Here is a 167,764-nt window from a genome sequence, read left to right as displayed (position 1 = left end):
CAGAACATAACCCACACCCACGCCGCCCGGCCCCGCGCCCTCGCCGCCCGGCCCCCAGTCGAACGACCAGCTCTCCATGTTCGCCCCGCCTGACAAACGAACAAGGCTCGACAATGAACCCACGCCGAAAACTCGGGTCATCACAGAAGAAAGCAGGGAGGATATGTCCGTCATGCGGCGATACTGCTTGCGGTTTACGTAAACGGCAAGCCACCAAACGCGTCAGGTGCTTCGGCTATCAAGAAAGCGAAAATCACGCCGCAATCTGCGGCAAGGATATCAGCGCCGCAGGCGCCTTATTCGCCCGTCATACCATTTGCCGGCAAAGTGCAGCGCCCAGACGAGCGGGATCGCGGCGAAGACCCAGCGCCAGTCGATCCGCGCGATCATCCCCTCGTCGAGGTGCGACGCATAGGCGACCAGCACCAGCGCGGCGATCAGCAGCCACGACGCCGACTGGAACCAATTATGCCCGCTGCCGATGCGCTGCGGGTCGACGGGAAGCGGCGCACGCGCCGCGACCGCCGCCTCGATCGCGTCGCGGCGATCGCGCCACCCGGCGACATAATCCCATATCTCGATCCCGATCAGCCCAACCTCGACGACAAAGACGCCGAGCCCGATCGCCGGCGCGTGAAAGCGTTGCGGGATCGTGAGCAGGTCGAGCAGCCAGCCGCCGCCGAACACCACGACGATCAGCGCGCCGATCGCCCACGCCGCCTGCAGCGGCGCCGATGCGATCATCGCATCGACATGCGCCTCGACGCCCGACCGCCACTGTACGACCTCGTCGGGCTTCACCCCGCGCACCCGCCCGTCGCGGCCCCGATAGGCGCGCCCCAATTCGGTATCGACGAACCAGCGGTCAAACCGGCGCAGCTCGGTGTCGCGGATCTGCCGCTTCTGGAAATCGCTCATCAGCATCGGCGCATCCTAAGCGATCGAGCTTACCATCGGGATAATAGGCGCCCCCCGCCTATAAGGCACCCCATGAGGCATAATCCTCGACATGCGCATTGGGTCGGCGAAAACTGGTGAAGCTCATGCTCGCCGAAAGGTCGAGCGCCTCGATCTGATGCCACCAGCCAACGGGCAGGAACACCGCCTCGCCCGGCCCGATGATCGTTTCGAGTATCGGCGGCGTGGCGCTATCGCCGTCACCGGCCGGCAACGCTTCATTGCCCCAGTCCGAGAAGCAATGGCGGCTGTTCTTCATCCGCGCGAAAGCCCAGGGCGGCGCCATGCGCACGCGCTTTCGTCCCATCACCTGCACCAGCAGGTTATTGGTAAGATCGTGGTGCCATGGCGTCAGCGTTCCCTTCGGCCCGAGCCAGAAGAAACCGTCGCGCGTCCGGCCGTTGTCGAGCAGCGCGATCGGCGCCATGTCATCCCACAGCGGAGCGAGCGCGGCGGCGTTGGTGCCGCTGTTATAGGCGGTGAGATAGATGTCGTTGCTGGCCTCGTCCTTGCGAAGCCAGTCGATCAGTTCGGCGAAGCGGACGAGGCGGCGGTGCTCGTCCTTGGCGATTTCATAATCGGGATCGCGCTCGCGCTCGACCTGTGCCTCGACGACGGCATCGCCCGCTGCGGCCGCGAAATGGTCGAGCGACCAGCGCGCGAGCGCGGGCCAGTGATCGATCAGCCCGGTGAGTTTCGCGGGCCGGTTCGCCTCATAATGATGGCGGTAAAAGGCATCGGGATCGGGCGTCGCAAGCGTGTCGAGCGCGAAGCCGCCGCCGGCCTCGCGCGCGAGCCGTTCGTGATTGGCGAGCAGCCAGCCCTGTTTTGCCATGCGCGCGGCCTGCCGCCGCAGCACCGCCGCCATCGGATCCTTGGCGAGCCGGTCGACCTCATATTTCGCCGCCGCCGCCGACACGCCGGCCGCGACGAGCCGCGCGTGGAGCGCCGCATCATCCTCGCCCGCGGCAAGGCCTTCGGCGAGCAGGCTGCGTTTATCGGTCTGCGACATCGAATACTCCTCATGCCCGCTCAAGGACATCGCAATGACAAAAGGATGACAGCCTAATCGCCCGCCGGGACTTTATAGTCCGGTCCATAGACCGCCGCACGGAAATCGCGATGCAGCGTGCCGTCATAAGGGATGGTCTGTACGAAGAAGACCGCGGCCAGCCTGTTCGCCGGATCGACCCAGAAGAGCGTCGAGGCCATGCCGTCCCAGAAAAATTCGCCCGTCGCGCCGCGATTCTCCTCACGCGTCAGCGGCGGCGATTTGCGCACCGCGAAATCGAAACCGAAGCCGACGGCGCCCTTTCCGGGGAGCCAGGCGCGCTCGGTTATCGCGGGATCGAGCTGGTCGGTCGCCATCAGTTTCACCGTCGACGGCTTGAGGATACGCGCGCCGTCGAGTTCGCCGCCATTGAGCAACATGCGCGCGAAACGCGAATAATCGTCGAGCGTCGACGCGAGACCGAATCCGCCGGGGGTCAGCGCATGATCCTCGAAATTGAGCTTGCGCGCGGCGGCGGGGTCCTGCTGGACCAACTTGCCGTCCGTTTTTACATTCATCGCAGCGAAGCGCGGTAGCCGCGCGTCGGGCTGGCGCCACGCGGTCTCGCTCATCTTCAGCGGCGCGAAGATATGCGCTTGCACATAGTCGGCGAAGCGCTCGCCCGACAGCTTCTCGACGAGCGCCGCCTGTATGTCGACCGCGATACTATATTCCCACTGCGCGCCCGGCTGGTAGAGCAACGGCACGCCGGCAAGACGTCTGCTCGCCTCGGCGAGCGGGATCGTCAGCGCGAGCGGGTCGGCGGCGACATAGGCGTCGTGCGCGGGAGTCGGTCCGGCGCCATAAGCGAAACCCGCCGTATGGCGCATTATGTCGCGCACGGTGATCTGCCGCTCGGCCGCCACATAGCGCGGCTGGCCTGCGGCATCCTTGCCCGCATAGACGCGCATATTCGCATATTCGGGCAGATATTTGGCGAGCGGATCGTCAAGGCGGACCCTGCCCGCCTCCCAGAGCTGCATCAGCGCGACGCCGGTGACCGGCTTGGTCATCGAATAGATTTGCGCGATCGTGTCTCGCTGCATCGGGCGCTTCGCTTCGCGATCGGCCATGCCCGCTGTGCCGAAATAGACCTCGCGCCCGTCCTGCCAGATCAGCGCCGAGGTGCCTGCGGCACGCCCGTCGGCGATCATCGCCTTGAGCGCTGCATCGATCCGCGCCTTGTCGATTTTCAGCGCCTCGGCAGGCGCAGTCTGCGCCAGCAGCGGCGGCGCAAACACCGCCGGACTCGCGCACGCCATCATCACCGCCCATGCCAGTCGCTTGCCGCGCATATCGTCTCTCCCCGTCCCGGCCGGTAGCCAAGGATCGGAGTGCATCCGACGGGATCGAATGCGGAAGGTCAACCCGAATAGGTCTGCGGCGCGGCTATTCGCCTGCAGCCGGTTCCTCCGCAGGCGCTTCGGCGGCGGTCAGGCTGCCATTCTGGATCAGCCATTGCGGATGGTTCGCCTGCACCGAGGCCATGATGCGGTCGACCGCGGCCGCGACCTGCTCGCCCTCGGCTTCACGGTCGCGCTCCACGATGACGCGGCGCGCCTGCGCGTCGACCAGCACCCGTTCGCGCGGCACGAGTTCGCCGACGGTAAGCCCGGCAATGATGTTGCCTGTGTCGCCCTCGCGTTGCTCGAGCGTGGTGACGCGACGGTTGAGCTGCTCCTCGACCTGCGCCGCAGCGTTGGTCTGTTGCCGGAGTTGCACGATGTTGACCCGCACCGACCGTTTCAGCTTGCGTTGCACTTGCCGCGCCAGGTCGGGATTGAGCTGCGCGGCATAGTGGTCGACCAGGACGACGCCGTCGACCGAGACGGCGTCGCCGTCCATGCGCACGTTGAGGCTGTCGACGCGGTCGCTGGAATCGAGCAGCCGGTCGAGTTCGGTTTGCACCGCGTTGCGCGCGCCGATCTCGCGGACGATGCCGTTGAGCGAAAGCGCAAGCGGGATCGACAATATCCCCAGCGTCACGACGATCCCGGTGACCTGCATGACCGTGTGCTGGGGCGTTAGCGACGGGCCGAATTTGTTGAGCCGGGCAACGAGCGTCGCGGCAAAGGCGATGGCGAGCGTATTGGTCAGGAAGAGCAGCGCCGAGCCGAGCGCGAAATCGAAACGCCCGGTCGCAAGGCCGAAGCCGATCGTCGAAAGCGGCGGGACCAGCGCGGTCGCGATCGCGACGCCGACCATCACCCCCGATAGCTTGCGCATGATCGCATAGACGCCGGCGATCCCGCCAACCACCGCGACACCCAGGTCGAGCAATGTCGGCTGCGTCCGCGCACGCAGTTCGGGAGTGACGTCGTTGATCGGCGACAGCCAGATGATCAGCATCGCGACGATCACCGCGACCGCCATGCCCGCCGCCATCGTGATGAGCGAGCGTTTGATCAAATTGCTTTCGAGCGTCGCGAGGCCGAAGCCCACGCCCATGATCGGACCGAGCAGCGGCGACACGAGCATCGCGCCGATCACCACCGCCGCCGATCCCTGAAGCAGGCCGAGCGTGGCGATCGCCGCCGACAGCGTGATCAGCAGCAGGAATTTCTGGTTGAGCCGCGCATCGCGCGCAACGCTAGCCAGGACGAGGGCGCGGCCGTGAACATCTTCATCGGCCGCGCCAATTTCGTCGTCGTCGCCAATTTCCCGGCCGGGTCCCGGGCGAGCCGACCGACGACCGCCGGCGTTGAACGGCGCGTCGCCCAGTCCGGGCACTCCGGGATGATTTCCGGCCATAGGGGGCAGGCGGCTAGATTTTGCCGGTCAGTTCAGGAACGGCATTGAACAGATCGGCGACGAGACCGAAGTCGGCGATCTGGAAGATCGGAGCGTCCTCGTCCTTGTTGATCGCGACGATCGTCTTCGAGTCCTTCATACCGGCGAGATGCTGGATCGCGCCCGAAATGCCGATCGCGAAGTAAACCTCCGGCGCGACGATCTTGCCGGTCTGGCCGACCTGATAGTCATTGGGGACATAACCGGCGTCGACCGCGGCGCGCGAAGCACCGAGCGCGGCGCCAAGCTTGTCGGCGAGCGGAACGATGACTTCCTGATATTTCTCGCTCGAACCCAGCGCGCGGCCGCCCGATACGATGATCTTCGCCGAGGTCAGTTCGGGGCGATCCTGCTTGGCGATCTCGGCGCCGACGAAGCTCGAGATGCCAGCGTCGCCGCCAGCGGAGACGGCTTCAACGGTGCCCGAACCGCCCGAAGTGGCAGCCTTTTCAAAGGCGGTGCCGCGGACGGTGAGGACCAGCTTCGCATCCGACGATTCGACGGTCGCGATCGCGTTGCCGGCATAGATCGGGCGGGTGAAGGTCTTCGGACCCTCGACCGACAGGATTTCCGAAATCTGCATCACGTCGAGCAAAGCGGCGACGCGCGGCGCGATATTCTTGCCGGTCGTCGTGGCGGGCGCGACGAACGCGTCGTGCGAAGCCATGAGGTCGGCGACGAGCGGCGCGATATTTTCGGGCAGGTTGTGACCGAAAGCGGCGTTGTCGGCGACATGCACCTTGCCAACGCCGGCAATCTGCGCAGCCGCCTTGGCGACGCCATCGACGCCGGCGCCGGCGACGAGCAGATGGACTTCGCCGAGCTTCGAGGCGGCGGTCACCGCGGCGAGCGTGGCATCCTTGACGGCGCTGCCGTCATGTTCGACCCAAACGAGCGTTTTCATGAATGCACTCCCATCGCCTTCAGCTTGGCAACCAGTTCATCGACATCGGCGACCTTGACCCCGGCCGAGCGGACAGGCGGCTCCGAAACCTTGACCGTCTTGACGCGCGGCGCCGTGTCGACGCCGTAGTCGGCGGGCGACTTGGTATCGAGCGGCTTCGACTTCGCCTTCATGATGTTCGGCAGCGACGCATAGCGCGGCTCGTTCAGGCGAAGGTCGGTGGTGACGATCGCGGGAAGCTTGAGCTTCACCGTTTCGAGACCGCCGTCGACTTCGCGGGTTACGCTGACGCTGTCGCCTTCGACGTTGACTGCGCTGGCGAAGGTGCCCTGCGCCCAGCCGGTAAGGGCTGCGAGCATCTGGCCGGTCTGGTTGTTGTCGCCGTCGATCGCCTGCTTGCCAAGGATCACGAGACCCGGCTGTTCGGCGTCGCCAATGGCTTTCAGTATCTTCGCGATCGCCAGCGGCTCGACTTCATCGTCGGTCTGGACGAGGATCGCGCGGTCGGCGCCCATCGCGAGCGCGGTGCGGAGCGTTTCCTGCGCCTTTGCCGGGCCGACGGAAACCGCGACGATCTCGGTCGCGACGCCCTTTTCCTTGAGGCGGATCGCTTCTTCGACCGCGATCTCGTCGAACGGGTTCATCGACATTTTCACGTTGGCGAGGTCAACGCCCGTGCCGTCGGCCTTCACCCGCGGCTTGACGTTGTAATCGAGTACCCGTTTCACGGGGACGAGGATTTTCATGGGCTAAAAGCTCCTCTCAGCAAATTGTGCACTGCGCCATAATTGGCGTTTACGTAAACGTCAACTAGCAGTCCCCAAACCCCTTCTCCCTTGAGGGGAGAAGGATAGGGAGCCTTATCGCCACCGGCGATTAGGCGAACTTGGATGAGGGTGGGCGGCGCCTTTCGCCGCGCGAGCCGGAGGCTCGCAACCCCTCACCCAGCTTCGACTAGGCGGTGAGCCGCCGAGTCTCCGCAGCCCCCTCCCGCATGGGGAGAGGGTTTAACCCGTTATCACGCGACCGCGCGAACTTCGGCGACGATCTTCTTTGCCGCGTCACCGAGATCATTTGCCGCAACGATCGGCAGGCCCGAATTGGCGAGGATGTCCTTGCCCTGCTGGACGTTCGTGCCTTCGAGGCGGACGACCAGCGGCACCGACAGATTCACTTCCTTCGCCGCCGCGACGATCCCGTCGGCGATGATGTCGCACTTCATGATGCCGCCGAAGATATTGACGAGGATGCCCTTCACGGCGGGATCCTTCAGAATGATCTTGAACGCCGCAGTGACCTTTTCCTTCGAAGCGCCGCCACCGACGTCGAGGAAGTTGGCGGGGAATTCACCGTTGAGCTTAATGATGTCCATCGTCGACATCGCGAGGCCCGCGCCATTGACCATGCAGCCGATGTTGCCGTCGAGCTTGATGTAGGCGAGGTCATATTCCGACGCTTCGACTTCGGCCGGATCTTCTTCGGTCAGGTCGCGCAATTCGGCGAGGTCCTTGTGACGGAACATCGCATTGCCGTCGAAGCCGACCTTCGCATCGAGCACGAGCAGCTCGTCGCCATCCTTGCCTTCGCAAACGGCGAGCGGGTTGATTTCGATCTGCTCGGCATCGGTGCCGAGGAATGCGGCGTAGAGCCCCGCGAGAACCTTGGCGGCCTGCTTGGCAAGATCGCCTTCCAGCCCGAGCGCCGCGGCGACGCTGCGGCCGTGGTGCGGCTGCAGGCCCGTGGCGGGATCGATGGTGATCGTGTGGATCTTTTCTGGCGTGTCGTGCGCGACGGTTTCAATGTCCATGCCGCCTTCGGTCGAGGCGACGACCGCGATGCGGCTGCTGGCGCGGTCGACGAGCAAGGCGAGGTAGAATTCCTGCTTAATGTCGGCGCCGTCGGTGATGTACAGGCGGTTGACCTGCTTGCCGGCTTCACCGGTCTGGATCGTCACCAGCGTGTTGCCGAGCATGTCCTTGGCATGCGCTTCGACCTCTTCGACGCTCTTGGCAAGGCGAACGCCGCCCTTCGCATCGGGGCCGAGCTCCTTGAACTTGCCCTTGCCGCGGCCGCCCGCATGGATCTGCGACTTCACGACATACAGCGGCCCGGGGAGCTGCTTTGCCGCGGCGACGGCGTCCTCCACACTCATCGCGGCAATGCCCTTGGGGACAGCGACGCCAAATTTCGCGAGCAGTTCTTTCGCCTGATATTCGTGGATGTTCATGAGGTCTGCCGGGCCTTTCGACTCTGGAGCGGGGAGAAGTTTGGCGCCGCATAAGCACAAGTTGCGCGGCAAGGCTACCCCTGCCGCGTCCAGAAAAACTTGGGCTGTCGAAACCGGGAGGCGGGTATCAGCGCAGCGCGCAGAGTGCCGCCGAGCTCGTCGACACGGTCAGGATTTCGGGATCCTTGAGCGCCCGGACCTTGTGCAGGAACTGCGCGAGCGACAAGTCGGTGATCTGTTTGTCCTTCAGGCTGCCGAGCGCCGACAGCCGGCGGAGTTGGAGCAGCGACAGCCGATCGACCATGCGTTCGGCCATGCACGCCGACATCGCTTTCGACAGGCCGGCGTTGTTTAGCCCCGTGCGCAGCCGCGTCTCGGGGGTCGCGCAGCCCGCGAGTGCGATCGACAGCAGCAGCAACAGCATGGTGATGCGCTTCATGCCATTATTTCCCATGAAATTCTGCAACGGCGCCCGATACCGCCTGCATCAGCGCCATGCGCGACGGAATGCTCGACGTCGTGCTGCCCAGCATCACGACGATCGCATAGCGGGTGCCGTCGGGCGCGGTCGCGATACCGATATCGTTATAGCCCGCGGTCATGCCGTTCAGATCCTGCCCGGTTCCGGTTTTGTGCAGGAACTGCCAGCCCGGCGGCAAACCCGCCTTCAGCCGCTTCGGCCCACTTTTCGTGCGGCTCATCACACCGAGCAGATAGTCTGTCGATTCGGGCGACAACAAAGTCCCGCGCGCGAGCCGCGTCAGCGCGCCCGCAATCGCCGACGGGCTCGCGCCATCGACGGGGTTCGCCAGATAATTGTCCATTGCCGTCCGGCGCGTCGCCGGCGACAGGGTTGCGCGCGCGGCCTGGAAATTGCGCCCGATCGAATAGCTTTGCTGCCAGGTCAGGCCCGCCGTCCCGCTCTGCAGCAAGCGCTCGCCGGGGCCGAAGCGGATCGATCCCAGGTCCTTTTTCGACACGAAGGCGCGCACGGCACCCGGGCCGCCGACGGTGCGGAGCAGGCTGTCGTTCGCCGTATTGTCGCTGTGTGTGATCGCGGTTTCGATCAGGTCGCGGATGCTCATCGTCACCGAACCTTCGGACCGGACACGCGCCGAGATCGGCTGGTGGAACAGCGTCAGATCCTCGGTCCCGATGCGGACGGGCTGGTCCATGCGGAGCCGTCCCTGATCGACCGCATCGAGCACCGCCAGCGTCACCCACAGCTTCGAGACGCTTTGCTGCGGGAATAGTTCGTCGCCGCGCTGCGACAGCGTCCATTCGCCGTCGATCCGCTGCACGGCGATGCCCGTCTTGCCGGGAAAGGCGCGCCAAAGCGCATAAAGGCGGTCGTTGAGGCCGGTGGGCGCGCGGCGGAAACCGGGGTCGATCGTGCCGCGCGGCGCGGGCTGGGCCGAGCGCACCGGCTGGCCGATCGGCACCGTGACCGAACCCGTCGGCCCGCGCACCGTCGCTGGTTGCTGCGCGCGCGGTTGCGGCACGATCGCGGCGCAGCTGACACAGCCCGCAAGCACCGCCGCGCTCATCGTCACGGCGAGGAGCGCCTTGCCCGAATATTCAAACTTCATTCAAACCCCGCACTCGCGACTTTTATCTTATCCCGCCGCCATGGTCTCGCAGGCGCAGCGGAGCGGCCAGCGATTTGCGACGAATGATTCCTCAGTCGCGACCAGTGGCGGAACCTCGGGTCAGGGGGCGGTTGTCGCGCGCACCATCGCCGGGAAAAGCCGCTTCAGCGCCGCAAGCTTCGGCGCGTCCCAGCGAAGGATATAACCGTTCGACGGATTGCGGCGCATGAAATCCTGATGGCTCGCCTCGGCGCGATAGAAGCGCTTGTAGCTTTCGACCGGAACGACGATCGGCTTCGCGAAATACCGACCCTTGCCGATCTGCGCGAGATAGGCGGTCGCGACCTGGCGCTGGGTCGCATCGAGCGGCACGATCGCGGCGCGATATTGGGTGCCGCTGTCGGGTCCCTGACGATTTTTCAGCGTCGGATCGGCGACGACCGAAAAAAGGATACGCAGAAGCGTACCATAGCTGACCTGCGTCGGGTCATAGACGATGCGGACCGCCTCGGCGTGCCCCGACTTGCCGTCGTGGGTCAGCTCGTATCGGGCGGTCGCGGCGCTGCCACCATGATAGCCCGACTCGACCGAGATCACGCCCTTCACATTGGAAAAGACGCCCTCGACACCCCAGAAGCAGCCGCCGGCGAGCACCGCGGTCGCACGCTTCGTTTTGACCGCAGGGTCGACGGCCGCGGCCGGCAGTTTGACGACGCTTTCGGCTTGCGCCGGCGTGCATTGCGCCACCACCGCGCCCGCAGCCAACGCCGCGAGAAGGCGGCTGGCGGCGGCGCGGCGGCGCGGGGTCACGCCGGGATCGGCAGTGCAGGCTGATTGAGAACGATCCAGGTCGCGCCGATCGCAAAGCCGGCGAGCATCGTCAGGAACCAGTCGGAGCGGAGAAGGGTGAGCATGGGGAGCCTCTTTTTTCATATTATCTGTTTCGCGGCCGAAACCGCCTTGGTTACACCGACGATATGGAGCGCCCCGACCAACCGTGCAGTGATGAGCATCACCCTAGACAGGATGGCTTACTATCCGGTGAACCGGGCGCTTAACCGCCGTTCAGCTTCAGATAGGATCGCCCGCCGGCATTACAAGACCGGTCGGTACAAAATTCCTGTGACGGGTAGCCCGAGGCTCAGACGAGCGCGGCGCACGCCTGCTGGATGCGCACGCACGCTTCCTTGAGTACCGCTTCCGACGTCGCATAGGACACGCGGAACGCCGGCGACAGGCCGAAGGCGCCGCCGTGCACCGCCGCGACCTTGGCCGCGTCGAGAAAATAGTCGATCAAGGCCTCGTCGCTGTCGATGAGCTTGCCGTCGGGGGTCTTCTTGCCGATGCAGCCGCTTGCGTCGGGATAGACGTAGAAGGCGCCGTCGGGAACGGGGCAGTTCAGCCCCGGCGCGTCGTTGAGCATCGCGACGACCATGTCGCGGCGCTTCCTGAACGCGGCGTTGCGGTCGTCGAGGAACTGCTGCGGACCGCCGAGTGCGGCCGCCGCGGCGGCCTGCGCGATCGAACAGGGGTTCGACGTCGACTGCGACTGCAGCTTGCCCATCGCCTTGATGATCCACGCCGGGCCGCCCGCATAACCGATGCGCCAGCCGGTCATTGCATAGGCTTTCGAACAGCCATTCACCGTCAGGATGCGGTCGATCAGGTCGGGGCAGCGCTGCGCAAAGGTGGTGAAAGCGAAATCGGCGTACCAGACATGCTCGTACATATCGTCGGTCATCACCATCACATGCGGGTGACGGCGGATCACTTCGCCGAGCGCGTCGAGTTCTTCGCCCGAATAGGCGGCGCCCGACGGATTCGACGGCGAGTTGAACATCACCCAGCGCGTTTTCCTGGTGATCGCCTTGTCGAGCTGTTCGGGGGTGATCTTGTAATTCTGTGCGGCGGTGCCCTCGATGATAACCGGCGTGCCGCCCGCAAAGGCGACGATGTCGGGATAGCTGACCCAATAGGGCGCGGGAATGATCACCTCGTCGCCCGGATCGACCGTCGCGACGAGCGCATTGAACAGCGTGTGCTTGCCGCCGACGTTGACCGAAATCTGGTCGAGCCCGAACTCGAGCCCGTTGTCGCGGCGGAACTTGCCGCGGATCGCGTCCTTCAGCGCGACCGTGCCGTCGACGAGCGTGTATTTGGTCTGGCCGTTCCGGATCGCCTCGATCGCGGCTTCCTTGACGAAATCGGGGGTATCGAAATCGGGTTCGCCGGCGCTGAGCCCGATGACATCGACACCGGCCGCTTTCAGCGCGGTCACCCGCGCGGTCATCGCAAGCGTAGCCGAGGGCTGGATGCGGTTCAGGGCGGCGGAGACATGGGGCTTCAGCGACATGACGATATCTTCCGTGGCTTGCGCGGGAGGGCTGCAAAATGACAGGAAATTGCGCGGGGCCGCGCCTAAAGCCTCCGCCCCCAATTCGCAAGCGCGCTGCTTGATAATTTACCTATGCGGGCGACAGATCAGCCTATCGACGCCGACGCGGCCTCCGCCAGCCGTGCCGGGATCAGTCCGCGCAGCGAATTGCCAATGAAGAAACCGCTCTCGAGGTCCGCGATCCGCAGATGCGATTCGACCGCCCGCCCCTTGTCGATCAGCTCGGCGCGCAGCACGCCGGGAAGCAGCCCCAGCGCGAGCGGCGGGGTCAGCAACTGCCCTTCGCGTTCGACGAAGATATTGCTCCAGCTCCCCTCGGTGACGAAGCCCGGCTCGTCGACGAACACGACCTCGGCCGTACCGCTGTCGCGCCGCGCCGCGTCATAGGCGTCGCGCAGGCTGGTCTTGTGCGTCAGGCGGAAATCGCCCGCCGCCATCGGCGCTGGACACACCGCGACGGGGACCGGCAGTTCGGCAAGCCGCGGCAACGGCGACACCTCGACCGCGAGCGCGCCCGATCGCGCCAGCCGCATCCGCACGCGCGCTGTGCTGCGCAGCCGGAAGGTCGCCGATTGGAGGTTGTTGCGCGCCCCATGGCGATCGAAGGTGAAGCCGAGCATCTGGGCGCTCGCCTTCATCCGCGCCAGATGCCCTTCCAGCCGCTGCACGCCCTCGACCGGATCGAAGAACATCGTTTCGATGAGGTCGAAGCTTTCCCCCGCTGCGCCCACAAATTCCCCCTTGGCCAGACATTCGCGCCATTCTTCAGCAGGTTCGCTGTCGGCGACAATTCCCGATCCCAATCCCAGCGTGGCGCAAGCCGGACCGTCCCGCAAGCCGCTTTGCGGTAACGCAGCGGGAAATACGAGCGTCCGGATCGCGACATTGAAGGCCGCATCGCCCCCCGCCTCGATGAAACCGATCGAACCGGTGTAGAGCCCGCGCGCATCCGCCTCCAGCTCGTCGATGACCTCCATCGCGCGCACCTTGGGGGCGCCGGTGATCGATCCGCACGGGAAAGCGGCGCGTAGCACGTCGATCGCACCCACCCCATGGGGCAGGCGAGCCGCGACGTCGGAGACGAGTTGGTGGATCGTCGGAAAGCTTTCGACGCGGAACAGGTCGGGCACCGCGACCGATCCCGGCGCGGCGACGCGCGACAGGTCGTTGCGGATCAGGTCGACAATCATCAGATTTTCGGCGCGCTGCTTCGGATCTTCGGCGAGGTCGCGCGCCGCGCGCCGGTCAGCCTCCGGGTCGGCGAGCCGCGCCGCGGTCCCCTTCATCGGCCGCGCCATCACCTCACCCCCGCGCAGCGCGAAGAAAAGTTCGGGCGACAGCGACGCGATCGCCCGCTCGCCGGTCCAGATAAAGCCGCCATAGCCCGCGCGCGCCGTCTGCCGCAGCCGCGCATAGACCGCGAGCGGATCGCCGAGCACGGGCACATCGGCGCGAAAGGTCAGGTTCGCCTGATAGATGTCGCCGGCGCGGATATAGGCGAGGACCCGCTCGACCGCCGCGACATAATCGCCGCGCGCGATCCGCGGCCGCACCCCGCCGACCCACGCCGACGCCGGGTCGGGAAGCCGCGCCGAAACCGCGTCGGCGTCGATCCGTTCGACACCGCGAAACAGTCCGAACCAGCCCAGCGGCGCATCGCCCGCGGCGCCGTCCACGGCGGCGCGCCAGGCGGGCGCCAGCCCCTTGCCGGCCTCATAGGCCAGATATCCCGCGGCGTGCAGCCCGCGCGCCTGCGCCGCTTCGAACGCCGAGAGCAAGGCGGGAACCTCGGCGGCTGTCGCGGCGGTAAGGATATCGACCGGCTCGACAAACAGCCGCGCCGCCGCGGCGCCATGGGCCCGTGCGTCGTCGAGCAGGACGAACGGCGGGCAGTCGGCCCCCGGACCCGGAATCGCGTCGCCGCCCGCCATCGCTAGCTCACATGGGGGCCGATCACGCGCCGGCCGCGTTCAGCGGTCGCGCTTCATGCGGATCGCGCGGCCGCCCTCGACCGTGGCGAAATAGCTGCCCATCGTCGCGACGCGGATCTTGACCTTCTGGCCGACCTTGGGCTGGCGCGGCAGGTGGGTGGTGTCGATCTGCATCCAGACCGATTCGTCCTCCATACCGAAGATATATTTGCCCGACCGGTCGGTGCTGACGGTGCGGATCGTCGTTTCGATTTCCTTGATCGCATCCTCGTCGCCGCCGAAAATGCCGCCGAGCTTGGGGAAGGAAAAGCCGAACAGTCCGCGTCGCGTCTCCTTCGCGGTTTCCTTGTCGGTAAAGACGATCTCGCGTGCCTGGTCGGCGGCCGACAATTCGCCGACCTCGCGGTCGAAGCAGGCAAGCCGTGCGGTCGGGTCGGCGATGTCGCGGCAGGCATAAAGCTCGCGAATCTGCGCCGGCGGCACGGCGGGCGCCTTGTCCTTCGCGGCGACCGGCACGGCGGCGCCGGCGAGAAGGACGAGCGCCACAGCGAAGCGCGATGACAGTTGCAACATGGCAGAACCCCCTGGGCGATGACGATGGCCCTGACTAGCGGGGGCGGCGACGCGCCGCAAGCGAGCCCGGTTGCAAATCGCCGCTTACTGACCCTAGTGTAAGGAACCCCCTCTGTTCAAAGGACATCCGCCCGCAATGGATAGCCGCTTTTCCTGGTCGACCGACTATCACCACCCTACCGCCTGGGATCAGCCCTTTCCTCCGCTCTCGCTTCCCGACATGCTCGCCGCCAGCGTCGCGCGGCGCGGCGATGCACCGATGCTCGATTTCATGGGCCGCCAGTTCGGCTATGCCGAGGTTGCGCGCGGCGCGGCGCGCGTCGCGCGCGGGCTCCAGCAACGCGGGATCGGCAAGGACAGTCGCGTCGGCCTCTTCCTGCCCAATGTGCCGCATTATGTCGCCGCTTATTATGGCGCGCTCGCCGCGGGCGCGACCGTAGTCAATTTCTCGCCGCTCTACACGGTCGCCGAACTCGAGGCGCAGGTCGAGGATTCGGGTACCGACATCCTGTTCACCGTCAGTGCGGCGGCGCTGCTGCCGACCGCGCTCAAGGTGCTCGACGGGTCGAGCCTGAAGCGGCTCGTCGTTGGCTCGGTCGCGGGCGGCCTGCCCGCCACGAAATCGGTCCTCTATCGCCTGTTCAAGCGCGGCGAAGTCGCGGCGCTGCCCGCCGACGATCGCGTCATCCGCTTCTCGGCGCTGGTCGATAACGACGGCCGGCCCGATCCGGTCGCGATCGATGCGGAAAAGGACATTGCGCTGATCCAATATACCGGCGGCACCACCGGGACGCCGAAGGGCGCGAAGCTGACGCACCAGAACCTCACCGCCAACGCGCGGCAGGTGAATGCGATCGACCCCGACCATGATGCCGAAGACCGCATCCTCGGCGTGCTGCCCTTCTTCCACGTCTTCGCGAACACCTGCGTCCTCAATCGTACCGTGCTCAACGGCGGCACGATCGCGATGCTGCCGCGCTTCGACGCGAAACAGGCGCTCGAGGCGATCACGCGGACAAAGACCACCGCGCTGCCCGGCGTGCCGACGATGTATCAGGCGCTGCTTGACCACCCCGACCTCGCGAAAACCGATTTCTCTTCGCTGCGCGTCTGCATCTCGGGCGGGGCACCGATGCCCGCCGAACTGCGCGAGAAATTCGTCGCCGCGACCGGCGCCTCGCTCGTCGAAGGCTATGGCCTCACCGAAAGCTCTGGCGTCGTCTCGACCAACCCCTACGAAGGGCCGGTGCGCCCCGGCACGATCGGCCAGCCGATCCCCGCGACGCATATCCGCCTGCTCGACAAGGAGGATCCGTCGAAGGACGCCCCCGGCGGCGAACCCGGCGAACTCGCGGTCAGGGGCCCGCAGATCATGCAGGGTTACTGGAACCGCCCCGACGCCGACAAGGACAGCTTCACCGACGACGGCTGGCTACGGACGGGCGACGTCGCGGTGGTCGAGGAGGGCGGCTATATCCGGATCGTCGACCGGCTGAAGGACATGATCGCGGTCGGCGGGTTCAAGGTCTACCCCAGCGTGATCGAAGCGCATCTCTACGAGCATCCGGCGGTCAAGGAAGCGATCGTGCTCGGCGTCCCCGACGCCTATCGCGGCGAGGCGCCCAAGGCGTTTGTCACGCTGGAAGACGGTCAGATCGTCAACGGCGAAGAACTCGCCGCCTGGCTCAACCCGCAACTCGGCAAGCATGAGCGCGTCGCGGCGGTCGAAGTACGGCTCAACCTGCCCAAGACGATGATCGGCAAGCTCGACCGCAAGGCGTTGCGGGCCGAGGAGGCCGAAGGAAGCTGACGGCAGGATCGCTCGTGGTCGCATTCAGACCGTAGCCGGATTCCGCGGAGCCGCCCCGGGCGATCAGTCACATGCCGGCATGCCGGCGGCGCCGCATGGCCGCGACCATTGCCGGTTGCCGACGACAACCGAAGATTGCCGATCTTCCCAGCCGTCATTGGACAACGCCCGATCGCCAGCCACGGGGGGCGCCACATCGCTCCGCGACGGGGGTTGTGGTCCGGCAGATGCGCGGTCTTGCAAACGCTCGGCGGGCGCGGCCGGCGCGGGCGTGGTTGACGTCGACGCGGGGGGTGCCGGTGCGGCTGGCGCCGGAACATTGACGACAACATTCTGGCTTGGCTGAACGATCACGGGATGGCTCGGCGTCTGGGCCGGATCGCGCTGCGGCAGGAATGCGCTCACCAACGCAGCAACGAGGCCGATTACCGCGGTAATCAACGTGATCCGCCCGATAGCAAATGAACGCTTTTCTTCGGCCTCCGGCATTGATCGTCCTTCGCTCTAACCTGCCGTCGAATTCAGTTTACAACAGAGCGCCGTCAATCCAAGTTTGTTTGGCATATCTTGTGGAATTTGGTGGGACATGAAATTTTATTTGATCTGCGTTACAATAGCGGCGGGGGCTTCGGCAACGATATCGCACGCCCAGCCGCCCCCACCCCGAGCGGTGGACATTACAAATCAGTCGCTTTCCTTTTCGGCAATGGTCGATGTCGGCGGGCGCGCCATTGATCAAAAATGGTTCGTATTGACCCAAACCTGCACGGTTCGTGTCGCCCCGGCAAAGGGCACCGGATTTACCGTTCGCTGGCGCATCAAAACGATCAACGGAACAGATCTGGCCGGATCGATAGTTGGAAACCAAGCCCCTCGCGAAGTTCAGCTTCCTCCGGGCCAGTATCAGTTCGTGATCGAAGCCCGGAAAAGAGCCGGCTATTATAGTTTTCCGGTTACGACCTACTGCAACTGAACCGGCACCGGGCGGGAGCGTCACCGCCGGGCGACACAGCGATATCCGTGGCTGCAATGTCGGCGAAACCGTCAATGTGATGTTGTAACCTTTGTCATGTTATGCCATATCAGCGGCCATCGTCGTTGAATGGAGAATCGGGTGACGCATGTCGCCAGCCATAGCCCTATCCTGAAGCGCCTCGGCGCGGTGGTTCGGGCTGCGCGCGATTCGCGGCCGCTGACCTCGCTTTCGGGCGACCAGCTGGCGATGGGCCTGTCGGGGCTCTGCCTCGTCCACTGCCTCGCGACGACGGTCTTTTTCGCCTCGATCGCTTCGGTCGGCGGCGTCTTCCTCGACAATCACCTGTTCCACGAGATCGGACTGATCATCGCGATCGGCTTTGCGCTCATCACCCTCGTTTCGGGCGTCCTCAGCCATGGCTATATGATGCCCTTCGCGGTGGGCAGCTTCGGTCTCGGCATGATGGCGGGCGCGCTGTCGCGGCCGCACGACGGCAGCGAAGTGCTCGCGACGATGATCGGCGTTGCGGTCGTTGCACTCGGCCACGACCTCAACCGCCGCGCGCGGCACTGACCGCGGCGCCGGAACGGACCGGTCCGCCGCTTGCGGGCACACGACAAACCGCCTACATTAGGGCGTAGCTAGCGCGGGATTATCCGCGCCCGAGGAAACGCCAATGGGCAAGCATGATCATCCGCACGTCGAGGCCAGCGGCGCCTCGCTCGCCAAGGCGGCGCAGGCCGCGCTCGAAAGCGCGGGCGAAGCCTGGACCGACATGCGCGCCGAGATTTTCGACGCGGTCGCCGAAATCGGCAAGCCCGCGAGCGCCTACGAGATCGCGGACATCGTCTCGCAGAAGCGCGGCAAGCGTGTCGCACCGAACAGCGTCTATCGCATCCTCGACCTGTTCGTCGCGAACAACCTCGTCCGCCGTGTCGAGAGCGCCAACGCCTTTGTCGCGAACAGCCATCCCGGCTGCCTCCACGACTGCATCTTCCTGATCTGCGACAGCTGCGGCACCGCGGTCCATGTCGATAACGACAAGATTTCGGGCGGCGTCCGCGCCGCCGCCGAGGCGACCGGTTTCGCCGCCGAGCGCCCGGTGATCGAGGTGCGCGGCAAATGCGCCGAGTGCCAATAAGGTGAGCCGCCGCGCTCCGCCGGACACGTAAGACGTGATCGGGGGGCTCCAGCATTGGATCGAGACGCAGCGCGATCGCCCCGCGGCGCCGACGCGCCTTTGGCACTGGACGCTGGCGTTCGGTATCGCGACCCTGCTTTTCGGCCTGCACCTCGGTCAGGTCTTCCCGCAAACCGGGCATGATATCGCGCCCGGCTATGGCGCGCCCGTCCTCGCCTTCGAATTTGCGGGCAACCAGTCCGACCTCGAGGCGATCTTCGGCTTCTTCACCGATCCCGAGCAGGTAAAGCGCCTCGCGGCGATGCGCGCGGGAAACGAACGCGATTATATCTATATGCTGCTCTACGCCGGGTTTCTCGGCTGCGGCTGCCTTGCGCTGTGGCGCGAGCTTCGCGCCCGCTGGCTGCTCGCCGCGGCGGCGATCCCCGTCGTTGCCGCGCTGTGCGACGCCTATGAAAACTGGCTGCTCTTCGACATCCAGGCGGCCTTTACGATCGGCGATTATTCGCCCGCAATGGCCAGCCTGTCCTATCCGGTTGCCGCGAAATTCCTGGCCCTGGCACTCACCAATGTCGCGATCGGCGCAGCAGCGACGCAGCTCGGGCGCTGGTGGGCGCTGTTCGGGACCGTCGCCATCCTCGCCGCGATCCCGACCGCGATGGCGATCGTGACCCCGGCCGCCTTTGCATGGGCGCTGATCCCGTCGGCGGCGGGCGGCTGGCTCCTCCTGCTCGCGCTAGCGGCCGCCGGCAGCTGGCAGGCGATGCGTCACAAACGGCCGCTGGTCGATTTCTGGGCCCCATATGCCGGCGCGTCCGAACCACGCCCCGCCGCGGCAACACGCCCGGTCTTCGGCCGCCGCCGTAGCTGACCCCCTTCCCACCCCGGCGATGCGGGTCTAGGGAAACCGCGAATCCCGAAAAAAGGGCGAAAGGCTGCACATGAACACCGTGATCATCCGCGAAGACGACCTCATCGAAACCATCGCCGACGCGCTCCAGTACATCAGCTATTTCCATCCGATGGACTATATCCGCGCCTTGGGCGCCGCGTACGAGCGCGAAGTGTCGCCCGCCGCGAAGGACGCGATGGCGCAGATCCTCTCGAACAGCCGCATGTGCGCCGAAGGGCACCGCCCGATCTGCCAGGACACCGGCATCGTCACCGTCTTCATCAAATGGGGCATGGACTGCCGCCTCGACAGCCCGCGCAGCCTGCAGCAGGTCGTCGACGAGGGCGTGCGCAAGGCCTATCTCCACCCCGAAAACAAGCTCCGCGCCTCGATCCTCGCCGATCCCGCGTTCAGCCGCGTGAACACGAAGGACAACACCCCCTCGGTCCTCAACGTCGAGATGGTGCCGGGCGCCAAGGTCGTGATCGACGTCGCGGCGAAGGGCGGCGGCAGCGAGAACAAGTCGAAGTTCAAGATGATGAATCCGTCGGATTCGATCGTCGACTGGGTGCTCGAAATGGTGCCGCAGATGGGCGCCGGCTGGTGCCCGCCGGGCATGCTCGGCATCGGCATCGGCGGCACCGCCGAAAAGGCGATGCTGCTCGCCAAACAGTCGCTGATGGACCCGATCGACATGACCGAACTGCTCACGCGCGGGCCGTCGAACCCGACCGAGGAACTGCGCATCGAGCTGTATGAAAAGGTCAATGCGCTCGGCATCGGCGCGCAGGGTCTGGGCGGCCTCGCCACCGTGCTCGATGTCAAGATCGCCGACTGGCCGACGCACGCCGCGTCGAAGCCCGTCGCGATGATCCCGAACTGCGCCGCAACGCGCCACGCGCATGTCGCGCTCGACGGCAGCGGTCCGGCCTATCTCGAAAAACCGGTGCTCGCCGACTATCCGCAGATCGACTGGGCGCCCGACAAGGCGGCGATCCGCGTCGACCTCGACAGCCTGACCCCCGAAGTCGTCGCGAGCTGGAAACAGGGCGACCGCCTGCTCCTCAACGGCAAGATGCTCACCGGCCGCGACGCGGCGCACAAGCGCATCGCCGACATGCTGGCGAAGGGCGAAGAACTGCCTGTCGAGTTCAAGGGCCGCGTCATCTATTATGTCGGTCCGGTCGATCCGGTCGGCGAGGAAATCGTCGGCCCCGCCGGCCCGACGACCGCGACGCGCATGGACAAGTTCATGGACATGATGCTCGACCAAGGCCTGCTCGCCTGCGTCGGCAAGGCCGAACGCGGCCCCGCCGCGACGCAGGCGATCGCCAAGCACAAGAGCGCCTATCTGATGGCGGTCGGCGGCGCGGCCTATCTCGTCGCGCGCGCGATCAAGGGCAGCAAGGTCGTCGGTTTCGCCGACCTCGGCATGGAAGCGATCTACGAGTTCGAGGTCAGCGATTTCCCCGTCACCGTCGCGGTCGACAGCGAAGGCCAGAATGTCCACGTCAACGCGCCGAAGCTGTGGCAAAAGCGGATCGCCGACGAGGGGTTGCTCGAGAAGGCGTAAAGCTGCCCTTGTAAGACGAGCCCTTACAAGGTGACGGCGGTAACAGCCGCTGAATCAGATCCTATGAGGTTGATCCCATTGAAAGGATCACCTTATGGACGAAGGTCATGAAGCAGTGCTGCTGAAAGCACGCTCACAACGAAATCGCGAACAACGCCTTAAACCAACCGTCACCCCGGCGAAGGCCGGGGTCTCGCCTTCTCGAACTGAAACCTCCGCAACGGAGAGATCCCGGCCTTCGCCGGGATGACGAACAGGGCTAGGATGAGCGCCATGCGCCAGCCTTGCGTTTACATTCTGACCAATCGCAGCAACCGGCTCTTCTACATCGGCGTTACAAGCAACATTGCCTCCCGCATGACGCAGCACCGCGCCGGCGATGGCTCAGCCCATTGCCGACGCTATAACATTCGCAAGTTAGTTTATGCGGAATTCCACGCCTCGATGTACGAAGCCATCACACGCGAAAAGGCGCTGAAGGAATGGCATCGCGACTGGAAGCGACGTTTGATCAACGAGAGCAATCCCGATTGGAATGATTTGTTCGACACAATTCTGGCTTGAGGCATAAGGGCCGTGATCCCGGCCTCCGCCGGGATGACCAGGCGGGGACTGCACGATGGCCGACCAGCAACCGATCGACCTCTACGCTCCCCATTCGCCCGAACAGATCGCGCGGACGCTCAAGAAGATCATGGACGATCCGATGCCGGGCGCGAAGGCGCGCGTATTCGGCAAGGGCAGCGAACGCGAGATGAAGTTGCTTTATCGCCAGCGCAATTCGCGCACCAATATGGAGCCCGTGCTCGACGCCGTCATGGAATCGTACCAGGGCGGCACGCGGATCACCGGCACCTTCGGCACGCCTCCCGAGGCGCGCTATTTCCCTTACATCTGGGTCGGCTTCCTTTCGCTGTTCGTGATCGGCGGCATCCTTGCCTTCATTTTCATTCCCGGCGCCGGACTGTTCGCGACCATCTTCAGCGGCATCCCGCTCCTGATGATCTTCGCCGGGCTCGCCGCCTTTCGTGCGCAGGCCGACCCGGCCGAGGACAAGGCGAGAATCCTGGCCTTCCTCGCCGAGAAAATCGACGCGCGTCCGATCGCGTAACGGCGGCGTAACAGGTAAGTCCCCGACACGCGCTTGCGTTTCCCGGCAGGATAGGCACACTGGTTCGTATACGAAGCAGGCAGGGGACGCAGCATGGATTTCCGCAATTTCGAACGACTGAATCGCCGCGATATGCTCCGCGGCACCGCGATGCTCGGCGCCGGCGCCGCTTTCATGCAGCCGCTCCCGCTCCTCGCCCAGTCGGGATCGATGGCGGATATCCGCAAGGCGGCCGAAGCCGGCAAGACCGCCTCGATCAAGCGCATCCGGGACTGGATCGCCCTCCCCTCGATCGCCGCCGAGAACCGCAACATGCCCGAGGGCGCAGCCTATATGGCCGAACTCGCCAAGGATGCGGGTTTCACCAACGTCGAGATCGTGCCGACCGACGGCCACCCCGGCGTGTTCGGGACGATCGACGTCGGCGCCAAGCGCACGCTCGGCATCTATTTCATGTACGACGTCAAACAGTTCGACCCCGCCGAATGGTCGTCGCCGCCGCTCGAGGGTAAGATGGTCGAGCGCCCCGGTTTCGGGCAGGCGATCATGGGCCGCGGCGCGGTGAACCAGAAGGGACCCGAGGCGACCTTCCTCGCCGCGCTCCACGCCATCCGCGCCGCCGGGCGCAAGCTGCCGGTCAATATCGTGCTTGTGTGCGAGGGCGAGGAGGAGATCGGCTCGCCGCACTTCCGCCAGATCGCGACCAAACCCAACATCCTCGCCGCACTCAAGAAATGCGACGGCATCTTCATCCCCTTCGCGTCGCAGGGCAAGACCGGCAACGTCACGGTCAATCTGGGATCGAAGGGGATCATCGAGCTCGAGCTCGTCGCCAGCGGCGAGAAATGGGGCCGCGGGCCGAAGGGCGACGTCCACTCCAGCCTGAAGGCGATGGTCGACTCGCCCGCCTGGCGGCTGGTGCAGGCGCTTCAGACGCTCGTCGCCGAGGGCGGCAACAAGCCCGCAATCGAGGGCTGGTTCGAAAACGTCCGCCCGCTCACCGAACGCGAAAAGACGCTGATCCGCGAAGCCGCCAAGGCCGGCGACGAGGCGCAGCAAAAGGCCGCGCTCGGGGTCACGCACTGGATCGACAACCTCGCCTATGACGATGCGCTGATCCGCCTCGCGCAGGAGCCGACGGTCAATATCGAAGGCCTTGTGGCAGGCTATACCGGCCCCGGCGGCAAGACGGTGCTGCCGGGAAGGGCGGTCGCCAAGCTCGACCTCCGCCTCGTCCCCAACCAGACGCGCGCCGAGGCCGAAAAGAAGCTGCGTGCGCATCTCGACAAGCATGGCTTCACCGATGTCGAGGTCAATGTCTCGGGCGGTTACGACCCGACCGAAGCCGCCGAGGACAGCCGCCTCATCCGGTCCGAACTCGCGACCTACAAGAAGCTGGGGATCGAAACGAGCCTCAACCCGCGGATGGCGGGAAGCTGGCCGGGTTCGACCTTCACCTCGCCGCCGGTCTCGATTCCGGCGGGCCATTTCGGCATCGGCCACGGGTCGGGCGCGCATGCCCCCGACGAATATTTCCTGATCGATTCGACCAATCCCAAGGTCGCAGGCCTCGTCGATGCAACGATGGGTTTCGCCGAATTCCTCTACGTGCTGGCAGCGATCAAATAGGGGGCAGCCGATGAGCGACCTCAACGGCGTCGCGCACGTCATCCTGACCGCCGGCGACTTCACGCGCTCGACCGCCTTCTGGCGCGCGATGATCGCCTATCTCGGGCTCAAGCTCGTGCTCGACAGCGAACATATGCTCTATGGCGTCGGCGGCCGCACCGCGATCGGCATCCGCACCGGCAGCCCGGAAAATGCCGGAAAGCGCTTTGACCAAGGCGCGCCCGGGCTGCATCACGCCTGTTTTCGCATGCGCGACCGCGCCGCGATCGACGCGGTGCACGCCTTCCTGGCCGGCCGCGACGATATCCATATCGTCCACGAGCCGCAGGTAGAGCCGTGGGCGCCCGGCTATTATTCGGTGCTGTTCGAGGATCCCGACGGCATCCGGATCGAGTTCAACCATGTCCCGGGCGTCGGCCTGCTCGCCGAGGGCGAGCAGATCGGCGGGGCGAACGCGTTCGACTAGAAACCGTACACGAGGGTGAAGCGCGTCTGGGTGTCGACGCTTTCGATGCCCGGCGGCGGGCTCGTGTCGATCTGCGCCGAATAGGCGATGCGCGCCGACAGCGCGCCGGTCAGCTTGGCGTTGAGCGCGGTCAGCGAACTGGTCGACCCATTCGCCTCGCCGATGATCGTCGAAGCGACCTGCGTCAGTCGCAGCGTCGGCGATATCTGCCAGCCGAAATCGAGCCCCGCGAGCGCGGTCAGTTCGGTCTCGGCGTCGCCGCTCACGAAATCGGTCTGGCGAAACGCCGGGCCGCCTTTCAGGCTCAGCGTCATCTTCTTGTTGTCGATCACCTTGTAACCGAGCCCGCCCGACAGGTTCCAGCGCGTGTCGTAGCCAAGGATGCGGTCATGTTCCCAGCGACCGAGGCCAAAGGCAAAGGTGCGGTCGTCAATCCGATATTGCGGCTCCACTTCGGCCAGATAGCGTTCAACCGACGTCTTGCCGTTGGTGCGCTGGTAATCGGCCTGCGCGCGCAGCTTGTGCGTCCAGTCGATCCCCTTTCGCGCGAGCGCGAGGCCGGCGCTCAGTCCCACCGATTCCGTATTGCCGCTGCTCTGCGATGCGCCGATCTGCCCCTCGCCCTTCCAGTTCTCCCAGAATTTCGACGCCGCCAGCCGCGCGCGCTCCGCCGCCGCCGCTTCGTCCTTCAGCCGCTTCCGCTCGGCGCGATACGCAACGACGCGTGCCTCGATCGCCTCCGCATTCTCCGGGTTGGCCTTTTTCGCGAGCTTGGCGACGGCTTCGACGTCGGCATCCTTGCCGCTCGCGATCGCCGCGACCAGCATATCGCGGACCGGGTCGGGCGGGACCACCGGGGCGTGCCGGTTGCGATAGTCGGCAAACAAGGCATCGATTTCGCGGGCGCTGTAGGGATTGGCCACTTTGGCGATCCTGATCACCGCTTCGACATCGGCGTCCTCGCCGCCAGCCATCGCCGCGTCGATCATCGCACGCACATCGTCGGGCAACATGGGATGGAGCGGCACGATCTCCATCGGGATGGGATTGGCCAGCACCGGATCGGCGAGCGCGGGATTGGGCTGCGGCAGGTTCACCGGTTCCTGCGCAGCATAGGCTGGCGAAACCGCCGCGCCGAAGGCGAGCGCCGCGAATGGCAGGCAAAGCGCGGCCAGGCGGGGGAGAGATGTCATCGAAGACGTCCTTCTCTGGGGAACAGGATGCGGGTTCGACCGTCGGGGCGAGCACAAAGCCGCCGCTTCGATTTCGCCTATAACCCGAAAGATGCTGGCATTTCCACCCCGGCTGTCCCATCTGCAAACCTATGTGGGTCGCGATCATCGCCATTTTCTGCGCCGGCGTCGGCAATTTCGCGATGCACCGCGCCTTCATGGAAAGCGACGATCCGCTGATCCAGCAGATGGTGAAGCCGCTCGCCGACAAGGTCGGGCCGAACATCACCTATGTTTTCGAGTTCCTGTTGCTTGTCGGCGCGATGGCGATCGCAACGCGCAACTGGTTCACCGCGCTGATGCTTTATGGCCTCTACACCATCTTCAACGCGATGGCGTTCAGCTGGATCATGCAGCGGCCGCGCTAGGCGGCACGGCGGCTAACGACCGATTGCGGACGTTTCTTTTATCGTCACCCCGGACTTGATCCGGGGTCCCGCTTGAGATCGAAGGCAATGGATGCGCCAAAAAAGCGGGATCCCGGATCAAGTCCGGGATGACGAAGAGGAAGGAGGCAACGTCAGCTTTCCACCCCAATTCGGCCTCCTACTGCATTGGGCGCCGGGGGGCGGCAGCTAACGACCGGTTGCGGACATTGGCCATCCGTTTATAGTCCCGCCAATGAGCGATGGCGCGGACTTCAGTTTTAACGGAATGGATGTGGGCTATTTCGAAGGTCCATCCCCGACACAGGGCGGACGTGCACGCTACATGCCCTTTCGCGGACCCGGACATTATGAGTTGCAGCAGGCACTAAAGGCCGACGCACGGCCGCGCTGCACCTACCTGACCAATGGGATCGAAATCACTTTTGAGGTGCTAAACTGCCCCGAATACGGTGTGCTCGATCTCGGTAATTTCTCAGGGGCGTAATTCACAGAATACAACGTCGGCTTCCCACCCCTAAGCCGATACGCCTACGCGACCCCGTGATACCACCACACGCCGTCGCGGTCCTCGCGCTTCACGCGCCCCTCGACCTCCAGCCGCTTCAGGTGCGCGAACGCCTCGCCGGTTGCCATGCCCAGCTGCTCCGCGCCGATCTGCCGGTTGAACAGCAGGGGAAAGCTGTCGACCGCACGCATCGGCGCCTTCGCCGCGGCTTCGGCCAGGTTATAGAGCCGCATCCGATGCTCGTCGCGCAGCGCCATCAGGCGAACGTGCAGCCCCCTGAACGGTTCGCCATGCGCGGGACAGGTCACGACGTCGGCGGGGATCGTCGCAAGCAGCTTGTCGATCGACGCCAGCCATTCGCCCAAAGGGTCGGCGTCGGGCTCGGTGATGTTGACCGAGACGTTCGAACTGATCCGCGGCAGCACCTGGTCGCCCGAGACGAGCACGCCCTCTTTCTCGTTCCACAGGCACGCGTGCTCGGGGCTGTGCCCCGACCCGGTGACGACGCGCCAGCGATGCGCGCCCATGTCGAGCGTCGCGCCATCCTCGATCCGCACATAGGAGCGCGGCAGCGCGAAGATCATGCGCTGGAACATGTTCCAGCCCCGCGCACGCTGCGCCTCGATCGCGTCCTCGTCCCAACCGGCGGCACGCGATTGCACGAGCACTTCGTCGGGCGCGGTATCGGACGAGTCCGCCACGATCGCGCGCGCGGTCAGCATCTCGCCGCGCGTCATCCACAGCTTCACCTGCTGCTTCTTCGCGATCCAGCCGGCAAGGCCGATATGGTCGGGGTGGAGGTGCGTGCCGATGACGCGCGTGATCGGCTTGTCCTTGAGCGCGCCGGCGTAGAGCGCCTTCCACGCGTCCGAACACATGGTCAGGCAAATGCCCGTGTCGACCACCGCGACGCCTTCGCCGCCATCGGCGGTCGCGTCGTCGAGCAGCCAGCTGTTGATATGACCGAGCGACCCCGGCATCGGGATGCGCGCCCAACTGATGCCGTTCGCGATCCGGATCGTCTCGCCCACGCCCGGCGCGGCATCGCCCCACGGATAGGTCAGGCCGGCACGGCTCGTCGCGGTAAAGCTGTCGTCCTGGGTCAGCGAGGCATCCGGCGAACCGCTGGTCGCCGGAATATTATCCTCGTCCACCCCCGCCATTCCTCAGGCTTCGCCGTCGGCCTGTGCCTCTTCGGCGGCGCGCGCTTCGGCGGCGGCGCTACGTTCGGCGCGCAGTTCCTCGAGCAGCGCTTCGCGGTCGCCCTCGAACCGGCTGTCCTCGGGCGCCTTGATGCCGGCCTTCTTCGCCGCCTTGGCGACGAGCGCGTCGAGTTCGCGCTGCGAGCAGAGGCCCAGCGTCACCGGATCCTTGGGCACGATATTCGCGCTGTTCCAGTGGCTGCGGTCGCGGATCGCGCCGATCGTGTTGCGCGTCGTGCCGATCAGCTTGCCGATGGCGCCATCCGAAACCTCGGGGTGGTTCTTCAGGATCCACGCGATGCCGTCGGGCTTGTCCTGCCGCTTGCTGACCGGGGTGTAGCGCGGGCCGCGGGTGCGGCGGATCGTATCCTGCGCCTGCTTGGTCATCTTGAGCTTGTAATTCGGGTCCTTCTGACCCTTTTCGATTTCTTCCATCGACAGTTCATGCGCGCGGACGGGGTCGCGGCCGGTATATTTGGTCGCGGCGGTCTCGTCGGCGATCGCCTGCACTTCGAGGATGTGAATGCCGCAATATTCGGCGATCTGGGCAAAGGTCAGGCCGGTGTTGTCGACCAGCCAGGCGGCGGTCGCGTGCGGCATCAGCGGGGTGGCGTCGGCAGTGGCCATGACGAAAAGTCTCCAAGCGGAAATAATAAGGGCCGCCCCTCGCGGGGCGGCCATTCGGCGGTCGATGTAGCCCTGTTTGCCACCTGGAGCAAGCACAAGGGTGAAAAAGCCGTGGTTCGCGAGCGCCGCGCCGGTACACGCAAATATTGTTGCCGCGCGATTTTGCTCAAGCTAATCAGTACGGCAGACATCCCGGCCTTGCGGGGGCGGCCGGAAACAGCAAGCCTTTTTGGGGGAAACATTGTCATGAAATATTTCGCAACCGCAGCCGTTCTGGCAGGCAGCCTCGCAATCGCCATCACGCCCGGCGCGACGGCGGCACCCGCCGCAGCGCCCGCAACGACAACGACGACAACGGCGGACGGGATTGCCCGCCCCGACGTCTCGGCGATGTCACGTTCGGAAATCCGCGCTTTCAACGCAAAGCTGACGCCGAACCACCGCTATTATATAACCTGCCGCCAGTCGTCGGTGACGGGATCGCTCGCCAAGGTCACGCGCGTCTGCCTGACGCGCGAGGATCGCGAGCGGATCGCCCGCGATGCGCAGGACGATACCAACACCACGATCGACCGCGCGCGCGCGTCGTCGGGTTGCGACCCCTACTGCCAGTAAGCCTGGGCGAATCGCTGCACGCCCCTGAGCCGGCTCAGGGGCCGCACTGCCAAAGTCCCGCGAAGACCCGCTGCGCACCATCGGCACGGTCGGCGGTCAGCGTCGCGGGGCGCGGTGGCGATTCGCCTCCGCCTTGAGCAGGGCCAGTCAGCGCGATGCGAAGCTGCAGGCCCTTGCCGAAGAATTGCGTCCCCTTCGCGATCGCGTCGAAGCCGCCATTGGCCGACACCGTCTCGATCGTACTGCCGACCTTGACGATCCCGCGCGCGGGATCGGTCGATGCGACGTTGCCCTTCGCGATCAGGATCGGCTGCACGGTCGCATCGGCGGCGAAACTGCATCCGAGCTCGCCGGCGAGCTTGGCGCCCGACAGGTCGGCTTCGGTCAGCGCCGCCAACTCGATCGGCGAGCCGTCGCCGCCGCGCGTCGGGATGTCGGCGGGCTTGATTACCGGCGGCGCTGCCTCGGCCGCTTTGCTTTCCGCCCCGACGCTTCCATCGTAGGACGCGGCGGGTGCCTTTTCATCCGAAGGCTGCGACGAACAAGCCGCGAGGGTCAGCGCGAGCGCGGTGGCGGGGAGGAAGAATGTCCGCAATTGCCGGCGGGGTGTCATCGTGGGAAGTCTCCTGAGCGTTGCCCTGTCCCCCGATTAACCTTTGAAAACGCGCAATGTTCCCGGATCACCGTCGCGCAGCTCCGACAAGCCGCAACCGGACAACTTGAAAACTGGGGCCGCGGCGGCCTCATCCGGTATCGATCGGCGCGACCCGCGCATCCGCCAACCTAGCCGATGTCGAGTATGATCTTCCCGACATGTTCGCCCGCCTGCATGCGCGCATGCGCCGCGCTCGCGTCGGCAAGCGCGAAGGCCTGATCCATCGCAGGCTTCCATCCGCCTTCGGACAGGCGCGGCCAGAGCGTGCGGTGGATTTCGTCGGCAAGCAGCGCCTTGAAATCGGCGCTCCGCGCGCGCAGCGTCGAACCGGTCAGCGTCAAGCGGCGGCGCATTACATCGGCGATGTCGAACTCGACCTTCGCGCCGCGCTGGAACGCGATGGTCACATGGCGCCCGTCCTCGGCAAGGCAGGCAAGATTGCGCGGCAGATAATCGCCGCCGACCATATCGAGCACGACGTCGACGCCCCTGCCGCCGGTAAACGCCTTCACCGCCTCGACATAATCCTCGCTCGAATAGTCGACGGCGAGGTCGGCGCCGAGCGTGGTCGCCGCGGCGCATTTTTCGGCGCTGCCGCAGGTGACGATGATCCTGATGTCGAACAGCTTGCACAGCCCGATCGCGGTGGTGCCGATGCCGCTGGTGCCGCCATGGACGAGCACCGTCTCGCCCTCGCGCACATAGCCGCGTTCGAAGAGGTTGTGCCACACGGTGAAGACGGTCTCGGGAAGCGCCGCCGCCTCTGCCATCGAAAAGCCCTTGGGCACCGGCAGGCAGCTGCCGACCGGCGCGACGCAATATTCGGCATAGCCTCCGCCCGCGACGAGCGCGCACACCGCCTGTCCCAGAAGTTCGGGGTCGCCGCCCGGGCCTACGGCAACGACGGTCCCGGCGATCTCGAGCCCGGGCAGGTCGGACGCGCCCGGCGGCGGCGGATAATAGCCCATGCGCTGCAGCACGTCGGGGCGGTTCACGCCCGCCGCGGCGACGCGGATCAGCACCTCGCCCGGCGCGGGCCGCGGCACCGGCCGCGTCGTCGGCTGCAATACTTCGGGTCCGCCCGGCGCGCTGATGGCGATGGCGGTCATGCTCTCTGGCAAGCTGGTCACTCTGGAAATTCCCCCACTGGTCCCTTCATTCCCCCGTCCCCTGCCCCGCCTTATTGACAGTGCGGCGACAGGGGTCAACAGTCGGACGCCCAAATACGCATCAGGGACCAGGAGGATACGCCATGGACGATGACGACCTTCCCCGCCGCCGCGACGATGTGCTCACGGCGCTGACCAGGCAGCCACTCGATCCGCTGTCGGTCGACGAACTCGACGATCGTATAGCTGCGCTCGAAGGCGAAATCGCACGGATCAAGGCGCATCGCACCGCTGCGACTGGCCAGAAAGCCGCAGCAGAGGCGCTGTTCCGCAAGAATTGAACGCGCGATCGCCGACGCTCCGCGGGCGGAGCGCCGGCGACGTCGCCCCAGGTCCTGACCCTAGGCGACTTCGGCGTAGCGAAGCAGGTCGATCATCCGGAAATCGTCGCCCTTTTTCGACGCATCGACCGTCGGCAGGAACGGCTGCCATTCGGGATCCTGCGCGAGGTACGATCCCTTGTCGCCCTGCAGCAGGCCGATGAACACCTCGGTCACGATGCGCGCACCGACCGGCCCCAGCCGCTCGCCATTTTGCGTCACCTGTGCCTCGCGCAGGATATAGAACCAGAGCGGCGTGCGGTCGTCGAAGCCGTGCGGCTTGAGGTCGGACAGGTCTCCCTTCGACAGTTCGGGCAGCTTCATCGCGCGCGCCACGCGCTGTCCCGACGGCAGCGAGAAGGTCAGGTGGCGGAGCAGGTTGCGCTGTGCGAGCGACGCCGGGTTCGATTTCGGATCGGGGTTGGGCACCACCGACCCCGGCAGGCGGAAGAGCGAGGTCGACAGCGTCGTGTCGATCTTCTTGTTCGGCTTCACATTGCCGTCGCTGAAATCGAAGAAGGTCGGCCAGTCGATGAAGCGCCGCGGCGCGCGGCAGCCGCCCGACAGGTCATCGGGATCGTTCGGGTCCGACGGCGTCGGGGTAAAGATCATCGCAAAGAAGGGATTGCCGCCGTTGCCGGTGAAATTGGCGCGGTACGACGGCCGCACCTGGCTGTGCCCGAACCGGTAAGCCGCGACCGAGAATTCGACCGGGATATAGGGTTCGTTGTGCCAGCTATAATATTTGCGTCCGTTCGTCAGCACATCGTCGACCACCGCGTCGCCGCACGTCTTGCGCAGGAATTCATGGACGATGATCCACTGATAGTGCCAGCGCACGATCCGCTGCGCCTCGGCGAAAATCTCGTCCGATCCGGTCAGCTTGATCTTGGTCTTCACATGATCGACGACCTCGTTGTGAAACTTCAGGAAGGCGACCTGAAGCTGGCCGATGATCAGATTCTCGTCGTCGCGCGGATCGCCGATCAGTGCGACCTTCTGGCTGTTGCGCGGCACGTCGAACTTGTTCGCGGTGCCGGTGGGTTCGAGCAGGAACTTGCCGCCCTTGCCGCCCTGCGTATCGTACAGATGCGGACTGCCACCCGGCCCCGCGCCATAGACATTGTCGAGGCCGAGGCTGGGGGTACGGAAATTGGCGATCTGTTCGGGATCGACCTGCCGCTCGAGGCTCGAGGTCGGGTCGAAGGTCATGTCATGGTCGAGGAACTGGCCGAGGAAGGTAAAACCCGCAGTCAGCGTCGGATTGTCGCTGTTCTTCGCCGACAGCGCCGGGTTGGTGATCAGTTCGGCGGGGGTCTTGGTCAGATTGTCCTTGGCATCCATGATGCCCCCGACCTTGCCGATCTCCATCAGCGCGGCGCGGACATCGGGGGTGTCGGCGGCAAAGGGCGGCAGTTCGCCGAACATGCGGCCGAAGCGGCCGGCGTCGGAATATTTGGAGCGCGGCGGAACGATGTCGCGCGGATATACGCCGTGACGAGGCATGGCAGTCTCTCCTCAAGGGTTATGGTTATGGAGTCGGGACGATCCACCCACGAGGAGGGCTGGCATCCGCTGTTATAGGGACGACACCTGCCGCCACCCTGCACCCGGTCGGTGCGTGCGCCCAAGATTTTAGGTGGCTAATTGGCCGTTAACATGACTGTGCGCCGCGAAAGCGCGACGGGGCGAGCCGCTATTCGGCTTCGGTGCTGAGCCCGAGTTCGGGAATGCCGATCGAGCGCCGCCCGCCGAAATCGGCGCGCACGACGATCACGCCCTGCTTTTCCATATATTCGACGAGCCGGCGGATGCGCCCCGGCGACCGGCTGCCATAGGCGCGGCCGAGGATCTCGTCGTCGGGACAGGGTTCGCCATCCATCGCGGCGCGCGCGATTTGCAGGAAGGGCGCGAACATGTCGTGCGGCAGCCGGTCGGCGACGGCGAGCATCTCGCGCCAGCGCGGCTCGGCGGGGTCGAACACCCCGCCCTTGGCAAGCGCGAAGCGGCGGCGAAAGGCGGCGAGGTCGAGCGGCACCTTCTTCAATTTCTGCATCCGGCAGCGCACCGAAAAATCCTGATAGAGGAAGGATTCGGGCTGGAAGGCGCAGTCGGGGTCGGACAGCATTTCCTGCAGCGTTTCGATCACCACCGCGTCGTTCTGTTCGGCTTCCTCGACCGCTTCGAGGATATCGAGCACAGGCGGCGCGTCCAGATCTTCATGGAGCCCCTCGCTCGCGGCGATCCGTTCCAGCACTTCGCTGGCCGCGACCGGTTCGGGTTCGGGCGCAAAGAAGCGGGGTTGGGCCGGCGCTTCCAATTCGGTGAAGAGCATCGAGCGCATATCCTCGCCGCCCGCCGACGGCAGCGGCATCAGCCGGTGCGTGCCCAGCCGCGTCGAGGTCTGCGTCGACCCGATGCGCACCGCGATCGGCCGCCGCGAAATCGCGGGACCAAGCCCGAGGAAATGCCCGCGTTCAAGGTCGCGGATCGTCTCGGCCTGCCGCCGCTCCATGCCGAGCAGGTCGGCGGCGCGCGCCATGTCGATGTCGAGGAAGGTGCGCCCCATCAGGAAATTGCTCGCCTCGGCGGCGACATTCTTCGCCAGCTTCGCCAGCCGCTGCGTCGCGATCGCGCCGGCGAGGCCGCGTTTGCGCCCGCGGCACATCAGGTTCGTCATCGCGCCCAGGCTCGCGCGGCGGACATTGTCGGCGACGTCGCCCGCGACGCTCGGCGCGAACATCTGCGCCTCGTCGACCACCACCAGCGCGGGAAACCAATGCTCGCGCGGCGCATCGAACAGCGCGTTGAGGAACGCCGCGGCGCAGGTCATCTGCGCCTCGATATCGAGCGATTCGAGGCTGAGGATGATCGACGCGCGATGCTCGCGGATGCGCGCACCCATCGCCGCAATCTCGCGCTCGTTATAGTCGCCGCCGTTGATCACGACATGGCTGTACGCATCGGCGAGCGTCACGAAATCGCCCTCGGGATCGATCACGATCTGCTGCACCAGCTCGGCGCTTTCCTCGAGGATGCGGCGGAGGAGGTGCGACTTGCCCGACCCCGAATTGCCCTGCACGAGCAGGCGCGTCGCGAGCAGTTCCTGCACGTCGATACGCACGCCCTGCCCCGTGCCGTCGGTCCCGATGTCGATGCTGGTCTTCACGATGGCCGCCCTATCGGGGCGCTTGGGCAAAGACAACCGGGCGGGTTTTCGGATCGCCCGATTTTACCGCACGATCTTGCCAAGACGCCCGGAAGAGCCAAAAGGGCGGCATGGATTTCGACGACCAGCTCCGCCGCTATTTCGGCACCGCAGACATCGCGGCGATCCACCCCGAAGCGCACGCCGCGGGCACCGAACGCATGCGCGTCGACTTCGGCCTCGAAACCAACCCCGGCCGCCGCTTCGCGCTGTGGGCGCTGATGTACATGCTCGGCGTCGCCCCCGACCTCGATGTCGCGTTCAAGGACGAGAGCGAGCGCGACACCGCGCGCGACTTCATGGATATGGTGGATCGGGCTGGCGAGGAGGACGGCAGGTAACGACGATAGCGGACATTTGGTATCGGAATTTGGATCTATGTCTCAGACGCCGAAGCTCTGCGGCGCTCAGACTTAGCGATCCGCATGCGCTGCTCAATCAAGCCTGCGAGTGTGAGGCGTTCGGACATTCCGTCTTCACGGGCTTTTAGCGGGAGGGTCAGGGTTTCCCCGCTAGTCAGGGTAAGGGGCAGTGACGTAGGGCCAACGCTTCCCGCCACTCTCTTCGTATCCTTCTCCGACAGGAGCAACTTGCCGTCATGCAAACTGGCACTCTCGATTTCATGAAACGAAATATACCGCGCGCTATCGTCAGGATCGATCAGCAGGCCGTCGCGGCAGATGGCAAATGGATGCCCATCTTCGTCGTGAAAATAGGTCGCCAGCACATCATGATGAGATGACTTCCCGCCGCCAGCCCGAAGGCCGGACGGTGTTCGAAGTAGGCGAGCGACAACTGGGTCTGCCTCTTGGGGCGATGAAATCTTCTCCACCCTACGAGAATATAACGCGGTTCGTCCGCTTTCCACCCCAAAACAGAGATTGGGCGAGCGACAAAAATCGCTGTCCTACTTTATTCCGCCGTGCCAGCCTCCGCCCCGCTCTTTGAAATGGTCGGCTTCAGCAACCTCTCTTAAAGCGACAAAGGAGACATTTTCGACGCGCACGTCCGTATCTTTTGTCGCCTTAAGGCCACAAAGGACACAAAATCGATGCGCCCATGCGGGGCTTTTGTGGCTTTAAGGCCCGACGGATCGCAAATATCGCATGCGCCCAAAGCCCAGGGCCGCGTTTTCCACCCTTGAATGGATCGTCGCGAAGCGGATTGCAGAACCTCGGCCCAATCCGAACATCCCGTTAACCACATTCCAACCCCGTCATCGTAATTTCACAAAGCCGACCGCTTTTCCCTTGCGGTGGGGCGGCGGCATCGCCACGTTACGTTCCTAAGGGGGCCGCCATCTCCCCGGCGTCGTCCCCGCAAGGAGATGAATGACCATGCCGTCTTTTTCGGAAAGCCTCGAAAAGACCCTCCACAACGCTTTGAAGGCCGCTTCGGAGCGCCACCACGAATATGCGACGCTCGAGCATCTGCTCTACGCGCTGATCGACGACGATCATGCCGCCGAAGTGATGCGCGCGTGCGGCGTCGCGCTCGACGACCTGCAATCGGCGGTCGTCCACTATCTCGACACCGAACTCGACAGCCTGAAGGTCGAAGGACACAGCGATCCGTCGCCGACGTCGGGCTTCCAGCGCGTCGTCCAGCGCGCGATCCTGCACGTCCAGTCGTCGGGCAAGGATGAGGTGACGGGCGCCAACGTCCTCGTCGCGCTCTTCTCCGAACGCGAGAGCTATGCCGTCTATTTCCTCCAGCAGCAGGACCTGACGCGCCTCGACGCGGTATCCTACCTCAGCCATGGCGTCGGCAAGGGCGGCAAGCCCTCGCCGCAGGCCGAGCCCGAGGAAAAGGAAGAGACGAAGGACAAGGGCGAAGGCAAGTCCAAGAAGGAAACCGCGCTCGACCAGTTCACCGTCAACCTCAACGAAAAGGCGAAGGGCGGCAAGGTCGACCCGCTGATCGGCCGCAGCGCCGAGGTCGACCGCACGATCCAGATCCTCTGCCGCCGCAGCAAGAACAACCCGCTCTATGTCGGCGATCCCGGCGTCGGCAAAACCGCGATCGCCGAGGGGCTCGCGCGCAAGATCATCGAGGGCGACGTGCCCGAGGTGCTGCTGCCCGCGGTCATCTATTCGCTCGACATGGGCGCGCTGCTCGCTGGCACGCGCTATCGCGGCGACTTCGAGGAGCGGCTGAAACAGGTCGTGACCGAGCTCGAAGGCCTGCCGCACGCGATCCTGTTCATCGACGAGATCCACACCGTGATCGGTGCGGGCGCGACGAGCGGCGGCGCGATGGACGCGTCGAACCTCTTGAAGCCCGCACTGTCGGGCGGCGTCATCCGCTGCATCGGCTCGACGACGTACAAGGAGTTCCGCAATCACTTCGAAAAGGACCGCGCGCTGCTTCGCCGCTTCCAGAAAATCGACGTGATCGAGCCGAGCCTCGAGGATACCAAGAAGATCCTCGCCGGCCTGCGCAGCGCGTTCGAGGCGCATCATCAGGTGCGCTATACCCCCGATGCGATCAACGCGGCGGTGGAACTCAGCGCACGATACATCAACGACCGCAAATTGCCCGACAAGGCGATCGACGTGATCGACGAGGTCGGCGCGATGCAGATGCTCGTCGCCCCGTCGAAGCGCAAGAAGACGATCACCGCCAAGGAGATCGAGGCTGTGATCGCGACGATGGCACGCATTCCCCCCAAGTCGGTGTCGACCGACGACAAGGCGACGCTTGCCAGCCTCGAAACCGATTTGAAGCGCGTTGTGTTCGGTCAGAACACCGCGATCGAGGTGCTGTCGTCGGCGATCAAGCTTAGCCGCGCGGGCCTCCGCGATCCCGAAAAGCCGATCGGCAACTATCTCTTCTCGGGCCCGACCGGCGTCGGCAAGACCGAGGTCGCGAAGCAGCTCGCGTCGATCATGGGCATCCCGCTCCAGCGGTTCGACATGTCCGAATATATGGAACGCCATTCGGTCAGCCGGCTGATCGGCGCGCCCCCGGGCTATGTCGGTTATGATCAGGGCGGGTTGCTCACCGATGCGATCGACCAGAACCCGCATTGCGTGCTGCTGCTCGACGAGATCGAAAAGGCGCATCCCGACCTGTTCAACATCTTGTTGCAGGTGATGGACCACGGCCGCCTGACCGATCATCATGGCAAGACGGTCGATTTCCGCAACGTCATCCTGATCATGACGACCAATGCGGGCGCCAGCGACATGGCGCGCGAGGGCATCGGCTTCGGTGCGTTCACGCGCGAGGATGTGCAGGAAGAAGCGGTGAAGAATCTCTTCACCCCCGAATTCCGCAACCGCCTCGATGCGATCGTGCCCTTCGGCTATCTGCCGCCCGAAGTCGTCGCACGCGTCGTCGACAAGTTCATCCTGCAGCTCGAAATGCAGCTCGCCGACCGCAACGTCCATATCCAGCTCGACGATGCGGCGCGCGAATGGCTGACCGGCAAGGGCTATGACAAGCTGTATGGCGCGCGTCCGATGAGCCGCTTGATCCAGGAAAAGATCAAGCAGCCGCTCGCCGAGGAACTGCTCTTCGGCAAGCTGGTCCATGGCGGCGAGGTCAAGGTGAAGATGAAAACGGGCGACGACGCCCATGTCGGCAATCCGCTCGCCTTCGAAATCACCCCCGCTGCGCCGAAGGCCGGCAAGGGCAAGGCGAAGGGCAAGGCCGAGAAGACGGCGGAGTAAGCCGGGTTGAAATTCTTGAGCGGCAGTGTTATAACAACCGTATGAACACGCCGCTCAAGATTACCAAAGTCGGCAACAGCGCCGCCGTCATCCTGCCCAAGGAGCTGCTGGCGCGGCTTCGCGTATCGCTGGGCGATACATTGTTCGCGACTGAATCGCCCGACGGCATCCGCCTGACCGCGTCCGATCCCGATTTCGCGACGAAAATGGCCGCAGCCGAAGATATCATGCGCGAAGATCGCGACATCCTGCGTGTGCTCGCAAAATGACGCAGCCGGATCGTATCGAGCCGGTGTGGCTCGATACGAAGGTCGCATTGGCCATCCATGATCGACAACTGGCCGAACATGGCGGCATTGCGGGCGTCCGCGATCCGGGCATGCTTGAATCGGCGCTCGCGCGGCCCGTCAATCAATGGGCATACGGCGAAGACGATCACGCTCGGCTGGCGGCGGCCTATGCGTTCGGCATCGCCCGCAATCATCCGTTCGGCGACGGCAACAAGCGGACCGCCTGGGTTGCCGCCCGTCTTTTTCTGCGCCTGAATGGACATGATCTCCGATTCGATCCGCAAGATGCCATTGCGATCGTCCTCGCGCTCGCCGCCGGCAAGCTTGCCGAAGAAGAACTCGCCAGCTGGTTTCACGACCATCTGTCCGCCGCCTGATCCGCGCCCCTCGCTTTTTGGCCCCCCATCGCTTATATCATCCGCATGTACGACTATGTCTCCGTAACCGCCGCCGACGCCGCGGCCCCCGCCCGCGTTCGCGACGGCACGATCAAGCTGCACGACGAGGCGGGCTTTGCCGGTATGCGCAAGGCGGGTCGGCTGTCGGCCGAAATCCTCGACGCGCTCGTTCCCTTTGTCCAGCCGGGCGTGACCACGGCGGAGATCGACAATCTCGTCCGCACTATGATGCTCGACGGCGGCGGCATCCCGGCGACCTTGGGCTATCGCGGCTTCACGCATAGCTGTTGCACCAGCATCAACCATGTCGTCTGCCACGGCATCCCCGACGACAAGCCGGTGCGCGAGGGCGACATCGTCAACATCGACGTGACCAGCATCGTCGACGGCTGGCACGGCGACACGAGCCGCATGTATCTGGTCGGCGACGTGCCGATCAAGGCGAAGCGCCTCGTCGAGGTGACCTATGAATGCCTGATGCTCGGCATCGAGCAGGCAAAGCCCGGCAACCGCATGGGCGACGTCGCGCATGCGATCCAGCAGCACGCCGAACGCCATCGCTATTCGGTCGTCCGCGACTTCTGCGGCCACGGCCTCGGCCAGATGTTCCACGACGCGCCCGAAGTGGTCCACGCCGGCCGCCCCGGCACCGGCCCCGAGCTTCGCCCCGGCATGTTCTTCACGATCGAGCCAATGATCAACACCGGCAAATATGCGGTGAAGATGCTCGCCGACGGCTGGACCGCGGTGACCCGCGACCGCTCGCTCTCGGCGCAGTTCGAACACAGCATCGGGATCACCGAAACCGGGTGCGAAATCTTCACCGCCAGCCCCAAGGGCCTGAACGCGCCGCCCTGGCAATAAGCGGCGCAACGATTCCAGTTTCGTCATCCCGGACTTGATCCGGGATCCATGACCTCAACGCAGCGCTCGCCTTCATGGACCCCGGATCAAGTCCGGAGCGACGACAGAGAACGCCCCCTCGCCTCACCCCCCATTTTCCCGCTTGCGCCCATGCGCCTTCGCGCGCAGACTTGACGTTAACGTCAAGATAGGCGTCGAACGGGAGAGCAAGTTATGGCGAAACGGGTCTTTACGGCCGCGCTGCTGGGCTGCGCGGCTTTGGCATTGGCGGCGTGCAATGCATCGAAGAACGACAGCATCTCGGGCGGCGGATCGCTCGACGACGCCGAAAAAGCCAGCGAGACCCTGCTCAAGACCGGCGGCAACGGCGACGACTGGGGCGGCATCGGCTACAGCTATGACGAACAGCGCTTCAGCCCGCTGACCGATATCAACGACAAGAATGTGGGCGAACTCGGCATCGCGTGGACCGCCGACCTCGACGACGCGCGCGGACAGGAAGCGACACCAGTGGTCGTCGACGGCGTCATGTATGTCACCCACGCTTGGTCGAAGGTCAGCGCATGGGACGCCGCGACCGGCAAGCCGTTGTGGAAATTCGATCCCAAGGTTCCTGGCGAACGTGCCGTCAGCGCCTGCTGCGACGTCGTCAACCGCGGCGTCGCCGTCTGGGGCGACAAGGTCTTCATCGGCGCGCTCGACGGCCGGCTCATCGCGCTCGACAAGAAGACAGGCAAGGAACTCTGGTCGACGCAGACCTTCGACACATCGAAACCCTATACGATCACCGGCGCGCCGCGCGTCGTGAAGGATATGGTGCTGATCGGCAACGGCGGCGCCGAATTCGGCGTGCGCGGTTATGTCACCGCCTATGACGCCGATACGGGCAAGGAGCGCTGGCGCTTCTACACCGCGCCGAACCCGACCAAGGCGAAGGACGGCGCAGCCTCCGACGATATCTTCGCAACTAAGGCCAACGCCACCTGGTCCGACAAGGGCGAGTGGCAGACTTCGGGCGGCGGCGGCACCGTGTGGGACGCGATCGTCTACGACAAGGATCTCGACCAGATCTATCTCGGCGTCGGCAACGGCAATCCGTGGAACCATGGCACGCGCTCGAATGGCGAGGGCGACAACTGGTTCCTCTCGTCAGTCGTCGCGCTCGACGCCACCACCGGCAAATATAAATGGCATTATCAGGAAACCCCGGCCGAGACGTGGGACTATACCGCGACCCAGCCGATCATCCTCGCCGAGCAGGCTGTGAACGGCAAACCCGTCAAGGTGCTGTACCATGCGCCGAAGAACGGCTTCTTCTTCACCCTCGACCGGACGAGCGGCAAGCTGATCGATGCCAAGCCCTTCGTCGACGGGATCAACTGGGCGACGGGTTACGACCTTTCCACCGGCCGCCCGATCGAAAATCCGGAGGCGCGCTTCTACAAGACGGGCAAGCCCTTCATCGCGGTGCCCGGCGCGCTCGGCGCGCATAACTGGCATCCGATGAGCTACAATCCCGCGACGGGCCTCGTCTATATTCCGGCGCAGCAGATCCCGCAGGGCTATCTTGCCGACATGGACGAGCTCGACAAGCGCAAGGTGCTGGGCTTCAACGTCGGCACTTCGCTCAACAAGACGATGCTGCCCGACGACAAGGCGGCGTTCCGCGCCGCCATCGCCGCGACGACGGGCCGCCTCGTCGCTTTCGACCCGCGCACCGGCAAGGTGGCGTGGAGCGTCGATCATCCGGCGGCATGGAATGGCGGCACGATGACGACCGCGGGCAATCTCGTCTTTCAGGGCACCAGCCTCGGCCGCTTCCGCGCCTATGCCGCCGACACCGGCAAGCAATTGCTCGACCTCGATATGCAGTCGGGGATCGTCAGCGCCCCCTCGACCTTCCGCGTCGGCGGCGTGCAATATATTGCCTTCCAGACGAGCAAGGGCGGCGCCTTCCCGCTCGTCGCCGGGGTTGCCGGCGGCGCGACGCGCAAGATCCCGAACATCCCGCGTCTTGTCGTCATGAAGATCGGCGGCACGGTCAAGCTCCCTGCCCCGCCCGCCGCCGCGCTCGCATGGAACCCGCCGCCGATGACCGCATCGCCTGCGCAGGTCGCGGCGGGCAAGGCGCATTTCGGACGCTATTGCATCGTCTGTCATGGCGACAGCGCGATCGGCAACGGCTTCACCCCCGATCTTCGCGTTTCGGGCACGCTCGCCAATGCTGACGCGTGGAAATCCGTGATCATCGACGGTGCGCTGAAGGACCGCGGCATGGTCAGCTTCGCCAAGGTGCTGACCCCCGCCGATGCCGAGGCGATTCGGGCCTATGTCATCGAACGGTCGAACTGGACCAAGGCCAATCTGCCCGACGCATCGGCCCCCATGGGACGCTGACTGCTCAAAATTTAGGCAGCCAAAGAACGTCGTTGCTCACCCCTTGGGCAGCGGCGTTCTTTCGTTTCAAAATTCTTACCAAATCCCCGCGATTCGCCAATTGGCACGGCTTTTGATTGGTGCAAGATGGCGGGACATCGCACCGACTCGACGGCAGACCGGACCAGGCACGCCTGATCCGGCTTGACGCGCAAGGAGCGGCGGCCAGCCCAAAGGGGGACGAAAAGCGTGAAGAAGATTGAGGCGATCATCAAGCCGTTCAAACTCGACGAAGTGAAGGAAGCGCTGCACGAAGTCGGTGTCAGCGGGATCACCGTCACCGAGGCAAAGGGTTTCGGACGGCAAAAGGGTCACACCGAACTTTATCGCGGTGCAGAATATGTCGTCGACTTTCTGCCCAAGGTGAAGCTCGAAGTCATCGTCGAGGATTCGATGGCCGAACGTGTGGTGGAGGCGATCGCCGCCGCTGCGCAGACCGGCCGGATCGGCGACGGCAAGATCTTCGTCATTCCGGTCGAAACGGCGCTTCGCATTCGCACCGGCGAACGCAACGAGGACGCACTTTAATCTTTCGCATTTTTCGAAAACCCGAAAACCCCCGGCACGCCGGATCATTTCGCAAGAAGGAAGCATAGACGATGGCTACGAAGCCCAAGGATATCATCGCGCGGATCAAGGAAAACGACATCGAGTGGGTCGACCTGCGCTTCACCGACCCCAAGGGCAAATGGCAGCACCTGACGATGGTCGCCTCGGTCCTTGGCGAGGACGAACTCGAAGACGGCCTGATGTTCGACGGTTCGTCGATCGAAGGCTGGAAGGCGATCAACGAGTCGGATATGATCCTGAAGCCCGACCTCGACGCCGTCTATGACGATCCCTTCTCGGCAACCCCGATGCTCGTCATCTTCTGCGACATCGTCGAGCCCGCCACCGGCGAAGGCTATGCCCGCGACCCGCGCACGACCGCGAAGCGCGCCGAGGCCTATGTCGCCTCGACCGGCATCGGCGACACCGTCTACGTCGGCCCCGAAGCCGAATTCTTCATGTTCGACGATGTGCGTTTCGAAACCGGATACAACAAGTCGGGCTTCGAGATCGACGATATCGAACTGCCGACGAACACCGGCCGCAGCTACGAGGGCGGCAACCTCGCGCACCGTCCGCGCGCCAAGGGCGGCTACTTCCCCGTCGCGCCGGTCGACAGCGCCGTCGACATCCGCGCCGAGATGGTCTCGACGATGCTCGAAATGGGCCTGCCCTGCGACAAGCATCACCATGAAGTCGCCGCCGCACAGCACGAGCTCGGCCTGACTTTCGGTACGCTCACCGAGACCGCGGACCGCATGCAAATCTACAAATATGTCGTGCACCAGGTCGCGCATGCCTATGGCAAGACCGCGACCTTCATGCCGAAGCCGATCAAGGACGATAACGGCAGCGGCATGCACACGCACATCTCGATCTGGGAAAAGGGCAAACCGCTCTTCGCCGGCAACGGCTATGCGGGCCTTTCGGACATGTGCCTCTATTTCATCGGCGGCGTCGTGAAGCATGCCAAGGCCTTGAACGCCTTCACCAACCCGACGACGAACAGCTACAAGCGCCTCGTCCCGGGCTTCGAAGCGCCGGTGCTGCTCGCTTACTCGTCGCGCAACCGTTCGGCCTCGTGCCGCATCCCCTATGGTGCGGGCGCCAAGTCGAAGCGCGTCGAGTTCCGTTTCCCCGACGCGATGGCGAACCCCTATCTCTGCTATTCGGCGCTGCTGATGGCGGGCCTCGACGGCATCCAGAACAAGATCCACCCCGGCGACGCGATGGACAAGAATCTGTACGACCTGCCGCCCGAGGAACTGAGCGAAGTCCCGACCGTCTGCGGATCCTTGCGCGAAGCGCTCGACAGCCTGATGGCCGACCACGACTTCCTGCTCAAGGGCGACGTCTTCTCGAAGGACCAGATCGAAGCCTATGTCGAACTGAAGTGGGACGAAGTCTATCGTTTCGAACAGACGCCGAGCCCGGTCGAGTTCGACATGTACTACAGCGCCTGACACTGGGGCATGTAGAAGGGGCGTCCGGTTCGGGGGAACCGGGCGCCCCTTTTCATTTCGCGCGCTCGGATCAGCGCGGCGCCATCATCCCGCGCCGGCCCACCGCGACGAAGCAGGCGAGCAACATCGTGCCGAACGCCAGCGAGACAAGGTCCAGCGGCTGCGGCCCGGCGGCCAGCCCCGCGGCCGCGGCGCCGCCCCAGACGATGCCGATCGTCATCAGGACGCTCCCCATGATCGCCGACACCTCGACCGTCAGTTGGCGCCAGAGCTCGTCGAAAGTCTTCCACATCCACAGCGATACCCCCGTAAAGCCCGCGAGCACGAACATCAGGATCCAGAAGGCGGTCGCCGGCGACACAAGGCCTGCACCACCCGACGCATCGGCCGCCGCGGCCTCGGCAAACAACATCAACGCCGCCCCGAGCGCGAGGCAGCTCAGCGCGCTGCCTCCCATATGCGATCGCTCCTCGACGATCTCGTCGGCGTCGGCGACGTTGAGCAGCCGTTGGCCGAACAAGCGCGGCGCGAGCGTCCCGAGCCCGACGAACAGGCCCATCAGCACATAGATCAGGCCGACTCCGACAAGGATGATCTGCGACGGCACCCAGTCGGGCCCGTCCCCGCCGACCATGAGCGCCATGACCGCGAACATCCCGCCCGCGCCCGCCACAGCGCCGAAGAGCGCCTGCGCGGCCATCTTGCGCCAACCGGCGGCGCTCACCTGCGTCGTCATAATCCTACTCCTCGGGTGCCCAGTGATCGATGAACAGTTCGCGCACCTCGAGACCGAACAGCGCGGCCATGCGAAGCGCGAGCGGCAGGCTGGGGTCATATTTGTCGGTTTCGACCGCGTTGATCGTCTGGCGCGAAACGCCGAGCCGGCGCGCCAGCTCACCCTGGCTCCACCCCGCCTGCTCCCGAAAATCGCGCACCCGGTTTTCCAACGCCCGTCCCCAAGCCTGTAAAGAACTCTTTACATACCATACGGGATACTGTCAAACATTCTTGACACCCTTCCTGACACCGAAGCGCACATACGCTTTGGTAAGCCCCGGGCGCTATAAAGGGCCGTTCGCAGGGGGGATTGATCCGATGTTGCGCATGATAGTTCCGATCGCCGCGATGCTGCTTGCGACCGGCTGCGGCAAGGCGGCCGAACTCGCAAGCCAGACCCGGACGGTCGCCGCGCCGCGCGAAGAGGTCTTCGCCAAGATGTTCGGCGACGACAGCGCCTTCACCGGCCTGCCGCTCGTCACCAACGGCGGCTCGACGCGATTGTACGAGATGGTGTCCGAAAAGGGCGACCCCGAATTTGCGAAGATCGCGCCAAAGGAACGCCCCGAGGCCTATAAGGTCAAGATCGCGGTCGCGATGGAAATCCCGCGCGAGGCGCACCTGATCTACAGCGTTGACGACGGGGCACTGACCACCGGGCTGAAATTCACTTTCGAGGAGCTCGCGCCCGACCGGACGCGCGTCGCCTTCACCGTCGACGAGCTTTCGGGCGAGGGCGCCAGGGGGCTCAGCCTCAACCGCTTCGTGCTGCACAAGATCGCACGCGACGCGCTCGACAAGCTCGACGACTTCGACGAGGCGAAAGAAGCCGCCTGACGTCCGGCATCCGCAGCATGGTTAAGCCGCCAGGGTTGCGGGCCCCGCGCGGCGATGGCAGGTTGCGCACGAGGGGCGGGCTCGATCGCGAAAGGCTGTCTGGCCATGTGGATACGCGCGTTCCTCGCCCTCACACCCCTGATCCTTATGTCGTGTGGCGGCAGCGGCGGAGGTGGGGGTGGCGGCGGCACGCCTCCCGCCGCCAATACGCCACCGACCTTCACCTCGCTCCAGACCGCCAGCATCGCCGAAAACACCGCCGCCGCCTATCAGGCGACGGCAAGCGATGCCAACGGCGACGCACTGACCTTCGCGATCGACGGCGGTGCCGATGCCGCGCGCTTCTCGATCACCGCCGCGGGCGCGCTGCGCTTCAACCAAGCGCCCGATTACGACCTGCCCGGCGACGCCGACGGCAACAATGTCTATGCCGTGCAACTGCGCGTCAGCGACGGCCAGGCCGGCGCGGCGCAGGCGGTCAACATCACCGTCACCAACAGCCGCGAAGGCATCGCGGTCGCGCGCGTCGGCACCGGCTTCAACCAGCCGCTCTACGTCGCGCCGATCCCCGGCAGCAGCAATGTCTATGTCGTCGAAAAGGGCGGCAATGTGTATCGCTTCGACCCCGCGAACGGCGACCGCACCCTCGTCCTCGACATCACCGATATTTCGACGAATGGTGAACGCGGCCTGCTCGGGCTCGCGGCATATCCCGACCATGCGTCGTCGCAGCGGCTCTTCGCCGTCGCGACCGCGACCGACGGCGCGGTGCAGGTCCGTCGCTACACGCTCGGCCTGCCCAATTCGTCGACGGCCTATGACACGGTCCTCAGCATCCCGCATTCGCAGAACAGCAACCATAATGGCGGCTGGATCGGCTACGGCCCCGATGGCCATGTCTATGTTGCAGTCGGGGACGGCGGCGGCGGCCTCGCGAACAATGCGCAGAACACGAACTCGCGGCTTGGCAAGATCCTGCGCTTCGCGGTCGGTCCCGGCGGCAACAGTTACAGCCCTGCGCCCGGCAACCCTTATCTCTCAGGCGGCGGCGATCCCTATGTCTTCGCGCTCGGGTTTCGCAATCCGTTCCGCGCCTCGTTCAGCGGGTCGACGCTCGCGATCGGCGACGTCGGCGAGGGCGCGGTCGAGGAGGTCGATGTGGTGACGACCAACCAGCCGGGGCGCAATTTCGGCTGGCCGTTCCGCGAAGGCACACGCACCAACGCCGGAACCCCGCCCGCCGGCCTCGTCAATCCGGTCGCCGAATATCTGCACGGCAGTGGCCCGCGCGAAGGGCGTACCGTCACCGGCGGCTATGTCTATCGCGGCCCGGTCGCCTCGCTCGCAGGGCAATATGTCTTCGCCGATTTCATCTCGGGCAACATCTGGACCGTTCCTTTCGCCAGCTTTGCCGCCGGCCAGACGTTGCCCTCCTCGCGCTTCACACGGCGGAACGAGGATTTCGCGCCCGACGCCGGCACGCTCGGCCAGATCGCCTCGTTCGGCGAGGACAGCGCCGGCAATTTGTTCCTCGTCAGCCTCGGCGGCGATATTTTCATGATACGCTCCGGCTAACCGCTTGCGGGGGCCGGGGCGGCACGGCACAAGAGCGCTCCAGAGGAGACCTCCCCCATGAAATCATTGCCGTTCGTCGCGCTCGTCGCCCTTCAGCTCGCGCTCGCGCCCGCCGCGCAGGCCAAGCTGTCAAAAACCGAAAGCACGATGGCGAAAACGGTCGCGAGCGAACAGGCGCGCAGCCTCGCGCTGCTCGAAAGGCTCGTCAACCAGAACAGCGGTTCGCAGAATCTCGAAGGCGTCGAAAAGGTCGGGGCGATGATGCGCGCCGAACTCGAACCCTTGGGCTTCAAGGTCGAGTGGAAGGACATGCGCGACACCGGCCGCGCCGGCCACCTGATCGCGACACATAAGGGCAAGGCCGACGGCAAGCGCCTGCTCCTCATCGCGCATCTCGACACGGTGTTCGAACCCGACTCGCCCTTCCAGAAGTTCGTCCGCAAGGGCGATAGGGGCGAAGGCCCCGGCGCGGGCGACGACAAGGGCGGCATGGTCGTCATCGTCGCGGCGCTCCGCGCGATGAAGGCGGCGGGAACGCTCAAGGACGCCAATATCGAAATCCACATGACCGGCGACGAGGAAGACGCCGGCACCCCGATCGAAAAGGCGCGCGCCGACCTGATCGATGCGGGCAAGCGCAGCGACGTCGCGCTCGATTTCGAGGGCCTCGTCCGCGACAACGGCGCCGACATGGGCTCGATCGCGCGCCGCTCGTCGGACAGCTGGACCGTCACCGCGACGGGCAAGAGCGCGCATAGCTCGGGCATTTTCAGCGCCGCGGCGGGCGACGGCGCCATCTATGAACTCACACGCATCATCCACCGCTTCCGCACCGAGCTGCCCGAACCGAACCTCACCTTCAACGTCGGGCTGATCGCGGGCGGGCAGCAGGCCGACCTCGACGCTGGCGGCATCCGCGCCACCGTGAATGGCAAGACCAACATCATCGCCCCCGTTGCGGTCGCGCGCGGCGACCTTCGCGCGCTGTCGCCCGAACAGATCGAACGGGTGAAGGCGAAGATGGCGGCGATCGTAGCCGAGCACGCCCCCGGCACCGACGCGAAGATCAGCTTCGATCCTGGCGGTTATCCGTCGATGGCGCCGACCGACGGCAACCGCGCGCTGCTCGCGAAGCTCAACGGCGTGAACCGCGACCTCGGCCTCGCCGAAATGGCGCCGCTCGATCCGCTGAAGCGCGGCGCGGGCGACATCAGCTTCGTCGCCGCCGACGTCGACGGACTCGCGGGACTCGGGCCCTACTCCACCGGCGACCATGCCCCCGGCGAAGCCGTCGACATCCCCAGTATCGACCGGCAGGCGACACGCGCTGCCATATTGATGTCACGCCTTTCCGCTGAAAAGCGCTGACCCGCCAGATTTGGCAGTTGGCTCAACTTGATTCATTCGCCACAGTGATTAGGTAGCAATCCGAGACGGAATTGACCGCCGATGGGAGACAGATGATGAGCACCGAAACGCACCTCAAACAGAATTACATCGGCGGCCGCTGGGTCGACAGCAAGGGCGGCAAGCTCCACGACGTGATCAACCCCGCGACCGAAGAAGCGGCATCGACCGTCGTGCTCGGCACCGCCGCCGACGTCGACGACGCCGTCGCCGCGGCGAAGGAGGCCTTCAAGAGCTTCTCGCAAACCACGCGCGAAGAACGCCTCGACCTCCTGGGCCGCATCGTCGAGGAATATAAGAAGCGCGCCCCCGACCTCGCCAAATCGATGGCCTCGGAAATGGGCGCCCCCGTCAGCTTCGCGGGCACCGCGCAGGTCGGCGCCGGCATCGGCGGCTTCCTCGGCACGATCGCCGCGCTGAAGGACTTCAGCTTCACTGAAAAATATGCCGCGGGCATGATCGCCTACGAACCGATCGGCGTCGTCGGCATGATCACGCCGTGGAACTGGCCGCTCAACCAGATCGCCCTCAAGGTCGCCCCGGCGCTCGCCGCCGGCAACACGATGGTGCTGAAGCCGTCGGAAGAATGCCCCGGCAACGCGGTGATCTTCGCCGAAATCCTCGAGGCCGCTGGCGTCCCCGCCGGCGTGTTCAACCTCGTGCAGGGTGACGGCCCGACCGTCGGCAACGCGATCAGCGCGCACCCCGGCATCGAAATGGTCAGCTTCACCGGCTCGACCCGCGCCGGCATCCTCGTCGCCAAGGCGGCGGCCGACACGGTCAAGCGCGTCCATCAGGAACTGGGCGGCAAGTCGCCGAACATCGTCCTGCCCGACGCCGATTTCGCGGCCGTGCTGCCCCCGACGGTGCAGGGCGTGCTCGTCAACACCGGCCAGAGCTGCATCGCCCCGACGCGCATCCTCGTCCAGAAGGACCGCGAGGCCGAAGCGGTCGGCGTCATCAAGGCGATGTTCGACGGCACGCAGGTCGGCGACCCGCAGGCCGAAGGCGGCCACATCGGCCCCGTCGTCAACAAGGCGCAGTTCGACAAGATCCAGGGCCTGATCCAGTCGGCGATCGACGAGGGCGCGACGCTCGAAACCGGCGGCACCGGCCTGCCCTCGAACGTCAACCGCGGCTATTATATCAAGCCGACGGTCTTCTCGGGCGTCACGCGCGACATGCGGATCGCGAACGAGGAAATCTTCGGCCCCGTCGCGACGATCATGGCCTATGGCGACCTCGACGAGGCCGTCGATATCGCCAACGACACCGAATATGGCCTCTCGGCCGTGATCTCGGGCGACCCGGCCAAGGCGGCCGATGTGGCGCCGAAGCTGCGCGCCGGCATGGTCGCGGTCAACGCATGGGGCCCCGGCCCGGGCGCGGCGTTCGGCGGTTACAAAGCATCGGGCAACGGCCGCGAAGGCGGCGTGTTCGGCCTCAAGGATTTCATGGAAGTGAAGTCGATCAGCGGCATTCCGGCCTGACAATCTCCCCTCCCGCTTGCGGGAGGGGTCGGGGGAGGGCCTGTTGCGTCGCAACCCCTCCCCGCTGCGACTAGCGAGCAAGCTCGCAAGTCTCACTACCCCTCCCGCAAGCGGGAGGGGTTTTGCTTTGGGCCGATAGCGATTATGCGCGCTCGCATGACCACCCGCTCACCGCTCGCCCCCGACTCCTTTCCGGCCCTCCCCGACATCGCCGGGGTCACGCGCCGCGTCGCACGCGCGCAGTACAAGACTTGGGACCGCTGCGACCTCACCTATGTCGAGCTGGCGCCCGGCACGACGGTCGCGGGCGTCTTCACGCGCAATGTCTGCTGCTCGTCCGAAGTCGAGCTCGGCCGCGAACAGGTCAAGGGCGGTATCGGCCGCGCGTTGATCGTCAATGCGGGCAACAGCAACGCCTTCACCGGCTATCGCGGCCGCGAGGCGGTCGAACAGATCATGGAACAGGTCGCGGACCACCTCGGCTGCGAACAAAGCGAAGTCTTCGTCAGCTCGACCGGCGTGATCGGCGTGCCGCTCCCCAAGGACAAGGCGCGCGCGGGCGTCGAAGCTGCGCTGACCGCCGAGCCCTGCTCATGGGAAGCCGTCGCCGAAACGATCGGCACGACCGACACCTTCGCCAAGGGATCGGCCGCCAGCGCGATCCTCGCCGGCACGACCGTCCGCGTCGCCGGCGTGGTCAAGGGATCGGGCATGATCGCCCCCGACATGGCGACGATGCTCGGCTATATCTTCACCGACGCCGCGGTCGCGCCCACGCTGCTGCAGGACATGCTGAGCGAGGCGACCGGCGGCAGCTTCAACAGCATCACCGTCGACAGCGACACCTCGACCAGCGACACGGTGCTGCTCTTCGCGACCGGACAGGCGGGCAACGCCACGCTCACCACCCGCGACGATCCGGGCGCCGACGCGCTGTACGCGGCGATCCGCGACGTCGCGCTCGATCTTGCGCATCAGGTGGTGCGCGACGGCGAAGGCGCATCGAAATTCATCGAGATCCAGGTGACCGGCGCGACCAGCGACGACAGCGCAAAGCGCGTCGCGCTCGCCATCGCCAACTCGCCGCTCGTGAAGACCGCGATCGCGGGCGAGGACGCCAATTGGGGCCGCGTCGTAATGGCGGTGGGCAAGGCGGGCGAACCCGCCGACCGCGACCGGCTCGCGATCCGCTTCGGCGACCATTGGGTGGCAAGGGACGGCCTGCCCGTCGACGGCTATGACGAGGCGCCTGTCGCGGCGCACCTCAAGGGACAGGACATCCGCGTCGGCGCCGACCTCGGCCTCGGCGACGGCCACGCGACGGTGTGGACCTGCGACCTCACGCACGGCTACATCAGCATCAACGCCGATTACCGGAGCTGAGTCGATGCTCACCATCTGGGGCCGCCTCAACTCGCACAATGTCAAAAAGGTCGCGTGGTTCGCGGTCGAACTCGCCCTGCCCTTCGAACGCCACGACGTCGGCGGGCAGTTCGGGATGGACGCCGCCTATCTGGCGAAGAACCCCAATGCGCTGATCCCGACGATCGAGGACGACGGCGTCATCCTGTGGGAATCGAACGCGATCCTCCGCTATCTTGCCGCGAAACATGGCGGCGCGCGATATTGGCCGGCCGATCCCGCAGTGCGCGCGATCGCCGACAAATGGATGGACTGGCAGATCGACTATGCCGAAGCGCAGCGCGACGCATTCGTGCATCTGGTTCGCAAGGCGGCAGATCAGCGCGATCCGGCGGCGATTGCCGCCTCGGCCGAACGCTGTGCGAAACGAATGTTGGTGCTCGACGCCGCGCTGGCGCAGTCGACCTGGCTGTCGGGGCCCGATTTCGGCATCGGCGATATCCCGATGGGCGTTTATGCCCACACCTATTTCTCGCTGGATATCGAGCGGCCGGCGCTCCCCTATGTCGAGGATTGGTACGCCCGGATCAGGACGCGGCCCGGCTATGCCGAACAGGTGATGATAGCGCTGACCTGATAACAAAGGCCCCGGTTTTCGCCGGGGCCCTTCATTCTTTTACAGCGCGCCTTCGAGCCAGCCCTTGAGCGCGCTCTTCGGCGCCGCGCCGACCTTGGTGTCGGCGATCTCGCCATTCTTGAACAGGATCATCGTCGGGATGCCGCGCACGCCATATTTGGCGGGGGCGTTCGGATGATCGTCGATGTTCAGCTTCGCGATCACGACCTTTTCGCCGAGTTCGTCGGCGATTTCCTCGAGCGACGGGCCGATCATCTTGCACGGGCCGCACCATTCGGCCCAGAAATCGACGAGCACGGGGGTGTCGCTGTCTAGGACGTCGGCCTGGAAGCTGTCGTCGCTGATTGCCTTGGTACCCATATCTTGGACTCCTGAAATATCGTTGCCCCCAAACTAGGGCGTCGGGGCGTCCGGCTCAAGGGTTGAACCCGGCAAATTCGCCTTGGTTGCGAGCAAGCCCGGCTTGTGCGCGTCAAGCAACGCGCCGTCGAGCGGGATCAGCCGCGCCGCCGCGGTATAGAGCAAGGCCGCCTCGACCCGCCGCCCCGGAAAGATCGCCGCGAGCGCGCCCCGATACGCCGCCATCTGGCGCAAATAGGCGGGTGCGACATCCGCGGCGCGCGCGGGCACATGCCGCCCGGTCTTGTAATCGACCACCGTCACCGCATCGTCCGTCACCAGCAGCCGGTCGACGATCCCGGCGACGACCGCGCCGTCGACCACCGCCGACAGCGGCACTTCGGCCAGCGACCCCGGCCCGAACAACGCCGCGTATGCGGGGTCTTCGATTATGCCCAGCACCTCGTCGACCATCGCCGCGCGCGCATCGGGGGCGAGCGGTGCCGCCTGCACCGCCAGCCAATGTTCGGCAGCGATACGCCGCCGTGCCGGCGCGACCGGCGGCAACCGTTCGAACAGCGCATGAAGCAACAGACCACGCTCGACCGCCGCCGGGCGCTCGCCCCCTTGCGGCGGCGATGCGACATCGTCCTCGCCCAGCGCCGACGGCGCGAGCGGGCGCGGCGGGCGCGCCTCATCCGGCGCGGGTTTCGCCGCCCAGGCGGGAAGCGCCAAGGCCGGCGCCGCGACCTTCGCCGCTTTTTCCTTGCGGGCCCATTTGCCCGCATTGGCGCGATGGACGCGCCGCTGGCCCCACATCGGCCCCGCCGCTTCCCAGTCGCGGCCCATCCCCGTCAGCGCGGTCTCGACGGCCGCGTGCCAGCTTTCCTCGGAGATGGAACGGTCGGCCTTCTTCGTCACCCCCGCGACGACAAGGATTTCCTCGGCGCGCGTCATCGCGACATAGAAGAGCCGCCAATGCTCCTCGGCCGCCGCCCGCGCCGCCGCCGCGTGCGCCTCGGCGAGTTTCCCGTGCCGTTCGTCGGCGGGGAGCGCAAAGACGGGCAGCTTCTCCCACGCCGCGACATCGACGCTGAACGGCCGGTGCCCGATCGCGGCGTCGTCGGTCGCGTCGGCGAGGATCACGATCGGCGCCTGCAGGCCCTTCGACCCGTGCACCGTCATCACGCGCACGACGTCGCTGCGCGCTTCGGTCTGGCGCTTGATATCGGCCGCGCTCGCCGACACCTGCGTCAGGAAGCCGAGCAGCGACACCGTCTCGCGGCTCTCGAACGCCAGCGCCTGGTTGAGAAGCTCGTCGATCGGGTCGCGCGCCTCGCGCCCCAACCGCGCATAAAGCTTGCGCCGCCCGTCTATCGGCCCCGACAGGATCGTCTCGAGAAAACGGAATGGCGTCGTGAAGTCGGCCATGCCAAGCAGGTGCCGCAGCGCCGCCATCGCCGCCGCCGTCGCATCGTCCTCACTCGCGCGCAAATGCTCCCACAGCGCCGCCCGCCCGCGCTTATGGGTGTGCGCGTAAAGCGCGTCTTGCGTCCAGCCGATCAGCGGCGACACGAGCAGCGACGCGAGGTTGAGATCGTCGAGCGGCTGCACCGCAAAGCGCATCGCCGCGATCAGGTCCTGCACCGCCAATGGCTGCGTCAGCGCGAAGCGATCGACGCCCGCGACCGGGACGTGCAGTGCCTGCAACCGCGCGACGATCCGCGCCGCGAGGTCGCGGCGCCGTCGCACGAGGATCATGACATCGCCCGGCGCGACGGGGCGCCCGTCCTTGCCGTTCGCGATCCAGTCCTGCACCTCGCCCGCGATCGCCTTCGCCAGCCGCATCGATGCGGGGTCGGACGCGGGCGCGCCCGTGTCGCTCTCGCCTTCGCCGCTATCCTCTTCGGCTGCCGCGTCGAGCGCCTTGCCGACCGGCAGCGGCTGCCACAGTTCGACCTGCCCGGCGTGCGCTTCACGGAAAGGCCGGTGCGGCGGCTCCTCGCCGTCGAGGCCCATCGCGGTGGCGCCGCCGGCCGCCAGCCAGGCATCGACCACCGACAGCACCGCCGGGGTCGAGCGATAGTTGGAAACGAGGTCGACCTGCCGGAACGGCTGCCCGCCGATCTCGCCCATCGCATGGAACATGTCGCGCGCGGTCGCAAAGGCCTTGGGCTCGGTCCCCTGAAAGCCGAAGATCGCCTGCTTGCGATCGCCGACGGTGAACAGCGTGCGAATCCGGTCTTCCTTCGCGCCAATCCCCGCAAAAAATTCCTGCGCCAGCGACAGGACGATGCCCCACTGGCGCATGTTGGTGTCCTGCGCCTCGTCGACGAGGATATGGTCGGTTCGCTGGTCTAGCTTGAAGCGCACCCATTCGCCGAAGCTGCCAACGCGCAGCAACGATCCGGCGAGCGTGATCAGGTCGTCGAAATCGGCGAGCCCCTGCTCGCGCTTGGCGAGCGCATATCCCTCGGCGAAGCGGCTCCCGAGCCTCCACGCCGCCGCCAAATCGTCGGCAACATGCATCGCGGTGGCCGTGCCGAGCAGGACCTGCACGGCCTCGACGATCCGCACCGCGCTGCCCAGGCAATCGGTCATCTTGCCCTTCTCGCCCGCGAAATCGGCGCGCATGTCGCCCTTGCCGGTCAGGAAGCAACCGAGCATTTCGCCGAGCATCGCGGCCCGCCCGGCCGGGTCGGCGATCAGCCAGCCGATCATCACATCGTTGCACGCGAGCCCGGTTTTGGTGCCCCAATTGGCCCCGCTGGTCGCGACCGCCCTGACATCCTCTTCGCCGACGGCCCCCGCCGCGAGTTCGCCGGCGATCCACGCATCGGGGTCGCCCCCCGGCAGGTCGAACGCCGCGCGCAGGTCGTGTGCCGACGGCGGCAGCGCCGCATGCGGCCCGCCGAATATGGCGGCGCAGCCGGACAGGAAGGACAGCGCCGCCTCCTGCCCCAGCCGCTGCGACAGCATCGCGGCGGCCTCGCGCAGCGCCCTGCGGTCTTCGCCCTCTTCGAGCAGATGGCCCAGCACTTGCCGCTGGAGCGCGGCCGCCTCATCTTCTTCGATCGCGCGAAAACCCGGCAGCAACTTCGCCTCGAGCGGGAAACTCGCGAGCAGCGTCTGGCAAAAGGCGTGGATCGTCTGCACGCGGATCGCCCCGCCGGGGCTGTCAATCACGGTCGCGAACAGCGATCGCGCGCGCGCCATCAAACCCGGCCGGTCCCACGCGAGCCCGAGCGCAAGGAGGTCGAGCCGCAGGTCGCCGTCGCTCATCCGGACCCATGCCGCGAGCCGCTCGTGGATGCGGTGCGCCATTTCCGCGGCGCCGGCCTTGGTAAAGGTGATGCACAGGATCGCCTCGGGCGAAACGCCGTCGAGCATCAGCCGCAGCACGCGCGCCGACAGTACCTGCGTCTTGCCCGTCCCCGCCGACGCGCCGAGCCAGACATGGCTTTCGGGATCGGCCGCGGCGCCCTGCCGCGGGTCGAGCGTCGCGAGGCCGGACGGCTTGCTCATGCCTCCTCCTCGCCGCGTCCGAACCATTCGTCGCGGCGCATCAACTGGTCATAATCGCCATGGCCGGCGCCGTCGCCGGGACCGAAGGGCGCGTCGCCGAACAGGTAAAGCGCCGCCAGCTCGGACAGCGCGTCGGCGGCATGATCGATCGCAATCTCGGCATTCTTCAAATCGCTGCGCGATCCATAGCTGTTCGATATTTTCCCCGCGCCGCCGGCGCGGCGATCGGGCCGCAGGCTCCAATATTCAAGCGCATCGACCGGCGCCGCGCCGATGTCCGTCATCCCGCCTTCGCGCGCGATCAGGCCGAGCAGGCCGAGCTGGTTGTCGAGCTTGTCGAACGCCGCCTTCGCGCTCGGCGCGCCGCCCGATTTGTAATCGACGATCGCCAGCCGCCCCTCGCCGTCGCGGTCGATCCGGTCGGCCTTGCCATGCAGCGTCAGCCCCCCGACGACATATTCGCCCCTGACCTCGACGCCCACCGGCCTCCGGTCATCACGATCCCAAATCTGTGCCGCCGCCCAGCGCAGCGCGGGCTCGATCCGCGGCAACCAGAAAGCGCGCGCGATCGGATCGAGCGCCGGGTCCGAATCGAGCGCCGCCAGCGCGGCCTCGAACCCCTCGCGCGTCGCGCCGTCCCGGACCCAATCTTCGAACAATCGATGCACGCGCGTCCCGCGCCAGCGCGGATCGGGCGCGGCGCTCAATGGATCGAGCGCCGACAGGCCGAGCATCTGGCCCGCATAATAGCCAAAGGGATCGCGCGCGAGCCGGTCGACCGCCGTGACGCTGATCTTGCGCGGCCGGTCCGCGGCCGGCGGGCGCGGCGCGGGGCGGCCCGCTGGCTGCGCGCCCCCCGGCGGCACGTCGAGTTCGGCGGCGAGCCGCGTCAGCGCCACGCCGCCCGGCGCCGGCTCGGGCATGTCGCCCGCGAGCGCCTCGAGCCGCAGCCAGAAGCGCGACGCGACGGCCGGATCGCCGCCGCTGCGCTGTGCGCGCGTGACGACGATCTCACGCGCGGCGAGCGCGCTCGCGAAATCATGCGCCGCCATCCCCTGCTGCCGCTCGGACGCGGGCAGGCGAAGCAGGCGGCGAATGCCGGGCGCGAGCCAGGGGTCGGGCTGGGCCGCCGCGGGCCAGCGTCCCTCGTCGAGCCCGCCGAGAATCATCAGGTCGGCGCGCTGCAGCCGCGCCTCGAGCAATCCCCAGATGAACAGGCGCGGATGGCCGCCATAGGGCGGCCGCACGCTCGCCTGCGCCAGCAATTGGCCGAGCATCTCGGGGAAATCGGCGGGATCGACGAGCGCCGGCCCATCGCTGCGCGCGAGCGCCCACTGGTCGAACAGGTCCGACAGCATCCGCCCCGCCGGTCCCGCCCAGACCGCATCGCCGGTCAGCCATTCGGCCGCCTGTTGCAGCGCCTCCAGCAGGATCGCGGGCGGCGCCGGTCCGGAGAACGGGGCAAGCGCCGCGGCCATCGCCCCCGAAACATCGTCCCACCAGGGCTGCAATTCGGCGGCGCGGCCATGCCCACGCGCCCTCTGGTCCGCGGCGCGCGCGGCGATGCGCGCGCTCACCCCGGCCCAGCCGGGCAGCAGGCCCGGCTCGCGGAGGGTCAGGTCGAGCCGCCGAAGCTGGTCGAGCCATGGAGTCCGCCCGTCGCCCTTGCGCACCAGCGGGTGCCCCAGCAACGCGACGAGCGCGACGGGATCGAACGACGCCGCCAGTTCGGCAAGCAGCAACAGCAGGGCCCCGGGAGGGGTTCGCGACAGGGGCTGCCCCGCGCTGTCGTCGACAGAAATTCCCCAGCGCGCGAGCGCCGCCGCGACGCGCTCGGCAAGCCCGCGGTCGGGCGTGACCAGCGCCGCGGTCTTGCCCGGCGTTTCGATCGCCTCGCGCATGAGCAGGGCGATCCCCTGTGCCTCCTGCCCGTCGTCGGCGAACACCGCGCCCGATATGCCGGCGGTCGCCGCCGACAGGTCGCCGGCGGCCTGCCACTGCGCGGTGTAGTCGGCGGGTGCGAAGAGCAGCGATACGAAAGCCATCCGTGCATCGGGCCCGTCGAACGCCGACGTGGCATCCCATGGCAGCACTTCGCCCCGCGATACGCCCATGCGGCCGAGCAGCAGCTTCAGATGATATTGCGGGTGCGTTTCCAGCGGGCGTTCGCCCGGCTGGTCGGGATCGGGCCTGGCCGGCCCCAGCGTGTCCCACTCCTCGTCCGCCATGCCGAGGTCGAGCCCCGGCAGCACGACGATGCCTTGCTCCATATCGGCGACGGTACGCAGCAGCCGCGCGATCGCGGGCGCGGCGGTCGTGACCCCCGCCGCGACGACGAAGCGCGCGGGGGGGGCAAGGCGCCAGCCTCGCGTCACCCGGTCCAGCAGGCGATTGCGGCGATCGGCGCGGTCGATATGCCCCGTCGCCGCGAGCATCCCGGGCCATTGGTCGACGAGCAACGACAGCCGCCGCCACGACGCCTGCCAATGCCCCGCAAGCTCGCCGAGCGCGCTTTCGATATCGGCGAGCCGCGCCGGCGAGACCTCCTCATAATGCAGCTGGTCGATCACGCGCCCCAGCCCGTCGGCAAGCTGGAACGCCGCGGCGCCGGCGATCGGCGGTTCGCCCGGAACATCCTGTTTCTCGATCAGCGCCGCCAGCATCAGTCGCCGCTTCAGCGGGTCGATCGCGGGCGGGATGGCCTCGCTTTCGTCGATCGGGTCGAGCGCAAGGGCAACCGATTCATCGAGGTCGGCGTCGCCGATCACGACCAGCCGCGGCATCAGCAGCCCCGCCCCGCCGGCTCGCACGAACGCCGCCTGCACCGCGCTGCGCGCCCGGTTGCTCGGCAGCAGGATCAGTCCCTGCGCCAGCCCCAGCGCGCCATCGGCATGACGATCGATCAACCCGGCGACGAGGGCGTCGGCGAAAGCCCGCTGGACGGGAATGGAAAAGACGGTGGGCTTTGCGTCAGCCATCCGTCAGCGCGGCTTCGGTCGGCGCGATGCTCGCCGGGGTGCCGACGTCGAACCATTGCCCCATGTGCGACAGGCCATAGAGCCGCCCCGCCGCGATCGCGCGGTCCCACAATATGTTGGTCGAAAACGCGCCCTCGGGCGCGCCGCCCAGCAGGCGCGGCGATATGAGCTGGATGCCCGTATAGACGAAAGGCGCGACGCGCCCCTGCTTGCGCCGCGTCAGCCGGCCCGCCGGGTCCATATGGAAATCGCCCTTGCCGCCATGCCCGCTCGCGCTGGCCTGCCGGATCAGCAGCAACAGCGCGTCCATCTTCCCGCCGTCCCAGTGGCGTGCAAGGTGGCGGATGCTGTCTTCGGGCCCGTCGGTCCAGATATTGTCGCTGTTGACGATCAGGATCGGGTCGCCGCGAAGCTGCGGCAGCGCCTTGACCATCCCGCCGCCGGTTTCGAGCAGCCGGTCGCGCTCGTCCGAAATCGCGATGCTGAAGCTGCGTTTCTGCGCCGCCAGATGCGCTTCGAGTGCATCGGCCAGATAATGGACGTTGACGACGACATGCCCGATGCCCGCCGCCTCGATCCGGTCGAGGCTGTGGTCGATCAGCGCCTTGCCCGCGACGCGCACCAGCGGTTTCGGCCGCGTCGCCGTAAGCGGACGCATCCGCTTGCCGATGCCCGCCGCCATCACCATGGCGCTCTCGATCTTCGCACTCACAGCCAAGCCTCTGCCCGTTTCTCGAGCGGGATATTGGCGTCGAACCATTGCCGGACGGGGACAAGCGCCGGATGCGCAAGGTCGCGTTCGAGCAGCCCCCACATGCGCGGCTGGAAACTCTTGTAATGCGGCTTGTTGTCGCGTTTCCACAGGCGGACGAACACGCCCAGGATGCGCGTGTTGCGCTGCGCCGCCAATGCCCAATAGGCGCGCTCGATATCCCGCCCGGTCGCCGCCTGGTACCGCGCGAGCATCGCCGCCTCGACCCCCGGGCTCACGTCGCGGCGCGCATCCTCGAGCACCGAGGCGAGGTCATAGGCCGGGTGCCCGACCAGCGCGTCCTGGAAATCGAGCAGGCCATAATGCGCGATGCCGCCCTGCCCCGCGACCAGCATGATATTCTCGGCGTGGAAATCGCGCAGCACGGTAACGCGCGGCAGGCCGTCCTTCTCGACGGGCATCAACGCCGCTTCCCACGCCGCGCGGAACGCATCGCGGTCGACCGCGATATCGAACGCCGGGCAATACCAGTCGGTGAACAGCATGACCTCGTCGAGCCATTGCTCGATCCCGTGGACCGGCAGCCCGTCCATCGGCGCGCGCGCATGGAGGTGGACGAGCAGGTCGGTCACGCCCGCATAATGGTCCGCCTCCTCGTGCAGCGCTTCGTCGACCGTTTCGCGCAGCCGCACGTCGCCGAAATCCTCGATCAGCAACAGCCCCTGCTCCAGATCGCGGGCAAGGATCGTCGGCGCATTGAGCCCCTGTTCGCACAGATATTCGGCGACCGCGATGAACGGGCGCGGGTCTTCGTGCGGCGGCGGCGCATCCATCAGCACCGCCTGCCGGGCGCCGTCGACGACACGGAAATAGCGGCGGAAGGACGCGTCCCCCGCCAGAGGCAAAATCCGGGCGTCGCCCCAGCCATGCGCGGCAAGGAAAGCGGGCGCGTGGGCGGGCGGAATCATCGAAGCGGCCATCGTGCTCCCCAAGCCGCCGGCACATCGGCTGTCAAGACGCGTGCGTCGCCCTCTCCCGAAATCCGGAGGTTCAGGGCGGCGGGCCAGCCGTCATCGCCCAGCCGTTCGGGCCATTCGATCAGCAACGCGCCGTCGTACAGATAATCGTCGAGCCCCAGTTCGATCAGCTCGTCGGGCGCCTCGATGCGATAGAGGTCGACATGCGCGATGGGCAGGTCGACCTCGGGCGGCGCATAGGGCTGGACGATCGCAAAGGTCGGGCTCGGCGCCTCGCCCGCCAGCCCGCGCGCCTTCAGCATCGCGCGCGCCAGCGTCGTCTTGCCCGCGCCGAGGTCGCCCGACAGCAGGACCACATCGCCGGGCGCCAGCGCCGCGCCGATCGCCGCGCCGATCCGCTCGGCCGCCGCCAGGTCGTAGCGCACCGAAAAACCGGTCATGCGCCGCGCGGCAGGCTGATCCGCACCAGCGTCCCCTGCCCCTGCTCGCTCACCACTTCCATCGTCCCGCCGTGCGCGGCAACAAGCTGGCGCGCCAGCGCGAGGCCGATGCCGCCGCTTTGCGTCCCCGCCTGCGTGCCGCGCGTCACCGCGACGACCGCGTCGGGCATGCCGGGGCCATTGTCGGACACGATGATATCGACCCCGCGCGCGTCGCCATCGGCGTGCAGCAGCACGCGCCCGCCCGATTTGCGCGACGGCGCGGTAAAACGCACCGCATTGTCGAGCAGCCCCGCGACCAGCCGCGACAACCGCGGCGCGTCGCCCTCGATGCGTCCCAGGTCGGCGGCGATATTGCCGACGAGTTCGACCTTCTCGCTCGTCGCGATCGGCTTCGCATCGGCGAGCGCGCTTTCGAGCAGCGCGCGGATATCGACCGGCGTGCGTTCGATCGCGAGCGTCCCCGCCTCGCCCTGCGCAAGGTCGAGCACATTGTCGATCTGGCGCGACAATACCGCGACCGAATCCATGATCGCATCGACATAGACGCGCTGCTGGTCTCCGAGCTTGCCGGCATAACCCGCCTGCAACATCTCGCCGAAGCCGCCGATCGACGTCAGCGGCGTGCGCAGTTCGTAACTCATCCGCGACAGGAAGGCGGTCTTGACCTTGTCCGCCGCCTCCAGCGCCTCGTTGCGTTCGCGCAGCGCACCTTCCATCTTCCGGCTCGGCGTGATGTCGAGCATGATCAGCAGCGCGTTGCCGTCGGGCAGCGGGATCGACGCGAAATCGAAATAGCGGCCGTCGGCGAAACCGATTTCGCCGCCGCGCTGCTGCCGTTCCAGCGTCGCGGCGCGGATGACTTCCTGCACGATGCTGATCTGGTTCGGCTTGACCAGCCGGTCGGCGAGCCCGCCCATCAGCGCATCGACGCGCGGATGCGCCGCCAGCGTCGGTTCGTCGATGCCCCACAGGCGGCGGAACCGCTGGTTCCACAGATGCAGCCGCCCGTCGGGCGCGAACACCGCGATCGCCTCGAACAGATTGTCGAAGGTGGCGGTGCGCACGCGCAGCAACGTGTCGCGCGCGCCCGCCAGCTGTACCTGCTCGGTCCGGTCCTCGGCGATCAGCAACAGCCCGCCGTCGGGGGTCGGCTGCGCGACGACATGCAGGTGCGTACCATCGCGCAGCAGCCAGTCCTCCTCGCTCGCGCCCGGCTGCGCGAACCAGTCGACATGCACCTGCCGCCATTCGGGATAGTTGCGCACTTCGGGGGTCCGCCCGCGCTCGCGCCAGGCGTCGAGCAGCCGCGCGAAAGGCCGCGCCTCCGACACATCTTCGGGCGACAGGTCGAACAACCGGCGGAACGGCTGGTTGGCAAAGACGAGGCTCTGGTCGGGGCCGAACTGCACGACCGCCGCCGACATACGGTCGAGCAATTCACGCTGCGTATCGACGAAACGGCGGTGCGCGCCGCGCTCGGTTTCGAGTTCCTGGATGTCGATCGCATAGCCGGCGATCCCGATCACGCGGCCGCCCTTGGGTGCCAGCGGGACGTCGACGACGCGCATGATCCGCCGCTCGCCCTCGATCGTTACCGGAATGGTGCGGACCTGCGCCGTGCCCGCCGCGCGCGCCGCCTCGGCGGCTTCGGCGGCGCTGACGCCCGCCACGGTTTCGCACAATTCGATCCCGCCATCGATCACCGCCGCGGGGCCCTTCGCCTCGACCGCGCGGACATAGGCGCCGTTGACCAGCGCAAGGTGCAGGTCGGTATCGCGGAACCACATCGGAAAGGGCGCCGCCTCGATCAGCCCCGACAGCGCTTCGAACGCCGCCATCGCCTCGTCGCGTTCCTGCCGCGCATGCGCCAACGCCTGCTGCCCCTCGGTCGCATCGCTCAGCCAGAGCAGCACGCTGCCCGGTCCGCCGACCGCCTGCGGTGCCGCGGCGCCATGGACGATGATCGTGCGCCGGCTCGCCTCGGGCTTCAGGCTCAACACAAAGGGCTTCGCGCCGCGCTGCGCGCCGAGGATCGCCTGCCGCAACGCATCATGCGCGTCGGCGTCGAGTCCGCTGCCGATCCCGCGCAGCTCGTCGAAATTCCGCGGTCCGCGCTCGAGCCCCAGCCAGCGGCCGAGCCGTTCGCTCGCCTCGATCCGCCAGTCGGCGCGCACGATCACCGGCAGCTGCGGCGAGGCCTCGACCAAGCTCGCGAGCCGCTCGGCCTGCCCCGCGACGAACGCCGAGCGCCGCTGCATCGCGATCCCGCGTCCGACCGCCCATAATCCGGCGAGCAGCCAGAGCGCCGCGAACAATCCGAGCGCGAACAATGCCCCCGACGATTGCATCAGGGCCATTCCGCCGGCGACGCTCGAAAACAGGGACCAAAACATGGGCGATTGCTGGACAGCATATCGCTGCCACTATCGACTGTCCCCAATTGTTTCAATCGTTCGACGTCGAGGGCAAGGGTATCGACCGTTCGGCGCGCGCGCCCTGTCGCAGTCGCGCGCCCAGGCGCCGCTCCGATAATCCTTTTGCAGCGGCCGCAGGGGTAGCGTAGGCGAGAAGGGCAGGACGCGCCCGCCGCCGCACAGGACCCGCGCGAACCAACCGAGGAGGATGAGTGCAGGACGAGAAGCTGTCGGCGCTGGCCGCCGCGATTGCCGACCCGCTTGCCCATGATCCGGGCGATGCCCCGATCTCGATCTCGGCCGGGCTGGCCGACTGGATGCTCGCCCAGCGCCTTTCGCTCGCCTTCACCTCCTATCAAACGGGCCAGTTGATCGTCGCCGGCGTGGGACCCGACATGCGCCTGTCCTTCGACCAGCAGAATTATGCGCGCGCGACGGGCCTCTGCTACGACCGCGGGCGGTTGCTGGTCGGGTCGATGTTCCAGATCTGGCGGCTCGAAAACATGCTCCGTCCCGGGCATTATGCCAATAATGCCTTCGACATGGCGCTCGTGCCGCGCACCGCGCACACCGTGGGCTATGTCGATACGCACGAGCTGGCTCTCGATGCCGACGACCGGATCATCTTCGTCAATTCGCGCTATTCCTGCCTCGCAACGATCGACCCGGTGCACAGTTTCCGGCCGGTCTGGCGTCCTCCGTTCATTTCCGCCCTCAAACCCGAGGACCGCTGCCACCTCAACGGCCTCGCCATGGACGGCGGGCGTGCGCGCTTTGTCACGATGGCGGGCATGTCCGACGAAAAGGACGGCTGGCGTGCCGAGCGCGCGGGCGGCGGTGTCGTCATGGACGTTGCGAGCGGCGAAACGGCGGTACGCGGGCTGACGATGCCCCACAGCCCGCGCGTGCACGACGGCGCGTTGTGGCTGCTCGATTCGGGACGCGGCCAGATCGTGCGGGCCGATATCGACAGCGGACGGTGCGAAGATATCGCCTTTTGCCCCGGCTTCCTGCGCGGCCTCGCTTTCTCCGGCAACTATGCCATCGTCACCGTCTCGCTGGCGCGCGAAGGCCGGTTCCGGGATCTGGCCATCCAGACCGGGCTCGAAGAACGCGAGGCAGAGGCGCGGTGCGGCATATTGGTCGTCGACACGCGCAGCGGCCGCATCGCCCATTCGATCCTGCTGGGCGGTCGCTTCACCGAGATGTTCGACGTCGCGGTTCTTCCCGGCGTCCGAAATCCCATGACGGTGGGTCCTGCGACGGTCGAAATGATCGGCGCCGTCAGCATCGGCGACGAAGCCTGACAGCAAAAAAGGCCGCGCCGTTTCCGGCGCGGCCCCCTTTGCCCGATGGCCCCCGATCAGAAGCCGACGCTGGCCCCGACGCGGAAATAGCGGCCCAGCACACCCGGGAAATAGGTGATCGTGCCGCCGCCGGTCGGCGACGGGAACGGCGGCTTCCGGTCGAACAGATTGTCGACCACGAAGCGGATGCTGAAGCTCTTGTCGATCCGGTAGGTCATGCCCGTATTGAAATAGATGAAGCTGCCGACCCCGTTCGGATTCTGGAAGGTCGGCGTGGCATCGGCATTGAACTTCGCCGGGCCCATGTAATTGGCCTGCAGGAAGGTGCTGAAGCCCTTGTTGTTATAGTCGATCGTCGCGACCGCCTGATGCCGCGAATATCCGATCTCGCCATCGTTGGTCGCCGGCGCCGAATTTGCGTCGGCACGCGAGGTCAGCGTGTCGAGATACTGGTAGCTCGCATTCACCCCGATATTCGAATCGGCGCCGAGGAACGGCGTGCTGGTGCGCCAGTCGAGCGCCGCCAGGATGCCCTTGTACCGCAGTTCGGCCGCGTTGAAATAACCGGTCGAAATGAAGTCGAGCTGGTTCGTGGCATCGCGCGTGAAGCGGTCGCAGAATTCCGAATTCGGGAAATCGTCCGAGTCATAGCAGTTCGCGACGATGTCGTTCGCGGCGAGCTGCGTAATGACGTCCTTCACCTTGATATCGACATAGTCGATCGACAGCGACAGGCGCGGGATGAAGCTCGGGCGCAACACGGCACCGACGGTCCATGCGCTCGATTTTTCGTTCTTCAGGTTGGGGTTGCCCACGACGGCCTGAAGGAAGCTTGCGTCGTCCGACGTTGCGCTGAAGTTCGCCGGGATGCCATCGGCCGCGCAGTTGGCGGCGCGGGTGGCCGGATTCGGACCTTCGTCCTGCAGCGGCGCGTCGCACGGATCGTCGGCAAAATCGAAGAAGCTGCTCGACGGGTTGAACGCTTCGGTGATGAAGGGTGCGCGGATCGCGCGAGTGTAGTTGCCGCGGATCGTGATGTCGCGGATCGGCTGCCAGCTGCCGCCGACCGTCCAGGTCAGGTCGCCGCCAGCCGTCGAATGGTCGACATAGCGCGCGGCGCCCTGCAATTCGAGCGAGTAGATCGCCGGCACATTGTTGGCCGGGCCGACGAGCGCGGCGCGAAGTTCGCCGAAGACTTCGTCGGTGTTATATTTGCCCTTCAGCGGCTGGATGATCACCGACTGGCCGAAAGGCACCCGGTCGTTGGTGGGATCGCCGTCGCCGTCGGCGTCGGTCAGCGGATCGGGATCGTCGCCGCCGCGGTTGAATGCGCCCGGATCGAAGTCCTGCGATTCCGCCCGGTGCTCGTAACCGAGCGCGAAGGAGAAATCGCCGCCGGGCAGCGCGAACAGCGGGCCGGACAGCGAAGCCGTGAATATCTTCTGCTTGTTGACCGACACGGGGCGGGTGATCGCGGTGACATAGTCGCGCGCCGCCTGCGACGTCTGCATGCCGAACAGGTTGAGCGGAGCGCAAGTCGAACTGATCGTCTCGGCCCCCGAATTCACCGCGCCCGGGCGGCAGATGATGTTGCCGTTCGCGGGACCGCCGTTGAACAGGCCTTCATCGACCGCGTCGACGGCGTTGAAGAAATTCTGGGTGGCGATCGCCGGAACCTTGCCGGTCGTCTTGGACCGACCGTAGTTTCCGACGATTTCAAAGGTCCAGTCGCGGCCGCCGAGGCCCTTGAAGCTGCCATCGATGCCGAGGACGTAACGCTGGATTTCGACGTTGCCGGTGGCGCGGCCCGAAATCACGTCGGTGTTGGCGCGCTGCAGCAGGAAGGTGTCGCCGTCGGCCTGCGCCTGAATGATCGCGCGCGCCTGCGGCGTCAGGAACGGGTTGTCGGTGCTCATGATGATCGCACCGGCCGGATCGCCCGCATAGCCGAACAAATAACTGTTATATTCGGGCTGGTCGCGCAGGTTGACCCCGCGGCTGCGGCTGTACCAGCCTTCACCGAACAGGCGGACATTGTCGGTGAGATTGAAGCTCAGCAGGATGTTGCCGCTGTAACGTTCGGTATCGGTCAGCAGGTTCGAAAGCGGGACGAGGCTGAAGCCGTTGCCGCCCGACGCGCTGGTATCGAACGAAAGCGGGTTGCCGTTTTCGTCGAGCGGACCGAACGAGGTACCGAAATCGATCGGGATCAGGTTACCCGTCGCATCGAAACGCAGCGCGCGGCCCTGCGCATCGACGAAGCCCCCCTGCGGGAAGCCGAGCCCGGCCTGCTGGCCCTGGCTGACCGGGATGAAGTCGAAGATCGTCGGGATGCCGAATTCGGAGATCGTCGGGATGCGGCGGTCGCGGAAGATCACATTGTCGTACGGCGAATCGGGATCGTTCGGCGCGCCGAAAAAGCCCCCGTCGTACAGGCGCGGGCGCGCCGTCTGCAGCAGGCCTTCGCCCTTGTTATATTCGCCCGCGATCGTGACGTTCGCGCGGCCGTCGAGGAAATTCTTGCCGGCGAGGGCGCGGAAGCGATAGTTGGTCGCGTCGCCGCGGCTCGAGACGCCATATTGGCCGTCGAGCTCGACGCCCTCATAATCACGCTTCAGGATCACGTTGACGGTGCCCGCGATGGCGTCCGACCCATAGATCGGCGCACCGCCGATGACGATGGTTTCGACGCGGTCGATCAGCTTGGTCGGGATGACGTTGAGGTCGACCTGGTTACCGCCCTGCCCGGTCGGGCCAAAGATCGATGCGGTGTTCGAACCGACGAAGCGGCGGCCGTTGACCAGCGTCAGCGTACGCTCCGAACCGAGCCCGAGGAAGTTGACGAAGCTTTGCCCGGGGCCGAAGCTCGACTGGGCACCCACGGGGCTGCTTCCCGGAACGCCGAAGGCCGGCAATTCGTTCAGCGCCTGGCCGAGGGTTTCGAAGCCGCGCGACTCGATCTGGTCGGAATTGATCACGACCGACGGCTCGACGGTGTCGAAATTGGGGCGCGAGATGCGCGAACCGGTCACGATGATCGCGCTTTCGCCGGTGGCTTCGGCGCCTTCCGACGATGCGATGCTTTCGGGCGGAGCGGCGGCTTCCTGCGCCAGCGCGGCACCCGAAACGCACAGGGCGATAGACGAAACGCAGCCGCCCAGCGCGGCTTTCGCAAAGAATTTCATGAACAACTCCCCGGTCTTGCGGGGAGTCGCCTCCCCATCAGGCACAAATCCTAAGGGGAGGCGGTAAGATTTCTATAACAATTCAGAATTTTCGATAATAATTTTCCAGCTGTTGCAACAAGGCAACGCCTTCCCGCCCGATCAATACCGGTAATGATCGGGCTTGAACGGGCCTTCGACGGGCACACCGATATAGTCGGCCTGCTTCTGGGTCAGCTGCGACAGGTGCACGCCCAGCTTTTCGAGGTGCAGCGCCGCGACCTTTTCGTCGAGGTGCTTAGGCAGGACATAGACGTCATTCTTGTACTGCTCGCTACGCGTCCACAGCTCGATCTGCGCCAGCGTCTGGTTGGTGAAGCTCGCCGACATCACGAACGACGGGTGGCCGGTCGCGTTGCCGAGGTTCACGAGGCGGCCCTTCGACAAGATGATGATCTGCTTGCCGTCGGGGAATTCTACCAAGTCGACCTGCGGCTTCACTTCGGTCCACTTGTAGTTCGCGAGCGCCGCGATCTGGATTTCGCTGTCGAAGTGGCCGATGTTGCAGACGATCGCCATATTCTTCATCGCCGCCATATGTTCGGCGGTGATCACGTCGGCATTGCCGGTCGCGGTGACGAAGATGTCCGAACGCTTCACCGCTTCGTCCATCGACACGACCTCGAACCCTTCCATCGCCGCCTGCAGCGCGCAGATCGGGTCGATTTCGGTGACGAGGACGCGCGCGCCGCCGTTGCGGAGGCTCTGGGCGCTGCCCTTGCCGACGTCGCCGAAGCCGGCGACGGTCGCGACCTTGCCCGCGAGCATCACGTCGGTGCCGCGGCGGATCGCGTCGACCAGCGACTCTTTACAGCCATAGAGGTTGTCGAACTTCGACTTGGTGACGCTGTCGTTGACGTTGATCGCGGGGAAGGGCAGCTCGCCCTTCTTCGCGATATGGTACAGGCGGTGGACGCCGGTCGTCGTTTCTTCCGACACGCCCTTGATCGCCTTCACCGTCTTGGTGAGGTAGCCGGGGTTGGCGGCAACGAACGCCTTCAGCGCGCGCTGCATTTCGATCTCTTCCTCATTCTCGGGCGCCGGCATCGTTTCGCCGGCCTCGAGCTTCGCGCCCCACAGCGCGAACATCGTGGCGTCGCCGCCGTCGTCGAGGATCAGGTTGCACGTCGTGCCGTCTTCCACGCCCCAGTCGAAGATGCGGCCGACATAGTCCCAATAATCGGCAAGGCTTTCGCCCTTCACCGCGAACACCGGCACGCCCGACGCGGCGATCGCGGCGGCGGCATGGTCCTGCGTCGAGAAGATGTTGCACGTCGCCCAGCGGACTTCGGCGCCGAGCGCGGTCAGCGTCTCGATCAGCACCGCGGTCTGGATCGTCATGTGCAGCGAACCGGTGATGCGCGCGCCCTTCAGCGGCTGCGCCGCGCCATATTCGGCACGCAGCGCCATCAGGCCCGGCATCTCGGTTTCGGCGATGTTGATTTCCTTGCGCCCGAAATCGGCGAGGCTGATGTCGGCAACGACATAATCGCGGGCGTCGGCGGCGAGAGTGGCCACGGGGGATTCTCCATTTTGGCAATACGACCGCAGGCGAGCGGCCACGAAATATCGTGCGCGCCCTAGCCGAAACGCCGCCGCCGATCAAATATAAACTTTTCTTTATATCGCGTGCCCGGCACCGTCCGGCGACCGATGGTGCGCACACGAATCGGCGCGCAAAAAAGCGCGCCGGTGCAAAATAATTTTCGCAGGCCGCAATTGTGACAATCCGCGCCGCCCAATTGTGACACGGAGTCGCAAAGTCCAAGATTCTGAAAATCCTGACTTATAATGCGCCTTGCGTGGAGCATAATCGCTATTTGTGACAGCAATGTTACAAACCCCCGAAAACATTGACTTTTTGTACGGCGCGCGAGAAAATCACCTCAAGTTTTCGGGGAGATACGCAAGATGAAAAAAATTCTGCTGCCGCTGATCGCTCTGGCCATTTCGAGCCCCGCCGCGGCGCAATCGATCGTGGTCGTGACGGCGCCGCAAGCCGATTCGGAGGTACTGCCGGTCGCTTATGCCGAGCTGAAGGCCGGCGAAAACCAGGTCGCGATCGAAAAGCTCACCGGCGACACCCGCCTCGACGCGCGCGACCCGTCGCGCCTGATCAATCTCGGCACCGCTTATGCTCGCCTGGGTCGCACCGCCGAGGCCGCCGCCGCCTATGACTCGGCGATCGGCAGCCCGATCCGCTACGACGTCGAACTGGCGAACGGCGACTATGTCGACTCGCGCTGGGCCGCCCGCACCGCGCTCGCCAACCTCAATCAGGGCAAGCCGCTGCTCGCGCTCGCGCGCTAAGCCTCGCCGCCTTCGGTTGTCAGCAAGCGGGCGTCCACTCCCGCTTCGGCAAACGCCGCCTGCCACCGTTCGGCAGGCGGCGTTTCGAACAACAGGGCATCGCTGCCCGGCGTCACATGCCAGCCATGGCGAACCAGTTCGCCCTCGAGCTGCCCCGACGACCATCCGGCATAGCCCAACGCAACCAGCCAGCGCGACGGACCGCGCCCTTCGCCGATCGCCCGCAATATGTCGTGCGAGCTCGACACCATCCAGCGATCGCTGACCTGCACCGCGGCCTCGCCGCCCCAGTCCTTGCTATGCAGCACAAAACCGCGCGACGGCTCGACCGGCCCGCCCAGAAACACGGGCTGTTCGAGCGGCTGGTCATGCTCGATCTCGAGTTGGTCGAGCACCGCACCGACGGTCATCCCGGCGATCGGATCGGCGATACCGATTCCCATCGCCCCCTCTTCGTCGTGGCTGATCATCGCGATCACCGAATGCTCGAAACGGGGATCGCCGATGCCGGGCAGCGCGAGCAGCAATTGGCCGGTGAACCAGGTGGGCACGGTCTCCATATCGCTACAATGCCGCGACACGCCGAATGGGTCCAGCGCCTTTGCCCAATACAAAGGGTCGAATGCCGTCGTCTGCGCGGAGAACGGACGCCACCGGAGGTTTCCGGCCCGCTCAGCCGGGCCGGCGCGTCATCGCCAGCCGCATGAATTCCGCCGGGTCGGGGCTTTCGGCGAAGTTCGGCACCGCCGGGTCGATCGCGATCCAGCCGCGTTTCCGGCGGGTCCATATATGCGCGAAGGGTTCGAGGCCCGACGGATCGTCGAGCGTCCCCGCGCGCACGATCGTCATTGCGGGATAGACGGTGTTCGCATTGCACACCCGGCTGAAACAGTCGGGGCAATGGCGGTTGTTCGTCGTCCCGCCCGACGGGCGCTCGGTCGAATAGAGCACGCTGCGCCCGGTCAGCGTCAACGCGTCGGTCGACACGATGAGCTGATCGGCGAACGCGCTCGCGGTCGATTTCTGGCAGTCGAGGCAGTGGCAGCAATAGTTGAGCAGTGGCCCGTCGTGCTCGAAGCGGTAACGCAATTGGCCGCAGCGGCAGCCGCCGGTGAACTCGGTCGCCATATCAACGGAAGAAGCAGTTGGTGCCGGCGAACAGCGCGTCGATCCTCGCCGCATCGCCGGGCGCCGCGAACATGCCGCCGATGACATTGTCGCCGGTGCCGATGCTGAATTCCTCGCCCAGCGTGCTGTCCTCGAGGTCGACGATCGACACCGATTCCTTGGCCTTGGCGCGGGTCGTGCCGATGGCGATACCGCTCATCGTCGAATAGGTCGCGGCGCCGGGTTCATTGCCGAGGAACCAGCCGACGAATTTGCCGTCCTGGAAGTTGAGCGTCATCGCGTCGTAGCGGGTGAACTCCATCGTCCCCGCGCCGCATTCCTCGTTCGTGCTGCGGTCGTCTTCCGCGCCCGCGACATTGGCGAGCGCGGTTTCGGCCTGCGCGCGCGGGACGCCGAAGGCGAGCAGACTGGCCTTGCCGCTGGCCTTGTCGATGAAGCGCAGCCCCTCACCGTCGAGGCTGACCGCGGTGGTCGCGGCGTTCGGGCCATCGGCCTTCGCCTCGGGGACCGGCGGCGCGACGGGGTCGGCGTCAGCGGGTGCCTTGTCGGCGGCGGGTTTGCACGCGGCGAGCAGCGCCAACATCGCGAAGGTTGTCCACTTACGCATCGCTCGATCTCCTGCCGCGAAATATCATGACCAGTATCGCACCGAGGGTCGCGAGCGCCATATCCTTTTGCGCGTCCCAGATGTCGCCCTGTTGCCCATTGTAGCGGTCGGCGGTTTCGCCCGCCGCGACGATGGTGAGCAGCCATTCGAAGATTTCGTAGAGGCAGGATATCGCCAAGACCCAGCCGAGCACGGTCAATGCCGCGCCGCGCGGGCCGAGCCCGCCCCAACGCCGTGCGATCTCGGTCACGGGGGTCACCGACAGCGCGCCGAACGCGAAATGGACGAGGCGGTCGTAATGGTTGCGCGTCCAGCCGAAAACATCAGCGAGGCTTGTGCCGGTCAGCGCGCGCGCCCAGTCGTCATAAGGAACATTGCTGTAGGCATAGCGCCCGCCGAGCGTGTGCAGCGCCATGAAGAGGACGATGCACGCGACCGACGCGGTCGAGAGCGGCCAGCGGCGGAGCAGCCATGGCGCGGCGACGATCAGCAGCATCGTCGGGATATGCTGGAGCAGCGCGACCTCGGGATAGGGCTGGTCGATCTGCGCGAGGAGAAGCAGGACGAGAAGCGCGCCGAGAAGACGTTTTTGCGACCTGAGCTGCGACGAGCCCCCCGTCATCGACCAAAATCCGTCGGGGCATAAATGGCGGAAAACCGCCTAACTTCACTCGCAAATGCATGTATCGGGCAGGAGGTCGGGACTGATATCATGCCGACGACCTAATCCACCAAGATATTGTAGGACAGCGATTTTCGATGCGTCACCAGCGGAGCGACATGCAGCTGAGCCCTGCATCGATATGCGCGATCTGGTCGGTGGGCAGCGGGCGGATCGCGATGCCACGCGCGCCAAGCAATGCGTGCGTCGCGGACCAGCGGTCGCCGACGAGCACGGTGCCCTGAATGCGCAGGATGTTGGCGGCGGGATCTTCGCCGGGCGGGGTCGTCACGACTTCCAGCCCCTCGAACTGCGGACAAGCGGCGAGCGCGGGGACGGCGAGGATCGTGCGCGCATCGATCAGCCCGCAGCCGGTCTTGAAATGGAGGACGCCCGGCGGGGTTTCGGCGATCTCGGCGCGGATACCGAGCTGGCCGAGCAGGCTCGCCAACTCTTCGGCGCCCGTACGGTCGGTGCGCGCCGAGAGACCGATGATCACGCGGTCGGCAAGGCGCAATATGTCGCCGCCGTCGGCGTAGCCGGGGCCAGTCATTTCGAGGAGGCGGCCGTGGTGCGCGGCGAGGGGCTCGCGGATATGGTCGACCTCGCCCGCGCGGCTCGGCGCGCCGGGACGGAGCAGGATCGCACCTTCGGGAAATGTCAGCGCGACATCTTCGGTGAACAGCGCGTCGGGGAAATCATCGAGCGGTTCGAGAACCTCGACCGCGAGGCCGAGGTCGCGCAGCGTCGCGACATAGGCTTCATGCTCGGCCAGAAGGCCGTAGAAGTCGGGATCGGGACCGCCGTCGGCGCGGATACCCTTGACCGCCGACCGCGCGGGGGCGCGGCAAAGGGCACGGGTGAAGGCATAGGGACTGGTCATGCGCCATCCCTACCCGTTCGCATCCCGAAGTCGAGATGCGAACGGAGAGAGGATCGGGCTCAGCCCTTCTTGAGGTGGCGACGGCCGAGAAGTTCGGCGATCTGCACCGCGTTCAGCGCCGCGCCCTTGCGCAGGTTATCGCTGACGCACCAGAGGTTGAGGCCGTTTTCGACCGTTGGGTCTTCGCGAACGCGCGACACGAAGGTTGCGAAATCGCCGACGCATTCGACGGGGGTGATGTAGCCGCCGTCCTCGCGCTTGTCGTGGAGCACGACGCCGGGGGCTTCGCGCAGGATGCGCTGTGCGTCCTCGGCCGACAGTTCATCCTCCATCTCGATGTTGATCGCTTCGCTATGGCCGACGAAGACCGGAACGCGGACGCAGGTCGCGGTGACCTTGATCTTCGGATCGAGGATCTTCTTGGTCTCGACGACCATCTTCCACTCCTCCTTGGTCGAGCCGTCGTCGAGGAATTTGTCGATGTGCGGGATGACGTTGAACGCGATCTGCTTGGTGAATTTCTGCACGTCCTTCTCGTCGCCGACAAAGATCTGGCGCGTCTGGTTCCACAGCTCGTCCATGCCCGCCTTGCCCGCGCCCGACACCGACTGATAGGTCGAGACGACGACGCGCTTGATCTTTGCCGCGTCGTGGAGCGGCTTCAGCGCGACGACCATCTGCGCGGTCGAGCAATTGGGGTTCGCGATGATATTCTTCTTCGTATAGCCGTCGATCGCGTCGGGGTTCACTTCGGGCACGATCAGCGGCACGTCGGGGTCCATGCGATAGAGCGACGAATTGTCGATCACGACGCAGCCCGCCGCGGCGGCCTTGGGCGCGTGGATCGCGGTCGCGTCGCTGCCGATAGCGAAAATCGCCATGTCCCAGCCCGACCAGTCGAAATTCTCGATATTCTGGCACTTCACGGTTTTACCGGTATCGCCGATTTCGATCTCGTCGCCCTGGCTGCGCGACGATGCGACCGCCGCCAGTTCGTCGTAGGGAAATTCGCGCTCGGCGAGAATGGCGAGCACTTCGCGCCCGACATTGCCCGTGGCTCCGGCGACTACGATACGATAACCCATTTACTCACTCCTCAGTGCAAATACTCGGTTGAAAACATTGCAATATTCAGACTTTCCAGCGGAAATGGCCGGTCAGCTTGTGCTTGAACAGCGCATCCTCCTCGCGCGTCCCGCCCCCGATATTGTGGAGCACGAGCGGCACGCCGGTCGTATCCTTGCGGTCCGACACGATGCCCGTGTGCGGCAGGCGGCCGCCGACCATCTGGGTGAAGATGTCGCCCGGACGCCAGTCGGCAGGATCGTCGGTGACAGGCAGCGAAGCGCGCTGTCGCCGCCAAAAGGTCGCGAGATTGGGCACGCGGCGGTGGTCGATGTTGCGGTCGGGGCGGCCGAGCCCCCAGTTTTTCGGATAGGCCCCGAAGTTGGCGCGCATGTCGGCATTTACAAGGGCCTGGAGATCGGCGCCAAGCGCATCGCGAAAGGCGCGGATCACGACATCGGTGCACACGCCCTTCGCGCGGTCGACATCGCCGTTCGGGAAACGCAGTACGGTATAGGCGGGGTCATAGGTCAGCGTGACGCCGACCTGACGCCGCGCCGCCGCCACGACGCGCTGCGCATTGGTGAGCGCCATCGCCTCGCCTGACACGCCAAAGGCAAGTACCGCGCCGAGGAAGGCGCGCCGTGTCGGCTGGAACGGGAGGACGGACGCTTGCATCAAATTCGCTTTGCCCAAAAGAAAACGACCGGCTCTGCCTGTTGGCGGAACCGGTCGTTTTTGAAAGCTGTTTCGGCTTTGGGTGAGAGAAGCTCTCCTTAGCCTTCGCCGGCTTCCGACCGGTATTCGCGGCGCTCCGCAATACGCGCCGATTTACCAGTGCGGCCACGAAGATAGTAAAGCTTCGCACGACGCACGGCACCCTTGCGGATGACGGTAATCGAGTCGATGTTGGGCGAATAGAGCGGGAACACGCGCTCGACACCTTCGCCGAACGACATTTTGCGCACGGTGAAGTTGGAGCCCATGCCCTTGTTCGAGCGTGCAATGCACACGCCTTCGAAATTCTGGACGCGGGTGCGTTCGCCTTCGACCACCTTCACGCCGACTTTCAGCGTGTCGCCGGGACGGAAGGTCGGAATGGTCTTGCCAGCCTTGGCAATTTCTTCGGCTTCGATCGTCTGGATGAGGTTCATGTCCTCTAGTCCTTTTCTTTTCGCCGCGCGCCAGAGGCAGGCCCAACCCGAGCGCCCTCATGGCGCTCCCAAAGGTCCGGCCTGCGTAACCGTGTATGATCTTCCGCCTGTCGTTTCCGCCAGGCCGCGATCTTCGCATGATCCCCCGATCGCAGCACTTCGGGGATCGTGCGCCCTTCCCAAGTAACGGGCCGGGTATAGTGCGGATATTCGAGCAAACCGTTTTCGAACGATTCGTCGTCCCCGCTTGAAGCCGCGCCCATTACGCCGGGAAGCAGCCGAATGCAAGCGTCGAGCAGCAGCAGCGCGCCCATCTCCCCGCCCGACAAGATGATGTCGCCCATCGACACTTGTTCGATCGGCCGCGCGTCGAAGATACGTTCGTCGAATCCCTCGAAGCGGCCGCAGAGGATGATCGCGCCGGGGCCCGACGCAAGCTGCCGCACGCGCGCCTGCGTGATCGGCGCGCCGCGCGGGGTCATCGCGAGGATCGGGAGGTCCGGGTGCGCGGCTGCCGCATGGTCGATCGCGGCGCCGAGCACATCGGCCTTGAGCACCATCCCCGCCCCGCCGCCGGCGGGCGTGTCATCGACGGTGCGATGCTTGTCGGTCGCGAAATCGCGAATCTGCACCGGAGCGCAATGCCAAGTCCCGCTTTCGAGCGCGCGCCCCGCCATGCTGTGCCCCAGCGGGCCGGGGAACATATCGGGGTAGAGGGTGAGCGGGACGGCGGTGAAGGTCATTGGGAGTTCTTCGGCTTGATCATGAACGTCGCAATGAATGCGCCAAAAAAGGCGAACGGAATCATTAACATCGCCATATATCCAACGAGCCACAGGAATTCCGTGGCGGTGGTTGTCTCGTCGCGCATGAATGACAGCCCGAATGCCAATAGGGCAAAAGAGAAGGCAACGCTTGGGACGAGCGAAGCCAGATATGCCATAAAGCGCCTTCGGACAATAAAGAGCCCGATGGCGCCAAACAGAATGCCAGCGACGATCATTATTGATCCCAAAATGGCGAATGCGGTGAGAGTAGCCATCACTGCTTGACCATATTCGGATTATCACCGCGCAAATCGACAACCAAACTCATAGCGGTGGCTCCCATAGCGCGTCGGGGAGCAGGTGGCGATCCTTGCCGATTTCGGCGTGAAGCCACTCGCGAAAGCGTTCGATCTTGCGCACCCCGACCCGATTCTCGCGGTGGACGAGCCACATGCCAGACGACGGCGAGACATAGAGCGTATCGAACGGCTGGACCATGCGGCCGCTCGCGAGGTCGGTCTGCCAATAGAGCGGCGTCATCATCGCGACGCCGAAGCCCGCCTGCACCGCGCTCGCTTCCTGCAACTGGCTGTCGAGTTCAATCCCCCGCCGCGACGGCACCGGCGGCGTTTTTACTCCCGCCAGCGCGAACCACTCGGCCCACCAGCTGTCGTTCGGCGCGAGCCGCTGCGCGCGCAGCAGGTCGGCGGGCTCGGTTATGCCATGTTCTTCGATAAAGGCGGGTGAGGCGATCGGCGCGAGATACTGACGCATCAGGAAATCGCTGCGCAGCCCCGGCCACACCCCCTTACCGATGCGGATGGCGACATCGACATTCGAAGCGTCGAAGTCGACGAGCTCGTTACTCATCGACATCCGCACCGCGAGTTCGGGATATAGGAGCTGGAAGCTACCGATGCGCGCGCTGAGCCAGGTGCCGCCGAAGCTGGTGGCAGCGTTGATCGTCAACACATCGGCCTCGTCGCTGCCGAGCGCAGCGAAGGCGTCACCCATCGTCGCAAAGGCGTTGCTGATCGCGGGGAGCAGCCGCTGCCCCGTTTCGGAGAGCCGCACGCGTCCCTTCTCGCGCACGAAGAGCGCGCGGCCGAGCCGGTCCTCCAATTGGCGGATTTGATAACTGACCGCCGCCTGCGTCAGCCCCAGCTCCTCGGCGGCGCGCGAGAAATTCTGCAAACGACCGGCGGCTTCGAAGGTGCGTATGGCAGCGAGGGGCGGCAGGCGGGACACGCCTTCTTATAAGCCTGACTTATACCATGGTCTACGCCTTTTGTTGGCGGCACGGCACGAAAAGGCGCATTCAGGCTGCACCAAGCGAAAGGAGATGAACGATGAAAGACGAGCAATTCATGCGCGTTTGGAATGACGGTCATGATCATTTCAGCGCCGATATCACCCGCGCCATCAAATGGCTGGCCGAACCCTTTCGCCGCATGGGCGAATATATGGGTCCGGCAAGCGCGCCGGGCGAAGACAGTTTCTTCACCCGCGCCGCCGCGCGTTGCGGCATCAGCCCGCGCCGCGCGCGATAATTCCCTGCCCCCTCTCAAAAGGTCCAGGGCGAAACGGGGTGGAGCCGCCCCCTTGCAAGCTCCACCCCGTTCATTTTTCGGGCGGAACGACGCGAAAGCGTAGCGCCTGGATCGTCGCCGGCACGGTCGGCGCGAGCAGCAGCATCCCGTCCAGCTTGCCCTTGTCGCAATTGAGCCGGAAGGCCGCCGACATCGCGCCCATGGGCGCGAGCGGTTCGTCGGACGGACAGGCACCGACCTCGGCCTTCAGCTTCGCCAGTTCGGCTTTCCAATTTTCGGCCGAGCGATCCAACAGGAAATTCATCGCGAGCCGCCCCTGCAACGGGCCAAGATCGCCCGCAGTATAGGCCGCCCTCGCTGCCGCATAGGCTTCGGCCACTTCGGGCGAAACCGGCTCGTCGCGCCGTGCGAGCAACCCCGCCTTGTCCATCACCACCGCCGTATCCCAGGCCGGTGCCGACGGCCCCGCATAGGTGCGGTTCGCGAGTGCGAAAACACCGACGCCGCGATCGGGCATCAGCATCACATGGCTGCCATAGCCCGGATAGCCGCCGCCGTGCGCCAGCGTGAGGCCGAGGTCGCAATCCTGTGCGACGCGCCAGCCCATGCCATAGGCGGCGGCCTGTTTGCACGCCGTGGCGCCGCTGGCGCCGATGCGGTTCGTCACCGATACGAAGTTCAGCCCCTGCGCGATCTCGCGCACCGTCGACCGTTTGACCGGGCCGGTGTCGGCATCGTCGCGCGGGGGCCAGGCGGAGAGCAGGAAGGCGACCCATTTGGCATAGTCGTTCGCGCTGACCTGCAAGCCCCCCATCGCGTTGAACGCGCCGTCGGCCATTTCGGGCTCGGCGGTCCATTTCTCATTTTCCCAGCGATAGCCGAGCGCGTAGCGCGCCTTGGGCGCTTTCGGCGCGTCGAAGCCGCTGCTCGTCATGCCGAGCGGGGTCAGGATCGTCTGCCGGACATAGTCGGTATAGGGCATGCCCGACGCGTTGGCGACGATGCGGCCGAGCAAGGCGTAGCCGAAGTTCGAATATTCATGTTGGCTCTGCGGCACGCGGCTGAATGGCACGCCCGCGGCGATCATCTTCGTAAAATCGGCCTGCGGCAGCACCTGCTGCCGGTCGCCCCACGGATCGTCGGTGACGAAGCCGCCGACATGCTGGAGCAGGTCGCGCACCCGGATGCGCGGGCTGTCCTTCGTCGGATAGGTCCAGCCCCTCATTTCGGGCACATATTGCTCGGCAAGGTCATCCAGGCGAAGCTTTCCATCGTCGCGCAGCTTCAGGATCGACAGCGCGGTGAAGGCCTTGGTCATCGACGCGATGCGGAACAGGCTGTCGGGGGTAACAGGACGCTTGTCATCGATATTCTGGACGCCGATGCCCTTCACATAGGCCAGCCTGCCATCCTTGACGACGCCATAGACGATGCCGGGGATATGCTGGTCGGCCTGATATTTCGCGAAGAGCGCGTCGATCTCGGGCGCGAGTTGGTCGAGGGTCTTGGGGGCGGGCTCTTGCGCCTGCGCAGAAAGTGGCGCCAAAAGCAGGGCGAGGAAAAGTCCGGTTTTCAAGCGCATGAAATCCCCCTTCAGGATGTCATGGGGCTATCATTTGCGCCCTATCGTCGCAACATCGCTATCGGGCGCGCCCGGTGCGCAGCGCGATCGCCCAATCGCTTCGCCCTTCGGCCTCCGCCTTGCGCGCGGCGGCCTCATGGTCATAAGCGACGGCGACCAGATCGACATGAAGCGTGTCGCCGTCGACCACGGCATAGCGCGCCGCGGGCGATCCGGTTTCCATCACATGATAGTGCGGCCGGTCCCAGTCATAGGCGGGGAGCCCGACGCTGCCCGGATTGGCGACCGTGCGGCCATCGGCCAGCTTCACCTGAAGCGGAACATGGGTATGTCCGCACAGGACAAGCCGTTCGTCGCGGCCGGCCACACGCGCGGCGACGGCATCGGCCGGCGTATCGCTCACTCCCGCTTCACCGACGTCGTGGAGCATATAGTCGAGATCGCTGTGAAGCGTCCCGTGGCACAGATAGATGTCGGGCCGCCACGCGAGCACCGGCGGCAGCGTCCGGAGCCACGCGCGTTCGCCCTCGCCGATCGCGGCGTCGGCAAAACGGTCCGAATCGCCCATTTGATCGCGCGTCTGCGTCAGTAACTGGCGCTCATGGTTGCCGGCGATCGTGGGCCATTCGAGCGGGCGCAGATAGGCGGCGGTTTCGACCGGCCATAACGGCCCCGACAGGATATCGCCCAGATTGATGAAGGTGGTGCACCCACGCCGCCTTGCACCGTCGACGCACGCCTCGAGCGCGGGGAGGTTGCCGTGGATATCCGAAAGAACGGCGATCCGCTTCATTCGATATAGTCGCGCGAAATCACAACCTGCTCGCCCCATTCGGGAACGGCCTTCTCGGTCATCGGGACCATGAAGCGCTTGCGGTCGGGCTTTTCGATTTCGAGGATGTCGCCCGCACCGAAATTCTCGACCGCGGCGACATGGCCGATCGCCGTGCCGTCGGTCGACACGCACGGCAGGCCGAGCAGGTCGTGGTGGTAATATTCGCCCTCGCCCAGCGCGGGCAGCGCCGAGCGCGGCACCGTGAGCACCGTTCCGCGCAAGGCCTCGGCGGCGCTGCGGTCGGTGATTTCGGCGAAGGTCGCGACCGCGCCCTGATTGGCGGGACGCACCGATTTGAGCGTCAGCTTGCTTGTCCCAGCGTCAAAAACGGAAAAGGCGCGGAGAGCCTCCGCGCCTTCGCCGAACAGTTTGAGACGCACCTCGCCCCGTACCCCGTGCGCGCCGGCGATGGCGGCGAGGGTGACGGGGCGTTGTGCGTCGGCCAAGGCTTAGCCTTCGGCCTTTTCTTCGCCAGCCTCAGCAGCCGGAGCTTCTTCGGCTTCGGCAGCGACCGGGCCGCCTTCGGCGACTTCTTCGGCGATCGCGGTCGCGTCGTCAGCAGTCGCGTCGGCCGGGGTTTCGTCGGCGACGGCTTCGGCGACGGCTTCGGCGGTTTCTTCGCTCTTCACCGAACCGGTTGCGTCCGATTCAGCGGCCTCGGGAGCGGCAGCTTCTTCAGCCGGAGCTTCGACTTCGGGTTCCGGCGCCGGAGCAGCGGCAGCGGCTGCTGCGGCTTCTTCGGCGTCAGCCAGCTTCTGCGCCTTTTCTTCGGCGCGTTCCTTGGCCTTTTCGCCGGGAACAGCCTTGTTCGGGTTGTTGCGCGCGGCGCGTTCGAGGACGCCCGCGGCGTCGAGGAAGCGGGCAACGCGGTCGGTCGGCTGCGCGCCAACCGAAACCCAGTGCTTCGCACGGTCGGCGTCGAGCTTCACGCGCTCCGGATTGTCCTTGGCGAGCAGCGGGTTGTAGCTGCCGATACGCTCGATGAAGCGGCCGTCGCGCGGGCTGCGCGAATCGGCGACGACGATCTTGTAATAAGGACGCTTTTTCGAACCGCCGCGTGCGAGGCGAATAGAGGTAGCCATGATATTTTCCTTCAGGGTTTAACGTTCAAATTCGGGTGTAATTACTTCTTTTTATTCATCAGATTGGCGAGTTCGGGCGGGATCGATCCGCCTCCACCGAGACCCGGGAGGCCTCCGCCGCCACCCATTCCGCCCATTCCGGGAATGCCGCCGCCCTTGCCGAACAGCGCGCCGAGGCCCTTGAGCCCGCCCATCTTGCGGATCTTCTTCATCGCGCTGGCCATTTCCTGATGCATCTTCAGCACCCGGTTGACCTGCTGCACCGTCGTGCCCGACCCGTTTGCGATACGGATCTTGCGCTTCGCGGTCAGGATTTCGGGCTTCGCGCGTTCCTTGGGGGTCATCGATCCCATGATCGCGTCGAAGTGGACGAGCATCTTGTCGTCGGCCCCGCCCGCAGCCATCTGCGCCTGCGCCTTCTTGATCCCGGGGATCATGCCGGCGAGCGCGCCGAGGCCGCCCATGCGGCGCATCTGGTTCAATTGCGTGCGAAGGTCGTTGAGGTCGAACTGGCCCTTGGCCATCTTCACCGCCATCGCCTCGGCCTCTTCGGCCTGGATCGTTTCGGCGGCGCGTTCGACGAGGCTGACGACGTCGCCCATGCCGAGGATGCGGCCCGCGATGCGCGAGGGCTGGAAGAGTTCGAGCCCGTCGAGCTTTTCGCCGGTGCCCGCGAATTTGATCGGCTTGCCGGTGACGGCGCGCATCGAGAGCGCGGCACCACCGCGCGCGTCGCCGTCCATACGCGTGAGCACGACGCCGGTGAGCGGCACCTGATCGGTAAAGCGCTGCGCGACCTGCACCGCGTCCTGCCCGGTCAGGCTGTCGACGACGAGCAGGGTTTCGGCGGGGTTCGCCGTGCGCGACACCGCCTGCATCTCGTCCATCAGCTGCTGGTCGACGTGGAGGCGGCCCGCGGTGTCGAGCATCAGGACGTCATAGCCCTGCAGCTTCGCCGCCTGCATGGCGCGCTGCGCGATCTCGACCGGCTGCTGCCCCGCAACGATCGGCAGCGTCGCGACGTCGATCTGCTGGCCGAGGACGGCGAGCTGTTCCTGCGCGGCGGGGCGATTGACGTCGAGCGACGCCATCAGCACCTTCTTGCGCTCTTTTTCCTTGAGCCGCTTCGCGATCTTCGCGGTCGTCGTCGTCTTGCCCGAGCCCTGAAGGCCGATCATCATGATCACGGCGGGCGGGGAGACGGCAAGGTCGAGCTCGGCGGTTTCGGAGCCGAGCATCTCGGTCAGCGCGTCGCTGACAATCTTGACCACCTGCTGGCCCGGGGTGACCGAGCGCAGGACATTCTGGCCGATCGCGAGTTCGGTGACCTGATCGACGAAGCTGCGCACGACGGGCAGGGCAACGTCGGCTTCGAGCAGGGCGATTCGCACTTCGCGCATCGCGGCGCGCACGTCGGCCTCGGTCAGCGCGCCGCGGCCGCGGAGCTTCCCGAAAACATCGCCAAGCCGATTGCTCAGACTGTCGAACATGCGCCTCAAATCCTTGTTTTCGAGGCCCGCAACGCAAAAGACGCCGGTGAGCGAAACCTCGCCAACCAGCGGCTATCCGTGGACAGACTTACCGTCGCGGACATCGATAATCCGTGCGCAAGATGCGCGCGAACGCGGCGGCCTCTACACAAATATCCATATATTGGCAAGCAAGCGCCGCGAAGCCCCATTTAACGCAAATTTCACCGCTCTGCGCGCATTATGGCGGCGATGGTGGGGAAATTCATATGAGCGCGACATCGAAGCAGTTGGACCGCAGCGAAGGTGCCCGACGCGAGATCGTCGCCGGCGGCGTCGTCGTCGCCGCAATCCTGCTGTTCGTCGGGACGGGCAGCAATGTGATGCAGGCGGTCGTCCAGACGCTGATCGGCCTCGGCGGCGGTCCCGACCGCGCGCTGGCCGCGGCGCTGGTGCTGAACGTCGCGCTGATCCTGTTCGGATGGCGCCGCTACAAGGACCTCAATCGCGAAATCCGCGAGCGCACCGAGGCCGAGCAGCGCGCCCGCTACCTTGCCGACACCGATCCGCTGACCGGCTTTCTCAACCGGCGCGCGCTGCTCGCAACGGGACAGCGCCAGATCGCGGAAGCGATCGCCGACAGGCGGCAGGTCGCGCTGTTCCTGCTCGACCTCGACCATTTCAAGACCGTCAACGATATCCATGGCCACGCCGCCGGCGACCGCGTGCTGCAGGTCGCGGCCGAGCGCATTTCGGCCATCCTGCCGCCAAACGCCACCAAGGCGCGGCTGGGCGGCGACGAATTCGTCGCGATGCTCGCCTTCGACCCCGCCGCGCGCGCCGACATCGACGCGCTGGCCGCCGAACTGGTGACGACGCTCGACAATTCGGTGAACCACGACGGCCAGCAGATTCGTATCGGCGCCTCGCTCGGCATATCGCTCGCAAGCGATACCAGCATCACGATGGAAACGATGGTCCGCCAGGCCGATATTGCGATGTATCATTGCAAGGATGAAGGCCGGAACCGCCATATCTGGTTCGAACCGGGCATGGAAATGGCGGTGCAGGTCCGCAACCAGATCGAGACCGGCATCCGCGAAGGCATGCCGCGCGGCGAGTTCGTCCCCCATTTCGAACCGCAAGTCGATATCGCCAGCGGGCGCCTGCTCGGCTTCGAGATGCTGATGCGCTGGGAATCGCCCGAATATGGCATGATCCCGCCCGAACGCTTCATCCCGGTTGCCGAGGAAAGCGGGATGATCGGCGAATTGTCGCTGCAGGTCATCCGCCACGCGATGGAAATTGCCAAGCGCTGGGACCCGTCGATCATGCTCGCGGTGAACATCTCGCCGCAGCAATTGAAGGATCCGTGGTTCAGCCAGAAGCTGACCAAACTGCTCGTCGAAACGGGCTTCCCCGCGAGCCAGCTCGAGGTGGAAATCACCGAAAGCTCGTTGTTCGAGAATCTGCCGCTCGTCCGCTCGATCGTCACCAGCCTCAAGAATCAGGGCGTGTCCTTGAGCCTCGACGATTTCGGCACCGGTTACAGCTCGCTGTCGCACTTGCGCGCACTCCCCTTCGACCGGATCAAGATCGACCGCAGCTTCATCGCCGCGATGCGCGGCAGCCCCGATGCGCAGGCGATCGTCGTCGCGATCGTACGACTGGGCGAAAGCCTGGCGATGCCGATCACCGCCGAGGGCGTCGAGGACGAGGCGACCGCGCTCGAACTGACGCGGCTCGGCTGCTCGAAGGGGCAGGGCTGGTATTTCGGCCGCGCCGCATCGGCCGCCGACACCGATCGCCTGCTTGCCGAACGCGGACTGCTGCGCGCGCCGATGGTGCCGCCCGCTCCGCCCGAGGCCGGCGAGGACGAACCGCTGCGCAAGACGGCGTGATGCCGCCGCATCGCTAGACTTCGCGCCCCCGCACCCTTACATGCGCGGACTATGGCAGACCGCTTCACCAAGATGCACGGCCTCGGCAACGACTTCGTCGTGATCGACGCGCGCGCGAATGCCGTCGAAATGACGCCGGCACGCGCGCATGCGATCGCCGACCGGCGCCACGGCATCGGGTGCGACCAGCTGATCTTGCTCGAACCGTCTAACAGCGCCGATGTGAAGATGCGCATCTTCAACGCCGACGGCGGCGAAGTCGAGGCGTGCGGCAATGCCACGCGCTGCGTCGCGACGCTGATCGGCAAGCCCGCGGTGATCGAGACGCTGGGCGGCATGCTGCGCGTCACGCCGGCCGACGGCGGCGCCGAAGTCGTGCTGGGCGAGCCGGTGTTCGACTGGGAGCATATCCCGCTCGCGATGCCGATGGACACGCGCGACATGCCCGTCGCGTGGGACGAGCTCGAACATGGCGCCGGGGTCAATGTCGGCAATCCGCATATCGTCTTTTTCGTGCCCGAGGCCGATGCCGTCGCGCTCGACGAACTCGGCCCGCGGATCGAGACCGACCCGCTGTTTCCCGAACGCGTCAACGTCAATGTCGCGAGCCTCGACGGCGAAAACCAGCTGCAGCTGCGCGTCTGGGAACGCGGCGTCGGCCTCACGCAGGCGTGCGGCACGGGCGCGTGCGCGACCGCGGTCGCTGCGATCCGTGCGGGGCTGGTCCAGTCGCCGGTGACGGTGTCGCTGCCCGGCGGCGACCTGGTCATCCGCTGGGCGCCCGGCGAGCCGATCGTGATGAGCGGTGCCGCAACGCGCGTGTACGAGGGCGAGACCGACTGGGCGCAGTTCGGATGAGCATCCCTCTCGTCGACCGGCAAGAGGTCGTCAATTTCGGCTGCCGGCTCAACATCGCCGAGGGTGAAGGGGTTCGTGCGGCCGTCAAGGCTGCGGGTGCTCGCGACACGATCGTTTTCAACAGCTGCGCGGTGACCGACGAAGCGGTGCGGCAGGCGCGACAGGCGGTGCGGCGCGCGCTGCGTGAGCGGCCGGACGCCGAGGTGGTTGTGACCGGGTGCGCGGCGGAACTGGAGCGCGATGCCTTTGCCGCGATGGGCGCGCGGGTGGTGAGCAACAACGCCAAGGGTTTGGCCGAGAGCTATCGCATCGAAGAACAGAACGGTGCTTCGACAAGCTCAGCACGAACGGGTTTAGCGGATGGATCAACCCATCAACCGTTTGCCCTGAGCTTGTCGAAGGGCCGCCCTTATTCTCCAGCCCTTTCGGGCGCAGACCACGCACGCGCCTTCCTCGGCGTGCAGACCGGTTGCTCGCATAGCTGTACCTTTTGCGCGACGGTGATGGCGCGCGGGACGGCGCGCTCGGCGAGCGTGGAAGATGTTCTCGCTTCCGCAAGCACCGCGCTCGACCGCGGGCAGCGCGAGATCATCCTGACCGGGGTCGATCTGGCCAGCTATGGCGATGACAGCGGCACGACATTGGCCGCGCTGGTCGAGGCAATGCTGGCGCTACCGGTCGAACGCCTCCGCCTTTCGTCGCTCGACCCGGACCGGATCGACGATGCGCTGTTCGCGCTGCTGACGCAGGAAGCGCGCGTGATGCCGCATGTCCATCTGTCGCTGCAGGCGGGCGACGATATGGTGTTGACGCGCATGAAACGCCGCCACCGCCGCGCCGACGCCGTGCGCCTGATCGAACGGCTGAAGGCCGCGCGCGCCGACATTGCGATCGGCGCCGACCTGATCGCGGGTTTCCCGACCGAAGATACGGCGATGTTCGCGAACTCGCTGGCGCTGATCGACGATTGCGACATCGTCTTCGGCCATATCTTTCCCTACAGCCCGCGCGCCGGCACACCCGCCGCGCTCATGCCGCAGGTCGGGCGCGCCATCGCGCGCGAACGCGCGGCGACGCTGCGCGAGGCCAACGCGCGGCGGCGGCAGGACTGGCTGGATGTGCAGACCGGCCGCACCGCATCGATGCTCGTCGAGCGCGACGGCAGGACGGGTCATGCCGAAAATTTCGCCGCCGTGAGGCTCACCGCACCCGCGGCGCCCGGCACCATCATTGACGTGCGCCTCGGGGTGCGCGACGGCGACCGCATGGTCGCCACTCCCCTGCAAGCAAAGGACATCGCCGCATGACCGGCAAAAGCTGGAGCGAAAGGCTGCTCGGCGGATTTCGCCGTACCTCCGAACGGCTCGGCGAGAATCTCGCCGGGCTGACCGGCAAGGCGCGGCTCGACGAGGATGATCTCGACCGGATCGAGGAAGCGCTGATCACCGCCGACCTCGGCCCTGCGATGGCCGACCGCATCCGCGACCGCCTTGCCGAACGGCGCGACATCGCCGCGAACGGCACCGAGGAACTGCGCAAAATCGTCGCCGAGGAAATCGCCGCAGTGCTGCGCCCGGTCGCCGAACCGCTCGACATCGACGCCTTTCCGCGCCCGCAGGTCATCCTCGTGATCGGGGTCAACGGGTCGGGCAAGACCACGACCATCGCCAAGCTCGCGCATCTGTTCCAGGAACAGGATTATGGCGTAATGCTCGTCGCGGGCGACACCTTCCGCGCTGCGGCGATCGGGCAACTCAAGGTCTGGGCCGAACGGCTCGGCGTACCGATCATGGCGGGTCCAGAAGGCGGCGACAGCGCGGGCATCGTGTTCGACGCGGTGAAGCAGGCGACCGCGACGGGCATCGACGTGCTGATCGTCGACACCGCCGGGCGGCTCCAGAACAAGCGCGAGCTGATGGACGAGCTTGCCAAGATCAAGCGCGTGCTCGGCCGGCTCAACCCGGCGGCGCCGCACGATGTCGTACTGGTGCTCGATGCGACGACGGGGCAGAATGCGCTGTCGCAGATCGACGTGTTCCGCGAGGTCGCGGGCGTCACCGGCCTCGTGATGACCAAGCTCGACGGCACCGCGCGCGGCGGTGTGCTCGTGTCCGCCGCCGAACGCCACGGGCTTCCCATTCATGCGATCGGCATCGGTGAAACCATCGACGACCTTCGCCCGTTCGATGCGGACGAGATCGCAGGCATCATTGCAGGAAATATCAGATGAGCGATCAGCTCCCGACCGGCCCCGAAGCCGTCCCCGCGCCACCGCCCGCCAAGCACGGCATGCTCAATTTCGTAATCGATTTCGGGCCTTTGCTTGTCTTCTTCCTTGCCTATAAATTCTCGTCGGGCGGCGAAGGCGCATTTGCGGCAACGACCGCAGCGATCAAGGGCACCGTCGCCTTCATGGTCGCGATCATCATCGCGATGCTCGTGTCGAAATGGAAACTCGGCAAGATTTCGCCGATGCTGTGGATGTCGAGCATCCTCGTGCTCGGTTTCGGCGCGCTGACGATCTGGTTCCACGACGAGCGTTTCATCGTGATGAAGCCGACGATCATCTATGCCGCGTTCGCGATGCTGTTGCTCGGCGGATACTGGTTCAAGAAGCCGATGCTCAAATATCTGCTGCAATCGGCGCTCGAGGGTTTGACCGACCGCGGCTGGCTGCTCCTGTCGCGCAACTGGGGACTCTTCTTTGCCGCGCTCGGCATCGCCAACCATGTGATGTACGAGATGATCCAGGCGAAGCAGATGAGCTTCGACCTGTGGCTGACGATCAAGGTGTGGGGCGTCACCGCGCTCTCCTTCCTCTTCACCTTCAGCCAGGTGCCCGTGATGCTCAAGAACGGGCTCGCGGTGCCCGAACAGGCTGCGACCGACAAAAATTGATGCATTTCCCTCGCGGGCTGGCATAGCTGCGTCACCGGCACCGGGTCGCACGCGGGCGCCGCGATAAACAGGGGGAACTGCCATGGACAAATTTTTCGGAAATCTGCACGCGGTACTCGGCACCGGGCTGGTGCTCGCGATCATCCTGATGCTGTGCCTCAACGGCCAGAATTTCGAGGATGGCATCGCCGCGGGCAATGCGATCATGCGCTGGCTGCACACCTTCTTCGGCGTGCTGTGGATCGGCCTGCTCTATTATTTCAACTTCGTCCAGATCCCGACGATGCCGAAAATTCCGGCCGAACTGAAACCCGCCGTCGGCAAGCATATCGCACCCGCCGCGCTGTTCTGGTTCCGCTGGGCGGCGCTGGCCACCGTGCTGCTGGGCCTCGCGATCGCGGGTCACGCCAAATATCTGGCGCCCGCGCTCGGCCTGCAGGACCCGTATAAGCTGATCGGCGTCGGCATGTGGCTGGGCCTGATCATGGCGTTCAACGTCTGGTTCGTGATCTGGCCGAACCAGAAGAAGGCGCTGGGCATCGTCGAAGCCGACGACGCGACCAAGGCCAAGGCCGCGAAGACCGCGATGATCTTTTCGCGGACCAACACCTTGCTGTCGATCCCGATGCTCTATGCGATGGTGAACGCCAACCTCGGCTGAATTCGGGTCAATCGAAGCAAAGGGGCGCTCCGGGAAACCGGGGCGCCCTTTTCGCTTCAGCTCTCGATCGCCGCCTTGTGCATGCGGCCGTTCATCACATAATGCGCGACGCCCAGTTGCATCCCGACGGCCTGCGCATCGTCGATTTCGCGCACACGCCGCGCGGGCGAACCCGCCCAGAGTTCGCGGTCCGGTATTTCCTTATTCTCGGTGAGCAGCGCCCCCGCGGCCAGCATCGCGTCGCTCCCGATGCGGCAGCCGTTCATCACCGTCGCCTTCAGCCCGACGAACGCCCTGTCCGCCAGCATGCAGCCATGCACCATCGCCATATGGCCGATCAGCACATCCTCGCCGATGATCGTCGGAAATCCCTCCGGCCGGTGCGGCATCGGGCCGTCGCAATGGACGACGCTGCCGTCCTGGATGTTCGACCGCGCGCCGACGACGATGCGGCTGACGTCGGCGCGCAGGACGCAATTATACCAGATGCTGACGTCGGGCCCGATCGTCACGTCGCCGATGATCCGGCATCCGGGCGCGATGAAGGCGCTCGGGTCGATCTGCGGCGTCTTGCCGTTTACGCTGATGATGCTGACGTCGTTAGAGCGTGATGACATGATATTGTTCCACCGTGATTGCCCCCGGAAGTTCGCCGGCAAGAAGCGTCTCGCAGGCTGGGCCGGTTGCCCAGACCAGAGACGCGCCGCCGTCCGGCGGGCTTCCGGGGGCAACCCCTACGGGGCGGGCCGATTTTGGCCGATTGCTGCGTTGCTCGTCGCGCACGATGAACCACATCGCACCTCTCCTCGCGCCTTGCACTCGGCCAAAATCGGCTCCGTCGCGGCGGATCAATATCATGTCATCACGCTCCAGTTCATTCGTCACGTTTCCCGATGATGTGATCCCAGAGCAGGACCGGCAACGTCGAGGCATAGTCGTCGGTCCAGCGTTCGAAATTCGGCCGCGATTCGAGCGCGACCCATGCGCCGTCCAGCGACGCTTCGGTGCGTGGGCGGATGCCGCCCGTCAATTGCTGCATCCGCTGCGGCGTCGCGGTCAGCGCGACCCAGTTCGACCCGGTCAGATCGCCATAATCGTCGCCGATCGGGCCGGGATCCATGCGGATCGCCGCCGACCAGCCGCGCGCCCGCGCTTCCTCGGCGAGCACGGGTTGCAGCCCGAAGAAGCGGTTCGAGATATGGATCAGCAGGATGCCGTCGGGTTTCATCGCGCGCTGATAGATGCCGATCGCTTCCTTGGTGAGCAGGTGGAGCGGGATCGCATCCGACGAAAAAGCGTCGATGACGATGATGTCGAAGCGCCCCGCCGGCTGTTTTGCGATCTGAAGCCGCGCATCGCCGATCACGATCGGGGTGTTGCCGGCACAGTCGGACAGGAAGGTGAATTTCGCCGGATCGCGCGCGATCTCGACCATCGCCGGATCGATTTCGAAAATCGTCCATTGCTGCCCTGGCTTGCGGTAACAGGCGAGCGTTCCCGCCCCCAGGCCGACGATCCCGATCGAAGCATGGGGTCCCGCGAGCGCTTCCGCCTTGTCGAGCGTCAGCCCGACGCCGGATTTGTGGCCATAATAGGTGGTCGGATCGCGCCGGTGCTCGGCGTCGGTGCGCTGCAGTCCGTGCAGCGTCGTACCGTGCGCGAGGCGGCGCTGGTTCGAGGCCGGATAGTCGGTGACTGTATAGACACCGAAATAACTGCGCACGCGCGCGCCGGTAAAGCTTTCCTGGATCGTGTCCCAGCCGCCGACGCCGATCATCAACAGCGCGAGCACCGACACAAAGGCCCAGCGCCAGCCGACAACGAGGATACCGATCGCGAAGATCGTCAGCCCCCATGCGGCGGTCGAACCGTCGAGCAGCCCGGTCCATTTGCCGACCATATGCTGCGCTGCGAACATCGCGACCGCGATCAGGAGCAGGAGGACGAGCCGTACAGTCCGCGGTTCGAGTTTCAGCCATTTGTCCCACGGGAACAGCGCGGGCAGCGGCAGCAGCGCCGCCGCCGCGAGGATCAGGATCGGATGCTCGTAAACCCAGTCGAACAGCAAAGGCGCGAACAGCGCAGCGAACAGTCCGCCGAGCACGCCGCCCGCCGACATGATGAGATAGAAGAGTGTCAGATGCTGCGTCGCGGGACGAAGATGATAGAGATAGCCGTGGAGCGCGGTCGCGACGACGAACAACATCGCAAGGCTGGCAAGCGCGATCGTCATCGACCCGCCGCCCGAGCTCAAAAGCCCCAGTCCGCCGACAGCGAGCAGGATCACCGGCGCGATCAGCGTGATGATCTGCGTGGGCCGCTCCATCGTCGAAAAGGCGATCACGAAGCTCAAGAGATAAAGACCGAGCGGAAGCACCCAGAGCAGCGGCATCGCTACGATGTCGGTGGTGAGGTGCGTCGTCGTCGACAGCATCAACCCCGACGGGACCGCGGCAATGAGCAACCAGTGGATCTGACGCCGCCAGCTCGGCCGGGGCTCGTCGCCAGCCCCTGCGCTATTATCGGCGATCTCGGCAGACCCGTGCCAGCGCGCCGCGGCGCTTGCCGCAACGAGCAGCACGAGCAGCGCATAGCCTGCGGTCCAGCCCCAGCTTTGCGCGGCGAGCGGCAAGGTCGGCTCGACGAAGGCCGGATAGCTGATGAGCCCTGCGAAGCTGCCGAGGTTCGAGGCGGCGTAAAGATAATAAGGATCGCCCGCACGGCTGTCGGCCGCGAACCAGCGCTGCATCAGCGGCGCCTGCGCCGAAACGACGAAGAAGACGGGGCCGATCGATGCGAGCAAGAGCAAGGGCACCCACAGCGCCTCCTGCCCCGCCGCCGGCGGGGCGATCTGTGCGATGCCGATCGGAAGCCACAGCGCGGCGACGAGGAACAGCGCCAGATGGATGATCGCCTGCTTCCGCACCGCGAAGCGGCCGAGCCAGTGCGCATAGGCATAGCCGCCGAGCAGCAACGCCTGATAGACGAGCATCGCGCTATTCCACACCGCCGGTGCGCCGCCAAGCCGCGGCAGCACCATCCGCGCCACCATCGGCTGGACCTGGAAGAGCAGGAAGCTGCCGACCAGGATGGTCAACACGAAAAGCCAGCGGCGCGGTGTGCCTGTCATCAAATCCCCACTTTTCCGGTTGCCGATTGTCCGGTCCCGGCGGTCCCCGTCATTGTCCAAGAAGTCGCGCCGCATGCAGCGCATGATAGCTGAGCACGCCCGACGCACCGGCGCGGCGGAAGGCGAGCAGGGTTTCGAGAACGAGCGCGTCGCGGTCGCCCGCGCCGGCCGCAGCCGCAGCCTCGATCATCGCATATTCGCCCGACACCTGATACGCATAGACCGGCACGGCGAAACTCGCTTTCACTGCCGCGACGATGTCGAGATAGGGCAGCCCCGGCTTGACCATGACGCTATCGGCGCCCTCGGCGAGGTCCTGTGCGACCTCGCGCAGCGCTTCCTCGCTGTTCGCCGGGTCCATCTGATAGGTCTTCTTGTCGCCCTTGAGCAGCCCGCGCGAGCCCACCGCGTCGCGGAACGGGCCGTAAAAGGCCGACGCATATTTGGCGGCATAGCTCATGATCTGGACATGGCCGAAGCCTTCGGCCTCCAGCGCCTGCCGGATCGCGCCGATCCGGCCGTCCATCATGTCGCTCGGCGCAATAATATCGGCGCCGGCGCGCGCCTGATTGAGCGCCTGCCCGACGAGCACCTCGACGGTCTGGTCGTTGAGGACATAGCCGGCCGCATCGATCAGCCCGTCCTGCCCGTGGCTGGTGTAGGGATCGAGCGCGACGTCGGTGAGCACGCCGATCTCGTCGCCGAGCGCATCCTTGATCGCCGCGACCGCGCGGCACATGAGGTTGTCAGGATTGAGCGCCTCTCCGCCGTCCTCGCTGCGCCGGTCGGGCTGCGTATAGGGAAAGAGCGCCAGGCACGGAATGCCAGCGGCGACGGCGTCCTTTGCGCGCTCGACGATCCGGTCGACCGACCAGCGCGACACGCCCGGCAGGCTCGCGACCGATTCTTCGGCGCCCGCACCGTCGCACACGAACAGCGGCCAGATCAGGTTCGCGGGGGAGAGATGCGTTTCGCGCACCATCGCGCGGCTCCAGCCGGTACGGCGGGTCCGGCGCAGGCGCAGATCGGGAAAGGCGGCGTGGGTCATGCGGCGTGCATAGCGGCGCTTCGCCGCCGGGCAAATGGATATTGCCGCATGTCAGGGGAGATCAGGTCCCGCCCTCGGCGCGCTTCGAGGCGACATCGGCAAGGCTGCCGAGCTTGGGCCCCTCGACCTGCTTCGGCGCAATCGGCGTCAGCGCCGCGCCGGGCGCGATCGCCGTCAGCGCGCGAATGCGGGCACGGAAATCGGCGAGCGCCTTGCCCTCGAGCAAAGCGCGCGTGACGAAGGTCACCGACGCCGGATTGACCGCTCGGCCGTTGCGATACAGTTCGTAATGGAGGTGCGGGCCGGTCGAGAGGCCGGTCGAACCGATGTAGCCGATCACCTGCCCGCGATTGACGCGCTGGCCGGGCCGCACCGCGATGCGGCTCATATGGCCATAGCCGGTGCCAAGCCCGCCGCCATGGTTGAGCTTCACATAATTGCCGAAGCCGCCGTGGCGGCCGGCGATCGTCACGATGCCGTCGGTGACCGCATAGATCGGCGCGCCATAGCCCCCACCGAAGTCCATCCCGCTGTGCATGCGCCGATAGCCGAGGATCGGATGGCGCCGCATCCCGAAGGTCGATGTCACGCGGCCGTTGGTCGGACGCGCCATGCCGCCGCGCTGCTCGCCGACGCCCGACGCTTCATACCATTGGGTCCGGCCGTCGACCGTCCATTCGAGCATCGAAAGCTTCGGTTTGCCACTGCGGATCAGGCCCGCATAAAGCAGCTTGCCCGTTTCGCTCTCGCCGGTTTCGGCGCGGCGATGATCGACGATGATATCAAACTCGTCGCCAGCGCGAATATCGCTGCCGACCGAAATCTGTTTGCCGACGACGCGGAGGTACGACTGGATCGCTTGCGGCGGCGCCCCGGCGGCGCGCGCCGAACGGTACAGGCTGTCGCCGACCCGGCCGCGAATGCGCAGCGGCGTCGTGTCGACAGCGATCGGGATGCGCCGCATCACCAATCGCCCGCCCTGCCGTTCCATCTCGATCCGAAGGTCGAAACGCGCCCGCATCGCCAGCGCCTCGACCGGGCGCGGCATGGTGCGGGTGGGACGGCGGCCGAGGATCAGGTCGATGCGCGTGCCCGGCGCGATATCGGCAAGCGGGACCGCGCCCGACACCTGATTGGCGAGTGCCTGCGCTTCGGTGCTGCCGACCCCCGACCGTTCGAGCAGGCGTGCGAAGCTGTCGCCGCTACCCAGCGTGGCGGTCAGTTCGATCTGCGGGCGTTCGGGGGTCTGCGTCAGCGGACGGACCGCGTCGGTCGCCGCCATATGGCGGCCGGTGTCGCCGCCGAACGCCAGCGGCACGATCATCTGCGCGCGCGCCTCGTTGAAATCGGCGGCGTCGAACGCCGGCGCCCCGCCGACTTCGAACGGCTTGATCCCCGGAAAGGTGGCAATCGCCGTCCCGCAGAGCAGGGTTAATGTGGCAAGGCCGCGCCACCATTCGCCCGAACCGATATTGTCGCCAAGATCGGGGACAAGGTCGAGCTGCGCTAGCCGGTCGCGCCAGCCTAGCCGCGGTTCGGCGTCCGAATCGGCGCGCCGCAGCGGTATCGCTTGTGACATCGTGAGGGCGGCCGCATTGCCGGACATCCCCGCGATGGGTTCATGGCGCTGGAACAAATTGCAACCCCCGCTCGGCAAGCCTCCCGTAAACCCGGCCGCCGAATGATGTTTTCGAGCCGTTGTCTGTAAAGAAAGGTCGTTAAAGTCAATTTAATGGCGGGCGCGCGGAAACGCGTTGCGGCGAATCGTGTCGGGGTTGGGATATTATGCAAGTACCAGCGAAAAATCGGCCCCGGCCCTCCCGTTCGACGATCGGCTGTTGCGCCGCGGCGGCGCTCATGCCAGCTTGGTGGACAAGATAATGACACCACCCTCTTCCCAGCCGGTCAAGGCTGTCCTTGGCCCCACCAACACCGGCAAAACCCATTTGGCGGTCGAGCGCCTGACCGCCCGGTCCAGCGGCATGATCGGCTTTCCGCTGCGCTTGCTCGCGCGCGAGGTCTATGACCGGGTCGTCGCGATCAAGGGTGCGGCGCAGGTTGCGCTGGTCACCGGCGAAGAACGCATCACCCCGCCCGACGCGCGCTACCTGCTCGGCACGATGGAAGCATTGCCCGTCGAGCGCGATGTCGCGTTCGTCGCGATCGACGAGGCACAGCTCGGCGCCGACCCCGAGCGTGGGCATGTCTTCACCGATCGCCTGCTCCGCGCGCGCGGGCGCGAAGAGACGATGATCCTCGGCTCGGCGAGCATCCGGGGGTTAGTGAAAGCGCTGGTTCCCGAGGCCGAAATCATCACCCGCCCGCGCTTTTCGACCTTGAGCTACGCCGGATCGTCGAAATTGTCGCGGCTGCCCAAAAGATCGGCGATCGTCGCCTTTTCCGCCGAGGAAGTCTATGCGATCGCCGAGATGCTGCGCCGCTTTTCGGGCGGTGCCGCGGTCGTGATGGGCGCGCTCAGCCCCAAGACGCGCAATGCGCAGGTCGCGATGTTCGAGGCGGGAGAGGTCGATTATCTCGTCGCCACCGACGCGATCGGCATGGGGCTCAATCTCGATGTCCAGCATGTCGCCTTCGCGAGCCTGCAGAAATTCGACGGACGCCGCCTCCGTCGCCTGACGATCTCCGAAATGGCGCAGATCGCGGGGCGCGCCGGGCGGCACCAGCAGGACGGGACCTTCGGCACCGTCGGCCTGCCACAGGGCGGCTTCACCCCGGAGGAAATCCACGCGATCGAGGGCCATCATTTCCCGCCGCTGCCCAGCCTGTTCTGGCGCAATCCGACCCCCGGCTTCGGCTCGCTCGACCAACTGCTCGCCGACCTTGCCCGGCCGCCGACGCAACCGATGCTGCGCCCCGCGCCCGAGGCGGTCGATATCGCGGTGCTCAAGCATCTGGCGGGCGATATGGAGGTACGCGCACGCGGCGGCGATTTCGACGCGGTGCAGCGCCTGTGGGACGTGTGCGGACTCCCCGATTTCGAACAATTGGGCGCCGAGCATCACAGTCGCACGGTGTTCAAGCTGTGGCAGTGGCGCACGAGCGGCGACGGGATGATCGACCCCGACTGGTTCGCGCGCCGGCTTGCGCGGCTGGATGACGTCGAGGGAGACATCGACCAGCTCGCGAGCCGCATAGCCGCGGTGCGGACGCTGTGCTTCATTGCGCAGCGCGGCGACTGGATCGCCGGCGCCGCCGGATGGACCGATCAGGCGCAACTACTCGAATCGCGATTGTCCGACGCGCTGCACGCGGCGCTGGCGCAGCGCTTCGTCGACCGCCGCCTTGCGCTGCTTCTACGCGATGCCGGACAGCGTCACGCCGCGCTGCCCGTTGCGGTCGGTGCCGACGGCACCGTTGCGGTCGACGGCGAGGCGATCGGCACGCTCAAGGGCTTTCAGTTCAAGGTCGATCCGGTCGCCAAGGCGAGCGACCACCGGTTGCTCCTCGCCGCCGCCGAAAAGCATCTCCGCGCCGAACTCGCCCGCCGCGCGACCGCGCTGGCCGAAGGCGACGACGGCGCGCTGGCACTTGTCGCCGAGCCGGGAACCGCGCCGCGGCTCGCCTGGCACGGCCATGCCGTCGCCACGCTGGCGCGCGGACCGACGCTGGTGCAGCCGGCGATCCAGATCGACCCCTCGCTCCGCCGCCTCGAACCCGGACAGGTGCAGGCGATTTCGGAGCGGCTGCAGCGCTTCGTCGCCGCGCAGCTCGCACGCCATGCGGGGCCGCTCGCCGCGATGGGCGAGGCGGCAGGCGATCTTTTCACCCCGCCGCGCGTGCGCGCGCTGCTCGCGGCGCTGACCGACACCAGCGGCACGATCCCGCGCGCGGTCGTAGAGGACCAGCTCAACGCATTGGCTCCAGAGGAACGGCCGCAGTTGCGCAAGCTTGGCTTCACCATCGGATCGCTCGACATATTCCACCCGCTGCTGCTGAAGCCTGAGGCGGTGCGCTGGCGCGCGGCGCTGACTGCGGCGCAGCAGGGCACGTCGGTACCCGCCCTGCCCCCGCATGGCGCGGTGCTGCAAAAAAACGGCAGCCAGGCGGGGCTTGCGATCGCGGGCTTTCGCCGTTGTGCCAACGGCTGGCTGCGCATCGACATGGCCGAAAAGCTGGCGCGGCAGGCGCATGCGGCGCGGATGCAGGCCGCCGCACCGCCAACATCGCCGGTGGCGGGCGGCGACGACCATCATCATGACGATCATGGCGAGGAAGCGCACGGCGCACCGCCCCCCGGTTTCGTGATCGACCCGGCCCTCGCGACCTCGCTCGGGCTCGACGAGGAAACGCGGCGCGGGCTGCTCGGCAGCTTCGGATTTCGCGCCGTCGGCGAGCCCGCGCTGCAACGCTGGCGCTGGTCGGGACTCCGCAAGGCTGCCGAAAAACGCGCACGCCGCAAGGGACCGCGGCGGCGCCCCGATACGCCGAAACAGACGCGACCGAGCGGCGAGGCAAAGCGCGTTCCCGCGCAGCACGCCAAAGGCGCGGCCCATGCCAAGCCCAAACGCGGAAAGCCGCCCCGCACCGACGCCCCGCGCCCGCCGCGGACCGATCGCCCCGAACGCCGCGGCCCGTCGCCGAACAGCCCCTTCGCCGGCCTCGCCGCCCTGCTCGCCGAAAGCCGCAAGGACTGATGGCGAGCCCCGGCGCCGCAGGGAGCATCCGGCTGGACAAGCTGCTGTGGTTTCTGCGCCTTGCACGCTCGCGCAGTATCGCCCAGGCAATGGTCGAGGCGGGGCATATCAGACTCGACGGGCGCCGCATTACGCGTTCCTCAGCTGCGGTGCATGTCGGGTCGACGCTCGTGCTGCCGGTGGGCGAGCGGATCGAGGTGATCCGCCTGCTTTCGCTGCCCCAGCGCCGCGGCCCCGCGCCCGAGGCACAGGCCTGTTACCTGCGCGTCGAGGAACAGGCGCCCGCCGCCTCCAGCTGAGCTATCGGGGCGACAGGAAAAGCTGTCGCCCGAAACCCGAAGCTTTTGCGTATCGAGTGAGAGTGATTCGCAACTGTCGCTTTGCGTTGACGTGCCGCGTCGACGCGGAATAGAGGCGGGTCCGATGGATGTCGGACGGCAAGGGTGCCGCCGACAAAGGGAGCTGAACCCATGACCTATGTCGTCACCGATGCCTGCGTCCGGTGCAAATATATGGACTGTGTCGAGGTGTGCCCCGTCGACTGTTTCTACGAGGGCGAGAATATGCTCGTCATCAACCCGAACGAGTGTATCGACTGCGGCGTCTGCGAGCCCGAATGCCCGGCCGAGGCGATCCTGCCCGACACCGAGAGCGGCCTCGAAAAATGGCTGGAAGTGAACGCCAAGTTCAGCGCCGAGTGGCCGAACATCACGGTCAAGAAGGACACGCCGCCCGACGCCGACGAGTTCAAGGGCGTCGAGAACAAGTTCGACACGCTCTTCTCGCCCGAACCGGGCGAAGGCGACTGATCGAATTGGGTTGCGCCGCTATTCGACCAGCGGGATAGGCGGCTCGGTCAACCAGTAGGTTGTGGTCGCGGCGTCGCACCAAAATCCTTCGAAGAGCTGGTTGAGCCGGATTCCGGCCAACCCTGCCTCGGTGCCCAATATCAGCGTGTAGAAGCTGTCCCAATGCACCCAGGCAAATAGCGACCGGTCGGACGAAAAAAGACGCCGCGCGCCATAGGCGGGCACATCCTCCACGCCGACCCACGGCTTTTCCCCGGCGAGCGCCGACAGGTCGACGAGCCGCTCTTCGTCTCCGAATTCGTCGCCCGCAATAATCTCGCGATGCCCGGCGCGCGCAAACATCCGGATTAGCGCGTTTTGCATTACGGGTTCGAACCGGCCTTCGGTCGGCAAGAACAGTGCCTCTCTATCGCAATAGCGCAGCAACCGCTCGGCTGACGCAGGATCGGCCAGATCGTCCCGGAGCCCGTGGATGTTCGTCCGAAGCGCGCGGTCGAGTTCGCAGTGATCGGAAAAACCGGCCGCCCGCGCAACCGCCTGCCATCCGACCGTGCGGGCGAAACGCTTGGCGATCGTGTCGACCGCGTCGGCTTCGATCTCCTTGCCGAGCTTTCGCGCAGCCTTCGCTTCATCGGCCCACTCGATCAATTCCGCCCCATCGGGCATCTCGGACCGCAGGAGGATGAGCGAACCGCTTTCGCACGCACGCGGGTGGAGACCTTCGACGGCAAAAAATGGGTGGAGCGCTATGAAGGCGTGCTGAAAAGCACCGCCATACCATGGTAAAATGGGCGTATCGTCGGGCGGCCCGAATTTCGTAAGCTCGTCCTGATCCATCGCCTGTTCCTACGCGCCCTCCGCGCCACTGTCTGCCACGCATTGTCCGAATTCAAACCGCAGGCGCGCGTGTTTCCCCCCTTGAATCCCTTTCGCCGCGCGACGATGTAGGTCGCGGAGGGGCAGCCCGCCGGATTCTCCGGTGCGGCATCCCGATAATGAAGGACGAAATTCCAATGATCGACCCGCTCGCAGCCCTTGTTCCCGTCGTCGTCGAACAGACGAGCCGCGGCGAACGCAGCTTCGACATCTTCTCCCGCCTGCTGCGCGAACGGATCGTCTTCGTCACCGGCGAGGTCGAGGATAATATGGCCTCGTTGATCGTCGCCCAGCTCCTGTTCCTCGAATCGGAAAATCCGAAGAAGGACATCTACATGTACATCAACTCGCCGGGCGGCGTCGTCACGGCGGGCATGGCGATCCACGACACGATGCAATATATCCGCCCGCGCGTGGGCACCGTCTGCATCGGCCAGGCCGCGTCGATGGGCAGCTTCCTGCTCGCCGCCGGCGAGCCTGGCATGCGCGTCGCGCTGACCAACGCGCGCGTCATGGTCCACCAGCCGTCTGGCGGCGCGCGCGGCATGGCGTCGGACATCGAAATCCAGGCCAAGGAAATCCTGCGCATCCGCAAGCGGATGAACGACCTTTATGTGAAATATACGGGCAAGTCGCTGAAAGACATCGAAAAGGCGATGGACCGCGACACCTTCCTCGAAGCCGATGAGGCCAAGGCCTTTGGCATCGTCGATCATGTGTACGACCGCCGCCCGGGCCTGCCCGGCGACGATGCTCCCAAGGATGTGAGCGAGGGTCCGACGCCCTGATCGGGCGCCTTGCCAGTTCCGGTAACTGCGTTTGTTGACATCCGCTTGGCGCCTTGGCGCTAAGCGGAACATTGAACCGATGTCACCCAATTGCCATATTGTAATTGGGTGACCGCGGACTAGGATAAAGACGGCGGCACCCTTTTTGCGCCGCCAGAGGACTATTTATGACGAAATTGAGCGGCTCGGACAGCAAGAGCACCCTTTATTGCTCCTTCTGCGGCAAGTCGCAGCACGAAGTCCGCAAGCTGATTGCCGGGCCGACGGTGTTTATCTGCGACGAATGCGTCGAGCTTTGTAACGACATCATCCGCGAAGAAATCAAGGGCGGGATCGCCGCGCGCAAGGATGGCGCGGTGCCGACGCCGCTCGAAATCTGCCAGCATCTCGATTCCTATGTGATCGGACAGAACAAGGCCAAGCGCGTCCTGTCGGTCGCGGTGCACAATCACTACAAGCGGCTTGCGAACAGCGGGCGCGGCGAAGATGTCGAGCTGGCGAAGTCGAACATCCTGCTCGTCGGCCCGACCGGCAGCGGCAAGACCTTGCTCGCGCAGACGCTCGCGCGCTTCCTCGACGTGCCCTTCACGATGGCCGACGCGACGACGCTCACCGAAGCGGGCTATGTCGGCGAAGATGTCGAGAACATCATCCTGAAGCTGCTGCAGGCCAGCGACTATAATGTCGAAAAGGCGCAGCGCGGTATCGTCTACATCGACGAGATCGACAAGATCAGCCGCAAGGCCGAAAATCCTTCGATCACCCGCGACGTGTCGGGCGAAGGCGTGCAGCAGGCGCTGCTGAAGCTGATGGAAGGCACGACCGCGAGCGTCCCGCCGCAGGGCGGCCGCAAACATCCGCAGCAGGAATTCCTGCAGGTCGACACGACGAACATCCTGTTCATCGCGGGCGGCGCGTTCAGCGGCCTCGAAAAGATCATCGGCGACCGCCTGCAGGGCAAGTCGATCGGTTTCGGCGCGCATGTCGCGGGCCCCGACGAGCGCCGCCAGGGCGAAGTGCTCAAGAATATCGAGCCCGAGGATCTGCTGAAATTCGGCCTGATCCCCGAATTCGTCGGCCGCCTGCCGGTGATCGCGACACTCGAGGATCTCGACATCGACGCGCTGGTCAAGATTCTGGGCGAACCCAAGAATGCGCTGGTCAAACAGTATAAGAAACTGTTCGACCTCGAGGAAGTGTCGCTGACCTTTACCGACGACGCGCTGATCGCGGTCGCCAAGAAGGCGATCGAACGCAAGACCGGCGCCCGCGGGCTCCGCTCGATCGTCGAGGCGATCCTGCTCGACACGATGTTCGACCTGCCCGACCTGACCGACGTGGTCGAGATCGTCGTCGACAAGGACGTCGTCGAGGGCCGCAAGGACCCCGTGCGCGTCTATGCCGACAAGGCGAAAGAGGCTGGCGACGCCGCTTGATGCGGCGCGCGCTGCGCCTCGTCCTTGCCGCGGCGGCGCTCACTGCCGCTCCTGCTCTGACGCCGGCGCACGCGCAGCCTGTATCGACGCCGATCGACGAGGTCGTCGATTCCGCCGAAGTGCGACGCGAGGGCGGCGCACTTCGGCATATTCCGTCCAACTATCTCTTTCCCGCCAGCCTCGGCGGCATGCCGGCGCGCAAGCTGATCGTCTATGAACCCGGCAATGTCTCGGTCCAATATACGCTGAACGGCGGCGCCAACGGCGATGGCTGGATCGACCTTTATGTCTATCCGAAGATGGTCGAGCTGGACGAAGAAGCGCGCGAACTCGAGAGCCTGCTGCTCGAACGCTATCGCGGCGAACGTATCGCGGTGCCTGCGGGCTTCGCCGATCCGGCCGTGGGTGTCGCGAACGGCTGGTTCACAGCCGAAATTGGCGGACAGCCCTATCTGACGCATTTTCAATTGTCGCAGCACGGCAACTGGTCGGTGAAAGCGCGCTTCAGCATGCCCGTCGGTGCCGCAGCCGATGTACAGGGCCGCGCGGCCGCCGCGCTGACCGACCCGCCGACGCGCTGGCGCTGAGTCGCGCGCCGCTCTTTTTTCGGCCAAGGCGGACGAGGAGGCGGCAGAATGGCATCACAAAATGTTGCATTGCAGCAACAGTTTCCCAAAAAAACGCGACCCCGCCTGTGGATAAATTGTCGACCGGCACGGAAATTCGCGATTTTTTGATCTCCGGCCGGCGGCGCGCGGGCGCGCGGGTTGCACTGTCACAATTGCTGTCACAATCGTGCCACATGCGGGCTTCAGGGGCGCTCGCAGGTCAGGCGCGCCCCATTGTCGCGCGCCAGCCGATTGCACCACCAAGGGGACATCCATGAAACTTCGTTATTCGATCGCGGCTAGCCTGATGGCTATCGGCGTCGCCACCGTCGTCGCCGCGCCGGCCCAGGCGCAGCAGATCACGACCGGCATCCAGGGCCAGGTCAGCGACGACAACGGCGCCGCGATCGGCGGCGCCACTGTCGTCATCACCGATACGCGCACGGGCGCCGCCCGCACGCTGACGACCGGCGCCGATGGCCGCTTCAGCACCTCCGGCCTGACGACGGGCGGTCCTTACACGGTTTCGGTCAACGCCGACGCGTTCGAAGGCCAGACGCTGCAGGACATCTATACGACGCTGCAGGGCAGCACGGATCTTTCCTTCTCGCTCACCTCGGGCGGCGGCGAAATCGTCGTTACCGGCAGCCGCGTCCGCGTGACGCAGCTTGAGGTCGGCCCCGGCACCAGCTTCTCGACCGAAGTCCTGGCAAGCGCGCCTTCGTTCAACCGCGACGTGCGCGACATCATCCGCCTCGATCCGCGCGTCAGCCTCGACCGCGACGACGGCGGCTCGGGCCAGGATCGCATCTCGTGCCTTGGCGGCAACGACCGCGGCAACGCTTTCACCGTCGACGGCATCAGCCAGGGCGATATTTACGGCCTCAACGACACGGGCTTCTCGTCGCGCAGCTCGACCCCGATTCCCTATGACGCGGTCCGCGAAACGCAGGTGCAGTTCGCGCCGTTCGACGTCGATTACGGCGCCTTCACCGGCTGCGCGATCAACGTCGTGACCAAGTCGGGTACCAATGACTATCATTTCGGCGGCTTCTTCGAATATTCGGACAACGGCATGCGCGGCGATTCGCTGCCCGGCATCGCCAAGCTCGCGCCGGTCGAGGCCGAAAAGCGCTGGGGCGCCTGGCTCAGCGGCCCGATCATCAAGGATCGCCTCTTCTTCTTCGGCGCCTATGAACATCATGAAGCCGGCCAGTCGCAGGACGACGGCCCGGCGGGCGCCGGCGGCTATGCGAACGAACTCGCCGGCGTGCCGGTCGAAGCGTTCAACGAAGTCTCCGATATCCTGAGCAGCGTCTACGGCATCGACACCGGTCCGCTGGTTCGCAGCCGTCCGTTCGAGAATGATCGCTATTTCGGTCGCCTCGACTGGCAGATCAATGACGATCATCGCCTCGAACTGACTTATCAGCGGCTCGAGGAAGCGACGACCCGTCCCGACGATTTCAGCACGACGTCGAGCAATCCGCGCGTCACGGGTCTCAACACCTTCTATCTGAGCGGCACCAAGTCGGACTATTATTCGGGCCGCCTCTATTCGCAGTGGAGCGATAATTTCTCGACCGAACTGCGCTATTCGCGTTCGAAGATCACCGACCGCCAGGATCCGATCGGCGGCGGCGAAGCACAGTCGGCCAATCCGATTCCGCGCATCATCGTCGGCGTCGACGATGGCAATGGCAACCTTGGCCAGATCCTTGCCGGCCCCGGCTTCTCGCGCGCGGCGAACGACCTGCGCACGACGGTCAACGCCTATCGCGCCGTCGCCAAGCTCGACGCCGGCGCGCATTCGCTGAAGGTCGGCTTCGAAATGAACCAGGCGGACCTGTTCAACCTGTTCGTCCAGAACGCCACCGGTACGCTCTATTTCCAGAACATCGACGATCTGCGCGCCGGCCTGCTGTCGCCCGGTTCGACCACCAACCCGACGGCAACGAACCTGTTCAATGGCGAGGCGGTCGGCGCCGAAGGCAATTTCTCGGCCACCGGCGACGTCCGCGATGCCGCGGCTGCGTTCAAGCGCACGACCTACTCGATCTTCGCGCAGGACGACTGGGAAATCACCGATCGCCTGAAGGCGGTCGCCGGTGTACGCGCCGACTGGTATTCGGGTGGCCAGCCCAACTACAACCCCGTATTCCAGCAGCGTTACGGCTTCTCGAACACGACCGGTTTCAGCAATCTGGACCCGATCATCATGCCGCGCCTCGCGCTGACCTATGACATGGACGATTTCGCCGTGTTCGGGCGGCCGAAGCTGACCGCCGGCGTCGGCATCTTCTCGGGCGGCGATCCGCTCGTCTGGTTCGGCAACGCCTTCCAGAACGACGGCCGCGGCTTTGCGACGGGGACGACCAATGACGCCCAGTGCACCCCGATCAAGGATGCCAACGGGCAGATCAGCGTCGTCAGCAACGGTCAGTTCACCGGCGTTCCGGGCTGTTTCCAGCAGTCGGCGTCGAACAACGCCGCACGCGGCCTCGGCGACACCCAGTCGATCAGCCCGAACATCAAGATGCCGTCGGTGCTGCGCGCCAATATCGGCTTCACGTCGGAGCTGAATTTCGCCCCTTCGGGCTTCTTCAGCGGCTGGAACCTCAACCTCGACTATATCTACAGCAAATATCGCAATCCGTTCACGATCGTCGACCTGTCGCAAACCCCCAACATCACCAAGGGAATCAACGGCTACACGATCGACGGGCGCCCGATCTACGCATCGATCGACCCGAATGCCGCGAACTGCCCGGCCGAACTGGTCGGTCTCAACCCCGGCCCCGTCTATTCGGGTGTGACCGCGGGCTGCTTCAGCCCGGCAACCAGCCGCGACGACGAATTGCAGCTGACCAACAGCGCCGGCTATCGTAGCCACAACGCGTCGATCATCCTGTCGAAGACCTTCGACGGGGGCCTGTTCACCGCAAATGGCAGCGTCGATTTCAACCTCGGCTATGCCTATACGGATTCGCAGGATCGCCGGAGCATGTACAACTCGACGGCGGGCTCGAACTACGACCTCGTCGCCGCGTTCGATCGCAACAACCCGGCCGCAGCGCGCGGTTTCTATGAAAGCCGTCACAATATCTCGACGCGCCTCGCCTTCCGCGAGGAATTCTTCGAAGATCTGTCGACGCGCTTCGCGATCAGCTTTATCGCCCGCTCGGGTCGTCCGTACAGCCTGACCTTCACCGGCGGCGGTATCTTCAACGACAGCGCATCGGGCTTTGAAAACGCCCTCGCCTATCTGCCGCGTGGTCTCAACGCGGTCGATCCGAACGTGTCGCCGAACTCGACGATCTCGGCGGCGCAGATGCAGTCGCTGGTCGACTACATCAACAGCAACGGCTGCGCGAAGAAGCATATCGGCACGACCGTTCCGCGGAATACCTGCACGAACAACTGGTATTTCGACATGGACCTGTCCTTCTCGCAGGAACTTCCGGGGCCGGGCCGCCTGTTCGGGCGCAACGACAAGATCAAGCTCTATGCGACGATGGACAATTTCCTGAACTTCCTCGACCAGGACTGGAACGTCCAGAAGCGCCGCAATTTCGCAGGGCTTCAGGACATCGCGCAGGTCAGCGGCGTCGATGCGCAGGGCCGTTACGTCTTCACCGGCTTCAACGGGCTCGACAACATCGCCGGCGACAACCAGATCAACGTGTCGTCGTCGGTCTGGCGCCTGAAGATCGGCGTGTCGTACGAATTCTGATCGCAGGACAAACGAACAAAAAGGGCGCGGGAGGCAACTCCCGCGCCCTTTTTCATGCGCGAACAATGGCGCGGACCGGCTCGCCGATAACGGGCGGACTCAGCCGGCGGCGATACGGCGCGCCGTATCCTGCACCAGCGCGATCATGTTGGGGACGCCCTGCGTGCGGTTCGACGAGAGCTGGCGCGTGAGGTCGAAGGGCGCGAGCGCGGCGGCAACGTCCATCGCTGCGACGTCGGCGGCCGATTTGTCCTGAACCGCGGCGAGCACCAGCGCAACGATCCCCTTGGTGATCGCGGCATTGCTGTCGGCGAGGAAATGGAGCTGCCCGTCTTCGCGCGGCACCGGATAGACCCAGACACTGGCCGAGCAGCCGCGCACCAGCGTTGCGTCGGTCTTGAGCGCGTCGGGCATCGGTTCCAGTTCGCGTCCGAGCTCGATCAGCAGGCGATACCGATCATCGCCATCGAGGAAGTCATATTCTTCGAAAATGTCGGTCAGGCTGCGCATGGCCGCGCCCCTTGCACAGATGCGGCCAAGTTGAAAGGGGCTGAAACGACACCGGCCCGCTCCCCTGTCAGCCGCCGGACGGATGGCGACTGACAGGGGAGCGGGCCGGTGCCGCGCGAAATCAGGGGCAGATTAGAGGTCGACTCCCGCCGCGATGGCTTCGAGCTTGCGTAGCCGTTCCTTGAGGTCGGCGATCTCGATCCGCGAACCCGCGTGCGGAACCGCGGGATCCTGCGCGAGCGGCGCGTGGCCTGCGGCCAGTTCCTCGCGCTTGAGCTGGATCCAGTCGCGCCAGCCGCGCAGCGCGACGAGGCTGACGATGCTCAATCCGGCGAGAGCAACCGCGGCGGTGGTGAAGTCAGGAGTGATGAAAGCCATGAGCGTTGCTCCTTTTCCGGCGTTCAGATTTTGCTGCTGTCGCGCAGCTTCTCGATTTCCTGATCGAGCGTGACGGCGCGATTATTGTCGGTGGCGATGCGTTCGAGTACCTGGATGCGGTCCTTGAGTGCCCGGATCTCGGCCTGCAGCGCCTTGGTTTCGGCATTGTCGGCGGCGTTGCCGACGAAATATTCATTGCCCCGATTGTCGCGGCGAATGCCGTGCTTGGCGCGAATGATGCTGCCGATCGTCACGATCAGGACGATGCCGATGACCATTTCGAAGGGGTTCATGGGGAAGGATCCTTTCGTTTATTTTTTCAGTTGAGCGGGGCGTCGCGCAGCTTTTCGATCTCGTCGGCAACATCAATTCCCTTGTCGGTAACGATGCGCTCGAGAACGCGGACGCGCGCTTCCAGCCGTTCGGTTTGTGCCGCATATTGCGCGGCCTTTTCGGCGGTCTCGTTGGTGATCGCCTTGAGCTGCTTTTCCTTGAACTTCAGGTGACGCTCATAAGCGGCGAAGCCGATGCCGAGCGTGACGGGCAGCCCGACGACGATGAAGAGGATGAAGATGGCTTCCATGTTCGTTCCTTCGGTTCGGGGCGTTAGTTCGAGGGGCGCCGCAGCGCCTCGATCTCGTGGCTCAGCCGGTGACCTTCATCGGTGACGATACGTTCGATCACCGCGAGACGATCCTTTACCGATCCGAGTTCGGCGCGCAGCTGGGCGTTTTCCTGGCTGACCAGCTTGACGCGTTCCATCGCCTCATCGCTGGTCTTGGGGTAGACCGCCTTTCCCCAGCTGTTTTCGAGCGGGTAGCCATGCTTGACGCGCAGCCAGGTGGTAAAGACCCAGCCGCCAACCCCGAACAGGCCAATGATGGCGGCCGCGGGAGCAAGGGCATTCACAAGGTCGGCGTTCATCGTCTCAATCCTCTCAGCGCAGGCGTTCGATCTGGTCGGCGAGCTGCGCCGCCTGCCCGTTGTTTTCGGTCGCGATGCGTTCGAGCACCGAAATCCGTTCCTCGAGCCGGCTGACCTGATCCGCGAGCTTGGCATTGTCATCGGTCAGCAGCGCGATTTTTCGATCAGCGTCGGGGTCGGATCGATGAACTGTGCCGCCCCATTCATTTTCAACCGGATAGCCATGCTTGGCACGGATCCAGGTGGTGAACATCCAGCCGCCGATCGACAATGCGATAATGGCGAGGACGAAACCGGTACCACCGAAGTTCATTTTCTATCTCCCTGTTGTGCCCCAAGGATCTTTGGGTGCCCGCCCGGCGCCCAAGATCAACGCAGCGCGTCGATCTCGTCGGCGAGCCGGCGGTTGTGGCTGGTATAATATTGTTCGATGTCGGCGAGCCGGCGGTCGATGTCGCGGAAGCGCGAGCGGATGTCGCGGGTCGAGGCGCTGGGGTTCGACCGCACCCCCTGCCAGAATTTCGCTTCCTCGTTCGAGCCGTAGAGCGCGAAGGGTTTCGGCGTGCCCATCCAGGCAACCATCCAGTAAGCGATCAGCGTCCAGGGGAAACCGCCCATCAACGTCAGCAGCACCGCGCCGACGCGAACCCAGAGAACGTCGATACCGCTATAGTCCGCGATCCCGGCGCACACGCCGCTCCATTTGGCGTTCTGTTTGTCGAGGTAGAATTTTGTGCGGCTGGCAGACATCTCAGTTCCTCCTGGTCATATTTTCGAGTTGCGCCAGGTCTTCATCGCTACGAACCGCGGGGCGGAAGTCGGGATGGTCGGCGCTGATGATCCGTTCGACAGTATGAAGACGATTCTCGAGCCTGCGAGCCGTATCATATAGTTCGTCGAGCAGTTGTTCATCCTCTCCGGTCAGCGTCTTGGCCTGTTTCCACTTGGTGATATAGTGGAGGATCAGCCAGGGCAGACCGAGGAAGAGCGTTCCGATGACGATCGGGACGATGATGATTTCTTCCATCGGTCCGGCTCCTTACTTCTTGCCCTGCGCGGCCTTCAGCGCGGCGAGTTCGTCGGCAACCTTGTCGGCGGCCTGCAACTCGGCGATCTCTTCGTCGAGCGACTTCTTGTAGCCGAGGTTCAGCGCATCGGCGCGGCCTTCGGCTTCGTCGACGCGGCGTTCGAGGATTTCGAAGCGCGAGAAGGCATCTTCGACGCGGTCGCCGCGGGTCATTTCGCGCAGCTTGTAGCGATTCTCGGCGCTTTCGAGGCGGTTGACCGCGCTCGACTGGCGCGCACGCGCTTCGCTGAGCTTCTTCTGCAGCTTGGCGATATCGTCCTCATAGCCCTTCAGCGCATCGTCGAGGACCGTGATCTCGCTCTTCAGCCGCTCGGCCATGTCGCCGGCTTTCTGCTTTTCGACGAGCGCGGCGGTGGCGAGGTCTTCGCGGTCCTTCGACAGCGCGAGTTCGGCCTTTTCCTTCCAGCTGTCCTGCAGGCTTTCGAGCTTGGCGACGTGGCGGCGCATTTCCTTTTGGTCCGCGATCGTGCGGGCGGCGGAAGCGCGGACTTCGACGAGCGTTTCGTTCATCTCGAAGATGATCTGGCGGATCATCTTTTCCGGATCTTCGGCCCGGTCGAGCAGGTCGGTGACATTGGCGGCGATGATGTCGCGGGTTCGTGAGAAAATACCCATTTTGAAACTCCTGTCGAAAATCTTGAGACTGTGTCTGTTTTGAAAAAAGGCTGGTGCCGGAGCGGGGCAAGGGGGGAGAGTGCCCCGGCACCAGTGCCGGTCAGACCAAAGGTCCGACCGCCGGGGACATGACAGCGGCGACCAGCGGGCCGGCGGGGGTGCCGGTGATGCTGGCGGCGGCTTGCGGCTGGTCGATCACGCCGACGAGGATGGCCAGCGCTCCTGCCGTGCTGAGCACGAAAGTGGCGGCCTGGGCAAACATCGACTTCATGGGACAACCTTCCTCTGCTTTTTCGCTGCACCGGCACATCTGCGCCGGTTCGATGATATCTTTGCAGGAGGCGTGCCAATTGCGGCGAGTGGCGGAAATTTGCCGATCTTCGCGCATATCGCGACGATGAAGGCCCTTTTCACTTGCCAATCAGCGGGAATTTTTGCCAATGATTGGGAATGGAGCGCGAAACGCAATTCATCGGCCAGTCGGCGACGTTTCAGGACGCGGTCGAACGCACGAGCCTTGCCGCCGCGCTCGACCGCCCGGTGCTGGTGATCGGCGAACGCGGCACGGGCAAGGAACTGATCGCCGAGCGCCTGCACCGCCTGTCGACGCGCTGGGACCGCCCCTATGTCATCATGAACTGCGCCGCGATGCCCGAGACGCTGATCGAAAGCGAATTGTTCGGGCACGAGGCGGGCGCCTTCACCGGCGCGACGCGCAGCCGCGCCGGGCGTTTCGAGGAAGCCGACGGCGGCACGCTCTTTCTCGACGAACTCGCGACCATGTCGATGGGCGCGCAGGAACGCCTGCTGCGCGCGGTCGAATATGGCGAGGTCACGCGCGTCGGCGCGTCGCGCCCGATCCGCGTCGACGTGCGCATCGTCGCGGCGACCAACGAGCATCTGCCCGCGCTGGTCGAGGACAACAGGTTCCGGGCCGACCTGCTCGACCGGCTGTCGTTCGAGGTCATTACCCTGCCCCCGCTGCGCGCGCGCGAAGGCGATATCGAAGTGCTCGCGACCTATTTCGGGCAGCGCATGGCGGCGGTGCTCGGCTGGGAAGAATGGCCGGGCTTCGGCCCGCGCGCGCTCGCCGCGATGGAAGGCCATGACTGGCCCGGCAATGTCCGCGAACTCAGGAACGTCATCGAGCGCGCCATCTATCGCTGGGCCGATCCCGAAAAGCCCGTCGACGCGCTGACCTTCGATCCCTTTGCGAGCCCCTGGCAGCCCGCGGCCCGCAAGGCGGCAACGAAGACGGAGACGCCCGCAATCGCGACGAGCGCGCCGCCCGCGACCGCCGCGGCCACGCCGCCCCCGGGCCCGGTGAGCGACCTGCGCGCGGCGGTCGACGCCTATGAACGGCAGATATTGTCGGACACGATGGCGCGGTGCCGCTTCAACCAGAAGGTCGCGGCCGAGGCGCTGGGCCTGAGCTATGACCAGATTCGCCACGCGCTGAAGAAGCATGGGCTGAATCAATGACCGTCGCCCCCGCGAAGGCGGGGGCCGCTGGCAACCTGGCGCTACGGCGATAGCGGCCCCCGCCTTCGCGGGGGCGACGATATTCTACTGCCCCGGCGCTTTTATTGCCCCGGCAGTTGCCGGCTCAGCGCCTCGATCACCGCGTCCTGCGTCGACACCGTATCGGCAAGCCGGTCGCGCAGCGCATAAATGTCGGGCAGGCCGTCGATCGCTTCGTCGACGCTGCGTTCCAGATAGAGCCGGTCGATATCGGCGAGCGCGCCGGTGAGCGGTGCGCGCGCGGCGATCAGGCGCGAGATCGCCTGCTGCGCGACGACCCAGCGTTCGCTGGCGACGGGCGCGCCGGCGGCGGCGGAGACGAGCGCCGCAGTCGAATCGCGTTCGGCGGCAAAGCCCTGCTGCCCCGCTGTGCCATCGGCTTCCCAGCGCGCGAGGCGCCCGGCGAGGTCGGCGGGCAGCGGCCCCGGCGGCGCAACGACCACCGCAGGCGGCGCGACGTCGAATCGCCCCTCGACCGGGCGCTTGGCCAGCGACGGCGCGGCGCTGTCCTGTGCGGTCGCGCAGGCGGCGAGCGAAAGCGATGCGGCAACCGACAAGGGCAGGAAAAGGAGGGCGCGCTTCATCATGGCCCCTGATATGGGCGGCAGGCCCGGGCAGCAAGCGCGAATCGGGAGACGGCGGCGCCCGATCGCACCGCGCACGGCAAAACCGCAAAAAGCGCGGAAATATGCGGTTGACAGCTTGCGGCAAGCTCGCTAGTGGCGCTGACTTTCCCGCATGCCGGAAAAATCGTCTGCTTTGGCGGGTGACTGGCAGCGCGGGTGTTTTAGTTTCTGATTGGATGGAAGACCATGTTCGCAATCGTGCGCACGGGCGGCAAGCAGTATCGCGTCGCCGCTGGAGACAAGATCGCCGTTGAGAAGATCGACGGGGAAGCTGGCGACACCGTGTCGCTGGGCGACATCCTGCTGGCCGGTGACGGCGGCGAAGTGAAAAGCGCCGAAGGCCTCGTCGTTTCGGCCGAGATCATCGCCCAGACGCGCGGCGAAAAGGTCATCGTCTTCAAGAAGCGCCGCCGGCACAATTATCGTCGCCGCAACGGCCATCGCCAGTCGCTGACGCTGCTGCGCATCCTTGCCGTCGGCGATGCCAAGAAGGCCGCGCCGAAGAAGGAAGCCGCTCCGAAGGCCGAAGCCGCTCCCGCCGCCGAAGCCAAGGCTGCTCCCGCGAAGGAAGCTGCGCCGAAGAAGGCCGCCGCTCCCAAGAAGGAAGCTGCACCCAAGGCCGAAGCCGCCGAAAAGAAGCCCGCTGCCAAGAAGGCAGCCCCCAAGAAGGAAGCCTGAGCGCGGCAACGCGGCTCGGCCCCTCGAACGAATTAAGGAGCATCAGTCATGGCACATAAGAAAGCAGGCGGTTCTTCGCGCAACGGTCGCGACTCAGCCGGCCGCCGCCTTGGCGTGAAGAAGTTCGGCGGTCAGGAAGTGATCGGCGGCAACATTATCGTGCGCCAGCGCGGCACCAAGGTTTACCCGGGTGTCAACGTTGGCATGGGCAAGGACCACACGCTGTTCGCGACCGCGGACGGCCGCGTCCGATTCCATGACGGCAAGCTCGGCCGCAAATATGTATCGGTCGACATGATGGCCGAAGCCGCCGAATAAGGACGATCGCTGACGGGTCGTCCTATCCAAGGGATGACCCGGAGCTGTCCTTTCCGCCCCAAGCGGAAACAAGGTTCGAAAAGAGGGAGACGGGTCACCCCGGACTCCCTTTTTTCTTGCCCGAAATCCGTCACTTGAGACGGCCGGGCGCGAAAACGGGGCCATCCATCTCCCTCCGTATCGATTGTCGTCAAAGCGTCACCATCTGGCGCCAAGGCGACAGGCATTGGGAGTTAGAAGACATGTTCGCGCGTACCGAAAGACTGTTGCTGCGGCCCGGCTGGCTGGAAGATGCCCCCGCGCTCGCCCGCGCCATCGGCGAAGAGGCGGTGGTCCGCAACCTGGCGACCGCCCCCTGGCCCTATGGCGAGGCGCAGGCGCAGGAATTCCTCAGCAAGCCACTCGACCCCGACCAGCCGCGTTTCCTGATTTTCGCCCGCACCGGCGGCGCACCGCGCCTTGTCGGCGGCTGCGGCATCTCGCCGAGCCCCGAAGGCGATCTCGAAATGGGTTACTGGATCGCGCGTCCCTATTGGGGCCTCGGTTTCGCGACCGAAGCCGGGCGCCAGCTCGTCCATATCGCGCGCGCGATGAACCTGCCGAAGCTGTCGGCGGGGCATTTCATCGACAATCCCGCATCGGGCGCGGTGCTGCGCAAGCTCGGCTTCCGTCCGACCGGCAAGGTCGCGCAGCGTTACAGCCTCGCCCGCGGCGGCGAAGCCGCGTGCGCGCTGTTCGAAGAGGGCGACGCCGATGCCGATGCTTGCGTCACCCCGATGCGAAGCCGCATCGGGGTGGACGAGGATTTCCGCGAGGAACTGCGCCTGATGGCGGCGTGAGGCCGATGGCGGCGTGAGCCGACGTAATGGCGGTTTCGGGGTGGGAAGCGGACATCCCCAATTTCTGTCATCCCGGCGGAGGCCGGGATCTCACCCTATCGAAATGACGCGCCGGCGAGATCCCGGCCTTCGCCGGGATGACGAGGACAGAGGCGGCAGCAACCGGTCGAGGGCAGACGATGCGCCCGCGGCCGCTACCCCCGCATCTTGTTCACCATGCCCATGATGTCGTCGAGCGGATTGCCGTCGCCGTCCATGTCGAGCATCTTGCCCAAGCCGCCAAGGCCGCCGAGGCCGCCCGCCGAGGGAGCCGCCCCGCCGCCCATCGCGCCGCCAAGCACATTGCCAAGGACGCCGCCCAAACCGCCGCTCTCGCCGGGCTGCCCGCCCTGCTTCGCCATATAGCCCGCGACCATCATCGCGAGGATCGGCAGCATCTGCTTGAGAATGCCCGAATCGATCCCCGTCTGCGTCGCAGCCTGTCCGGCAACGGTACGGCTGACGTCCTTCGATCCGAAAATCTGGCCAAGCACGTCATTGCCCTGCTGAACCGGCGTCGGCTGCGATCCGAGCACCGAATCGAGCAGGCCGCCGCCGCCGAGCTGGCCGATCAGACCGCCGAGTCCTTCAAGCCCGCCGCCCGATTGCGCCTGTTTCTTGAACCCGCCGAGGATTGCGGGAAGCAGCGCGTCAGCGCCCTGTTTCGCCATCGCGGGCGGAATGCCCAGCTCTTTCGCCATCGATTCGATGCCGCCGGCTTGCGCCAATATGTCGGTCAGGTTCATGCTATCATACTCCCACTTCGGGGCGGAGCGAACCGCGCCCGATGGGAATGAGTATAGCAGCGCGCAGGCGAAGGACGAGCCGTTCATTTGACTGTCATTTTCAAATGCATAGTCCTAGCCTGAGGTCATTCGACTCGCCCCTTACGGACGGGCCGCATTAGTGGGAGCTACACAATGAGCATTTTCGGCAAGATCAAGGACGCCATCTTCGGCAAGGCCGTCGCCGCGGAACCCGCCGCATCCGCCGCACCCAGCCCCGTCGGCAGCGCGCTGGACGCCGCGACGAGCGCGATGGCCGCAGCGACCACCGCCGCGGCAGCGGCCCCGGTCGACGTCGACGCGACGCTCGCGGCCGAGGCGGCGAAAGCCGGACAGGATCTCAACTGGCGCACGTCGATCGTCGACCTGATGAAGCTGCTCGGCATCGATTCGAGCCTCGCCAACCGCAAGGAACTGGCGCAGGAGCTCGGCTATACCGGCGAACTCGACGGCAGCGCCGAAATGAATATCTGGCTGCACAAGGCGGTGATGCGCGAGCTCGCCGCGAACGGCGGCAAGGTCCCCGCCGACCTTACCGACTGACAAACAGCCGATAGATTTCGACGAGGGGTCGGGAGGGCGCAGGCTTTCCCGGCCCCTTTTCGTTGACCGCGACGCGCGCGCGCCTAGACAGGTTTCAACAGAAACAAGTCGCAGGGAGCCGCCGCGTGTCCAATCCGCTTTTCACCCCCGTCAACCGCCGCCAGACGCTCGCTACGCTCGGCGCCGGCACCGCCGGCCTTGCCATCGCAGGGTCCGCGGCCGCGTTGCAATCGCCCGCCAAGACCGGCGCGCAGACGCTGCTCACATCGATCGCCGACAATCTCCTCGCCCTGTCGCCCGAAGGCGCCACCTCGCTCGGCATCGACACCGGCGCGCGCGCCGCCGAACGCGGCAAGCTCGGCGACCGCTCGGCGGCGGGGCAAAAGGCCGTCGCCGACACGCTGAAGGCCGACATCGCGCGCGTGCGCGCGTTCGACAAGGCGGGGCTCGACCACAGCACGCGCACCAGCCTCGCGGTCGTCGAAAGCGCCTATGGCGTTGCGCTCGACGGCTTTGCCCTGCCCTATGGCGACGTCGCGGTCGGCGGCTGGCGCAACACGCCCTATGTCGTGATCCAGAATGTCGGCGCCTATCTCGACGTACCCAAATTCCTCGACAGCGACCATCCGGTGAAGACCTCGGCCGACGCCGAAGCCTATCTCTCGCGCCTCAATGCCTTTCCCGGCGTGCTCGACGGCGAAACCGAACGGCTGAAGGCCGCGGGCGGACAGGGGCTGATCGCGCCCGCCTTCCTGATCGACAAGGCGGTCAAGCAGATGGAAGCGACGATCGCCGATGCCAAGGCCGGCGGGTCGATGGTCGAAAGCCTCGTCCGCCGCACCGGCGAGGGAAGAATCGCGGGCGACTGGAATGCACGCTCGGCGAAGATCGTGCAGGGGCCGGTCGCCGCCGCGCTCGAACGCCAGCTCGCCGAACTGAAGGCGCAGCGCCCCAGGGCGACGATGGACGCGGGCATGTGGGCGCGCCCCGGCGGCGACGAATGGTATGCGTGGGGGCTCCGCGCCTCGACGACGACGCGGATGACCCCCGACGAGGTTCACCAGATGGGCCGCGACGAGCTCGCCGAACTGCACGGGCGGATGGACCCGATCCTGAAGAAGCTCGGCTACACGCAGGGTTCGGTCGGCGACCGGATGAACGCGCTCGCCAAGGATCCGCGCTTCAAATTTCCCGACAATGACGCCGGCCGCGCCGAAATCCACGCCTATATCCAGACCTGGCTCGGCAAGATCCGCGCGCAGTTGCCACGCGCCTTCCGCACGCTCGTGAAGGGCAATGTCGAGGTGAAGCGGCTCCCGCTCGCCGAGGAACCCGGCGCGCCCGCCGCCTATGGCGGCGCGGGGTCGATCGACGGGACGGTGCCGGGCAAATTCTGGATCAACCTGCGTACGACCGAATTGCACAGCAAATATTCGCTGCCCGACCTGACGATGCACGAGGCGATCCCGGGGCATGTGTGGCAGGGCGAATATGCGAACCAGATGCCGCTCATTCGTACGATGCTGGCGTTCAACGCCTATAGCGAAGGGTGGGCGCTCTATGCCGAGCAGCTCGCCGACGAGCTCGGGCTCTACGACGATTTCGAAGTCGGGCGTCTGGGCTATCTCCAGTCGCTGGCGTTTCGTGCGTGCCGCCTCGTCGTCGACACCGGGCTCCATGCGAAGCGCTGGACGCGCGAGCAGGGGGTCGAGTTTTTCGTCAAGGAAAATGGCTCGAACCCGCTCGAGGTCGCGAGCGAGGTCGATCGTTATTGCAGCTGGGCCGGGCAGGCGTGCGGATACAAGGTCGGGCACAGCGAGATCGTGCGCCAGCGCGGGCTCGCGCAGAAGGCGCTGGGCGCGAAATATGATCTCCGCGATTTCGACGATGTCGTGGTCAAGGGCGGCAACGTCCCGCTCGACGTGCTGGCGCAGAATGTCGCCGAATATGTGAAGGGCGCGAAGGGGTGATGCGGCGGATCGCGGCCGCGCTGGCGGTACTGCTGCTCGGCGCGGCGAGCCACGCCGCCGAAACGCAGCCGCGCGAGACGATCGTCACGTCGGACGTCGACCGCTTCTTCACGCTCCATGACGATCCGGCGCTGGCGGCGGACCCCGACCAGCTTGCCGCGCGCTACCTCGCCGATGCCTCGCCGGGATTGCAGGAATTCATGGTCCTGCGCCGGATCACCCCCGAAAAGCTCGCGACGGCGCTACGTAGCAAGCCGCAGCTCTTTGTCGATGCGCGCGGCTGCGCGGCGAAGCTCGGCAATGTTCGCGCGCGGCTGGTCGAAGCAACCGATCGCCTCGCGGCGCTCTATCCGGCGGCGAAATTCCCGCCGATCACCATCGCGATCGGGCGCGGCACGACGGCGGGCACCGCGAACGCAAAGGGGCTCTACATCGGCCTTGAGGCACTGTGCGCGGCCAAATTCATCGAAGCCGACGACGAGGACCGGTTCGTCCATGTCATCGCGCATGAATATGTCCATGCGCAGCAGCCGCTCGCACAGGTCGAGGACCGCGAGGAATCCGTACTTCGCGCTGCGCTGGTCGAGGGCGCGGCCGAGTTCGTCGCCGAGAAGATGAGCGGCTCGGTCGGCTATCCGCTGCTCCACCTGTGGGCAAAAGGCCGGGAGAAGGAACTGGAAACCTCCTTCCTTGCGGAGAAGGATGGCAAGGCGATCGGGTCGCGCTGGCTCTACAACCAGCAGGGCCAGGACGGCTGGCCCGGCGACCTTGGCTATTGGGTCGGCTACCGCGTCGCCAAAAGCTATTATGACCGCGCGCCCGACAAGGCCGCGGCGATCAGGGCGATCATCGAGATGCGCGATCCCGCCACCTTTCTCGCGGAAAGCGGCTGGACGCCGGGGATGACGCTCTAGGCAGGCAGCGGCGCGAGGTCGGGCTCGACGAAGCCACGGCGCGCCGGGACCGAGAAGAGCAGATCACGGCTGTAGAAGCGCAAAGGCCAGTCGCGGCCGCCCATGTCGGAGCGCAGCAGCGCGTTGACGCGCGCCGCCAGCTCCGTCTCGGCGGTTTCCGACAGGAACAGCCGCACGCCCGCGACATAGGCGCGGGTGATGCTGTCGTGATAGCCTTGGCGGTCGTCGTTCACCCCGCCGACACTCTCGTTGAAGGTGCGGATGATGGTTGCAATGTCGGCATCGACATCGATGTCGGGCCGCTCGGTCAGCAGCCAGAGGCACGCGCCGAGGTGCGCCTCGTGCGTCCACGCCGCGCGCGGCAGCGCGCACGCAAGCAGCCCCTCGCCGAGTTTACGGATTTCGTCGTCGCGCTCGAACAGGCGCGGTTCATATTCGGTGGTCATTGGTCCGGTCCTTCCGGGTGAATGAGCACCCGGAAGATATCCGGGTCAATCAGGCTGCGACGGCCGCCTGCGGCGCGGCCTGGCGGACGCCTTCGTCGACATGTTCCGCAAATTGCGCGAAATTGTCGATGAACTGGCCGACCAGCGTTTGCGCGGTGCGGTCGTAGGCCGCCTTGTCGACCCAGGCTTCGCGCGGATCGAGAAGGCCGCTGTCGACGCCCGGAACCGCGACGGGAACCATGAAGCCGAAATTCGGATCCTTGCGGAATTCGGCGTCATTGAGGCTGCCGTCGAGCGCGGCGTTGAGCAGCGCACGGGTCGCCTTGATCGGCATGCGCTTGATGCCGTCCATCGTCGCCATGCCGCCGGTCCAGCCGGTGTTGACGAGCCAGCACTGGACGCCGCCCTTGGCGATACGTTCCTTGAGCAGATTGCCATAGACCGACGGGTGGCGCGGCATGAAGGGCGCGCCGAAACAGGTCGAGAAGGTCGCCTCGGGCTCGGTGACGCCGATCTCGGTGCCGGCGACGCGCGCGGTATAGCCCGAGAGGAAGTGATACATCGCCTGATCGGGGGTCAGCTTCGCGATCGGGGGCAAAACGCCGTACGCATCAGCGGTGAGCATGATGACGGTCGTCGGGACCGGACCCATATTTTTTTCCGACGTGTTCGGAATGAAATCGATCGGGTACGAGCCGCGGCTGTTCTCGGCGAGGCTTGCATCGTCGAAATCGAGTTCGCGCGTTTCGGGGTCCATCACGACATTTTCGAGCACCGTGCCGAAGCGCTTGGTGGTCGCGAAAATCTCGGGCTCGGCCTCGGGCGAGAGGCGGATCATCTTGGCGTAGCAGCCGCCCTCGAAATTAAAGACCGCGGTGTCCGACCAGCCATGCTCGTCGTCGCCGATCAGCGTGCGCGAGGCGTCGGCCGAGAGGGTCGTCTTGCCCGTGCCCGAAAGGCCGAAGAAGACCGCGGTGTCGCCGTTCGCACCGATGTTCGCCGAGCAGTGCATCGGCATCACGCCCTTTACGGGGAGCAGATAGTTGAGGATGCCGAACACCGACTTCTTCATCTCGCCGGCGTACTGCGTGCCGCCGATCAGGATCAGCTTTTCGGTGAAGTTCACCGCGATCACCGTTTCGGTGCGCGAGCCATGCTTCGCCGGGTCGGCACGGAAGCTCGGCAGATCGATGATCGTATATTCGGCCGCGAAAGCCGCGAGCTCCGCCGCGGTGGGGCGGCAGAGAAGCGTGCGGATGAACTGGCTGTGCCAGGCGAATTCGGTGACGACCTGTACGCCGACGCGATGCTCCGCCTGCGAACCGCCGAACAGCTGCTGGCGATAGAGGCGCGGGCGATCGGCGAGGTGCGCAAAGAAATCGGCCTTCAAGGCGGCGAAATGCTCTGGGGTCATCGGGACATTGGTCTTGCCCCACCAGATGGTGTCGCGCGTCTCGTCGTCCTGGACGATGAACTTGTCCTTGGCGCTGCGGCCGGTGTGCTTGCCGGTTGCGACGACGAGCGGGCCATCCTTGGCGAGCAGGCCTTCATTGTGGCGCACCGCATCCTCGATCAGCGCCGACGTGCCCAGATTTTCGGCCACATCCGCCTTGGTTTCGACGGTGTCCGCGCCGATCACAAGCTTCGTCATTGTCTTCGCCTTTCCTCTGTCCCGCGCGCACCTTTGCATAGGTATGCAACACATGCCATGCGAAAGCGATGGGCCCGCATGAACATGGGGTGCCGACGGGACGCCGATTCCGAAATTGCGGCCGCGTTAGCGAGGTTGGCGGGCGAGGTCAAAAGATTAAAGGGCGATCGCTCGCGCTGCGCGGCCGACGCCGTAGGGGAACCGGTAACAAGCGCGCGATGTTGTGGCGGGGACGCGGATCGGCTAGTTGCCGGGACGTCCGCCCCACTGGAAAGAGCATGACGGCAACCATCGCGCTGGTCGACGACGACCGCAATATCCTGCAATCCCTGTCGATCGCGCTGCAGGCCGAAGGCTTTGTCACGCGCGTCTATTCGGACGGCGAAGCGGCGCTGAAGCCGCTGATCGACAATCCGCCCGACCTTGCGGTGTTCGATATCAAGATGCCGCGCATGGACGGGCTCGAACTGCTGCGCCGCCTGCGCGAAAAGAGCCAGCTTCCCGTGATCTTCCTGACCAGCAAGGACGATGAGATCGACGAGGCGCTCGGCCTTGCGATGGGCGCCGACGATTATATCGCCAAACCCTTTTCGCAGCGACTGGTGATCGCGCGTATCCGGGCGATCCTGCGGCGCGTCGAGCTTAACCGGCAAGCGCCGGGCGGCGATAACGAGCCCGTCGCCGAACCGATCACGCGCGGTCGGCTGCAGATGGACCCCGCGCGCCACAAGGTGAGCTGGGACGGCAAGGACGTCACGCTGACGGTGACCGAATTCCTGATCCTCGAAACGCTGGCGGGGCGTCCCGGGATCGTGCGCAGCCGCAACCAGCTGATGGACGCCGCCTATCAGGAGGATGTCTATATCGACGACCGCACGATCGACAGCCACATCAAGCGTCTGCGCCGCAAGTTCCGCGAGGTCGACCCCGAATTCGACGCGATCGCCACCCTCTATGGCGCGGGATATCGCTTTGCCGACGAAGCCTGACATGTCCGGCCCCGCCGCCCTGAAACCCGACGCGAGCATCGCCGAGCAGGAGGAATCGCCGCTCGTCTGGTCGGCGCGCTGGTCGCTGACCACGCGCATCCTCGCGGTCAACATCCTCGCGGTCGCGCTGCTCGCCGGGGGTTTCTATTATCTCGACACCTATCGCAGCCGCCTCGTCGACACGCGCATCGAGGTGATGAAGGATCAGCTCGCGATGCTCGACAGCGCGCTCGAGGCGGCGCGCCCCGACCAGCGCGAGCGGCTGATCGACGAATTCGCCGCCGCGACCGAATCGCGGCTGCGCTTCTATGCCGCCGACGGGACGCGCATCTCCGACAGCTTCGAAAGCGGACCCGCGACCTACACGCTGCGCGACCCCGACCTCCAGCCGTGGAAACGCGATGCGGCGCGCGCGATGGACCGCGGCATCGACTGGATCGTGGGCGCGCCGAGCTACCCCGACTTTTTCGAACCCCGCACCGACAATGCGCGCGCCTGGCCCGAAGTCGTCGAAGCGCAGGCGAGCGACATCGCGACGAGCCGCTTTCGCTACGCGCCCGAGCGCACCCCGTTGCTGAGCGCGGCGCGCGTCGTCGACCTTGAAACGCCGCAGACGGTGCTGATGACATTGAACGCGCGCGACATCACGCGCACAGTGCGCGCCGAGCGTTTCCGGATCGCGGTCGTGCTCTTCGTCGTGCTGCTCGCATCGGTGCTGCTTTCGCTGTTCCTCGCGCGGACGATCGTGCGGCCGCTGCGCCGGCTGGCGCGCGCCGCGGTGCGCGTCCGTCTCGGCCGCGCCCGCGAAGTGGTCGTACCGCGCCTGCCGAGCCGCCGCGACGAGATCGGCACGCTCGCGCGTGCGCTCAGCGACATGACGCAGGCGCTGCGCGAGCGCATCGATGCGGGCGAACATTTCGCCGCCGACGTGACGCACGAACTCAAGAACCCGATCGCCTCGGTCCGCTCGGCGATCGAGGGGCTGGGCCGCGTCAAGAGCGACGAGCAGCGCGCGCAGCTGTTGGCGATCGCCGACGAGGACGTTCGCCGGCTCGACCGGCTGGTCAACGACATCAGCGAGGCGAGCCGCGTCGACGCGCAATTGTCGCGCACCTTGTTCGAACCGATCGACGTCGGCATCATGATCGAATCGATGCTCGCGTCGCGCGCGGCGCGCGTCGACGAGGCCGATGCATCGCAGCCGCGCATCGCCTTCGCCCGCCCGCGCAAGGGCACGACGACGGTGATGGGCGACGGCCACCGGCTCGAACGCGCGATCGACAATGTCATCGACAATGCGATCAGCTTTTCGCCGCCCTCGGGCCTCGTCTGCATTTCGGCTACCCGCCTCGGCGACGAGGTGCATGTGAAGGTCGACGACGACGGCCCGGGCATCGACCCGGCGCAGCGCGAAGCCATTTTCCGCCGTTTCCACAGCGAACGCCCCGCCGGCGAGGCCTTTGGCCGCCACAGCGGACTCGGGCTCGCGATCGCGCGGACGATCGTCGAGGGGCATAGCGGGACGATCAACGCGAAGGACCGCGACGACGGCAAGCGCGGCGGCTGCCTGCTGATCACCCTGCCGGCGCGCGAAGGTGGGACAGAATCGGCCTGAACGGCGCGTCCTATCGCCTTGCGGCACCGCTTCGTCGCCGGTAAGCCTGCGTCCATGCTTCCGAGCCGGACCAGACCCGACGTCACCAATATCCATGCAAGCTGCGTCGCGGCGGGCAGCCGCGGCATCCTGTTGCTCGGCCTGTCGGGGCAGGGAAAGTCGGACCTTGCGCTGCGGCTGATCGATCGCGGCGCGCGGCTGGTCGCCGACGATCGCTGCGACATCTGGTTCGAACGCGGCCGCCTGTGGTGCCGCCCACCCGCCGCACTCGCCGGCAAGATCGAGGTCCGCGGGCTCGGCATCGTCGAACAGCCGTGGACGGCGCCCGTGCCGCTGGCGCTCGCGGTGCGCCTTGCCGAACGCTATGAACGCCTGCCCTCCGCGCAGCAGGCCGAAAGCGTCGCGGGCCATGCCCTGCCCTCGCTGATGCTGTCGGCGTTCGAAGCCTCGGCGCCGATCAAGATCCTGCTCGCGCTCGACCGGCTGGGCGGCGGCGAATGAGGCAGATCCGATGACCGAGAAGACCGAACCGCGCCTGCTGCTGGTGACCGGCCTGTCGGGGGCGGGCAAATCGACCGTGCTCAAGGTGCTCGAGGATCTGGGCTGGGAGGTCGTCGACAATCTGCCGCTCTCGCTGCTCGAAGCGCTGATCGCCGCGCCGGCGAAAGGCAGCGAGGCGACGCGCCCGCTCGCGGTCGGGATCGACAGCCGCAGCCGCGGGTTCAAGCCCGCGGGCCTGGTCAAGCAGATCAAGGCGCTGCGCGAAGCGGGCGGCCGCGACGTCCAGACCTTGTTCATCGACTGCGCCGGCGCCGAACTCGAACGGCGCTTTTCGGAAACGCGGCGGCGCCACCCGCTCGCCGAGGACCGCCCCGCGGCCGACGGCATCGCGCGCGAACGCGAGATGATGGAATCGCTGCGCCGCTGGGCCGAGCATGTCATCGACACGACCAATTACAGCAGCAACGACCTGCAGCAGGAGGTACGCCAGCGCTTTGGCGACACCGATACCGACGAGCCGGTGCTGACGATATTGAGCTTCGGCTTTGCGCGCGGCCTGCCGCGCAACGCCGACCTCGTGTTCGACATGCGCTATCTGCGCAATCCGCATTGGGACCCGAAGCTGCGCCCCGGGACCGGCCTAGATCCCGAGGTCGCGGCCTATGTCATCGCCGATCCAGCCTATGAAGACAGCGTCGCGCAGATCGAGCAGCTGATCCTGACCCTGCTGCCGCGTTACCGCGCCGAGGGCAAAAGTTACGTCACCATTGCCTTTGGTTGCACCGGCGGCCGCCATCGTTCGGTGCATGTCGCCGATCGTGTTGCCCGAACGCTACGCACCGCGGGCCATGAGCCGACGGTGACCCACCGCAACCTTGACTCTGCCCCGCAAGATGGGCTTGAGGGCAAGCCCCCGCCCACGGCTTCCGCGTCCGGCGGCAACATATAAGGGTCGACGACTGCATGGCGAACGATAAGGCTCTGCCGCTTTTGGGAATGGTCCTCGTGACCCACGGCCGCCTTGCCGAGGAAATGGTGCGCGCGATGGAGCATGTCGTCGGGCCGCAACGTGCCGTCGCGACCGTGTGCATCGGGCCCAACGACAATATGGAAATGCGCCGCAAGGAAATTGCCGACGCGATCCGCAAGGTCGACGAAGGCCGCGGCGTCGTGATGCTGACCGACCTGTTCGGCGGCACCCCGTCGAACCTCGCGATCAGCCTGCTCGAATCGGGCCGCACCGAGGTGATCGCCGGGGTCAACCTGCCGATGCTGATCCGCCTCGAAAGCGCGCGCAAGACGATGGAGCTTCGCGCCGCGGTGATCGCCGCGAAGGAAGCCGGCCAGAAATATATTTCGGTCGCGTCGGAAATGCTGGGAGTGGGCCCTTGAACGAAAATAGCGAGACGGTCGAAATCACCAACCAGCGCGGACTGCACGCGCGCGCGAGCGCCAAGTTCGTGACCTTCGTCAGCCGCCTGCCCGACACCGTGTCGGTCGAGGTCGAAAAGGGCGGATCGCGCGTCAACGGAACCTCGATCATGGGTTTGATGATGCTCGGCGCGGCCAAGGGCGATTCGATCACGATCCACACCAAAGGCGATGGCGCCGACGAAGCGCTGCTGAAACTCGTCGGGCTGGTCAAGGACAGCTTCGGCGAGGATTGACGGCCATGACTGAGCGGGGCCGCCGTTCCACCATCGAAAGCCTGTCGAACCCGCTGGTCAAGCGGATGCGCCTGCTGCGCGAGAAACGCCACCGCCGCGCCGAGGGCCTGTTCCTCGCCGAAGGATTGCGCATCGCGACCGAGGCGCGCGAGGCGGGCGTGCTGCCGCTGTGGCTGTTCCTCGGCCCCGACGGCGACGCGCACCCGCTCGCGAAGGCGCTCGTCGCCGATACGATGAAGGCGGGCGGCGAGGTCGTCGATACGACCCCCGCGATCCTTTCGAAACTGTCGGGCAAGGACAATCCGCAGACCGTCGTCGGCATCTATGCCGAGCCCCGGGCGACGCTCGCCGATCTCGACCGCGATGCGGCGCCGATCTGGCTCGTCGCCGAGCGGCTGCGCGATCCCGGTAACCTCGGAACGATGCTGCGCACCGGCGACGCGGTGGGTGCGGGCGGGCTTATCCTGCTCGACGAATCGACCGATCCCTATGCGGTCGAGGCGGTGCGCGCGAGCATGGGCGCGATCTTCACGCAGCGGCTCGTGGTTGCACGCTGGGAGGATTTCCTGCTCTGGCTGCGGCAGGGGGCGGGGCAGCTCGTCGCGACCTGGCTCGGCGACGACACCGAGGATTATCAGGCGGTACGCTATGCGGCGCCGACCTTCATCCTGACCGGCAATGAATCGCAGGGCATGCCCGCCGACTATGCCGCCGCCGCCGACGTGCGGGTGAAAATGCCGATGATGGGCAAGGCCGACAGCCTCAACGCCGCGGTCGCGACCGCGGTGATGGCGTATGAAGTGCTGAACCAGCGGCGGAACCGATAGGCGCCGCGCGCCGTTCATCGGTCGATCAGCCCAATGCGTTCAGGAGATGCCGCATGATCAGGATCGCCCTACCCGCCGTTTCTCTTCTCGCCCTCGCCGCTTGCGCCCCCGCGACCGAGGCGCCGCCGCAAGGTCCCGGCGGGAAACCGGCCGCCTATATGGCGATCGGCACCGAGCCCGGCTGGACGCTCGAGATCACGCCGGCGCATCTCAACTATGACGGCGACTATGGCGCGACGAAGATCAGGGTTGCGAACCCCGGCGCCGAAGCGGGCACGACCGGCGAACGCTATGCCACCGACCGACTGACCGTCGATGTGATGCGCAAGGACTGCAGCGACGGGATGAGCGACCGGCGCTATCGCGACACGGTGACGGTGCGCGCCGACGGCAAGACGGTGACGGGGTGCGGCGGCGCGATCCTGCCGCCCACCGAGCTGGCGGGCACCAGCTGGACCTTCGTGTCGATCGGCGGCGCGGCGGTCGCGGCCGACCGGCCGACCGCGCTGACCTTCGATGGCAAGAGGCTGAGCGGCAGCGCGGGCTGCAACCGCTTTTCGGGTAACTATACGCATGCCGGCCGCGTGCTGACCGCGGGTCCGCTGATGGCCACCGAAATGGCGTGTCCGGGGATGGAGCTGGAAGCGGCCTTCTTCGCGCTGATGCGCGGCCCCGTCGGGCTGAGCTTTCCGACCGACGGGACGTTGGTCCTGACCGGCGCCGACGGTCGGACGGCGGTGTTGCGCCGCGCGATCTGACGCGTCAGTCGTTCGCGCCGCCCGCGCCCGAAAGCTTGGAAAGCGGGCGCGCCGCCTGTTCGGCGACGGGAAGCGCCGGGATGTCCTTGTCGCCCGTTTCGACATCGAGCGCCTCGAAACGCTTCGCCTGCGTCAATACTTGCGATTCGAAGCTGCCGACGAAGGCGTTGTACGCGCCAGTCGCCTGGTCGAGATTCTTGCCGACGCGCGCGATATGCGATCCCATCACCGACATGCGTGCATAAAGCTCCTTGCCGAGCGCCGCGATCTCGCGCGCCTGCCCCGCCAGCTTTTCCTGCCGCCACACCGCCGCGACGGTGCGCGCGATCGCGATCAGATTGGTCGGGGTCGCGAGCAGCACCTTGCGTTCGAACGCATAGTCCCAAAGCTCATGGTCCTGATCGAGCGCGGCTGCGAGGAAATGCTCGCCGGGCACGAACATCACAACAAAATCGGGCGTGTCGTCGAACTGGTTCCAATAGGATTTGGCGCCGAGCGTGTTCACATGCGCCTTCATCGCCGCGGCATGCGCGGCGAGGTGCGCGACCTTTTCGCGCTCGTCGACCGCGCCGAACGCGTCCTGATAGGCGTTGAGCGAAACCTTGGCGTCGATGACGAGGCTCTGCCCGCCCGGCACCTTGACCATGACGTCGGGGCGCAGCCGTCCGCCGTCGCCTTCGACGCTCACTTCGGTCTGGAAATCGGCATGTTCGGAAAGCCCACAGCTTTCGAGCACGTTGCGCAATTGCTGTTCGCCCCAGCGCCCGCGCGCCTTGGGCGCGTTGCGGAGCGCGTTGACGAGCTTCGCCGCTTCGCTCGACACACGCTCGGTCCCCTCGCGCATCGCCGCGATCTGGCCGTGGAGCAGGCCGAAGGCATTCTGGCGCTCGGCCTCGACCTTGCCGACCGCTTCCTCATATTTCTGCAGCCGGTCGTGGACGGGCGAGAGGAGCGCCTTCAGATTCTGCCCCGCCGTTTCCTCGCTCTGCCTGAAGCGCTGGTCGGCGCGTTCGAGAAAGGCCTTTTGTGCCTCGCCGAGCATCGCCTGCCCGACCTCGCGGAACTGCGCGGTCAGCGCCGTCTGCGCATCGCGGAGCTGCGCGATCTGCGCATCATGCGCCGCGTCGCGCGCCTTCTGCTCGCTGAGCAGCGCCGCAAGCCGGATATCGGCCGCCTTGCGCGCCTCGGCCTCTGCGGCAAGATCGGTCACCGCAGTTTTGAACCGCTCCGACAGCCCGTCGCGTTCGGCCTTGAGCGCGCCCGATTGCCGGCCGGCGAAAAGCCAGCCGATCAGGGCGCCGACAGCGAGCGCAAAAAGGGCGACGACGAGCGAGAGTCCATCCATGCCCGGAACATAGGACGAACAGCGGCCGCCTGGCTAGCGGCAAATTGGGGTCAGAGCAGATAGATGACGACGTAGCGCGCGATCAGCGCGGCAAGGATGGCGATGCTCCAGCGGCGATCCTTCACCGCCATCGCCGCGCCCATCAGCGCGACGAGCACGACGGTCATGATCCACGCGACCGGGCGCGCCAGAGCCGCCGCGAGTTCCGGTTGCGACGCATAATAGCCGAGCTGCGCGACGAGCAGCACGAGCAGCAGGCCGAGAACGATCCGCCGGACGCGGAAATAATGGACGTCGAGGTTCGCGAAGCCGCCGGGGCGCGAAGGGAAGACCAGCCGCGCGGCGAGGAAATAGACGCTGGCGAAGGCTGCGACGCCGAGCAGCGCTGTGCTCGAAACGGCGATGTCGTCGCGCGCCGTCCACGCCGCGCTCCAGAAGGAGAGCAGGTCGAGCATCACGAAGATCGCGAGCAGCGGGGTCAGCCAGCCGATCGCGAATGTCTCGTGGCTTTCCTCGGCCGCAAAACGCGCCTCGATCGCGCGCCCGAGCCCGCCGAGCAGTTCGACCATCGAGAGCCCGAGCAGCAGGCTGTACAGTGCGAAGACAAATTCGAAATCGTCCATGATCTTACGTTGCCGATCGAGGCGGAAAAATTAGCCTCATTTCTCAAGCTGCTTGTATATGTCAACGAGCTTACGCTTCGGCTTCGCGCGGCAAGCCGCGTAGACCGCCTGAAAATTGGGACCAGCCTCCAGTTTGGCACCGGAGCTATAACGCTGAGCAACGAAAATGCCCGTGAGCAAGAGCCAGCTTCGCAATTCATCTGGCTTCTTCTCCGGGAAGGTTTGTTGAAACCAGTCGGCGTCGATCAGGAAGTCGCCACAGCTTTTTGCAAACAGCGTTCCATCCATGGCGCTGTCTTTCCACAATTCCATGGGAAAATGCGCAATCACCGCGACGGGTCGCCCATCCTTGTCTTGGGCCGGCTGGAAGGTCATACGCCGAACAAGGCCCAGAGCAAAGGCATCGAGCTCCGGTGAGCGCGAAGAATCGGCGACCGACGCGTCTTGCAGCACACCGTCAGTCCCGATGGCCACGCGGACTCGCACCATGCCCTGAATGCCCCGAACGAAGAAATCTTCCTTGCCGTCGGACGGCGGTGCGTAGGTCATAACCGGCAAGCGACCGCCGGCGGATCGGAGTTGAGCTGCATCGAGCACGTGCTCATTCGCTGATGCTGTACCGCACAACAGTATTGCCGCGAAGACGAGGCATCCGATCCTCCCATGCATTTTACGTTCCATCAAAGGCCGTCCTTCCATTCTATCGGCAATATCGCGCGATAAGCCTCGGCCCCCGGCGCACCGCCCACGACCACGCCCTGCGTGAGCAGCCAGTAATGCCGCACGATCTCCGCCTGCTGTTCGAGCCCATAGCGTTCGAGCAGCCAGCCGGGCTTTAACGTATAGCTGTAGGTCGCGAAGGGGTGGCGCATGAGTACGAGATACCAGCGCCCGCGCGTCTGCGCTTGCCACACATGTGTCATCTCGTGGATGAACAGGCCTTGCAGCCGCTGCGACGCCGCGCTGAAATCCTCGCAATACAGATCGCCGTGCGGGTTGAAGTGCAGGCTGCCCATCGGCGCCATCACGATATGGCGCGGCTGGAAGAATATCCATTTATGATGGTTCACGCGCACGCGGTCATAGGCGATCGCGCCCCCGAACACCGTCCGGGCGAGCGCGATTTCGCCGGGCGTCAGGGGGCGCGACGGACGCGGCACCGATGCTTATTTCTTGGCTGCGTCCGGCGCCGCCTTTTCGGCGCCATGGTCCATCGCGCCATGATCCATCTGGATCGTCGCCGTGGCCTCGGGCTGCTTGATCACCATGTCGAAGAGGATGCGTTCGTTATTGTTGTTGGTGAAGACGAACGCCATCGGCAGCTTGCCCGCGCGCACCGCGGCGCCGTTGATGCCCCAGATCATCAGATGCTTGCCGCCCTGCTTGAACACCAGTTCGCCCTTGGCGGGCACCTCGGCGCGCAGCAGCGGCTTCATCGTCATCATGCCGTTTTCCTTGACGCTCTCGTGCATCTCGACGCGCTGCGCGAGATCGGCAGTCACCGCGACGAGCTCGACCGGCTGCGGCCCGCCCTGCACGCGGAAATAGCCCACCGCCGGACGGTCGGGGGTCGCGCCCATCACGATATGGCCGCTGACGACATTGAGCGGCTTTCCGGCGCCCAGATTTTCGCCGCAGCCGGTCAGGCTGAGCGTGGCGGCGGCAAAAGCGGCAAGGGCGAAGGGTTTCATTTTGGGAGGACTCCGTAAAAGCGCGATATTTTCGCTTCCCCGATAAGCCGTGAAAGCCCTTGTGCCAAGGCAAAGCGCACCTATATCGCCCCCATCAAACCCATGGACGGCGTGCCTTTTCAGGGCGCCAAGGAAGCAACAAGGACGTATTATCAATGGCCAAAGTGATCGGGATCGACCTCGGCACCACGAACAGCTGTGTCGCGGTGATGGAAGGCGGGAAACCCAAGGTTATCGAAAATGTCGAAGGCACGCGCACGACCCCGTCGATCGTCGCCTTTGCCAAGGACGGCGAGCGCCTGATCGGCCAGCCGGCGAAGCGCCAGGCCGTCACCAACCCCGAAAACACGATTTTTGCGGTGAAGCGCCTGATCGGCCGCCGCTTCGACGATCCCATGACCAAGAAGGACATGGAGCTCGTCCCCTATACCATCGCCAAGGGCTCGAACGGCGACGCGTGGGTCAAGGCGGGCGGCGAAGATTATTCGCCGTCGCAGATCAGCGCGTTCATCCTGCAGAAGATGAAGGAAACCGCCGAAGCCTATCTGGGCGAGAAGGTCGAGCAGGCGGTCATCACCGTTCCCGCTTACTTCAACGACGCGCAGCGCCAGGCGACCAAGGACGCCGGCAAGATCGCGGGCCTCGAAGTGCTGCGTATCATCAACGAGCCGACCGCGGCCGCGCTCGCCTATGGTCTCGACAAGACCGAGAACAAGACGATCGCCGTCTATGACCTTGGCGGCGGTACGTTCGACATCTCGATCCTCGAAGTCGGCGACGGCGTCTTCGAAGTGAAGTCGACCAACGGCGACACCTTCCTCGGCGGTGAGGATTTCGACAGCAAGATCGTCGAATATCTGGCCGACGGTTTCAAGAAGGACGAAGGCATCGACCTGCGCGGTGACAAGCTCGCGCTCCAGCGCCTGAAGGAAGCCGCCGAAAAGGCGAAGATCGAACTGTCGTCGGCCGCGACGACCGAGGTCAACCTGCCCTTCATCACCGCCGACGCCAACGGGCCGAAGCACCTTGTGAAGACGATCACGCGTTCGGACCTCGAAAAGCTGGTCGAAGATCTCGTCAAGCGCACGCTCGAACCGTGCAAGAAGGCGATCAAGGACGCCGGTATTTCGGCGAGCGAGATCGACGAAGTCGTGCTCGTCGGCGGCATGACGCGCATGCCGCGCGTCCGCGAAGTCGTGAAGGATTTCTTCGGCAAGGAACCGCACACCGGCGTGAACCCCGATGAAGTCGTCGCGATCGGCGCCGCGATCCAGGCGGGCGTGCTGCAGGGCGACGTCAAGGACGTGCTGCTGCTCGACGTGACTCCGCTGAGCCTCGGCATCGAGACGCTGGGCGGCATCATGACCAAGATGATCGACCGCAACACGACGATCCCGACCAAGAAGTCGCAGGTCTATTCGACCGCCGACGACAACCAGTCGGCGGTGACGATCCGCGTGTTCCAGGGCGAACGCGAAATGGCGCAGGACAACAAGATCCTCGGCCAGTTCGACCTCGTCGGCATCCCGCCGGCACCGCGCGGCGTGCCCCAGATCGAGGTGACCTTCGACATCGACGCCAACGGCATCGTGTCGGTCCACGCCAAGGACAAGGGCACCGGCAAGGAACAGCAGATCAAGATCCAGGCCTCGGGCGGGCTCAGCGACGCGGACATCGACCAGATGGTCAAGGACGCCGAGCAGTTCGCCGAAGAGGACAAGACGCGCCGCGAGGCGGCCGAGGCGAAGAACAACGCCGAAAGCCTGATCCACTCGACCGAAAGCCAGCTCCGCGAGCATGGCGACAAGGTCGACGCGGGGCTGAAGTCCGAAATCGAAGCCGCGGTCGCCGAAGCCAAGACCGCGGTCGAAGGCGGCGATCCCGCCGCGATGACCGAAAAAGCCCAAGCGCTCGCGCAGGTTGCGATGAAGCTGGGTCAGGCGATCTACGAGAAGGAGCAGCAGTCGGCCGCATCCCCCGGCGCCGACGACGATGCCGGTACGGCGAAGGCCGACGAAGATGTCGTCGACGCCGAATTCTCGGAAGTCGAAGACGACAAGAAGTAAGAATGAAACTCTCTCCGCCGGGTCCTTCGGGGCGCGGCGGAGTTGAGGGGGCCTTTGGATTATGTCGCTCGACATCGATTATTACGAACTGCTCGAAGTCGAGCGCAGCGCCGACGACGCCACGCTGAAGGCGAGCTACCGCAAGCTCGCGATGAAATATCACCCCGACAAGAATCCGGGGTGCGACGACAGCGAAGCGCGTTTCAAGGCGATCAGCGAAGCCTATGACTGCCTGAAGGACCCGCAGAAGCGGGCGGCCTATGACCGTTTCGGCAAGGCGGGGGTCAATGGCGGCGCGGGCGGTTTCGGCGGCGGCAATGGCGCCGATTTCGGCGACATCGGCGATATTTTCGAATCGATCTTCGGATCGGCGTTCGGCGGTGGCGGGCGCCAGCAGCGCGGCCCCGCGCGCGGGGCGGACCTGCGCTACGACATGGAAATCAGGCTCGAGGACGCCTTTGCCGGCGTGACGCGCGAAATCCAGGTCGACGTCGCGGCGCGCTGCGACACGTGCGACGGGTCGGGCGCGAAGCCGGGCACGCAGACCAACCGCTGCACCACCTGCGCCGGGCATGGCAAGGTGCGCGCGCAGCAGGGCTTCTTCATGGTCGAGCGCACCTGCCCGACCTGTCAGGGCGCGGGCGAGGTCATCGCCGACCCGTGCAACGCCTGCCACGGCGAAGGCCGCGTCGACCGGCGCAAGACGCTCACCGTCAACATCCCCGCGGGGGTCGACGAGGGCACGCGCATCCGCCTGTCGGGCGAGGGCGAGAGCGGCGCACGCGGCGCGGCGCCCGGCGACCTCTACATCTTCCTCCATATGGCGCGGCACAAGGTGTTCGAGCGCGAGGGCACGACGCTCTTCACACGCGCGCCGATCAGCTTCACCACCGCGGCCTTGGGCGGCGAGATCAGTATCCCGGGGCTCGACGGCAAGAAGCACGACATTTCGATCCCTGCGGGCATCCAGTCGGGCAAGCAGCTCCGCCAGCGCGGCGCGGGCATGCCGGTCCTGAACGGCCGCGGCCACGGCGACCTCGTCATCCAGATCGACGTCGAGACGCCGACGAAGCTCACCGCGCGCCAGAAGGAACTGCTCTGCGAGTTCCGCGAGACCGAGACCGGCGAGGAATGCCCGGCAAGCCAGGGCTTTTTCGGCCGTATCAAGGAAATGTGGGACGATCTGACGGATTGATCGGTCGGATCCACCCTATCTTCGTCATTCCTGCAAAAGCGGGGATGACAAATTTGGCTATCCGATCTCGCCGCGCAATTCGTCGATCAGCGCCTTCACCTTCGGCAGCCGATCCTCCTCCTCATCGAGGATCGCGTGGAAGGCGCGGCGCTTGATCGCCTTCAATTCGTCCGCGGGCACCGCGCCGTCGCCATTGACGCTGCTCGCGACGATGTCGATCAGCCGGTCGGCGCCGTGGAGGCGGCCCCAGAGATAGTCATTCTCGCGGTAGGCGCGGCTGAAAAAGGCGCCAAAGCTGTTGAATTCGACCCCCTTCAGCATCGCCGCCGCGCCGCCGGTGCGGATCGCGGTCGCGTCCGACGGCGAGATGCGGTCGATCTTGATCGGGTCGAATTCGTCGAACCCCTCGCCCTGCAGCAGCGGCAAGGTCGCGATGTCGTAAAAGGGATAGCCCAAATAGGCGAAGAGCATCGTCCGCCGATCGTCCTTCGGCAGCCTGGCGAGCGCCGCCGCGATCACCTCGTCGGTTTCGGCATCGAGCGCGACGAGGTCGCGCCGCGCCGCGATCGCATCGATCCACTGGCCGGGCTCGGTATCGGCGGGCACGTCGAGGTCGGCGAGCCAGGCATCACCCTCGCGCTCGAGATACTGGCCGAGCGCGGCGAAGATCGTCTCGCGCATCTCTTCGCACACCGGGTCGCGCTTCTCGCGCGTCGCCTCGACCGACGCGTCGAGTTCGCGCGCCAGAAAGCGCAGGCGGCGAATGCGAAAGCCGAGGTCGTGGGTGCGGAAAAATTCGATCGCCTCGCTGCTCGCGCCCGCGCCTTTCTTGCCCGAAATCCGGTCGAGCCCGCGCGCGCGCGCCTCGGTCCACATCGCGATGCGGCGGTTGATCACATGCACCGGCCCTTCGGGCGGGACGAGGCGGTCGACGATGTTCGCGAGCTCGTCGATCACCGCCGACAGCTTGAGATGGCCATAGGGCGCGAAGGCGAAACCCGCGCGCGCCGCCGCCTGATCCTGCGCCTTCGCACGCCATTTCGCGAGCCGCGCCGGGGTCGGCGTGTCGAGGAAGAAGGTCGTGCCGAACAGCGCCGCCACCTGCTCTTCGACCTCGACCTTCATCGCGTCGATGATGTGCTGCATGCGGCGGATGCGGCGCGACATACCCTCGATCATTTCGATATTCTCGCGGATCGGCTGTTCGCGCGGGATCGCCGACAGCGAGCCGAGGATCGTCGGCAGGAAGCCCGGAAGCTGGCCCTGTTCGGTCGCCTCGCCGGGCTTGCCGACGCTGATCGCCTTATAGTCGGGCTTCGGATCGATATAGATGAAGCGACGGTCGATCTCGCGCCGCGCCGGGCGCTGCTTGAGCGCGGCGATCGCCGGACGGAAGGGCGCATTCGCCAGAACCGCGCCGTCGATGAGCACGCGGTCGGCGGGATCGCTCTCGGGCACGCGCGGCAACTGCGCGCGGATGAAGGCGTCGCGCCCCGGCCATGCGACCCCGCGCTTTTCGAGCGCCCGGTCGAGCTCGCGGAGGGTAAAAGGCGGGAAAGCGCCCGGAAAGCTCGCGGTCGCGCGCGCCGCGGCGACCAGCCCCGGCATATCGTCGAGCCGTTTGCCGGCGCGGCCATTCTGCCGGAAATGCATCATCAGCCGATGTTCCTGCTCGGTCACGCGCGGCGGGCTGTTGAGCGTCAGCTGCTCCTTGTGCCCGGCGAAATCGGTGACCGAGACGATCAGGTCGACCGGCTGTTCGGCGGGCACCAGCGGCGGTCCCTGCGGCGCCGCGTCCATCGCGTCGAAGGCATCGAGCAACAGGTTCGAGAAGGTCTCGCCCCCGAAGGGCGGTTCGAACCAGCGCGCACGCACGAAGCGCGACAGCTTGGCGCGCACCTCGTCCTGCGCGCCCTCGCCGACGGTGCGGTCGATGGCGTTGCCGCGCCGCTTCATCGCCCAGCCGGCGATCGGGACCGCCCAGAATTTGGTCATCGCCGACAGCGGCCGCGCGTCGGGGTCGAGCAGGCTGTCGACGTCGGCGTCCTTCAGCCAGAGTTCGGTCAGCGGGTCGAGCGACTTGCCCGTCGCGAGCGCGCGCGCGAGGAAGATGCCGTTGATCCCGCCCGCGCTCGCGCCCGCGACGATGTCGGGCAGGACGCGGAGCTTGACGCCGCCATGGGTCGCGATCGCCGCGAGCAGGTCGCGATAGACGCCGCCCGACCCCGCGATCCCCGCGCCATCGTGAAAGGCGCGCGACGCCGCGGCGAGCCGCCAGATCTCCTTGGTGATGCCGTGCATATAGACGGCGAGGCTGATGCCGCCGTAGCAAATCAGGGCGAAGCGCAGTTCCTTTTCCCGCATGGCCAGCCTGATAGCGCGGATCGGGGGGCGGCGTCACCCTTTGCGCGGAGGTGTCGGCTTTGGGGTGGTGAGCTCCCACTCCCAATATTCGTCATCCCGGACTTGATCCGGGATCCATCGCGGCGCTGAAGTCGTGGCCCCCGGATCAAGTCCGGGGTGACGACGATGGATAGGGCAGATTCCAGTCCCAACCTACCGCGCACAGCCGAAACCCCTTGCTTTTGCGAATGGTTCGCACTAGCGGCCGCTTCCGAAAAGGGAGCTCTCCGAATGAATCGCAAATTTGTCCTCGCCGCGCTCGCGTGCACGGTGCTTTCCTCGCCCGCCTTTGCGCAAGACACCGCGCCCGTCGCCGATGACGCCGAAGGCGAAGGCGCGATCATCGTCACCGCCGCGCGCACGACGCTGCCGCCGAACGCACTGCCGCTGACGATCGACGTCATTTCGCAGGAGAGTCTGGATCAACAGGTCGCGGTCTCGGGCTCGGTCATCGATGCGGTCGCCAACCTGACGCCCAGCTTTTCGCCGACGCGCCAGAAACTCTCGGGCTCGGGCGAAACGCTGCGCGGGCGCTCGCCGCTCTACGCGATCAACGGCATTCCGCAGTCGACGCCGATCCGCGACGGATCGCGCGACGGTTATACGATCGATCCCTTTTTCCTCGATCGCGTCGAGCTGATCTATGGGTCGAACGCCTTGCAGGGGATCGGCGCGACCGGCGGCGTGGTCAATCAGGTGGTGATCAAGGCGCCGCGCGAAGACGGCCTCTCCGGCCGCGTGCTGCTACAGGGATCGACGGGCAATTTCGAAAGCAACAGCTTCGGCGGCAAGGTCGGCGGATTGCTCGCCTATCGCCAGGGCGCGTTCGATGTGACCGGCGGCGTCGCCTATGAAACGCGCGGCCTCTATTATGACGGCGCGGGCCGCCGCGTCGGCATCGACAACACGCAGGGCGATGTGCAGGACAGCAAGAGCCTGAGCTTCTTTGCGCGCCTCGGCTATGACCTGTCATCGACCGCCCGCATCGAACTGTTCGCCACGCGTTTCAACCTCGAGGGCAATGGCGACTGGATCCAGGTCGCGGGCAACCGGGCGACGGGTCTTCCCACCAGCTCGAAGCGCGGCGACATTGAGGGCGAAGCTGCCTCCAACCGCGTCGAAACGGTCAATCTGACGCTGACCGATACCGATCTTGGCGGCGGAAACCTGATCTTCCAGGCCTTTTTCAACCGGTCGCGCGATATCTTCGGCGGCGATGTGAGCGCGACCTTCCAGGACGCCAGCATCGCACCCGTCGGCACCCTGTTCGACCAGTCGGCGAACCGCTCGCGCAAGCTCGGCGCACGCGTCAGCTATGAACGGCAGTTTTTCGAAGCACTCAATGTCACGCTCGGGTTCGACTCGATGTGGGACAAGACCCAACAGGGTTTGCTCGCGACGGGACGTTATTGGGTCCCGCCCACGACCTTCCGCACGCTCGCCCCGTTCGGCCAGGCCAATCTCAAACTGTTCGACGGCGCGGTACGCGTAGCGGGCGGCGCGCGCTGGGAGAATGGCCAGCTCAAGGTCGACGATTATGTGACACTGGCCTCCTATAATTCGGCCCGCGTCAGCGGGGGCACGCGCAATTTCGACGATCTGCTGATCAACGGCGGCGTGATCGTCGAGCCTGTGCAGGGCATCCGGGCCTACGCCAGCTATGCCGAAGGCTATTCGATTGCCGACGTCGGCCGCATCTTGCGGGCGGTCAACGGCGCGACCCAGCCGAATTTCCGCATCGAGGATGTCAACGTCACCCCCGTCATTTCCAACAACCGCGAGATCGGCATCGAGATCAAGCGCGGACCGCTGGATGCCAGCGCGTCCTATTTCTGGTCGACGTCGAAAGACGGCGGCCTGTTGGTTCTGAACAGCGGGGGCGTCTACGACGTCCAGCGCCAGCGCATCGAAATCCAGGGTTTCGAAATCAATCTTGCGGTCGAGCTTCCAGTGGACGGGCTGAAGCTTGGCACCGGCTATGCCCATCTGTCCGGCCGCACCGACAGCAACAAGGACGACAAGGTCGATATCGACCTCGACGGCGCGAATATTTCGCCCGACCGCGTCAACCTCTGGGCCAGCTACAACAGCGGACCGGTATCCGCGCGCGTGCAGGCGGGCCTCTATCTCGACCGCCGATTCGACGGTGCGCCGGCCAATACCGCCTTTTCGGGCTACACACTGACCGATGCGGTTCTGCGCTATGAGCTGCCGCGCCTCGGCGGGATCACGCTGGCGGCTTCCAACCTGTTCGATGTCGACTATGTCACCTACAACAGCCAGACGATCCGCTCGACCGTGGCGGCGACCGACAATGCCCGCTTCTTTACCGGACGCGGACGGACGTTCACGCTTGGTTGGGACTATCGCTTCTAGGATCCGGTGCTTCCGACATGATGAAATTGCTCGACACCCTCCACCGCTGGACCGGCGGCCTCATCGGCCTCGTGCTCGCGCTGCTCGGGCTGTCGGGCACGATCCTGCTCTATGACTATCTGTGGATCGGATTTCCGGGGACCGGCGATCCGCTGCGCGGCGACCTTGCAACGGTCGCCGCGACCACCGAGCGGCTGATGGCAACGCCCGGCGCGCAAGGCATCATCTATGCCGACGAACGTTTCGGGCTACACCAGCTGCGCTTCGGCAAGGATGCCGGCGGCTATGCGAACCAGTCGGGCGAGATCGTCGCGCGCTGGGCGAGCCAGTGGGAGCGGCCCGAGCTCTGGATCTTCGATTTCCACCACCATCTGTTCACCGGCGACAGCGGCGAATGGGTGATCGGCATCGCGGGGCTGTGCGGTCTCTTCTTCGTGATCAGCGGCGCGATCCTGTGGTGGCGTACCCGCAAGACCTTCCAGCTCCGCCTGTGGCCGAAGCGGATGAGCCGCCCGTCGATCGTCATGCACCACCGCGACCTCGGCATCGTCGTCGCCCCCTTGCTGCTGATCTCGATCGTCACCGGCACGATGATGATCTTCCGCCCGTTCGCGCTGGGTGTCGTCGCTCCCTTCGGTCCGGTTGCCGAGACCGCAAAGGCGCTCGATCCGCCGAAATACAAGGGCGGCCTGCTGGCGGGCAAACCCGACTATACCGCGATGCTGACCGAGGCGCGCCGCCGTTTTCCCGACGCCGAATTCCGCATCCTCAGCCTGCCGCGCAAGCCCGGCGACCCGATCAGTCTGCGCATGAAACAGCCCGCCGAATGGCTGCCCAACGGCCGCTCGACGCTGGCGTTCGACGCCGCGACGGGCGAGTTGCTCGGCGCGCGCGACGCGCTGAAACTCGCCCCCGGTGCGCAGGCGTTCAACATGGCCTTCCCGATCCACGCGTCGAAGGTCGGCGGCTGGGCATGGCGCATCCTGCTGACGATCTCGGGCCTTGCGATGACGATGCTCGGCAGCCTCGCCGTGTGGACCTTCTGGTTCAAGCGGCCGAAGCCCGCAAAGCGTCCGGCCAAGAAGGCCGCGCTCGCTTCCACCTGACCACCTTCGTCACCCCGGACTTGATCCGGGGTCCATACCGCGGGCGCCGGAATGGATGCCGGATCAAGTCCGGCATGACGAAAGAATGGAGCGCGCTGCTCCCCCGCGCTTTCCTATTTTACCGGCAGCCCTATATCCTGCCCAGCCCATGACCCGCGCCCGCGTCCTTCTTTTGACCGCCGCCCTCGGCCCGCTCGACTATCGCGTGCCTTATGGCAGCGAAGCCCCGCTGGGCAGCGTCGTCGTCGTGCCGCTGGGGCCGCGGCGGATGGGCGGTGTGGTGTGGGAAGACGCGAGCTTCGGCGCGCCCGAGCCCGTCGGCGACAATCGGCTGCGCAACCTGTTCGAGGTCGTGCCGGTGCCGCCGGTGCCCGCCCCCTTGCGCAAACTCGTCGAATGGACGAGCGATTATTATCTGGCGCCGCCGGGTTCCGTCCTGCGCATGGTGCTCCCCGGCGTCGCTTTTGCCGACGCGCGGCGCCCGATCGTCGAATATCGCGCCACCGGCGCCCTGCCGGCGCGGATGACGCCGCAGCGCACCGTCGCGCTCGAAAAGATCGGCGAGCGACAAGGGATCGTGCGCGAACTCGCCGCTATGGCCGAAGTCAGCGAGGCGGTGATCCGCGGGCTCGTCCAGACCGGCGCGCTCGAAGCGGTGAGCGTATCGGCCGACCAGCCCTACCCCGAGCCCGACAGCGGTTTTGCCCCGCCCGACCTGTCGGACGAACAGACCGCCGCCGCCGGGCAGCTTCGCGGCGCGGTCGCAGCGGGCAAGTTCGAGACCTTGCTGCTCGACGGCGTCACCGGATCGGGCAAGACCGAAGTCTATATGGAGGCGATCGCCGCCGCGATCGACGCGGGCCGGCAGGCGCTCGTCCTGCTTCCCGAAATCGCGCTCACCGAACCGATGCTGACGCGCTTCGCCGCGCGCTTCGGCTGCGAGCCGGTCGCCTGGCACAGCGGGCTGCGCTCGACCGAACGCCGCCGCGCCTGGCACAGCATCGCCGCGGGCGAGGCGAAGATCGTCATCGGCGCGCGTTCGGCGCTGTTCCTGCCCTATGGCAATCTGGGCGTGATCGTCGTCGACGAGGCGCACGAGACGAGCTTCAAGCAGGAGGACGGCGTCCATTATCACGCGCGCGACGTCGCGGTGATGCGCGGGCATTTCGAGGGGCTGCCAGTGATCCTCGCGAGCGCGACCCCCGCGCTCGAAAGCCTCGCGATGGTCGAGGCCGGACGCTATCGCCACATCCGGCTCCCCGCGCGCTTCGGCGGCGCGACGCTACCCGATCTCACGGCGATCGACATGCGGCAGGATCCGCCCGACCGCGGCCGCTGGCTCGCGCCGCCGCTCGTCGACGCGCTCGCCGACCGGCTCCAAAAGGGCGAGCAGAGCCTGCTGTTCCTCAACCGCCGCGGTTTCGCACCGCTGACGCTCTGCCGCACCTGCGGGCACCGCATCCAGTGCCCGAACTGCACCGCATGGATGGTCGAGCACCGCCTCGTCCACCGCCTCGCCTGCCACCATTGCGGCCATGTCATGCCGCCGCCGCGCCTCTGCCCCGAATGCGAGGACGAGGACAGCCTCGTCGCCTGCGGCCCCGGGGTCGAGCGCGTCGCCGACGAGGTCGCGCTGCGTTTTCCCGAGGCGCGCGTCGCCATCGTCACATCGGATACCTTGTGGTCGCCCGCCAAGGCCGCCGAGTTCGTCGACAATGTCGAGGGCGGGCTGGTCGACATCATCATCGGCACGCAGCTCGTCACCAAGGGTTATCATTTCCCGAACCTCACCCTCGTCGGCGTGGTCGACGCCGACCTCGGGCTCGACGGCGGCGACCTGCGTGCATCCGAGCGCACCTTCCAGCAGATCGCGCAGGTCGCGGGGCGCGCGGGGCGCGGGGTCAAGCCCGGCGAAGTGCTCATCCAGACACGCGTGCCCGAGGCGCCGGTGATGGCCGCGCTCGTCGCCAACGACCGCGACGGCTTTTATTCCGCCGAGGCCGCGGCGCGGAAATTTGCCGGCGCGCCGCCCTATGGCCGCTTCGCCGCGCTCGTCATCTCGTCGGAGGATATCGAGGTCGCGCGCGGGCAGGCGCAGCGCTTGGGGGCGAAGGCCCCCGTCGCCGAAGGCCTCGCGGTCTATGGCCCTGCCCCTGCGCCGCTCGCGATGCTGCGCGGGCGTCACCGCTTTCGCCTCCTCCTTCATGCCCCGCGCAGCTTCGACCTGCAGGGGACGATCCGCGAATGGGTGAACAGCGTCGACTGGCCGTCGAAGGCGCGGCTGGCGATCGACATCGATCCCTACAGCTTTGTCTAGCCGATAGAGGGCTTTACAGACCGCGGGCACGCTGGCAGCATCGACGGATACAGCCGGGGGGAGGCCGTGAATGTCGAGAAACCAAGCGGGCATGCTGGCCGGGTTCGCCCTGTTGCTGTCGGCATCGCCGGCCGAGGCGAAATGGCTCCGCGCCGAAACCGACAGCTTCATCATTTACAGCGAAGGCGGCGAAAAGCCGCTGCGCGAATTCGCCGCCAATCTGCAGCGTTTCGATTCGACGCTGCGCTTCATTTTCAAGACCGCCTATCAGGGCGAGGATAATCGCCTGCCCATCTATCTGCTGCCGACGCCGGCGGATGTGGCCGAACTCGCGGCGGGTTCGCGTGGCGCGTCGATCGCGGGCTTCTACCGCCACGACCGCGACGGCAGTTTCGCACTGTCGCACCGCGAGCGGGGGGCGGTCGATCCGGCGCTCGGGACGCCGATGTCGCAGCAGGTCCTTTTCCACGAATATACGCACCACTTCATGAAGCGGCATCTGCGCGCCGCCTTTCCGGCCTGGTTCATCGAAGGGTTCGCCGAATATCATTCGACCGTCGATTTCAACAAGGAAGGGCGCGCCGAACTCGGCAAGCTCCTTTACAGCCGCGCTTACGGCCTGCTGCGCATGCCCAAGATCCCGGCCGAGAAGCTGCTGCTCGAACAGCCGCGCGAGATGCGCAACCGCGGACAGACCGACGTCTATTACGGGCGGGCGTGGATATTGACGCACATGCTGTACCAGAGCGAAGCGCGCAGCGGCCAGATCGGCGCCTATGTCGCGGCGATCAACGCGGGGACCGACCCGAAGCAGGCCGCGACGCAGGCGTTCGGCGATCTCGCACAGCTCGACAAGGACCTCGACCGCTATATCAGCGGCAAACTGTCCTACAGCCTGACGCGCGCACCGATTCCGGTTGCGACCAACATCGTGATCCAGCCGGTCGCCGCCGACGAGGATGCGGTGATCGAAGCGCGGCTGGAGCGGCTCAACGCGCGCGGCAGCGCCGAACGGACGACGAAGGCGCGCGACGCGCTGCAAAAGCTGGTCGCCGCCGACCCCGCGAACGCCGAAGCCCAATATGAATATGCCGCTGCCGAATGGGATATGGACGACGATGTCCGCAGCCTTGCCGCGGTACGGGCGGCACTCGACAAGACGCTCGCCGCGAAGCCCGACCATGTCCGCGCCAATGTCCTGCTCGGGCGCCTGCTGCTTCACGAACTCGATGCGAAGGGCGAGGATGATCCGCGAGTCTGGCAGGAGGCCCGCAAGCCGATCCAGCGCGCCAACCGGGTCGATCCGCTCGACCCGGTGCCGCTCTATGCCTATTTTCGCAGCTTCCTCGACGAAGGGAAGCGGCCGAGCGAACCGGCGCTGAAGGCACTCGAACGCGCATTCGAGATCGCACCCGAAAATATCGAAGTCCGGGTTGCCTATGCGTTCGCGCTCGCCAATCGCGGCGACTTCGATGCGGCGCTGGCGCTCGCAAAGTCCGTCGCCTTCGACCCGCACGACAATGGCCGCGGCGAAGCGATGCTCAAACAGCTGGAGTCGATGCGCGACGCGCGGGCGAAACGCGGCGCCAGCGAGACGGCGGACGAAGCCGATGCGGACGACACGGCCTGACGGCGCGCGATGATCGGAAACCTCCGATCATCGCACCTCCGGCCTTTTCAATAATCGGGTTCGGTGCCGCCCATCACCTGCGCCGCCTGCGCCGCGAGCCAGGCCATGGCGGCGGCCCAGGGCTGGTGCCCGTGGCTGATCCGCGCGACGCCGAGCCCCGCGAGTTCGCTGTGCGTCGGGCCGCCCTTGCCGCGCAGGATATTGACCGGCAGCGGCGAGCCTTCGCAGATCGCGCCGATGCATTTCGGATCGAGCAGGAAGGGCACGAAGAGCGATCCCGCCCCCGCATCGGCATAGGCGCGGGCGCGTTCGAGCGTCGCGGCGACGAGCGCATCGCCGTCCTTCGCCGCATCGGCGCCGCGAAAGGTGTCGCAGCGCGCATTGACGAAAATGCCGGTGTCGGCGGCGGCACGATAGCGCTGCACCGCCTCGGCGACGGCGAGCAGCTCGGTCGCGCCGGGCAAGCGGTCTTCCATATTGATGCCCGCCGCCCCGGCCGCTTTCGCCCGCGCGACCGACACGCCGACCGCCGCCGCATCGGCACCATAACCCGATTCCATGTCGATCGTGACCGGCAGGTCGGTGACCGACAGGATGCGATCGAGATTTTCGAACACATCCTCGAGCGGGAAGTCCTCGCCATCGGCGCGCCCCTGCGCGCCGGCGACGCCGAAGCTGCCCGTCGCGATCGCTTTCGCGCCCGCGCCCGCGACCGCCTTCGCGCTCCCCGCATCCCAGATATTGACGAGGATCAGCGGATCGCCGGGAACGTGCAACGCGCGGAAACGGTCAATCTGATCGGTCATGCAAAAACTCCTTCGGGATCAAGGTCGATGGATAGATGGTTCAGACGATCGCGGTCGCCGGTGCCCCGCCGAAAACCTGTTCATGGCCGCTTCGGGTGTCCATATATTCGCGAATACGCCGAACGCGCGAGCCCTGCATTTCAAAAATGAAGACATAGTCGAGCGCGTAGTTGCGCCCACCCACAAGCTTCGCGATCTGGCGCTGTTCGAATACGACGCGATTGTCCTCGGCGATCAACGAGATCGGTTCGATCCGCATCCCGTTGCAAAAAAGCCGCGGATAATCGTCGAGGATGAAGCGCACGATCGCATCGGCGCCGATCATATGGTGCGTCGCCCCCAGCGCAAGCGTGGTCGCATTGCCCGGCGGTGCGCGCCATTCGGCGTCGTCGGTCAGTACGGCGCGAATGCGGTCAGCGTCGCGCGTCGCGAAAGCCTGCCACACCCCGAGCGCGGCCTGTTTGCTATCCATGGGAGACTCGCTTCAAAATTCGTCGAGCGCGGCTTGCCCCGGCACGCCTTCGCGGCGGAGCAGCTCGTCCTTGATCGGCAAGCCATAGGCATAGCCGCCAAGCGAGCCGTCGCTGCGCACGACACGGTGGCACGGGATCAGCACCGCGACATTGTTCGCGCCGTTCGCGCTCCCCGCCGCGCGTACCGCCTTCGGCTTGCCCACCGCGGCGGCGATATCGGCATAGCTGCGCGTCTCGCCCGCAGGGATCTTGCGCAGCTCGCGCCACACGGCTTCCTGAAAGGCCGTCCCCTTCACGTCGATCGGGATATGGTCGAACCCGTTCACCGGCGCCTCGACCGCGTCGACGACCTGTTTGAGCAAGGCCGCGAATTCCTCGCCCCCCTCGACCAGCGTCGCCGCCGGAAAGCGCTCCTCCAATGCCTCGCGCCCTTCATCGAACGACAGGCGGCACACGCCCTTCCCGGTCGCCGCGACAAGCATGTCGCCGAGGCTGGTCGACACGACCGCCCAGTGGATCTCGGTGTCCTTGCCGCCGTTCACCCAGGCCGACGCCGTCATCCCCATGCGCCCTTCCATATTCTCATAAAAACGCGACGGTCCCGAAAAGCCCGCGTCGTAGATCGCATCGGTCACCCGGCCGCCCTCGCTCAGCGCCCGCCGCGCGCGTTCGTCGCGCAAGGCGCGGGCATAGGCGGCGGGCGACAGGCCGGTGTGGCGTGTGAAGACGCGCTGGAAATGCGTCGGCGAATAGCCGGCGTGCGCGGCAAGGTCGGCGAGCGCGAGCGGCTCCTCGCTTCGCTTGATCGCGGCGATTGCCTTGATCACCGCGCTGTCGTCGCGCGCGACATCGTCGGGCAGGCAGCGCTTGCAGGGGCGCAGCCCCGTCGCCCGCGCCGCAGCGCCGTCGGCGAAGAAGCGGACATTGTGGCGCAAGGGATGGCGCGCGGCGCAGCTCGGCCGGCAATAGATGCCGGTGGTCAGCACCCCGGTGACGAAACGGCCGTCCTGCGCCTTGTCACGCGCCTGCACCGCTTCCCAACGCTCGTCGTCGGTCATGGCCGTGAAGTCCATGGTCAATTCCTCTCGATCCGCGCGGCGAAGCAGCCGTACGCGGCGTTGTGGGCATCGATATAGGAAATGGTGTCGTCGGCGAACAGGTCGCGGATCGCGCCATCGGCCTCGCCCGGCCCCGCGAGCCGCGCGGTCCGCAGCATCCCGCCCGCATCGAAGGCGCGCAGCGCGAGCGGGCGTCCCTCGAACACCGGCGGCAATTCGTCGCGGTAGCTCGCCGCCTCGACCCTCGGTCGTACATAGATCGCATAGGCGCTGCGGTACGGCGTTTCGACGTCGTGGCTGGTGTGATGGAGCAGGATCAGTTCCTCGCCGGCTTTCGCATCCTCGAGGCTGATGCGGCACGGAAAGCCGCGGTCGGCGGTTGCAGTCACACGGCGCGCATTGTTCGCGGCGAGTTCGGCGTCGTCGAGCGCAAAGAGCGGCGCAAAGCGTTCGGGGCTCAGCCCCTGGATCGAATAGGTCATCGGAACATCCTTTCCCGGTTGTCGAACCTTCAATGCCACCGCGCGCTTCGTGCCGCGTCCCGATGCTTGCGTTCAAACATTCGGCCCCGATATTCTGGCTTAGTGTGTTACTGTATTATATCATTGACTCACCAAGGCAGAAGGCGCAGTCTCCCGGTACAAATCGGGGAACCCGCCATGGCCACCATCGACCGATCGACAGCACATGCACGGCCCGCGCGCCGTATCGACTGGCTCGGGCGCAGCGCGACCTTCTGCTATCTCGCCATCGCTGCTGGCCAATTGCTCTTCGTCGCCTTCATCCTGCTCTATTATTACCCCCCGACGCTGACCGGCGATTTTGCCGCGTGGAATGAAAAGCCGATCATCAAGGGCTTCGTTGCGGGCGACACCGCGGGCAATCTCTTCTTCGCCGTGCATGTCCTGCTCGCGGCGGTCATCACCTTCGGCGGGCTCGTCCAGCTCGTCCCCGCGATCCGGAACCGCAGGCCCTTGCTCCATCGCTGGAACGGGCGGCTGTATATGATATGCGCGGCGGCGCTCGCGCTCGGCGGACTATGGATGACGTGGGGCCGGGGAACCTGGCTCAACTATGTCGGCGCGATCGGTATCACGCTCGACGCGTTGCTGATCACCGGCTTCGCCGCGCTCGCCTGGCAAGCGGCGCGCCATGGACAGTTCGCCGACCATCGCCGCTGGGCGATCCGGCTGTTCGCGGTCGCCAGCGCAGTGTGGTTCATGCGCGTCGGCTATATGGCGTGGGGGCTCGCGACCGGCGGCGCGGGGATCGGCAAGGCGATGGACGGCCCGTTCGACCTCTTCCTCGCCTTCGCCAACTCGCTGCTGCCGCTCGCGATCGCCGAACTCTATCTCCGCGCCGGGGCGCGCGGGACCCCGCTGGCGCGGCGGGTGACCGCGGCGCTGCTCGGCGTGAGCGGGCTCGTCATCCTCGCCGGCAGCGCGGGCGCGTGGATGGTGATGTGGGGCCCCTACATCTAGCTGCGCTTGCCTTCGCTTCGCGGCTGGCTAGTGTGCGCGGCATGACCCGCCTCCTTGCGCTGCTGCTCGCCCTCCTCACCTTCGCCCTTGTCTCGACGGTCCCCGCCCGCGCCGCCGACGATATCAGCGCCGCGTCGCGCAGCGTCGTGCGCGTCGTCACCGTCGCGATGGTCGATGGCGAGGTCGTCGGCTTCGGCCATGGCAGCGGCATCGCCATTTCGCCGACGCGGATCGTCACCAACGCGCATGTCGTCGAATCGGCCGCCAAATATCCGGGCAATGTCGCGCTCGGCGTCGTCCCGTCCGAAGGGCAGAAGAGCTACGCCGGCAAGCTGATCGCGATCGATACCGCGCGCGACCTGGCGCTGGTCGAGATTACCGAGGGGCGCCTGCCCGCCGCCGCCGTCTATACCGGCCCGCTCGATTCGGGCGCCGATGTCGTCGCGCTCGGCTATCCGGGCAACGTCGACCTTGCGACCGCGCGCAGCGCCAATGACTATATCACCCCGCGCACGCCGACGCGCAGCGAAGGCAATATGTCGAACATGCAGGCGGTCGACGGGGTCGCGATGCTGATCCACACGGCGAAGATATCGCGCGGCAATTCGGGCGGCCCGCTGGTCGACCAGTGCGGGCGCATCGCCGGGATCAACACTGCGATCACGCGCGCCGACGACGGCGATTCGCCTTTTGCCTTCGCGATTGCCGGGCGCGAGTTGACGCGCTTCCTGACGGACGCGGGGCAGGAATATGCCAGCGTCGGCACCCCGTGCCTGTCGATGGCCGAAGCCGATGCGCGCGACCGCGCGGCGATGGACGCCGAAGCGCGCGCGAGCGAACAGGCGAATGCCGCGAAGGAAGCCGCTGCGCGGCTCGACCGCGAACTCAAGCAGGCACGCGCCGAGGAAGACGCGCTCGCCTCGCGCGAGAATCGCATAGCGCTCGCGGGCGTGCTGTTCGTGATCGGCGCGCTCGCCGCGGGCGCCGGCCTGATGTTCTACAACCAGAAGAATCTGCGCAACGCGAAGATCGCAGGCGGTGCCGGCGCGGTGCTGGTGATCGGCGCCGCGATCCTGTTCGCGACGCGCCCCGACGCGCACGCCGAAATCGCCGACGAAGCCGCCAAGGCGACGACCGCAGCGGCACCGACGCTCGCACAGGGAAGTTTCCTCTGCACGATCCGCCCCGACCGCAGCCGCATCACCGTGTCGGCGACGACCGACGTCCCGATCAGCATCGGCAAGGGCGGCTGCGTCAACGGCCGCACCCAATATACGAGGGGCGCCGACGACCGCTGGCAGCGCATTCTTGTCCCCAACGAAGAAGCGACCGTCACCGTCGCGTCGATCGATGCATCCGGACGCGATTATCGCGTCGACCGCTATCTGCTCGATGCCGAAACGATGACGAAGGCGCGCGAGACGCGCGCGGCGATCACGCTCAAGAGCTGCACCGCCAATCCCGACGAGCTTGCGGGGCTCGCGGCGCAGCAGGACGCGATCCGCAGCGCATTGCCCGCCAGCCCGAACGAACGGCTCGTCTATCGCTGCCAGCCCGCGTCGGGCGCGGCGATCAAACCTGCAGCCGCGCCTTGAGCCGGTATCCCGCGCCGGCGCCGATCCAGATATAATTGCTCATCATCTCGCCCGCGAACTGGCCGTCGACCGTTCCCACCTCGAGCTGCAGCGGATCGCCGGGCTTCGCATAGCCATAGGAACAGGTCTTGCGGTTCCACAATGCCGACACGAGCGCATCGCGATAGAGGATTGCATAACGCTTGTCGGTGATCGGTGCATAGGGCGCGCGGCTGCCAACGATGCGGAAGCCCGCCATATAGGCGTCATCCACCACCCCGCAGAGCCCGGCACCCTCGCGCGTTACGGCCATGCGAAGCTCGGCGGCGAGTGCGGGGCTGTCGCTGAGCGCGGTCAGCTGGCGCACCTGCACCTTGTCCCCCGCGCCTTCGCTGAACCAGGTCATGATGCGGCAGGTGTGCGCGGCGACGTCGGGGTCGTGGCACTGGATCCGGCCCGCGCGCGCCTCAGCCAGCGGATCGCCGACGGGCCTATACGCCGGGTCGATATCGAAATTCGGCCCCGAAAGCAGCAACAGCGCAGCAAGCATGGACATGGCGGCTCTCCTCGTCCGCCATGGTCGCCCCGAGAGGTTGACATCGCGTTAGCCGGTCAGGGCAGACCGTCGACCCACTGCGTCAATATCGCCTGCGCCGGCGCGGTATAGGCCAGCTCGTGCCCCGCGCCGGCGACGAGGCGTGCGGTCGCATCGGGCGCCGCGCGGCGCAACCGCTCGAGATTGTCGGGCCTGACCAGCGTGTCGCCCTCGCCGTGAAGCAGGAAGATCGGCGCCGCGACCCGCGCCAGCTTCACCGCATTGTCGAAGCGGTCGCGCACCAGCCAGCGCGGGACGAGAGGTACCTGGCCCTGCACCACCGACGGCAGGTCGGAGAAGCCCGATACGAGAATCAGCGCCGCGACGCGGTGCCGCACCGCGATTTCGGTCGCGGGTCCCGACCCGATCGAATTGCCGACGACGACGATATGGCGCGGATCGACCCCGGCGCCCGCAAGCCAGCGCATCGCCGCCTCGCCGTCGCGATAGAGCGCCGCTTCGCCCGGCGATCCTGGGTTGCCGCCATAGCCGCGATATTCGACGAGCATCAGCCCGTGCCCCGCCGCCGCAGGCCCGCGCGTCGCCTCGATCGCGCCAGCCATATTGTCGCCATTGCCGTGAAAGAAGAGAATCGTCTTCTTGCCCGCCGCCGCCGGCCGATAAAAGGCCGTGAGCCGCAGGCCGTCGTCGGTCTGCGTGTGGACGATCCGGAAACCCGCCGGCGCCGCGCGCGGATAATCGGAGGGCGCGGGAAACAGGATGCGCCGCTGCTGCGTGTAAAGCAGCGCCGCCGCGACGAGCAGTGGCACTAGCAGGAAGAGCAGCAGGTTGATCGCGACCTTCATCCCCGGCGCAGCTCCAGCGCGTCGCGGATATGGATCGCCGCTTCGGCGGGCTCGACCGCACCCGTATCGACCTCGACCGCCGCCGCGATCGGCGGATAGGCGAAAGCGCCCTTCGCTTCGAGTTCGCTCAGCAGCGCGAGCGACGACAATTTGCCGCTCGCCTGCCGCGATGCCGCCTCGACCCGCGCGGCGACCACTTCGGGCGCGCAGGTCAGCGCGACGAAATCGACGCGCCCGCCTGCCGCCTCGACTAGCGCGACGACGCGTTCGGGGAAGTCGGGCGCGACGCTCGCCTCAGGGTGGAATGTGAAGATCAGCGAACTCCCTTCCTCGGCCGCAGCGCGGAACACGTCGATCCACATCGCCTCGCGAAGCTCGACGAAGGCCGGACTGCCGAACGGAAACACCGCGAGCAGCGCGTCGACGACGAGGTGATTGTGGAACAGCGGCAAGCCCGTGAGCGCCGCCAGTTCGCGCGCGACGGTCAGCTTGCCCGACGCCGCGGGCCCGTGGATGAAGACGAGCCTCATCCCCCGCACGCCTTGAACAGCATCAGCGTCCGCTCGCGCGCCAGCTCGCTCGACGCCTCATGATAATCCTTGCGGCGGTCGCTGTTGAAGCCGTGGTTCGCGTCATAGACGAAGATCTGCGCGGTCGGATGATCCTTCGCGATCAGCGCCTCGACGCCCTCCATCGGGATGCCCGCGTCATAACGACCGAAATGCGCGATCGTGGCGCATCCCGGCGCCTGATCGGCGAATTGCGTCGGAACGAGGCCGCCGTAATAGGCCGACGCCGCGGCGAGGTCGGGGCTGATCTGCGCCATCCGCCAGGCAACCGATCCGCCATAGCAATAGCCGGTAATGAAAACCGGCCCCTTCGCTTTCAGGGCGTCGATGCACGTCTGTGCATCCTTCAGGCTCTGCTCGAACGGGTGCAGCTCGCGCGCCAGCTGTACCGCGCGTTCGAACTGCGGCCCCGAATAGTCGCTCTCGAACCCCGGATGCTCGCGATCGAACAGCGCGGGCGCCAGCACTTCATAGCCGTCGGCGGCATATTCGTCGCAAAGCTCGCGGATATGGTCGGTGACGCCGAAGATTTCCTGGATGAGCACGAGACCGCCGCGCCGTTCACTTGTCGGCTGCACATGATAGACGGCGACCTCGGCGCCATCGTCCATCGTCATCCGGATCATCTCGCCCATCGCTCGCCCTTCCTTGCGGTCATATTTTTCGCTTCCATCGTCCCTATCGCGCAAGGGGCCAAAAGCAATCGCGGCACAACCTTGCATTGCAGCAAAATCGTTGCTACGCGCGCCCCGACTTTGCAGCGGGGGGCATTTCCGGATGCCGGGAAAATCCGCGCAGCCATCCCCCTCGGGATCGTAGAAAAGGACTTTCGCGCGTGGAGAATTCCGGCGGCATTCAGGGCAACATCACGGCGGGCCTCGCGGGCCGCTATGCCAGCGCGCTGTTCGATCTGGCCCGCGAATCGAACGCGATCGACGCGGTGGCAAAGAGCCTCGCGACGCTGAAGACCGGTATCGCCGATTCGGCCGACCTCGCGAATCTGATCGCCAGCCCGGTCGTCAGCCGCGCCGACGCCGCGAACGCCATCGGCGCGGTCGCCAAGTCGCTCAAGCTCGATTCGCTGACCGCCAAGTTCCTCGGCGTGCTCGCCGAGAACCGCCGCCTCGCCGACCTGCCCGGCATGATCGACGCCTTTGCCGCGATCGTCGCCGACCACCGCGGCGAAGTGACCGCGAAGGTCACCAGCGCGCACCCGCTCACCACCGAACAGGTGAAGGCGCTGACCGCGAACCTCAAATCCCGTGTCGGCCGCGACGTCACCGTCGCGACGACCGTCGACCCCGCCATTCTCGGCGGCCTCGTCGTCCAGCTGGGCAGCCAGCTGATCGACGGCAGCATCCGTACCCGTCTTAACAGTTTCGCCCAGGCGATGAAGGGCTGAACGCCCGTACGCCAAACTGCCCGATGAAAGGCTGAATAATGGAAATCCGCGCCGCTGAAATCAGCAAGGTCATCAAGGACCAGATCGCCAATTTCGGGACCGAAGCCACGGTCAGCGAAATCGGTTCGGTGCTCTCGGTCGGCGACGGCATTGCCCGCGTCCACGGCCTCGACAATGTCCAGGCCGGTGAAATGGTCGAATTCGCCAATGGCGTGAAGGGCATGGCGCTCAACCTCGAAGCCGACAATGTCGGCATCGTGATCTTCGGCTCGGACAGCGAGATCAAGGAAGGCGACACCGTCAAGCGCACCGGCACGATCGTCGACGTTCCCGTCGGCAAGGGCCTGCTCGGCCGCGTCGTCGATGGCCTCGGCAATCCGATCGACGGCAAGGGCCCGATCAAGGCCGACAAGCGCATGCGCGTCGAAGTCAAGGCGCCGGGCATCATCCCGCGCACCTCGGTTCACGAACCCGTCCAGACCGGCCTCAAGGCGCTCGACGCCCTCGTCCCCGTCGGCCGCGGCCAGCGCGAACTGATCATCGGTGACCGCCAGACCGGCAAGACCGCCGTCGCGATCGACACCTTCATCAACCAGAAGCAGGCGAACGCCGGCGACGATGAATCGAAGAAGCTCTATTGCATCTACGTCGCCGTCGGCCAGAAGCGTTCGACCGTCGCGCAGATCGTCCGCCAGCTCGAAGAAAATGGCGCGATGGAATATTCGATCGTCGTCGCCGCGACCGCTTCGGAGCCAGCTCCGCTCCAGTATCTCGCGCCCTACACCGGCGTGACGATGGGCGAATTCTTCCGCGACAACGGCATGCACGCCGTCATCGTCTATGACGATTTGTCGAAGCAGGCTGTCGCCTATCGCCAGATGTCGCTGCTGCTCCGCCGCCCGCCGGGCCGCGAAGCCTATCCCGGCGACGTTTTCTATCTCCACAGCCGCCTGCTTGAGCGCGCTGCAAAGATGAACAGCGACAATGGTTCGGGTTCGCTCACCGCGCTGCCGATCATCGAAACGCAGGCGGGCGACGTTTCGGCGTACATCCCGACCAACGTGATTTCGATCACCGACGGCCAGATCTTCCTCGAAACCAACCTGTTCAACGCGGGTATCCGTCCGGCGATCAACGTCGGCCTGTCGGTGAGCCGCGTCGGCTCGGCCGCGCAGACCAAGGCGATGAAGAAGGTGTCGGGCTCGATCAAGCTCGAACTCGCCCAATATCGCGAAATGGAAGCCTTTGCGCAGTTCGGTTCGGACCTCGACGCCTCGACGCAAAAGCTGCTCAACCGCGGCGCGCGCCTGACGCAGCTCCTGAAGCAGCCGCAGTTCCAGCCGATGCCGTTCGAAGAGCAGACCGCGTCGATCTTCGCCGGCACCAACGGCTATCTCGACAATGTCGCGACCACCGACGTGTCGCGTTACGAACAGGCGATGCTCGCCTATCTGCGCAGCGATCATGCCGACGTGCTGAAGACGATCCGCGACACCAAGGACCTTGGCGACGACGCCAAGAAGGGCCTTGTCGCGGCGCTCGACGCCTTCGGCAAGATTTTCGCGTAAGCCAAGTTACCGTGAGCCCGGCCCAGCGCCGGGCTGACGAACCAGAGGGGCCGTAATGGCATCGCTTAAGGAACTCAAAGGGCGGATCGTCTCGGTCAAATCGACCCAGAAGATCACCAAGGCCAAGAAGATGGTCGCCGCCGCCAAGCTGCGCAAGGCGCAGGCTGCGGCCGAAGCCGCGCGCCCCTATGCCGAGCGGCTCGAAGGCGTCGTCGCCAGCCTCGCGTCGAAGGTCGGCGCGTCGGATTCGGCGCCGAAGCTGCTTTCGGGTACGGGCAAGAGCGACACGCACCTGCTCGTCGTGCTCAACAGCGACCGCGGCCTTGCGGGCGCGTTCAACTCGAACATCGTCAAGGCCGCGCGCGACAAGGCGCTCGAACTGCAGGCACAGGGCAAGAAGGTCGTCTTCTACCTCGTCGGCCGCAAGGGCCGCCCGGTGATCAGCCGCCTCTTCCCCGGCCAGATCATCGAGCAATATGAGACGACCGGCATCCGCGACATCGGCTTCGAGCAGGCGAGCGAAATCTCGGCGAAGGTGATGGAGCTTTACGAAGCCGGCGCCTTCGACGTCGCGCACCTCTTCTATTCGAAATTCCGTTCGGCGCTGCTCCAGATCGCGACCGGCCAGCAGATGATCCCGGTTCCGCCGCCGGCCGACGTCCCGGCGTCGAGTGGCGCCGCGGTCGAATATGAACCCGACGAGGAAGCGATCCTCGCCGACCTGCTCCCGCGCAACGTCACCATCCAGATCTTCAAGGGCCTCCTTGAAAACGCCGCGTCCGAACAGGGTGCGTCGATGACCGCGATGGACAATGCAACGCGCAACGCGGGCGACCTGATCAACAAGCTGACCATCGTTTACAACCGCACGCGTCAGGCGGCGATCACCACCGAACTTATCGAAATCATTGCCGGCGCCGAAGCGCTGTAAGCTATCCAAGCAAGGAAGAACGTAATGGCTACCGCTCCCGCTGAAAAGAAGGCTCCCGCCAAGAAGGCCGCCGCGCCCAAGGCTGCTGCGCCGAAGAAGGCTGCCGCTCCCAAGGCTGCCGCCACCGGCACCGCGACGGGCCGCGTCGCACAGGTCATCGGCGCCGTCGTCGACGTCCAGTTCACCGGCCCGCTGCCGGCGATTCTGAACGCGCTCGAAACCGACAACAACGGCAACCGCCTCGTCCTCGAAGTCGCGCAGCACCTCGGCGAGAACACCGTCCGCACGATCGCGATGGACGCGACCGACGGCCTGACCCGCGGCCAGCCCGTGACCGACACCGGCGCGCAGATCACCGTTCCCGTCGGCCCGCAGACGCTCGGCCGCATCCTCAACGTCATCGGCGACCCGATCGACGAGCGCGGCCCGGTCAACGCCGGCATGTCGGCGCCGATCCACGCAAAAGCTCCCGAATTCGTCGACCAGTCGACCGAAGCCGCGATCCTCGTCACCGGCATCAAGGTCATCGACCTGATCGCCCCTTATGCCAAGGGCGGCAAGATCGGCCTGTTCGGCGGCGCGGGCGTCGGCAAGACCGTGCTGATTCAGGAACTGATCAACAACATCGCCAAGGGCCACGGCGGCGTCTCGGTGTTCGCGGGCGTCGGTGAACGCACCCGCGAAGGCAACGACCTGTACCACGAATTCCTCGACGCCGGCGTTATCGCCAAGGACGCCGACGGCAACCCGACCCCCGACGGGTCGAAGGTGGCGCTGGTGTTCGGCCAGATGAACGAACCCCCGGGCGCCCGCGCCCGCGTCGCGCTCTCGGGTCTGACGATGGCCGAATATTTCCGCGACCAGGAAGGCCAGGACGTCCTGTTCTTCGTCGACAACATCTTCCGCTTCACGCAGGCGGGTTCGGAAGTGTCGGCGCTGCTCGGCCGTATTCCGTCGGCGGTGGGCTATCAGCCGACCCTGTCGACCGACATGGGCGCGCTGCAGGAACGCATCACCTCGACCAACAAGGGTTCGATCACCTCGGTGCAGGCCATTTACGTCCCCGCGGACGACTTGACCGACCCTGCTCCCGCAACCTCCTTCGCCCACTTGGACGCGACGACGACGCTCAACCGCGCGATTTCGGAGCTGGGCATCTACCCCGCGGTCGATCCGCTCGATTCGACCTCGCGCGTTCTGACCGCCGCGACCGTCGGCCAGGAGCATTATGAAACCGCCCGCCGCGTTCAGGAAACGCTGCAGAAGTACAAGTCGCTGCAGGACATCATCGCGATTCTCGGCATGGACGAGCTGTCGGAAGAAGATAAGCTGGTCGTTGCCCGCGCGCGCAAGATCCAGCGCTTCCTGTCGCAGCCGTTCCACGTCGCCGAAGTCTTCACCGGCATCCCCGGCAAGTTCGTCGCGATCGAAGACACGGTGAAGTCGTTCAAGGCCGTCGTCGACGGCGAGTACGACCACCTGCCCGAAGCGGCCTTCTATATGGTCGGCGGCATCGACGAAGCGATCGCCAAGGCCGCGAAGCTCGCCGAAGACGCGTAACAAGGTTGAGCCCCTCCCCAAGCGGGAGGGGTTTGAGGACATATCATGGCTCTGAAGTTCGAACTCGTCACCCCCGCCCGCCTCGAGCGGTCTACCGACGTCTATATGGTCACCGTACCGGGCAGCGAAGGCGATTTCTCGGTGCTCGAAGGCCATGCGCCGTTCATGGCGACGCTGCGCAACGGCCCGCTGACCATCTATGCGACCGCGGGCGCCGCGCCTGAGACGATCGAGGTCGAAGGCGGCTTTGCCGAGGTCAACGAAGCGGGGCTTACCGTGCTTGCCGAGCATATCGCCGGCTGATTTCCCACCGTCCACAGGTTGGGCCAAAAGCCCGCATCCACCCGGATGCGGGCTTTTTTCTTGTCCATCGTCCAATCGCGCGGCGCATTAGGACAATGTCAAAGTTTCCGATTTATTCACCGTGTCGGATGGGGGTTCGTCTGTCACGGCAGGCGGTGCTCCCGAAGATATGGAAGCAGGATAAACCGATGAGTGCATTCGGACGCCGCCCCGGAACCGCTGGCCGCCCCGCCTTTGGCGTGGCCAAGCCGATGCAGACCGGCCCCGGCATGGGCGGCGGCTCGCAATTCCCCGCCCTCGACACGCCCGCCGAGGCACCGCCGCCGATCCCGTCGAACCTGTCGCCCGAAGAAGAGGCGATGGAACGGCTGAACCAGCGGTCGACCGCCGAAATGGCGGAGCCGGAGAAGGCGCAAGGTTTCGAAGCCAGCGTCCACAAGATCAAGGAACAGGTGCTGCCGCGCCTGCTCGAACGCGTCGATCCCGAAGCCGCTGCGACATTGTCGAAGGACGAGCTGACCGAGGAATTCCGCCCGATCATCCTCGAGGTGCTCGCCGAGCTCCGCATCACCTTGAACCGCCGCGAACAGTTCGCGCTCGAAAAGGTGCTTGTCGACGAACTGCTCGGTTTCGGTCCGCTCGAGGAACTGCTGTCCGACCCCGACATCAGCGACATCATGGTCAACGGGCCGTACCAGACCTATATCGAACGCAAGGGCCAGCTCGTCATCGCGCCGATCCAGTTCCGCGACGAACAGCATCTGTTCCAGATCGCGCAGCGCATCTGCAACATGGTCGGCCGCCGCGTCGACCAGACCACACCGCTCGCCGACGCCCGTCTCAAGGACGGCAGCCGCGTCAACGTGATCGTGCCGCCGCTGTCGCTGCGCGGCACCGCGATCTCGATTCGTAAATTCTCGGCCAAGCCGATCACGCTCGACATGCTCTGCCAGTGGGGCGCGATGAGCCAGAAGATGTGCACCGCGCTGAAGATCGCGGGCGCCAGCCGTTTCAACATCGTCATCTCGGGCGGTACGGGCTCGGGCAAGACGACGATGCTCAACGCGCTGTCGAAGATGATCGACCCCGGCGAACGCGTGCTGACGATCGAGGACGCCGCCGAGCTTCGCCTGCAGCAGCCGCACTGGCTGCCGCTCGAAACGCGTCCGGCGAACCTCGAGGGCAATGGCGCGATCCATATGGGCGACCTCGTCAAGAACGCGCTGCGTATGCGCCCTGATCGCATCATCATGGGCGAAGTCCGCGGCGCGGAGTGTTTCGACCTTCTCGCCGCGATGAACACGGGTCACGACGGGTCGATGTGTACGCTGCACAGCAACAGCCCGCGCGAATGCCTCGGCCGTATGGAAAACATGGTGCTGATGGGCGATATCAAGATCCCGAAGGAAGCGATTTCGAAGCAGATCGCCGACTCGGTCGACCTGATCGTCCAGATCAAGCGCCTGCGCGACGGCTCGCGCCGCGTCACCAACGTCACCGAGGTGATCGGCATGGAAGGCGACGTCATCGTCACGCAGGAACTCTTCAAGTTCGAATATCTCGACGAGGACAAGGACGGCAAGATCGTCGGCGAATATCGCGCGATGGGCCTGCGCCCCTATACGCTGGAAAAGGCCCGCCAGTACGGCTTCGACCAGCCCTATCTCGAAGCCTGCCTCTAAGCGCCTAGAGCCGCATCCCGAGCCAGATCACCGCTTCGGTCGACGCCGACACGAGCGGGTCGACTAGACGCGGCCAGAAGCCCGCCGATGGCAGACGGGCCGCCGACAGATCATGATGTTCCTGTTCTTCGGCAACGATTATCGCCAGCGTCCGGACCGCGGGCTCATCGACGCCCCGCAACGCCGCAATCTGTTCGTGCATGTGGCGTAGCACGACGCGCTCGATCGCGACCGTCGTCGCGGCAATCGCGCCGCGGCCCGCGATCCCGGTGATCGTGCCAAGAATCAGGCCGCCGATGCCGCACCAGAAATAGCTGCGGCAGCGACCGCGCCCGCGGCGCTGCAATTCTGCGGCAAAGAGCGCGCGGTGGCCGCGTTCATGGGCGAGGAAGGAATCGAGTTCGTCGACCATGTCGGGGGCGCGCATGCGTGCGAACCAGCGTTGGGCCCGATAGATACAGACCGCACCATGCTCGCCCGCATGGTCGACCTTCATCACCCGGTCGCCGAGCGCTTCGCCCGGCTTCAACCTCGCGGTCAGCATGGTGCCGCGCGCGGTTCCCATATTATCTGCCGGCCAGCCAAAACGCCGTCGCGAAGAGGGCGACGGCGGCGGAGGCCAGCGCGATGCCGCGCCACGGCATGAACCCGACCTCTTCGACGTCGTGCCGGTTGTTGCGGCGCCAGTTCGCGACCTCGGCAACGCCGAACAGCGCCGCAGCCGTAATCGCAACCGACAGCATCGACACTTGCATTGCCGCGCATCCCTTCGCAGAACAGGGCCTTCCCCCGCTCTCCGCAAGGAGACGAAGTCCCCCAGGCAGAGAGGTGCCCCATATGCGTCCGCTATCGATTGTTGCAAGTGCCGCCATCGCAATCGCCGTCCCCGCCGCCGCGATGCAGCACGACGGCCATGCTGGCCACGCCGCCGCGCCGAAGTCGGGCGACGCGATCGCCGCCGCCGTCGCCGCGCCGACGCGTACCCCCGCCAATCTGGCGCGCGATCCCTATCGCCACCCGGCAGAAACGCTCGCCTTTTTCGGCGTAGAGCCGGGCGACACGGTGGTCGAGCTGTGGCCCGGTGGCGGCTGGTACACCGAAATCCTCGCGCCGCTGACCAAGGCCGGCGGCGGCACGCTCTATGTCGCGGCGCCGTGGGAGCGCGGCCTCAACCGCGTAAAGACCAAGCAGGCCGAAAATGCCGACGTCTATGGCGCGATGAAGCTCGCCGAATTCCCCAACGCCGGTACCAATCCCAAGGTGCCCGACGGCAGCGCCGACGTCGTGCTGACCTTCCGTAACGTCCATAACTGGCGTTTCGACGGCGCCGACAACACGGCGAACGCGTTCAAACAGATTTTCGCGATGCTGAAACCCGGCGGCACGCTCGGCGTGGTCGAGCATCGACTGAACGAGAGCGACGACAGCGCGAAGGAAGAAAAGTCGGGCTATATGAAGAAAAGCTCGATCGTCGCCTTTGCCGAGGCCGCGGGCTTCAAGCTCGTCGGCGAGAGCGAGATCAACGCGAACCCCAAGGACAGCAAGGATTATCCCAAGGGCGTCTGGACGCTGCCGCCGAACCTGACCGAGGGCGAAACCGACCGCGCCAAATATGTCGCGATCGGCGAATCGGATCGCATGACGCTGAAATTCGTGAAGCCCAAGTCCTGAAGCATTTCGAGTCCATCGACCCGGCGCTGCTGCTCAGCGCCTATGCGCAGGGCATTTTCCCGATGGCCGACGGGGCGGACGACCCGTCGGTCCATTGGGTCGAGCCGCGCCTGCGCGCGATCCTGCCGCTGGACGGCTTCCACCTGTCGCACAGCCTGAAAAAGGCGATCGTTTCCGACCGCTTCCGCGTCACCACCGACACCGCCTTCGCCGACATGGTCGCGCTCTGCGCCGCGCCCGCCGACGACCGGCCGACGACGTGGATCAACCCCGTGATCAAGGCGAGCTACGATCGCCTGTTCCAGATCGGCCACGCGCACAGCGTCGAATGCTGGCTGGACGGCGAACTCGCGGGTGGTCTCTACGGCGTCACGCTCGGGCGCGCCTTTTTCGGCGAATCGATGGTCAGCCGCGCGCGCGACGCGTCGAAGGTCGCGCTTGCGCACCTCGTCGCGCGGCTCGTCGCCGGCGGCTGGAAATTGCTCGACTGCCAGTTCATCACCCCGCACCTCGCCAGCCTCGGCGCGATCGAAATCCGCCAGGCCGACTATCTCGCGCGGCTCTATTCGGTGTTGGCGGGGGGCGACGGCGCAGCCTTGGGCGCCGGGGCCGGCACGACAGGCGGAGCGACCGGCGGCGTCGCCGTGCCTTCGCCGCCGTTCGTCGCGGGCGACTGGGGCGCGCTCGACGCCTTGGGCGCCGCACCCGATTTCGGCACCGACCGCGCCACGGGCTCGCCGCCCGGATATGTCATCGCGCAGCTTTTGACGAAGACGTCGTAGATCGGGTGCTGGATCACGTTGCGGTCGGGCCGCTCGCGGAAAATCCAGCCCGAAAAGACGCGGTACCATTTGTCGTCGCGCTGGTCCTGCACCGTCAGCTGGACGAACGCGCCGGTTTCGGGCGGATCTTCCCACGGCGCGGTTTGTTCGCACGCGCGCAGCCGGACGATTGCGCGACCGACGCGCGCCGAATCGCCGGGCTTCATCTCAAGCTCGCGGACAAGGCCGTTGCGCTTGTTGAGCAGGCCGACGACGGCGACGCGCTCGGGCATCGGGGTCGCGCCTTCGATGCCGCCGACTTCCTGCGGCACGCGTTCGGATTTGGCGATCTGCGGCGCCTTGTCGCTGCCGCCGCTTTTGGTCGGCGTCCGGTCGCAGCCGACCAGCGCGCTCGCCGCGACGAGCGTCAGGAACGCGATGCGGAGGGGGCGCGACCTCACGGAAGCTCAGTCGGCGCCGGGCCGCCAGGCCTCATAATCGCCGGTCGCGGCAGCCCGGTGGCCGCCGCGTTCGAGCGCGCCGGCGGGGCGATAAGCGCCCGTGCTGCCGGTCAGGTTCGCGCTCGGTTCCTTTTCCCACGCGCGCGGCGCGGGCAGCACGTCACCGGGCAGTTCGTCGAACGTGCCATGCAGCCAGCCGTGCCATTCGGGGGGCACGCGGCTCGCGTCGTTCGACCCGTTATAGATCACCCAGCGGCGCCCGCCCTTTTTCGCGCGGAAATAGCGGTTGCCGAGGCTGTCCTCGCCGACCTTCTCGCCCGTGCTCCAGCTGTTCAGCAGCGTGCCGACGGTCGCGCCGTCCCACCAGGTGAAAATCTTGCCCAAAATGCTCATGGCTGCGGCGTTTACAGGCAAGCCAAGGCGCTTCGCAAGCGGCAAACCGCGCCGGGCGGCTCTTTCTGCCGCTTTATCGGTCTTTCCACGTCACCTTCGCCGTCTCGTCGAGGCCGAGCCGGGCCGCGGTGCCGCCCGCGAGTTCGAGAACCGCGCTCACCTCGCCTCCGCTGACCACCGGTTCGAGCGATTCGGGGATGGTGTTTTCGGCGATCCGGTCGATGCTGCCGTCGGCGCGGATGAAGATCATATCGAGCGGAATCAGCGTGTTCTTCATCCAGAAGCTGCCGATCCGCGGCTTTGCGAAGGGAAAGATCATGCCGCCGTCGGCAGGCAGACCGGTCCGGAACATCAACCCGCGATCCTGTTCCGCATCGGTGCGCGCGACCTCGACGTTGAACCGGTGCGCCTTGCCTGCCATTTCGATCGTCAGCGGGATCGTCGCCGCCGTTTCGGCCTGCGCGGCAGGATCGCTGCTGCACGCCGCCATCGGCAGCGCCAGCGACAGGGCAAGAGCGGTCAACATGATGCGCATCGGCAGATCCTTATCCCGGCGGGCTTCGCCGTGCCCTAATCGAGCCCCGCCGCATCGTCCAGCGCCGCCAGCGCCGCGTCGTCCCCCGGCGGGACGGCAAGGATGCGGCGCGCGATCGCCATGCTGTGCCCGGCGCGCAAAAAGGCGGCGATTTGCCGCTCGCGCAATTTCGGATCCTCGATCGCGCCGGCGGCAAAGGGCCCGAACCGCCGCCGCCGCGCAAAATCGATCGCCGCCGATGTCGCGGCGCCTTCGGCCGCCTCGATCGCCTCGCTGCTGTCCGCCTCGGCGATCCCGTCGACATAAAGCTGTGCCTTGACCCGCCGCACGCCGAGCCCGCGCCGCGTCATCGCGCCCGCGCGCATCGCGGCATATTGGCGGTCGTCGAGATAACGGAGCCGCTCCATCCGGTCGGCGACCGCCTCGCACGCCGTCATGGCGTCGACATCGTCCATCCATTCGGATTCGCGCACTTTTCTGGCGAGATAGCGTGTCAGCTTGGCGCGGCTCGTCGCGAATCGCGCGACATAGGCGAGCGCGAGCTCGTCGAGCCGCGCTGCGCCGAGCGGCCTTTTGGAGCGGTCGGACGGAGCGGAACGGCGCGGCATGCCATGTTTGTGCCACAGTCGGGCCCGATTGAGAACGATCAACACCGCCATATCGGGGCATCAAAGCCCGGAAATGGGCGATTTGTTCAAACAACATAAGGTTCGCGCACGCTGACATGGCTCAAAAAGATGACATGCTTGTTGCCGCGCGGCCTCTATCGCGGGATGTCGCAGCCCCTATGACCGATATCGAACCTGTTTCGGCCGATGTGCTCGTGCCGACGTCGACAGAATGTGCCCAGCCGCGCCGCTTCTCGGACTTCGCCACCGTCGGCGAAGCGCTCGACTATGCCGCCAGCGGATCGCGCGGGCTCAATTTCCACGACCCGCGCGGCAAGCTCGTGCGGCCCTATCCCTATAGCGAACTCAAGGCCGACGCGCTCGCCGCCGCCTACCGCCTGATCGCCGCGGGCGTGCGGCCGAACGACCGCATCGCGCTGATCGCCGAAACGGGCCCCGAATTCGCCGCGCTCTTTTTCGGTACGATCTATGCCGGCGCCTGGCCGGTGCCGTTGCCGCTGCCCACCAGCTTCGGCGGGCGCGATAGCTATGTCGGCCAGCTTGTCGTCCAGCTCACCAGCTGCGACCCCAAGATGCTGTTTTTCCCGCCCGAAATCGCCGCGATGGCAGTCGAGGCGGCCGAACAGCGCGGCGTCGCACCGATCGACTGGGCCGAATTCGAAACGCGCGCGGCCCCCGTCGCGGCGCTCCCCGAACAGAAGACCGACGAGACCTGCTATCTTCAGTACAGCAGCGGTTCGACGCGTTTCCCGCACGGCGTCGCGGTGACGCATGGTGCGCTGCTCAACAATCTCTCGGCGCATTCGCACGGCATGGAATTGCAGGACAGCGACCGCTGCATCAGCTGGCTGCCCTGGTACCACGACATGGGCCTCGTCGGCTGCCTGCTCTCGCCGGTCGCGAACCAGGTATCGGTCGATTATCTCAAGACCGAGGATTTCGCGCGCCGCCCGCTCGCCTGGCTCGACCTGATCAGCCGCAACAAGGGCACGACGCTCAGCTATTCGCCGACCTTCGGCTACGATATTTGCGCGCGCCGCATTTCGAGCCAGAGCCATGTCGCCGACCGCTTCGACCTGTCGCGCTGGCGCGTCGCGGGCAATGGCGCCGACATGATCCGCCCCGACGTGATGCAGAGCTTCGTCGACGCCTTTGCCGACGCGGGTTTCAAGGCGAGCGCCTTCCTGCCGAGCTACGGCCTCGCCGAAGCGACGCTCGCGGTCAGCATCATGCCGCCGGGGGAAGGCATCGTCGTCGAACTGGTCGAGGAAACCGAATTGTCGGGCGCCGCGAACGACAGCGGCCGTCCGACGCGCTACCGCGCGATCGTCAATTGCGGCAAGGCGGTCAAGGACATGACCATCGAAGTCCGCGACGAAGCGGGCAATCCGCTGCCGGACCAGACCGTCGGCAAGGTGTGGTGCACCGGCCCGTCGCTGATGACCGGCTATTATCGCGACCCCGAATCGACCGCCGCCTGCATGGCGGACGGCTGGCTCGACACGGGCGATATGGGTTATATGTCAAACGGTTACATCTATATCGTCGGCCGTGCCAAGGACATGATCATCATCAACGGCAAGAATCACTGGCCGCAGGACATCGAATGGGCGGTCGAGCAGTTGCCCGGTTTCAAGTCGGGCGACATCGCGGCGTTCGCGATCACCACCCCGGGCGGCGAGGAAACTCCTGCGGTGCTCGTCCAGTGCCGCACCAGCGACGAAGCCGAACGCCTGATGCTGCGCGACACGATTCGCGACCGCGTCCGCGCGATCACCGGCATGAATTGCCTGATCGAACTGATCCCGCCGCGCACGCTGCCGCGCACCAGTTCGGGCAAATTGAGCCGGTCGAAGGCGCGCGCGCAATATCTGGCCGGCGAAATCCAGCCTTTCGCAATGGCGGCGTAAGGGCCGGGCGCGTCCGGTAACGACTGGAATCTGCCCCATCCATCATCGTCACCCCGGACTTGATCCGGGGGGTATAGTGGATCGCACGGCGTGTACACGACCGCCCGCATTTCGCGCGAGCGTCATTAATCCTAATGCTGCTTTTCGAGCTTCCGTTGTCGTTCGATAAGGTACGCCGCCGCTTTGCCGCTTTCGACGAAATCAAATGCGCTCATTTGGCATTCTAGCATTGTGGCGTGTTCGGTTTTGCCCTTTACGCGGTTCAAACAAATGCAGAATTTCCCGTCGTCTATCGGAACTAGCGCAATCTGAATTCCGGCGCGTTCGATGGACCAAACGCCAGCCGCATCCGTTTCCCAATTTGGCGAGCCAACAAATTTCTTCCGGCGTTTGATGTAGTTCAGATATTCGCGGTGACTTTCGCTGGCAATCGTACTCTCGGTCAATTTGTCGCAGCATTGCGCCCCAACGATCATAGTCCCCCATCGGGGGTGCGAAACCATATGAGCATAGCGAAGCGCCTTGCCGCAATACTCGCATTCACCGTCCAATCCGCCAAGGTCATCTTCGCCTATAAGCCACCAGTCCTTTGATGGCCTTATCGTCCCATGCTCTTGGGCATGGCACCCTTTGCATAGGACAATGCATTCATCGTGGGGGTATTGCCACGGCAATCGACCGTGGGTGTAGTCTGGATGATGGACTTGTAAGACGACTTCATCTTGCGAACGGAAGCAGTGCGCACATACGCCGCCGTGCAGCTCGATTTGCTCGGCGCGGTATTTTGCCCATTCCTTTTGCCGATACAGGTTTATTGCGTTCCTCCGAACCATTCGTCGCACCCGTCTTAGAAATTTTGACCGGGAGTTTCGAGGTCGAAGCTTCCGGCCATTCCCGATCATTCAAAATCTAAATACAAGCGGTCAGCTAGGCAGGAGGCGCAGGCGTACATGACGAAGCTTGATCCGTGGCAAAGGGAAATGATCCGAGGCCTTTTTCCCTATTCTGGCGGACGCTTGCGGATTGAGGAGGCTTTCGCAACGAAGTTTCCGCATATCCCGGCAAAATTGTACAAGTATCGCGATTTCTCGAACAGCTACCATAAACAGGCGCTCGAATGCGATCAGCAATGGTTTTCCAGCCCCGATAATTTTAACGACCCGTTTGATACCGTAGCGAACTTCAAATCGGACAAGCTTCCTCGACAACGGCAAACGCTGGAAGAGTGTTTGGCAGAAGTTGAACTCATCCGAGCCACTGAAGCAAAAGGTGGCAAGTGGATAGCGTCGCCGATCACTGACCCGATCAGCGTTGAACAATGGCGGAAGGAAGTTCTTGAGCCACTGACATTGCAGTTGCCTAAGGAACATCAGGATATTTTCCGGGCCATGCTACGATCGTCAAACGAAGACCTAAATGATGAACTCGTGAGCGGTACGTCGGCCTTCCTGCGAAACGGATTCAGCGCCCTGTCGCTGTCGGCGGACCCGACATCAAATCTGATGTGGTCCCACTACTCGGCTTCCCATAAGGGATTTTGCATCGAGTATGATTTCGGTTCCTTGCCATATAGCGACTTGCGCAAGCGCATGTGCTTTCCAGTTTTTTATCGCAAAAAGCGGACTGATAGCACCCGCTATTTCTCGCAGGCGCGAGCTGACTTCAACCCTGCGGTCGGCATATACCTGTGCCTGATGAAAGGGGCCGAATGGTCCTATGAGCAAGAATGGCGCATTGTACACGCAATTGGTCCTGCCGATGCCAATCGCCTCTATGCAATGCCTCCACCGAGCGCATTGATCGTGGGTGCTTGCGTAGGCACCGCCGATCTCGAATATGCTCAATCATTCTGTCACAGCCGAGCCATTCCGCTTCGGCAGGCAAGATTGAAATCGGATAGCCTAAGCGTAACGGTATCCGAACTCAGCTAAAGTCGCTTGCTTCGATCAAAGGCTTTCAAACCTCCAAAGAGGCCGGAAGAGCTTGTACTATCGTTTGCAGAAGAGCAGTTTCAGCCACTCCGATCGCCCGCGCAATGGCGATAAATTCCAGCACATCTAACCGTCGCTCAAGCTGCTCAATCTTGTTGACGAATGAAGGGTGCTTGCCGAGCCGTCTCGCCAGTTCACGCTGAGACAAACCTTGCTCGACGCGGGCGGCTTTGATCGCATCGATAGCAGTCCGATATTCGGGTGAAACCACCCATCCGCGCTGCATCGATACATCCCCGATTCTTAGGCCGGGGCTTTAGGTATATGTAAACCCGAACGTCCCCATAATGGGGACACTTGAGATGTTCGACGGGGAGTGCTGGCCGTGAAGAAAACATGGGCGACTGTAGTTGTGATTGCGGGATTGCTCGCGGCGTGTTCCAGCCAACCGGCAGGCGTAGGCAGCTATGTGATGTCGGATACCGATACCGCAATGATGGTTCAGATTGCGTCTATTGAAGAAGGGCGCGTGAATGGCACGGTGTCAGCAGTCGTGTCTGGCGAGGACGGAAAAACGAGCGCCGGAACGCGATCGTTTTCGGGAACGCTAGAAGGCAAGGCGCTCAATCTGTCTGTCGAGAATGGCAACGGTGTTTCACTCGTCACCGGCATATTGGAAGGTGACAAGTTGAAGCTGACATTCTTCGCCGATGGAAGTTCCAATCAAATCACATTCGCAAAGAGTGATGCGAGCGAGTTCGACAAGCTGGTTGGGTCAAAACGGGTTCGCGCCGCCGAGAAACAGCAGGAAATTGAAACTGCCGCCGCGCAGAAAGAGCGGATGGCACAACGGTCTAAAACTCAAAAATCGATCGACGATCTGGCCGACAAACTCTTTGCCAAGGCGCAGGAGCTACAGCAGAAAACGAAGAAGCTGGACACCGTGATTGCCGGTTATCAATCGGCCCGCAATCGGGTAGGAAAGATGCAGGTCACCAAGCGCGGCATCGATGCCTCGTCCTATGACGGCTCCTATCGCGTCGACGAAATCAATTATCAGATTGACGACCTGTCGAATGACATGGCTTCCGTCCACGGCGACGTGAAATCTTACGCGGAGACCTTGGACGGCTTTATGTCCGACACGGCCTCGCAATCGCCTTGGCTCATTTCGGAGTGTGAAGCTGACAATTTGTTGGATTGCTCCCGCCTTTCGGCAGCGGCGCAATTGCTGGGCACCCGCAATACGGAATTTCGCGCTGCTTATGCTCGGGAAAAGGCCGCTTTTGAAGGAAGGCGCGGGACCAAAAGCTGATTATCCCACAATCGTTGCTACTACACGCGCCAATTGCGGGGACAGTCGGCAAGCGCCATCTTTGCGCAAGATGAAATCAGCTCCGGTGAATGTGTTGGTCTGCACGAAATCCAAAATCTTCGCATCGACCTTGGGGCGCTCAGGTTCTGACGTGCTCCCCTGAAATGTGACCGATTTTGAGTAGAGTCCGACGCGAAGGAGTCGGACAGAATGAAACGAAGCAGGTTCAGCGAAGAGCAGATCATCGCGATATTGAAGGAGCATGAGGCGGGGATGCCGACGGCGGAT

At 65.6% G+C, this 167,764-nt stretch carries 168 protein-coding genes and 2 pseudogenes; 79 read left to right on the top strand and 91 right to left on the bottom strand.

Annotated features, from left to right (window positions below; translation table 11 throughout):
- Window positions 1-279 precede the first annotated feature (279 nt).
- The 13 genes from VGU00_RS10600 to VGU00_RS10540 all read right to left on the bottom strand — a co-directional run bounded on the left by VGU00_RS10600 (window position 280) and on the right by VGU00_RS10540 (window position 14,417).
- Window positions 280-918 (bottom strand): hypothetical protein, encoded by a 639-nt coding sequence (locus VGU00_RS10600; RefSeq protein WP_327468249.1) that lies wholly within the window; start codon window positions 916-918, stop codon window positions 280-282.
- A 58-nt stretch (window positions 919-976) separates the two neighbouring features.
- Window positions 977-1,969, bottom strand: coding sequence for a cupin-like domain-containing protein (locus tag VGU00_RS10595; RefSeq protein WP_327468247.1), 993 nt, complete (start codon window positions 1,967-1,969; stop codon window positions 977-979).
- A 53-nt stretch (window positions 1,970-2,022) separates the two neighbouring features.
- Window positions 2,023-3,303 carry a serine hydrolase domain-containing protein gene (locus tag VGU00_RS10590; RefSeq protein WP_327468245.1) on the bottom strand — a complete coding sequence of 427 codons (1,281 nt, stop codon included), beginning with the start codon at window positions 3,301-3,303 and terminating at the stop codon, window positions 2,023-2,025.
- A gap of 94 nt (window positions 3,304-3,397) precedes the next feature.
- On the bottom strand, window positions 3,398-4,759 hold the full coding sequence (locus tag VGU00_RS10585) for a DUF389 domain-containing protein (protein ID WP_327468243.1): 1,362 nt from the start codon (window positions 4,757-4,759) through the stop codon (window positions 3,398-3,400).
- A 13-nt stretch (window positions 4,760-4,772) separates the two neighbouring features.
- On the bottom strand, window positions 4,773-5,702 hold the full coding sequence (locus VGU00_RS10580) for an electron transfer flavoprotein subunit alpha/FixB family protein (RefSeq protein WP_327468241.1): 930 nt from the start codon (window positions 5,700-5,702) through the stop codon (window positions 4,773-4,775).
- Complete coding sequence (locus VGU00_RS10575) at window positions 5,699-6,448, bottom strand: electron transfer flavoprotein subunit beta/FixA family protein (RefSeq protein ID WP_327468239.1); 750 nt, start codon at window positions 6,446-6,448, stop codon at window positions 5,699-5,701. The genes VGU00_RS10580 and VGU00_RS10575 overlap by 4 nt, the downstream gene beginning before the upstream one ends.
- A 272-nt stretch (window positions 6,449-6,720) precedes the next feature.
- Complete coding sequence (gene sucC, locus VGU00_RS10570) at window positions 6,721-7,929, bottom strand: ADP-forming succinate--CoA ligase subunit beta (RefSeq protein ID WP_327468237.1); 1,209 nt, start codon at window positions 7,927-7,929, stop codon at window positions 6,721-6,723.
- Between the two features lie 127 nt (window positions 7,930-8,056).
- Window positions 8,057-8,368 carry a hypothetical protein gene (locus VGU00_RS10565; protein WP_327468235.1) on the bottom strand — a complete coding sequence of 104 codons (312 nt, stop codon included), beginning with the start codon at window positions 8,366-8,368 and terminating at the stop codon, window positions 8,057-8,059.
- A 4-nt stretch (window positions 8,369-8,372) separates the two neighbouring features.
- Window positions 8,373-9,518: a serine hydrolase gene (locus tag VGU00_RS10560; protein WP_327468233.1), complete on the bottom strand. Its 1,146-nt coding sequence runs from the start codon at window positions 9,516-9,518 to the stop codon at window positions 8,373-8,375.
- Between the two features lie 120 nt (window positions 9,519-9,638).
- Window positions 9,639-10,328: a peptide-methionine (S)-S-oxide reductase MsrA gene (msrA, locus tag VGU00_RS10555; RefSeq protein ID WP_327468231.1), complete on the bottom strand. Its 690-nt coding sequence runs from the start codon at window positions 10,326-10,328 to the stop codon at window positions 9,639-9,641.
- Window positions 10,329-10,659: 331 nt separating this feature from the next.
- Complete coding sequence (locus tag VGU00_RS10550; RefSeq protein WP_327468229.1) at window positions 10,660-11,871, bottom strand: pyridoxal phosphate-dependent aminotransferase; 1,212 nt, start codon at window positions 11,869-11,871, stop codon at window positions 10,660-10,662.
- Window positions 11,872-11,999: 128 nt separating this feature from the next.
- Entirely contained in the window at window positions 12,000-13,844 is a 1,845-nt protein-coding gene (gene pabB / locus VGU00_RS10545) for an aminodeoxychorismate synthase component I (RefSeq protein WP_327468227.1), read from the bottom strand.
- A gap of 39 nt (window positions 13,845-13,883) precedes the next feature.
- Complete coding sequence (locus VGU00_RS10540) at window positions 13,884-14,417, bottom strand: hypothetical protein (RefSeq protein WP_327468225.1); 534 nt, start codon at window positions 14,415-14,417, stop codon at window positions 13,884-13,886.
- A gap of 136 nt (window positions 14,418-14,553) precedes the next feature.
- On the opposite strand from VGU00_RS10540, the gene VGU00_RS10535 reads away from it, so the two are divergent.
- Window positions 14,554-16,227, top strand: coding sequence for an AMP-binding protein (locus VGU00_RS10535; RefSeq protein ID WP_327468224.1), 1,674 nt, complete (start codon window positions 14,554-14,556; stop codon window positions 16,225-16,227).
- A 63-nt stretch (window positions 16,228-16,290) separates the two neighbouring features.
- Here the strand turns inward: VGU00_RS10535 and VGU00_RS10530 are convergent, their stop codons facing one another.
- Window positions 16,291-16,716: a hypothetical protein gene (locus VGU00_RS10530; RefSeq protein WP_327468222.1), complete on the bottom strand. Its 426-nt coding sequence runs from the start codon at window positions 16,714-16,716 to the stop codon at window positions 16,291-16,293.
- 97 nt (window positions 16,717-16,813) lie between these two features.
- Between VGU00_RS10530 and VGU00_RS10525 the strand changes: the two genes are divergently transcribed.
- The 9 genes from VGU00_RS10525 to VGU00_RS10485 all read left to right on the top strand — a co-directional run bounded on the left by VGU00_RS10525 (window position 16,814) and on the right by VGU00_RS10485 (window position 24,015).
- Window positions 16,814-17,200 carry a hypothetical protein gene (locus VGU00_RS10525; RefSeq protein ID WP_327468220.1) on the top strand — a complete coding sequence of 129 codons (387 nt, stop codon included), beginning with the start codon at window positions 16,814-16,816 and terminating at the stop codon, window positions 17,198-17,200.
- Between the two features lie 141 nt (window positions 17,201-17,341).
- Window positions 17,342-17,776 (top strand): MerC domain-containing protein, encoded by a 435-nt coding sequence (locus VGU00_RS10520; RefSeq protein WP_414713524.1) that lies wholly within the window; start codon window positions 17,342-17,344, stop codon window positions 17,774-17,776.
- A gap of 103 nt (window positions 17,777-17,879) precedes the next feature.
- Window positions 17,880-18,344, top strand: a complete 465-nt coding sequence (locus VGU00_RS10515) for a Fur family transcriptional regulator (protein ID WP_327468216.1) — start codon at window positions 17,880-17,882, stop codon at window positions 18,342-18,344.
- 34 nt (window positions 18,345-18,378) lie between these two features.
- A complete protein-coding gene (locus VGU00_RS10510; RefSeq protein ID WP_327468215.1) occupies window positions 18,379-19,215 on the top strand; it encodes a hypothetical protein in 837 nt (278 codons plus the stop codon).
- Window positions 19,216-19,285: 70 nt separating this feature from the next.
- On the top strand, window positions 19,286-20,809 hold the full coding sequence (locus tag VGU00_RS10505) for a fumarate hydratase (RefSeq protein WP_327468214.1): 1,524 nt from the start codon (window positions 19,286-19,288) through the stop codon (window positions 20,807-20,809).
- A 264-nt stretch (window positions 20,810-21,073) separates the two neighbouring features.
- Window positions 21,074-21,373, top strand: coding sequence for a GIY-YIG nuclease family protein (locus VGU00_RS10500; RefSeq protein ID WP_327468213.1), 300 nt, complete (start codon window positions 21,074-21,076; stop codon window positions 21,371-21,373).
- A gap of 55 nt (window positions 21,374-21,428) precedes the next feature.
- Window positions 21,429-21,920 carry a hypothetical protein gene (locus tag VGU00_RS10495; protein ID WP_327468212.1) on the top strand — a complete coding sequence of 164 codons (492 nt, stop codon included), beginning with the start codon at window positions 21,429-21,431 and terminating at the stop codon, window positions 21,918-21,920.
- A 93-nt stretch (window positions 21,921-22,013) separates the two neighbouring features.
- A complete protein-coding gene (locus tag VGU00_RS10490) occupies window positions 22,014-23,549 on the top strand; it encodes a M20/M25/M40 family metallo-hydrolase (protein WP_327468210.1) in 1,536 nt (511 codons plus the stop codon).
- A gap of 10 nt (window positions 23,550-23,559) precedes the next feature.
- A complete protein-coding gene (locus VGU00_RS10485; RefSeq protein WP_327468208.1) occupies window positions 23,560-24,015 on the top strand; it encodes a VOC family protein in 456 nt (151 codons plus the stop codon).
- On the opposite strand, the gene VGU00_RS10480 is transcribed toward VGU00_RS10485, so the two are convergent.
- Entirely contained in the window at window positions 24,012-25,208 is a 1,197-nt protein-coding gene (locus VGU00_RS10480) for a DUF481 domain-containing protein (protein ID WP_327468206.1), read from the bottom strand. The genes VGU00_RS10485 and VGU00_RS10480 overlap by 4 nt on opposite strands.
- A 131-nt stretch (window positions 25,209-25,339) precedes the next feature.
- Between VGU00_RS10480 and VGU00_RS10475 the strand changes: the two genes are divergently transcribed.
- Both VGU00_RS10475 and VGU00_RS10470 read left to right on the top strand, forming a co-directional pair.
- Window positions 25,340-25,615 (top strand): hypothetical protein, encoded by a 276-nt coding sequence (locus VGU00_RS10475; RefSeq protein ID WP_327468204.1) that lies wholly within the window; start codon window positions 25,340-25,342, stop codon window positions 25,613-25,615.
- A 253-nt stretch (window positions 25,616-25,868) separates the two neighbouring features.
- A complete protein-coding gene (locus VGU00_RS10470) occupies window positions 25,869-26,120 on the top strand; it encodes a hypothetical protein (protein WP_327468202.1) in 252 nt (83 codons plus the stop codon).
- A 44-nt stretch (window positions 26,121-26,164) separates the two neighbouring features.
- Here VGU00_RS10470 and VGU00_RS10465 read toward each other — a convergent pair whose 3' ends face one another.
- Together VGU00_RS10465 and VGU00_RS10460 are read right to left on the bottom strand one after the other, a co-directional pair.
- Window positions 26,165-27,304, bottom strand: a complete 1,140-nt coding sequence (locus VGU00_RS10465; RefSeq protein WP_327468200.1) for an MBL fold metallo-hydrolase — start codon at window positions 27,302-27,304, stop codon at window positions 26,165-26,167.
- Between the two features lie 3 nt (window positions 27,305-27,307).
- Complete coding sequence (locus VGU00_RS10460; protein WP_327468262.1) at window positions 27,308-27,943, bottom strand: DUF1013 domain-containing protein; 636 nt, start codon at window positions 27,941-27,943, stop codon at window positions 27,308-27,310.
- 273 nt (window positions 27,944-28,216) lie between these two features.
- On the opposite strand from VGU00_RS10460, the gene VGU00_RS10455 reads away from it, so the two are divergent.
- Complete coding sequence (locus tag VGU00_RS10455) at window positions 28,217-28,585, top strand: hypothetical protein (RefSeq protein ID WP_327468199.1); 369 nt, start codon at window positions 28,217-28,219, stop codon at window positions 28,583-28,585.
- 34 nt (window positions 28,586-28,619) lie between these two features.
- On the opposite strand, the gene VGU00_RS10450 is transcribed toward VGU00_RS10455, so the two are convergent.
- Both VGU00_RS10450 and VGU00_RS10445 read right to left on the bottom strand, forming a co-directional pair.
- Window positions 28,620-29,198 carry a hypothetical protein gene (locus tag VGU00_RS10450; protein WP_327468198.1) on the bottom strand — a complete coding sequence of 193 codons (579 nt, stop codon included), beginning with the start codon at window positions 29,196-29,198 and terminating at the stop codon, window positions 28,620-28,622.
- 170 nt (window positions 29,199-29,368) lie between these two features.
- Window positions 29,369-30,349, bottom strand: a complete 981-nt coding sequence (locus VGU00_RS10445; RefSeq protein WP_327468196.1) for an NAD(P)H-quinone oxidoreductase — start codon at window positions 30,347-30,349, stop codon at window positions 29,369-29,371.
- A gap of 143 nt (window positions 30,350-30,492) precedes the next feature.
- Between VGU00_RS10445 and VGU00_RS10440 the strand changes: the two genes are divergently transcribed.
- Window positions 30,493-30,690: a DUF1192 domain-containing protein gene (locus VGU00_RS10440; RefSeq protein ID WP_327468194.1), complete on the top strand. Its 198-nt coding sequence runs from the start codon at window positions 30,493-30,495 to the stop codon at window positions 30,688-30,690.
- A gap of 60 nt (window positions 30,691-30,750) precedes the next feature.
- Here VGU00_RS10440 and VGU00_RS10435 read toward each other — a convergent pair whose 3' ends face one another.
- Window positions 30,751-32,235, bottom strand: coding sequence for a heme peroxidase family protein (locus VGU00_RS10435; RefSeq protein WP_327468192.1), 1,485 nt, complete (start codon window positions 32,233-32,235; stop codon window positions 30,751-30,753).
- Window positions 32,236-32,425: 190 nt separating this feature from the next.
- The gene (locus tag VGU00_RS10430; protein ID WP_327468190.1) at window positions 32,426-33,898 is read right to left on the bottom strand and encodes an ATP-binding protein; all 1,473 of its coding nucleotides are present in this window, start codon (window positions 33,896-33,898) and stop codon (window positions 32,426-32,428) included.
- 110 nt (window positions 33,899-34,008) lie between these two features.
- Between VGU00_RS10430 and VGU00_RS10425 the strand changes: the two genes are divergently transcribed.
- Entirely contained in the window at window positions 34,009-34,278 is a 270-nt protein-coding gene (locus VGU00_RS10425) for a hypothetical protein (RefSeq protein WP_192647159.1), read from the top strand.
- A gap of 35 nt (window positions 34,279-34,313) precedes the next feature.
- On the opposite strand, the gene VGU00_RS10420 is transcribed toward VGU00_RS10425, so the two are convergent.
- A complete protein-coding gene (locus VGU00_RS10420; protein WP_327468188.1) occupies window positions 34,314-34,664 on the bottom strand; it encodes a hypothetical protein in 351 nt (116 codons plus the stop codon).
- 610 nt (window positions 34,665-35,274) lie between these two features.
- Here VGU00_RS10420 and clpA point away from each other — a divergent pair.
- The 7 genes from clpA to glnA all read left to right on the top strand — a co-directional run bounded on the left by clpA (window position 35,275) and on the right by glnA (window position 43,611).
- Window positions 35,275-37,611: an ATP-dependent Clp protease ATP-binding subunit ClpA gene (gene clpA, locus VGU00_RS10415; protein ID WP_327468261.1), complete on the top strand. Its 2,337-nt coding sequence runs from the start codon at window positions 35,275-35,277 to the stop codon at window positions 37,609-37,611.
- A 41-nt stretch (window positions 37,612-37,652) separates the two neighbouring features.
- Entirely contained in the window at window positions 37,653-37,880 is a 228-nt protein-coding gene (locus VGU00_RS10410) for an AbrB/MazE/SpoVT family DNA-binding domain-containing protein (RefSeq protein WP_327468186.1), read from the top strand.
- Window positions 37,877-38,278, top strand: a complete 402-nt coding sequence (locus VGU00_RS10405) for a type II toxin-antitoxin system death-on-curing family toxin (protein ID WP_327468184.1) — start codon at window positions 37,877-37,879, stop codon at window positions 38,276-38,278. Before VGU00_RS10410 ends, VGU00_RS10405 begins: the two co-directional genes overlap by 4 nt.
- Before the next feature lie 45 nt (window positions 38,279-38,323).
- The gene (gene map / locus VGU00_RS10400; protein ID WP_327468182.1) at window positions 38,324-39,163 is read left to right on the top strand and encodes a type I methionyl aminopeptidase; all 840 of its coding nucleotides are present in this window, start codon (window positions 38,324-38,326) and stop codon (window positions 39,161-39,163) included.
- Between the two features lie 213 nt (window positions 39,164-39,376).
- Entirely contained in the window at window positions 39,377-41,560 is a 2,184-nt protein-coding gene (locus VGU00_RS10395) for a PQQ-dependent dehydrogenase, methanol/ethanol family (protein WP_327468180.1), read from the top strand.
- A 228-nt stretch (window positions 41,561-41,788) separates the two neighbouring features.
- Window positions 41,789-42,127 (top strand): P-II family nitrogen regulator, encoded by a 339-nt coding sequence (locus VGU00_RS10390; protein ID WP_037518110.1) that lies wholly within the window; start codon window positions 41,789-41,791, stop codon window positions 42,125-42,127.
- Window positions 42,128-42,198: 71 nt separating this feature from the next.
- Window positions 42,199-43,611, top strand: a complete 1,413-nt coding sequence (glnA, locus tag VGU00_RS10385) for a type I glutamate--ammonia ligase (protein WP_327468178.1) — start codon at window positions 42,199-42,201, stop codon at window positions 43,609-43,611.
- Between the two features lie 70 nt (window positions 43,612-43,681).
- Here the strand turns inward: glnA and VGU00_RS10380 are convergent, their stop codons facing one another.
- Complete coding sequence (locus tag VGU00_RS10380; protein ID WP_327468176.1) at window positions 43,682-44,347, bottom strand: hypothetical protein; 666 nt, start codon at window positions 44,345-44,347, stop codon at window positions 43,682-43,684.
- A gap of 4 nt (window positions 44,348-44,351) precedes the next feature.
- Complete coding sequence (locus VGU00_RS10375) at window positions 44,352-44,558, bottom strand: helix-turn-helix transcriptional regulator (protein WP_327468174.1); 207 nt, start codon at window positions 44,556-44,558, stop codon at window positions 44,352-44,354.
- A gap of 148 nt (window positions 44,559-44,706) precedes the next feature.
- On the opposite strand from VGU00_RS10375, the gene VGU00_RS10370 reads away from it, so the two are divergent.
- From VGU00_RS10370 to VGU00_RS10345, 6 genes are all read left to right on the top strand, one after another.
- Window positions 44,707-45,225, top strand: a complete 519-nt coding sequence (locus VGU00_RS10370) for a hypothetical protein (protein ID WP_327468173.1) — start codon at window positions 44,707-44,709, stop codon at window positions 45,223-45,225.
- 105 nt (window positions 45,226-45,330) lie between these two features.
- Window positions 45,331-46,800 carry a PQQ-dependent sugar dehydrogenase gene (locus tag VGU00_RS10365; protein ID WP_327468171.1) on the top strand — a complete coding sequence of 490 codons (1,470 nt, stop codon included), beginning with the start codon at window positions 45,331-45,333 and terminating at the stop codon, window positions 46,798-46,800.
- Between the two features lie 57 nt (window positions 46,801-46,857).
- Window positions 46,858-48,168, top strand: a complete 1,311-nt coding sequence (locus tag VGU00_RS10360; protein WP_327468169.1) for a M20/M25/M40 family metallo-hydrolase — start codon at window positions 46,858-46,860, stop codon at window positions 48,166-48,168.
- Between the two features lie 95 nt (window positions 48,169-48,263).
- On the top strand, window positions 48,264-49,697 hold the full coding sequence (locus VGU00_RS10355; protein WP_327468259.1) for an aldehyde dehydrogenase family protein: 1,434 nt from the start codon (window positions 48,264-48,266) through the stop codon (window positions 49,695-49,697).
- A gap of 156 nt (window positions 49,698-49,853) precedes the next feature.
- A complete protein-coding gene (argJ, locus tag VGU00_RS10350) occupies window positions 49,854-51,080 on the top strand; it encodes a bifunctional glutamate N-acetyltransferase/amino-acid acetyltransferase ArgJ (protein ID WP_327468167.1) in 1,227 nt (408 codons plus the stop codon).
- A 4-nt stretch (window positions 51,081-51,084) separates the two neighbouring features.
- On the top strand, window positions 51,085-51,696 hold the full coding sequence (locus VGU00_RS10345) for a glutathione S-transferase (protein WP_327468165.1): 612 nt from the start codon (window positions 51,085-51,087) through the stop codon (window positions 51,694-51,696).
- 39 nt (window positions 51,697-51,735) lie between these two features.
- Here VGU00_RS10345 and trxA read toward each other — a convergent pair whose 3' ends face one another.
- Genes trxA through VGU00_RS10310 form a run of 7 tightly spaced genes read right to left on the bottom strand, consistent with a single transcriptional unit; the run spans window position 51,736 to window position 63,027 of the window.
- Window positions 51,736-52,056, bottom strand: coding sequence for a thioredoxin TrxA (gene trxA, locus VGU00_RS10340; protein WP_062176521.1), 321 nt, complete (start codon window positions 52,054-52,056; stop codon window positions 51,736-51,738).
- A gap of 33 nt (window positions 52,057-52,089) precedes the next feature.
- On the bottom strand, window positions 52,090-55,560 hold the full coding sequence (gene addA, locus VGU00_RS10335) for a double-strand break repair helicase AddA (RefSeq protein ID WP_327468160.1): 3,471 nt from the start codon (window positions 55,558-55,560) through the stop codon (window positions 52,090-52,092).
- A complete protein-coding gene (gene addB / locus VGU00_RS10330; protein WP_327468158.1) occupies window positions 55,557-58,538 on the bottom strand; it encodes a double-strand break repair protein AddB in 2,982 nt (993 codons plus the stop codon). Before addB ends, addA begins: the two co-directional genes overlap by 4 nt.
- Window positions 58,531-59,250, bottom strand: a complete 720-nt coding sequence (locus VGU00_RS10325; RefSeq protein WP_327468156.1) for a nucleotidyltransferase family protein — start codon at window positions 59,248-59,250, stop codon at window positions 58,531-58,533. The genes addB and VGU00_RS10325 overlap by 8 nt, the downstream gene beginning before the upstream one ends.
- A complete protein-coding gene (locus VGU00_RS10320) occupies window positions 59,247-60,218 on the bottom strand; it encodes an aminoglycoside phosphotransferase family protein (RefSeq protein WP_327468257.1) in 972 nt (323 codons plus the stop codon). The genes VGU00_RS10325 and VGU00_RS10320 overlap by 4 nt, the downstream gene beginning before the upstream one ends.
- Entirely contained in the window at window positions 60,215-60,667 is a 453-nt protein-coding gene (gene tsaE / locus VGU00_RS10315; protein WP_327468154.1) for a tRNA (adenosine(37)-N6)-threonylcarbamoyltransferase complex ATPase subunit type 1 TsaE, read from the bottom strand. Before tsaE ends, VGU00_RS10320 begins: the two co-directional genes overlap by 4 nt.
- On the bottom strand, window positions 60,664-63,027 hold the full coding sequence (locus VGU00_RS10310) for a PAS domain-containing sensor histidine kinase (RefSeq protein ID WP_327468152.1): 2,364 nt from the start codon (window positions 63,025-63,027) through the stop codon (window positions 60,664-60,666). Before VGU00_RS10310 ends, tsaE begins: the two co-directional genes overlap by 4 nt.
- A 269-nt stretch (window positions 63,028-63,296) precedes the next feature.
- Here VGU00_RS10310 and VGU00_RS10305 point away from each other — a divergent pair, with 269 nt between their 5' ends.
- A complete protein-coding gene (locus VGU00_RS10305; protein WP_327468150.1) occupies window positions 63,297-64,391 on the top strand; it encodes a TIGR03032 family protein in 1,095 nt (364 codons plus the stop codon).
- Between the two features lie 56 nt (window positions 64,392-64,447).
- Here the strand turns inward: VGU00_RS10305 and VGU00_RS10300 are convergent, their stop codons facing one another.
- Window positions 64,448-67,576 (bottom strand): TonB-dependent receptor domain-containing protein, encoded by a 3,129-nt coding sequence (locus VGU00_RS10300; protein WP_327468148.1) that lies wholly within the window; start codon window positions 67,574-67,576, stop codon window positions 64,448-64,450.
- Window positions 67,577-67,717: 141 nt separating this feature from the next.
- Window positions 67,718-69,133: an adenosylhomocysteinase gene (gene ahcY / locus VGU00_RS10295; protein WP_327468147.1), complete on the bottom strand. Its 1,416-nt coding sequence runs from the start codon at window positions 69,131-69,133 to the stop codon at window positions 67,718-67,720.
- Window positions 69,134-69,526: 393 nt separating this feature from the next.
- On the opposite strand from ahcY, the gene VGU00_RS10290 reads away from it, so the two are divergent.
- Complete coding sequence (locus VGU00_RS10290; protein WP_327468146.1) at window positions 69,527-69,925, top strand: hypothetical protein; 399 nt, start codon at window positions 69,527-69,529, stop codon at window positions 69,923-69,925.
- Here VGU00_RS10290 and VGU00_RS10285 read toward each other — a convergent pair.
- The 11 genes from VGU00_RS10285 to VGU00_RS10235 all read right to left on the bottom strand — a co-directional run bounded on the left by VGU00_RS10285 (window position 69,922) and on the right by VGU00_RS10235 (window position 77,438).
- A complete protein-coding gene (locus tag VGU00_RS10285; protein WP_327468144.1) occupies window positions 69,922-70,485 on the bottom strand; it encodes a YqgE/AlgH family protein in 564 nt (187 codons plus the stop codon). The two genes, VGU00_RS10290 and VGU00_RS10285, sit on opposite strands and share 4 nt — an antisense overlap.
- Window positions 70,486-70,597: 112 nt before the next feature.
- Window positions 70,598-71,053, bottom strand: coding sequence for a GFA family protein (locus VGU00_RS10280; RefSeq protein ID WP_327468142.1), 456 nt, complete (start codon window positions 71,051-71,053; stop codon window positions 70,598-70,600).
- A gap of 1 nt (window position 71,054) precedes the next feature.
- Window positions 71,055-71,660, bottom strand: coding sequence for a hypothetical protein (locus VGU00_RS10275; protein ID WP_327468140.1), 606 nt, complete (start codon window positions 71,658-71,660; stop codon window positions 71,055-71,057).
- Complete coding sequence (locus VGU00_RS10270) at window positions 71,653-72,282, bottom strand: DUF2238 domain-containing protein (RefSeq protein WP_327468138.1); 630 nt, start codon at window positions 72,280-72,282, stop codon at window positions 71,653-71,655. The genes VGU00_RS10275 and VGU00_RS10270 overlap by 8 nt, the downstream gene beginning before the upstream one ends.
- Before the next feature lie 142 nt (window positions 72,283-72,424).
- The gene (locus tag VGU00_RS10265) at window positions 72,425-73,204 is read right to left on the bottom strand and encodes an arginine deiminase family protein (RefSeq protein WP_327468136.1); all 780 of its coding nucleotides are present in this window, start codon (window positions 73,202-73,204) and stop codon (window positions 72,425-72,427) included.
- 59 nt (window positions 73,205-73,263) lie between these two features.
- A complete protein-coding gene (locus VGU00_RS10260) occupies window positions 73,264-74,289 on the bottom strand; it encodes an aspartate-semialdehyde dehydrogenase (RefSeq protein WP_327468134.1) in 1,026 nt (341 codons plus the stop codon).
- A 46-nt stretch (window positions 74,290-74,335) separates the two neighbouring features.
- A complete protein-coding gene (locus tag VGU00_RS10255) occupies window positions 74,336-74,947 on the bottom strand; it encodes a DUF1287 domain-containing protein (RefSeq protein WP_327468133.1) in 612 nt (203 codons plus the stop codon).
- Between the two features lie 98 nt (window positions 74,948-75,045).
- Window positions 75,046-75,423, bottom strand: a complete 378-nt coding sequence (rplS, locus tag VGU00_RS10250; RefSeq protein ID WP_137891798.1) for a 50S ribosomal protein L19 — start codon at window positions 75,421-75,423, stop codon at window positions 75,046-75,048.
- A 5-nt stretch (window positions 75,424-75,428) separates the two neighbouring features.
- Window positions 75,429-76,166, bottom strand: a complete 738-nt coding sequence (trmD, locus tag VGU00_RS10245; RefSeq protein WP_327468129.1) for a tRNA (guanosine(37)-N1)-methyltransferase TrmD — start codon at window positions 76,164-76,166, stop codon at window positions 75,429-75,431.
- A complete protein-coding gene (locus VGU00_RS10240) occupies window positions 76,163-76,465 on the bottom strand; it encodes a hypothetical protein (RefSeq protein WP_327468127.1) in 303 nt (100 codons plus the stop codon). The genes trmD and VGU00_RS10240 overlap by 4 nt, the downstream gene beginning before the upstream one ends.
- Before the next feature lie 49 nt (window positions 76,466-76,514).
- A complete protein-coding gene (locus VGU00_RS10235; protein WP_327468125.1) occupies window positions 76,515-77,438 on the bottom strand; it encodes a LysR substrate-binding domain-containing protein in 924 nt (307 codons plus the stop codon).
- 101 nt (window positions 77,439-77,539) lie between these two features.
- On the opposite strand from VGU00_RS10235, the gene VGU00_RS10230 reads away from it, so the two are divergent.
- A complete protein-coding gene (locus VGU00_RS10230; RefSeq protein WP_294030529.1) occupies window positions 77,540-77,740 on the top strand; it encodes a hypothetical protein in 201 nt (66 codons plus the stop codon).
- Window positions 77,741-77,810: 70 nt separating this feature from the next.
- Here the strand turns inward: VGU00_RS10230 and VGU00_RS10225 are convergent, their stop codons facing one another.
- From VGU00_RS10225 to ffh, 5 genes and pseudogenes are all read right to left on the bottom strand, one after another.
- Window positions 77,811-79,286 (bottom strand): serine hydrolase domain-containing protein, encoded by a 1,476-nt coding sequence (locus tag VGU00_RS10225; protein ID WP_327468120.1) that lies wholly within the window; start codon window positions 79,284-79,286, stop codon window positions 77,811-77,813.
- 94 nt (window positions 79,287-79,380) lie between these two features.
- Window positions 79,381-80,115 (bottom strand): metallophosphoesterase family protein, encoded by a 735-nt coding sequence (locus VGU00_RS10220; RefSeq protein WP_327468119.1) that lies wholly within the window; start codon window positions 80,113-80,115, stop codon window positions 79,381-79,383.
- A complete protein-coding gene (gene rimM / locus VGU00_RS10215) occupies window positions 80,112-80,603 on the bottom strand; it encodes a ribosome maturation factor RimM (RefSeq protein ID WP_327468117.1) in 492 nt (163 codons plus the stop codon). The genes VGU00_RS10220 and rimM overlap by 4 nt, the downstream gene beginning before the upstream one ends.
- Window positions 80,604-80,801: 198 nt before the next feature.
- A pseudogene (gene rpsP / locus VGU00_RS10210) lies at window positions 80,802-81,239 on the bottom strand (30S ribosomal protein S16); the annotation flags it as partial.
- A gap of 41 nt (window positions 81,240-81,280) precedes the next feature.
- On the bottom strand, window positions 81,281-82,729 hold the full coding sequence (gene ffh / locus VGU00_RS10205) for a signal recognition particle protein (protein ID WP_327468115.1): 1,449 nt from the start codon (window positions 82,727-82,729) through the stop codon (window positions 81,281-81,283).
- Window positions 82,730-82,977: 248 nt separating this feature from the next.
- On the opposite strand from ffh, the gene VGU00_RS10200 reads away from it, so the two are divergent.
- The 6 genes from VGU00_RS10200 to VGU00_RS10175 all read left to right on the top strand — a co-directional run bounded on the left by VGU00_RS10200 (window position 82,978) and on the right by VGU00_RS10175 (window position 89,026).
- A complete protein-coding gene (locus VGU00_RS10200) occupies window positions 82,978-84,609 on the top strand; it encodes a putative bifunctional diguanylate cyclase/phosphodiesterase (RefSeq protein WP_327468113.1) in 1,632 nt (543 codons plus the stop codon).
- A gap of 51 nt (window positions 84,610-84,660) precedes the next feature.
- Window positions 84,661-85,467, top strand: coding sequence for a diaminopimelate epimerase (gene dapF / locus VGU00_RS10195; protein WP_327468111.1), 807 nt, complete (start codon window positions 84,661-84,663; stop codon window positions 85,465-85,467).
- Complete coding sequence (locus VGU00_RS10190; RefSeq protein ID WP_327468109.1) at window positions 85,464-86,774, top strand: MiaB/RimO family radical SAM methylthiotransferase; 1,311 nt, start codon at window positions 85,464-85,466, stop codon at window positions 86,772-86,774. Before dapF ends, VGU00_RS10190 begins: the two co-directional genes overlap by 4 nt.
- Window positions 86,771-87,697: a signal recognition particle-docking protein FtsY gene (gene ftsY, locus VGU00_RS10185; protein ID WP_327468107.1), complete on the top strand. Its 927-nt coding sequence runs from the start codon at window positions 86,771-86,773 to the stop codon at window positions 87,695-87,697. Before VGU00_RS10190 ends, ftsY begins: the two co-directional genes overlap by 4 nt.
- The gene (locus VGU00_RS10180; protein WP_327468105.1) at window positions 87,694-88,365 is read left to right on the top strand and encodes an inner membrane-spanning protein YciB; all 672 of its coding nucleotides are present in this window, start codon (window positions 87,694-87,696) and stop codon (window positions 88,363-88,365) included. The genes ftsY and VGU00_RS10180 overlap by 4 nt, the downstream gene beginning before the upstream one ends.
- Window positions 88,366-88,447: 82 nt before the next feature.
- Window positions 88,448-89,026, top strand: coding sequence for a urate hydroxylase PuuD (locus VGU00_RS10175; protein ID WP_327468103.1), 579 nt, complete (start codon window positions 88,448-88,450; stop codon window positions 89,024-89,026).
- A 56-nt stretch (window positions 89,027-89,082) separates the two neighbouring features.
- On the opposite strand, the gene VGU00_RS10170 is transcribed toward VGU00_RS10175, so the two are convergent.
- Window positions 89,083-89,643, bottom strand: a complete 561-nt coding sequence (locus VGU00_RS10170) for a gamma carbonic anhydrase family protein (protein WP_327468101.1) — start codon at window positions 89,641-89,643, stop codon at window positions 89,083-89,085.
- Here VGU00_RS10170 and VGU00_RS10165 point away from each other — a divergent pair.
- A complete protein-coding gene (locus VGU00_RS10165; RefSeq protein ID WP_327468255.1) occupies window positions 89,642-89,923 on the top strand; it encodes a hypothetical protein in 282 nt (93 codons plus the stop codon). The two genes, VGU00_RS10170 and VGU00_RS10165, sit on opposite strands and share 2 nt — an antisense overlap.
- On the opposite strand, the gene VGU00_RS10160 is transcribed toward VGU00_RS10165, so the two are convergent.
- From VGU00_RS10160 to VGU00_RS10150, 3 genes are all read right to left on the bottom strand, one after another.
- On the bottom strand, window positions 89,901-92,156 hold the full coding sequence (locus VGU00_RS10160) for a fused MFS/spermidine synthase (protein WP_327468099.1): 2,256 nt from the start codon (window positions 92,154-92,156) through the stop codon (window positions 89,901-89,903). The genes VGU00_RS10165 and VGU00_RS10160 overlap by 23 nt on opposite strands.
- A gap of 49 nt (window positions 92,157-92,205) precedes the next feature.
- Window positions 92,206-93,204 carry a porphobilinogen synthase gene (hemB, locus tag VGU00_RS10155; protein WP_327468097.1) on the bottom strand — a complete coding sequence of 333 codons (999 nt, stop codon included), beginning with the start codon at window positions 93,202-93,204 and terminating at the stop codon, window positions 92,206-92,208.
- Between the two features lie 61 nt (window positions 93,205-93,265).
- Window positions 93,266-94,783, bottom strand: coding sequence for a peptidoglycan DD-metalloendopeptidase family protein (locus VGU00_RS10150; RefSeq protein ID WP_327468095.1), 1,518 nt, complete (start codon window positions 94,781-94,783; stop codon window positions 93,266-93,268).
- Window positions 94,784-95,084: 301 nt separating this feature from the next.
- Between VGU00_RS10150 and VGU00_RS10145 the strand changes: the two genes are divergently transcribed.
- From VGU00_RS10145 to fdxA, 3 genes are all read left to right on the top strand, one after another.
- The gene (locus VGU00_RS10145) at window positions 95,085-97,859 is read left to right on the top strand and encodes a helicase-related protein (RefSeq protein WP_327468093.1); all 2,775 of its coding nucleotides are present in this window, start codon (window positions 95,085-95,087) and stop codon (window positions 97,857-97,859) included.
- Window positions 97,859-98,158 carry an RNA-binding S4 domain-containing protein gene (locus tag VGU00_RS10140; protein ID WP_327468091.1) on the top strand — a complete coding sequence of 100 codons (300 nt, stop codon included), beginning with the start codon at window positions 97,859-97,861 and terminating at the stop codon, window positions 98,156-98,158. Before VGU00_RS10145 ends, VGU00_RS10140 begins: the two co-directional genes overlap by 1 nt.
- 171 nt (window positions 98,159-98,329) lie before the next feature.
- Window positions 98,330-98,668 carry a ferredoxin FdxA gene (gene fdxA / locus VGU00_RS10135; RefSeq protein WP_327468089.1) on the top strand — a complete coding sequence of 113 codons (339 nt, stop codon included), beginning with the start codon at window positions 98,330-98,332 and terminating at the stop codon, window positions 98,666-98,668.
- Between the two features lie 18 nt (window positions 98,669-98,686).
- Here fdxA and VGU00_RS10130 read toward each other — a convergent pair whose 3' ends face one another.
- Window positions 98,687-99,505: a DUF2711 family protein gene (locus VGU00_RS10130; protein WP_327468087.1), complete on the bottom strand. Its 819-nt coding sequence runs from the start codon at window positions 99,503-99,505 to the stop codon at window positions 98,687-98,689.
- 176 nt (window positions 99,506-99,681) lie between these two features.
- On the opposite strand from VGU00_RS10130, the gene VGU00_RS10125 reads away from it, so the two are divergent.
- The 4 genes from VGU00_RS10125 to VGU00_RS10110 all read left to right on the top strand — a co-directional run bounded on the left by VGU00_RS10125 (window position 99,682) and on the right by VGU00_RS10110 (window position 106,109).
- Window positions 99,682-100,332, top strand: a complete 651-nt coding sequence (locus tag VGU00_RS10125; RefSeq protein ID WP_327468085.1) for an ATP-dependent Clp protease proteolytic subunit — start codon at window positions 99,682-99,684, stop codon at window positions 100,330-100,332.
- Window positions 100,333-100,499: 167 nt separating this feature from the next.
- On the top strand, window positions 100,500-101,768 hold the full coding sequence (gene clpX, locus VGU00_RS10120) for an ATP-dependent Clp protease ATP-binding subunit ClpX (protein WP_327468083.1): 1,269 nt from the start codon (window positions 100,500-100,502) through the stop codon (window positions 101,766-101,768).
- Window positions 101,768-102,355: a hypothetical protein gene (locus VGU00_RS10115; RefSeq protein WP_327468081.1), complete on the top strand. Its 588-nt coding sequence runs from the start codon at window positions 101,768-101,770 to the stop codon at window positions 102,353-102,355. Before clpX ends, VGU00_RS10115 begins: the two co-directional genes overlap by 1 nt.
- A gap of 295 nt (window positions 102,356-102,650) precedes the next feature.
- A complete protein-coding gene (locus VGU00_RS10110) occupies window positions 102,651-106,109 on the top strand; it encodes a TonB-dependent receptor (protein ID WP_327468079.1) in 3,459 nt (1,152 codons plus the stop codon).
- Between the two features lie 99 nt (window positions 106,110-106,208).
- Here the strand turns inward: VGU00_RS10110 and VGU00_RS10105 are convergent, their stop codons facing one another.
- The 10 genes from VGU00_RS10105 to VGU00_RS10060 all read right to left on the bottom strand — a co-directional run bounded on the left by VGU00_RS10105 (window position 106,209) and on the right by VGU00_RS10060 (window position 110,044).
- On the bottom strand, window positions 106,209-106,619 hold the full coding sequence (locus tag VGU00_RS10105; protein ID WP_327468077.1) for a SufE family protein: 411 nt from the start codon (window positions 106,617-106,619) through the stop codon (window positions 106,209-106,211).
- Between the two features lie 132 nt (window positions 106,620-106,751).
- Complete coding sequence (locus VGU00_RS10100; protein ID WP_327468076.1) at window positions 106,752-106,997, bottom strand: hypothetical protein; 246 nt, start codon at window positions 106,995-106,997, stop codon at window positions 106,752-106,754.
- A gap of 23 nt (window positions 106,998-107,020) precedes the next feature.
- Window positions 107,021-107,290, bottom strand: coding sequence for a hypothetical protein (locus tag VGU00_RS10095; protein WP_327468074.1), 270 nt, complete (start codon window positions 107,288-107,290; stop codon window positions 107,021-107,023).
- Between the two features lie 26 nt (window positions 107,291-107,316).
- Complete coding sequence (locus tag VGU00_RS10090) at window positions 107,317-107,580, bottom strand: hypothetical protein (RefSeq protein WP_327468072.1); 264 nt, start codon at window positions 107,578-107,580, stop codon at window positions 107,317-107,319.
- Window positions 107,581-107,603: 23 nt separating this feature from the next.
- Window positions 107,604-107,921, bottom strand: a complete 318-nt coding sequence (locus tag VGU00_RS10085; protein WP_327468070.1) for a hypothetical protein — start codon at window positions 107,919-107,921, stop codon at window positions 107,604-107,606.
- 13 nt (window positions 107,922-107,934) lie between these two features.
- Window positions 107,935-108,234: a hypothetical protein gene (locus VGU00_RS10080; RefSeq protein WP_327468068.1), complete on the bottom strand. Its 300-nt coding sequence runs from the start codon at window positions 108,232-108,234 to the stop codon at window positions 107,935-107,937.
- Window positions 108,235-108,290: 56 nt separating this feature from the next.
- A complete protein-coding gene (gene pspC / locus VGU00_RS10075) occupies window positions 108,291-108,671 on the bottom strand; it encodes an envelope stress response membrane protein PspC (protein ID WP_058804067.1) in 381 nt (126 codons plus the stop codon).
- A 1-nt stretch (window position 108,672) separates the two neighbouring features.
- A complete protein-coding gene (gene pspB / locus VGU00_RS10070; RefSeq protein WP_058804066.1) occupies window positions 108,673-108,948 on the bottom strand; it encodes an envelope stress response membrane protein PspB in 276 nt (91 codons plus the stop codon).
- A gap of 12 nt (window positions 108,949-108,960) precedes the next feature.
- The gene (gene pspA, locus VGU00_RS10065) at window positions 108,961-109,623 is read right to left on the bottom strand and encodes a phage shock protein PspA (RefSeq protein WP_327468065.1); all 663 of its coding nucleotides are present in this window, start codon (window positions 109,621-109,623) and stop codon (window positions 108,961-108,963) included.
- A 100-nt stretch (window positions 109,624-109,723) separates the two neighbouring features.
- Entirely contained in the window at window positions 109,724-110,044 is a 321-nt protein-coding gene (locus VGU00_RS10060; RefSeq protein ID WP_327468063.1) for a hypothetical protein, read from the bottom strand.
- 29 nt (window positions 110,045-110,073) lie between these two features.
- On the opposite strand from VGU00_RS10060, the gene pspF reads away from it, so the two are divergent.
- Window positions 110,074-111,105 (top strand): phage shock protein operon transcriptional activator, encoded by a 1,032-nt coding sequence (gene pspF / locus VGU00_RS10055; protein WP_327468061.1) that lies wholly within the window; start codon window positions 110,074-110,076, stop codon window positions 111,103-111,105.
- 101 nt (window positions 111,106-111,206) lie between these two features.
- On the opposite strand, the gene VGU00_RS10050 is transcribed toward pspF, so the two are convergent.
- Window positions 111,207-111,731, bottom strand: a complete 525-nt coding sequence (locus VGU00_RS10050) for a hypothetical protein (RefSeq protein WP_327468059.1) — start codon at window positions 111,729-111,731, stop codon at window positions 111,207-111,209.
- Window positions 111,732-111,956: 225 nt separating this feature from the next.
- Here VGU00_RS10050 and rplU point away from each other — a divergent pair, with 225 nt between their 5' ends.
- The 3 genes from rplU to VGU00_RS10035 all read left to right on the top strand — a co-directional run bounded on the left by rplU (window position 111,957) and on the right by VGU00_RS10035 (window position 113,605).
- Window positions 111,957-112,448, top strand: coding sequence for a 50S ribosomal protein L21 (rplU, locus tag VGU00_RS10045; RefSeq protein WP_327468057.1), 492 nt, complete (start codon window positions 111,957-111,959; stop codon window positions 112,446-112,448).
- Window positions 112,449-112,496: 48 nt separating this feature from the next.
- Window positions 112,497-112,766 carry a 50S ribosomal protein L27 gene (rpmA, locus tag VGU00_RS10040; RefSeq protein ID WP_058804062.1) on the top strand — a complete coding sequence of 90 codons (270 nt, stop codon included), beginning with the start codon at window positions 112,497-112,499 and terminating at the stop codon, window positions 112,764-112,766.
- A gap of 242 nt (window positions 112,767-113,008) precedes the next feature.
- Entirely contained in the window at window positions 113,009-113,605 is a 597-nt protein-coding gene (locus VGU00_RS10035; RefSeq protein WP_327468055.1) for a GNAT family N-acetyltransferase, read from the top strand.
- 194 nt (window positions 113,606-113,799) lie between these two features.
- Here the strand turns inward: VGU00_RS10035 and VGU00_RS10030 are convergent, their stop codons facing one another.
- Window positions 113,800-114,390, bottom strand: a complete 591-nt coding sequence (locus tag VGU00_RS10030; RefSeq protein ID WP_327468053.1) for a DUF937 domain-containing protein — start codon at window positions 114,388-114,390, stop codon at window positions 113,800-113,802.
- A gap of 174 nt (window positions 114,391-114,564) precedes the next feature.
- Here VGU00_RS10030 and VGU00_RS10025 point away from each other — a divergent pair, with 174 nt between their 5' ends.
- The 3 genes from VGU00_RS10025 (at window position 114,565) to VGU00_RS10015 (ending at window position 117,856) form a co-directional block, all read left to right on the top strand.
- Window positions 114,565-114,972, top strand: a complete 408-nt coding sequence (locus VGU00_RS10025) for a DUF3597 domain-containing protein (protein WP_327468051.1) — start codon at window positions 114,565-114,567, stop codon at window positions 114,970-114,972.
- A 125-nt stretch (window positions 114,973-115,097) separates the two neighbouring features.
- On the top strand, window positions 115,098-116,942 hold the full coding sequence (locus VGU00_RS10020; protein ID WP_327468049.1) for a DUF885 domain-containing protein: 1,845 nt from the start codon (window positions 115,098-115,100) through the stop codon (window positions 116,940-116,942).
- Window positions 116,942-117,856 (top strand): DUF2268 domain-containing putative Zn-dependent protease, encoded by a 915-nt coding sequence (locus VGU00_RS10015; RefSeq protein WP_327468047.1) that lies wholly within the window; start codon window positions 116,942-116,944, stop codon window positions 117,854-117,856. The genes VGU00_RS10020 and VGU00_RS10015 overlap by 1 nt, the downstream gene beginning before the upstream one ends.
- Here VGU00_RS10015 and VGU00_RS10010 read toward each other — a convergent pair.
- Window positions 117,853-118,302 (bottom strand): hypothetical protein, encoded by a 450-nt coding sequence (locus tag VGU00_RS10010; RefSeq protein ID WP_327468045.1) that lies wholly within the window; start codon window positions 118,300-118,302, stop codon window positions 117,853-117,855. The genes VGU00_RS10015 and VGU00_RS10010 overlap by 4 nt on opposite strands.
- 49 nt (window positions 118,303-118,351) lie before the next feature.
- Window positions 118,352-119,953 carry a phosphoenolpyruvate carboxykinase gene (locus VGU00_RS10005; protein ID WP_327468043.1) on the bottom strand — a complete coding sequence of 534 codons (1,602 nt, stop codon included), beginning with the start codon at window positions 119,951-119,953 and terminating at the stop codon, window positions 118,352-118,354.
- 278 nt (window positions 119,954-120,231) lie between these two features.
- Here VGU00_RS10005 and VGU00_RS10000 point away from each other — a divergent pair, with 278 nt between their 5' ends.
- The 8 genes from VGU00_RS10000 to VGU00_RS09965 are packed head-to-tail and all read left to right on the top strand — an operon-like array spanning window position 120,232 to window position 126,310.
- Window positions 120,232-120,942 (top strand): response regulator transcription factor, encoded by a 711-nt coding sequence (locus tag VGU00_RS10000; RefSeq protein ID WP_327468041.1) that lies wholly within the window; start codon window positions 120,232-120,234, stop codon window positions 120,940-120,942.
- Window position 120,943: 1 nt separating this feature from the next.
- Complete coding sequence (locus tag VGU00_RS09995) at window positions 120,944-122,557, top strand: sensor histidine kinase (protein ID WP_327468039.1); 1,614 nt, start codon at window positions 120,944-120,946, stop codon at window positions 122,555-122,557.
- A 54-nt stretch (window positions 122,558-122,611) separates the two neighbouring features.
- Entirely contained in the window at window positions 122,612-123,058 is a 447-nt protein-coding gene (locus VGU00_RS09990) for a serine kinase (RefSeq protein WP_327468037.1), read from the top strand.
- 10 nt (window positions 123,059-123,068) lie between these two features.
- A complete protein-coding gene (rapZ, locus tag VGU00_RS09985) occupies window positions 123,069-124,007 on the top strand; it encodes an RNase adapter RapZ (protein ID WP_327468035.1) in 939 nt (312 codons plus the stop codon).
- Window positions 124,008-124,021: 14 nt separating this feature from the next.
- Window positions 124,022-124,450 (top strand): PTS sugar transporter subunit IIA, encoded by a 429-nt coding sequence (locus VGU00_RS09980; protein WP_327468033.1) that lies wholly within the window; start codon window positions 124,022-124,024, stop codon window positions 124,448-124,450.
- Window positions 124,447-124,725, top strand: a complete 279-nt coding sequence (locus VGU00_RS09975; RefSeq protein ID WP_327468031.1) for an HPr family phosphocarrier protein — start codon at window positions 124,447-124,449, stop codon at window positions 124,723-124,725. Before VGU00_RS09980 ends, VGU00_RS09975 begins: the two co-directional genes overlap by 4 nt.
- Window positions 124,726-124,730: 5 nt before the next feature.
- Complete coding sequence (locus VGU00_RS09970; protein WP_327468029.1) at window positions 124,731-125,552, top strand: RNA methyltransferase; 822 nt, start codon at window positions 124,731-124,733, stop codon at window positions 125,550-125,552.
- Window positions 125,553-125,605: 53 nt separating this feature from the next.
- The gene (locus VGU00_RS09965) at window positions 125,606-126,310 is read left to right on the top strand and encodes an META domain-containing protein (protein WP_327468027.1); all 705 of its coding nucleotides are present in this window, start codon (window positions 125,606-125,608) and stop codon (window positions 126,308-126,310) included.
- Between the two features lie 4 nt (window positions 126,311-126,314).
- Here VGU00_RS09965 and VGU00_RS09960 read toward each other — a convergent pair whose 3' ends face one another.
- Genes VGU00_RS09960 through VGU00_RS09940 form a run of 5 tightly spaced genes read right to left on the bottom strand, consistent with a single transcriptional unit; the run spans window position 126,315 to window position 129,969 of the window.
- Complete coding sequence (locus VGU00_RS09960) at window positions 126,315-127,655, bottom strand: DNA recombination protein RmuC (RefSeq protein ID WP_327468025.1); 1,341 nt, start codon at window positions 127,653-127,655, stop codon at window positions 126,315-126,317.
- Between the two features lie 50 nt (window positions 127,656-127,705).
- Window positions 127,706-128,278 (bottom strand): hypothetical protein, encoded by a 573-nt coding sequence (locus tag VGU00_RS09955; protein ID WP_327468023.1) that lies wholly within the window; start codon window positions 128,276-128,278, stop codon window positions 127,706-127,708.
- Between the two features lie 36 nt (window positions 128,279-128,314).
- Window positions 128,315-128,959, bottom strand: coding sequence for an energy transducer TonB (locus tag VGU00_RS09950; protein ID WP_327468021.1), 645 nt, complete (start codon window positions 128,957-128,959; stop codon window positions 128,315-128,317).
- Entirely contained in the window at window positions 128,959-129,438 is a 480-nt protein-coding gene (locus VGU00_RS09945) for a vgr related protein (RefSeq protein ID WP_327468019.1), read from the bottom strand. Before VGU00_RS09945 ends, VGU00_RS09950 begins: the two co-directional genes overlap by 1 nt.
- 6 nt (window positions 129,439-129,444) lie before the next feature.
- Window positions 129,445-129,969 carry a copper chaperone PCu(A)C gene (locus tag VGU00_RS09940; protein ID WP_327468017.1) on the bottom strand — a complete coding sequence of 175 codons (525 nt, stop codon included), beginning with the start codon at window positions 129,967-129,969 and terminating at the stop codon, window positions 129,445-129,447.
- Window positions 129,970-130,124: 155 nt separating this feature from the next.
- Between VGU00_RS09940 and dnaK the strand changes: the two genes are divergently transcribed.
- A complete protein-coding gene (dnaK, locus tag VGU00_RS09935; protein ID WP_327468015.1) occupies window positions 130,125-132,035 on the top strand; it encodes a molecular chaperone DnaK in 1,911 nt (636 codons plus the stop codon).
- Between the two features lie 61 nt (window positions 132,036-132,096).
- Window positions 132,097-133,230, top strand: a complete 1,134-nt coding sequence (gene dnaJ / locus VGU00_RS09930; protein WP_327468014.1) for a molecular chaperone DnaJ — start codon at window positions 132,097-132,099, stop codon at window positions 133,228-133,230.
- A gap of 57 nt (window positions 133,231-133,287) precedes the next feature.
- Here dnaJ and VGU00_RS09925 read toward each other — a convergent pair whose 3' ends face one another.
- Window positions 133,288-135,594 (bottom strand): patatin-like protein, encoded by a 2,307-nt coding sequence (locus VGU00_RS09925; protein WP_327468012.1) that lies wholly within the window; start codon window positions 135,592-135,594, stop codon window positions 133,288-133,290.
- Between the two features lie 270 nt (window positions 135,595-135,864).
- Here VGU00_RS09925 and VGU00_RS09920 point away from each other — a divergent pair, with 270 nt between their 5' ends.
- The 4 genes from VGU00_RS09920 (at window position 135,865) to VGU00_RS09905 (ending at window position 143,062) form a co-directional block, all read left to right on the top strand.
- Window positions 135,865-138,009: a TonB-dependent receptor gene (locus VGU00_RS09920; RefSeq protein WP_327468010.1), complete on the top strand. Its 2,145-nt coding sequence runs from the start codon at window positions 135,865-135,867 to the stop codon at window positions 138,007-138,009.
- A 20-nt stretch (window positions 138,010-138,029) separates the two neighbouring features.
- On the top strand, window positions 138,030-139,115 hold the full coding sequence (locus VGU00_RS09915; protein WP_327468253.1) for a PepSY-associated TM helix domain-containing protein: 1,086 nt from the start codon (window positions 138,030-138,032) through the stop codon (window positions 139,113-139,115).
- Window positions 139,116-139,263: 148 nt separating this feature from the next.
- The gene (locus tag VGU00_RS09910; protein WP_327468008.1) at window positions 139,264-141,432 is read left to right on the top strand and encodes a primosomal protein N'; all 2,169 of its coding nucleotides are present in this window, start codon (window positions 139,264-139,266) and stop codon (window positions 141,430-141,432) included.
- A gap of 70 nt (window positions 141,433-141,502) precedes the next feature.
- Window positions 141,503-143,062, top strand: coding sequence for a tetratricopeptide repeat protein (locus tag VGU00_RS09905; RefSeq protein WP_327468006.1), 1,560 nt, complete (start codon window positions 141,503-141,505; stop codon window positions 143,060-143,062).
- A 47-nt stretch (window positions 143,063-143,109) separates the two neighbouring features.
- Here VGU00_RS09905 and VGU00_RS09900 read toward each other — a convergent pair whose 3' ends face one another.
- Genes VGU00_RS09900 through VGU00_RS09885 form a run of 4 tightly spaced genes read right to left on the bottom strand, consistent with a single transcriptional unit; the run spans window position 143,110 to window position 145,881 of the window.
- The gene (locus VGU00_RS09900; protein WP_327468004.1) at window positions 143,110-143,868 is read right to left on the bottom strand and encodes an isocitrate lyase/phosphoenolpyruvate mutase family protein; all 759 of its coding nucleotides are present in this window, start codon (window positions 143,866-143,868) and stop codon (window positions 143,110-143,112) included.
- 40 nt (window positions 143,869-143,908) lie between these two features.
- Complete coding sequence (locus tag VGU00_RS09895) at window positions 143,909-144,340, bottom strand: nuclear transport factor 2 family protein (protein WP_327468002.1); 432 nt, start codon at window positions 144,338-144,340, stop codon at window positions 143,909-143,911.
- A 12-nt stretch (window positions 144,341-144,352) separates the two neighbouring features.
- Entirely contained in the window at window positions 144,353-145,414 is a 1,062-nt protein-coding gene (ada, locus tag VGU00_RS09890; protein ID WP_327468000.1) for a bifunctional DNA-binding transcriptional regulator/O6-methylguanine-DNA methyltransferase Ada, read from the bottom strand.
- Window positions 145,415-145,416: 2 nt separating this feature from the next.
- On the bottom strand, window positions 145,417-145,881 hold the full coding sequence (locus tag VGU00_RS09885; protein WP_327467998.1) for a DUF1203 domain-containing protein: 465 nt from the start codon (window positions 145,879-145,881) through the stop codon (window positions 145,417-145,419).
- Between the two features lie 177 nt (window positions 145,882-146,058).
- Here VGU00_RS09885 and VGU00_RS09880 point away from each other — a divergent pair, with 177 nt between their 5' ends.
- Both VGU00_RS09880 and VGU00_RS09875 read left to right on the top strand, forming a co-directional pair.
- On the top strand, window positions 146,059-146,880 hold the full coding sequence (locus VGU00_RS09880) for a DUF2306 domain-containing protein (protein WP_327467996.1): 822 nt from the start codon (window positions 146,059-146,061) through the stop codon (window positions 146,878-146,880).
- 41 nt (window positions 146,881-146,921) lie between these two features.
- On the top strand, window positions 146,922-148,475 hold the full coding sequence (locus VGU00_RS09875) for a serine protease (RefSeq protein ID WP_327467994.1): 1,554 nt from the start codon (window positions 146,922-146,924) through the stop codon (window positions 148,473-148,475).
- On the opposite strand, the gene VGU00_RS09870 is transcribed toward VGU00_RS09875, so the two are convergent.
- Genes VGU00_RS09870 through VGU00_RS09855 form a run of 4 tightly spaced genes read right to left on the bottom strand, consistent with a single transcriptional unit; the run spans window position 148,453 to window position 151,059 of the window.
- Window positions 148,453-149,010 carry a hypothetical protein gene (locus tag VGU00_RS09870; RefSeq protein ID WP_327467992.1) on the bottom strand — a complete coding sequence of 186 codons (558 nt, stop codon included), beginning with the start codon at window positions 149,008-149,010 and terminating at the stop codon, window positions 148,453-148,455. The genes VGU00_RS09875 and VGU00_RS09870 overlap by 23 nt on opposite strands.
- Before the next feature lie 56 nt (window positions 149,011-149,066).
- Complete coding sequence (locus VGU00_RS09865; RefSeq protein ID WP_327467990.1) at window positions 149,067-149,855, bottom strand: alpha/beta hydrolase; 789 nt, start codon at window positions 149,853-149,855, stop codon at window positions 149,067-149,069.
- A complete protein-coding gene (locus VGU00_RS09860) occupies window positions 149,852-150,385 on the bottom strand; it encodes an AAA family ATPase (protein ID WP_327467988.1) in 534 nt (177 codons plus the stop codon). The genes VGU00_RS09865 and VGU00_RS09860 overlap by 4 nt, the downstream gene beginning before the upstream one ends.
- Window positions 150,382-151,059: a dienelactone hydrolase family protein gene (locus VGU00_RS09855; protein ID WP_327467986.1), complete on the bottom strand. Its 678-nt coding sequence runs from the start codon at window positions 151,057-151,059 to the stop codon at window positions 150,382-150,384. The genes VGU00_RS09860 and VGU00_RS09855 overlap by 4 nt, the downstream gene beginning before the upstream one ends.
- A 200-nt stretch (window positions 151,060-151,259) precedes the next feature.
- Between VGU00_RS09855 and VGU00_RS09850 the strand changes: the two genes are divergently transcribed.
- The 6 genes from VGU00_RS09850 to VGU00_RS09825 all read left to right on the top strand — a co-directional run bounded on the left by VGU00_RS09850 (window position 151,260) and on the right by VGU00_RS09825 (window position 157,870).
- A complete protein-coding gene (locus VGU00_RS09850) occupies window positions 151,260-151,826 on the top strand; it encodes a F0F1 ATP synthase subunit delta (protein WP_327467984.1) in 567 nt (188 codons plus the stop codon).
- Between the two features lie 38 nt (window positions 151,827-151,864).
- On the top strand, window positions 151,865-153,394 hold the full coding sequence (gene atpA / locus VGU00_RS09845) for a F0F1 ATP synthase subunit alpha (RefSeq protein ID WP_327467982.1): 1,530 nt from the start codon (window positions 151,865-151,867) through the stop codon (window positions 153,392-153,394).
- Between the two features lie 55 nt (window positions 153,395-153,449).
- The gene (locus VGU00_RS09840) at window positions 153,450-154,325 is read left to right on the top strand and encodes a F0F1 ATP synthase subunit gamma (protein ID WP_327467980.1); all 876 of its coding nucleotides are present in this window, start codon (window positions 153,450-153,452) and stop codon (window positions 154,323-154,325) included.
- A 24-nt stretch (window positions 154,326-154,349) separates the two neighbouring features.
- Window positions 154,350-155,885, top strand: a complete 1,536-nt coding sequence (atpD, locus tag VGU00_RS09835) for a F0F1 ATP synthase subunit beta (RefSeq protein WP_327467978.1) — start codon at window positions 154,350-154,352, stop codon at window positions 155,883-155,885.
- Window positions 155,886-155,930: 45 nt separating this feature from the next.
- Window positions 155,931-156,188 (top strand): ATP synthase F1 subunit epsilon, encoded by a 258-nt coding sequence (locus VGU00_RS09830; protein ID WP_327467976.1) that lies wholly within the window; start codon window positions 155,931-155,933, stop codon window positions 156,186-156,188.
- A gap of 188 nt (window positions 156,189-156,376) precedes the next feature.
- Entirely contained in the window at window positions 156,377-157,870 is a 1,494-nt protein-coding gene (locus VGU00_RS09825) for a CpaF family protein (protein WP_327467974.1), read from the top strand.
- Between the two features lie 4 nt (window positions 157,871-157,874).
- Here the strand turns inward: VGU00_RS09825 and VGU00_RS09820 are convergent, their stop codons facing one another.
- Together VGU00_RS09820 and VGU00_RS09815 are read right to left on the bottom strand one after the other, a co-directional pair.
- Window positions 157,875-158,435 carry a demethoxyubiquinone hydroxylase family protein gene (locus VGU00_RS09820; RefSeq protein WP_327467973.1) on the bottom strand — a complete coding sequence of 187 codons (561 nt, stop codon included), beginning with the start codon at window positions 158,433-158,435 and terminating at the stop codon, window positions 157,875-157,877.
- 1 nt (window position 158,436) lies between these two features.
- Window positions 158,437-158,619, bottom strand: coding sequence for a hypothetical protein (locus VGU00_RS09815; RefSeq protein ID WP_327467971.1), 183 nt, complete (start codon window positions 158,617-158,619; stop codon window positions 158,437-158,439).
- 88 nt (window positions 158,620-158,707) lie between these two features.
- Here VGU00_RS09815 and VGU00_RS09810 point away from each other — a divergent pair, with 88 nt between their 5' ends.
- A complete protein-coding gene (locus VGU00_RS09810; protein ID WP_327467969.1) occupies window positions 158,708-159,541 on the top strand; it encodes a class I SAM-dependent methyltransferase in 834 nt (277 codons plus the stop codon).
- Between the two features lie 62 nt (window positions 159,542-159,603).
- Window positions 159,604-160,323 carry a leucyl/phenylalanyl-tRNA--protein transferase gene (gene aat / locus VGU00_RS09805; protein ID WP_414713523.1) on the top strand — a complete coding sequence of 240 codons (720 nt, stop codon included), beginning with the start codon at window positions 159,604-159,606 and terminating at the stop codon, window positions 160,321-160,323.
- Window positions 160,324-160,358: 35 nt separating this feature from the next.
- On the opposite strand, the pseudogene VGU00_RS20090 reads toward aat, so the two are convergent.
- The 4 genes and pseudogenes from VGU00_RS20090 to VGU00_RS09785 all read right to left on the bottom strand — a co-directional run.
- Window positions 160,359-160,529: pseudogene (locus VGU00_RS20090) on the bottom strand (DUF2155 domain-containing protein); the annotation flags it as partial.
- A gap of 240 nt (window positions 160,530-160,769) precedes the next feature.
- Complete coding sequence (locus VGU00_RS09795) at window positions 160,770-161,156, bottom strand: NADH:ubiquinone oxidoreductase subunit NDUFA12 (RefSeq protein ID WP_327467967.1); 387 nt, start codon at window positions 161,154-161,156, stop codon at window positions 160,770-160,772.
- A gap of 73 nt (window positions 161,157-161,229) precedes the next feature.
- A complete protein-coding gene (locus VGU00_RS09790) occupies window positions 161,230-161,691 on the bottom strand; it encodes a DUF192 domain-containing protein (protein WP_327467965.1) in 462 nt (153 codons plus the stop codon).
- A gap of 35 nt (window positions 161,692-161,726) precedes the next feature.
- The gene (locus VGU00_RS09785; protein WP_327467963.1) at window positions 161,727-162,299 is read right to left on the bottom strand and encodes a regulatory protein RecX; all 573 of its coding nucleotides are present in this window, start codon (window positions 162,297-162,299) and stop codon (window positions 161,727-161,729) included.
- A 179-nt stretch (window positions 162,300-162,478) separates the two neighbouring features.
- On the opposite strand from VGU00_RS09785, the gene VGU00_RS09780 reads away from it, so the two are divergent.
- Window positions 162,479-164,230 (top strand): fatty acyl-AMP ligase, encoded by a 1,752-nt coding sequence (locus tag VGU00_RS09780; RefSeq protein WP_327467962.1) that lies wholly within the window; start codon window positions 162,479-162,481, stop codon window positions 164,228-164,230.
- Window positions 164,231-164,361: 131 nt separating this feature from the next.
- Here VGU00_RS09780 and VGU00_RS09775 read toward each other — a convergent pair whose 3' ends face one another.
- On the bottom strand, window positions 164,362-165,063 hold the full coding sequence (locus tag VGU00_RS09775; protein WP_327467960.1) for a hypothetical protein: 702 nt from the start codon (window positions 165,061-165,063) through the stop codon (window positions 164,362-164,364).
- A 117-nt stretch (window positions 165,064-165,180) separates the two neighbouring features.
- Between VGU00_RS09775 and VGU00_RS09770 the strand changes: the two genes are divergently transcribed.
- Entirely contained in the window at window positions 165,181-166,161 is a 981-nt protein-coding gene (locus tag VGU00_RS09770) for a DUF2971 domain-containing protein (RefSeq protein WP_327467958.1), read from the top strand.
- Window positions 166,162-166,186: 25 nt separating this feature from the next.
- Here VGU00_RS09770 and VGU00_RS09765 read toward each other — a convergent pair whose 3' ends face one another.
- On the bottom strand, window positions 166,187-166,447 hold the full coding sequence (locus VGU00_RS09765) for a helix-turn-helix transcriptional regulator (RefSeq protein ID WP_327467956.1): 261 nt from the start codon (window positions 166,445-166,447) through the stop codon (window positions 166,187-166,189).
- A gap of 99 nt (window positions 166,448-166,546) precedes the next feature.
- Here VGU00_RS09765 and VGU00_RS09760 point away from each other — a divergent pair, with 99 nt between their 5' ends.
- A complete protein-coding gene (locus VGU00_RS09760) occupies window positions 166,547-167,476 on the top strand; it encodes a hypothetical protein (protein ID WP_327467955.1) in 930 nt (309 codons plus the stop codon).
- Here the strand turns inward: VGU00_RS09760 and VGU00_RS09755 are convergent.
- On the bottom strand, window positions 167,477-167,764 hold a 288-nt coding region (locus tag VGU00_RS09755; protein ID WP_327467953.1), incomplete at its 5' end, for a hypothetical protein. It abuts the gene before it with no gap.

Origin of the sequence: Sphingopyxis sp. (assembly GCF_035944815.1) — a bacterium.
Taxonomy (GTDB): Bacteria; Pseudomonadota; Alphaproteobacteria; order Sphingomonadales; family Sphingomonadaceae; genus Sphingopyxis.
Note: the sequence above shows the minus strand (reverse complement) of the source record. Positions and strands in the feature narration are given on the sequence as shown.

Excerpts from the sequence above, each read along its gene's own strand:
- VGU00_RS10270 (WP_327468138.1), bottom strand. The coding sequence starts at position 72,282 with ATGACGGGGGGCTCGTCGCAGCTCAGGTCGCAAAAACGTCTTCTCGGC.
- VGU00_RS10010 (WP_327468045.1), bottom strand. The coding sequence starts at position 118,302 with ATGACCACCGAATATGAACCGCGCCTGTTCGAGCGCGACGACGAAATC.
- fdxA (WP_327468089.1), top strand. The coding sequence starts at position 98,330 with ATGACCTATGTCGTCACCGATGCCTGCGTCCGGTGCAAATATATGGAC.
- VGU00_RS10490 (WP_327468210.1), top strand. The coding sequence starts at position 22,014 with ATGGATTTCCGCAATTTCGAACGACTGAATCGCCGCGATATGCTCCGC.
- VGU00_RS09820 (WP_327467973.1), bottom strand. The coding sequence starts at position 158,435 with ATGGGAACCGCGCGCGGCACCATGCTGACCGCGAGGTTGAAGCCGGGC.
- VGU00_RS10575 (WP_327468239.1), bottom strand. The coding sequence starts at position 6,448 with ATGAAAATCCTCGTCCCCGTGAAACGGGTACTCGATTACAACGTCAAG.
- VGU00_RS09775 (WP_327467960.1), bottom strand. The coding sequence starts at position 165,063 with ATGGTTCGGAGGAACGCAATAAACCTGTATCGGCAAAAGGAATGGGCA.
- VGU00_RS10320 (WP_327468257.1), bottom strand. The coding sequence starts at position 60,218 with ATGATTCCGCCCGCCCACGCGCCCGCTTTCCTTGCCGCGCATGGCTGG.
- VGU00_RS10260 (WP_327468134.1), bottom strand. The coding sequence starts at position 74,289 with ATGGGTTATCGTATCGTAGTCGCCGGAGCCACGGGCAATGTCGGGCGC.
- ftsY (WP_327468107.1), top strand. The coding sequence starts at position 86,771 with ATGACCGGCAAAAGCTGGAGCGAAAGGCTGCTCGGCGGATTTCGCCGT.
- VGU00_RS10030 (WP_327468053.1), bottom strand. The coding sequence starts at position 114,390 with ATGAACCTGACCGACATATTGGCGCAAGCCGGCGGCATCGAATCGATG.
- VGU00_RS10285 (WP_327468144.1), bottom strand. The coding sequence starts at position 70,485 with ATGGAGACCGTGCCCACCTGGTTCACCGGCCAATTGCTGCTCGCGCTG.
- VGU00_RS10180 (WP_327468105.1), top strand. The coding sequence starts at position 87,694 with ATGAGCGATCAGCTCCCGACCGGCCCCGAAGCCGTCCCCGCGCCACCG.
- VGU00_RS09980 (WP_327468033.1), top strand. The coding sequence starts at position 124,022 with ATGGCGAACGATAAGGCTCTGCCGCTTTTGGGAATGGTCCTCGTGACC.
- VGU00_RS10240 (WP_327468127.1), bottom strand. The coding sequence starts at position 76,465 with ATGGCTACTCTCACCGCATTCGCCATTTTGGGATCAATAATGATCGTC.
- VGU00_RS10475 (WP_327468204.1), top strand. The coding sequence starts at position 25,340 with ATGTGGGTCGCGATCATCGCCATTTTCTGCGCCGGCGTCGGCAATTTC.
- VGU00_RS09880 (WP_327467996.1), top strand. The coding sequence starts at position 146,059 with ATGGCCACCATCGACCGATCGACAGCACATGCACGGCCCGCGCGCCGT.
- VGU00_RS10150 (WP_327468095.1), bottom strand. The coding sequence starts at position 94,783 with ATGTCACAAGCGATACCGCTGCGGCGCGCCGATTCGGACGCCGAACCG.
- VGU00_RS10140 (WP_327468091.1), top strand. The coding sequence starts at position 97,859 with ATGGCGAGCCCCGGCGCCGCAGGGAGCATCCGGCTGGACAAGCTGCTG.
- VGU00_RS10130 (WP_327468087.1), bottom strand. The coding sequence starts at position 99,505 with ATGGATCAGGACGAGCTTACGAAATTCGGGCCGCCCGACGATACGCCC.
- ffh (WP_327468115.1), bottom strand. The coding sequence starts at position 82,729 with ATGTTCGACAGTCTGAGCAATCGGCTTGGCGATGTTTTCGGGAAGCTC.
- trxA (WP_062176521.1), bottom strand. The coding sequence starts at position 52,056 with ATGGGTACCAAGGCAATCAGCGACGACAGCTTCCAGGCCGACGTCCTA.
- VGU00_RS09860 (WP_327467988.1), bottom strand. The coding sequence starts at position 150,385 with ATGAGGCTCGTCTTCATCCACGGGCCCGCGGCGTCGGGCAAGCTGACC.
- VGU00_RS09785 (WP_327467963.1), bottom strand. The coding sequence starts at position 162,299 with ATGCCGCGCCGTTCCGCTCCGTCCGACCGCTCCAAAAGGCCGCTCGGC.
- VGU00_RS10505 (WP_327468214.1), top strand. The coding sequence starts at position 19,286 with ATGAACACCGTGATCATCCGCGAAGACGACCTCATCGAAACCATCGCC.
- glnA (WP_327468178.1), top strand. The coding sequence starts at position 42,199 with ATGGCTACGAAGCCCAAGGATATCATCGCGCGGATCAAGGAAAACGAC.
- VGU00_RS09915 (WP_327468253.1), top strand. The coding sequence starts at position 138,030 with ATGAAATTGCTCGACACCCTCCACCGCTGGACCGGCGGCCTCATCGGC.
- VGU00_RS10085 (WP_327468070.1), bottom strand. The coding sequence starts at position 107,921 with ATGAACGCCGACCTTGTGAATGCCCTTGCTCCCGCGGCCGCCATCATT.
- VGU00_RS10265 (WP_327468136.1), bottom strand. The coding sequence starts at position 73,204 with ATGACCAGTCCCTATGCCTTCACCCGTGCCCTTTGCCGCGCCCCCGCG.
- VGU00_RS10535 (WP_327468224.1), top strand. The coding sequence starts at position 14,554 with ATGGATAGCCGCTTTTCCTGGTCGACCGACTATCACCACCCTACCGCC.
- VGU00_RS10525 (WP_327468220.1), top strand. The coding sequence starts at position 16,814 with ATGAAATTTTATTTGATCTGCGTTACAATAGCGGCGGGGGCTTCGGCA.
- VGU00_RS09765 (WP_327467956.1), bottom strand. The coding sequence starts at position 166,447 with ATGCAGCGCGGATGGGTGGTTTCACCCGAATATCGGACTGCTATCGAT.
- VGU00_RS10480 (WP_327468206.1), bottom strand. The coding sequence starts at position 25,208 with ATGACATCTCTCCCCCGCCTGGCCGCGCTTTGCCTGCCATTCGCGGCG.
- VGU00_RS10465 (WP_327468200.1), bottom strand. The coding sequence starts at position 27,304 with ATGGCGGGGGTGGACGAGGATAATATTCCGGCGACCAGCGGTTCGCCG.
- VGU00_RS10455 (WP_327468199.1), top strand. The coding sequence starts at position 28,217 with ATGAAATATTTCGCAACCGCAGCCGTTCTGGCAGGCAGCCTCGCAATC.
- VGU00_RS10280 (WP_327468142.1), bottom strand. The coding sequence starts at position 71,053 with ATGGCGACCGAGTTCACCGGCGGCTGCCGCTGCGGCCAATTGCGTTAC.
- dnaJ (WP_327468014.1), top strand. The coding sequence starts at position 132,097 with ATGTCGCTCGACATCGATTATTACGAACTGCTCGAAGTCGAGCGCAGC.
- map (WP_327468182.1), top strand. The coding sequence starts at position 38,324 with ATGTACGACTATGTCTCCGTAACCGCCGCCGACGCCGCGGCCCCCGCC.
- VGU00_RS10440 (WP_327468194.1), top strand. The coding sequence starts at position 30,493 with ATGGACGATGACGACCTTCCCCGCCGCCGCGACGATGTGCTCACGGCG.
- atpA (WP_327467982.1), top strand. The coding sequence starts at position 151,865 with ATGGAAATCCGCGCCGCTGAAATCAGCAAGGTCATCAAGGACCAGATC.
- argJ (WP_327468167.1), top strand. The coding sequence starts at position 49,854 with ATGACCACCCGCTCACCGCTCGCCCCCGACTCCTTTCCGGCCCTCCCC.
- VGU00_RS10175 (WP_327468103.1), top strand. The coding sequence starts at position 88,448 with ATGGACAAATTTTTCGGAAATCTGCACGCGGTACTCGGCACCGGGCTG.
- VGU00_RS10450 (WP_327468198.1), bottom strand. The coding sequence starts at position 29,198 with ATGACACCCCGCCGGCAATTGCGGACATTCTTCCTCCCCGCCACCGCG.
- trmD (WP_327468129.1), bottom strand. The coding sequence starts at position 76,166 with ATGACCTTCACCGCCGTCCCGCTCACCCTCTACCCCGATATGTTCCCC.
- VGU00_RS09895 (WP_327468002.1), bottom strand. The coding sequence starts at position 144,340 with ATGGATAGCAAACAGGCCGCGCTCGGGGTGTGGCAGGCTTTCGCGACG.
- VGU00_RS10380 (WP_327468176.1), bottom strand. The coding sequence starts at position 44,347 with ATGACGACGCAGGTGAGCGCCGCCGGTTGGCGCAAGATGGCCGCGCAG.
- VGU00_RS09875 (WP_327467994.1), top strand. The coding sequence starts at position 146,922 with ATGACCCGCCTCCTTGCGCTGCTGCTCGCCCTCCTCACCTTCGCCCTT.
- VGU00_RS10470 (WP_327468202.1), top strand. The coding sequence starts at position 25,869 with ATGAGCGATGGCGCGGACTTCAGTTTTAACGGAATGGATGTGGGCTAT.
- VGU00_RS10435 (WP_327468192.1), bottom strand. The coding sequence starts at position 32,235 with ATGCCTCGTCACGGCGTATATCCGCGCGACATCGTTCCGCCGCGCTCC.
- VGU00_RS09830 (WP_327467976.1), top strand. The coding sequence starts at position 155,931 with ATGGCTCTGAAGTTCGAACTCGTCACCCCCGCCCGCCTCGAGCGGTCT.
- VGU00_RS09925 (WP_327468012.1), bottom strand. The coding sequence starts at position 135,594 with ATGCGGGAAAAGGAACTGCGCTTCGCCCTGATTTGCTACGGCGGCATC.
- VGU00_RS10100 (WP_327468076.1), bottom strand. The coding sequence starts at position 106,997 with ATGGCTTTCATCACTCCTGACTTCACCACCGCCGCGGTTGCTCTCGCC.
- VGU00_RS10115 (WP_327468081.1), top strand. The coding sequence starts at position 101,768 with ATGCGGCGCGCGCTGCGCCTCGTCCTTGCCGCGGCGGCGCTCACTGCC.
- VGU00_RS09900 (WP_327468004.1), bottom strand. The coding sequence starts at position 143,868 with ATGACCGATCAGATTGACCGTTTCCGCGCGTTGCACGTTCCCGGCGAT.
- VGU00_RS10355 (WP_327468259.1), top strand. The coding sequence starts at position 48,264 with ATGAGCACCGAAACGCACCTCAAACAGAATTACATCGGCGGCCGCTGG.
- VGU00_RS09965 (WP_327468027.1), top strand. The coding sequence starts at position 125,606 with ATGATCAGGATCGCCCTACCCGCCGTTTCTCTTCTCGCCCTCGCCGCT.
- VGU00_RS10190 (WP_327468109.1), top strand. The coding sequence starts at position 85,464 with ATGAGCATCCCTCTCGTCGACCGGCAAGAGGTCGTCAATTTCGGCTGC.
- VGU00_RS09795 (WP_327467967.1), bottom strand. The coding sequence starts at position 161,156 with ATGAGCATTTTGGGCAAGATTTTCACCTGGTGGGACGGCGCGACCGTC.
- VGU00_RS10220 (WP_327468119.1), bottom strand. The coding sequence starts at position 80,115 with ATGAAGCGGATCGCCGTTCTTTCGGATATCCACGGCAACCTCCCCGCG.
- VGU00_RS10565 (WP_327468235.1), bottom strand. The coding sequence starts at position 8,368 with ATGAAGCGCATCACCATGCTGTTGCTGCTGCTGTCGATCGCACTCGCG.
- VGU00_RS09780 (WP_327467962.1), top strand. The coding sequence starts at position 162,479 with ATGACCGATATCGAACCTGTTTCGGCCGATGTGCTCGTGCCGACGTCG.
- VGU00_RS09865 (WP_327467990.1), bottom strand. The coding sequence starts at position 149,855 with ATGAAGGTCGCGATCAACCTGCTGCTCTTCCTGCTAGTGCCACTGCTC.
- rplS (WP_137891798.1), bottom strand. The coding sequence starts at position 75,423 with ATGAACCTCATCCAGACGATCGAAGCCGAAGAAATTGCCAAGGCTGGC.
- VGU00_RS10370 (WP_327468173.1), top strand. The coding sequence starts at position 44,707 with ATGTTGCGCATGATAGTTCCGATCGCCGCGATGCTGCTTGCGACCGGC.
- VGU00_RS09855 (WP_327467986.1), bottom strand. The coding sequence starts at position 151,059 with ATGGGCGAGATGATCCGGATGACGATGGACGATGGCGCCGAGGTCGCC.
- VGU00_RS10125 (WP_327468085.1), top strand. The coding sequence starts at position 99,682 with ATGATCGACCCGCTCGCAGCCCTTGTTCCCGTCGTCGTCGAACAGACG.
- VGU00_RS10005 (WP_327468043.1), bottom strand. The coding sequence starts at position 119,953 with ATGACGAAGCTTGTGATCGGCGCGGACACCGTCGAAACCAAGGCGGAT.
- VGU00_RS09810 (WP_327467969.1), top strand. The coding sequence starts at position 158,708 with ATGCGTCCGCTATCGATTGTTGCAAGTGCCGCCATCGCAATCGCCGTC.
- VGU00_RS10170 (WP_327468101.1), bottom strand. The coding sequence starts at position 89,643 with ATGTCATCACGCTCTAACGACGTCAGCATCATCAGCGTAAACGGCAAG.
- pspC (WP_058804067.1), bottom strand. The coding sequence starts at position 108,671 with ATGTCTGCCAGCCGCACAAAATTCTACCTCGACAAACAGAACGCCAAA.
- VGU00_RS10165 (WP_327468255.1), top strand. The coding sequence starts at position 89,642 with ATGATATTGTTCCACCGTGATTGCCCCCGGAAGTTCGCCGGCAAGAAG.
- VGU00_RS10600 (WP_327468249.1), bottom strand. The coding sequence starts at position 918 with ATGAGCGATTTCCAGAAGCGGCAGATCCGCGACACCGAGCTGCGCCGG.
- VGU00_RS10000 (WP_327468041.1), top strand. The coding sequence starts at position 120,232 with ATGACGGCAACCATCGCGCTGGTCGACGACGACCGCAATATCCTGCAA.
- VGU00_RS10200 (WP_327468113.1), top strand. The coding sequence starts at position 82,978 with ATGAGCGCGACATCGAAGCAGTTGGACCGCAGCGAAGGTGCCCGACGC.
- VGU00_RS10255 (WP_327468133.1), bottom strand. The coding sequence starts at position 74,947 with ATGCAAGCGTCCGTCCTCCCGTTCCAGCCGACACGGCGCGCCTTCCTC.
- addA (WP_327468160.1), bottom strand. The coding sequence starts at position 55,560 with ATGAGCAAGCCGTCCGGCCTCGCGACGCTCGACCCGCGGCAGGGCGCC.
- VGU00_RS10105 (WP_327468077.1), bottom strand. The coding sequence starts at position 106,619 with ATGCGCAGCCTGACCGACATTTTCGAAGAATATGACTTCCTCGATGGC.
- rpmA (WP_058804062.1), top strand. The coding sequence starts at position 112,497 with ATGGCACATAAGAAAGCAGGCGGTTCTTCGCGCAACGGTCGCGACTCA.
- VGU00_RS10025 (WP_327468051.1), top strand. The coding sequence starts at position 114,565 with ATGAGCATTTTCGGCAAGATCAAGGACGCCATCTTCGGCAAGGCCGTC.
- VGU00_RS09960 (WP_327468025.1), bottom strand. The coding sequence starts at position 127,655 with ATGGATGGACTCTCGCTCGTCGTCGCCCTTTTTGCGCTCGCTGTCGGC.
- VGU00_RS10560 (WP_327468233.1), bottom strand. The coding sequence starts at position 9,518 with ATGAAGTTTGAATATTCGGGCAAGGCGCTCCTCGCCGTGACGATGAGC.
- VGU00_RS09905 (WP_327468006.1), top strand. The coding sequence starts at position 141,503 with ATGTCGAGAAACCAAGCGGGCATGCTGGCCGGGTTCGCCCTGTTGCTG.
- VGU00_RS10395 (WP_327468180.1), top strand. The coding sequence starts at position 39,377 with ATGGCGAAACGGGTCTTTACGGCCGCGCTGCTGGGCTGCGCGGCTTTG.
- VGU00_RS10160 (WP_327468099.1), bottom strand. The coding sequence starts at position 92,156 with ATGACAGGCACACCGCGCCGCTGGCTTTTCGTGTTGACCATCCTGGTC.
- atpD (WP_327467978.1), top strand. The coding sequence starts at position 154,350 with ATGGCTACCGCTCCCGCTGAAAAGAAGGCTCCCGCCAAGAAGGCCGCC.
- VGU00_RS10365 (WP_327468171.1), top strand. The coding sequence starts at position 45,331 with ATGTGGATACGCGCGTTCCTCGCCCTCACACCCCTGATCCTTATGTCG.
- addB (WP_327468158.1), bottom strand. The coding sequence starts at position 58,538 with ATGGCTGACGCAAAGCCCACCGTCTTTTCCATTCCCGTCCAGCGGGCT.
- VGU00_RS09955 (WP_327468023.1), bottom strand. The coding sequence starts at position 128,278 with ATGGACGATTTCGAATTTGTCTTCGCACTGTACAGCCTGCTGCTCGGG.
- VGU00_RS10300 (WP_327468148.1), bottom strand. The coding sequence starts at position 67,576 with ATGAAATTCTTTGCGAAAGCCGCGCTGGGCGGCTGCGTTTCGTCTATC.
- VGU00_RS09990 (WP_327468037.1), top strand. The coding sequence starts at position 122,612 with ATGCTTCCGAGCCGGACCAGACCCGACGTCACCAATATCCATGCAAGC.
- VGU00_RS10095 (WP_327468074.1), bottom strand. The coding sequence starts at position 107,290 with ATGAACCCCTTCGAAATGGTCATCGGCATCGTCCTGATCGTGACGATC.
- VGU00_RS09970 (WP_327468029.1), top strand. The coding sequence starts at position 124,731 with ATGACTGAGCGGGGCCGCCGTTCCACCATCGAAAGCCTGTCGAACCCG.
- VGU00_RS10425 (WP_192647159.1), top strand. The coding sequence starts at position 34,009 with ATGGATTTCGACGACCAGCTCCGCCGCTATTTCGGCACCGCAGACATC.
- VGU00_RS10050 (WP_327468059.1), bottom strand. The coding sequence starts at position 111,731 with ATGATGAAGCGCGCCCTCCTTTTCCTGCCCTTGTCGGTTGCCGCATCG.
- VGU00_RS09885 (WP_327467998.1), bottom strand. The coding sequence starts at position 145,881 with ATGACCTATTCGATCCAGGGGCTGAGCCCCGAACGCTTTGCGCCGCTC.
- VGU00_RS10230 (WP_294030529.1), top strand. The coding sequence starts at position 77,540 with ATGAAAGACGAGCAATTCATGCGCGTTTGGAATGACGGTCATGATCAT.
- VGU00_RS10445 (WP_327468196.1), bottom strand. The coding sequence starts at position 30,349 with ATGACCGCCATCGCCATCAGCGCGCCGGGCGGACCCGAAGTATTGCAG.
- VGU00_RS09825 (WP_327467974.1), top strand. The coding sequence starts at position 156,377 with ATGAGTGCATTCGGACGCCGCCCCGGAACCGCTGGCCGCCCCGCCTTT.
- VGU00_RS10580 (WP_327468241.1), bottom strand. The coding sequence starts at position 5,702 with ATGAAAACGCTCGTTTGGGTCGAACATGACGGCAGCGCCGTCAAGGAT.
- pspF (WP_327468061.1), top strand. The coding sequence starts at position 110,074 with ATGGAGCGCGAAACGCAATTCATCGGCCAGTCGGCGACGTTTCAGGAC.
- clpA (WP_327468261.1), top strand. The coding sequence starts at position 35,275 with ATGCCGTCTTTTTCGGAAAGCCTCGAAAAGACCCTCCACAACGCTTTG.
- VGU00_RS09790 (WP_327467965.1), bottom strand. The coding sequence starts at position 161,691 with ATGCGCATCATGTTGACCGCTCTTGCCCTGTCGCTGGCGCTGCCGATG.
- rplU (WP_327468057.1), top strand. The coding sequence starts at position 111,957 with ATGTTCGCAATCGTGCGCACGGGCGGCAAGCAGTATCGCGTCGCCGCT.
- VGU00_RS10540 (WP_327468225.1), bottom strand. The coding sequence starts at position 14,417 with ATGTTGCAACTGTCATCGCGCTTCGCTGTGGCGCTCGTCCTTCTCGCC.
- VGU00_RS10405 (WP_327468184.1), top strand. The coding sequence starts at position 37,877 with ATGACGCAGCCGGATCGTATCGAGCCGGTGTGGCTCGATACGAAGGTC.
- ada (WP_327468000.1), bottom strand. The coding sequence starts at position 145,414 with ATGGACTTCACGGCCATGACCGACGACGAGCGTTGGGAAGCGGTGCAG.
- pspB (WP_058804066.1), bottom strand. The coding sequence starts at position 108,948 with ATGGAAGAAATCATCATCGTCCCGATCGTCATCGGAACGCTCTTCCTC.
- clpX (WP_327468083.1), top strand. The coding sequence starts at position 100,500 with ATGACGAAATTGAGCGGCTCGGACAGCAAGAGCACCCTTTATTGCTCC.
- VGU00_RS10275 (WP_327468140.1), bottom strand. The coding sequence starts at position 71,660 with ATGCGTAAGTGGACAACCTTCGCGATGTTGGCGCTGCTCGCCGCGTGC.
- hemB (WP_327468097.1), bottom strand. The coding sequence starts at position 93,204 with ATGACCCACGCCGCCTTTCCCGATCTGCGCCTGCGCCGGACCCGCCGT.
- VGU00_RS10590 (WP_327468245.1), bottom strand. The coding sequence starts at position 3,303 with ATGCGCGGCAAGCGACTGGCATGGGCGGTGATGATGGCGTGCGCGAGT.
- dnaK (WP_327468015.1), top strand. The coding sequence starts at position 130,125 with ATGGCCAAAGTGATCGGGATCGACCTCGGCACCACGAACAGCTGTGTC.
- VGU00_RS10310 (WP_327468152.1), bottom strand. The coding sequence starts at position 63,027 with ATGGCCCTGATGCAATCGTCGGGGGCATTGTTCGCGCTCGGATTGTTC.
- VGU00_RS10090 (WP_327468072.1), bottom strand. The coding sequence starts at position 107,580 with ATGGAAGCCATCTTCATCCTCTTCATCGTCGTCGGGCTGCCCGTCACG.
- VGU00_RS10495 (WP_327468212.1), top strand. The coding sequence starts at position 21,429 with ATGGCCGACCAGCAACCGATCGACCTCTACGCTCCCCATTCGCCCGAA.
- VGU00_RS10550 (WP_327468229.1), bottom strand. The coding sequence starts at position 11,871 with ATGTCGCTGAAGCCCCATGTCTCCGCCGCCCTGAACCGCATCCAGCCC.
- pspA (WP_327468065.1), bottom strand. The coding sequence starts at position 109,623 with ATGGGTATTTTCTCACGAACCCGCGACATCATCGCCGCCAATGTCACC.
- VGU00_RS10595 (WP_327468247.1), bottom strand. The coding sequence starts at position 1,969 with ATGTCGCAGACCGATAAACGCAGCCTGCTCGCCGAAGGCCTTGCCGCG.
- VGU00_RS10500 (WP_327468213.1), top strand. The coding sequence starts at position 21,074 with ATGAGCGCCATGCGCCAGCCTTGCGTTTACATTCTGACCAATCGCAGC.
- VGU00_RS10360 (WP_327468169.1), top strand. The coding sequence starts at position 46,858 with ATGAAATCATTGCCGTTCGTCGCGCTCGTCGCCCTTCAGCTCGCGCTC.
- VGU00_RS10145 (WP_327468093.1), top strand. The coding sequence starts at position 95,085 with ATGACACCACCCTCTTCCCAGCCGGTCAAGGCTGTCCTTGGCCCCACC.
- VGU00_RS10035 (WP_327468055.1), top strand. The coding sequence starts at position 113,009 with ATGTTCGCGCGTACCGAAAGACTGTTGCTGCGGCCCGGCTGGCTGGAA.
- VGU00_RS10485 (WP_327468208.1), top strand. The coding sequence starts at position 23,560 with ATGAGCGACCTCAACGGCGTCGCGCACGTCATCCTGACCGCCGGCGAC.
- dapF (WP_327468111.1), top strand. The coding sequence starts at position 84,661 with ATGGCAGACCGCTTCACCAAGATGCACGGCCTCGGCAACGACTTCGTC.
- VGU00_RS09950 (WP_327468021.1), bottom strand. The coding sequence starts at position 128,959 with ATGGAACGTAAAATGCATGGGAGGATCGGATGCCTCGTCTTCGCGGCA.
- tsaE (WP_327468154.1), bottom strand. The coding sequence starts at position 60,667 with ATGACCGGTTTTTCGGTGCGCTACGACCTGGCGGCGGCCGAGCGGATC.
- VGU00_RS10110 (WP_327468079.1), top strand. The coding sequence starts at position 102,651 with ATGAAACTTCGTTATTCGATCGCGGCTAGCCTGATGGCTATCGGCGTC.
- VGU00_RS09840 (WP_327467980.1), top strand. The coding sequence starts at position 153,450 with ATGGCATCGCTTAAGGAACTCAAAGGGCGGATCGTCTCGGTCAAATCG.
- VGU00_RS10015 (WP_327468047.1), top strand. The coding sequence starts at position 116,942 with ATGCGGCGGATCGCGGCCGCGCTGGCGGTACTGCTGCTCGGCGCGGCG.
- VGU00_RS09940 (WP_327468017.1), bottom strand. The coding sequence starts at position 129,969 with ATGAAACCCTTCGCCCTTGCCGCTTTTGCCGCCGCCACGCTCAGCCTG.
- VGU00_RS10080 (WP_327468068.1), bottom strand. The coding sequence starts at position 108,234 with ATGAACTTCGGTGGTACCGGTTTCGTCCTCGCCATTATCGCATTGTCG.
- VGU00_RS09920 (WP_327468010.1), top strand. The coding sequence starts at position 135,865 with ATGAATCGCAAATTTGTCCTCGCCGCGCTCGCGTGCACGGTGCTTTCC.
- sucC (WP_327468237.1), bottom strand. The coding sequence starts at position 7,929 with ATGAACATCCACGAATATCAGGCGAAAGAACTGCTCGCGAAATTTGGC.
- VGU00_RS09870 (WP_327467992.1), bottom strand. The coding sequence starts at position 149,010 with ATGTCCATGCTTGCTGCGCTGTTGCTGCTTTCGGGGCCGAATTTCGAT.
- VGU00_RS10345 (WP_327468165.1), top strand. The coding sequence starts at position 51,085 with ATGCTCACCATCTGGGGCCGCCTCAACTCGCACAATGTCAAAAAGGTC.
- VGU00_RS10410 (WP_327468186.1), top strand. The coding sequence starts at position 37,653 with ATGAACACGCCGCTCAAGATTACCAAAGTCGGCAACAGCGCCGCCGTC.
- pabB (WP_327468227.1), bottom strand. The coding sequence starts at position 13,844 with ATGGCGGGCGGCGACGCGATTCCGGGTCCGGGGGCCGACTGCCCGCCG.
- VGU00_RS10530 (WP_327468222.1), bottom strand. The coding sequence starts at position 16,716 with ATGCCGGAGGCCGAAGAAAAGCGTTCATTTGCTATCGGGCGGATCACG.
- aat (WP_414713523.1), top strand. The coding sequence starts at position 159,604 with ATGGCCGACGGGGCGGACGACCCGTCGGTCCATTGGGTCGAGCCGCGC.
- VGU00_RS10585 (WP_327468243.1), bottom strand. The coding sequence starts at position 4,759 with ATGGCCGGAAATCATCCCGGAGTGCCCGGACTGGGCGACGCGCCGTTC.
- VGU00_RS09995 (WP_327468039.1), top strand. The coding sequence starts at position 120,944 with ATGTCCGGCCCCGCCGCCCTGAAACCCGACGCGAGCATCGCCGAGCAG.
- VGU00_RS09910 (WP_327468008.1), top strand. The coding sequence starts at position 139,264 with ATGACCCGCGCCCGCGTCCTTCTTTTGACCGCCGCCCTCGGCCCGCTC.
- VGU00_RS10515 (WP_327468216.1), top strand. The coding sequence starts at position 17,880 with ATGGGCAAGCATGATCATCCGCACGTCGAGGCCAGCGGCGCCTCGCTC.
- VGU00_RS10460 (WP_327468262.1), bottom strand. The coding sequence starts at position 27,943 with ATGCCGCACGCGACCGCCGCCTGGCTGGTCGACAACACCGGCCTGACC.
- VGU00_RS10290 (WP_327468146.1), top strand. The coding sequence starts at position 69,527 with ATGAAAAAAATTCTGCTGCCGCTGATCGCTCTGGCCATTTCGAGCCCC.
- rapZ (WP_327468035.1), top strand. The coding sequence starts at position 123,069 with ATGACCGAGAAGACCGAACCGCGCCTGCTGCTGGTGACCGGCCTGTCG.
- VGU00_RS09770 (WP_327467958.1), top strand. The coding sequence starts at position 165,181 with ATGACGAAGCTTGATCCGTGGCAAAGGGAAATGATCCGAGGCCTTTTT.